194 protein-coding genes, 4 tRNA genes and 1 pseudogene are annotated in these 188,703 nt (G+C 62.5%); 102 read left to right on the top strand and 97 right to left on the bottom strand.

Going from position 1 to position 188,703, the window contains the following annotated elements; translation table 11 throughout:
- Positions 1-95, bottom strand: a 95-nt coding sequence (locus IQ26_RS05925) for a GTP-binding protein (protein WP_032936484.1), incomplete at its 3' end; no start/stop codon positions are given.
- 307 nt (positions 96-402) lie between these two features.
- Between IQ26_RS05925 and IQ26_RS05930 the strand changes: the two genes are divergently transcribed.
- Positions 403-1,290: a DMT family transporter gene (locus IQ26_RS05930; RefSeq protein WP_145714841.1), complete on the top strand. Its 888-nt coding sequence runs from the start codon at positions 403-405 to the stop codon at positions 1,288-1,290.
- Positions 1,291-1,364: 74 nt separating this feature from the next.
- On the opposite strand, the gene IQ26_RS05935 is transcribed toward IQ26_RS05930, so the two are convergent.
- Positions 1,365-2,180 (bottom strand): sulfotransferase family 2 domain-containing protein, encoded by an 816-nt coding sequence (locus IQ26_RS05935; protein ID WP_145714843.1) that lies wholly within the window; start codon positions 2,178-2,180, stop codon positions 1,365-1,367.
- On the opposite strand from IQ26_RS05935, the gene IQ26_RS05940 reads away from it, so the two are divergent.
- On the top strand, positions 2,149-2,490 hold the full coding sequence (locus IQ26_RS05940) for a hypothetical protein (protein ID WP_145714845.1): 342 nt from the start codon (positions 2,149-2,151) through the stop codon (positions 2,488-2,490). The genes IQ26_RS05935 and IQ26_RS05940 overlap by 32 nt on opposite strands.
- Positions 2,491-2,541: 51 nt before the next feature.
- Here the strand turns inward: IQ26_RS05940 and IQ26_RS05945 are convergent, their stop codons facing one another.
- Positions 2,542-2,799 carry a GlsB/YeaQ/YmgE family stress response membrane protein gene (locus IQ26_RS05945; protein ID WP_145714847.1) on the bottom strand — a complete coding sequence of 86 codons (258 nt, stop codon included), beginning with the start codon at positions 2,797-2,799 and terminating at the stop codon, positions 2,542-2,544.
- 159 nt (positions 2,800-2,958) lie between these two features.
- Here IQ26_RS05945 and IQ26_RS05950 point away from each other — a divergent pair, with 159 nt between their 5' ends.
- Positions 2,959-3,432, top strand: a complete 474-nt coding sequence (locus IQ26_RS05950; RefSeq protein ID WP_145714849.1) for a YidB family protein — start codon at positions 2,959-2,961, stop codon at positions 3,430-3,432.
- A gap of 157 nt (positions 3,433-3,589) precedes the next feature.
- Here the strand turns inward: IQ26_RS05950 and IQ26_RS05955 are convergent.
- Positions 3,590-3,663, bottom strand: a tRNA-Gly gene (locus IQ26_RS05955).
- Between the two features lie 56 nt (positions 3,664-3,719).
- Positions 3,720-3,804: transfer RNA gene (locus IQ26_RS05960), tRNA-Tyr, on the bottom strand.
- Between the two features lie 201 nt (positions 3,805-4,005).
- Here IQ26_RS05960 and IQ26_RS05965 point away from each other — a divergent pair.
- Positions 4,006-4,857, top strand: a complete 852-nt coding sequence (locus IQ26_RS05965; protein ID WP_145714851.1) for a TrmH family RNA methyltransferase — start codon at positions 4,006-4,008, stop codon at positions 4,855-4,857.
- Positions 4,858-4,933: 76 nt separating this feature from the next.
- On the opposite strand, the gene IQ26_RS05970 is transcribed toward IQ26_RS05965, so the two are convergent.
- The 3 genes from IQ26_RS05970 to gcl form a co-directional block, all read right to left on the bottom strand.
- Positions 4,934-5,818, bottom strand: a complete 885-nt coding sequence (locus IQ26_RS05970) for a 2-hydroxy-3-oxopropionate reductase (protein ID WP_145714853.1) — start codon at positions 5,816-5,818, stop codon at positions 4,934-4,936.
- A gap of 86 nt (positions 5,819-5,904) precedes the next feature.
- The gene (gene otnI / locus IQ26_RS05975) at positions 5,905-6,702 is read right to left on the bottom strand and encodes a 2-oxo-tetronate isomerase (RefSeq protein ID WP_145714855.1); all 798 of its coding nucleotides are present in this window, start codon (positions 6,700-6,702) and stop codon (positions 5,905-5,907) included.
- 12 nt (positions 6,703-6,714) lie between these two features.
- On the bottom strand, positions 6,715-8,496 hold the full coding sequence (gene gcl, locus IQ26_RS05980; protein ID WP_145714857.1) for a glyoxylate carboligase: 1,782 nt from the start codon (positions 8,494-8,496) through the stop codon (positions 6,715-6,717).
- 204 nt (positions 8,497-8,700) lie between these two features.
- On the opposite strand from gcl, the gene bhcR reads away from it, so the two are divergent.
- On the top strand, positions 8,701-9,519 hold the full coding sequence (gene bhcR, locus IQ26_RS05985) for an HTH-type transcriptional regulator BhcR (protein ID WP_145714859.1): 819 nt from the start codon (positions 8,701-8,703) through the stop codon (positions 9,517-9,519).
- Between the two features lie 109 nt (positions 9,520-9,628).
- Here bhcR and IQ26_RS05990 read toward each other — a convergent pair whose 3' ends face one another.
- Positions 9,629-9,934: a BA14K family protein gene (locus IQ26_RS05990; RefSeq protein WP_145714861.1), complete on the bottom strand. Its 306-nt coding sequence runs from the start codon at positions 9,932-9,934 to the stop codon at positions 9,629-9,631.
- 195 nt (positions 9,935-10,129) lie between these two features.
- On the bottom strand, positions 10,130-10,297 hold the full coding sequence (locus IQ26_RS39090; protein WP_156090924.1) for a hypothetical protein: 168 nt from the start codon (positions 10,295-10,297) through the stop codon (positions 10,130-10,132).
- Positions 10,298-10,452: 155 nt separating this feature from the next.
- Here IQ26_RS39090 and IQ26_RS05995 point away from each other — a divergent pair.
- Positions 10,453-10,528 (top strand) — tRNA-Thr (locus IQ26_RS05995).
- Between the two features lie 626 nt (positions 10,529-11,154).
- Here IQ26_RS05995 and IQ26_RS06005 read toward each other — a convergent pair.
- Positions 11,155-11,862: a carbonic anhydrase family protein gene (locus IQ26_RS06005; protein ID WP_145714865.1), complete on the bottom strand. Its 708-nt coding sequence runs from the start codon at positions 11,860-11,862 to the stop codon at positions 11,155-11,157.
- A gap of 643 nt (positions 11,863-12,505) precedes the next feature.
- Between IQ26_RS06005 and IQ26_RS06010 the strand changes: the two genes are divergently transcribed.
- Positions 12,506-13,111: a cupin domain-containing protein gene (locus IQ26_RS06010; RefSeq protein WP_240547019.1), complete on the top strand. Its 606-nt coding sequence runs from the start codon at positions 12,506-12,508 to the stop codon at positions 13,109-13,111.
- Between the two features lie 334 nt (positions 13,112-13,445).
- Here IQ26_RS06010 and IQ26_RS06020 read toward each other — a convergent pair whose 3' ends face one another.
- A complete protein-coding gene (locus IQ26_RS06020) occupies positions 13,446-14,009 on the bottom strand; it encodes a DUF2569 family protein (RefSeq protein ID WP_145714869.1) in 564 nt (187 codons plus the stop codon).
- 131 nt (positions 14,010-14,140) lie between these two features.
- Positions 14,141-14,755, bottom strand: coding sequence for a TetR/AcrR family transcriptional regulator (locus IQ26_RS06025; protein ID WP_145714871.1), 615 nt, complete (start codon positions 14,753-14,755; stop codon positions 14,141-14,143).
- Positions 14,756-14,847: 92 nt separating this feature from the next.
- Between IQ26_RS06025 and IQ26_RS06030 the strand changes: the two genes are divergently transcribed.
- From IQ26_RS06030 to IQ26_RS06050, 5 genes are read left to right on the top strand one after another with little or no spacing between them, the layout of a single operon-like run.
- Positions 14,848-15,930 carry a polyamine ABC transporter substrate-binding protein gene (locus IQ26_RS06030; RefSeq protein WP_145714873.1) on the top strand — a complete coding sequence of 361 codons (1,083 nt, stop codon included), beginning with the start codon at positions 14,848-14,850 and terminating at the stop codon, positions 15,928-15,930.
- 13 nt (positions 15,931-15,943) lie between these two features.
- On the top strand, positions 15,944-16,789 hold the full coding sequence (locus IQ26_RS06035) for an ABC transporter permease (protein ID WP_145714875.1): 846 nt from the start codon (positions 15,944-15,946) through the stop codon (positions 16,787-16,789).
- A gap of 1 nt (position 16,790) precedes the next feature.
- Positions 16,791-17,573, top strand: coding sequence for an ABC transporter permease (locus tag IQ26_RS06040; protein ID WP_145714877.1), 783 nt, complete (start codon positions 16,791-16,793; stop codon positions 17,571-17,573).
- The gene (locus IQ26_RS06045; RefSeq protein ID WP_145714879.1) at positions 17,570-18,634 is read left to right on the top strand and encodes an ABC transporter ATP-binding protein; all 1,065 of its coding nucleotides are present in this window, start codon (positions 17,570-17,572) and stop codon (positions 18,632-18,634) included. The genes IQ26_RS06040 and IQ26_RS06045 overlap by 4 nt, the downstream gene beginning before the upstream one ends.
- A gap of 3 nt (positions 18,635-18,637) precedes the next feature.
- On the top strand, positions 18,638-19,396 hold the full coding sequence (locus IQ26_RS06050) for an MBL fold metallo-hydrolase (protein ID WP_145714881.1): 759 nt from the start codon (positions 18,638-18,640) through the stop codon (positions 19,394-19,396).
- Between the two features lie 42 nt (positions 19,397-19,438).
- Here the strand turns inward: IQ26_RS06050 and IQ26_RS39435 are convergent, their stop codons facing one another.
- Positions 19,439-19,588 (bottom strand): hypothetical protein, encoded by a 150-nt coding sequence (locus tag IQ26_RS39435; RefSeq protein WP_162457874.1) that lies wholly within the window; start codon positions 19,586-19,588, stop codon positions 19,439-19,441.
- Positions 19,589-19,860: 272 nt separating this feature from the next.
- On the opposite strand from IQ26_RS39435, the gene IQ26_RS06055 reads away from it, so the two are divergent.
- The gene (locus IQ26_RS06055) at positions 19,861-20,634 is read left to right on the top strand and encodes an NAD kinase (protein WP_145714882.1); all 774 of its coding nucleotides are present in this window, start codon (positions 19,861-19,863) and stop codon (positions 20,632-20,634) included.
- A gap of 191 nt (positions 20,635-20,825) precedes the next feature.
- Positions 20,826-22,424 carry a DEAD/DEAH box helicase gene (locus IQ26_RS06060; protein ID WP_162457875.1) on the top strand — a complete coding sequence of 533 codons (1,599 nt, stop codon included), beginning with the start codon at positions 20,826-20,828 and terminating at the stop codon, positions 22,422-22,424.
- Positions 22,425-22,501: 77 nt separating this feature from the next.
- Here the strand turns inward: IQ26_RS06060 and IQ26_RS06065 are convergent, their stop codons facing one another.
- From IQ26_RS06065 to IQ26_RS06100, 8 genes are all read right to left on the bottom strand, one after another.
- Positions 22,502-23,110, bottom strand: a complete 609-nt coding sequence (locus tag IQ26_RS06065; protein ID WP_145714884.1) for a hypothetical protein — start codon at positions 23,108-23,110, stop codon at positions 22,502-22,504.
- A 240-nt stretch (positions 23,111-23,350) separates the two neighbouring features.
- Positions 23,351-24,001: a YiaD family glycine zipper/OmpA-like lipoprotein gene (locus IQ26_RS06070; protein ID WP_145714886.1), complete on the bottom strand. Its 651-nt coding sequence runs from the start codon at positions 23,999-24,001 to the stop codon at positions 23,351-23,353.
- Positions 24,002-24,175: 174 nt separating this feature from the next.
- Positions 24,176-24,544 carry a GFA family protein gene (locus IQ26_RS06075; RefSeq protein WP_145714888.1) on the bottom strand — a complete coding sequence of 123 codons (369 nt, stop codon included), beginning with the start codon at positions 24,542-24,544 and terminating at the stop codon, positions 24,176-24,178.
- A 194-nt stretch (positions 24,545-24,738) separates the two neighbouring features.
- Entirely contained in the window at positions 24,739-25,125 is a 387-nt protein-coding gene (locus tag IQ26_RS06080) for a hypothetical protein (RefSeq protein ID WP_145714890.1), read from the bottom strand.
- Between the two features lie 447 nt (positions 25,126-25,572).
- Positions 25,573-26,704 (bottom strand): peptide chain release factor 2 gene (gene prfB / locus IQ26_RS06085; protein WP_145714892.1). Its coding sequence is split into 2 segments (ribosomal slippage): positions 25,573-26,637 and positions 26,639-26,704, totalling 1,131 coding nucleotides; the frame shifts between segments, so codons are not numbered across the junction.
- Between the two features lie 142 nt (positions 26,705-26,846).
- On the bottom strand, positions 26,847-29,303 hold the full coding sequence (locus IQ26_RS06090; protein ID WP_145714894.1) for a penicillin-binding protein 1A: 2,457 nt from the start codon (positions 29,301-29,303) through the stop codon (positions 26,847-26,849).
- A gap of 214 nt (positions 29,304-29,517) precedes the next feature.
- The gene (locus tag IQ26_RS06095; RefSeq protein WP_145714896.1) at positions 29,518-30,795 is read right to left on the bottom strand and encodes an N-acetylmuramoyl-L-alanine amidase; all 1,278 of its coding nucleotides are present in this window, start codon (positions 30,793-30,795) and stop codon (positions 29,518-29,520) included.
- A 276-nt stretch (positions 30,796-31,071) separates the two neighbouring features.
- Complete coding sequence (locus IQ26_RS06100; RefSeq protein WP_145714898.1) at positions 31,072-31,290, bottom strand: hypothetical protein; 219 nt, start codon at positions 31,288-31,290, stop codon at positions 31,072-31,074.
- A gap of 167 nt (positions 31,291-31,457) precedes the next feature.
- On the opposite strand from IQ26_RS06100, the gene IQ26_RS06105 reads away from it, so the two are divergent.
- The 3 genes from IQ26_RS06105 to IQ26_RS06110 all read left to right on the top strand — a co-directional run bounded on the left by IQ26_RS06105 (position 31,458) and on the right by IQ26_RS06110 (position 35,007).
- Positions 31,458-34,373: an Rne/Rng family ribonuclease gene (locus IQ26_RS06105; protein WP_145714900.1), complete on the top strand. Its 2,916-nt coding sequence runs from the start codon at positions 31,458-31,460 to the stop codon at positions 34,371-34,373.
- 104 nt (positions 34,374-34,477) lie between these two features.
- Entirely contained in the window at positions 34,478-34,591 is a 114-nt protein-coding gene (locus tag IQ26_RS41415) for a transposase domain-containing protein (RefSeq protein WP_407660321.1), read from the top strand.
- Between the two features lie 77 nt (positions 34,592-34,668).
- On the top strand, positions 34,669-35,007 hold the full coding sequence (locus tag IQ26_RS06110; protein ID WP_145714902.1) for an NIPSNAP family protein: 339 nt from the start codon (positions 34,669-34,671) through the stop codon (positions 35,005-35,007).
- A gap of 93 nt (positions 35,008-35,100) precedes the next feature.
- Here IQ26_RS06110 and IQ26_RS06115 read toward each other — a convergent pair whose 3' ends face one another.
- Together IQ26_RS06115 and IQ26_RS06120 are read right to left on the bottom strand one after the other, a co-directional pair.
- Positions 35,101-36,030, bottom strand: coding sequence for a glutaminase (locus IQ26_RS06115; protein WP_145714904.1), 930 nt, complete (start codon positions 36,028-36,030; stop codon positions 35,101-35,103).
- A gap of 10 nt (positions 36,031-36,040) precedes the next feature.
- Entirely contained in the window at positions 36,041-37,189 is a 1,149-nt protein-coding gene (locus IQ26_RS06120; protein WP_145714906.1) for a pyridoxal phosphate-dependent aminotransferase, read from the bottom strand.
- A 167-nt stretch (positions 37,190-37,356) separates the two neighbouring features.
- Here IQ26_RS06120 and IQ26_RS06125 point away from each other — a divergent pair, with 167 nt between their 5' ends.
- From IQ26_RS06125 to aat, 6 genes are all read left to right on the top strand, one after another.
- The gene (locus IQ26_RS06125; protein ID WP_145714908.1) at positions 37,357-38,751 is read left to right on the top strand and encodes a M48 family metalloprotease; all 1,395 of its coding nucleotides are present in this window, start codon (positions 37,357-37,359) and stop codon (positions 38,749-38,751) included.
- A 104-nt stretch (positions 38,752-38,855) separates the two neighbouring features.
- A complete protein-coding gene (locus IQ26_RS06130) occupies positions 38,856-39,659 on the top strand; it encodes a DsbA family protein (RefSeq protein ID WP_145714910.1) in 804 nt (267 codons plus the stop codon).
- A gap of 142 nt (positions 39,660-39,801) precedes the next feature.
- Positions 39,802-40,236 (top strand): type II 3-dehydroquinate dehydratase, encoded by a 435-nt coding sequence (gene aroQ / locus IQ26_RS06135; protein WP_145715198.1) that lies wholly within the window; start codon positions 39,802-39,804, stop codon positions 40,234-40,236.
- A gap of 26 nt (positions 40,237-40,262) precedes the next feature.
- The gene (gene accB / locus IQ26_RS06140) at positions 40,263-40,721 is read left to right on the top strand and encodes an acetyl-CoA carboxylase biotin carboxyl carrier protein (protein ID WP_145714912.1); all 459 of its coding nucleotides are present in this window, start codon (positions 40,263-40,265) and stop codon (positions 40,719-40,721) included.
- An 18-nt stretch (positions 40,722-40,739) separates the two neighbouring features.
- Positions 40,740-42,083 (top strand): acetyl-CoA carboxylase biotin carboxylase subunit, encoded by a 1,344-nt coding sequence (gene accC / locus IQ26_RS06145; protein WP_145714914.1) that lies wholly within the window; start codon positions 40,740-40,742, stop codon positions 42,081-42,083.
- A gap of 29 nt (positions 42,084-42,112) precedes the next feature.
- Positions 42,113-42,730, top strand: a complete 618-nt coding sequence (aat, locus tag IQ26_RS06150) for a leucyl/phenylalanyl-tRNA--protein transferase (RefSeq protein WP_145714916.1) — start codon at positions 42,113-42,115, stop codon at positions 42,728-42,730.
- An 11-nt stretch (positions 42,731-42,741) separates the two neighbouring features.
- Here aat and IQ26_RS06155 read toward each other — a convergent pair whose 3' ends face one another.
- From IQ26_RS06155 to IQ26_RS06170, 3 genes and pseudogenes are all read right to left on the bottom strand, one after another.
- A complete protein-coding gene (locus tag IQ26_RS06155) occupies positions 42,742-43,110 on the bottom strand; it encodes a hypothetical protein (RefSeq protein WP_145714918.1) in 369 nt (122 codons plus the stop codon).
- A gap of 106 nt (positions 43,111-43,216) precedes the next feature.
- Positions 43,217-43,621: pseudogene (locus IQ26_RS06160) on the bottom strand (DUF2155 domain-containing protein); the annotation flags it as partial.
- Positions 43,622-44,081: 460 nt separating this feature from the next.
- A complete protein-coding gene (locus tag IQ26_RS06170; RefSeq protein ID WP_145714921.1) occupies positions 44,082-44,480 on the bottom strand; it encodes an NADH:ubiquinone oxidoreductase subunit NDUFA12 in 399 nt (132 codons plus the stop codon).
- 248 nt (positions 44,481-44,728) lie between these two features.
- Between IQ26_RS06170 and panB the strand changes: the two genes are divergently transcribed.
- Together panB and panC are read left to right on the top strand one after the other, a co-directional pair.
- Complete coding sequence (gene panB, locus IQ26_RS06175; protein ID WP_145714923.1) at positions 44,729-45,571, top strand: 3-methyl-2-oxobutanoate hydroxymethyltransferase; 843 nt, start codon at positions 44,729-44,731, stop codon at positions 45,569-45,571.
- Positions 45,568-46,422 carry a pantoate--beta-alanine ligase gene (gene panC, locus IQ26_RS06180; protein ID WP_407660322.1) on the top strand — a complete coding sequence of 285 codons (855 nt, stop codon included), beginning with the start codon at positions 45,568-45,570 and terminating at the stop codon, positions 46,420-46,422. Before panB ends, panC begins: the two co-directional genes overlap by 4 nt.
- Positions 46,423-46,495: 73 nt before the next feature.
- On the opposite strand, the gene IQ26_RS06185 is transcribed toward panC, so the two are convergent.
- Both IQ26_RS06185 and gatB read right to left on the bottom strand, forming a co-directional pair.
- A complete protein-coding gene (locus IQ26_RS06185) occupies positions 46,496-46,984 on the bottom strand; it encodes a GNAT family N-acetyltransferase (protein ID WP_145715206.1) in 489 nt (162 codons plus the stop codon).
- Positions 46,985-46,988: 4 nt separating this feature from the next.
- Complete coding sequence (gatB, locus tag IQ26_RS06190) at positions 46,989-48,488, bottom strand: Asp-tRNA(Asn)/Glu-tRNA(Gln) amidotransferase subunit GatB (RefSeq protein ID WP_145714925.1); 1,500 nt, start codon at positions 48,486-48,488, stop codon at positions 46,989-46,991.
- Positions 48,489-48,624: 136 nt separating this feature from the next.
- On the opposite strand from gatB, the gene IQ26_RS06195 reads away from it, so the two are divergent.
- Positions 48,625-48,960 (top strand): DUF6455 family protein, encoded by a 336-nt coding sequence (locus IQ26_RS06195; RefSeq protein WP_240547021.1) that lies wholly within the window; start codon positions 48,625-48,627, stop codon positions 48,958-48,960.
- Between the two features lie 155 nt (positions 48,961-49,115).
- On the opposite strand, the gene IQ26_RS06200 is transcribed toward IQ26_RS06195, so the two are convergent.
- Together IQ26_RS06200 and IQ26_RS06205 are read right to left on the bottom strand one after the other, a co-directional pair.
- Positions 49,116-49,547, bottom strand: coding sequence for a CBS domain-containing protein (locus IQ26_RS06200; RefSeq protein WP_126042568.1), 432 nt, complete (start codon positions 49,545-49,547; stop codon positions 49,116-49,118).
- A gap of 154 nt (positions 49,548-49,701) precedes the next feature.
- Positions 49,702-50,460: a rhomboid family intramembrane serine protease gene (locus IQ26_RS06205; protein WP_145715219.1), complete on the bottom strand. Its 759-nt coding sequence runs from the start codon at positions 50,458-50,460 to the stop codon at positions 49,702-49,704.
- A gap of 401 nt (positions 50,461-50,861) precedes the next feature.
- On the opposite strand from IQ26_RS06205, the gene IQ26_RS06210 reads away from it, so the two are divergent.
- The 10 genes from IQ26_RS06210 to IQ26_RS06255 all read left to right on the top strand — a co-directional run bounded on the left by IQ26_RS06210 (position 50,862) and on the right by IQ26_RS06255 (position 63,505).
- Entirely contained in the window at positions 50,862-51,500 is a 639-nt protein-coding gene (locus IQ26_RS06210; RefSeq protein ID WP_145714927.1) for a PAS domain-containing protein, read from the top strand.
- Between the two features lie 116 nt (positions 51,501-51,616).
- Positions 51,617-52,234 carry a PilZ domain-containing protein gene (locus IQ26_RS06215; protein ID WP_145714929.1) on the top strand — a complete coding sequence of 206 codons (618 nt, stop codon included), beginning with the start codon at positions 51,617-51,619 and terminating at the stop codon, positions 52,232-52,234.
- Between the two features lie 346 nt (positions 52,235-52,580).
- Complete coding sequence (locus tag IQ26_RS06220; protein WP_145714931.1) at positions 52,581-53,189, top strand: transglutaminase-like cysteine peptidase; 609 nt, start codon at positions 52,581-52,583, stop codon at positions 53,187-53,189.
- 429 nt (positions 53,190-53,618) lie between these two features.
- Positions 53,619-54,044 (top strand): globin family protein, encoded by a 426-nt coding sequence (locus tag IQ26_RS06225; RefSeq protein WP_145714933.1) that lies wholly within the window; start codon positions 53,619-53,621, stop codon positions 54,042-54,044.
- A 260-nt stretch (positions 54,045-54,304) separates the two neighbouring features.
- The gene (locus IQ26_RS06230) at positions 54,305-54,541 is read left to right on the top strand and encodes a DUF1127 domain-containing protein (protein ID WP_162457876.1); all 237 of its coding nucleotides are present in this window, start codon (positions 54,305-54,307) and stop codon (positions 54,539-54,541) included.
- A 311-nt stretch (positions 54,542-54,852) separates the two neighbouring features.
- Positions 54,853-55,431: an OsmC family protein gene (locus IQ26_RS06235; RefSeq protein WP_145714937.1), complete on the top strand. Its 579-nt coding sequence runs from the start codon at positions 54,853-54,855 to the stop codon at positions 55,429-55,431.
- Positions 55,432-55,496: 65 nt separating this feature from the next.
- The gene (locus IQ26_RS06240; RefSeq protein WP_145714939.1) at positions 55,497-56,729 is read left to right on the top strand and encodes a flavin-containing monooxygenase; all 1,233 of its coding nucleotides are present in this window, start codon (positions 55,497-55,499) and stop codon (positions 56,727-56,729) included.
- A 10-nt stretch (positions 56,730-56,739) separates the two neighbouring features.
- Positions 56,740-58,092: an NAD(P)/FAD-dependent oxidoreductase gene (locus IQ26_RS40290; RefSeq protein ID WP_145714941.1), complete on the top strand. Its 1,353-nt coding sequence runs from the start codon at positions 56,740-56,742 to the stop codon at positions 58,090-58,092.
- Positions 58,089-58,418 carry a MaoC/PaaZ C-terminal domain-containing protein gene (locus IQ26_RS06250; RefSeq protein ID WP_167522666.1) on the top strand — a complete coding sequence of 110 codons (330 nt, stop codon included), beginning with the start codon at positions 58,089-58,091 and terminating at the stop codon, positions 58,416-58,418. The genes IQ26_RS40290 and IQ26_RS06250 overlap by 4 nt, the downstream gene beginning before the upstream one ends.
- Positions 58,419-58,813: 395 nt before the next feature.
- Positions 58,814-63,505, top strand: coding sequence for an alpha/beta fold hydrolase (locus IQ26_RS06255; protein ID WP_145714945.1), 4,692 nt, complete (start codon positions 58,814-58,816; stop codon positions 63,503-63,505).
- Positions 63,506-63,579: 74 nt separating this feature from the next.
- On the opposite strand, the gene IQ26_RS06260 is transcribed toward IQ26_RS06255, so the two are convergent.
- Positions 63,580-64,437, bottom strand: coding sequence for a protein-L-isoaspartate O-methyltransferase family protein (locus IQ26_RS06260; protein WP_162457877.1), 858 nt, complete (start codon positions 64,435-64,437; stop codon positions 63,580-63,582).
- A 306-nt stretch (positions 64,438-64,743) separates the two neighbouring features.
- Between IQ26_RS06260 and IQ26_RS06265 the strand changes: the two genes are divergently transcribed.
- The 6 genes from IQ26_RS06265 (at position 64,744) to IQ26_RS06290 (ending at position 71,911) form a co-directional block, all read left to right on the top strand.
- The gene (locus IQ26_RS06265) at positions 64,744-65,898 is read left to right on the top strand and encodes an efflux RND transporter periplasmic adaptor subunit (protein WP_145714950.1); all 1,155 of its coding nucleotides are present in this window, start codon (positions 64,744-64,746) and stop codon (positions 65,896-65,898) included.
- Positions 65,898-69,029 carry an efflux RND transporter permease subunit gene (locus IQ26_RS06270; RefSeq protein ID WP_145714952.1) on the top strand — a complete coding sequence of 1,044 codons (3,132 nt, stop codon included), beginning with the start codon at positions 65,898-65,900 and terminating at the stop codon, positions 69,027-69,029. Before IQ26_RS06265 ends, IQ26_RS06270 begins: the two co-directional genes overlap by 1 nt.
- A 258-nt stretch (positions 69,030-69,287) precedes the next feature.
- Positions 69,288-70,103, top strand: a complete 816-nt coding sequence (locus IQ26_RS06275; protein WP_145714954.1) for an SDR family oxidoreductase — start codon at positions 69,288-69,290, stop codon at positions 70,101-70,103.
- Between the two features lie 42 nt (positions 70,104-70,145).
- Positions 70,146-70,625: a MaoC family dehydratase gene (locus IQ26_RS06280; RefSeq protein ID WP_036267570.1), complete on the top strand. Its 480-nt coding sequence runs from the start codon at positions 70,146-70,148 to the stop codon at positions 70,623-70,625.
- 178 nt (positions 70,626-70,803) lie between these two features.
- A complete protein-coding gene (locus tag IQ26_RS06285; protein ID WP_145714956.1) occupies positions 70,804-71,448 on the top strand; it encodes a TetR/AcrR family transcriptional regulator in 645 nt (214 codons plus the stop codon).
- Positions 71,449-71,671: 223 nt separating this feature from the next.
- Positions 71,672-71,911, top strand: coding sequence for a DUF680 domain-containing protein (locus IQ26_RS06290; RefSeq protein ID WP_145714958.1), 240 nt, complete (start codon positions 71,672-71,674; stop codon positions 71,909-71,911).
- An 84-nt stretch (positions 71,912-71,995) separates the two neighbouring features.
- On the opposite strand, the gene IQ26_RS06295 is transcribed toward IQ26_RS06290, so the two are convergent.
- The 6 genes from IQ26_RS06295 to IQ26_RS06320 are packed head-to-tail and all read right to left on the bottom strand — an operon-like array spanning position 71,996 to position 77,822.
- Complete coding sequence (locus IQ26_RS06295) at positions 71,996-72,226, bottom strand: hypothetical protein (protein ID WP_145714960.1); 231 nt, start codon at positions 72,224-72,226, stop codon at positions 71,996-71,998.
- A 52-nt stretch (positions 72,227-72,278) separates the two neighbouring features.
- Positions 72,279-72,860 carry a sarcosine oxidase subunit gamma gene (locus IQ26_RS06300; protein ID WP_145714962.1) on the bottom strand — a complete coding sequence of 194 codons (582 nt, stop codon included), beginning with the start codon at positions 72,858-72,860 and terminating at the stop codon, positions 72,279-72,281.
- Positions 72,853-75,846 carry a sarcosine oxidase subunit alpha gene (locus IQ26_RS06305; protein ID WP_145714964.1) on the bottom strand — a complete coding sequence of 998 codons (2,994 nt, stop codon included), beginning with the start codon at positions 75,844-75,846 and terminating at the stop codon, positions 72,853-72,855. The genes IQ26_RS06300 and IQ26_RS06305 overlap by 8 nt, the downstream gene beginning before the upstream one ends.
- Positions 75,843-76,139 carry a sarcosine oxidase subunit delta gene (locus IQ26_RS06310; RefSeq protein ID WP_145714966.1) on the bottom strand — a complete coding sequence of 99 codons (297 nt, stop codon included), beginning with the start codon at positions 76,137-76,139 and terminating at the stop codon, positions 75,843-75,845. Before IQ26_RS06310 ends, IQ26_RS06305 begins: the two co-directional genes overlap by 4 nt.
- Before the next feature lie 7 nt (positions 76,140-76,146).
- Positions 76,147-76,569 (bottom strand): hypothetical protein, encoded by a 423-nt coding sequence (locus IQ26_RS06315; RefSeq protein WP_145714968.1) that lies wholly within the window; start codon positions 76,567-76,569, stop codon positions 76,147-76,149.
- Positions 76,569-77,822 (bottom strand): sarcosine oxidase subunit beta, encoded by a 1,254-nt coding sequence (locus IQ26_RS06320; protein ID WP_145714970.1) that lies wholly within the window; start codon positions 77,820-77,822, stop codon positions 76,569-76,571. The genes IQ26_RS06315 and IQ26_RS06320 overlap by 1 nt, the downstream gene beginning before the upstream one ends.
- Positions 77,823-78,100: 278 nt before the next feature.
- Between IQ26_RS06320 and IQ26_RS06325 the strand changes: the two genes are divergently transcribed.
- Both IQ26_RS06325 and IQ26_RS06330 read left to right on the top strand, forming a co-directional pair.
- Entirely contained in the window at positions 78,101-78,859 is a 759-nt protein-coding gene (locus IQ26_RS06325; RefSeq protein ID WP_145714972.1) for an SDR family oxidoreductase, read from the top strand.
- A 213-nt stretch (positions 78,860-79,072) separates the two neighbouring features.
- On the top strand, positions 79,073-79,633 hold the full coding sequence (locus tag IQ26_RS06330; RefSeq protein ID WP_145714974.1) for an ankyrin repeat domain-containing protein: 561 nt from the start codon (positions 79,073-79,075) through the stop codon (positions 79,631-79,633).
- 34 nt (positions 79,634-79,667) lie between these two features.
- Here the strand turns inward: IQ26_RS06330 and IQ26_RS06335 are convergent, their stop codons facing one another.
- On the bottom strand, positions 79,668-80,195 hold the full coding sequence (locus IQ26_RS06335; RefSeq protein WP_145714976.1) for a gamma carbonic anhydrase family protein: 528 nt from the start codon (positions 80,193-80,195) through the stop codon (positions 79,668-79,670).
- A 19-nt stretch (positions 80,196-80,214) separates the two neighbouring features.
- Positions 80,215-80,559, bottom strand: a complete 345-nt coding sequence (locus IQ26_RS06340; RefSeq protein ID WP_145714978.1) for a DUF6949 family protein — start codon at positions 80,557-80,559, stop codon at positions 80,215-80,217.
- A 146-nt stretch (positions 80,560-80,705) separates the two neighbouring features.
- Here IQ26_RS06340 and IQ26_RS06345 point away from each other — a divergent pair, with 146 nt between their 5' ends.
- Positions 80,706-81,437, top strand: a complete 732-nt coding sequence (locus IQ26_RS06345; protein WP_145714980.1) for a hypothetical protein — start codon at positions 80,706-80,708, stop codon at positions 81,435-81,437.
- Positions 81,438-81,900: 463 nt separating this feature from the next.
- Here IQ26_RS06345 and IQ26_RS06350 read toward each other — a convergent pair whose 3' ends face one another.
- On the bottom strand, positions 81,901-82,104 hold the full coding sequence (locus IQ26_RS06350; RefSeq protein WP_006200852.1) for a DUF3126 family protein: 204 nt from the start codon (positions 82,102-82,104) through the stop codon (positions 81,901-81,903).
- A gap of 151 nt (positions 82,105-82,255) precedes the next feature.
- A complete protein-coding gene (gene cysE, locus IQ26_RS06355) occupies positions 82,256-83,104 on the bottom strand; it encodes a serine O-acetyltransferase (protein ID WP_145714982.1) in 849 nt (282 codons plus the stop codon).
- A gap of 128 nt (positions 83,105-83,232) precedes the next feature.
- Between cysE and IQ26_RS06360 the strand changes: the two genes are divergently transcribed.
- Positions 83,233-83,832 (top strand): HD domain-containing protein, encoded by a 600-nt coding sequence (locus IQ26_RS06360; RefSeq protein WP_145714984.1) that lies wholly within the window; start codon positions 83,233-83,235, stop codon positions 83,830-83,832.
- Between the two features lie 129 nt (positions 83,833-83,961).
- Here the strand turns inward: IQ26_RS06360 and IQ26_RS06365 are convergent, their stop codons facing one another.
- The 3 genes from IQ26_RS06365 to IQ26_RS06375 form a co-directional block, all read right to left on the bottom strand.
- Positions 83,962-84,729 carry an alpha/beta fold hydrolase gene (locus IQ26_RS06365; protein WP_145714986.1) on the bottom strand — a complete coding sequence of 256 codons (768 nt, stop codon included), beginning with the start codon at positions 84,727-84,729 and terminating at the stop codon, positions 83,962-83,964.
- Between the two features lie 15 nt (positions 84,730-84,744).
- Positions 84,745-85,269: a DUF192 domain-containing protein gene (locus tag IQ26_RS06370; RefSeq protein ID WP_145714988.1), complete on the bottom strand. Its 525-nt coding sequence runs from the start codon at positions 85,267-85,269 to the stop codon at positions 84,745-84,747.
- 113 nt (positions 85,270-85,382) lie between these two features.
- Positions 85,383-85,976, bottom strand: a complete 594-nt coding sequence (locus IQ26_RS06375; protein ID WP_145714990.1) for a cold-shock protein — start codon at positions 85,974-85,976, stop codon at positions 85,383-85,385.
- A gap of 219 nt (positions 85,977-86,195) precedes the next feature.
- Here IQ26_RS06375 and gloA point away from each other — a divergent pair, with 219 nt between their 5' ends.
- Positions 86,196-86,636: a lactoylglutathione lyase gene (gene gloA, locus IQ26_RS06380; protein ID WP_145714992.1), complete on the top strand. Its 441-nt coding sequence runs from the start codon at positions 86,196-86,198 to the stop codon at positions 86,634-86,636.
- Positions 86,637-86,767: 131 nt separating this feature from the next.
- Complete coding sequence (locus IQ26_RS06385) at positions 86,768-87,058, top strand: DUF2218 domain-containing protein (RefSeq protein WP_145714994.1); 291 nt, start codon at positions 86,768-86,770, stop codon at positions 87,056-87,058.
- A 12-nt stretch (positions 87,059-87,070) separates the two neighbouring features.
- Here the strand turns inward: IQ26_RS06385 and IQ26_RS06390 are convergent, their stop codons facing one another.
- Both IQ26_RS06390 and ilvA read right to left on the bottom strand, forming a co-directional pair.
- On the bottom strand, positions 87,071-87,637 hold the full coding sequence (locus tag IQ26_RS06390) for a DUF1697 domain-containing protein (protein WP_145714996.1): 567 nt from the start codon (positions 87,635-87,637) through the stop codon (positions 87,071-87,073).
- Between the two features lie 10 nt (positions 87,638-87,647).
- Positions 87,648-88,904, bottom strand: coding sequence for a threonine ammonia-lyase IlvA (ilvA, locus tag IQ26_RS06395; protein ID WP_145714998.1), 1,257 nt, complete (start codon positions 88,902-88,904; stop codon positions 87,648-87,650).
- 320 nt (positions 88,905-89,224) lie between these two features.
- On the opposite strand from ilvA, the gene IQ26_RS06400 reads away from it, so the two are divergent.
- Together IQ26_RS06400 and IQ26_RS06405 are read left to right on the top strand one after the other, a co-directional pair.
- Positions 89,225-90,301 carry an alpha/beta hydrolase gene (locus tag IQ26_RS06400; protein ID WP_145715000.1) on the top strand — a complete coding sequence of 359 codons (1,077 nt, stop codon included), beginning with the start codon at positions 89,225-89,227 and terminating at the stop codon, positions 90,299-90,301.
- 125 nt (positions 90,302-90,426) lie between these two features.
- Positions 90,427-91,593: an alpha/beta hydrolase gene (locus IQ26_RS06405; RefSeq protein WP_145715002.1), complete on the top strand. Its 1,167-nt coding sequence runs from the start codon at positions 90,427-90,429 to the stop codon at positions 91,591-91,593.
- A 28-nt stretch (positions 91,594-91,621) separates the two neighbouring features.
- Here IQ26_RS06405 and ade read toward each other — a convergent pair whose 3' ends face one another.
- Positions 91,622-93,433 carry an adenine deaminase gene (gene ade / locus IQ26_RS06410; protein ID WP_145715004.1) on the bottom strand — a complete coding sequence of 604 codons (1,812 nt, stop codon included), beginning with the start codon at positions 93,431-93,433 and terminating at the stop codon, positions 91,622-91,624.
- A gap of 576 nt (positions 93,434-94,009) precedes the next feature.
- Here ade and IQ26_RS06415 point away from each other — a divergent pair.
- Both IQ26_RS06415 and IQ26_RS06420 read left to right on the top strand, forming a co-directional pair.
- The gene (locus tag IQ26_RS06415; protein ID WP_145715006.1) at positions 94,010-94,813 is read left to right on the top strand and encodes an alpha/beta fold hydrolase; all 804 of its coding nucleotides are present in this window, start codon (positions 94,010-94,012) and stop codon (positions 94,811-94,813) included.
- A 70-nt stretch (positions 94,814-94,883) separates the two neighbouring features.
- Positions 94,884-94,969, top strand: a tRNA-Leu gene (locus IQ26_RS06420).
- 27 nt (positions 94,970-94,996) lie between these two features.
- Here IQ26_RS06420 and IQ26_RS06425 read toward each other — a convergent pair.
- Positions 94,997-95,575 (bottom strand): NUDIX domain-containing protein, encoded by a 579-nt coding sequence (locus IQ26_RS06425; protein WP_145715008.1) that lies wholly within the window; start codon positions 95,573-95,575, stop codon positions 94,997-94,999.
- Between the two features lie 155 nt (positions 95,576-95,730).
- On the opposite strand from IQ26_RS06425, the gene IQ26_RS06430 reads away from it, so the two are divergent.
- The 13 genes from IQ26_RS06430 (at position 95,731) to IQ26_RS06490 (ending at position 110,297) form a co-directional block, all read left to right on the top strand.
- The gene (locus IQ26_RS06430; RefSeq protein WP_145715010.1) at positions 95,731-96,834 is read left to right on the top strand and encodes an NADH:flavin oxidoreductase/NADH oxidase; all 1,104 of its coding nucleotides are present in this window, start codon (positions 95,731-95,733) and stop codon (positions 96,832-96,834) included.
- Positions 96,735-97,226, top strand: a complete 492-nt coding sequence (locus tag IQ26_RS41420) for a DUF982 domain-containing protein (RefSeq protein WP_240547022.1) — start codon at positions 96,735-96,737, stop codon at positions 97,224-97,226. Before IQ26_RS06430 ends, IQ26_RS41420 begins: the two co-directional genes overlap by 100 nt.
- Positions 97,227-97,257: 31 nt before the next feature.
- A complete protein-coding gene (locus IQ26_RS06440) occupies positions 97,258-97,497 on the top strand; it encodes a DUF2188 domain-containing protein (protein ID WP_113193910.1) in 240 nt (79 codons plus the stop codon).
- Between the two features lie 423 nt (positions 97,498-97,920).
- Positions 97,921-99,006, top strand: coding sequence for an ABC transporter ATP-binding protein (locus IQ26_RS06445; RefSeq protein ID WP_145715011.1), 1,086 nt, complete (start codon positions 97,921-97,923; stop codon positions 99,004-99,006).
- A gap of 39 nt (positions 99,007-99,045) precedes the next feature.
- On the top strand, positions 99,046-100,371 hold the full coding sequence (locus IQ26_RS06450) for an ABC transporter substrate-binding protein (RefSeq protein ID WP_145715013.1): 1,326 nt from the start codon (positions 99,046-99,048) through the stop codon (positions 100,369-100,371).
- Positions 100,372-100,577: 206 nt separating this feature from the next.
- Positions 100,578-101,429, top strand: a complete 852-nt coding sequence (locus IQ26_RS06455) for a carbohydrate ABC transporter permease (protein WP_407660323.1) — start codon at positions 100,578-100,580, stop codon at positions 101,427-101,429.
- Between the two features lies 1 nt (position 101,430).
- Positions 101,431-102,339, top strand: a complete 909-nt coding sequence (locus IQ26_RS06460) for a carbohydrate ABC transporter permease (protein ID WP_145715017.1) — start codon at positions 101,431-101,433, stop codon at positions 102,337-102,339.
- Positions 102,340-102,493: 154 nt separating this feature from the next.
- The gene (locus IQ26_RS06465) at positions 102,494-103,243 is read left to right on the top strand and encodes a competence/damage-inducible protein A (protein ID WP_145715020.1); all 750 of its coding nucleotides are present in this window, start codon (positions 102,494-102,496) and stop codon (positions 103,241-103,243) included.
- Positions 103,244-103,326: 83 nt separating this feature from the next.
- Positions 103,327-104,160, top strand: a complete 834-nt coding sequence (locus tag IQ26_RS06470; protein WP_145715022.1) for a universal stress protein — start codon at positions 103,327-103,329, stop codon at positions 104,158-104,160.
- 145 nt (positions 104,161-104,305) lie between these two features.
- On the top strand, positions 104,306-104,806 hold the full coding sequence (gene gpt / locus IQ26_RS06475) for a xanthine phosphoribosyltransferase (protein WP_145715024.1): 501 nt from the start codon (positions 104,306-104,308) through the stop codon (positions 104,804-104,806).
- 214 nt (positions 104,807-105,020) lie between these two features.
- Complete coding sequence (locus IQ26_RS06480; RefSeq protein WP_145715026.1) at positions 105,021-105,509, top strand: NUDIX hydrolase; 489 nt, start codon at positions 105,021-105,023, stop codon at positions 105,507-105,509.
- 51 nt (positions 105,510-105,560) lie between these two features.
- Entirely contained in the window at positions 105,561-105,872 is a 312-nt protein-coding gene (locus IQ26_RS06485; RefSeq protein WP_145715028.1) for a PilZ domain-containing protein, read from the top strand.
- A 645-nt stretch (positions 105,873-106,517) separates the two neighbouring features.
- Positions 106,518-110,297 carry a vitamin B12-dependent ribonucleotide reductase gene (locus tag IQ26_RS06490; RefSeq protein ID WP_145715030.1) on the top strand — a complete coding sequence of 1,260 codons (3,780 nt, stop codon included), beginning with the start codon at positions 106,518-106,520 and terminating at the stop codon, positions 110,295-110,297.
- Positions 110,298-110,500: 203 nt separating this feature from the next.
- On the opposite strand, the gene IQ26_RS06495 is transcribed toward IQ26_RS06490, so the two are convergent.
- Entirely contained in the window at positions 110,501-111,700 is a 1,200-nt protein-coding gene (locus IQ26_RS06495; protein ID WP_145715031.1) for an IS256 family transposase, read from the bottom strand.
- Positions 111,701-112,395: 695 nt separating this feature from the next.
- Between IQ26_RS06495 and IQ26_RS06505 the strand changes: the two genes are divergently transcribed.
- Positions 112,396-112,602 carry a type II toxin-antitoxin system HicB family antitoxin gene (locus IQ26_RS06505; RefSeq protein WP_024504399.1) on the top strand — a complete coding sequence of 69 codons (207 nt, stop codon included), beginning with the start codon at positions 112,396-112,398 and terminating at the stop codon, positions 112,600-112,602.
- A gap of 76 nt (positions 112,603-112,678) precedes the next feature.
- On the opposite strand, the gene IQ26_RS06510 is transcribed toward IQ26_RS06505, so the two are convergent.
- The 7 genes from IQ26_RS06510 to IQ26_RS06540 form a co-directional block, all read right to left on the bottom strand.
- Positions 112,679-114,877: an esterase-like activity of phytase family protein gene (locus IQ26_RS06510; RefSeq protein WP_145715035.1), complete on the bottom strand. Its 2,199-nt coding sequence runs from the start codon at positions 114,875-114,877 to the stop codon at positions 112,679-112,681.
- Positions 114,878-115,139: 262 nt separating this feature from the next.
- On the bottom strand, positions 115,140-116,156 hold the full coding sequence (locus tag IQ26_RS06515) for a glycoside hydrolase family 25 protein (RefSeq protein ID WP_145715037.1): 1,017 nt from the start codon (positions 116,154-116,156) through the stop codon (positions 115,140-115,142).
- A gap of 230 nt (positions 116,157-116,386) precedes the next feature.
- The gene (locus IQ26_RS06520) at positions 116,387-116,608 is read right to left on the bottom strand and encodes a hypothetical protein (protein ID WP_145715039.1); all 222 of its coding nucleotides are present in this window, start codon (positions 116,606-116,608) and stop codon (positions 116,387-116,389) included.
- Positions 116,609-116,730: 122 nt separating this feature from the next.
- Positions 116,731-117,129: a GFA family protein gene (locus tag IQ26_RS06525; RefSeq protein ID WP_145715041.1), complete on the bottom strand. Its 399-nt coding sequence runs from the start codon at positions 117,127-117,129 to the stop codon at positions 116,731-116,733.
- 211 nt (positions 117,130-117,340) lie between these two features.
- Entirely contained in the window at positions 117,341-118,297 is a 957-nt protein-coding gene (locus tag IQ26_RS06530; RefSeq protein ID WP_145715043.1) for an alpha/beta fold hydrolase, read from the bottom strand.
- Positions 118,298-118,323: 26 nt separating this feature from the next.
- A complete protein-coding gene (locus IQ26_RS06535) occupies positions 118,324-118,809 on the bottom strand; it encodes an SRPBCC family protein (RefSeq protein ID WP_145715045.1) in 486 nt (161 codons plus the stop codon).
- Between the two features lie 139 nt (positions 118,810-118,948).
- Complete coding sequence (locus IQ26_RS06540) at positions 118,949-119,197, bottom strand: ParB N-terminal domain-containing protein (RefSeq protein ID WP_145715047.1); 249 nt, start codon at positions 119,195-119,197, stop codon at positions 118,949-118,951.
- Positions 119,198-119,411: 214 nt separating this feature from the next.
- Here IQ26_RS06540 and IQ26_RS06545 point away from each other — a divergent pair, with 214 nt between their 5' ends.
- Positions 119,412-119,828: an acyl-CoA thioesterase gene (locus IQ26_RS06545; RefSeq protein WP_145715049.1), complete on the top strand. Its 417-nt coding sequence runs from the start codon at positions 119,412-119,414 to the stop codon at positions 119,826-119,828.
- Positions 119,829-119,853: 25 nt separating this feature from the next.
- Here the strand turns inward: IQ26_RS06545 and IQ26_RS06550 are convergent, their stop codons facing one another.
- A complete protein-coding gene (locus IQ26_RS06550) occupies positions 119,854-120,813 on the bottom strand; it encodes a LysR family transcriptional regulator (RefSeq protein WP_145715051.1) in 960 nt (319 codons plus the stop codon).
- Positions 120,814-120,949: 136 nt separating this feature from the next.
- On the opposite strand from IQ26_RS06550, the gene IQ26_RS06555 reads away from it, so the two are divergent.
- The 9 genes from IQ26_RS06555 (at position 120,950) to IQ26_RS06600 (ending at position 129,572) form a co-directional block, all read left to right on the top strand.
- Complete coding sequence (locus IQ26_RS06555) at positions 120,950-121,729, top strand: ABC transporter substrate-binding protein (protein ID WP_145715053.1); 780 nt, start codon at positions 120,950-120,952, stop codon at positions 121,727-121,729.
- Positions 121,730-121,800: 71 nt separating this feature from the next.
- A complete protein-coding gene (locus IQ26_RS06560) occupies positions 121,801-122,448 on the top strand; it encodes an amino acid ABC transporter permease (RefSeq protein ID WP_145715055.1) in 648 nt (215 codons plus the stop codon).
- Positions 122,449-122,460: 12 nt separating this feature from the next.
- Positions 122,461-123,120, top strand: coding sequence for an amino acid ABC transporter permease (locus IQ26_RS06565; protein ID WP_145715057.1), 660 nt, complete (start codon positions 122,461-122,463; stop codon positions 123,118-123,120).
- The gene (locus IQ26_RS06570; RefSeq protein ID WP_145715059.1) at positions 123,117-123,881 is read left to right on the top strand and encodes an amino acid ABC transporter ATP-binding protein; all 765 of its coding nucleotides are present in this window, start codon (positions 123,117-123,119) and stop codon (positions 123,879-123,881) included. The genes IQ26_RS06565 and IQ26_RS06570 overlap by 4 nt, the downstream gene beginning before the upstream one ends.
- Positions 123,882-123,888: 7 nt before the next feature.
- The gene (locus IQ26_RS06575) at positions 123,889-125,529 is read left to right on the top strand and encodes a N,N-dimethylformamidase beta subunit family domain-containing protein (protein WP_145715061.1); all 1,641 of its coding nucleotides are present in this window, start codon (positions 123,889-123,891) and stop codon (positions 125,527-125,529) included.
- Between the two features lies 1 nt (position 125,530).
- Positions 125,531-126,910 (top strand): aminotransferase family protein, encoded by a 1,380-nt coding sequence (locus IQ26_RS06580; protein ID WP_145715063.1) that lies wholly within the window; start codon positions 125,531-125,533, stop codon positions 126,908-126,910.
- A 2-nt stretch (positions 126,911-126,912) separates the two neighbouring features.
- Positions 126,913-127,839 carry a 3,5-dioxohexanoate:acetyl-CoA acetone transferase gene (gene kce / locus IQ26_RS06585; protein ID WP_145715066.1) on the top strand — a complete coding sequence of 309 codons (927 nt, stop codon included), beginning with the start codon at positions 126,913-126,915 and terminating at the stop codon, positions 127,837-127,839.
- 192 nt (positions 127,840-128,031) lie between these two features.
- Positions 128,032-128,544: a GNAT family N-acetyltransferase gene (locus tag IQ26_RS06595; RefSeq protein ID WP_240547023.1), complete on the top strand. Its 513-nt coding sequence runs from the start codon at positions 128,032-128,034 to the stop codon at positions 128,542-128,544.
- On the top strand, positions 128,541-129,572 hold the full coding sequence (locus tag IQ26_RS06600) for a histone deacetylase family protein (protein ID WP_145715072.1): 1,032 nt from the start codon (positions 128,541-128,543) through the stop codon (positions 129,570-129,572). Before IQ26_RS06595 ends, IQ26_RS06600 begins: the two co-directional genes overlap by 4 nt.
- 18 nt (positions 129,573-129,590) lie before the next feature.
- On the opposite strand, the gene IQ26_RS06605 is transcribed toward IQ26_RS06600, so the two are convergent.
- On the bottom strand, positions 129,591-130,856 hold the full coding sequence (locus tag IQ26_RS06605; protein WP_145715074.1) for a cysteine desulfurase-like protein: 1,266 nt from the start codon (positions 130,854-130,856) through the stop codon (positions 129,591-129,593).
- Between the two features lie 52 nt (positions 130,857-130,908).
- Positions 130,909-131,976 carry an aldo/keto reductase gene (locus tag IQ26_RS06610; protein ID WP_145715076.1) on the bottom strand — a complete coding sequence of 356 codons (1,068 nt, stop codon included), beginning with the start codon at positions 131,974-131,976 and terminating at the stop codon, positions 130,909-130,911.
- A 241-nt stretch (positions 131,977-132,217) separates the two neighbouring features.
- Between IQ26_RS06610 and IQ26_RS39650 the strand changes: the two genes are divergently transcribed.
- Complete coding sequence (locus IQ26_RS39650; RefSeq protein WP_145715078.1) at positions 132,218-132,382, top strand: hypothetical protein; 165 nt, start codon at positions 132,218-132,220, stop codon at positions 132,380-132,382.
- Positions 132,383-132,432: 50 nt separating this feature from the next.
- Here the strand turns inward: IQ26_RS39650 and IQ26_RS06620 are convergent, their stop codons facing one another.
- Positions 132,433-132,939 (bottom strand): DUF1993 domain-containing protein, encoded by a 507-nt coding sequence (locus IQ26_RS06620; RefSeq protein WP_145715080.1) that lies wholly within the window; start codon positions 132,937-132,939, stop codon positions 132,433-132,435.
- Between the two features lie 126 nt (positions 132,940-133,065).
- Between IQ26_RS06620 and IQ26_RS06625 the strand changes: the two genes are divergently transcribed.
- Positions 133,066-134,115: a DUF1176 domain-containing protein gene (locus IQ26_RS06625; RefSeq protein WP_145715082.1), complete on the top strand. Its 1,050-nt coding sequence runs from the start codon at positions 133,066-133,068 to the stop codon at positions 134,113-134,115.
- Here the strand turns inward: IQ26_RS06625 and IQ26_RS06630 are convergent.
- From IQ26_RS06630 to IQ26_RS06660, 7 genes are all read right to left on the bottom strand, one after another.
- Complete coding sequence (locus tag IQ26_RS06630) at positions 134,112-134,963, bottom strand: alpha/beta hydrolase (protein ID WP_145715084.1); 852 nt, start codon at positions 134,961-134,963, stop codon at positions 134,112-134,114. The genes IQ26_RS06625 and IQ26_RS06630 overlap by 4 nt on opposite strands.
- Before the next feature lie 103 nt (positions 134,964-135,066).
- The gene (locus tag IQ26_RS06635; RefSeq protein WP_145715086.1) at positions 135,067-136,680 is read right to left on the bottom strand and encodes an NTP transferase domain-containing protein; all 1,614 of its coding nucleotides are present in this window, start codon (positions 136,678-136,680) and stop codon (positions 135,067-135,069) included.
- Complete coding sequence (locus IQ26_RS06640; RefSeq protein ID WP_145715088.1) at positions 136,677-137,381, bottom strand: XdhC family protein; 705 nt, start codon at positions 137,379-137,381, stop codon at positions 136,677-136,679. The genes IQ26_RS06635 and IQ26_RS06640 overlap by 4 nt, the downstream gene beginning before the upstream one ends.
- Positions 137,382-137,387: 6 nt before the next feature.
- Positions 137,388-137,726, bottom strand: coding sequence for an XdhC family protein (locus IQ26_RS06645; RefSeq protein ID WP_145715090.1), 339 nt, complete (start codon positions 137,724-137,726; stop codon positions 137,388-137,390).
- A gap of 28 nt (positions 137,727-137,754) precedes the next feature.
- On the bottom strand, positions 137,755-139,005 hold the full coding sequence (locus IQ26_RS06650) for a vWA domain-containing protein (RefSeq protein ID WP_145715092.1): 1,251 nt from the start codon (positions 139,003-139,005) through the stop codon (positions 137,755-137,757).
- Between the two features lie 4 nt (positions 139,006-139,009).
- Positions 139,010-139,939: an AAA family ATPase gene (locus tag IQ26_RS06655; RefSeq protein ID WP_145715094.1), complete on the bottom strand. Its 930-nt coding sequence runs from the start codon at positions 139,937-139,939 to the stop codon at positions 139,010-139,012.
- A gap of 28 nt (positions 139,940-139,967) precedes the next feature.
- Positions 139,968-140,462 (bottom strand): flavin reductase, encoded by a 495-nt coding sequence (locus tag IQ26_RS06660; RefSeq protein ID WP_145715096.1) that lies wholly within the window; start codon positions 140,460-140,462, stop codon positions 139,968-139,970.
- A 191-nt stretch (positions 140,463-140,653) separates the two neighbouring features.
- Between IQ26_RS06660 and IQ26_RS06665 the strand changes: the two genes are divergently transcribed.
- Positions 140,654-141,727, top strand: coding sequence for a branched-chain amino acid ABC transporter substrate-binding protein (locus tag IQ26_RS06665; protein WP_145715098.1), 1,074 nt, complete (start codon positions 140,654-140,656; stop codon positions 141,725-141,727).
- Positions 141,727-142,728, top strand: a complete 1,002-nt coding sequence (locus IQ26_RS06670; protein ID WP_145715224.1) for a P1 family peptidase — start codon at positions 141,727-141,729, stop codon at positions 142,726-142,728. Before IQ26_RS06665 ends, IQ26_RS06670 begins: the two co-directional genes overlap by 1 nt.
- 36 nt (positions 142,729-142,764) lie before the next feature.
- Here IQ26_RS06670 and IQ26_RS06675 read toward each other — a convergent pair whose 3' ends face one another.
- The gene (locus IQ26_RS06675; RefSeq protein WP_029353687.1) at positions 142,765-143,019 is read right to left on the bottom strand and encodes a DUF2171 domain-containing protein; all 255 of its coding nucleotides are present in this window, start codon (positions 143,017-143,019) and stop codon (positions 142,765-142,767) included.
- Positions 143,020-143,164: 145 nt separating this feature from the next.
- Here IQ26_RS06675 and IQ26_RS06680 point away from each other — a divergent pair, with 145 nt between their 5' ends.
- The 4 genes from IQ26_RS06680 to IQ26_RS06695 are packed head-to-tail and all read left to right on the top strand — an operon-like array spanning position 143,165 to position 146,344.
- Complete coding sequence (locus IQ26_RS06680) at positions 143,165-143,890, top strand: DUF2259 domain-containing protein (RefSeq protein ID WP_145715100.1); 726 nt, start codon at positions 143,165-143,167, stop codon at positions 143,888-143,890.
- A complete protein-coding gene (locus IQ26_RS06685; protein ID WP_145715102.1) occupies positions 143,887-144,405 on the top strand; it encodes a hypothetical protein in 519 nt (172 codons plus the stop codon). Before IQ26_RS06680 ends, IQ26_RS06685 begins: the two co-directional genes overlap by 4 nt.
- Positions 144,406-144,464: 59 nt before the next feature.
- Positions 144,465-145,772, top strand: a complete 1,308-nt coding sequence (gene purB, locus IQ26_RS06690; protein WP_145715104.1) for an adenylosuccinate lyase — start codon at positions 144,465-144,467, stop codon at positions 145,770-145,772.
- Complete coding sequence (locus IQ26_RS06695; RefSeq protein WP_145715106.1) at positions 145,772-146,344, top strand: RBBP9/YdeN family alpha/beta hydrolase; 573 nt, start codon at positions 145,772-145,774, stop codon at positions 146,342-146,344. Before purB ends, IQ26_RS06695 begins: the two co-directional genes overlap by 1 nt.
- Positions 146,345-146,360: 16 nt before the next feature.
- Here IQ26_RS06695 and IQ26_RS06700 read toward each other — a convergent pair whose 3' ends face one another.
- Complete coding sequence (locus tag IQ26_RS06700; protein ID WP_145715108.1) at positions 146,361-147,173, bottom strand: VOC family protein; 813 nt, start codon at positions 147,171-147,173, stop codon at positions 146,361-146,363.
- Between the two features lie 302 nt (positions 147,174-147,475).
- Here IQ26_RS06700 and IQ26_RS06705 point away from each other — a divergent pair, with 302 nt between their 5' ends.
- On the top strand, positions 147,476-148,024 hold the full coding sequence (locus IQ26_RS06705; protein ID WP_145715226.1) for an RBBP9/YdeN family alpha/beta hydrolase: 549 nt from the start codon (positions 147,476-147,478) through the stop codon (positions 148,022-148,024).
- On the opposite strand, the gene IQ26_RS06710 is transcribed toward IQ26_RS06705, so the two are convergent.
- Both IQ26_RS06710 and IQ26_RS06715 read right to left on the bottom strand, forming a co-directional pair.
- Positions 148,021-148,794, bottom strand: a complete 774-nt coding sequence (locus tag IQ26_RS06710; RefSeq protein ID WP_145715110.1) for an HpcH/HpaI aldolase family protein — start codon at positions 148,792-148,794, stop codon at positions 148,021-148,023. The genes IQ26_RS06705 and IQ26_RS06710 overlap by 4 nt on opposite strands.
- Before the next feature lie 220 nt (positions 148,795-149,014).
- Positions 149,015-149,335 carry a DUF1476 domain-containing protein gene (locus IQ26_RS06715; RefSeq protein WP_145715112.1) on the bottom strand — a complete coding sequence of 107 codons (321 nt, stop codon included), beginning with the start codon at positions 149,333-149,335 and terminating at the stop codon, positions 149,015-149,017.
- Between the two features lie 276 nt (positions 149,336-149,611).
- Here IQ26_RS06715 and purC point away from each other — a divergent pair, with 276 nt between their 5' ends.
- From purC to IQ26_RS06740, 5 genes are read left to right on the top strand one after another with little or no spacing between them, the layout of a single operon-like run.
- A complete protein-coding gene (purC, locus tag IQ26_RS06720) occupies positions 149,612-150,406 on the top strand; it encodes a phosphoribosylaminoimidazolesuccinocarboxamide synthase (RefSeq protein ID WP_145715114.1) in 795 nt (264 codons plus the stop codon).
- A 42-nt stretch (positions 150,407-150,448) separates the two neighbouring features.
- Complete coding sequence (gene purS, locus IQ26_RS06725) at positions 150,449-150,691, top strand: phosphoribosylformylglycinamidine synthase subunit PurS (RefSeq protein ID WP_145715228.1); 243 nt, start codon at positions 150,449-150,451, stop codon at positions 150,689-150,691.
- Between the two features lies 1 nt (position 150,692).
- Complete coding sequence (gene purQ, locus IQ26_RS06730; protein ID WP_145715116.1) at positions 150,693-151,361, top strand: phosphoribosylformylglycinamidine synthase subunit PurQ; 669 nt, start codon at positions 150,693-150,695, stop codon at positions 151,359-151,361.
- A gap of 43 nt (positions 151,362-151,404) precedes the next feature.
- Positions 151,405-151,821: a hypothetical protein gene (locus IQ26_RS06735; RefSeq protein WP_145715118.1), complete on the top strand. Its 417-nt coding sequence runs from the start codon at positions 151,405-151,407 to the stop codon at positions 151,819-151,821.
- Between the two features lie 4 nt (positions 151,822-151,825).
- Positions 151,826-152,467, top strand: a complete 642-nt coding sequence (locus IQ26_RS06740; RefSeq protein ID WP_145715120.1) for a Pr6Pr family membrane protein — start codon at positions 151,826-151,828, stop codon at positions 152,465-152,467.
- Between the two features lie 60 nt (positions 152,468-152,527).
- On the opposite strand, the gene IQ26_RS06745 is transcribed toward IQ26_RS06740, so the two are convergent.
- Positions 152,528-152,773 (bottom strand): DUF1127 domain-containing protein, encoded by a 246-nt coding sequence (locus tag IQ26_RS06745; protein WP_145715122.1) that lies wholly within the window; start codon positions 152,771-152,773, stop codon positions 152,528-152,530.
- A 92-nt stretch (positions 152,774-152,865) separates the two neighbouring features.
- Between IQ26_RS06745 and IQ26_RS06750 the strand changes: the two genes are divergently transcribed.
- From IQ26_RS06750 to IQ26_RS06760, 3 genes are all read left to right on the top strand, one after another.
- Positions 152,866-154,284, top strand: coding sequence for an aminotransferase-like domain-containing protein (locus IQ26_RS06750; RefSeq protein WP_145715124.1), 1,419 nt, complete (start codon positions 152,866-152,868; stop codon positions 154,282-154,284).
- A gap of 149 nt (positions 154,285-154,433) precedes the next feature.
- The gene (gene purL / locus IQ26_RS06755) at positions 154,434-156,674 is read left to right on the top strand and encodes a phosphoribosylformylglycinamidine synthase subunit PurL (protein WP_145715126.1); all 2,241 of its coding nucleotides are present in this window, start codon (positions 154,434-154,436) and stop codon (positions 156,672-156,674) included.
- Between the two features lie 85 nt (positions 156,675-156,759).
- Positions 156,760-156,993 (top strand): BolA/IbaG family iron-sulfur metabolism protein, encoded by a 234-nt coding sequence (locus IQ26_RS06760; RefSeq protein ID WP_023798252.1) that lies wholly within the window; start codon positions 156,760-156,762, stop codon positions 156,991-156,993.
- A gap of 15 nt (positions 156,994-157,008) precedes the next feature.
- Here IQ26_RS06760 and IQ26_RS06765 read toward each other — a convergent pair whose 3' ends face one another.
- Positions 157,009-157,815 (bottom strand): phosphodiester glycosidase family protein, encoded by an 807-nt coding sequence (locus tag IQ26_RS06765; protein ID WP_145715128.1) that lies wholly within the window; start codon positions 157,813-157,815, stop codon positions 157,009-157,011.
- Positions 157,816-157,979: 164 nt separating this feature from the next.
- Between IQ26_RS06765 and grxD the strand changes: the two genes are divergently transcribed.
- Positions 157,980-158,315, top strand: a complete 336-nt coding sequence (grxD, locus tag IQ26_RS06770) for a Grx4 family monothiol glutaredoxin (RefSeq protein WP_145715131.1) — start codon at positions 157,980-157,982, stop codon at positions 158,313-158,315.
- Positions 158,316-158,430: 115 nt separating this feature from the next.
- Entirely contained in the window at positions 158,431-159,675 is a 1,245-nt protein-coding gene (locus IQ26_RS06775; RefSeq protein WP_145715132.1) for a multidrug effflux MFS transporter, read from the top strand.
- 12 nt (positions 159,676-159,687) lie between these two features.
- Here IQ26_RS06775 and pldH read toward each other — a convergent pair whose 3' ends face one another.
- The 8 genes from pldH to IQ26_RS06820 all read right to left on the bottom strand — a co-directional run bounded on the left by pldH (position 159,688) and on the right by IQ26_RS06820 (position 167,017).
- A complete protein-coding gene (gene pldH, locus IQ26_RS06780) occupies positions 159,688-160,431 on the bottom strand; it encodes a pyridoxal 4-dehydrogenase, SDR-type (RefSeq protein WP_145715134.1) in 744 nt (247 codons plus the stop codon).
- Between the two features lie 38 nt (positions 160,432-160,469).
- Positions 160,470-161,648 carry a pyridoxamine--pyruvate transaminase gene (gene ppaT, locus IQ26_RS06785; RefSeq protein ID WP_145715136.1) on the bottom strand — a complete coding sequence of 393 codons (1,179 nt, stop codon included), beginning with the start codon at positions 161,646-161,648 and terminating at the stop codon, positions 160,470-160,472.
- Positions 161,649-161,893: 245 nt separating this feature from the next.
- Complete coding sequence (locus IQ26_RS06795) at positions 161,894-162,721, bottom strand: inositol monophosphatase family protein (RefSeq protein ID WP_145715152.1); 828 nt, start codon at positions 162,719-162,721, stop codon at positions 161,894-161,896.
- Positions 162,711-163,604: a tRNA 2-thiocytidine(32) synthetase TtcA gene (gene ttcA / locus IQ26_RS06800; protein WP_145715154.1), complete on the bottom strand. Its 894-nt coding sequence runs from the start codon at positions 163,602-163,604 to the stop codon at positions 162,711-162,713. The genes IQ26_RS06795 and ttcA overlap by 11 nt, the downstream gene beginning before the upstream one ends.
- A gap of 210 nt (positions 163,605-163,814) precedes the next feature.
- On the bottom strand, positions 163,815-164,432 hold the full coding sequence (gene rpsD / locus IQ26_RS06805) for a 30S ribosomal protein S4 (protein WP_029353615.1): 618 nt from the start codon (positions 164,430-164,432) through the stop codon (positions 163,815-163,817).
- A 530-nt stretch (positions 164,433-164,962) separates the two neighbouring features.
- Positions 164,963-165,151 carry a DUF3008 family protein gene (locus tag IQ26_RS06810; protein WP_023717374.1) on the bottom strand — a complete coding sequence of 63 codons (189 nt, stop codon included), beginning with the start codon at positions 165,149-165,151 and terminating at the stop codon, positions 164,963-164,965.
- Between the two features lie 60 nt (positions 165,152-165,211).
- Complete coding sequence (murI, locus tag IQ26_RS06815) at positions 165,212-166,024, bottom strand: glutamate racemase (RefSeq protein WP_145715156.1); 813 nt, start codon at positions 166,022-166,024, stop codon at positions 165,212-165,214.
- 153 nt (positions 166,025-166,177) lie between these two features.
- A complete protein-coding gene (locus IQ26_RS06820) occupies positions 166,178-167,017 on the bottom strand; it encodes an RNA methyltransferase (protein ID WP_145715158.1) in 840 nt (279 codons plus the stop codon).
- 218 nt (positions 167,018-167,235) lie between these two features.
- On the opposite strand from IQ26_RS06820, the gene IQ26_RS06825 reads away from it, so the two are divergent.
- Together IQ26_RS06825 and IQ26_RS06830 are read left to right on the top strand one after the other, a co-directional pair.
- Positions 167,236-168,447, top strand: coding sequence for an NADP-dependent isocitrate dehydrogenase (locus tag IQ26_RS06825; RefSeq protein WP_145715160.1), 1,212 nt, complete (start codon positions 167,236-167,238; stop codon positions 168,445-168,447).
- A gap of 30 nt (positions 168,448-168,477) precedes the next feature.
- Positions 168,478-169,104: a glutathione S-transferase family protein gene (locus IQ26_RS06830; RefSeq protein ID WP_145715162.1), complete on the top strand. Its 627-nt coding sequence runs from the start codon at positions 168,478-168,480 to the stop codon at positions 169,102-169,104.
- Positions 169,105-169,161: 57 nt separating this feature from the next.
- On the opposite strand, the gene alaS is transcribed toward IQ26_RS06830, so the two are convergent.
- A complete protein-coding gene (alaS, locus tag IQ26_RS06835) occupies positions 169,162-171,828 on the bottom strand; it encodes an alanine--tRNA ligase (protein WP_145715165.1) in 2,667 nt (888 codons plus the stop codon).
- A 255-nt stretch (positions 171,829-172,083) separates the two neighbouring features.
- Positions 172,084-173,181 carry a recombinase RecA gene (recA, locus tag IQ26_RS06840; protein WP_145715166.1) on the bottom strand — a complete coding sequence of 366 codons (1,098 nt, stop codon included), beginning with the start codon at positions 173,179-173,181 and terminating at the stop codon, positions 172,084-172,086.
- A 276-nt stretch (positions 173,182-173,457) separates the two neighbouring features.
- On the opposite strand from recA, the gene IQ26_RS06845 reads away from it, so the two are divergent.
- On the top strand, positions 173,458-174,390 hold the full coding sequence (locus IQ26_RS06845; protein WP_145715168.1) for a PfkB family carbohydrate kinase: 933 nt from the start codon (positions 173,458-173,460) through the stop codon (positions 174,388-174,390).
- Positions 174,391-174,415: 25 nt separating this feature from the next.
- On the opposite strand, the gene IQ26_RS06850 is transcribed toward IQ26_RS06845, so the two are convergent.
- On the bottom strand, positions 174,416-174,739 hold the full coding sequence (locus IQ26_RS06850; protein ID WP_145715170.1) for a TfoX/Sxy family protein: 324 nt from the start codon (positions 174,737-174,739) through the stop codon (positions 174,416-174,418).
- A gap of 92 nt (positions 174,740-174,831) precedes the next feature.
- Between IQ26_RS06850 and IQ26_RS06855 the strand changes: the two genes are divergently transcribed.
- The gene (locus IQ26_RS06855; protein ID WP_145715172.1) at positions 174,832-175,329 is read left to right on the top strand and encodes a GFA family protein; all 498 of its coding nucleotides are present in this window, start codon (positions 174,832-174,834) and stop codon (positions 175,327-175,329) included.
- A gap of 3 nt (positions 175,330-175,332) precedes the next feature.
- On the opposite strand, the gene IQ26_RS06860 is transcribed toward IQ26_RS06855, so the two are convergent.
- The 8 genes from IQ26_RS06860 to IQ26_RS06895 form a co-directional block, all read right to left on the bottom strand.
- Positions 175,333-175,737 carry a GNAT family N-acetyltransferase gene (locus IQ26_RS06860; protein WP_145715230.1) on the bottom strand — a complete coding sequence of 135 codons (405 nt, stop codon included), beginning with the start codon at positions 175,735-175,737 and terminating at the stop codon, positions 175,333-175,335.
- A 128-nt stretch (positions 175,738-175,865) separates the two neighbouring features.
- The gene (sufA, locus tag IQ26_RS06865) at positions 175,866-176,246 is read right to left on the bottom strand and encodes a Fe-S cluster assembly scaffold SufA (protein WP_145715174.1); all 381 of its coding nucleotides are present in this window, start codon (positions 176,244-176,246) and stop codon (positions 175,866-175,868) included.
- A gap of 90 nt (positions 176,247-176,336) precedes the next feature.
- Positions 176,337-176,729, bottom strand: a complete 393-nt coding sequence (locus IQ26_RS06870) for an SUF system Fe-S cluster assembly protein (protein WP_145715176.1) — start codon at positions 176,727-176,729, stop codon at positions 176,337-176,339.
- 5 nt (positions 176,730-176,734) lie between these two features.
- A complete protein-coding gene (locus IQ26_RS06875; RefSeq protein ID WP_145715178.1) occupies positions 176,735-177,976 on the bottom strand; it encodes a cysteine desulfurase in 1,242 nt (413 codons plus the stop codon).
- Between the two features lie 49 nt (positions 177,977-178,025).
- Positions 178,026-179,294: a Fe-S cluster assembly protein SufD gene (gene sufD, locus IQ26_RS06880; protein ID WP_145715180.1), complete on the bottom strand. Its 1,269-nt coding sequence runs from the start codon at positions 179,292-179,294 to the stop codon at positions 178,026-178,028.
- Positions 179,295-179,337: 43 nt separating this feature from the next.
- A complete protein-coding gene (gene sufC, locus IQ26_RS06885; RefSeq protein ID WP_145715182.1) occupies positions 179,338-180,093 on the bottom strand; it encodes a Fe-S cluster assembly ATPase SufC in 756 nt (251 codons plus the stop codon).
- Between the two features lie 29 nt (positions 180,094-180,122).
- Positions 180,123-181,640, bottom strand: a complete 1,518-nt coding sequence (sufB, locus tag IQ26_RS06890) for a Fe-S cluster assembly protein SufB (RefSeq protein ID WP_145715184.1) — start codon at positions 181,638-181,640, stop codon at positions 180,123-180,125.
- 163 nt (positions 181,641-181,803) lie between these two features.
- Positions 181,804-182,982 (bottom strand): cysteine desulfurase family protein, encoded by a 1,179-nt coding sequence (locus tag IQ26_RS06895; protein ID WP_145715186.1) that lies wholly within the window; start codon positions 182,980-182,982, stop codon positions 181,804-181,806.
- A gap of 254 nt (positions 182,983-183,236) precedes the next feature.
- Between IQ26_RS06895 and IQ26_RS06900 the strand changes: the two genes are divergently transcribed.
- Together IQ26_RS06900 and IQ26_RS06905 are read left to right on the top strand one after the other, a co-directional pair.
- The gene (locus tag IQ26_RS06900; RefSeq protein WP_027154148.1) at positions 183,237-183,911 is read left to right on the top strand and encodes an alpha/beta hydrolase; all 675 of its coding nucleotides are present in this window, start codon (positions 183,237-183,239) and stop codon (positions 183,909-183,911) included.
- 13 nt (positions 183,912-183,924) lie between these two features.
- Positions 183,925-184,590: an FMN-binding negative transcriptional regulator gene (locus IQ26_RS06905; protein WP_145715188.1), complete on the top strand. Its 666-nt coding sequence runs from the start codon at positions 183,925-183,927 to the stop codon at positions 184,588-184,590.
- Positions 184,591-184,596: 6 nt separating this feature from the next.
- On the opposite strand, the gene IQ26_RS06910 is transcribed toward IQ26_RS06905, so the two are convergent.
- From IQ26_RS06910 to IQ26_RS06925, 4 genes are all read right to left on the bottom strand, one after another.
- The gene (locus tag IQ26_RS06910) at positions 184,597-185,403 is read right to left on the bottom strand and encodes a phosphatase PAP2 family protein (protein WP_240547024.1); all 807 of its coding nucleotides are present in this window, start codon (positions 185,401-185,403) and stop codon (positions 184,597-184,599) included.
- A 75-nt stretch (positions 185,404-185,478) separates the two neighbouring features.
- Positions 185,479-187,080 carry an ArnT family glycosyltransferase gene (locus IQ26_RS06915; RefSeq protein WP_145715232.1) on the bottom strand — a complete coding sequence of 534 codons (1,602 nt, stop codon included), beginning with the start codon at positions 187,078-187,080 and terminating at the stop codon, positions 185,479-185,481.
- 86 nt (positions 187,081-187,166) lie between these two features.
- Entirely contained in the window at positions 187,167-187,499 is a 333-nt protein-coding gene (locus tag IQ26_RS06920; RefSeq protein ID WP_145715193.1) for a lipid-A-disaccharide synthase N-terminal domain-containing protein, read from the bottom strand.
- Positions 187,492-188,220 carry a glycosyltransferase family 2 protein gene (locus tag IQ26_RS06925; RefSeq protein ID WP_145715195.1) on the bottom strand — a complete coding sequence of 243 codons (729 nt, stop codon included), beginning with the start codon at positions 188,218-188,220 and terminating at the stop codon, positions 187,492-187,494. Before IQ26_RS06925 ends, IQ26_RS06920 begins: the two co-directional genes overlap by 8 nt.
- Positions 188,221-188,450: 230 nt before the next feature.
- Between IQ26_RS06925 and IQ26_RS06930 the strand changes: the two genes are divergently transcribed.
- Positions 188,451-188,703: transposase family protein (locus IQ26_RS06930; RefSeq protein WP_420846395.1), on the top strand; the 253-nt coding region annotated here is incomplete at its 3' end.

Below are 188,703 nucleotides of genomic sequence, written 5' to 3' on the forward strand. Positions count from 1 at the left end.
ATCGCCGCCGTCAGCGACGTCTTGCCATGATCAACGTGGCCAATCGTGCCGATGTTCACATGAGGCTTTGTACGCTCGAATTTACCTTTTGCCATAGTCTCTTTCCTTGGACGGCCGGGACCTTCAGTTCAGTCGAATGCGGGGCGATTAGCGACTACAGCCGAAAAACACAAGTGCCTTGTGGCCGAGCGCACGCTCACCCAGTCTGAACCCGCAATCCGGTTTTCGGGGATGTGGCGCGGATATAGGAACGCGTAAGGAGAAATGGAATGGGCGAAGATAGGTTCCGCTGACATCGGCATTCAGCGGATGGATATCGCCGCTTCCGCTTGTCTGCCTTGCCGGATTTACAGTCGGATCTGGCCCATTGCCGGTGTGGCGCCACTCTGATCTCCTGAACCGATGCATTTCATCCCGATCGCCATCCGCGGCTCGCTGCTCATGATCCTCTCGACCGGGTCCTATGTCGTCAACGACACGATGATGAAGCTCGCGACGGTAGGGCTGCCACCCTATGAGGTGCTGCTTCTGCGCGGGACGGCGGCAACGCTGTGGGGCATCCCGTTGCTGTTTTCGCTGGGCTACGCCAGGCAGATCCCGCTGATCCTCGACAGGAGGGTGTTACAGAGAAACCTGCTCGAGCTGGCGGCAATCCTTTGCTACGTGGTGGCGCTCGCCAACATGCAGATCGCCGATTCGACCGCCCTGGGGCAGATCACTCCCCTGCTTGTGCTGGTCGGCTCCTCCGTCATGTTCCGCGAGCGGATCGGTGGGCTGCGCATGGCGCTGATCGGGCTCGGTTTCATCGGAGCGGTGATGGTGGCGCAGCCGACTATGCAGGGGATCTCGATCTACGCCTTGCTGGCGCTTGGCAACGCGGCATTCGCCGCCGCGCGCGATCTGGCCGGGCGGCGGGTCGCCGCCAATGTGCCTGGAATGATCGTCGCAATTTCCGCGGTGGTGGTGGTGCTGTTCGGCTCAGGCGTCGCGCATCTGATGTCCGAGCGTTGGGTGATGCCCGAGACGCATCATTTGCTGTTGATGGCCGGGGCTGGATTGTTTCTGATCTTCGGCCATTTTTTCATCTTCATGGCCTATCGCGTCGGCCCGACCGGCGTGGTGGCGCCGTTCTACTACTGCTTCACCGTCTGGGCGGTCATTTCGGGCCTGGTGGTGTTCCAGGAATTCCCGAATGCGCTGGCGATCGGCGGCATCCTGCTGGTGGTCGCCAGCGGGCTGACCATCGTGTCGCTCGACGAGCGCAGGCGCCGGCTGACCGTGGTGGCCTAGACCTGACCTGCCCCAATATGAGGAGCATGTGGCGATCGCCGGACGTGCTGAGGGATAACCGGCGCGATCGGCACCTAAAGGCTTATCCTCGGCTCGACAAGCGAGCGTTTGGACATGAAGTGAAGGAGATTGCGCGGCGTTCGGGGGTAGATGATCCGGCCATCGCGCAAGGCTGCCGGATCGCCGAAAACATGCAGCGTTGAGGGATCGTCGAGACCGCCTTCAGGAATGCCTCCCCATTTTTGCGGATCGTAGTGGTCGACGAGAAAACCATAGTCGTAACGGCAAAACCGCATCGCCTTGGCCAGTGCCGCCGGCGACAGATCCGAGGGGCTGATTTTCCTGCCGCCGACCTGCAGCCGGGGCAGGTCGAATGCCCGTCCGCTTACGGAGGACAAAAACGCCTCCACTCTGTCCATCTGCTCGAATTTGAAGACATGTTCGAAGAGGAACAGGCTGCAGCCGGTAAAATAGCGCGGCGACGCCACGTGGAACTGGATCTCCCACGAACATGCGCAGTATTTCTCGATGTTGAAAATGAAGGTATCGAAGTCCGGGTCGACCGGAATGCCGAAGCTTTCGAGCTTCTCCTTGTTCACGTCCGGCCTGCTCAGAACCCGAGTGTCGGAGATCCTGCTGGAATAGGCTGAGAGAAGCCGCTCCAGAGGGTCGCGGACGATCGTGAACCGACCCTTGTGTCCGTCATACGCGGGAAAGAAAGGATCGACGTAGTTTGTCGCCAAATGCCCGTGAACATCATTGTCGGGGTCGAGCCCGGAGAGCGAACCTTCCTTTCCGTCGAGCGCCATGAGCGCGTATTTGACGCTGCTGCTGCCGCTCTTGGGAATGGGATAGTAGGTGATCGCGAGCTGTTTTATTTCAATCGCCATTGCCGACCTGCGCCATGTTAGAAACGCTCAACCAAGTTATCGTTTCGTTTTCGCATTCTCTGTCAAAGAAATCATGGTGGGGGCAATGCCCGACCTGCCTGTCGGAACAGGCGGTGACGCGGCTCTCGAAACAGCCTTCAGGCGTTTGCTCGATGAATTGTGGCCAATCCTGGCCGGAGGACTCGAGGCCAGCCTCAACATGCTGATCCGCGCGATTTTCAAAACGGATCAGGTAGGGCGGTTCAGAGGGTCACGGCTTCCCAGAGCGGAAAGCCGCGATATTGAATACAGGACCGAACGCGGCTGGTAGAATACGTCACGCTGCCCGCCGAAGCGGCTCCGCTTTGCCGGCTTCCGATTTCTAGAAAGCCCGCTTCCCGGTGAACTGGTGATAGGCCCAAAGAACAACCACCGCACCGATCACGGCAACGATCAGGCTGTAGATGTTGAGGCCGGTAACCCCTGACGCGCCAAAGGCGCTGAAGATCAGCCCGCCGACGACGGCGCCCACGATCCCGAGCACGATATCGAGTACAAGGCCCTGCCCGCTCTTGTTGACGATCTTGCTGCCAAGAAAACCGGCGATGACGCCGAGGATGATCCAGCTTAATATTGACATTTTCCTCTCCATTCCCCGCCCTCAATTACTTCCACATCATCAAGAAAAGCTCAAGCCAACTTGAAATTCGTGATTGCGGAAAGCTCCAGCCAACTTGAAATTCAACTCGAATGAGTCATTGTGGGGATGGGATGGGCAACATTGACATGGAGATCCACAATGGGACTGTTTGACAATGCCGTTCCCGGCGGCAACGTCGCCAAGCCACTAATGATCGCGCTCGGTGCGTTGCTGGTTGGAAAAATGCTGAGCGGCAAAAGTGCCGACCAGACGGACCAGGCTCAAAGCCCCGCCCCCGCGCCTTCCCCATCGGGGACGACCACATCCGCCGATGGCGGCCTGCTTGGCGGACTGGGTGGTCTGCTCGACAGACTGAAAGACGCCGGCCACGGCAATACCGCCGATTCGTGGGTCGGCACCGGGCAGAATCGTCCGATCCAGGCCAACGATCTGGGCAATGCGCTAGGCCCACAGGTCATTCGCGAGATCGCGCAAAGGGCGGGGATGAGCGAGCAGGACGTGGTCAAGCAATTGTCCGCGGCTTTGCCTGGTATCGTCGACAAGCTGACGCCGAACGGACAGGTGCCGCCGCAGAATCAACTCGCGTCGATATTCAGCAAGTTCGCCAACTAGCTCGCCGCGCCTCGTTGGACGCACCACGAAGCTCCAACACCTTGAATTTCAATTGCGGAGGGTCCCGTCCGCAAAGCGTTTCGATCTGCGCTGCCCTTGGCTTGGGATCATGCGTCAGACCTGCCGGGCAGAGGATGGAAATCTGGAGATGGAAATCTGGAGCGGGTAGCGGGAATCGAACCCGCATATTCAGCTTGGAAGGCTGCTGCTCTACCACTGAGCTATACCCGCGCCTTTTCAGTTAAGCATCGCGATGCATTTCCGTTTCAAGGCTTCCGGGCTGGCAGTGGTGGAGAGGGTTGGATTCGAACCAACGTAGGCTAAGCCAACGGATTTACAGTCCGTCCCCTTTAACCACTCGGGCACCTCTCCAGCCTGCCATCGAAGCCTTGCAAACGAGGCATTCTCGCCGATCAGGGTCGAAACCTCCGGTTTTGTCCGAAATCAGCGAAGCGCCTTATGGCGGCAAGGTCATTGGGTGTCAACCGCGCAGCCAGGCTTTTTCGCTGTTGTTCGGTATCCGCCGCAACGTGCCATATCCTTAGCCGAAGCAGGCGGTTATAGAAGCCAGCCATGAGCAACAAGTCAGGCACCCCCAAAGATACCCACTATGCCAAGCTGCGCCGCGCCCATCGCGACGAGAAGACCGGCGGCGCGCCGGCGTTCAGGCCGCGCCAGCCAATACCGCCCGGCGAGAACGCCGCCGACGGGCTGGTGCGGCTTTACGGCCTGCACACGGTGCGGGCCGCGCTCGACAATCCGCGCCGACGGATCAAGAAGATGCTGGTGACGCGCAACGCCGCCGAGCGGCTGGCAATCGCCGACCTCGCCGCCCTGCCCTTCAAGGCCGAGTTGGTCGAGCCGAAGGATATCGACAAGGTCACCGGCTCCGATGCCGTCCATCAGGGCGTGCTGATCGAGGCCGAGCCGCTGAAGCCCAAGCGCCTCGATGCGCTGGGTGACGCAAGGCTGGTGCTGGTCCTTGACCAGATCACCGACCCGCACAATGTCGGCGCGATCCTGCGCTCGGCGGTCGCCTTCGGCGCCGGCGCGCTGATCACCACGGCGCGCCACAGCCCGCAGGAATCCGGCGTGCTGGCGAAATCGGCCTCCGGCGCGCTGGAGCATATCGACCAGATCGAGGTGAAGAACCTCGCCGACGCGCTCGGCCAGTTGCACGAGGCCGGTTTCCAGACCATCGGCCTCGATTCGGACGGACCGGCGGAACTCGAGAAGAGCTTTGCCGGGAAAAAGATCGCGCTGGTGCTGGGCGCCGAAGGCAAGGGCCTGCGCCAGAAGACGCGCGAGACGGTGACCACGCTCGCCCGGCTCGACATGCCCGGCGCCATCCGTTCGCTCAACGTGTCGAACGCCGCGGCGGTGAGCCTTTATGCGGCGAGGAAGTTTTTAGCGAGTAGCGAGTAGCGAGTAGCGAAAGGCCGATCAGAGCGGCACTACGGCTAGCAACCACTATTCGCTATTTCCTATTCGCTACTCGCTTCTATCCCACCTCATGCCCCGCCATGCGCTCCAGCGCTCGAACCAGCGCCGAATGATCCTCCTTGGCGCCGCCATTGGCCGCGCAGGAATTGAACAGTTGCTGCGTCGTCGAGGTGTTGGGCAGCGCAACCCCTAGCACCTTCGCGCCCTCCAGCGCCAGGTTGAGATCCTTCTGGTGCAGTTCAATGCGGAAGCCCGGCGCGAAGCTGCGCTTGATCATGCGCTCGCCATGCACTTCGAGGATGCGCGAGGCGGCCAGCCCGCCCATCAGCGCCTGCCGGACCTTGGCTGGATCAGCGCCGGCTTTCGATGCAAAAACAAGGGCTTCGGCGACGGCCTCAATGGTCAGCGCGACGACGATCTGGTTGGCGACCTTGGTGGTCTGGCCAACGCCGTTCGGCCCGACCAGCGTGATGTTCTTGCCCATCTTTTCGAACACCGGCCTGGCGCGCTCGAAGGCTTTTTCCTCGCCGCCGACCATGATGGTCAGCGACGCCGCCTTGGCACCGACCTCGCCGCCCGACACCGGCGCGTCGAGATAATCGCAGCCGAGATCGTTGATCTTTCTAGCGAAAACCTTGGTCTCGATCGGCGAGATCGAGCTCATGTCGATGACCAGCTTGCCCCCGGTCAAACCCGAGGCGACACCGTTGTCGCCGAACAGCACATCGGCCACCTGCGGGGTGTCGGGAACCATGGTGATGACGATGTCGGCAGCTTTCGCTACGGCGTCATGGCCGGTGACGGTCTTCAGACCCTTAGCGACGAGGTCGGCCGGCGGTTTCGAGCGGTGGTCGCTGGCGACGACATGATAGCCCGCGTCGAGCAGATGCCCCGCCATCGGCGCGCCCATGATGCCGAGACCGATGAAGCCGATGGTTTCCATTGTTGCTCTCCAAATGACTGTGTGAAACGCCCCCTCATCCGGCCGCTACGTGGCCCGAAGGGCCGGATGAGGGGGGCCCAAGGCGCTTAGGCCGCAGCACTCCCCCGCCCGGCAAGTTCCCGGAACCAGCCCAGTCCGGCCTCGGTCCCCGCCTTCGGCTTGTACTCCGCCCCGATCCAGCCGGAATAACCAATGCTGTCGATGTGGTTGTACAGGAAAGGAAAATTGATCTCGCCCGTCCCCGGCTCGTGACGGCCGGGATTGTCCGCAAGCTGGATATGCGCGATGCGGCCGAGATTTGCCTCGATCGTTCGGGCGAGATCCCCCTCCATGATCTGCATGTGATAGATGTCATATTGCAGGAACAGGTTCTTCGAGCTGACGCGGTCGATGAGCGCCAAGGCCTGGTCCGAATAGTTCAGGAAGAAGCCGGGAATATCGCGCGCGTTGATCGGCTCGATCAACAGCTTGATGCCGGCCTGTTCGAGCTTTTCCGCCGCGAAAGCCAGGTTTTCGGCGAAGACATCTTCCAGCACTGAACGCTCGACGCCCTGCGGCGCGATGCCGGCGAGGCAGTTGACCTGTTCGCAACCCAGCGCATGCGCATAGGTGATCGCCTTGGCGATGCCTTGCCGGAATTCCGGCACCCGGTCCGGCAGCACGGCGATGCCGCGCTCGCCCTTGCCCCAGTCGCCGGCCGGCAGGTTGAACAGCACCTGCGTCAGGCGGTTCTTCTTGAGCCGCTCCGCAACCACCTCCGGCGCATGGTCATAGGGGCCGATATATTCGACACCCTTGAAACCGGCGCGGCCGGCGGCATCGAAGCGATCGAGGAAATCGTGCTCGCCAAAGAGCATCGAGAGATTGGCTGAAAAACGCGGCATTTTCCTCTCCATTCAATCGAGCATCACGATCGCCGTGGGGGCGTCTTCATGATGTTCGGCAAGCTCCTCGAATTCGGTGATCTTATCGATTTCGGTGCCCATCGAAATGTTGGTGACCCGCTCGAGGATGAATTCGAGCACGACCGGAACTTGATGTTCCTTCATCAGGCGATGGGCCTCCTTGAAGGCGCCGGCAAACTCCTCCGGCTTGCGCACCCTGACGGCCTTGCAGCCCATGGCTTCGGCGACGGCAACATGGTCGACGCCGTAGCCGGCTTCAGGGTTTTCCTTCCGGTTGACGTTCTCGAAGGCGAGGCTGACCTCGAAATCCATCGAAAAGCCGCGCTGTGCCTGACGGATCAGGCCGAGATAGGCATTGTTCACGACGACATGGATATAGGGCAATCCGTGCTGTGCGCCGACCGCCAGTTCCTCGATCATGAACTGGAAATCATAGTCGCCGGAAAGCGCCACGATGTTGCGGTGCGGATCGGCGGCGCGAACGCCAAGTGCCGCCGGCAACGTCCAGCCGAGCGGGCCGGCCTGGCCGCAATTGATCCAGTTGCGCGGCTTGTAGACATGTAGGAATTGGGCACCAGCGATCTGCGAAAGCCCGATCGTGGTGACATAGGTGGTGTCGCGGCCAAATGCCTTGTTCATCTCTTCATAGACGCGCTGCGGCTTCAGCGGCACCTGGTCGAAATGCGTCTTGCGCTTCATCGTCTTCTTGCGGCCCTGGCATTGCCTGGCCCAGCCGGACCAGTCGCGCAGTTTCCCCGCCGTCTTCCACTCGGTGGCGACGTCGAGCAGCATTTTCAGCGCCGCGCCGGCATCCGAGACGATGCCGAGATCCGGGGCGAAGACACGGCCGATCTGAGTGGGCTCGATATCGACATGGATGAACTTTTTTCCCCTGGTGTAGACGTCAACGGAGCCAGTGTGGCGATTGGCCCAGCGGTTGCCGATGCCGAAGACGAAGTCGGCTTCGAGCATCGTCGCATTGCCGTAGCGATGCGACGTCTGCAGCCCGCACATGCCGGCCATCAGCCGGTGGTCGTCGGGAATCGCACCCCAGCCCATCAGCGTCGGGATCACAGGCACACCGGTGACTTCCGCGAACTCGATCAGCAGGTCCGAGGCATCGGCGTTGATGATGCCGCCGCCGGCGACGATCACAGGCTTTTCCGCCGCGTTGAGCATCGCCATCGCCTTCTCCGCCTGGCCGCGCGTCATTGCCGGCTTGAACGGCACCAGCGGCTCGTAGGCATCGATATCGAACTCGATCTCGGCCAGTTGCACGTCGACCGGCAAATCGACGAGAACCGGACCGGGCCGCGACGAGCGCATCAGGTGGAACGCCTTCTGCAGCGCCATCGGCACGAGATAGGGCTCCATGACGGTGACCGCCCATTTGGCGACGGGTGCTGCGATGGCGGCGATGTCGACGGCCTGGAAATCCTCCTTGTTGAGACGCGCCCGCGGCGCCTGGCCGGTGATGCAGAGGATGGGAATGGAATCGGCCGCGGCCGAATAGAGCCCGGTGATCATATCTGTGCCGGCCGGACCCGAAGTGCCGATGCACAGGCCGATATTGCCTGATTTGGCGCGGGTATAGCCTTCTGCCATGTGCGACGCCGCCTCGACATGGCGCGCTAGGATGTGGCGGATGGTGCCTCTCGCCTTCAACGCCGAATAGAACGGGTTGATCGCCGCGCCCGGCACGCCGAAGGCTGAGGTGATGCCTTCCTTTTCGAGAACGAGAACCGCTGCGTCGACCGCGCGCATCCTGGTCATTTCAGCCTCCACGGAATTTGTTGATGGCCGAGAATGCCAGCGCGCCGATGATTTTTCAATTTTTTCAGAATATTTTTTCATTTCTAAAAAAACGGTAATTAGCTTCTGATTTCATTCGATTTTTCGTTTTTCAGATTTTGGTTCGTACAAGCTAGTGAAAAACTTTTTCATTGCGGACTTGGAGAAATCGGCGAGAATGGCGCCATGGAAACGACCGAAAAACGCCAGCGCGGACGGCCGCGCGCCTTCCACGGCCCATCCGAGGCCGCCTCGGTGCAGTCGCTCGACCGGGCACTGCGTATTCTGGCGATCGTCGCCGAAGGCAGCGGCCTGTCGCTGAGCGAGATAGCCGCGCAGAGCGGGCTTGCCGCCTCCACCGCTTATCGCATGCTAACGACGCTGGAGAACCACGGCATGGTCGAGTTCGACGGCACCGGCCAACTCTGGTCGATCGGCGTCGAGACCTATCGCATGGGCGCAGCGTTCCTGCGCCGCCGCAAGCTGGTCGACCGCGCCCGCATCGTCATGCAGGAGCTGATGGAGAAGACCGGCGAGACCGCCAATCTCGGCGTCGCCGAGGATGATTGCGTCGTCTTCGTCAGCCAGGTCGAGACGCATCAGGCAATCCGCGCCTTCTTCCGGCCAGGAACGCGCAGTTCCTTTCATGCGTCGGGCATCGGCAAGGCGGTGCTGGCGCATCTCGAGCCGGAGCGCGTCGGCGCCATCCTGCGCCGAGCCGGGCTGGAGCGCTTCACCGAAAAGACGCTTTCCGACATCTCGGCCCTGGCCCGCGATCTGGTGACGATCAAGCTGCGCGGCTGGTCGGTCGACGACGAGGAGCGGCACCCGGGCATGCGCTGCGTGGCCGCCGCCATCTTCAACGAATTCGGCGAACCGATCGGCGGGGTTTCGGTCTCCGGCCCGACCGTCAGGGTGACGCCGGAACGACTGGCCGAGATCGGCCCACTGGTGCACGATGCAGCAGCCGAAGTGACGAAGATGATCGGCGGCAGGACGCCCTGAATGCTCCGCGCAGCATGCCCTTCGCCGAGAGCGACAGTCGATCGCCCTTTCAGACAATGAAAAAGGGGCCGTGGGGTGCCCCCTTTTCCGGTTGCCTGAAACGGTTCTCCTAGAGCCGGCAGCGGTGACGGTAGCCGTCGTAGCCGACATAGGTGTCCGAATACGGATCGTAGGTCCGATAGCGCTCGAGGCAGCGCCGAACATGCCACGAACCGCCGTGTTCCTCGACATAGACGGTGCGCGGCTGGGCAAGCGCGGTGCCAAGCAGGAAACCGCCAACGCCGGCGGCGATGCCGATGCCAATGTGCTTGTTAGTGTGCTTGTGATGGGCGGCCGAAGGCTGAACGGTGCCGGCCAGCATGGCGGCGGCGACGGTGGTGGCGATGAGGCCGGAAACGATGGTGCGCTTGAACATTACGATCTCCTTGCTGCGTTGAGAGAGGCGATCCATCCGCCTCTTGACCATCAGTCGTCGCAGCAAGGAAAAAGGTTCGACGGTTTTTTGGTTTTTCCGAAGGCGCAGAAGCAGCCGATCTGAACACAGGATCTGCAGTCAGCCGCAATGACGACCGGCGAGGAGCGCCTGTCGGCAGTCCACCGGCTGCAGGCCTCAGCCCATGCCGGTGATATGGCGCAGCCAGAAGGCGAGCGCAATGAAGCCGATAATGGTGGCGACGCCGGTCCAGTCGACATTGGCGTTCTTCACATCCTTGATGAGCTTCACCAGGAGAATCCAGGCCACGACGACGATCAGGGCAATGACGACAAATCTGATCATGCGACACCCTCGCCTATGCGATTGCATTCGATCAATATAGGAAGCGAATTGGCCGATTTCAGGATGCCCGCGTCTGCCGTTCCGCGTGTTCGCCGGCAACCGAAACGGAGTTTTTGTCTTTACTGGCGCAACAAATATGCTAACCGGAGCGCCATGCCCTTGTAGCTCAGCTGGTAGAGCAGCGGTTTTGTAAACCGAAGGTCGGCGGTTCGATTCCGTCCGGGGGCACCAGAACACGGGAGCCGGCCGGCATCTTCTCTCCCGGGCATTTAATGCGATTCGACTAAAATTCTCCCGTGAATATTAGCAATCACTCAATTTGGCGCACTGACAATGTCTGTGCGGCGGGGGTCAAACAACGGGTGGTGTCATGCGAAGCGACTTTGCCGCAGCGCGCGAGCTTCTGGAGTGCGCCCAAAATCGGCTCTGCGGCAAGGACGAAACGAGCCAACGCGTCAGCGAGGCACTCGACACCCTGATCGAAGAAATAGCCGTCGCGGAATTCCGCAAGGCGCCGTTGACGGTTGTGCCGTTTCCGCGTGCGCGGCCATCTAAGCATGCTCGCTAAAACTGTTGACCGCGACTCCCGGCACAGACGGTATCGGATGGTTGCTACGGCAAACATTACTTTACCATCGGTCATGACCTGAACGATGTATCTACCGCGATCATGGAATTACGTGAATCGCCAAGCTCGGTACTATCCACCGGCGGCGGACCTGGTATCCGCCCGGCCGGCGCCGTCAGGCGATCTTATCCCACGCGCGCCCCCAAGAGGCGCCGGCCATCTTCCCAACATGGTGGTCGCTGGCGTCCGGGCGTCAGTGCGACGCACCACCCGCCCGGATAAGCCATGCTTAACTGAAGAAGGCAACATGCCCAGTCGCCACGTCGTGCATCGCCCAGACGATGCGTAGTTCCCCGGATTCAACAAGCTCCTTCATAATCGGGCTCTTTGAAGTGAGCATCTCGGCGGCGAGCTGCGCATTCATTTTCGCCACTGCCTGAACGAACTGCGCATTTTTGGAACTGCGCTCACCGTCGCTCGTGGCCGCGTCCACGGCGGGCCGGATATTGGCCAGGGTGGCAGTGAGATTTCCGAGTTGAACGTTGTCGACGGCTCCCTTGATGGCGCCGCATTCGGAATGCCCCAGCACAACTATCGCGCGAGAGCCGGCCACTTTCGTCGCGAATTCGAGGCTGCCGATAGTGTCGGTATTAACGAAATTGCCGGCGATGCGGGCGCAGAAAATGTCACCGATGCGCTGATCGAATACGAGCTCCGGCGGCACGCGCGCATCCATGCAGCCGACAATTGCCGCAAAGGGCGCTTGCCCGGTCGATGTGGCCTTCACCTGAGCCAAGAGATCGCAATTGATCATCTTGTTCGCGACGAACCGTTCATTCCCCGCCTTCAAAAGGTCAATAGCGGCATCTGGACTGACGCCTTGCTGGCGCTCACGGTTGTAAACAACGCATTCTGACGACTGAGCGTGTGCCTGGGTGGCAGCAAAGGTTGCTGCGGCAAGCGGCAGACAACCGCAGAAAACACGGCGAGTAAGCATCGGGACCCCCTTGAGTTAGCTAACTACAAGATGATCCTTGGTTGCAATCGTTCGGTCAAGAAACGGTCTCCCTGCTGGTTAAAGATTTACACTAAAAGCCGCTCGCATTCGAAGACAAGCCCGCGCCTCGGGCGGAGAGCGCGGGCCCGATCGGGTTGGGGCCCGATCTGCAGCGGGCAAGCGGGGCAGGCCCACTGCTCACAGATAACCATTAGAAAGCACTAATGTTCTGCTTGACGAACACTCCCGCCACACCAGAATCTCAATATATGGCGCGATATGGCGCGGGATATACTCATCGGGGATGAGATTACGCTGACTGCCACCATTCTGAAGGTTCTTCCGAATGGCCGCGCAAGCGTTAGCATCCTTCTTAACTTCCTGTATTCGCCCCTGCCCAGCCACTGCCAGTGCCGCGCCAATGGCGACGACAGACGAAGCGACAAACCAAAGAACGATCCATCACATGCCGCCCGTCCTCTCCTAGGGAATGCTTAGCGCGTTTGCGCCTTACGCTGGAGGATAAGCTTAAAGTAGATCTCGCGAAAACGCTGCGGCACCGAGATCTTTGCCTTTGCTGTGCCGGTGTTCTGAAACTGCGAGCGGATCCATGTCACGCTGTGGAGATGTCTACGAGAACAAGGTGACCGGCGAAAATGGAGTCATTCTGCGCGGCACCGAAGACCGGGGCCAAGGGCCAGGCATCGTTCATCTAACCGCTCGTCCGGGGGCGGCGGTGGTGGGCGAGCACTTCCACCCGAACATGATTGAACGGTTTACCGTCGTCAGCGGCCGGCTCGATGCCTGTATCGCCGGGAAGACCTTTTCTCTGGAGCCTGGCCAATCCGCCACGGTCGAGCCAGGCGTTGCGCACGATTGGTGGAACAGCAGCAAGACCGCTGAAGCGCAGGTCCTGATCGAAATCGAACGGGCGAACGGTGCGGACCACATTGACCCGAACCGTTTCGAGCTGCTGATCGGCATGCTCTTCGGGTTGGCCAATGCTGGCAAGGTCGGCCGGAAAGGCAGGCCTTCGCCGCTTCAGGCGGCAGTCATCGCCAAGGAATTTGCCGACGTCATCGTCTTCACGCGGCCCCCACCTGCAATTCAGCGGGTGGCACTGGGAATCCTGGCGCCGCTCGCCAATCTGCTTGGCTATCGGGCGATCGACCCCGCCTACTGCAGGCCGCACGCCCATATCACTCCGGCCCCCGAAATCCTTGCTCTGGCAGGCCTTCCGGCTGCCTGATCTCGATGTTGCATCTAGAGGCGCCCCAGCGTTCTTTCGGCATGGCTGCGCCTTGCACTCTCACGACACCCGTTGTGCGCCTGAGGATAGTGATATTTGGCCCGGCATTGACCACCTCGCTGACCGCCATCGAGCCAATAGTACCAAGGATATGGCGCAACAAATATGCTAACCGGAGCGCCGTGCCTTTGTCGCTCAGCCGGTGGAGCAGCGGTTTTGTAAACCGAAGGTCGGCGGTTCGATCGCGTCCGCGGGCACCGGTTTCCGGCCGACGATCCGTGAGAAGCCAATAGCTCCTCAAGGTTTCCGAGATAGATGCCAATCGCTAGCGCCTCTATGACGCATTCGCGACTTGACCAGATGCGCCCTCGGTGAACGTGTTCCTCACCCTGACCGACTTGTAGACGTAGGCGACCCAAATGCCCGTCAGGGCAAAAGTGACTACGGGCGCTATCAGCGCATTTCTGGTAAGCACCTGGCTCACCGGGATGCCAAGAACCGCCAAAATCCACGCCGTGTTCAAGAGAAACACCATAGGTATTGCGAACCACTGGTACAGGAATAGCTGCTTGAAGCGGTAACTCCGTCGCAGCATTGCAACGAACACAACCACCTGGAACACCGCAAACGCCAGCAAGAGGGCAACCTCTCCGTAGACCGCCAAGGTGCCATTTGGGAGCGTCATGAGTTGCTGGTAGCCGTCACTCGACGAACCCAATGCGACGAGTGTGCGCAGCGGGGACAAAGCCTGCCCAATCGCAAGCAGCATCAGCCAGCCTCCAAATCCCGCAAGGTCCGCTGAATTCTGTGAGGGCTTGATCGCAGACCGAACAGCGAAAAAGACAGGCACGCCAATCAGCAGCAAAACTATTGCCCAATGCCAGAGCGAAAAATGCATTTACCCTTCCCCTTTTTGCATCCTTAAGGTGTATTATCTTTTTATAACAACTCAAGGGGGAATTCACGCAGATCAGTCCCTTTGATCAAGAAATCTGTTTTTCCCGATCATTCCTGACAGGGTTACCCGCTTCACACCGCAATCGCCGCCACCAGAATCCGATTCTGCCGGCGTATCGCCGCGCGCAGTTCCGCGATCCTGGCCCCGTCGCGCTTCACGAACTCGATGAACATCATGTTCATGTTGTTGAACACCAGTTCGCCGAGCGCCTGCCCGTCGATATCGCGGCGCACTAGGCCGAGCGTCTGCAGCCTCGCGATCAGCGCGCGGATCTGCTCGGTCAGCGCCCGGTCTAGCGCGGTGTAGGCCTGGCCGAACGGGCTGTCGGGCAACTGCGTCGAGATCGCCATCGCCTGCCGCCACATCTCCTTGCTGAGATAGTGCAGCGAATGCTCGATGTAGATGCCGATCAGCGTGTCGAGCGCATCGCCGACATTGGCCGGCGGGTTGGCGACGACACCGTGCCCGGCATTGAGCACCTCGTTGACCTCCATCGAAACGATGGCGCCGAGGATATCGCCCTTGTTCTGGTAGTAATTGTAGATCGTGCCGATCGAGACCTCGGCCTGCGCGGCGATGGTCTCGATCTTGGCGCCTTCATAGCCGGCGTCGCGGAACAGCGCCGCCGCCGCCTCGATGATGCGGCGGTGCCGATCCGCCTTTTGCCTTGCCCGCAATCCACTCATGAAACGCTATCTGGCATAAAAACAGAATTGACTCAATTTTAGAATTGGTTCAATTTTTTCCCAGAAGCCAAAAAGGCAAGGGAGAACACTCGATGTCCATCAATCCTAACAATCCACTTTCCGTTCTGAAGAGCCATCTCCACGCCACGTATGCTGCGGCAGCACTGCTGCTGGCGACGGGCAGCCTCGCTCAGGCTGCGGATCTCAACGCCCTGATCTGGTGCGATCACGCCGACCCGGCGCTGCTGCAGCCTTTCGAGGAGGCCAATGGCATCAAGGTCAATGTCAAGGAGTTCGAGGGCACCGGCGCCGGCATGGCGATTGTCGAGCAGTCGCAGCCCGGCGACTGGGACGTGATGGTGATCGACAGCATCGACATACCGCGCGGCGTCGAAAAGGGCCTGTTCGAGCCGCTGCCCGAAGACAAACTGCCCTTCGCCGACCTGTTCCCCCAGGTGAAGATGGACGGTTCCACCGTCGCCGGCAAGCGCTACGGCATCACCGAAAAGTTCGGCTACAACACGATCGGCTACAACAAGACCAAGGTCGATCCGGCCGACATGCAGTCGATGGCAGCCCTCACTGGCGACAAATACAAGGGCAAGATCGCCATCTACGACTATTACCTGCCGGTCATCGGCATAGCCGCACTTGCGATCGGCAAGAAAACCGCCGAACTGACCGAAGCCGACCTTCCCGCCATCAAGGACGAGCTCTTGAAGATGAAGGCCAACGCCAAGCTGGTCGGCGAGGTCACCGCCAGCCAGACGGCGCTGGCGACCGGCGAGGTCGACATACTGGTTGGCGGCGGCGAATGGGTGACGGCCGGGCTGGCCAAGGAGAACCCTGCCCTGGACTTCTCGATCCCGAAAGAAGGTGCTGTTCTGTGGTCGCAGTCGCTGGCCATGTTCAAGGATTCAGAGAACAAGGAGCTCGCGCTGAAGTTCATCCAGTACATCATGAGCCCCGAGGGCCAGGCGCGGCTCGCCACCTCGTCCTGCTATTGGGGCATGCCGGCGAATGCCAAGGCGGCGCTTAGCGACGAGCAGAAGAAGATCCTGCGCTTCGACGAGCAGCCGGATTTCCTCGCCCGCGCTCAGTCCTATCCGGCGCCGAACGCCGATCTCGACAAGAAGATGCAGGACGTCTGGACCGAAATGCTGCAGGCGCAGTGACCGGTCGCCGGTCGTGAACCCTGCCACGAACAGCGGGCGCGCGCTGCCCTGGGCGCTGGTCACGCCGGCACTCGGCTGGACGCTGCTGTTCTTCGTGCTGCCTTTCCTGGCCATGGGGTTTTCCAGCCTGACGGCGCATGACGGAAGTGGCTTCACGCTGTCCAACTACAGCCAGTTCTTTGCCAATCCGGCCTACTGGCAGGCGATGGTGAACTCGCTGCAGGTCACCGCCATCGTCACCTTGGTCTCGGTGCTGCTCGCCTACCCCTTCGCCTGGATCCTGGCCGAACAGGTGCCGGAACGCTGGCAGCGGCTGGCGCTGATGCTGGCGGTGCTGCCGTTCTGGACATCCTATGTCGTGCGCTCCTATTCCTGGCTCCTGGTGCTGGCGCAGAACGGCGTGATCAACCGCGCGCTCACCGGCTCTGGCCTGTTCACCGAACCGGTGCAACTCGCCAACACAAGGCTGGCCACGATCACCGGCTTCGTGCATTTCTTCGTCATGCTTTTGACGCTGACGATCTTCGCCAATCTGAAGCAGCTCAGCCCCAGTTACCGCAAAGCCGCCGCCGATCTCGGCGCCGGGCCGGTACGCACCTTCCTGCATGTCGTGCTGCCGCTGACGCTGCCAGGGATCATGGTCGGCGCCTTCCTCACCTTCGTGCTGTGCATCGGCGACTACATCACGCCGCAGATCCTCGGCGGCAACAATGAGCTTCTGATGCCGCAACTGGTGATGATGCAGATCGGTAGGCGCGGCGATTTTCCGCTCGCCTCGGCGCTGTCGATCATCCTGATGGCAGTCGTCACCGTTGCCTATCTCGCCTGTGCTCGCCGGCTGAAGATCGAGCGGGCCTGAGATGCGCGCTCTTGTCCGTATCGCTTCCTGGCTCTACGCCCTCGCAGTCTATGGCTTCATCTTCCTGCCGGTGGTCGTGTTGGTGCTGTTTTCGCTGCAGGCGACGTCGTTTCCGATCCCGCCCTTCACCGGCCCCTCGCTGCGCTGGTACGACGCGGTGCTCGCCGACACGCGGCTGACTTCGGCACTGGTCAATTCGCTTCTAGTGGCCGCCCTCTCCTCGGCCGTCGCCGTCACGCTCGGCTTCCTTTCCGCCTGGGGTTTTGCACGGTTCACCTTGCTGGGCTCGGCCCTGCTGCGCGGACTGATCACGCTACCGCTGACGGTGAGCTATCTCATCATCGGCATGGGGCTGCTGGTGCTGTTCAACTGGGCTGGCGTGCCAAAATCGTTGCTGGCTGCCGGCATCGGCCATGTGGTGATCAACCTTCCGCTCTGCTTTGCTATCATCTACAGCCAGATGGGCGATCACCAGATCAACATCGAGCGCGCCGCGCGCGACCTCGGCGCGCCGGAATGGAAGGTGCTGCTGCTGGTCACCGTGCCTGTCATGGCGCCGGCGATCTTCGCCGGTTTCTTCCTGTCGATGACCTTCTCCTGGGACGAGTTCGTGATCTCCTTCCTGCTGACGCGCTTCGACACGACGCTGCCTGTCGAGATCTGGAACCTGTTGCGCTCCGGCCTCAATCCCAAGACCAATGCCGTCGGCTCGCTGGTCTTCGCTGTCTCCATCGTGCTGGTGGTGTTTTTTGAACTGATGCTGCTGCGGAGGAAGCCGGCATGACCGCGCCCTTGGTCGATATCCGCACTGTTACGCACCGCTTCGGCCAGCAGACCGTGCTGAAGAACGTGTCGCTGAAAATCGAGCCGGGCAGCTACACCATCCTTCTCGGGCCGTCGGGCTCGGGCAAGACGACACTTTTGTCCATTCTCGGCGGCTTCGTCAGCCCTAGCGAAGGCAAGGTGCTGATCCGGGGCGAGGACTGCACCACGGTACCGCCGGCGAAGCGCCCGACGACCACGGTGTTCCAGGACTACGCGCTGTTCCCGCATATGAGCGTCGGCGGCAATGTAGGCTTCGGCCTGCGCATGCAAGGCGTCGATGCCGCGACACGGGCCGCAAGGGCACGCGAGGCGCTGGCGCTGGTCGGTCTGGCCGACGCCTTCGACAAGAAGCCGCACCAGCTTTCCGGCGGCCAGCGCCAGCGTGTGGCACTGGCGCGCGCCCTTGTCGTCGAGCCGGCGGTGCTCTTGCTCGACGAGCCGCTCGGAGCGCTCGATCTCAAATTGCGCCGGCAGATGCAGGACGAGCTGAAAGCGATCCAGAAACGCGTCGGCACCGCCTTCATCCACGTCACCCACGACCAGGAAGAAGCGATGGCGCTTGCCGACCATTGCGTGGTGATGAATGACGGGCGCATCGAGGACGAAGGGCCGCCCGAGCGCGTCTATGCGCGGCCGGCGACGCGCTTTTCCGCGACCTTCATGGGTGAAAGCACGCTGATGTCGGGAACGGTGACGGCGGTGAAGGACGGAACAATCACTGTCGCGGCGCAGGCCGGATCGTTCTCGCTGCCCGGCACGTTGCCGACTGGGACGGCTGTCGCCCTCGCAGTCCGTCCGGAGCACCTGGTCCTCGGCCCAGACGGCGGCGCTGTAAGGCTGGGTACGGCCAAGGTGAGCGACGTTGTGTTTCAAGGCAGCTTCAAGCGCGTGCTTGCTGCCTCCGAGCAGGACCCGGCGCTGCACGTCATCGCCAGGATCCCCGCTGCGGCGACCGTCCAGCCGGGCGACATCGTTGCGGTTTCGTGCGAGGCTGGCGACGTCATTCTTCTGACGGGTTGAGCCATGGGCATGCTTCCGGTCATAGACGCAGCGAATTGGTACGAAACCGTCCGCATGGGCGATGGCGTGACGCTGATCCACGAGCCGTGGATCAAGCCGTTCTTCCGCTGCAACATCTGGCATGTGCGCGGTCGCGACCGCGATCTTCTGTTCGACACCGGCCTCGGCCATTTCAGCCTGCGGCGCCACGTGCCGCTGGTGACGGAGCGAAAGCTCACCTGCGTGGCAAGCCACACGCATTTCGACCATATCGGCTGCCATCACGAATTTCCGGACCGCTGCGTACACCCGGCCGAAGCGGACATCCTCGCCGATCCGCGCAATGAATGGACGGTTGCCGACCGCTATGCCACCGACGCGATGTTCGATGGCATGCCGGCAGGCTGGGATGCAACGCGCTACCGGATCCTGCAGGCGCCGGCCGATCGCTTGCTCGAACAGGGCGACGTCGTCGATCTCGGCGACCGTGCTTTCGAGGTGATCCACACGCCGGGTCATTCGCCCGGTGGCATTGCGCTCTACGAGAAGAAGACCGGAATCCTGCTTTCCGGCGACATCGTCTATGACGGCCCGCTGATCGACGACGTCTATCATTCCGCCGTCGACGACTATGTCGAAACGCTGCTGCGGATGCGCGAGCTCGATGTCGCGGTCGTGCATGGAGGCCACTTCCCGAGCTTCGGCAAGGTGCGCTACCGCCAGCTAATCGAAGAGTACCTCGCGCAAAAGCGGCGGGCTGGCTGCCATCTGCAGGTGCGATGAGCCCGGCTTCCTTATCGCGGGAAGTCCTTGTGCTTGGCGAACTCACAATGCCCGTTGCGGGCACGGCGTGCCCGCGGCATCGCCGCAGCGTGAGGCCGTGGGCTGGGGTCTCAAACTCGTCTCTTCGGACTGGCGCACCAGTTGGGCAAAGGCGAGAGCAAAACTTCCCAGCATCAGGACGATGATGATCATGCGTGTTACCGGCAACAGATCGGTCCGACTGGCTAGCCCCCACGCCGCCCATCTCCTGCCGGCTAACATGATCGATCCGGCTTTACGAGTGTTTAACTCCAGTCTTAACCATCACATTCGCTTGTCGCTCGACACGATGCGCGAGCGCCTGGCCGGCGCTGTGTCGAGGGGCAGCAACATGCCCTCCCTTTGCAGATTTGCCCGCCCATGATAACCCGGCGCTGGCGCGGCCCAAGCAACCGGTCGCCATCAACCGGTCGCCGTCGGGAACCATGAGCAAAGCAGCCAGCCGTTTCGCCTTCGTCTCGTCCGATACCGCCGACGCCAAGGCGGCGCTGCAGAGTCTGTCCACGCGCTATGGCCAGGCATCCATCGAGGATGCAGAGATCGTCGTCGCCCTCGGTGGCGACGGCTTCCTGTTGCAGACCTTGCGCGACACGATGAGCACGGGAAAAAAAGTCTACGGCATGAACCGTGGCACCATCGGCTTCCTGATGAACGAGTACCGCGCCAGCGGCCTGGCGGAGCGCGTCGCGGCCGCGGTTGCCGAAACGATCCGTCCGCTGGAGATGCTGGCGGTGACGCATGAAGGCGAGACTGTCTCGGCGCTGGCGATCAACGAGGTTGCGCTGTGGCGCCAGTCCTACCAGACGGCCAAGATCCGCATCACCGTGGACGGGCAGGAGCGGCTGGAGGAATTGAACTGCGACGGTGTGATGATCGCGACGCCGGCCGGCTCGACCGCCTACAATCTGTCCGCGCACGGGCCGATCCTGCCGCTCGACGCGCCGCTGCTGGCGCTGACCCCGGTCAGTCCGTTCCGCCCGCGCCGCTGGCGCGGCGCGCTGCTCTCCAACAAGGCGATTGTTCGTTTCGACATTCTGGAGCCGGAAAAGCGGCCGGTGAACGCCGCCGCCGACCATACCGAGGTGAAGGCTGTAGCCTCGGTGACGGTGCGGGAATCGCCAACGGCGACGGCGACGCTGCTGTTCGATCCCAACCATTCGTGGAACGAGCGCATTCTCGCCGAACAGTTCCGCTATTGAGCCGGCGCAGCGATAGGCGCCTGTATTAAGCATCGCGATTAAGGTTACGACTTCACAATCATGCCATTCCCCGCCCGTTTCTGTTGACAAATCGTGGACTTGCGCCTACCTGCAATACCAATCTTGCAGGCGCGCGGCGCTTGCCGCGACTGCTTACGTTGCGCCCCCGAACCAGCCAAAGACAGCCAAACTTGTCCTCAGACACCCAGATCGCTCAAGAAGCGTTGACCTTCGCAGACCTCGGCCTGTCGCCGAAGGTCCTTTCCGCAGTCACCGATGCCGGCTACACCGAGCCGACGCCGATCCAGGCGGGCGCAATCCCGCATGCCTTGCTCGGCAAGGACATTTTGGGCATCGCCCAGACCGGCACCGGCAAGACGGCCTCGTTCGTGCTGCCGATGCTGACCCGCCTCGAAAAAGGCCGGGCACGCGCCCGCATGCCGCGCACGCTGATCCTTGAGCCGACGCGCGAGCTTGCCGCGCAGGTCGAAGAGAATTTCATCAGATACGGCAAGAACCACAAGCTCAACATCGCGCTGCTGATCGGCGGCGTGTCGTTTGATGAGCAGGACAAGAAGCTGGAGCGCGGCGCCGACGTGCTGATCGCGACGCCCGGCCGCCTGCTCGATCACCGCGAGCGTGGAAAACTCCTGCTCAACGGCGTCGAGATCCTGGTTATCGACGAGGCCGATCGCATGCTCGACATGGGCTTCATTCCCGACATCGAGCGCATCTGCGAGATGATCCCGTTCACGAGGCAGACGCTGTTCTTCTCGGCGACGATGCCGCCGGAGATCACCAAACTCACCGAGAAGTTCCTGCACGCGCCAGTGCGCGTCGAGGTTTCGAAGGCCGCGTCCGCCGCCACCAACATCGTCCAGCGGCTGGTGAAATCCGGCTCGAAACCCTGGGACAAGCGCGAGACGCTGCGCAATCTGATAAAGGCCGAGGATGCGGAGCTGAAGAACGCCATCATCTTCTGCAACCGCAAAGTGGAAGTCTCCGAGCTTTTCCGCTCTCTCCTGAAGTATGATTTCGACGCCGGCGCGCTGCATGGCGACATGGATCAGCGCGCGCGCATGCAGATGCTGGCCAATTTCCGTGACGGCAAACTGCGCTACCTCGTTGCATCGGACGTTGCCGCGCGTGGCCTCGACATCCCCGATGTCAGCCACGTCTTCAACTACGACGTGCCCATCCATGCCGAGGACTATGTCCACCGTATCGGCCGCACCGGCCGCGCCGGACGCTCGGGCAAATCCTTCACCATCGCGTCCAAGTCCGACACGAAATACATCGACGCGATCGAACGGCTGATCGGCACCAAGATCGAGTGGCATGACGGCGATCTGTCGACGGTCGTCGCCAGCGAGGGTGCAGAGGACGAGGCTCCCCGCCGTGGCCGCGGCGCCCCGCGCCGCGCCGGACGCAAGGACGATGACCGCAAGGACAGGAGCGAACGCAAACCACGCGAACGCCACGCCAGGCAAAGCGAAGATGCCGCACCGGATGGGGCGCGCGAGGAACAGCCGGTGGCGGCCGAGACCGCGGTCGCCGATATCGGTGAGCGGCGCGCGCGCAAGGAAGCGATCCGCTCAGAAAACACCGAGCGCCAAGCTTCACCCGAACGTAAGGCTTCGCCCAATCGCAGCGACCAGCGTGCGCCGGAACGTGGCGACACCAGACCGCAGCGCGATCGCCCTGCCCGCCAGCGCCAGGAAGACAATGACGCGACCGTCGGCTTCGGCGACGACATGCCTGCCTTCATGCGGATCGTCGCCAAGGTCTGATAAGTCAATCGAGGTTCGTGTGCCCAGGCACGCGCCGGCGCGCCCGGCGGGCACGCCGCGCTGCAACCGGATCGCCGTTACATCGGTCCCGGCATCATCTTGGTCGGTTTCTCCAGCATCGGGAACTCGGCATTGCTGCATTCCACGTTCGGGTTCGTTGGGCTGAACATGCCGTTCGGGTTCTCCTTGAACAGCCACGCATGAAGATCATAATGGACGAACTCTTTCGGGATAAGAGGATAGTGCCCCTCCATCGGTCCCTGAAAGGTTTGGCCAAGGAGCTTCGGAGGTTCCTTGGTGTCTGGCGTCAGAGGTACCAGCCATTCCACAGCCACCAAGCGCAAGCCTTCCTTGGTCGGTTCGTAGATCAAAACGTTTGGACGCATCGGGTCGAGTTTCTGGCCGACGCTGGGAACATTGACGAAATGGATGCCCATGGCGCCCTTCGGGTAATCCATCGCGCCGAGTATTTTTTCTCCGGTGTAGTGGACGCAGCCAACGGTCGATAGATAGAGGTCGCGAATGGCGGCTGTATAGTCCTGATACTTGTCGAGTGACTTGCGCAAGGCATCGATATCGGCCTTGTTGGCGTCCTCGGCCTGGGCCGTGGCCATGCCAAGCCATGCGCCAATGACACCTGTCAAAACGAGGACGCCGCAACGCCCAAGGCGAGCTATTCTTGTCATGCATTCCTCCCAGATTTTCTGATCTGGCCGTGCAAGACCGAGGCGTCAAAGATATTGATTGCGCGGCCGTTTGTACCGCCTCATCCCCGCTGGAACGGCGTTGATGCTATTCCTTTCCCCGGCTCCGGGAAAGCTATTCGTTAGAATTACCTAATACTCCAAGGGCGGTTGGATTGGACTGAAGGGCGCAAACAAAAACGGCCCCGCAGGGGGCCGTTTTATACGTTTGGTGCCGAATGCTCAGGTGAGCGGTGAAAGCTGGATCTCGACGCGGCGGTTCTGGGCACGGCCGTCGGCCGTCGCATTGGAGGTGATCGGACGCGTCTCTCCGAAGCCAGTGACGGCAAAGCGGCGGGAATCGACACCCTGCCCGGACAGATAGTTGGCGACCGCCAGCGCGCGGCGCTGCGACAGGTCGAAATTGTGTTGGTCGCCACCGGTCGAATCGGTGTGGCCGAACACATCGACCGTGGTCTGCCGGAACTTGTTCAGCACAAGTGCGACCGAATTCAGCACCGGATAGAAGCCGGGCTTCACCGCGTCCTGGTCGACGTTGAAGGTGATGTCGGATGGCATGTTGAGGATGATCTGGTCGCCGGTGCGGCTGACGCTGACGCCGGTGCCCTGAAGCTGCCGGCGCAGTTCGGCCTCGTTCTGGTCCATGTGGGCGCCGATGGCGCCGCCGGCGAGCGCGCCGACGCCAGCGCCGATCAGTGCATTCCGGCGATCGTTGCCGCCGGCGAGCAGGCCGAGCCCCGCACCCGCCAGCGCGCCGAGGCCGGCGCCGGCGGCAGTGTTGGAAACCTTCTGCTCTCCGGTATACGGATCGGTGGTGGTGCAGGCGCTCACGAGTACAGCCGTCGCCACGACGACGAGCACAGTCTTTTTCATTCGGTAGTCCCTCTCCAAACCGCGGTCGCGCCGACGGCGCGCCATATCAGCCCTTCCAGGCTCGTTGTAACATGAAATGCGGCGAAAAACGGAACGGGAAAAGCGGCTGGTCATGGCTTTTCCCGGGCCAATTCCACGGGCTGCGATTGTGCGATTTGAACCGGAGATTACCGGCTACCAGAGATTCTTGCCGTCGATGATGACGACCTCGACCTGGTCGAGGTCGAAATCGTCGAACAGGCGCGAGTTCACGCTGATCTTCGGATTGCCGAAATCCGGTTTGCCGGTCGACCAGTCCGGCGTTTCGGTGAAGGTTCCGCAGCCACAGGTGGCGCAGAAACCGTGTTTGATCGTTTTCGAACCCCACCAGTAGAACGAGACATTCTTGAGCGGGCTGGTGAGCTTGAATTGCGAGGGGGTGTAATAAGCCCACAACGCGCCGCGCTTCGAGCAGAAGGAGCAGGTGCATTGCGTCACGGTTTCCGGCGCTTGCGAGACTTCGAACGTCGTCGCGCTGCAGTGGCAGCTTGCCTTTATGGTCATGAACGACCTCCTCACGATTGCCCGCCCGCGCGGCAAGGCAACATAAAGAGACGCTCCTGACAACCGCCCGTCAGAAGACTCGCTCGCCTGCGTCAGCTGGCGTGGCGCGCTTCAATCTCCTTGATGCAGTCGTTATCCCAAACCGCCGCGCACCCTCGGGTCAAGCACGAGGATATGCTTTTGGGCGACATGCATCAAAACGACGACGGCGGCACGAACAGGCAGATGGTCTTTCCATCATTGGCGCCGGCAACCGAGCACCAGTGATATTCGCCATCGGGGGAATTCTTGATCCGTGTGTCGCTGTAGGCCACGACCTCCCCTGTCCCCTTGATGACATAACCCTCGGGGCGCTCGCTGATGGACGTCTGCGAGACCGCGCGGCAATCATAGCCCGAGCAACAGGAGAATGGGTAACTCCAGCCTTGCGGCTTCGCCGCGGTCGGCGTGGCGTCGTGGGCCAAAGCGGGCGCCGCAAATGTGATGGCGGCGGCCGTCAGAGCCAGCACCGCGATGATTGAATTCAGGAGGCGGCGCGCCGTCTGGACGGCTGAGGCCGGTCGGGTTGTGAGAGCAGGCATGGGCGCAGTTCCTATCAACGAGTTATCAAGCGTTTCGCTTGCCCGTTCCCGGAACGTGTCTTCCCAGTGGCCGGATCGTCAGGTCGCAGATACGCCGCGTCCGGCCATAAATGCTTTTTTCCCCCCCAGCCTTCGGATGCTGGGCTGATTCCTTTGTTGGCGCAAGAAATTGCTGTGCAAACCGAGCGTCGACATCTGCAGCCGGAACCAGCCTGCCGGGGGTTGACGAGGCTGGCTTCGTCAACCCCGGCAAATGGGATCGCGGATAACGAGATCAACTCGCAGTGGTTCCGGGCTAGGCGCCCGACAGGCCTGCCAAACCTAGCCCGGAGATAGAAGTCGTTCTGGAAAATTCGATGAAAAACAAAGCTATAAAGCGGCCGCTCAATTAGCGTGAGAGCCTGTTACTCTGGCGTGATGTTCCTGCTGATTTGGTGCGTAGGCGCTTCAGTCGATGTCGGCAACCGCTTCGCCGGCGCCGCCCTCGATGCGCTGCGACAGCGAGGCTTCCATGAAATCGTCGAGGTCGCCGTCCAGCACGCTCGACGGGCTTGTACTCTCGACGCCGGTGCGCAGATCCTTCACCAGCTGATAGGGCTGCAGAACGTAGGAGCGGATCTGGTGACCCCAGCCGATATCGCTTTTCGACGCTTCAGTGGCGTTCGCCACTGCCTCGCGCTTTTTCAGCTCTTCCTCGTATAGCCGCGAGCGCAGCATCTCCCATGCCTTCGCCTTGTTCTTGTGCTGGGAGCGCTCAGCCTGGCAGGCGACCGCGATGCCGGTGGCGAGATGGGTGATGCGGACCGCCGAATCGGTGGTGTTTACGTGCTGGCCGCCCGATCCGGACGACCGATAGGTGTCGATGCGGACATCCGATTCGGAAACGTCGATCTCGATCGTATCGTCGATCACGGGATAGACCCAGACACTGGCGAAAGACGTGTGGCGACGCGCATTGCTGTCATAGGGCGAAATACGCACGAGACGGTGGACTCCGGATTCCGTCTTCAGCCAACCATAGGCGTTGTGGCCCTTGACCAGCAGCGTGGCCGACTTGATGCCGGCCTCTTCGCCGTCATGCACTTCCAGCACCTCGACCTTGAAGCGGCGGCGCTCGGCCCAACGCGTATACATGCGCAGAAGCATCGAGGCCCAATCCTGGCTTTCGGTGCCGCCGGCGCCGGCATGGACTTCGAGATAGGTGTCGTTGGCGTCCGCCTCGCCCGAAAGCAGCGTCTCGATCTGGCGGGCCTTTGCCTCGCCGCGCATCGAGCGGATCGCCGTTTCCGCCTCGGCGACGACGCTCTCGTCGCCCTCTTCCTCGCCAAGCTCGATCAGGCCGATATTGTCTTCCAGCGCCTGGGTGAGGCCTTTGACCGCGGCGATGCCTTCCTCGAGGCCCTGGCGCTCGCGCATCAGCTTCTGCGCCTCCAGCGGTTCGTTCCAGAGGCTCGAATCCTCGGCACGCACATTCAGGTATTCAAGCCGCTTTATGGCCTGATCCCAGTCAAAGATGCCTCCTCAGCAGGGTTATCGCCTGCCTGATTTCGTCGACAATGTTCTGCGTTTCCGCGCGCATGGCTGGCTATTCTGTCCCGTGCTGAAATGGTGCCCCATGACTGAAATTGCGCTTGGGGTTGGCGCGATACATAGGGACGGCACCGCCGCCTGTAAAGCGAAATGGGCCGGCTCGAAAGCCGGGCCGGAATACCTATCCTATGTCAATACAACCCGCCGCCGCCAGACTGGATTGCTTGATTGGCCTGCGGCGACAGCGCGCCCCCGGAGGCGTTGGAGCCGTCCGCACCCAGGCCGATCACCCAATAGCTGTCAGCGGGGCCGGTGCCCGGCTTGAAGGCTTCGATAAAGGCGCCGGCGTCGTCCGGGTTGGCTCGCATGCCGGTCTTTCGATTGATGGCGATCAGCTTCATGCCTTCGGGAACCTGGAAATCGACATTGGGCGTGCCGTCCAGCGCCACCCGCATGAAGTCCTTGAAGATCGGCGCGGCGAGGCCGCCGCCGGTCGCGCCTTTGCCAAGGCCTTTCGGCTGATCGTAGCCCATATACAGGCCGACAACGAGATTGGGCGTGTAGCCGATGAACCAGGTATCCTTTTCGTCGTTTGTCGTTCCGGTCTTGCCGGCGATGTGGCGGCCGAGTTCGGCGACGGTGGCGCCGGTGCCGCGCTCGACGACGCCCTCCATCATCGAGGTGATCTGATAGGCGGTCATCGGATCGAGCACCTGCTCGGAATTGTCGACCAGCTCCGGCTCAGGCTGGTTCTGCCATTCGGCCGCGTTGCAATTTTCGCAGCCGCGTTCGTCCTGCTTGAACACCGTCTTGCCGTAGCGATCCTGGATGCGGTCAATCAGCGTCGGTTTGATCGACTTGCCGCCGTTGGCCATGATCGAATAGGCCGACACCATGCGCATCACCGTGGTCTCGCCCGACCCCAGCGCCATCGGCAGATATGGCGCCAGACGATCATAGACGCCGAAGCGCTCGGCATATTCCGCAACCAGCTTCATACCCATGTCGTTGGCAAGGCGCACCGTCATCAGATTGCGCGACCTCTCGATGCCGGACCGCAAGGTCGCCGGACCCGCTGCCCTTCCATCGTAATTCTTCGGCGTCCAGGTGGTGTTGCCGCTCTTGATGGTGATCGGGCCGTCCATGATCACCGAAGCCGGCGTATAGCCATTGTCGAGGGCGGCCGCATAGACGATCGGCTTGAATGACGAACCTGGCTGCCGCATGGCCTGCGTGGCACGGTTGAATTCGGACTGCGCGTAGGAGAACCCGCCGACCATAGCCAGAACGCGCCCGGTATGCGGATCCATGGCGATCAAGCCGCCTTCCACTTCAGGGGCCTGGCGCAGGATATAGGCCCCATCCGTATCCTCTTTCTTTTGCACGAAGATGACGTCGCCCGGCTTCAGCACCTCCGCCGGCGACTTGGCCTTGACGGTCTTGCCGTCGACCACATGACGCATGGCGAAGCTCATGTCCTCCCGACTGACGGTGCCTTCGATGCGATCGTTGACGAGTTCGCCCGAGATCTGCCGGGTCGGTCGAAGGCCGATGGACAGGCCGCCCGCCGAGCTGTCGAGCACGACAGCGAGCGACCATTCGGGCACGTCGTCCAGTCCCTTGACGTCGCTCAAAGGCACGCCCCAGTCGCCGGATACGTCGATGGTCGTCACCGGTCCGCGATAGCCGCGCAGCGTGTCGAACTTCATCAGGCCGTTCTGCATGGCTTTGCGGGCGATGAGCTGCATCTTGGGATCGAGCGTCGTACGGACGGACAGGCCGCCCTCGTAGAGCGCATTCTCACCGTAGCGCGCGCTGATCTGGCGACGTACCTCCTCGGTGAAGTATTCGCCGGCGAACAGATAGGTGCCGGAGCGGCGTGGCTTGACGCCGAGCGGCTCGGCCTTGGCCTTCGCGCCTTCCTCCTGCGTGACGTAGCCATTGTCGACCATCTGCTCGATGACCCAATTGCGGCGGTCGATGGCGCGGTCGGCATATTTGAAGGGATGATAATTGGAGGGGCCCTTTGGCAAGGCCGCCAGATAGGCCGCTTCCGAGACGGTGAGCTCGTTCACCGCCTTGTCGAAATAGGTGAGTGCCGCGCCGGCGACGCCGTAGGCGCCAAGCCCGAAGAAAATCTCGTTAAGGTAGAGCTCGAGAATGCGGTCCTTCGAATAGGCCTGCTCGATGCGGAAGGCTAGGATCATCTCCTTAATCTTGCGCTCGTAGGTCTGGTCCGAGGACAATAGGAAGTTTTTGGCCACCTGCTGGGTGATCGTCGAGGCGCCGACCTGGCGCTTGCCCGAGCCGAAATTCTGCAGATTGACCATGATTGCGCGGCCAAGGCCGGTCATATCGATGCCGGGGTGATTGTAGAAATTCTTGTCCTCGGCAGACAGGAAGGCGGCCTTGACGCGATCCGGCACCGCCTGGATCGGCAAATACAGGCGCCGCTCGCGCGCATATTCGGCCATCAGCGCACCGTCGGATGCATGAATGCGGGTCGTCACCGGCGGCTCATACTTGGCCAGGACCTCGTAGTCGGGCAGATCCTTCGACAAGTGACCGACATAGATCGCCACGCCCGCCGCGACCAAAAGGGCCAGCGCGGTGCCGACGCCGAAGAAATAGCCAATGAGACGAATCATGCCCGCTCCAGTCCTTGGTTCGGGAGTCTCCTAAAGGAAGCCGCCTTTCGCGCAAGCTTTCGAGACGATCCCGACCGGTAATCGAAAACCCATGTCGCCACCATGTGGGCAAAATACGGCAGCATGAGATTTCGGCTTCGAATGGCGGAAATTAAAGTACAAGGTGTTGTCGCCGTGCAACCCTTGCCTGTGGTCGTGGGCAACGGCGGGCATCTCAGCCTCCGGCTCCTGCTCCGGCCCTGGCTGAGGCGAACAGGGCGATGGCATCCGTTATACTCTGGGCCGCCTTGCCGCGCCAATCGGCGCTAAGCAGTTGCGCCTCGTCCTTGGCGTTCGACAGATAGCCGAGTTCGACCAACACGGATGGAACATCCGGCGCCTTCAACACCTTGAAGCTGGCCGAACGCTGCGGATTGTTGATGAGGCCGACGCTGGTGGAGAGCTGGCCGACCAAAGTGTGGGCGAAACTCATCGAGAAACTGTGCGTCTCGCGGCGGATCAGGTCGATCAGGATGTCGGTGACTTCCTTGTTGTCGTCCTTGATTTCCATGCCGGCGAATTGGTCGGAAAGGTTTTCACGGTCGGCCAGCGCCTGCGCTTCGGGGTCGGAAGCCTTGTCGGAGACCGTATAGACGGTTGCGCCACGGACGCCCTTGAGCCTGATCGTGTCGGCGTGGATCGAAATGAGCAGATCGGCCTCGTGCTGGCGGGCAATGCGCACGCGGTCGTCGAGCCGCAGGAATTGGTCCGTGTCGCGCGTCATGAACACGTCGTATTTACCGGCTGCGGCAAGTCTGTCGCGCAGTTCCTCGGCGAAGGCGAGCGTAACGTCCTTCTCAACCGTGCCGTTCAGGCCCTCGGCGCCGCCGTCGATGCCGCCATGGCCCGGATCGATGACGACGGTGAAGCGATGGCCTGGTTTGGAGATCGGCCCGGTGCCGACCCTGCCGCCCTTGTCGGAGGAGACCGTCGAGCCGGTGGTCAGAGCCTGATTGGCAAGGGCAGCGTCGAATTCCCGCGCGGATGCCGCCGAGATGTCGATGGCGATGCGATAGCCGCTGCCGTCATCGTTCTTGAGCACGTCGAGCCTGTCGACGGCAAACGGACCCTTGCCGGTCAGGATCAGCCGCGATACCCCCTCACCGAGATCGCCGTAGCGCACGCCCCTGACCAGGCCGCGCGCCTTCACATCCTTGGCACTGATGGCGAACTTCGTGCTTGGCAGGTCAACGACCAGACGGTGGGGGCCGCGCAGCAGGAACCATCTGACGTCAGGCTCGCGGTTGAAATTCATGACGATGCGCATCTTGGTGGCGTCGCCCGCCATCTTGTAACCCGTCGCGGCGAGCGGCGCTTCGGCAGCAAGAGAAACCGGCGGAAAAGCAAGGCAAGCGGCAATCAGCAAAAGCAGACAAGCAGCGCGGAAGTTGGCGGCGCAGAAGAAAACACCTCCGGCACGACCACCCTTGTCTGTGAAGGCTGCCAGTCCCATTTCTATTCTAGTCGCTCCGTTTTGGCGCCAGGCGCCCAGTCTTGTTTGTCGGAGTGTCGACGTCTTGCCGAAGTGGCCGCGAACTCGATTAATGATTGGTATCCAGAGAAGGTTAACCAAGCCTTTTCACGCAAGGGTTAAAGCTGTGCTGCCGTTGCGGAACTGCTTTTTGCCGGCATCGGAATCGGGGTTGCCTTCCAACCCGTCAAATCATAAAAGCGATGGTGGATCACTGCAATCCTGGAACCGTCCTTCTCCGCAGCCTCCTGCTACAGGTCAGATGAACGACGGATCCTTTCGTTTCAGGCGAAAAAGGTATCCGGTGATCGCGACGATTTTCGCAGGTGCGAGCCCGTGGCGGGGGAATCGCCTGCGTGAGGAAACGGCCGGGATTGTCCCGCGCCGGCTCTGTACGAGCAAAACAAGCTGGTCCGGTTTTCCCGGGCTTTGGTTCAAAAAGGTTCTGCTGGTTACGATGGCTTCAAGCGCAATCATGGAAAGGTCCGCAATGAACCGCGCCATTATGGCTGCGGGCGGCACCGCCATGACGCTCAGGCAGCGGCCGGCGGACGTTCAGATGTCCGGCACCCATGTTCATCCGCAGCGGCGGGGCTTGCCCCGCAAGTTGCGACCGATGACGGCTGCTGGAGGGAAACGAAATAATGCCCAACAAGATGCTGATAGACGCCTCCCACCCGGAGGAAACACGTGTTGTCGTCGTTCGCGGTAACCGTATTGAAGAATTCGACTTTGAATCCCAGGACAAGAAGCAGCTCAAAGGAAATATCTACCTCGCCCGCGTAACCCGCGTCGAACCCTCCCTTCAGGCAGCCTTTGTCGAATATGGCGGCAACCGTCACGGTTTTCTCGCCTTCAGTGAAATTCATCCCGACTATTACCAGATTCCGGTCGCCGACCGTCAGGCGTTGCTGCGCGCGGAAGCGCAGGAAGCTGAAGACGAGGACGATGAGGACGGCGAAGGCGACGACCGCCAGAGCCGCGATCGCGGCCGGCGCGGACGCCGGCGCGGCGGCAAGAGCCGCGATCGGGGCGAGCACAAGCGCGATGCAGGTGCGGCCGACTCTGCCGAATCCGATGAGGGCGGCGAACACAACGAGAACGGCGAAGACGCTATCACCGAGAGCGTCGATGCCGTTTCCGAAAATGCGGACATGGCATCCGAGGCTTCGGAACGTCGCGAGGATGTCGTCAGTAGCGGTGAGACTGACAACAATGAGACTGATAACGGCGAGATTGGGCCTTCCGAGGGCGGATCCAATTCCATCGCCGCCAGTATCGATGCGGATGTGATTTCCGAAGCGATGCCGCAGGCGGAGCAGGCCGGCGACGCCACGTCCACCGACAATGATCGCGGCATGCTGGAAGAGGTGCCGTCCTCGCATTCCGACGACCATGAGGTCGAATCGGTCGGCGCCGAGGATGCGCTGGAAGAAGCGCGCAACCGCCGCAAGCCGATGCGCCGCCAATACAAGATCCAGGAAGTGATCAAGCGCCGGCAGATCCTTCTGGTGCAGGTCGTGAAGGAAGAGCGCGGCAACAAGGGCGCGGCGCTCACCACCTACCTGTCGCTTGCCGGCCGCTATTCGGTGCTGATGCCGAACACGGCGCGCGGCGGCGGCATTTCGCGCAAGATCACCAACGCACAGGACCGCAAGCGGCTGAAGGAGGTCGTCGCCGATCTCGAAGTGCCGCAGGGCATGGGCGTCATCCTGCGCACGGCCGGTGAGAGCCGGACCAAGGCCGAGATCAAACGCGACTACGAATATCTGATGCGGCTTTGGGAAAACGTCCGCAATCTGACGCTGCAGTCCACGGCCCCTGCCCTGGTCTACGAGGAAGGCAGCCTGATCAAGCGCTCGGTGCGCGACCTCTACAACAAGGACATCGACGAGATCCTGGTCTCCGGCGAAGAGGGCTATCGCGAGGCCAAGGACTTCATGCGCATGCTGATGCCGAGCCACGCCAAGGTCGTGCAGCCGTTCCGCGACACGACGCCGATCTTCGTGCGCAGTGGCATCGAGGCGCAGCTTGACCGCATGCTGCAGCCGCAGGTGACGCTGAAGAGCGGCGGCTACATCATCATCAACCAGACCGAAGCGCTGGTCGCCATCGACGTCAATTCGGGCCGCTCCACCAAGGAGCACTCGATCGAGGACACGGCGCTCCACACCAATCTGGAAGCGGCCGAGGAAGTCGCACGCCAGCTTCGGCTGCGCGATCTCGCCGGCCTGATCGTCATCGACTTCATCGACATGGAGGAGAACCGCAACAATCGCTCCGTCGAGAAGCGGCTGAAGGACCACCTCAAGAACGATCGCGCCCGCATCCAGGTCGGCCGCATCTCGCATTTCGGCCTGATGGAGATGTCGCGCCAGCGCATCCGCGCCAGCGTGCTGGAATCGACGATGAAGCCTTGCCCGCATTGCGGCGGCACCGGCCATGTGCGCTCCGATTCATCTGTCGCGCTGATGGTGGTGCGGGCGATCGAGGAATTCCTGCTCAAGGATTCGCGCAGTCACATCACGGTGCGGACGCCGGCGGCGACCGCGCTCTATGTGCTCAACCACAAGCGTGGCACGCTGGTGGAACTGGAAAGCCGCTTCGGCCTGACTGTCACCGTCGAAGCCGATGACACGGTCGGCGCACAGCATTATGCGATCTTCCGCGGCGCGCTGGCGGAAAAGCCGGAAGGCTTTGTCGAGACACGGATGATACCGGCCTATGTCGAGCCGGAAGAGCCCGAAGAGGAAATCGTCATCGAGGAGGAAGACGAAGCCGCTGCAGAAACGGAGCAGCCGCGCCCCAGCCAGCAGCCGCAGCAACAGCCGAGATCCGGCGAGGAAGGCGAAGGCCGCGACCGCAAGCGCCGCAAGCGCCGCAGACGGCGTGGCGGCAAGGATCGCGACCGCGAACACGGTGCCCCCGTGGAAGGTGCTTATGTCTCGGCGGCAGCGGATGGCGTTGCCGAAGCTGTGACTGAGCAAGACACTGGAGCAGACCAGGAGGCGCAGGTCAGCGTCACTGAGGCGGTCGAAACGTTGGATGACGGTCAGGGCAAGAAGCGCCGGCGCGGCAAGCGCGGCGGCAAGCGCAATCGCCGCGAAGACGGCGACGGCGTGGTCGATGCCGGCACTGCCGAGTCGGCCGACGCTTCCGAGAGCGAAGTCCTGGAGGGCGTAGCCGTCTCCAGCGAGCCGGAGGTGGCAGCAACGCCGGTCGAAGAGCCTGTGGCCCTTGCTCCGGCCAATGACGACACGCCGAGCGTCGAGAAGCCGAAGAAGCCGCGTCGGGTCGCCAAGCCGAAGAAGGCCGCGGCGGACGTCGTCGCCGAGGCGCCGGTTGCCGAGCCGGAAGCCCCTGCAGAGCCTCCTCCACCTGTTTCGGAGGAAACAGCCGCGGCCGCCGTCGAAACGGCGAAGGCCCGCCCGTCGCGACGCAAGCCTGTGCCGGTAGATGCTCCGGTTGTGCCGATCGTGTCGTCGACCGTTGCCGACGAGGCAAAGACCGAGGAGAAGCCGAAGCGTGCCGGCTGGTGGCAGAAGAAAGGCTTCTTCTAAGATTTTCAGTTGTTTAGCCTGATCTCCTGATCAAAAAGTCCCGCACTGTCTTTGGACAGCGCGGGATTTTTCTTGTCCGGCCCAAAGCGGCACCAGGTTCAACGGTGACACCCCCAGGAGTCTGGCTCACTGACATGCTTGCCCGCACCGCCGACAGTCACTCGATCAACCGGATCGAAGAACTCCTTCCATGGGTTTACCGCACCGCAGACCGGTGAGCTTGGGCCTGCTCACCTTGCACCGGCGAGTGTGAGGTGGCAAAGCCTCCTTCAAAAATTTGGCGAAGGAGTCGAGTGTGAACAAAATCGTCGAGATTCTTTTATATACATTGAAATCCGGTACCGGTCCCGAGTTTCACAAAATTATGATCGAAGTCAGCGTTCCGCTTCATAGGAATAACAGCATTGATGTTGTCTCCTTTGGAAACTCGCTTCACGACCCTGATGGCTATTATCTCGTCAGGGCCTATGACAGCCTCGACCATCTCAATTCGTCGCAACAAGTCTTCTATGACAGCGATGCGTGGAGGAACGGCCCGCGCACAGATATTGTTGAGCGGATCAGCACAAGCCTGAAATCCGTGCTCGAACTCAACCATGAAGCTCTCGAAGCACTCAGACGAAGCGCCTCGTAACGTCGAACCGAAAGTTGATTGAAGGAGAGGCTCAGTCTGCCAATCCCGCGCCATCAAAAGGCGCGTCAGGCCGGACGCTTACGGCACAAGCTTCTACGGCGCGAAGACCGACCAGTTCATCATCTTCGCCAGTCTTTCCAGCGCGATCGACCCCAGCCTGGAATTCCCGTTTGCGTTGAGGCCGGGCGACCATACGGCAAGCGAGGCGACGCCCGGCACGATCCCCAAAATGCCGCCGCCGACGCCGCTTTTGCCCGGAATGCCGACGCGAAAGGCGAAATCGCCGGAGCCGTCATAGTGACCGCAGGTCAGCATCATCGCGCCAATGCGGCGGGCGCGCTCGGCCGACACCACGGAAAGACCCGTCGCCGGGTTCCTGCCGCCATTGGCGAGGAAGCGGCCGGCCAAGGCCAGTTGCCGGCAGCTCATGGCGATGGCGCAATGATGGAAATAGACGCCCAGCGCCAGGTCCGGAGCGTGGTTGAGATTGCCGAAGGACTTCATGTAGTTGGCAAGCGCCAGATTGCGAAAGCCGGTGGCGCGTTCCGAAGCCGCGACCTCGCGGTCGATGATGATGGTATCGTCGTCGGCCAGGAACTGGATGAAGCGCAGGATCTCGCCGATCGCCTCGCGCGGCTGGTGGCCGGCGAGCAGGATGTCGGAAATGACGATGGCGCCGGCATTGATGAACGGATTGCGCGGAATGCCGTTCTCGTGCTCGAGCTGGACGATCGAGTTGAACGGGTTGCCCGAAGGCTCGCGCCCGACACGTTGCCACAGCGCATCGCCGACATTGCCGAGCGCCAATGTCAGCGTGAACACCTTCGAAATGCTCTGGATCGAAAACGGCTCATCGGCGTCGCCCGCCATCAGCACGCGACCGTCATTGGTCACGGCGGCAATGCCGAACTTCTTCGGATCGATCTTGCCAAGTTGCGGAATGTAGGTCGCGACGTCGCCGCGATCCGTGCGCTCCGCCATTTCGGCGGCAATTTCGGTCAAAGCCTGTTCGAGTCCCGGCATTCGCGTCCCGTTACTTCAGCCAGCGTTCGATGCGCACCATCGCCTCGACCATCTCACCGTGGCTGCCGGCATAGGAAAAGCGCATGGTCCGATGGCCTTGAAGCGGATCGAAGTCGCGGCCGGGCGTCGCCGCCACATGCGCCTCGGCCAGCATCCTGCGCGCGAAGGCCATGCTGTCGTTGGTGTGCCTGGTGACGTCGCAGAAGGCGTAGAAAGCCCCATCCATCGGGGCCGCCAGCGTAAAGCCGAGTTCGGGCAGGCGTTTCATCAAAAGCTCGCGATTCCAGGCGTAGCGCGCCTTCACCGCCTCCAATTCCCCGGTCGCCTTGAACGCCTCGATCGCGGCGATCTGGGACAGTTCCGGCGGTGAGATGTAGAGGCTCTGGGCGATGCGCTCCACGGGCCGCACCAGTTGTTCCGGCAGCACCATCCAGCCGATGCGCCAACCGGTCATGCAGTAATATTTCGAGAAGGAATTGATCACCGTCACATCCCGGCCGCAGGCAAGCGCCGTGGTGTCCGGCGCAACGTATGCCAGCCGGTGATAGATCTCGTCGGAGATCACGGCGATGCCGAACTCTTGCGCCGTCCTCACCAGCGCCGACAGCTCGTCGGCGGGGATCACCGCGCCGGTCGGATTGGCCGGACTGGCGAACAACACGCCCTTCAGCTTCTTTTCGCGATGCGCAGCCTTCAGGTGTTCGGCGTGGAGATAGGCATCGCCCCCGAGTTCGATCTCGACGATCTCGATGCCGAGCGCGGCCATGATGTTGCGATAGGCCGGATAGCCGGGTGCGGCGATGGCGACGCGGTCGCCTGGATCGAACATCGCCAGAAAAGCCAGGTTGAAGGCGGCCGACGATCCGGTGGTGACGGCGATCCGGCTGGGCGGGACGTCAAGCCCGTAGTGGTCCGCGTAGTGCTGCGCGATTGCCTCGCGCAAGGCCGCAAGACCCAATGCGTCGGTATAGCCGATGCGACCTGTCTTCAATGCGTTCGCCGCCGCTTGCCTGACCCCGGCCGGCGCCGGGTCGGACGGCTGGCCAACAGCCATGGAAACGACCGGCACGCCCTTGGCCTTCAGCCGATTCGCTTCAGCCAGAATGTCCATGGCGTGGAACGGCTCGACTTCGCCGCGACGCGAAAGCGATACAACCATTTGACCTCATTCCTTGTCGACCCTTGGGTCGGCCTTGCCGGCTGCCGGCGCCAAAGCTTTGGCGTCCGCGCCGCACAAATGCCCGATTGATGTGAGGATCACAAGTTCAGTAAAGTTTCAGTGCCGACTTTTCATCCTTCGCCCGCTCGTCTACCAGTGGACCTGCCATGTTGAGCCGACCCAAATCGACGATTGCCAGGGCAGCGCGCGTCTTCGCGACGTTTTTGCTTGCCGCGACGGTCGCTGTGACCGGCTCGGTCAGCGCCTTCGCGCAAAACGTGCCGGTGGTGCGCGATGCCGAGATCGAAGCGCTGGTGCGCGACTACGCGCGGCCGATCTTCAAGGCGGCGGGCCTGCCGGAAGACGGCGTCAACATCGTGCTGGTCAACGATCAGAGCTTCAACGCCTTCGTTGCCGGGCGCCGCATGTTCATCAACACCGGCGCCTTGATGGCGGCGGAGACGCCCAACGAGATCATCGGCGTCATCGCGCACGAAGCCGGCCATATTGCCGGCGGGCACCAGCAAAAATTGCGCAACCAGCTCGAACGCGCCAAGACGATGGCCATCATCGCGACGCTGCTTGGCGCTGGCGCGATGGTTGCCGGCGCCACCACCAACAGCCGGGGCCTTGCCGGCGCTGGCATGGGTGTTGCGGCTGGCGGCGGCGAGATGGCGCAGCGCAGTATCCTCGCCTATCAGCGCACCGAAGAGATGACCGCCGACCGCTCGGCGATAACCTATCTCAATGCCACCGGCCAGTCCGGCATGGGCATGCTGAAGACGTTCGACCGCTTCCAGAGCGCGTTGTCGCTGTCGGGGGCGCAGGTCGATCCCTATCGAATCAGCCATCCGATACCGCGGGACCGCATCTCCAATCTCGAAGTGCTGGTGAAGAAGAGCCCTTACGTCGACAAGGTCGACTCGCCGGCGCTGCAGCTGCGGCACGACATGATGCGCATCAAGATCGCCGCCTATATGGGAGGCCAGGCCGCCGCATCGCGGCTGATGCGCAAGAACCCGGGCAACCTCGCCTCGCAATATGGCGACGCGCAGACGGCCTATCTTTACGGCAATCTGGCCAAGGCGCTTGCCAAGACCAACGCACTGATCAAGCAACAACCGAAGAACCCGTATTTCCAGGAATTGCGCGGCGACATCCTGATGAAGGCGAACAGGCCGAGGGATGCCGCGGAAGCCTTTGCCAAGGCCGTCAACCTCGACCCGGCGCGATCCGGACTGCTGCTGGTCTCTTACGGCCAGGCGCTGATGGCCACCGGCACGCCCGATTCCCTGGAGAAAGCGGTGGTGCAGATCAACAAAGGCCTCGGGCGAGACCGGGAAAACACCGCGGGATACCGCTATCTGGCGCAGGCCTATGGCGAGCTCGGCAACATCCCGGCCGCGGATCTTGCAACCGCCGAAGGCCATTTCTATTCAGGCGCCTATAAGGATGCCAAAATCTTCGCTATGCGTGCGCAGATGAAAATGAAGCGCGGCGAGCCGGGCTGGATCCGCGCGCAGGACATCATAAATTACGCACCATCAGGCAAGAAAAAGTGAACTTTCCGGCCGTGCGCGGCGACATATAGTCAGGCCAATCGGGTAGTCAGGCCAATCGGGGTCAGACCAATCGGGCCGGAAATCAGGCGAGAGGATTAGGGACAATGAACAAGGCAATTCTGCTTGGCACCACGGGAACGGCGGTCGCTCTCGCCATGCTGGGTTTCGGGTTCGTGACCGGAAGTCCGCAGACGGCAAGGGCCGATGCCGCGCAGATCGCCCAGGCGGCGTCCGCCGACACCAAGGTCGACCGGGCCGAAGTCGAGGGCATCATCCGCGACTATCTCTTGAAGAACCCGGAAGTGCTGCTGGAGGCGCAGGAAGCGCTCGAGGCCAAGCAAAAAGAGGCGCAGAGGGTTGCTAGCCTCAATGTCATCAAAGATGCCAAGGACGAGATCTTCAACTCGACCTTCGACGGCGTCGTCGGCAATCCGAACGGCAAGGTCACCATCGTCGAGTTCTACGACTACAATTGCGGCTACTGCAAACGCGCCATCGATGACATGCAAGCGCTGACGACAGCCGATCCGGACCTGCGCTTCGTGCTCAAGGAGTTCCCGATCCTCGGCCCGGATTCGCAGAAGGCGAGCGTCGTCTCGATGGCCTTCCACCTGATGATGCCGGAGAAATACGGCGAGTTCCACAACGCGCTGCTCGGCGGCCAGGGACGCGCCACCGAAGCGGCGGCCATCAAGGTGGCGCTTTCGCTCGGCGCCGACGAGGCAAAGCTGCGCGAGAAGATGAAGGACCCGTCGATCGCCGAAGCCCTCTCCAAGACCTATGACCTTGCCAACAAGCTGGCCATCACCGGAACGCCCTCCTATGTGGTCGGCAACGAGGTGGTGTTCGGGGCGCTCGGGCAGGAAGTGCTGGCAGAGAAGATCGAGGCGGCCAAGGCCGCACTCTGATCGGCCACTGGTTTCGGCGCAGGCCATTTCCCGCCTGTTGTGGACAGCGAAAGAACCCACTTGCGCTCTTTTCGCAGGCGTTTAAGCCCATTATAGAGGCCCAGTGCGCCAGCTGATGCCGGCGCCGGGAAAGGTCGGCATTTTGAAAACGGTTTTCGTCCTGAACGGTCCCAACCTCAACGCGCTCGGCAAGCGCGAGCCAGGCATCTACGGCGGCAAGACGCTTGCCGCGATCGCCGAAGATTGCAGGCAGGCGGGTGCGGCACTTGGGCTCGAGATCGATTTCCGTCAGTCGAACCATGAGGGCGACCTCGTCGACTGGATACAGGAAGCCGCCGACAAGGCTGTCGGCATCGTCATCAATCCGGGCGCCTACAGCCACACCTCGATCGCCATTCACGACGCCATCCGCTCCATCGCGCCATTGCCCGTCGCCGAAGTTCATCTTTCCAACATCCATGCGCGGGAATCATTTCGCCACGTCTCCATGGTCTCGCCGGTCGCCGTCGGCATGATCTGCGGGTTCGGGCCGCTCGGCTACACGCTGGCGCTGCAGGCGCTGGCCGCACGCCTATGACCGGCCAACAAACAGAAGGCTCGAAAATGTCGATAAAGAAGAACGGTGTTGACCAGCAGCTTATCCGCGATCTGGCGGGCATACTGAACGACACCAACCTCACCGAGATCGAGGTCGAGCTGGGCGACTTGAAGGTGCGCGTGTCGCGACAGGCGCCGGCCGTCCATGCGGTCGCCGCGCCGCAGCCCGCCTATACGCCGCTGGCAGCGCAGCCGGCGGCCGCGATCGTCCCGGCAGCGGCCGACATCTCCAAGAATGCGGTGGCCTCGCCCATGGTCGGCACCGCCTACCTGGCGCCGTCGCCCGACGCCAAGGCGTTCATCGAGGTCGGCCAGCAGGTCAAGGAAGGCCAGACGCTGCTGATCATCGAGGCGATGAAGACGATGAACCAGATCCCCTCGCCCCGGGCCGGCACGGTGACGGCGATCCTGTTCGAGGATGCGCAGCCGGTCGAATATGGCATGCCGCTCGTCGTGATCGAGTAGAGCCGGGAACAGCCGAAAATGTTCCAGAAAATCCTCATCGCCAATCGCGGCGAAATCGCTCTGAGGGTGCTGCGCGCCTGCAAGGAGCTCGGCATCCAGACCGTGGTGGTGCATTCGACCGCCGACGCCGACGCCATGCATGTGCGGCTCGCCGACGAGAGCGTCTGCATCGGCCCGCCGCCGTCGCGCGACAGCTATCTCAACATCCACCAGATCGTCGCCGCCTGCGAAATCACCGGCGCCGACGCGGTGCATCCCGGCTACGGCTTCCTGTCGGAGAATGCCAAATTCGCCGATATCCTCGCCGCGCACAACATCACCTTCATCGGCCCGTCCGGCGATCACATCCGCGTCATGGGCGACAAGATCGAGGCCAAGCGCACAGCAAAGCGCCTGGGCATTCCGGTGGTGCCCGGCTCCGACGGCGCCGTCACCGAGGAGAAGGAAGCAAAGCGTATCGCCGCCGAGATCGGCTATCCCGTGATCATCAAGGCGTCGGCCGGCGGCGGCGGGCGCGGCATGAAGGTGGCGCGCAGCGAGGCCGATCTTGAGGTCGCGCTGCAGACGGCGCGCTCGGAAGCCGGTGCTGCGTTCGGCGACGACGCCGTCTACATCGAGAAATACCTGGAAAAACCGCGCCACATCGAGGTGCAGGTGTTCGGTGACGGTGCCGGACGCGGTGTGCATTTCGGCGAACGCGACTGCTCGCTGCAGCGCCGCCACCAGAAGGTCTGGGAGGAGGCGCCCTCGCCGGCGCTCAACGCCGAGGAGCGCGCGCATATCGGCGGCGTCTGTGCCAAGGCTATCGCCGATCTCGGCTACTCCGGCGCCGGCACCATCGAATTCCTCTACGAGAACGGCGAATTCTACTTCATCGAGATGAACACCCGCCTGCAGGTCGAGCATCCGGTGACGGAGGCGATCACCGGCATCGACCTCGTGCATGAGCAGATCCGTGTCGCCTCGGGCGGCGGGCTTTCGGTGCGCCAGGAAGATATCCGCTTCCAGGGCCACGCCATCGAATGCCGCATCAATGCCGAGGATCCGCGCACCTTCACCCCCTCGCCCGGCACGATCACCCATTTCCACACACCGGGCGGGCTCGGCATCCGGGTCGATTCCGGCGTCTATTCCGGCTACAAGATCCCACCCTACTACGACAGCCTGATCGGCAAGCTGATCGTGCACGGCCGCAACCGCGTCGAATGCATGATGCGGCTGCGCCGCGCGCTCGACGAATTCGTCGTCGACGGCATCAAGACCACGCTGCCGCTGTTCCGGGATCTCGTCGGCAATGCCGACATCGCCAATGGCGAGTATGACATCCACTGGCTGGAAAAATATTTGGCCACAGAGGATTAGGGCGTGAACTTATAGAATATGATGACGCGATGACCCGTCCCTACGCGCCAGGCTATCGCATCCCGACCGACCTGCTGCTCAAGGCCTATGCCTCGGGCGTTTTTCCGATGGCCGAAAGCGCCACCGATCCCGAAGTGTTCTGGGTACGGCCGGAAACCCGCGGCATTATTCCGCTTGATGGTTTCCACGCGCCCAAGAGCCTGAGGAAGGTGATCCGGAAAAACCTGTTCGACATCCGTTTCGATTTCGACTTCGAGGCGACCATCGACGGCTGTGCCGAGAGACGCGAGGAACGCCGGTCGACCTGGATCAATGCTCCGATCCGCGAAGCCTACGTCGAACTCCATCGGATGGGCCATTGCCATTCGGTCGAAGCCCGGCGCGAGGGTCGGCTGGTTGGCGGCCTCTACGGCGTGTCGCTCGGCCGGGTGTTCTTCGGTGAAAGCATGTTCGCCAGGGAAACGGATGCGTCGAAGGTCTGCCTGGTGCATCTGGTCGAGCGCCTGAAGGAACGGCGCTTCGCGCTGCTCGACACGCAGTTCACCACCGAGCACCTCAAACGCTTCGGCGCGGTCGACGTGCCAAGGGGCAGATACGAAAAGATGCTGGCTGACGCGCTGAAAGGCGAAGCTGTCTTTTTTCCCTGATCCGCGCCAGGTCAGTTTTTTGCCGCAGGCTCTAGAGGCGTCTGCGCGTGGAACATCATCTTCCAGCCATCGGCGCGATGGACATAGCCGGTACTGACCAGCGCCGCATAAGGTTCGCCATTGTCGCGAGTGGCATGCGCCTCATAGGTTAGCATGACAATGTCGCTGCCCGGCTCGATGATGCCCTTGAGCTCGATATCGAGATCGCGCCAGCGGTTCGGGTCCGTCGCGGTTTCGGCCATATCGGCGTTGCTCATCGTTTGTGCCATTTGTGGGAAAGCCACCAGGCATTGGGTGTCGGCATTGGCTTTGAAATAGGCAGCGTCGCCGGTCCAGAACCCTTTTTCGAGCTCGAGAAGCTCGCCTTTGTTGGCCATCATGGGACATCCTCCGTACCGCCAGCCATGACCAACGCACGGACAAGGGGGCGGTTCCGGAAGACTCAGCGTGAGATCCCGAACAGGCGATCCCCATGCGCCTGACGTTCTAATTGGTCTTGGCCGCCTCGGGCGCCGGCACATCCGACTTCTGTTTGCATGACTTCAGCCAGACGTCATAGACGGCGTGCTCGACGGCATTGAGGCCGGGGCTTTCGGCAAACATCCAGCCGGTGAAGATGCGGCGGATTTTCCGGTCGAGCGTGATCTCGTCGACCTCGACGAAGGAATCGGTCTTCGGCTCTTCGGTTTGCGGCCGCGAATAGCAGATGCGCGGCGTCACCTGCAAAGCACCGAACTGCACCGTCTCGTCGATATAGACATCGAAGGTGATGATGCGGCCGGTGATCTTGTCGATGCCGGCGAATTCGGCGACGGGATTGGTGATGCGTTCCGGTGCCGCCGGTGCCACCGGCGCCTCCGATGCCTCCGGCGCCGCTGGGGCCTCCGATGCGTCCGGCTCCGCTGGGGCCTCCCATGCCTCAGGTGCCGCTGGCGCCTCCCATGCCTCAGGTGCCGCTGGCGCCTCCCATGCCTCCGGTGCCGCTGGCGCCTCCTGCGCCTGTGCAACGGCCATGCTGCAAGCGGCAAAAGCGGCGGCCGCCGTCAGTCCGCCTATCGAGATTCGGCTGAAAATGCTCATGCAAGGGTCCGGTGGTTTGCGCCCGGGGTGATTCTGTCGCGCCCAAGGCTAGTCGCTGCTGTCAGATCGGCAAGCAGCTAAACGCCAATTGTGGCGATAAAGGACCGATCCGCACCTTGATGAGCGGTTAGAGGCTGTTTCGAAAGTCGGTCCGGCGAGTCATATGGTGGTGGTTTCGAGAACCGGAGCGCAGCGGACATTTAGTCCGTGAGCACCGGAAGCGCAGAAAACGCCATCAGATGGCCGCAGGAGCGAATTTCCAAACAGGCTCTTACGACCCCGGCGTCCAGGCGTCGTAATCGCCCGTCACCTGAGGGCGGTGCTGATTGGTCAGCACGGAACCCTTGGGGCGATAGGCGGCGGCACTTCCGGTGAGGTTCGGCTGATGCGGCTTTTGCCACTCGCGTGGCTTGTAGTTGTCGCTCGGCGGCGCGGTATCGACGCGGTGATGCATCCAGCCATGCCAGCCGGCCGGAATCATCGAAGCTTCCGAATAGTTGCTATAGATGACCCAGCGGCGGGTGCGGCCTTCCGAATCGACACCACCTTCGTAATAGACGTTGCCAGCTTCGTCCTGCCCGACCTTCTTGCCATGCCGCCAGGTGTGGAAACGCGTTCCCAGCGTCTGGCTGTTCCACCATGTGAAAAACTGCAGCAGGAAAGTTTTCATCCAAGTCCTCTTGGCAAGTCCTCGTGGCAAGTCTCGCGCGACGGCAGCGGGGGCGCCTGTTTCCTGCTTATGGCGTCAGCCTATAGCGAAGGCAAGGTTTTGCCGCAAGTGCCGCGCAAATGCTGACGGGAAACCGATGCAAGCCTTCATGTTCGCGGGGGCGCATGCCTTGCCAAGGCTGCCTCGTCTTTCTAAAGCTCTGCTCGCCCGTGCTGTATCCAGCCTGGTGACGGTTGAGGGAGGTAAAGATGGCCGCAGATGCATCCGACCCCGAACTGCGGATCAGCGCCAGCTCCATTCGCCTGCGCAAGGGCGGCGTGCCGATTGTCTGCCTCACCGCCTATACCTACCCTGTCGCTCGCCTGCTGGACGATCACGTCGACCTGCTTCTGGTCGGCGACAGCGTCGCCATGGTTCTCCATGGCCACAAGACCACGCTGGGCGCCTCGCTGGAGATGATGATCGCTCATGGACAAGCGGTGATGCGGGGATCGGCCAGAGCCTGCGTGGTGGTCGACATGCCGGCCGGAAGTTATGAGGATTCGGCGCGCCAAGCCGTAGCCTCGGCACGGCGGATCGTTGGCGGAACCGGTTGCCAGGGCGTCAAGCTGGAGGGCGGCGTCGCAGTCGCCCGACAGATCGCGGCGATCGTCGCTGCCGGCATTCCGGTCATGGGGCATATCGGCTTGCAGCCGCAATCGGTGGAAAGCGACGGCGGCTACAGGATCAAGGGCCGGACGCAGGAGAATGTGGCCGCCCTTTTTCGCGACGCGGACGCTGTCGAAAAGGCCGGCGCGTTTTCGGTGGTCATCGAAGGCACGGTCGAGGCCGTCGCCGCCGACCTCACCCGGCACATGTCCATTCCAACCATCGGCATCGGCGCCAGCAGCGACTGCGACGGCCAGATCCTGGTCATCGACGACATGGTCGGCCTCACCGTCGACCGTGTGCCGAAATTCGTCAAGCAATATGCCGACCTGCGCAGCACCATATCGCAGGCGGCGGCCAGCTATGCAGCCGAGGTGCGAAGCCGGACATTCCCCGGCCCGGGCCATGTCTTTTCCGCCACAACCGACAAAGACAAAGCATGAGCATGAGTCCCCGCGTCGTCGACAGCGTCGCCGCGCTTCGCGCACAAGTCCGCGACTGGCGTCGCGATGGCCTCAGCGTTGCCATGGTGCCGACCATGGGGGCGCTGCACGACGGCCATATCTCGCTGGTCAGGATCGCGCTCGAAAAGGCCGATCGCTGCGTTGTTTCGATCTTCCTCAACCCGACGCAGTTCGCGCCGAGCGAGGACCTCGACAAATATCCGCGCCAGCTCGCCCGCGATCTCGACCGGCTGGCCGAGGCCGGCGCAGAGCTCGCCTTCACCCCAGATGTGACGGAAATGTACCCTACCGGCTTTGCCACGAGGATTTCGGTCGGCGGGCCAGCCGCCGGGCTGGAATCGGATTTCCGGCCGACCTTCTTCGACGGCGTCGCGACGGTCGTGGCAAAGCTCTTCCTGCAGGCATCGCCCGACTATGCGGTCTTCGGTGAAAAGGATTACCAGCAGCTTTGCGTCGTCAGGCAGCTCTGCCGCGACCTCGATCTGCCGGTGGAAATCATCGGCGCGCCAACGGTACGCGACGCGCGTGGCCTCGCCATGTCGTCACGCAACGCCTATCTCGGCGAAGCCGAGCTCGAGGTTGCGCGCAACTTCAACGTCGCCTTGCGCCAGACGGCCGCGGCACTTGCGGCAGGCGGCGACGAAGGCAGCACAACCGCCGAGGCCAGCCGCGCGCTCGTCAAGGTTGGCTTCGACAAAGTCGACTATGTCGCCGCGCGCGAGAGCCTGACGCTCGCCCCATGGCGGCGAGACCGTGACGGACGCCTGCTCGCAGCCGCCTGGCTGGGCAAGACCAGGCTGATCGATAATGTGGAAGTTCCCTCCACTTAAAGTGCGTCGCGTCCGAAGGCACGACGCGCTTAGCTAGATTCTTGCAGGCGTCGGCCATCATCCCGGCCGACACCTATCCGATCGCCTTCTCGAAAATCAGTGCCGACAGTCCTGAGCCGCCGCCACAGTCGGCGGTGTTGCCGGCGGGTAAAAACCCTTTCGAGCGATAGAAGGCGACGGCCGCAGCATTTGCCTCTTCCACTTCGACACGCAGCGTCCGCGCCTCCGGAAAGCTGGCCTCGACCTCTTCCAGCAATGCCTGGCCGATCCCTTGCCTCTGGCAGGCCGGATGCACGTAGAGCTGGTTCAGCATGATGATCTTCGCGTCCGTGGTGGCCGCGGCGAACGCCATGCCGCCGATGCGCTTGCCGTCGTCCGCGACCACGAATTCGGAATTCGGACGTGCCAGTCGCGCCTTGAGCGAGGCGATCGAATGCCATTCATCTGATATCTCGGTGACTTTGGCGGCACCATAGATGCTGTCGTAGGTGGCGTGCCAGGTTTCAACCAGCAGCGCGCGGACCGCGGCAAGATCGCGCTCGCCAGCGGTGCGGACGAACATCATCCTATTCGATCCCGAGCTTGGCCTTGACGAGATCGTTGACCGCTTGCGGGTTGGCCTTGCCGCCCGTCGCCTTCATCACCTGGCCGACGAACCAGCCGGCCATGGTCGGCTTGGCGCGCGCCTGCTCGACCTTGTCCGGGTTGGCTGATATCACCTCGTCTACCGCCTTTTCGATGGCGCCGGTGTCGGTGACTTGCTTCATACTGCGGCTTTCGACCAGTTGGCGCGGATCGCCACCCTCGTTCCAGACGATCTCGAACAGATCCTTGGCAATCTTGCCAGAGATGGTGCCCTCCTTGATCAGGTCGATGACAGCGCCAAGCTGATCGGGCGAAACAGGAGCATTTTCAATATCCTTGCCGGCCTTGTTCAGAGCGCCCAGCAGATCGTTGATGACCCAGTTGGCGGCGAGCTTGCCGTCGCGACCAGCGGCCACCTTCTCGAAATAGTCGGCGATCGCCTTTTCCGACACCAGGATCGAGGCGTCGTAGGTCGACAGGCCGAGCGAGGAGATCAGCCGCGCCTTCTTGTCGTCCGGCAGTTCAGGCAGATCCTTCGCCAGCGCGTCGACATAGGCCTGGTCGAATTCCAGCGGCAGGAGGTCGGGGTCCGGGAAATAGCGGTAGTCGTGCGCTTCTTCCTTGGAGCGCATCGAGCGCGTCTCGCCCTTGTTGGGGTCGAACAGCCGCGTTTCCTGGTCGATCTTGCCGCCATCCTCCAAAATGGCGATCTGCCGGCGCGCCTCGTAGTCGATGGCCTGGCCGATGAAGCGGATCGAGTTGACGTTCTTGATCTCGCAGCGCGTGCCGAATTCGCCACCGGGCCTGCGCACCGAGACGTTGACGTCGGCGCGCAGCGAGCCTTCGTCCATATTGCCGTCGCAAGTGCCGAGATAGCGCACGATGGTGCGCAGCTTGGTGACATAGGCCTTGGCCTCGTCGGCGGAGCGCATGTCGGGCTTGGAAACGATCTCCATCAGCGCCACGCCGGAGCGGTTGAGGTCGACATAGGACATGGTCGGATGCTGGTCGTGCATCGACTTGCCAGCATCCTGCTCCAAATGCAGGCGTTCGATGCCGACCTCGATGTCCTCGAATTCGCCCTGCCGGTCCGGGCCGACCGAGACGATCACCTTGCCCTCGCCGACGATCGGCTGCTTGAACTGCGAGATCTGATAGCCCTGCGGCAGATCGGGATAAAAGTAGTTCTTCCGGTCGAAGACCGACTTGTGGTTGATCTCGGCCTTCAGCCCGAGGCCGGTGCGGATCGCCTGCTTGACGCATTCCTCGTTGATGACCGGCAGCATGCCCGGCATCGCCGCATCGACCAGGCTGACATTGGCGTTGGGTGCGGCACCGAAAGCCGTCGAGGCGCCGGAGAACAGCTTTGCCTCCGAAGTCACCTGCGCGTGGACCTCGAGGCCGATGATGATTTCCCAGTCACCGGTGGCGCCTGATATCAGGCGTTTGGCGTCGGGCGTGCGGGTGTCGATGAGGGTCATGGCGATCCAGATAGTTGTTGTTCAAATTGTCTGGCGTTGTCGGCCGACAAAATCAACCGTTCGCTAGATCAATCGGTCGGAACTGGCAAGGGAGAGCCCTGTTGGCCTAAATCCCTCGTTCATCGAAATCCCCCTGTTGACCGAGATCAATGTCGCCGGTTGCCAGCACGATGATGATTGCCAAGAGGCAGGAGTGACCGACATGAGTTTTCTCGACTATTTGATTTCAGTCGACGCCAGAACCGCATTGATGGGTCGCATGATGCAGAAACTGGGAGTCGACCGGCAGTTGAAAACCGTACCCGACCACGAAGCCGTCACCAGTCGCGCCGTCGACCGCTGCCGTTCGTGTGGCCATCAGGACGAATGCGCGATTTGGCTCGACGAAAACGAGCAACCGAACGATCCGCCGGACTATTGCCGCAACCGTGACTTGATCGCACGGCTTCAACATGCGGCCGGCCTGCGTTAAACCATGTCGCCAAAAAGCATGGCTTCGGTCTTGAGCCGAGGCTGCGCAGCGGCTTTGTGGTAACGACATCCATGAAAGGAACTCAAAGCGCGTCGCATGAATCCCTTCGGACGCGACGCGCTTCAGGCCGGCCGGACGGCTGAAGAAACAGGCCGTCAGGCCGTCGCGATATAGGCCCTGATCTCCGCGGCCTCGCGCTCGACATCCTCGATGCGCCGCTTGACCACATCGCCTATGGACACGATGCCGTCGAGCAGGCCGTCCTTTTCCACCGGCAGATGGCGGAAACGGCCACTGGTCATGATCTCCATGACTTCGTTGACGGTGTGGTTCTCATTGCAGATCTTCACTTTGGGCGTCATTGCCGAACGCACCGCGATATCCAGGGCGGCGGCTCCTTCCCTGGCGAGGACCCGCACGACGTCGCGCTCGGAAAGAATGCCGACGATCTTGTGATCGCCATTGGTGATGACCAGCGCACCGATCCTGTGTTCGGTCAGGATGCGAATGGCCTCGCTCAGCTTTTCGTTCGGCCCGAGCGTCAACACATCATGGCCTTTTTGCTCGAGAATTGCCTTAACAGTCATGGCGTCCTCCTCAGTCTTACTTGCCGGTTCCTGCCCTGACCGGCTTAGTGCCAGACATCGTGCGCCGCGATCGATCGCATTTCAAGTGCGGCGCCTCAATGAGCATCGCATGTCGTTGTCCCAAAACTGCTGCGCACTTTTGGGACAACATGCTTCAGGCCATGAACTCGTCCGCCTGATGCCGCCGATCGAAAGCGCGCAGGCCGAAGAAGCCGGCGACAAAACCGCCAATATGCGCCTCCCAGGCGATCTGGCTGTCGATGCCGGGCGCGAAGGCAATGAGGCCGGTGACGAGATTGATCACCATCCAGATGGCGAGAAAGGTCACAACGCCGCGCGAGCGGAACACCGCCGCCATCGGCAGCGGCGCGCCGGCGAAGGCGGCTTTGCCGGACGAGCGGTCGGTGCGAAAGCCAAGGCGGGCGGCGGCGCCCATCATGCCGGAAATCGCACCCGACGCGCCGACCAGCGGCGTCTGGCCGAGCGGATGCATGGCCCAAAACAACACAACCGCCGCCAGCCCCGTCGCCGCGAAGAACAGACTGAACCGAAGCGCGCCGAAGCGGTTCGCCAGCGGTGAACCGAAAGCCGCCAGCCACACCATGTTGATGGCAAGATGAGCAAAGCCGCCATGCAGGAAAGCGTAGGTGAAGGGGCTCGAAAACGCATAGAAATCGAGATCGAAGCGACTGGAATAGCGGATCGGAATGAAGGCGGTCCGGATCAGCAGGGAGAAATCCTGGTCGTCGGTGAGTCCATAGACCCGGATCAGGTGAACGACGACGCAGATGCCGATCGCCGCCAGCACGACGGGTGGCAGGTTGAACACCGGCTCGCGGCGCCATTGTGGCTCGCGGCCGACAGGACCGCCCTCGCCCCGCTCGATTTCCGATGGGCTTGCTGATTCGCTCATATGCCTTGCGCTCGGGTCGCTGAATTCGACTTCGCGAGCATGTAGGCCATGGCCGACCGAATCACAAACAGCGAATCGGCGCGAATCAAACTGGGCGCGAATCAAAAAAGAAGCCGTCCAAGGTTTCCCTTGAACGGCGGGTCGAGCACCCTGCTCCCCAAACTCTTGACTGAACTGCTGCCGATCGCTGCGAAACGACCTCTTCTGGAGTGGTTTTAGCGTGCCACGGGCTCGGGTGGAGCGCAACGTAAACCACTTGTTAACCTTAACGACCCCGACCCGTGAACAAGTGTTAACGATGCTGGCACGCATCCTGCTCCGCAACGCATGTAGGTCCTCGGAGGGCGCCCTTCTGTTCACCGATGGGACATCAGACGACAGATTGCGCGGAGCAGCATAGCATGAACCAGAACGGATCGATCACGCTGTTCCATTATTGGAACCGGTTGCGTGACGGGCGCCCTGCCCCGAAGCGTTCGGAGGTCGAACCGGCCGACATCAAGTCGCTGCTGGCCGACACGTTCATCCTCGAAAAGGATACGCGCGGCGAAGCGGTGTTCCGGCTCGCCGGCACCAGGCTTTGCGCGGTCTATGGCCGCGAGCTCAAGGGGTTTTCCTTCCCGTCGCTGTGGCGGGAGAAGGACCAGCGGCTTGTCTCACGGCTGATCCACGGCGTCTTGGACCAGAAATCCGTGGTGCTCATCACCTATGAAGGTTTCAGCCGCAGCAATCGCTCCAGTAAGTTCGAACTGCTCGCCCTGCCGCTCGACGGCGGCGTCGAAAATCCGCGCTGCCTCGGCGTGATAAGCGCCGCGGAAAAACCCTTCTGGCTGGGTGCGGATCCGATCGTCGACGCCTTGATCGATTCGATCCGTGCCGTCGATCCGGAGAAGGAGCCGATATTTCTGAAGACCCGGCCGGCCATCGACGTTCCCTCGCTTGTCCCGTCGGAACTCGATCCACCTGAAACGATTTCGGCGCTTGGCCACGCGCGCCGCATCCGCCATCTGGTCGTGTTCGACGGCGGGCGCGACGAATAATCGTGAATCCTAAAGTAACGGTGCCAGGCTTTCCCCTTTGTTAACTTGCTTTGCTGTAATTTCCTGACGAAATTCCTCGCATCAGCGCGCGGGATGCCAACGGGGTGTAGGCAGTCATGAGGTCAGCGGCGGTCGACACCGCGCCGTCTCGAGCTGAAAGGCGCAACTTTCAGCGCGTCCGCGTGAAGATATATGGACGCTTCATGCTGGAGGATCGCACCGAACATCCGTGCCAGGTGGTCGACATGTCGCCGGGCAATGTTGCGCTTCGCACCGAGCGCATCGGCATGCCGGGCGAGAAAGTCATCGCCTATATCGATCACATCGGCCGCGTCGAAGGCGTCGTCACCCGCATCCTGCAAGATGGTTTCGCGATGACGGTCATCGCGTCGGAACGCAAGAAGGACAAGCTTGCCGCGCAATTGACCTGGCTTGCCAACAAACACGAGCTCGATCTGCCGGAAGACCGCCGTCACGAACGCGTGGCGCCGCGCAATCCGAGCAGCGTGCTTCAGCTCGCCGACGGGCGCCAGTACCAGTGCCGTATCATCGACCTGTCGCTTTCGGGCGCCGCGGTCGAGATCGACGTCAAGCCGGCAGTCGGCGTCCAGGTCATGCTGGGCACCATGCGCGGCCAGGTGGTGCGGCATTTCGAGGAAGGCGTCGCCATCGAGTTCGCCGTCATCCAGCGGCCGGAAACACTCGATTCCGAATTCAACGCGCCCGGCGTCTGACAAACAACACATTGCGCAATCGAAACGGCCCGTTTCGACAGGGCAATCGCATATGGGCAAGAGCCCCCATCACCTGCGGCGCCAGCCTCTTCTCCCCAGCGGGGAGAAGGTGGCCGCGAAGCGGCCGGGGACACCCATATGCGATTGCCCGGCCGTTCCGGCCGGCTTTCTGGTGACCCACGCCGCGACAATGCGGCTTCGCGAAAAAACGCCTCAACGATTTTATACTGAAATGATTCAAATTTTACGCTTATTCTATAGGCGTTTTACTTAATATCTACTTCGCGCTTTTGCGTCGAATAAATCCAATCATGTCATTGTCTCCTCAAACGGGGAGACTGGAACGATGACGAAGACGAGGGGCAAGCTGTTGCTCTTGGCAATGGCGATGCAGTTTTTCGCCGTGGGGACGACGAACGCAGCGGGACCTGCCTTCATGCATACCGGCAGCCGCACCACCCAGCCGGTCGGTCATTACGAGCTCTGCCAGCAGATCCCGCGGGAATGCAATGAGCGGACGCCGAAGCAGGCGCCGGTCGAGCTGACCCGCAAGCTGTGGGCAAGGATCGTGAACATCAACAATTCGATCAACGGCGAGATCGCGCCGCGCACCGACATGGAACTGTGGGGCAAGGAAGAAGTCTGGTCCTATCCCAGCAGCGGCTTCGGCGACTGCGAGGACTATGCGCTGGCGAAGCGCCGCGCGTTGATGAGGATCGGCGTTCCCGCCGGCGACCTGCTGATGACGGTTGCGCGCCAGCGGAACGGAGACGGCCACGCTGTGCTGACCGTGCGCACCAGCCTCGGAGAGTTCATCCTCGACAATCTGGAGTCCAAGGTGCTGTCCTGGACCGACACAGACTACACCTACCTGAAGCGCCAATCGAGCCAGAATTCGGGCGCTTGGGTCACGATCAACGACGGCCGCTCCGACGCGGTCGCCAGCGTCCGCTAGACGCGACGCAAAAACCCGGTCGAGTCCCCACTCTCCCCGTCCCAACGACCGGGTTTAGGAGCCGGCCCCGTCCCCGGGCCGGCTCCACCGTTTCAAGCGGCACTGGACCCAGATGGTGGCAATGGGACTTGCGCGTTGGGAATGGCGGAGATGACCGATGCGGACATTGGTCTGATCGCGACAAATCCAGCAGCGCATTCGAGTGATCTGCGATCAGAGGACCGTTCGGAATGTTTCCTAGATGCTTGGCCACATCGAGAGGTTTCCGGCACCGTCCGACACAGAAGGAATCTGAACACAACTGAGCGCAAACAGAACCCCAATTGAAACACAACTGAAACACATTGGCGCGCCGGGCGACATGCATGCGAAACGCTTTGGGGGGACGGTCGAGCCTCACTCTGACTATGAATCCCTGGAGCGTCGCCGATGACACCCGACCAGATCAGACTTGTCCAGGATAGTTTCCACGAGGTCCTCCCGATACGCGTGGCCGCCGCCGCTCTGTTCTATGAACGCCTGTTCGCGATCGACTCGGATCTTCGCGCGCTGTTTTTGGCGAGTGACATGCCCAAGCAAGGTGCCAAGCTGATGGCGAGCTTGGGCTTCGTCGTGCGCGGACTGGATCATGCCAACACCGTCCTCCCGACAGTGCGCGAACTCGCCAAGCGTCATGTCACTTACGGCGTCAAGGAGCATCATTACCCGATCGTCGGGCAAGCGCTCATCGACACGTTGGCGGCCAGCCACGGCACGGCCTTCACGCCGGCGGTCCGCGAGGCTTGGGAGGCAGCCTATGCGTTGCTCGCAAGCGTGATGATCGCGGCTGCCCGCGAGGATCAGCTCGCAGCCTGAGACATCGGATGCCGGAACACTCGGCACTTAAAAAATTAGGCATGTCCGCGCTTTGAAACCAAACGCGCCAGTGGCCCAGCCCGGCGGCCGGGATTGACAGTGGCTGTCGATTTCCGTGGTAGCATAGGCGGTTTAAACGGATCCATTCCCTCGAATTCGACTATAATTCGACGGAGACTCAAACGCTCACTCCCCTGCTCCTGTCGCAATCTCCTCTAATCGACGGCGCGAATTGTCGCGTCGCGAGGATGGAGACAAAAATGACCACTATCGATCATGCAAACTATTCCGCCTCGAGAGACAGGCTCGACGCTATCGGTTTCGCCAAATCCGCAATCCGCCTGGCCTTCCGTGCATTGAAGATGCGCAGCGAGCGAGCCGCGCTCCACGAAATGCCCGACTATCTGCTCAAGGACATCGGCATCGGCCGCTCAGAGATCGATCACGTCACGTCGATGCGATTACAATTGCCGACAGCGCTCAAAGCGGTCGCTTGAACGCGAAATGATGCCGATCCACATTGACCCGGGCCTGTTGAACAGGCTCGGCTCGGCGGGCGCGAGAGGTTGCCCCGAAGTCGAGCCAAGCCTTCAACACAAGAATTACTCAACCGCGCAATCCCTGGCGATCACCTCGCCGGGGTTTTGGCGCTTTGAACAAGGCCCACGTCTCGCAGATCGTTTCGTGGCATGTGGATCAAAGCAATTCCATGGCAAATTCCACGAACGCAACCACCCTCGTTCAAACGCAACGCCGTCACAAGGAAGCGGTCCGGCAAATTCGCCGCACTATTCACTTGGAGAAGACGATGCAACACACCACCAAGGCCTCAAGGCCACCGTTGAACGGCGTCGACACGCCGAACCTTCTGGCAACGATCAACTTTGTCGCCGGCCAGCCTGAATTGGCCAAGTTCCAGTTCCGCGCCCACAACGAGTGGGTCGAAGGGACCCACAGCAAGAGCGTCATGCTGGGCTTCCACGGCGCCGGCCAGGAACAGAAGCATGCCAAAGCGTATTACGCCGACAGCGACCACCCGGCCGTGCTGTGCGGCGCCGATCACGGCCCCACCCCGGTCGAATGGCTGCTGCATGCGCTCGCCAGCTGCCTGATGTCCGGCGTGGCGAACATAGCCGCCGCCAGAGGCATCAAGCTGACCAAGGTGCAGTGCTCCGTCGACGGCGACATCGATCTGCGCGGCATCCTCGGCATTTCCGACGAGGTCCGAAACGGCTTTCAGAACATCGCGGTGGCTTTCGATATCGAAGGCGATGCGCCGCCCGAGAAGCTTCAGCAACTGGTCGAGCAGGCACGGGCACGGTCCGCGGTCTTCGACGTGCTGACGAACGGTGTTTCCGTTTCGGTCGGTGTCAAAACCATCCAGTGATCCACCCGGAAAGACGGTTCGGACGGGTGTCTGAACCGTCGTCCACCAAAGCTGATGGAAACAATATGGAACAGGCTGACGTTGTCATCGTCGGCGCTGGCCAGGCGGGCATCGCCTTGAGCCATTGCCTTCGCAACCGCGGGATCCCGCACGTCGTTCTGGAGCGCGGGCGCATTGGCGAACGGTGGCGGTCCTCGACATGGCATTCGCTCCGCCTTTTGACGCCCAATTGGCTGAACGCGCTGCCAGGCTCCCCTTATCGTGGCTCCGAACCCGACGGTTACATGACGCGCGACGCGTTTGTGGAAACCCTGGTCGGCTATGCCCATCAATCGCAAGCGCCGGTGCGCTCGTACGTCGATGTCTTGTCGTGCGAACAGGATGGGCAAGGCTTCAGCCTGAGGACGACCGCCGGCGACTGGTCGGCGAAAGTCGTCGTTGTGGCCACCGGTCATTGCGACGTGCCAAGCATACCCTTCGCGCCGCATGCCGGCGCGGATCAACCGGTCAGCATCCACGCTTCGCAGTACCAAAGTCCCGACGAGCTTGCGTCGGGCGGTGTGCTGGTGGTCGGCGCGTCGTCGTCAGGCGTCCAGATTGCCGACGAGCTGGGACGCAGCGGCAGGCGCGTAATCCTGTCCGTCGGCAAGCACACGCGCTTGCCACGGATCTGGCGAGACAAGGATATCTTCTGGTGGCTCTATCATATGGGATTCATGTCCCAGCGGCTGGACGATTTGACAGATCCGGATAGCGCCAGGCGACAGCCTTCGCTTCAACTGGCCGGTCGGACGGATCACTCCAATGTCGATCTGGCGACCCTTCAGCGCATTGGGGTCGAACTAACAGGGCGGTTGAACGACATCTCGAACCGGACAATTTGCTTTGCCGACGATCTCGAAGACAGCGTCACGGCGGCGGACGCCAAGCAGGACAGGCTTCTTCGCCAGATCGACCAGTTCGCGGGTCACAAATCCATGATCTTCGGTCCCGCTCCGATCAAGGTGCCGCCGAATTGCCTCAAGCGCCTGTCGTTCGCGAACGACGACATCGGCGCCATCATATGGGCGACCGGTTACAGCCGCTCGTTTTCATGGCTGAAACTACCGGCCTTCACCGCCGATGGCGAACTGGCCCACAAGGACGGGATCACGACCGTCGCCGGCCTCTACGCGCTCGGCTTCCGCTTTCTGCGCAAACGCGATTCCAATTTCATTGGAGGCGTTGGCGCGGACGCGGAAGCGATCGCCGCTCATGTCTCACACTATCTCGGTCAGAGCGGCCTCAAGGCTGCGTAAGGACATTCCAATGCGTTCCAGCATTGTCCCCCTACATTCTCATTACGACGCCATCATCGTCGGCGCGCGGTGCGCCGGAGCCTCGACGGCAATGCTGCTCTCCCGGGCGGGATTGCGGGTGCTGGCAGTCGACCGCCAGCCCTATGGATCTGACACGTTGTCTACACACGCACTGATGCGACCAGCCGTCATACAGCTTTCGCGTTGGGGCCTGCTCCAACCGTTGATCCGAAGCGGTGCGCCAGTGATCAGGTCTACCACTTTTCACTATGGCGAGCAGGAAGCCACGGTGCCCATCCGGGCCGAGCCAGATATTCCGGGCTTGATCGCTCCGCGGCGCACGGTGCTTGATCGCATGTTGGTCGATGCAGCACGAGCCGCTGGAGCCACGATTATGCACGACACTCCGGTCCATGATCTCATATTCGACGCACATCGCCGTGTTCGCGGCGTCGCATTGAGAGATGCCGGCGGCCAAACTCGCGAGATAAGCGCCGATATCGTGGTTGGAGCAGACGGGCTCGGCTCGTTTATCGCTCGCAAGGTCGAGGCACGGACGCTGGTGCAGGGGCGGTGCTCGGTGGCACATGTCTTCGGTTACGCCCCCGCGCCAGCGTTCTCGGGATACCACTGGTATTTCGGTCGGAACTCATCCGGCGGCATGATACCGACGAATGACGGGCTTGCCTGTATCGTCGCCTCCGTTCCGACCGAGCGGTTTGACGCGGAGTTCCGTTTCGATCTTTCGGCCGCACAGCTTGCCCTGGCAGCGCTGGCGCCCGGATTGGGGTCGCGGGTCTTCGGCAATGGCGGCGAACGTTTGAAGGCCTTCCGCGGCACGCCCGGCCGATTGAGGCAGGCATACGGCCTTGGCTGGATGTTGGTCGGAGATGCCGGCTTCTTCCGCGACCCTCTGACCTCGCATGGTATTTCCGACGCCCTGCGTGATGCCGAAGGGGCCGCGACGGCAATCCTTTCATATCGCGAGTCCGCATTGCGGGAGTTCCAGGAAATACGCGACAGCCTCGCACTGCCTATCCTTGAGACCACGGACGCCATCAGTGCCTTCGACTGGTCCCTCGAAGAGCTGCCTGAACGCCACAAGCGCTTCAGCGAGGCGATGAAATCCGAGGTCGCTGTGCTCCTGGCCCGGGCGGCGCGATCGCGAGGTTCCGCCTATCCCGCAAGGGCTGGTGACGTCGCAGCTAGAGGCAATCTGAACACAAACCAAGGAGCAAGGCTATGCAAACGATCATACGATCCGGATGGTCCGGAGTGCGGTTCGGAAAACCGGAAGTCGGGGCCAGTTCAGAGCGAAGGCGCGTCACCCGAACTGGCGACATCATTGCGTTCAGCGACATGACCGGCGACAGGAATCCACTCCACTACGATGATATCCTGTCCGCCCGCACCGTATTCGGCCGTCTCATAGTTCAGGGCGGTGTCACTTCGGGCCTTCTCAATGCTCTGGTGGCCGAGGACTTGCCGGGACCCGGCACCGTCTTTCTTGGCGTCGAGTGGAAGTTCCTCAAGGCCGTCGGTATCGGCGAGGAGATCGTCGCACGCGCGGACGTGCTTAGCGTGCGGGAAGACAAGCCGATCTGCACGCTGTCAACCACCGTCGCAAACTCGGCAGGTGAGATTTGCCTGTCCGGCACGGCAACGACCTACACTGTGCCGCTCGATTAGCCGCCATAGGTTGCCGGACGCTCCGCATTTCCATGCTCTCCCACACGCTGTCTCCAACGGGCGGACCGCATGTTCGAGGAACGTAGCGGAATGGTCCGCTGCAAACCAAGGAGCCAACTTATGAACATCTCATTCGGTGTCTATGCAACCCCGCCATCCACTCTGTGGAAGGACATCCGCAAAGGTCCTCCGCTCGAGGCAGTCCGGGAGCACCTTGACCGGGTGGTTAACTTCAGACGCCTTTGCGAGATCGCTCGCAGGGCAGAGGTCCGGTGACGGAGTACGGGTCAAATGCGATGGCGGGCGTGAAGACACGCCCGCCATCGGTTTGGGTGTTGCGAACCCAAATGCTTCGTCGCTAATGTAAGGCCGACCATACGGTTAGGACAACCGGATTGAGCTCGGCTTTCGAAGTCAGGGTCTTTGGCGACCTCACGGTTCGCTGTGACGGCGAGCCTGTGGCCCTAACGCAATCGCGCAAGACGCGGGCGTTACTCGCCTATCTGGCCGTGCAGCAGAAGCAGCAGCGCCGCGAGTGGCTTTGTGAGATGTTCTGGGACGTCCCTGATGATCCTCGGGGCGCGCTGCGTTGGAGCCTTTCGAAGCTGCGCCAGATCCTAAACGCCGACGGCGAGACTCGGCTTGCGGCCGATCGCAACGTGGTCCAACTGAAACCGGGATCGATCTGGCTCGACTACGATCTGATCAGGGGCCTGTCGGCCGATGCGGTTGGTTCGCTGTCAACAGAGCGTCTGGAAGCGATCGCTGCGGCTTTCGCCGGCCCGTTCTTGTCGGATCTCTATCTGCCTCGCTGCCAGGCATTCGAAGCCTGGCGTGTCTACTGCTCGAACGAGACCGAGATTCTGCACCTGAAGGCGCTACGCGCCCTGATCGATCGCCTTGGCGACGAGCCTGAGCGGGCGCTTCCCCACCTGCACACGCTGCAGTCTCTTCTTCCGGACAATGATTTAGCAGACGAGATCACCTGCATTAACGAGCGGGCCCGTGTTGCCGTCACCGCTCGCCCGATCACAGCTGGCACGACCGCCGGACCTGGTAGCCGGCCGTCAGCGGAACCTCTGGCGCCGGAGCCTGCGCGCGATCTCACACTGCCGCCTTCGACGAGGACCTCGTCAGGCAAGCAGCAAATACGCTATGTCAATGCCCGCGATGGCACCCGGATCGCTTATGCCATCAGCGGATCCGGGCCAGCGATCGTGCGCGCCTCGCACTGGATGTCCCATCTCGACTTCGATTGGGAAAGCCCGGTTTGGGGACATTGGATCGATGGCCTGTCCAGCGGCTTCACGCTTGTACGCTACGACGGGCGCCTGAACGGCCTTTCCGACACGGTCTGCCAGGATGTTTCTTTCGATGCCTTCGTCGACGATCTCGAATGCGTTGTAGAGGCTGTGGGCCTCGACCGTTTCGTCCTCCTTGGAATATCGCAAGGCTGCGCACTCTCGGTCGAATACACCATTCGCCATCCCGAGAAGGTAGCGGGTCTCTTGATTTGGGGGGGATATGTTCGTGGATGGCGAGCGCGCGGAAATGCCGCGGAGATCGTCAGACGCGAAGCAATCTCGGCATTGATGCGCCGGGGCTGGGGTCAGGACGACCCATTGTTCCGCCAGATGTTCACCAACCTGTTTATACCGGGCGCCAATCGCGTGCAGATGGATTGGTTCAATGAGCTGCAGCGCCGGACCCTCACGCCGGAAAACGCGATGCGGTTGAGCTATGTCTTTGCAGACATTGACATATCGCGATCGCTTGAACGGCTGCATGTGCCAACGCTCGTCCTGCATGCCAACGGCGACCTGGTCGCGCCTTTCTCGGAAGGTTTGGCGCTCGCCAGATCGATAACTGGTGCCCGCTTCGTCGAACTGGACAGCGCCAATCACATCCTTCTCGCCGAGGAACCCGCGTTCGGCAACTTCATTCTCGAGGCGTCGGCATTTGCCAACGAGGCGCTTCAGGCGCAAACGGTCGTTGCGGTCGACCCGAGAACCCGGCGACAGGCAACGATTCTGTGCGCCGATTTCCAATACGCCGACCCGGTGATGGAGAGCCTACCTCCCGACGTCGCGCTGGAGCGGGTCGACCCTTTCCTCACGCAAGCCACCGCACTCGTGCGGGACAACGGAGGAACGGTTCTAACGATTTCTGAGACCGAGCTGGTCGCGTCGTTCGGCGCGCCCGAGCCGCTCGAAGGACATGCGGCGCTTGCCTGCCGGACCGCACTCGCGGTGCGCGAACTCGTGCTGCGCCACGGCGATTGGATGACCGGCGTTCGTGCTGCCCTGGACACAGGCATCGTGATCGTCGGCCCGACGCGCGACCGGGCTTTGGAGGTGCGCGGCGGGCCGGTGTCCGTGGCCCATACGCTGAGCCAGGCGTTGGGGCGCGAACTCGTGGTGGCAACCGCCAGGACCCGGGCAGCGGCTGGCGGCTTCGTCAGTATGGAAGTGCTGGCAGCGCCACTTCTGTCGGAATACCCGAGGAACCAGCGGCTCTTTGAAGTGAGCGAGATCAGGCGGGGCCGCTCGCGCTGGCAGTTGCGCGCCGACACGCAATTGTCGCCTTTCGTCGGCCGCGAGATGCAGCTGCAGATTCTGAACAAGGCCTGGCATGACGTATTCGACGGCGAAGGTCAGACGGTTTTCGTGGTCGGCGATCCCGGTCTCGGCAAGTCGCGTGTCACGCATGAATTCGTTGGCGCCATCCCTCACGATGACGCTGAGAATCTGGAGGTCGGCGCGCTGGAGACGGACCTGCGCAGCGGCTTCGTCGTAATTCGGAAACTGCTGCAAACCCTGTTCGGCGTGGGCGACACCGAAGCGCCGCCAATCGCGATCGAAAAGGTACTGGCAGCGCAAAGCGCGCAAGGCTTCGATGAGCGGCTCCTCGATCCGATCATGGCGGTCATGGAGCTGCCCGTTCAGGATCCGAACTGGGCTATCATTTCCGGCCAGGAGCGATCCCGGCGCATGCAGGAAGCAGCGGTTGGGCTTCTGCTCTTCCTTGGCCGCAGGAAGCCCGTCGTTCTCCTGGTCGAGGACCTTCATTGGATAGACAGCGAGAGTGAGGGGGTCCTGGTGCGGCTGGCGCAGGCACTGCCCACTGTCCGCTGCCTGCTTATCCTGACCTGTCGGCCCGAATATGATCGCAGTGCCTTCGCCGCTGCAGGGCCTTCCGAAATCCGCCTGCCGGCGTTCAATACAACCGAAGCAGCATCACTCCTCGACTACCTGGTTGGCAGGGACCCTGAGCTCGAGCGGCTCCGCGGCGCAGTCTCGGATGCGTGCAAGGGCAATGCATTGTTCCTGGAAGAGACCGTCCGCGCCCTTGCCGAGACCGGCAAGCTGGAAGGGCAGCCGGGCCGCTACCGGCCCTCTGGCGAGGTCGACGAGATCGTCGTTTCGGCGAGCATCCAGACGATCGTCGACGCGCGCTTCGAACTTCTCGACAAGGATGCGAAGCGGGTCGCCGAGGTCGCCTCGATCTTCGGCGGAGAGATTCCGGTGCTCTTGCTACGAAGGATGACGGCACTGCCGAGCCTGCGCTTCGATGCCGCCCTCCAGAATTTGAAGAAGGCCGATCTCCTGGTGGAGCTTCAGGTTTTTCCCGAGGCTTTCGTCCGCTTCAAGCACGTCCTCATCCGAGCCGCAGTGTCAGGACGTATCGTATCGTCCGCGCTTGTCGAGCTTCACAGGGCTGCGCTCGCCGAACTCAAGGCCTACTATGCGGACAGGCTTGAGGAACACAGCGAGCGCCTGGCCAGACACGCGCAACAGGCTCACCTTTGGGACGAGGCCGTCGGTTATCTTTTGATCTCGGCACGAAAGGCGATCAGGCGGTCGGCACACACCACCGCGCTTGAGCAGCTGGACCTCGGGGTTTTGCTGCTGAGGAAAAACGAGATTGCCGACGCCGACGAGCAAGAGATCGAGTTCCAGCTCGCGAGGGGCGTGGCCCTCATGGCGGCTCGCGGTTGGGGTGCGGCCGAAGTGCTCGCCGCGTTCGAGCGTGCCGAGGAACTTTGCGGCAAGATCGGCGACCAGGCGCGTCTGTTCACGGCACTGCGCGGGAGAGCCCAATACTATATGCTCAGCGGTAAGCCGGCAGCGGCGCAGGAGCTGGCGTGCCGATGGGCAGGCATGGTTAAGGACGACAGCGATCCCGGTCTGGCGATCGAGACCGAGCACATGTTCTGGACAAACAATTTCTTCCTTGGGGAGACCGCGGCGGCCCAGAACCATGCGGAACGCGCCATCGGCCTCTACGACCCCGACCGCGATCATTATCTGACGTACAAGTACTCCGGTCATGACCCGGGCGTCTGCTGCCGCTGCTTCGCGGGATTGTCAGCCTGGCTGGCCGGCGAGCCGGATAAGGCAAGGTTACGGTGCGAGGACGCAATCGGACTCGCTGGACGTTTCGAGCATCCGCTGAGCATGGCACTTGCGTATTGGGGTACGAGCTACCTCCACATGTTCGCGGGCGCTCCTGAGGCCGCGCTTCGGGCGGCCGAAAGCGAGCTGCAGATCGCAGAGAAGTTCCAACTGCCGCTCCTTGTCGGCCAGGCCGCGTTCCAGGTTGGTTGGGGGCAATTCCGGCTTGGAGAACGGGCGTCAGGCCTGCGCGGCATGGAGGAAGCCATATCTGCCATTCGCCGGACCGGCGCAGAAATGGGGCTGCCCTATCTGATTGGCCTTTACGCCGAAGCGCTGGGCGAGAGCGGCAGGCTGGACAGCGCTCGCAAGTCGGTTGAAGCTGCCCTCGAGCTCGGCCGCTACAACGGAACCTATTTCCAGCTCGCCGAAGTACTTAGGATCGAAGCCTGTATCCGCGAAAAGAGCGGTGGCGGACCTGACGAGATCGAGAAGATGCTCCATAAGGCTGCGAACGTCGCTACCTTGCAGCGTTCCGCGATTGGCCAACTGCGTATCGCTGTGGAACTCGCTCGCTGTCTTCGAAGGCGCGGAGATGTCGATACAGCGCGCGAACTTATCGCGCCTCACGGCGAGCTTATCGGCAAGCTCGACGACAGCCAGGATGGTCGCGCGGCGCGTGAGTTCTTCTAGCCCAACGTGCCTACGTGACACGTGCCCAGCAACCGCGCCGCCCCCCACTACGGCTGAATAGGCGTCCGGCTAGGCTAGGCTTTCGAAATCCAGTATGCGTCGGTGACCAGCCAAGCATCTTCGATGCAATTGTCCGATCGCCCTCGATGGTATTGCGCGAGATCAGTGACCTTGCCTCGCGCAACCTTGAGGGCGGCAGTCAAAGCCTCTTCTTCCTCACTGCGCCTGGCTCCGCCGCAATGGTAAAAACCGCATGGCACAAGTGATCTTACAGGAAACGTATCGCCGGCCCTTTCTAGAAGCATCATGAAGCCCCATTGGTCTTCACCTGTGAACGGCAGCGCCATCCGACCGACGTCGGACAAATTTGAAAGCCACCGTTCCGGCACGTGCGTCACTCCGGCAAAAGCGACCACGACATCGAGGTTTGGCAGAGCAACTGCCTGTGTGGCGTCACCGGAGATCACTTCGACATGGGCATAGTGAGCAAGATTGCTTTGCGCGCGCCGAGCGAGTTCTTCGTCGATCTCATAGGCAATCACGCGTCCTTCAGAACCCGTCAGTTCAGCGAGAATAGCGGTGAAATAGCCGACACCAGCGCCCACCTGAAGGATGGTCTGGCCAGGAGCTATGTTCAGATGGTCGAAAACAAATGCCCAAAGCGACGGCAGTCCGCTGTTCAATCCGCGCTTTTCGTCAAGCGAGACCAGAACGTCGTGGTAAATCTCATGAAGTGTGGCTGTAGGGCTCGTATGGACTGCCCCGACCTGCAACCTCGAATGGATACGCCATGGGCCTTTACCGAGATATTCCTCGCGCGGGACTTTGGCGAAGGCGTCTATGACAGCAGGGTTATGCACAACGGGTGATGAGACACGTAGATCTTCGGCAAACCATCGGCGCGCTTCACCATCATCGGTTCTTGTCGGCATGAAATGTCGGTTCCTGGATTGTGCGTGCTTTCTCATACTCTCAGAAACGACGGCAAACCGGCTGTGGTCATTGGACACAGATTTTCGCCATTGGGTCTTCTTCAGCCCTGCCTTGAACCATTGGCATCAGCCAGCAGATCGAGTTTGACGCCAGCGTAGCCCGTCTACCAACGTTACGCCGATTTAATGTGCAAGCGAGCGGGAGAATTGCCATAAAGCCTTGATATCATCCCAAGTGTCGGATCGTGCCGTCTCGTCTACTCAACTTGGGCACCGTAGACGGTATCTTTGCCAACCGGAGTGCCGATGGCCGCCTGGAAACAGATCGTTTTTGCACTTGTGATCCTCGTCGCGGCCGCGGCCGCCTGGCTTCGCTTTTTTCCAGGCGCGCCGGATGTGCTGGCGCGCTGGGGCATCGACTGGGCTTATGCCACAACGCCTCCGACGGGCGCCGTCGACAATGCCGGACAAGCAGGCGGCCGCAGCGGCGCCGGCCAGCAGGTGACGATCGTCGCATTGCCGGCGGCCTCGGCCATCATCAACGATCGCCTGCAGGCGATCGGCACCGGCCGCGCCAACGCCTCGGTGACAGTCAATCCCTACAGTACCGGCCGTCTCATCGAGTTCCTGGTCGAGTCCGGCGCCCATGTCGAAAAAGGACAGGTGATCGCAACCCTCGATTCCGACACGGAGGAGATCGCACAAGACCGCGCCAAGGTTGCTTTGCAGGACGCGCAAGCCAAGCTCGACCGGGTCAAATCACTGCGGGCTTCAAACGCCGCGACAGCGGTCGCGGTTGCCGATGCCGAAGTGGTGCTGGCCAATGCCAAGCTGGCGCTTCGCGACGCGGAACTGGCCTTGCAGCGCCGCTCGATCGTCGCGCCGATCTCCGGCGTCGTCGGCATCCTGCCGATCGCCGCCGGCAACTATGTGACCAACCAGTCGGCGGTCGCCACGCTCGACGACCGCTCCAGCATACTGGTTGAATTCTGGGTGCCGGAGCGCTTCGCCGCCGCCGTCAAGGTCGGCGCGCAATTGTCGGCGACGCCGATCGCCAATCCCAACAAAGCCTATACCGGCACGGTTTCGGCCATAGACAACCACATCGACGAAGCCAGCCGTACCCTTCTGGTCAAGGCAAAGATCGCCAATCCGGCCGATTCGCTGCGTGCCGGCATGTCCTTCCAGATCACCATGAAGTTTCCCGGCGACAGCTATCCGGCGGTCAGTCCGCTGGCGATCCAGTGGGGTTCGGACGGTGCCTATATCTGGGCCATCGAGGACGGCAAGGCCAAGCGGGTGGCCGTGCGCATCATCCAGCGTAACACCGAGACCGTGCTGATCGACGCCCCGATCGTCAGCGGCGACATGGTGGTGACCGAAGGCACCCAGAGCGTCAGCGAAGGCGGCGAGGTCCGCATGGCCGGCGAAGAACAGCGCGCCGCGGACGCTGACGGCTGATGACCACAACCAACAACGCCGCCAGCGACACAGGCTTCACCGCCCTGTTCATCCGCAGGCCGGTGATGGCCTTTGTCCTGAATACGCTGATCGCGGTTGCCGGCCTTGCCGCCTTCTACGGTGTCGAGGTTCGCGAACTGCCTGATGTCGACCGCGCCGTCATCACCGTTTCCACGGACTTCGACGGCGCCGCGGCCGAAACCGTCGATCGCGAGTTGACCGACACGATCGAGGGAGCGGTCGCCCGCGTCTCCGGCGTCAAGTCGATCTCGTCCACCTCGTCCTTCGGCTCGAACCGCGTCACCATCGAGTTCAACGACGGCGTCGACCTCGACGTCGCCGCTTCCGATGTGCGCGATGCCGTCGGCCGCGTCGCCAACCAGATGCCGGACACGGCGGATGCGCCACGCATCGTCAAGGCCGACGCCAATTCCGATCCGGTGATGCGGTTGGCCGTCACCTCCGACACCATGCCGGTGCAGGACATGACGGTGCTGGTCCAAGACCAGATCGAGGACACGCTTGCCGCCGTGCCTGGCGTTGCCGACGTCCAGGTCTATGGCGACCGTGACAAGATCTTCCGCATCGATGTCGACCAGAACAAGCTCGCCAGCCTGGGCTTCACCGTCGCCGATCTCAGGGCAGCGCTGGCCTCGGTCGCATTCGACTCTCCGGCGGGCTCGATCACCTCGACCAACCAGGATCTCATCGTGCGCACGACGGCGGACGTGACCACGCCGGAGGAGTTCGAAAACCTCATCATCGGCGGTACGACGCGCATCCGCGACGTCGCCACCGTCACGCTCGGTCCCGACATCGGCCAGACCACATTGCGTTCGAACGGCAAGACCGGCATCGGTCTCGGCATCATCCGTCAGGCGGAATCGAACACGCTGGACATTTCGACCGGTGTGAGGGCCGCCGTCGCCAAGCTGCAGGCGGATCTGCCCCAGGGCATGTCGATCAAGGTTACCAGCGACGATGCGGTCTTCGTCAACGGTGCGGTGCATGAGGTCGAGATCGCGCTCGGCCTATCCGTCTCCATCGTGCTGATCGTCATCTACGTGTTTCTCCTCGACTGGCGCGCAACGCTCATTCCGGGGCTTGCTATGCCGGTCGCCATGATCGGGACGATCGCGGCGATCTATCTCGCCGGCTTCTCGGTCAACATATTGACGCTGCTCGCTTTGGTGCTGGCAACGGGCCTGGTCGTCGACGACGCCATTGTCGTCCTGGAAAACATCGTGCGACGACGCAACGAAGGCATGGGGCCCCGCGCCGCGGCCGTGCTTGGCGCCCAGGAAGTGTTCTTCGCTGTCATCGCCACGACGCTGACGCTGGTCGCCGTCTTCGTGCCGATCTCCTTCCTGCCCGGCCAGACCGGAGGCCTGTTCCGCGAATTCGGCTTCGTGCTCGCCATGTCGGTGCTGCTGTCCTCCGTCGTGGCGCTGACCCTTTGTCCGATGCTTGCCTCGCGCATGCTGTCGGCCGCGCCGCTTCACCACGAAGGCGGCAGCGGCATCGGCAACCGTATCGGCGGCGCACTGAATGCGCTCTACCGGCGCTGCCTGCACATCTGCCTCGACGCGCCGTGGATCGTGCTTCTGGTCGCGCTGCTGTTTGCAGCCACCGCCTTCACGCTGTTCGGCACGATCCGCCAGGAATTGACGCCTACCGAGGATCGCGCCGTCGTGCTCATGCGCGTCAACGCTCCGCAAGGCGTTAGCCTCGACTACACGACGCAGCAGTTGCAGAAGATCGAAAAACTGATCCAGCCGCTGCGCGATTCCGGCGAAATCCGCAACACCTTCGAACGCGCCGGCTGGAGCGGCGCCTACAATGCCGGTTTCATGGTGATGACGCTGGCGCCATGGGACGAGCGCGCCCGCAGCCAGCAGCAGATCATGGCCGACATCCGCCGGCTCACCCGGCAGGTGCCAAGCGTGCGCGTCTTCCCTATTCAGCCCAACAGCCTCGGTATTCGCGGCGCCGGCAACGGCCTGCAGTTCGCGCTGGTCGGCAACGATCGCAAGGCGCTCGGCGACGCAGCGGTGAAGATCATCGCCGAAATGCAGAAGGATGCTCGCTTCCAGTCGCCGAGGCTCTCCGACGACCTGACGCAGCCGCAGCTTTCCGTCGCCATCGACCGCGAGCGCGCTTCCGATCTCGGTATCGACATCACCGGGCTTGCCGACACCTTGCAGGCCATGCTCGACGGCAATGATGTCGTCGACGTCTATATCGCCGACCGCAGCTACGGGGTGAAGCTCGTCTCGACGACCAACCCGATCAACGATCCGACCGACCTGGAGAACATCTTCCTGAAGACGGCCGACGGCCGCTTCGTGCCGGTGTCGACCATCGCCACCTTGACCGAGCGTGCCGTGCCGCCCTCGCTGACACGCGAGCAGCAACAGCCGTCGGTGGCGATCACCTCCAACCTGAGCGGCGATTTCGCGCTCGGCCAGGCACTCACCCGCGCCGAGGCAATTGCCACGCCGCTCCTGCCGCCGGGCAGCCGCCTCGTGCCCTTGGCCGAGGCGGCGACGCTGGGCGAGACCAACAGCGCCATGATCGCCGTCTTCGGCTTCTCGCTGGTCATCATCCTGCTGGTGCTCGCCGCCCAGTTCGAGAGCTTCGTCAGCGCCGTCATCATCATGGCGACGGTGCCGCTCGGCCTCGCCTGCGCGGTCTTTGCCCTTTTGCTCAGCGGCACCAGCCTCAACGCCTACAGCCAGATCGGCCTGGTACTGCTGGTCGGCGTCATGGCCAAGAACGGCATCCTGATCGTCGAGTTCGCCAATCAGTTGCGCGACCGCGGGCTCGGCGTGCGCGAGGCGATCGAGCAAGCCTCCACGATCCGGCTGCGGCCGGTTATGATGACGATGATCTGCACCGTGCTCGGCGGCGTGCCGCTGGTGCTGGCAAGCGGCGCCGGCGCCGAGGCGCGCATCGCGCTCGGCTGGGTGATCGTCGGCGGTCTGGGACTGGCCACCGTCTCGACGCTGTTCTTGACGCCGGTCGCCTATCTCCTCCTCGGCCGCTTCGTGACGCCGAAGGTGGAAGAGGCATCACGGTTGAAGCGCGAGCTCGAGGAGGCCGCCTACACCAATGTCGAGCCTGCGGAGTAGGTTCCGGTCAGGCCGCAGCGTACCCGGCACAGAGCAATTACTTTCAGCTTTAATGGCCCCTCGTTCCGAGCGTTTGCGCTGACTTCAACAAATTGATCTCCAATACAAATTGGGCACTTATCATTTGTCTGGAGCGATTGTCCTAACCACGGCACTTTACCCGTGGCAAGGATGATCGTAATTCGGGCAGCCTTCTCAATGCGAGGCCGTTCGCCCGGACCAAGGCAAGGGCGCGCAGATAGGCGCGGAGGAGTTGCAATGAGCTATCTGGACGAGCTGTTTTCTGTCGCCGGCAAGACCGCGCTGGTGACCGGCGCTGCAACCGGCATCGGCCGCATGGCGGCGACAGCACTGGTCAGGGCCGGCGCCACCGTGATGATCGCTTCGCGCAAGGGCGAGGATTGCATCAAGGTCGCCGGCGAATTGAATGACCTCGGCGGCTCCGGCCGAGCCGAGGGGTTTGCCAGCGATGTCTCCAGCGAGGCTGGCATCGCGGCGCTGGTCGCCGAGGTCAAGGCGCGGACGGAGCGGCTGAACATCCTGGTCAACAATGCCGGCATCTCCTGGGGCGCGCCGCTGGAAAGCTTCCCCTATCACGCCTGGGCCAAGGTGTTCGGCGTCAACGTCACCGCCGTCTTCCATCTGACGCGCGAGCTTCTGCCGCTGCTCGATGCCGCCGCCAGCGATGCCGATCCGGCCCGGGTGATCAATCTGGGCTCGGTGATGGGTACCCAGCCGCTGGCCGACGACGCCTATTCCTACTCCGCCTCGAAGGCCGCGGTTCACCATCTGACGCGCACGCTGGCGATCGAGTTCGCAGCCCGACGCATCACCGTCAACGCCTTCGCCCCCGGCCCCTTCCAGAGCCGGATGACGGCTTTCGCCACTGCAACCGAACAGCAGGCAAGGCATGTCGGCGGCCATGTTCCGCTTCGTCGCATCGGCGCACCGGATGACATTGCCGGCGCAACGCTCTATTTGTGCAGCCGTGCCGGCAGCTACGTCACCGGCGCCATCCTGCCGATCGATGGCGGGCAATCGGTGCAGCATGGGCTGACACTGTTCAAGGAATGAAACCGCTCGCGCTCCGGGCGGTCGAAATGGAGGGCATCAAGCGTGGAACCGATCAGTCTGGATGTGCTTCTGGCCAGCGTCGGCAAGGAAGTCGGCGTGTCGCCGTGGCGGGTGGTCTCGCAGCGCATGATCGACCAATTCGCCGATGCCACCGACGACCACCAGTTCATCCATTGCGATCCGGAGCGCGCCAAGCGCGAGACGCCGTTCGGCGGCACCATCGCGCATGGCTTCCTGTCGCTTTCGCTGTTGTCGGCGATGACCTTCGAGACCATGCCGCCGCTCGAAAACAGCAAGATGGGCGTCAACCACGGCTTCGATTCGCTGCGCTTCCTGGCGCCGGTGAAGACCGGTGCGCGCATCCGCACCCGTTTCGTGCTGGCCGACGTCAAAGTCAGGCCGTCGGGCTGGGTGCAGACGGCGCATGACGTGACGATCGAGATCGAAGGCTCGAAAAAGCCGGCGCTGACCGCACGCTGGCTGACGCTGACGCTGATCGAGCGTCAGCCAGAGGCGGCATGACTGGCGCGAAATGCCGAGGCGGCGAAAGGTGCTCAATGGCCTTGCGGTGGTGAGGCTGATCGACAAGGAGAAGCAGGGCAATACCGGTAACCCTGTTGGGGCTCTCATCTTGTCCAATTCCGTACAGCGTATATAAATTAGCCAGCCACCAACCGCTAACGACCAAGGCAGGCGAAAATTGCCGCTCAGCGTCCAGACACGCCGCGAGAAACAAAAGGCCGAACTGCGCTCCGAACTTGTTGATGCGGCGCACAAGCTCGTGCAGGAGGAAGGCTATGAGGGCCTCACCATCCGCAAGCTGGCCAAGCGCGTCGGTTATGCGCCGATGTCGGTCTATTCCTATTTCGCCGACAAGCAGGACATATTGTTCGCGCTGGCCGAGGATGCGTTCCAGACTTTGGCTAGGCGTATCGAGGATCACCCGGCCAGCGATCCGATCGAGGCGCTAAAGGTGGTCATGACCGAATACGCGGCCTTCGGCCTTGGCAATCCCAACGAATATCGCACGGTGTTCATGACCGAAAAGGTCAAGCCCCCGGAAGGCAAGACCTTCGCCGAGATGCAGGAGGGCAACCCGTTGATGAAGGTGCTGATCGAAAGGGTCGAGGCCTGTGTTGCCGCCGGCAAGCTCAAGGGCGACCCGCGCGCCATCGCCACCATGTTGTGGGCGGTTGGCCACGGCACGATCTCGCTGCTGATCACCTTTCCCTTCTATCCGTTCGGCGACCAGCAGGCTTTCGTGACGCGGATGTGCGACTTCGCGCTTGCCGCGCTGGCCACGCAGGACGTGCCGCCGCTGAGCGAAACGCCGGCCAATTGCTGAAGGGTTCCTTCGGTTTCGGATACCCAAAGATATGGCACGGCACGGGTGAACGGCGCCGCGTGCGCAACTCGGCGCGTGCCGGCGCGGTGCGATTCCCAACATTCAAATAAAATTGTTCGTACATGTACGACTTCCGCCTTGAACCCCGCGATGGTTGGGCGTATATGTACGCTGTATCGTACATGTACGGAAAAAGATTCAGCAATCGAACCGGAGACAGACCATGAAAACGACAGTCCTCGCCCTCGCCGCCGTGCTGGCATTCTCGGGCGCGGCCCACGCTGGCCAGAACCAGCCCGGCAAGCAGGCGCCGGCCACGGCTTGCGCCGACGCCAGCGTCAAGCTCGATTGCGGTGCGACCGGATCGGTGGAAAAGGCAGGCGCGGCCAAGGGCCCGACTGAAAACAAGGGCCCTCGGCTCGGCATTGACATCGATCCGTGGATCGTGCCCAGCACGTTCTGAGGTTCGAAAACAGATGGGCGGCGGGAAATCCTGACCGCCCGTTTCCGTGGCCATTTCAGCCCGGCCTGCTGGAGCTGGTGGGAGTTACTTCTTGCGCTTCTTCATTCCGGCCACAATCTTGGCCTTGCCGGGCTTTGCAGGAGCGCCGGAAATCGAAGTCCCGGTGATCGACACCGGATCGCTGGCGGGAAACGTATCTTCGAGCCCTTCCTCGAGCTCCTCTTCAATGTTCGGTTCTTGATGTTGCTCGTGCTCGAGAGAGCGCACGGCCGACGTCTTCTGGACCGGTGACTTCGGCGCGGATTTCGATGGCATCGATATTCTCCCTCGACTTGCTCGGGCAAACGGTCGAGCGCAGCGAATGTTCCTAAGCCGCCGCGTCGCCTGCCGCCTCGGACAGGAAAGTAAAGACATAGTCGGAGAAGGAACGCCAGCATTCGACCCGGAAAGTGTGCGCCTCCGTGCGCAACAGCACGATCTCGACCTTGCCCAGAATGGTGCGCGAGGCCGCTCCCACGGGGAAGGCGCCAAGCGACAAATCCTGCGGACAGCCTGAATTGATCGTCGTCGCCGCCGCCGGGCCGGTGACCGATATGGCGACGTTGCGATGCGAGATGCCGACCGCCGAATGCAGCACTGTCACCTTGGCGCAGTCGGCGAGCGGGTCTTTTTCGGCTTCGTCGATGACCAGCCATTCGTCCGGCCCAAGCCACAAGGCCGTGCGCCCGGCCTTCGACGCCGAGGTCTTCGGCTTTCGCGGCAGGGTCACGCCGAGCGCCCTCGAAAGCGCAGCGATCGAAGCGTCCGGCGCGCGCAGCGAAATGCGCTCCGCCGGCGGCAACACAGCAAGCGTCACGCCAGCGGCGGAAAGCTCCTGGCCGGCGAGCGCGGCGCGGCGTTCGGCCGACGGCGCGGCGGCGGCGGTTTTCTTCACGGCAGCCTTAGCCATTGAGGCGCTCCCCCTTCTCGTCGAAGAACACCATGCCGGTGATCTCCACCTCGATCGTTCCGTCAGGCATCGGCACATAGAGCGTCTCGCCCATCCGGTCGCGACCGCCGGCAACCAGAGCCAGCGCGATCGAGCGACCGCAATTTTGCGACCAGTAGCTGGAGGTAACGTGGCCGATCATGGTCATCGGGATCGCCTGCTTCGGATCGGCGACGATCTGCGCGCCTTCTTCCAGCACCACCTTGGGATCCTTGGTCTTCAGGCCGACAAGCTGCTTGCGGCCCTTGGCGACGAGGTCCGGCCGCGCCATGCCGCGAATGCCGACGAAATCGGTCTTCTTCTTGCCGACCGCCCAGTCGAGACCGGCATCGTTCGGCGTCACCGTGCCGTCGGTGTCCTGGCCGACGATGATGTAGCCCTTTTCGGCGCGCAGCACGTGCATCGACTCCGTGCCGTAGGCGCAGGCGCCGAGCTTCTGGCCCTCGGCCCACAGCGCTTCCCAGACGGCCTGGCCATAATCGGCCGGCACATTGACCTCGAAGCCGCGTTCGCCGGTGAACGACATGCGGAACAGCCTTGTCGGCACGCCGCAGATCCTGCCCTCGCGCACCGACATATGCGGCAGCGCCTCGTCCGACATGTCGATGCCTTCGACCAGGGGCGCGATGATGTCTCGTGACTTCGGCCCTTGCACGGCGATGACAGCCCACTGCTCGGTGATCGAGGTCAGCCAGACGTTGAGATGCGGGAACTCGGTCTGGAGGTAATCCTCCATATGGTTCATGACACGCGGCGCGCCGCCCGTCGTCGTCGTCACATGGAAGCGGTCCGGCGCCAGCCTGCCCACCACGCCGTCGTCATAGATGAAACCGTCCTCGCGCAGCATGATGCCATAGCGGCAGCGGCCGGGCTCCAGTTTCTCCCATGGATTGGTGTAGAGCAGTTCCATGAACTTCGCCGCATCCGGCCCGACCACCTCGATCTTGCCCAGGGTCGAGGCGTCGAACAGGCCGGCCGTCTTGCGTACGGTGACGCACTCACGATCCACGGCGGCGTGCATGTCCTCGCCCGCCTTCGGAAAATACCAGGCGCGCTTCCACTGGCCGACATCCTCGAACACCGCGCCTTGGGCCTCTGCCCAGGGATGGATCGCCGTCTTGCGGGTCGCGTCAAACAGCGGACCCCGCGCATGTCCGACGATCGAGCCGAAGGTCACAGGCGTGTAGGGCGCCCGGAACGTCGTCAGGCCGACTTGCGGGATCGGCTTGCCGAGCGTCTCGGCGGCAATGGCCAAGCCGTGCATGTTCGAGGTCTTGCCCTGGTCTGTCGCCATGCCGTTGGTGGTGAAGCGCTTGACGTGTTCGATCGAGTGCATGCCTTCATGCACCGCCTGGCGGATGTCCTTGGCGGTGACATCGTTCTGGAAATCGACAAACGCCTTGACCGTCGTACCCGGCCCGGCGCCGGGCGCCGCACCCAGCATGCCGCGCGACCAGCTCTCGCTGGCGTCGACCTTCGGCTTGGTTCCCTTGACCGTGCTGGCGCCGGCATCCTTCGCTGCCTTGGCGCCCGCCGCATAGGCTTCGTCGATCGTCGCCGACAGCCCGTCGGTGCCGTTGCAGGCGCCGACGGAAACGCAATCCTGCACGTAGGTGCCGGGCACGAAGCGCTTGGTCTCGTCGTTGAAGGCGACCTTGCCGCGCGACTGTGAGAACAGATGCACCGATGGCGTCCAGCCGGCCGACATCAGGATCGCGTCGACGGGAATCGTGCGCTCGCCGCCGCCATTCTTCGGCTGCACGGTCATTGACGACACGCGCAATTTGCCGCCGGCGCGGATCACCGCGCGGCCGAAATTGACCTCAATGCCGAGCGCCCTCGCCTCGTCGATCACCGGCCCGGTCGGATTGTCGCGCAGGTCGACGATGGCCGCCACGCCGACGCCGGCCTTCTTCAGGTCGATCGCCGCCGCATAGGCAGAGTCATTGGCCGTGTAGACGCCGATATTCCTGCCGACCGCGACGCCGTAATGATTGAGATAGGTTCGCGCCGCCGACGCCAGCATGATGCCCGGCCGGTCGTTGTCGGCAAACACCATGTGCCGCTCGATGGCGCCCGTCGCCAGCACCACGCGTTTGGCGCGGACCTGCCACAGCCGCTCGCGCGGCAGCTCGCGGCCGGGGTTCTGCAGATGGTCGCTGACGCGCTCGACCAACCCAACGAAATTCTGCGCGTAATAGCCGAAGGCCGTGGTTCGGGAGAGAACGCGGACATTGTCCATGCCCTTGAGCTTCGCGACCGCCGCTTGCGCCCAGGCAAAGCCGTCCTGCCCCTCGATCCGCGCGCCGCTCTCGAAACGAAGGCTGCCGCCGAAATCAGCCTGCTCGTCGGCAAGGATGACGCGCACACCGGTCTCGGCCGCGGCAAGGGCGGCGGCGATGCCCGCAGCACCTCCGCCAAGCACCAGCACGTCGCAATGCGCAAAGCGCGCCGAATAGTGATCGGGATCGGGCTGATCCGGCGCGACGCCAAGGCCGGCCGCTGCCCGGATCTTGGGTTCGTAGAACTTCTTCCAGGCGGCCTTCGGCCACATGAAGGTCTTGTAGTAGAAACCGGCCGAAAACAGCGGCGATGCGATGTCGTTGACGGCGCCGACGTCGAAGGAAAGCGAGGGCCAGCGGTTCTGCGACTGCGCCGTCAGCCCGTCATAGAGTTCCTGCACGGTGGCGCGGACGTTTGGTGTCTTCCTGGCGGAGTCGCGCTTGATCTCGACCAGCGCATTGGGCTCTTCCGCGCCGGCCGACAGGAAGCCGCGCGGCCGGTGGTATTTGAACGAGCGGCCGACCAGATGGACGCCGTTGGCGAGCAGCGCCGAGGCCAGCGTGTCGCCCTCGACGCCGCTGTAGGACTGGCCGTCGAAACTGAAGCGGGCCGTCTCTGCCTGCTTGAGGCGCCCGGCGCCGGGAATACGGAACGCTGCGATCATTTGGAGGCTCCCGGCAGCTTCGCGGGCTTCGGCTCGCCGGCCTTGTAGGTCATGATGAACTTGTCGGTGACGGTGTCGCGCACGGCGTTGAAGAAACGCGCGCAGCCATGCATGTGCCGCCAGCGCTCATAGATGATGCCTTTGGGATTCGAGCGGATGAAAAAGAACTTTTCGAAATCGTCGTCGCTCTCGCCGGCCATGTTGGCCGAACGCGCGATATGCGCCTCGCCGGCGTTGCGGAATTCGAGTTCCGGACGCTCTTCCTCGCAATAGGGGCAGCGGATGAGAAGCATGGTTTTCCTACAATTCGCCGTGGCCGACGCGGGCGCCGGCCGGTTGATCGCAAAGCCTCTGGCCTAGTATCGCGAAGGGCGCGACGAGCCGGATGCGCTCCTCGACGCTTGCCGCGGAGCGAAAAAGCGCGCGGTTCGCCATGTTGCCGATGGTGAGCTGGATTGGATCCGTCGTGACGATGACGCCGCGCGGCTCGAATGGCTCGTCCTCGTCCAGATCGGATGGCCGGCCTTCAAAGAAGGAGACGATCCTTTGGCCGCCGCTCCAGACGCAGGCCAGAATGCCGCCGTCGACAGAAAACGGCCATTCCGCCTCGTTTTCGGCGCGGCTGATCGGCTGCATGCGCACCTCGTCCGGCGACGGAAAATGGAACAGGCCCTGCTCGCCTGCGAGCATCAGCGGCATGGCGACAGCTATCTGGGCCATCATCAGTGCGCCACCGCCGCCGCCGCCGCCTCGTCGATCAGGCGGCCGGTGCGGAAGCGCTCGATGGTGAAGGGCGCGTTGATCGGGTGCGGATCGTCTTTTGCGATGGTGTGGGCAAAGACATGGCCCGAGCCCGGCGTCGCCTTGAAGCCGCCCGTACCCCAGCCGCAATTGACGTAGAGGCCGGGCACCGGCGTCTTGGCCAGGATCGGCGAGCGGTCGGGCGTCACGTCGACGATGCCGCCCCACGAACGCAGCATCTTCATGCGCGTGAATATGGGGAACATCTCGCAGATGGCGTCGAGCGTGTGCTGGAGGATGTGCAGACCGCCGGTCTGCGAATAGGAGACATACTGGTCGGTGCCGGCGCCGATGACCAATTCGCCCTTATCGGACTGCGAGATGTAGGCGTGCACGGTGTTCGACATGACCACGCAGGGCACCACTGGCTTGACCGGCTCCGACACCAGCGCCTGCAGCGGATAGCTCTCCAGCGGCATGCGCACGCCGGCCATGTTCATGATGACGGACGAATGGCCGGCGGCAACGACGCCGACCTTTTTGGCGCCGATGAAACCGCGTGTCGTCTCGACGCCGGTAACCGCCCCGTTCGGTGCCCGCTTGACGCCGGTGACCTCGCAATTCTGGATAATGTGGACGCCGCGCGCCGAAGCGCCGCGCGCATAGCCCCAGGCAACGGCATCGTGACGCGCCGTGCCGCCGCGGCGCTGCAAGGCGGCACCCACCACCGGGTAGCGGGCCTCCTTGGAGATGTTGAGCGGCGGGCAGAATTCGTTCGCCTGCTCGGGCGTCAGCCATTCATTGTCGATGCCGTTCAGACGGTTGGCATGAACGTGGCGTTTCAAGACCTGGACGTCGTGCACATTGTGGGCGAGCATCATGACGCCGCGCGCTGAATACATGACGTTGTAGTTGAGCTCCTGGCTGAGCCCATCCCACAGTTTCAGCGCATGGTCGTAGATGCCGGCGCTCTCGTCATAGAGATAGTTGGAGCGGATGATGGTGGTGTTGCGGCCGGTGTTGCCGCCGCCGAGCCAGCCCTTTTCCAGCACCGCGACATTGGTGATGCCGTGCACCGTGGCGAGATAGTAGGCGGTGGCCAGGCCATGGCCGCCGGCGCCGACGATGATGACGTCGTACTCCTTCTTCGGCTCTGGCGAGGACCACTGTTCCTCCCAGCCCTTGTGACCGCGCATGGCCTCCCGGGCGATGGCGAATGCCGAGTATTTCTTCACGTTGAGGCCTCGCGCCAAAATCTCGTGGATTGCGGCCGGGCATCCACTCAAGCCCCCGGCGCGCGAGGTGTATCACTAGCGAAACCGCGCTGTCACCCTTGCGCTGTTTGCGACGGCGCTTGCCGTTTTGCGCCGCGACAAAAAAGCCGCATCGAAAGTGACGAACGATCAAACCCCGGCGCGAGGTCTGCGCAGGTATCGGGTGGCCCGCACCGCCTCGATCTGCGACCAAGCATCCGATTGCCGGCGAAGCTGGCGCGAAGAAAAGGATGCAGAAAATGTTCGCACTCGCCAACAAGGTCGCCATCGTCACCGGCGCCAGTTCCGGCATCGGCCGTGCCACCGCGAAGCTGTTTACCGAACAGGGCGCCAAGCTGGTCGTCGCCGCCCGTCGCCAGGCAGAGCTTGAGGCGCTCGTCGCCGAAATCGAGGACGCCGCTGGCACGGCCATCGCCCTTGCCGGCGACGTCAGGGACGAGGCCTATGCAAAAGCCCTTGTCGACCTGGCGGTCGGCCGGTTCGGCGGGCTGGATATCGCCTTCAACAACGCCGGCTCCGTCGGCCAGATGGGACCGGTTCCCGATATGTTGTTGAAGACGTGGCACGAGACCATCGACACCAACCTGACCGGCGCCTTTATCGGCGCCAAATACCAGGTGCCGGCGCTGCTGGAGCGCGGTGGCGGCTCGCTGATCTTCACGTCCAGCTTCGTCGGTCGAACCGCCGGGATACCTGGAATGGCTGCCTACGCTGCTGCAAAGGCCGGGCTGATCGGGCTGACGCAGGTTCTGGCTGCCGAATACGGAGCGCAAGGGCTGCGCGTCAACGCATTGCTGCCCGGCGGCACCGACACGCCGGGCGCGACGACGACTACGCCGGAAGCCCGGGCTTTCGTCGAGGGTATCCATGCCCTGAAACGCATGGCGCAACCGCAAGAAATCGCCCGCTCGGCGCTCTATCTGGCGTCGGACGCATCGAGCTTCACCACCGGGACGGCGCTGTTTGCCGATGGCGGCGTCTCGATCAACCGGACGTGAGGCTCTTGAAGCCCTCTGCCCTGCGGGGGCCGCGCTGATCATTGCGGTCGTCTTGGCCCCAGGATGCGGGCGCGTCGCTACATTGTAGCCGAACGCGTCCGACGGTGGTGGTCCAATCGAGCCGCCAGGCGTATCCGATATCCCAACCGGCCTTTCCTTGGGCGGGAGATCGAGGCACTATAGGCCGTCAGTTTCGCCTTCTGGATCACGGCGATGTTGGAAATCCCGGAAAATCGATGCGAGCGCCATCGCCTGTTCAAGGCCATCGACGATGCCTTCAAGGCCGGCGATTTCGATGCCCTCGGTGTGGCTCTCGGCGGTTCGCCGCGCTGGTTCGACGAACGCATGCCGTTTGAGCTCGGCCTTGGCCATCCGCTGGAATATTCGATCTACTGGAGTCCAATCGCCTTCGTCTCGGCGCTGCTCGATGCCGGCTCGAACCCGAACTACGCGGATCATGCCGGCTTTCCTTCGATCATCGCGGCACTGTCCACCGAGCGGGCGGACAGGCACGAGATCATCCGCATCCTGCTCGATCACGGCGCCGATGCCGACATGCGCGGCGTCAACGACTGGACGCCGCTTCACTACGCCGTGGCCATGCGCGACGCCGAGGCGATCCGCCTGCTGCTTGCCGCCGGTGCAGACCCGTCGCTCGAAACCCGCATCGACGATTATGCGACACCACTCGAGGGTGCCGAGGATGCTGGCTTCGAAGCCGGCGCCTCGCTCCTGCGTGAGGCGATGAACAGGCGAGGCGGCATTCAGCGGTGACGGGCGCGAGCGATGGCCGATTTCGGTCGCAACCTTACACCTTCGGCAACCCGGCCTTGAAGCGTTTGCCGTTGGCGACGTAGTGCGCGGCCGAAGCGCGCAGCCCTGCGACCGTGGCATCGTCCAGCTGTCGCATCAAACGAGCGGGCGAGCCGATGATCAGCGAATTGTCGGGGAATTCCTTGCCTTCGGTGACAAGGGCGCCGGCGCCGACCAGCGAATTCTTGCCGATCTTCGCGCCGTTCAGCACGATGGCGCCCATGCCGATCAGGCTGTTGTCGCCGATCGTGCAGCCATGCAGCAAGGCGCGATGGCCGATCGTGCAGCCTTGCCCGATGGTCAGGGGAAAACCGACATCGGTGTGCATGACCGTGTGCTCCTGCACGTTGGTGTCGGCGCCGATGACGATCGGCTCGTTGTCGCCGCGAATGACGACACCGAACCAGAAGCCCGCGTTACGGCCGACCCTGATATCGCCGATCAAGCTGGCGTCGGGCGCGATCCAGTTGCTGTCCGCGTCCTCGAAGCCGGGGGCTTTTCCGTCGATCGCATAGAGCGGCATTTTTCGCCTCCGAATCGTCTCACGCTGAAAAATCGGCCGACCCTAGGAGAATGCCTGCCTCGGACGCAATGTCGAGCAGCACGACGCCCAACGCCAATGCCCAGATCGTCGCGGTGCAACCGCAAGAGATCAGCGCCGGTGCGGAAATGCGGCCTTGCCGCCAAGCATCCAGGGCTTCGTTGGCGAACATCAAGGGCCCGGCGCATGCCGTGGCGACCAACGAGCGCAGGATGTGCGCCGGCGACACATAGGGCTCGACAAAAGCAAGTCGGCGGCCCGATATCAACTCCATCGCCGATCCGGCCAGGCCGCACGCCGTCAGCCCAAACATAAAAGAGAAGAGTGTGTGTTCGAGCGGACCCATCTTCACCTTCCATTTACCATGAAATCGCACAGTCGTGTACGATAGGGCGTGATGCAAGGGTCGCGCCACGCCACATGTGCCGCTCAAGGACACCCGCGGGGAAGCCCAGGGGAAATCTTGGGACAGGTCGCCGATAGAGGATCGCGATGAAGAAGGCAGCCACCGTCCACGGGCCGCAACTCAGTGTCGTCGATTCCAAGCTGATGAAGCGGGTGTTCTACGTGTTTTCGGCGCTGGCTGTGCTTTCGATAGCGATTAGCCTTGGCGGCAAATGGTTCGGCCGCTCGATCGCCATGGCCGGATACACCGACGACACGACGATCCACGAGGTGGTGATCGGCAACAATGTCATCGCCGTGCCGGCCAATGTGATCCGCTTCGATCAAGCCCGGCGCGACGGTATCGCCTCGCGCCTCGACCTCTATCTGCGCTATCCCGAGATGGACGGTTACAGCGAGGCCGCCCGCGACGATTTCAACCACACCGGACCCAGCAAGGACATCATCTTCCTGTCGTTCGAACGGCAGATCATGTCGCGGGACATGAGCGGCCGCCTCGCGCCGATCTACAGCGCCCTGATCATCCAGCCCGGCACGCCCGGCCCGGGCGGCACGACGCTCTACGGCTTCACCGAAAAATCAGGCTATCTCAACGAGGTGCTGGCGGTCGGCAATCGCCCCGGCAAGGACCCGTTCGTGGCCCGCTGCCTGAGCGGCCCGAGTGCCGCGCAATCGCTGGCGCCGTGCGAACGCGACATCCAGGTCGGCGACAAGCTCAGCCTCACCTACCGCTTTCCCAGGGAGTTTCTGGAGGACTGGCAGGCGCTCGACGCAGCCATCGCCGCCGAGGCTGCGCGCATGCTGAGGACCGGGCGCTAGGGCTTGATTCATCCGATCAGGATGAGGCTCTATCTTCTTGTTTGACCATGATCTTTTCTATCAGCCAAGGTCCCACCGCGCTTTCGTCATCCTAGGGCGAGGCGAGGCGACGCGAAGCGGAGCGCAGACCCTAGGATCCCGTGGTATCGGCCGAAGATTGCAGCGGATCAAAACGGCGCTTGTGTGCGCAAGGCGCCAGCTACCCTTCAACCATGATCCAGAGTGGTTCGAGCTTTTCGCGGAACGGGGTGGTGGCGTTCGGTTCTGGTCCGCTGAGCACTGCCGCCACGTAACGGCATGGATCCCAGGGTCTGCGCCGCGTCGCTTCGCTCCTTGCTCCGCCCTGGGGATGACGAAGGGAGAGGAGCATTCGGCCAACCCTAGAGGTTTGCGATTTGCCACTGAGATTGGTCGCCAACCAGCCCGCAGCAAGGCAGGCCAGGTCCGCCGCAAGAGTCCCGGCTCAGGCCAGATCGATGTCGAGGATCGCCATCGAGAAATTGTAGTCGCCGTCGTCCTCGTCCTTGAAGACGATGCCGAGGAACTCGTCGCCGACATAGACTTCGGCCGAATCTTCCTTGCGCGGCCGCGCCTTCACCTCAAGCTTGGGATTCTGGAAGACGCGCTTGAAATAGGCGTCCAGCTTTCTGATTTCATCAGGCTTCAAAGTCTTCTCCGATCGTCGGTCTTGCTCGTTTGAGCGCGCTTCTGGCACGTCGACAATGGCGATGTAAAGGCAAGCCGGCCGGATATGCGAGAACCGACAGGCGCCAAAGCCGGCAAACGGAGTTCGGTCGCCCGTCCCCGCAGACTTGAAGTCAGATATCAAAGCTGACGACGTGGTCCATCGTCTGCGACGGCAGAAGCTGGTCCATCTGCCGCGAAGGCTGGTCGCAGCCGGTTTCGCCGACGACGCGGGCCGGCACGCCGGCAACCGTCTTGTTGTGCGGCACCGGCGACAGCACCACCGAGCCTGCCGCGATCTTCGAGCAATGGCCGACTTCGATGTTGCCGAGGATCTTGGCGCCGGCGCCGATCAGCACGCCGTAGCGGATCTTGGGATGGCGGTCGCCGCCGGCCTTGCCGGTGCCGCCCAGCGTCACGCCGTGCAGGATCGACACGTCGTCCTCGATCACTGCCGTCTGGCCGACGACGAGGCCGGTGGCGTGGTCGAGGAAGATGCCCTTGCCGATGCGGGCGGCCGGGTTGATGTCGGTCTGGAACACCGAGGACGACCGGCTCTGCAGGTAGAGCGCGAAATCCTGGCGGCCCTGGTTCCACAGCCAATGCGCCAGCCGGTGCGTCTGGATGGCATGAAAGCCCTTGAAATAGAGCACCGGCATGATGAAGCGGTCGCAGGCCGGATCGCGGTCGTAATAGGCCTGGATGTCGACACGCACGGTTGCCGCCCAGTCCTTGTCGTCGGCTGCCATCGCCTTGAAGGTCTGGCGGATGAGATCGGAACCGATGTCCTGATGGTCGAGCCGCTCGGCCAGGCGATGGATGACCGCTTCCTCCAGGCTTTCCTGGTTGAGGATGGTCGAATACAGGAACGCCGCCAGTAGCGGATCGCGATTGACCGCCTCCATCGCTTCGTCGCGGATCGAGCGCCAGATCGGGTCGATCGGCTTCACCATGCTGGGGCGGGCAATCGTAACGCTGTTCATCGGTGGTCTCCGGCCTGCCGGCTTGCCTATTCTCCGGCCGCACATATAAGCCAGATCATAGCAGGGTTGAACTCAATTTTCCTTAGTGCTTTGTCAAATGGATTTGGTTCACGGAAATTCAAGCGGCAATGGAAAACGAACCCTTGATCGACGAGCCGCTGAAGCGCGAGCTTTCCGCGCTTTACCGGGCCGAAGGCCGCCACTATCACAACGTCGCCCATATCGAGGCGATGCTGGCGCTGGCCGCCGACTATCGGGCCTCGTTGCACGACCCCGAAGCCGTCGTGGCGGCGATCTGGTTCCACGACGCCGTCTATGACAGCCGGGCCAAGGACAATGAGGCCAGGAGTGCCGCCCTTGCCAAGAAAAAGCTCGCCGGCCGCGCCGATGCGCAGCGCCTCGGTCGCATCACGGCGATGATCATCGCCACCGCCACGCATGAATTGCCGCACTTTGACGACGAGAATGCCCTCCGCGACGCAGCCCTGTTCCTCGACATGGACCTGGCGATCCTGGGTGCGGCGCCGGATGCCTTCGATGCCTATGAACAGGCGGTCCGCCGTGAATATGGCTGGGTGGAGGAGCCGATGTGGCGCGCCGGCCGCAGTGCCGTTCTGAAAAGCTTCCTCGCCCGCCCGCAAATCTTCCACACAGAGGAATTCCGGCAGCAGTTCGAACCGCAGGCCAGGCAGAGCATGATGCGGTCGATCGAAGCGCTTAAGGCATGACTTGCGACTGCTGCGGTGCAGATCTTTGAGGCCGGAGGATAGAGGGGGGGCGAAGGATCGCTACAGATCGGCTTTTATCCTGAGCCCCTGCATTCTTCAGGTATTGAGCCACCTCAAGCACAGATGTGCTCACAGCGGGTTTTCGGCATAGAACTCCAGCACCCGCTGCTTGAAGGTCTTGTCGCCGACGGCCAGCATATGGTCGCGGCCTTCGATGTGAAAGGCCGTTGCATTCGGCATCAAGGCGGCGAGTTCCTCGGGCGAACCGCCGATATCGTCCTTGGTGCCGACGGCAATCAAGGTCGGCTGGGCGATGCGCGCAATGTCGGCCTCGGCCAGCAATTCCCGCGAGGTGGCGATGCAGGCAGCCAGCGCGCGGCGGTCGCTGCGGGTCTGGTCGGCGAAGGCGCGAAACGAGCGGCCGCGCGGATGGCTGTTGGTATCAGGATCGTCGGCCAGAAGGGCGGCGGCAATCGGATCCCAGTCGCCGACGCCGTCGACCATGCCGATGCCGAGACCGCCGAAGACCAGCGTCGCCACCTTGTCCGGGTCGGAAAGCGCCAGAAACGCCGATATCCGCGCGCCCATCGAATAGCCCATGACATGGGCGCGTTCGATGCCGAGATGGTTCAGCAGCGCCGCCCCGTCGGAAGCCATTTTCGCGGGCGTATAATCGACCTCTTGATAGCTCTTCGACGACGCGCCATGGCCGCGATTGTCGAAGGCGATGGCGCGGTAGCCGGCATCGTTCAGCGTCTTGAACCAGCCGGGCGACACCCAGTTGACGTAATGGGTCGAGGCAAAGCCGTGGATCATGAGCACCGGATCGCCCTGCCCCGATGCCGGCTGGCGATCGAGGAAGGCAAGGTCAAAGCCGTCATGGGAGAAAGACTGCACCGCGGCTGGTCCTGGTCAGTCGGCGTCGGCGTTGGGCGCCGTGCTGATCGCCGGGTGACGCAGCAGGTCGCCGTCCTCGATGCCGCCCCTGGCTGCGGTGCCCGCCTTGAGCTCGAGCACGAAGCGAACCGGCTCGCCGGGCGAGATCATCGCCTCGGACTGCGGCTCGCCTTGCTTGATCGCCCGGATCTTGCCGTCCTGGCCGACGAAGATCAGGTCGAGCGGCATCGGCGTGTTCTTCATCCAGAAGCCCACATCCCGAACCTCCTCGAACACGAACAGCATGCCATGATCGTCGGCCATCTCCTCGCGAAACATCAGGCCGGCCGCGCGCTCGGCGGAGGTGTCGGCGATTTCGATTGAAAACGAGCGCTCACCGGATTTCGTCACCGCGACCAGCGGTTGCGGGTCGACGGCAAGGATCATCGCCCGGCTGTCTGCCGAAGCCAGTTGCTGCGAATGGAAGAAAGCGCCTGTGGCAACGACAAAAGCGATCGCGGCGCAGACTACGCCCGTGGTCAGCCAGTTCCTGTGAGTCATTCAAAATCCTCGGCCGGAAATCGTCCTGGACCATGATCCCGAACATACGGTTCGGAAAAGATCATGGTCAAGCAAAGCACCAGCTCCCGTTCCGATTCGATCGGGATTGGGTCCTAATGCGAGACCGGCAAGGTACCCATATCCGGGTGGATTTCGGCAGCCATAAGGCCTTTGTCGCCGCGCCCGAAGCGGACCAGCACGACCTGCCCCGGCCTGAGCTCGGTGATGCCGTAGCGGCGCAGCGTCTCCATATGGACGAAAATGTCCTCGGTGCCCTCGCCCCGGGTCAGGAAACCGAACCCCTTGGTGCGGTTGAACCATTTCACCAGCGCCCGTTCGAGGCCGCTTTCCGGCGTCACCGAGACATGGGTGCGCTGCTCCTGCATCTCCGCTGGATGGACCGCCGTGGTGACATCCATGGAGAGTACCCGGAACGCCTGCAATCCACGCTCGCCCTGCTTGACGAGGCAGACGACGCGGGCACCTTCCAGAGCGGTCTGGAAACCGTCCCTTCGAAGACACGTCACATGGAGGAGAATATCGCCGGAGGAGCCGTCATCGGGAAGAATGAAACCGTAGCCCTTGGCCACGTCGAACCATTTGATGGCGCCCGCAATCTCGACAAGATCGGCCGCATCGCCGCCCTCGTCTCGATTCAAGGCGTTATCGGTTCCGTCCCGCCCCATGAAAGAGGCTTTTTCCCCCATAAGAACGCCCCCCCTTTTTCCAAGAACACCGCAACTGATTCTTGACGTCAGATTAACACTGCGGATTCCGGTGTGTGCAAGACCTGACGTGCCTTTTTTCACGGTTCATTGCGGGAATACCGGATTTGTTGTTTGCCGGCACGACCGGTTATCGGCAATTGCCCTTTGGCCGGGTGGCCCCTATGTTCCGCCGCAACGCAACATTTCGAGGAAAATCACATGCGCTACCTCCACACCATGGTCCGCGTCGCCGACATCGATGCATCGCTCGATTTCTACTGCAACAAGCTTGGCCTCAAGGAAGTGCGCCGCCACGAAAACGAACAGGGGCGCTATACGCTGATCTTCCTCGCCGCTTCCGAAGACGAGCAAAGCGGCATCGCCGACAAGGCGCCGCTGATCGAGCTCACCTACAATTGGGACCCGGAAGACTATAAGGGCGGCCGCAATTTCGGCCACCTCGCCTATGAGGTCGACGACATCTACGCCACCTGCCAGCAGCTGATGGACAAGGGCGTCACCATCAACCGGCCGCCGCGCGACGGCAACATGGCCTTCGTCAAGTCGCCGGACGGCATCTCGATCGAGCTTTTGCAGAAGGGCCCGGCCAAGGCCAAGGCCGAGCCCTGGGCCTCGATGGCGAATACCGGAAGCTGGTAGCCGGTCACGTCATTTTGAGTGGATGTGGCGTTCCGTAAGATGACACATCTGTCCAGCTATGGCGCCAGCCTCGCAAGGTTGTTTGCGCATGACTCCGATTTTTCAGGGTCATGCACCAGGAGAACTCATTCATGCCGACCAGCCATGCCGATGTCGCCACCGAACATGCCAGCCGCTATCTGCAGCAGCTTTGCAAGCATTGGGCGCACAAGTTTCCCGTCGAATTCGATCCAAACCACGGGACAATCGATCTCTCACTGGGTCGCACGGTTCTGGACGGCGACGCGGCAGCGCTCCACATCGCGGTGACGGCCGACGAAGCCGGCTCGCTGGAGCGCCTGGAAACGGTCGTCGCCGACCACATCAAACGCTTCGCTTTCCGCGAAGAACTGACGTTCGATTGGCAAAAAGCTCCGGCGTAAGCGAAGCGGCAGTCAGTTGCCGGTTTGGTCAGCCTGACCAGCCATCTCCAGCAGCGCCAGCACCGTGCGCCAGTTGCGGGCGGTGCCGGGCACTTTCAGCGTGCGTGGGATGAGGTTGGCAAACACCGATTTGCCGAGGCCTTCCGGTGCGTGCAGGTAAAGCACGTCGCCTTTGATCTCGAAGCGTTCGGGACCGGTGCATTTTTCGGACAGCCGTGCGATCTCGTCGGCGCTCGGCTCGCGCTCCAGCGCAAAAGCGTGGAGCTTGGTCTGCTCCTCGGCGACCTCTGGATAGGGATTTTGAGCCACCAGACGCTCGAACCAGCCGAGATCGCGCACCATGATGCGCGAGTGAAATCCCCATTTCTCCTCGAAGGCCGCTTCCAGCCGTCTGGTCAGCGTGACCGCAGCGCCCTTTGCCGACCGGAACACGACGTTGCCGCTCTGCACATAGGTGGCGACGTCGGCAAAGCCGAGCTGCTCGAAGAATGCTCTCAGCTCCGCCATCTTGACGATGCGGTTGCCGCCGACATTGATGCCGGAAAACAGCGCAACGAAGGTTTTCGCTTGGGCACTCATATTTGGGCGCTCATATGATGAACCCGGCCAGGGTCTCATTGTCGGTGATATCCTGATACTGCACGCCCTCGGCCTCGAAATTGGCGTTGAGCAGCTCGAAATTGCGGCGGTCCTTGGTTTCGATGCCGATCAGCACCGAACCGAAATTGCGCGCCGATTTCTTCAGATATTCGAAGCGGGCGATGTCGTCGTCGGGCCCCAGCATTTCGAGGAAGTCGCGCAGCGCGCCCGGCCGCTGCGGAAAGCGAATGATGAAGTATTTTTTCAGCCCCTCGAAGCGCAGCGCCCTTTCCTTCACGTCCGGCAGCCGCTCGAAATCGAAATTGCCGCCCGAAACCACCGCCACGATGGTCTTGCCCCTGATCTCCTTCTTCGAAAAATCCTTCAGCGCGTCGATCGCCAGTGCGCCGGCCGGCTCGAGCACCACGCCTTCGACATTCAGCATCTCGATCATGGTCGCGCAGAGCCGGTTTTCCGGGATCAGCCGCACCGCATCAGCGGCAAACGCCTTGAGATGCCGCAACGGTTCGCGGCCGATCTCGGCCACCGCCGCGCCATCGACGAAATTGTCGACCCTGGCGAGCTTGATCCGCTTTCCGGTAGCGAGGCTCTCGCTCAGGCTTGGCGCACCGGCCGGCTCACAGAAGACGAAGCGCGTGTCGCGGCGCTGGTCGGCGAAATAATGCGTCACTCCCGCGGCCAGGCCGCCACCGCCAACCGGCAGCATGACGATGTCGGGCATGCGCGCGCCAGGCATCTGGTCTGATATCTCGTAGGCGACGGTCGCCTGCCCCTCGATGATGTCCCTGTGGTCGAAGGGCGGCACCATATGCGCGCCAGCACTTTCGGTGAATTCGAAGGCGGCGCGGTAGCAGTCGTCGAAAAAGTCGCCGACCAGCCTGATCTCGACGAATTCGCCGCCGAACAGCCGCGTCTTGTCGATCTTCTGCTGCGGCGTCGTCACCGGCATGAACACCACGCCCTTTTTTCCGAAATGACGGCAGACGAAGGCAAAGCCCTGCGCATGGTTGCCGGCGGAAGCGCAGACGAACAGTTCGGCATCGTTGCCGGCTTCGAGCGCCTTGCGGAAGAAGTTGAAGGCGCCCCTGATCTTGTAGGAGCGCACCGGCGACAGATCCTCGCGCTTCAGCAGCACGCGCGCGCCGGTCTTCTTCGACAGATAGTCGTTTTCCTGCAGCGGCGTCTCCGGAAAAATCCGGCGGATCGCGGCGGCGGCGGCAGCGACGCGGGAGGAAAAACTGGTCATGGCAAGATCACCCCGGATCGCATGTCGTTGTGTGGGCAACGCAGCGTGCATTTGGTTTGCCACGACGCGATGGTCACAAACTTAGCACACGCCGCGTGCGTTTGATCCCCGCCTATTGCGTATCCAGACGTGCTCGGCATCCGTCTCAAGACCTTCTCCAACATCCCGGCCTTCCTTCCGCCGTTCTGGCTTTCGCGCAACAGTGCGATGGCTGTCGCGAGGCGCTGAACGCTTTTCAACTGGACACGACTTACTTCTGCCGCACTTCGGCTGTCCGGGAGGGGTCGCGGAGGTTGGATAGGCCTTTCGGCCGGAGTGGAATGTCAGAGTTGAAGAAGATTTGCATCCTTGTCCTTGCCTTGCTCGTTGCCGGCTGCGGCGGCCGGCCAACCGAGGAACTGCTCGGCAGCGCCATGGTGTCCGCGCCGGTGACGGAAATCGCCGGCAACCACTCGATCTTCATCGCCACGACGCGCAAGCGCTCCGACGACCCCAGCAAGGTTTTCGACCGCGAGCGCTCGGCCACGCTGAACTATGCCCGCGCCAACGTCACCGTGCCGGGAATCCACGAAACCGGCCGAATCGAGCGGCGCTCGCGCGGCAAGTCGAACGACCCGGCCAAATACTTCATGGCCTCCGATGTCGTCGGCTACGACACCGCGCCGCAATTCTCCAGCGCGCTCAGCGCCGACATCGCCGCGCGCGGCGGCCGCGTCATGGTCTTCGTCCATGGCTACAACACCGGCTTCGACGCCGCCGTCTACCGCGTCACCCAGATCGCCCATGATTCCGGCTACCCGGGCACGCCGGTGCTGTTTTCCTGGGCGTCGGGCGCCAAGACCAGGGACTATGTCTACGACAGGGAAAGCGCCAGTGCTGCCCGCGACCAGCTGGAAGTGACGCTGAGGATGCTTGCGCAGACCGGCGCGCGGCGCATCGACATCGTCGCCCATTCGCTGGGAACCTGGGTCACCATGGAAGCGCTGCGCCAGCTCGCCATCAACGGCGACCGCGATCTCAGCGGCAAGCTCGGCGACGTGGTGCTGGCCTCACCCGATATCGATGTCGACGTGTTCAAGAGCCAGATGCGCCGCTACGGCAAGCCGAACAAGCCCTTCATCCTGCTGCTGTCCGACGACGACCGGGCGCTGCGGCTCTCCGGCCTGATCGCCGGCTCGCGGCCGCGCGTCGGCGACTACAAGGACGCGGCCGACCTCGCCGATTACGGCGTGAGCGTCGTCGATCTCTCCAGCGTCAAGGGATCGGATCGCTTCAATCACACCAAATTCGCCGACAACCCCGAGCTGGTGAAGATGATCGGCCAGCGGCTGCGCGAGGATGACGGATTTGCCAGCGACCGCGAGGTGACCGACCGCATCAGCCTGCTCGGGCAGTAAGGTGTTCGTCGTGCCTGTTCACGATTGCAGCAGCATCGGATCACTTTGAACTGGACCAGGCCGGCCTCTGCCTCTATCGAAACAGCCAAGGACGTCATACGGTTGACGTCCCTTCGGGAGCCTGCGTGACCGTGCGTTCGAAGATATTCCTCGTCGTTGCGCTCGCGCTCGCTGTCACCGGCTGCGCCGGTCGGAAGACACACGACCTTCTCAACACGACGGCTGTCACGGTGCCTGCCTCCGACATCGCTGCCACGCATGAGATCTTCGTCGCCACCACCCGGAAGAAAGCCACAACCGATCCGCGGCAGGTGTTCGACGGCAATCGCTCGCTGACCACCAGCTTCGCCCGCGTCGACGTGACGGTTCCAAAAGTCCATCAGGTCGGTGCCATCGAGCGGGTCAAGGGCTCCGCCAACAGCAACCCGGCGAAGGACTTCACCGCAACGAACGTCGCCTTCTATGAAGGCGCTCCGCAATTCGCCAAGGCGGTCGGCTCCGACATCGCCATGCGCGGTGAACGCGCGCTGGTTTTCGTGCACGGCTTCAACAACGGTTTCGACGACGGCGTCTACCGGCTGACGCAGATCGCGCACGACACGAAATATCCCGGCACGCCGGTGCTGTTCTCATGGGCATCGAGCGGTAAGACCACAGGCTATATCTACGACAAGGAAAGCGCCAACGCCGCGCGCGACGATCTCGAAGCGACGCTGCGCATGCTGGCCAAGACGCGGGTCAAGAGCATCGACATCATAGCCCATTCGATGGGGACCTGGGTGACGATGGAGGCGCTGCGCCAGCTTGCCATCACCGGCGACCGCGATCTCGACGACAAGCTTGGTTACGTCATCCTTGCCTCGCCCGACATCGATGTCGACGTGTTCAAGAAGCAGATGATCCGCTACGGCAAGCCCGACAAGCCTTTCGCCATCCTGCTTTCGGGCGACGATCGCGCCCTCAGACTCTCCTCCCTGATCTCCGGCGACAAGCCGCGCGTCGGCGACTACGGCGATGCGGCCGACCTCGCCAGCTATGGCGTGTCGGTGGTCGACCTGACCAAGACCAAAGGCGGCGACCGGCTGAACCACGCCAAATTCGCCGATAACCCGTTCCTGGTGCAGTTGCTCGGCGACCGGCTGCGCGCCCCGGCCGGCCTGGCATCGGAAGAAGCCAATCCGGCGCAGCCGATCGACAATCTCGGCCAAGGCATCGGCAAGGCCGTCGGCTCCGTCGCCGAGATCGTCATCACCACGCCGTTCAGGGTGCTGACCATCGCCACCGGCGGATAAGCGGCGTGGGCTCGCGCCTTGGCCGATGTCAGACGAACAAATCGACCTTCTGAAACGTCGTCACGTCGATCAGGCCGACATCGGAAATCCTCAGTTCCGGGATGACGACCAGCGCCAGCAGCGAGTGCTGCATGTAGGCGTTGTTCAGCGAGCAGCCCATCTTGCGCATCGCCTCGGTAAGCTTGTCGGCCTTGGCCGCGACGATTTCGGCGCGCTCGTCCGACATCAGCCCGGCGATCGGCATTTCAACCAGCGCCAGTTCCTTGCCCTTTGAAAACAGCACGACGCCGCCGCCGACCTCGCCCAGCCGGTTGACGGCCAATGCCATGTCCTGCTTGCTGGTGCCGACGACGATGATGTGGTGCGCATCATGCGCCACGCTTGAGGCCATGGCGCAATCGGCCATATAGCCGAAGCCGGAGACGAAGGCGTTGGTGACGCCGCCCGTGCCCCGGTGGCGCTCGACCAGCGCGATCTGGCAGACGTCGTTGCGGCGGTCCATGGCGACCAGCCCATCCTCGACCGGAAGATCGGCCTCGAGCGCGCGGGTCGGCGCCTGGTTCTCGATCACGCCGATGACGCGCACCCGCACCTCGTTGGCGCCCTTGGGCGCCACGATGTCGAAATCCCCTGACTTGAGCTTCCTGCCGAGCTTGACGGTGTTCTTCGCCGTCCTCGGATAATCGTAGGCTGGAATGTCGATTTCGAGCTTGCCGCCCTTGGCCAGCCTGACGCCACGGCCATAGACCTCGTCGATGGTCATCGCGGCCAGATCGGAGACGATCAGCACATCGGCGAGCCGCCCCGGCGCAATCGAACCCAGCTCGCGCTGCAGCCCGAAATGCTGGGCGGTGTTGAGCGTCGCCATCTGGATCGCGGTCACCGGCCTCAGCCCCTGGCTGATGGCGTGCCGGACCACCCGGTCCATATGGCCTTCATGGACAAGCGTGCCGGAATGGCTGTCGTCGGTACACAGGATGAAATTGCGCGGGTCGAGCCCGCCCTCCGTCACCGCCTTGACCTGCGAGGCCACGTCGTACCAGGCCGAACCCAGCCTGAGCATCGCCTTCATGCCCTGGCGGACGCGGGCGATGGCGTCCTCGGCGCGGGTGCCTTCGTGGTCGTCCTCGGGGCCGCCGGCGACATAGCCGTGGAACGGCAGACCGAGATCGCGCGAGGCGTAATGGCCGCCGACGGTCTTGCCCGCCCTCACCGTCGCGGCGATCTCGCCCGCCATCACCGGATCGTTGGCGGCGACGCCGGGAAAATTCATCACCTCGCCAAGCCCGATAATGTTTTCCCAGGTCATCGCTTCAGTGACATCGGCGACCGTCAGCTCGGCGCCGGCATGCTCCAGCCCGGGTGCTGAGGGCACGCAGGACGGCATCTGCACATGCACGTTGACAGGCATGGCGACGGCCTCGTCATGCATCAGCCGCACGCCCGGCAGGCCAAGCACGTTGGCGATCTCGTGCGGGTCGATGAACATCGAGGTGGTGCCATGCGGGATGACCGCGCGACAGAACTCCGTCACCGTCACCATGCCGCTCTCGACATGCATGTGCGCGTCGCAAAGGCCAGGCACCAGATAGCGCCCGCCGGCGTCGACCACCTTGGTGCCCTGCCCGATGGCGTGACCGGCATTCGGTCCGCAATAGGCAAAGCGGCCGCCGACAATGGCAATGTCGGTGCCGGCGATGATCTCGCCGGAATGAACGTTCACCCAGCGCCCGTTGCGGATGACGAGGTCGGCGGGCTTCCTGCCCATCGCGACGTCGACCAGATGCGTCGCCATTTCGGCCCATGGTTTGGGTTTCGTCGTGTTGGCGGTCTTCGGCATTGAGAGAACTCCTGATTTCCCCGACTGTGCCAAGCCGATGGCGTTTTGACCAGCAAGATCAGCGGATCGCCTGAACGCTACGACCTTCGCGTCTCGTTGCGAACTCAGGGCAATCGCTTTAGGTTTGCGCCGCCCCTCATTGCCCTGCCGGGCATTTCTCCCCGTATAGTGACGGGGAGAAAGACGCCTTCGCAAAGGATTTCGCCAATCTCCAGCGTTGCAGAAAGCCTGTCGAGGTTGCGGCCAGCCCCTTCTCCCCGTCACTATACGGGGAAAAGGGGCGGCAGCCGGATGAGGGGCGGCGCCGACGTCGAGAATTGGTCATCGCGAGGCAAGTTTGTTCTTGCTTTGTGCCGGCAGTTATGCTAGGAATTTATTCATGGTGCTGATTTGCGCCAACGACCCGCCGCCAAGGCGGTTTTTTTGTCCCAGGCTGGGGCGCCGTCCCTCACAGGGCTCCGCGGCAATCGTTGACTTCCCATCTCAAAAAGATGTTGATCGACAATCCGAAATCCCTGGGGGGAACACGTAACCCGTTTCTGGCGAGCGCTCGGTTTCGTCACCCTGTTTGTGGTCATGGCCGGCTTCGCCTCCGCTGAAGAGCGCTGGCAGACCCTGCCTGAGCCGACGGCCATGCCAAAACCTGACCAGAGCGGCTACGCACCGGTCAACGGCATCCAGATGTACTATGCCGTCTTCGGCGCTGGCGATCCGGTGCTGCTCATCCATGGCGGCCTTGGCCATGCCGACATCTGGGCAAGCCAGGTCGCGACGCTGTCCAAAACCCACAAGGTGATCGTCGCCGACAGCCGCGGCCACGGTCGCTCCACCCGCACCGATCAGCCCTTCGGCTACGGTTTGATGGCATCGGACTATCTGGCGTTGCTCGACTACCTCAAGATCGACAAGACGGCGCTTGTCGGCTGGAGCGACGGCGGCATCATCGGCATCGATATCGCGCTCCACCATCCCGAGCGGCTGACGAGGCTCTATGCGCAGGCCGCCAACGTGACCACCGACGGCGTCGATCCCGGCGTCATGACCGACAAGACTTTCGGCGCCTATATCGTGCGCAGCGGCAAGGACTATGCCCGACTTTCCAAGACGCCCGACGAATACGAGGCCTTCGTGGCGCAGATGAGTCACATGTGGGAGACGCAGCCGGCGTGGACCAAGGAACAGCTCGGCACGATCACCACCCCGACGGCGATCGTCGCCGGCGACCATGACGAAGCGATCAAGCGCGAGCACACCGAATACATGGCCGCGGCGATACCCGGCGCCAAGCTGGTCATCCTGCCCGATGTCGGCCATTTCGCTTCGCTGCAGGCGCCGGACGAATACAACCAGTCGGTGCTCGACTTCATCGACGCGAAGTGAGGGCATCAAGCCCGAGGACGGCAGAAGACGGCTTGACGGCCTCTGTCTGGCGTCTGAAAAGGGCTGGCCTGCGGACGTGGCGGAATTGGTAGACGCAAGGGACTTAAAATCCCTCGATCTCTGATCGTGCGGGTTCGATCCCCGCCGTCCGCACCACAGTCTAATTAGGATCCGTCGCCGCGATCACGCCCGGATCGGGTTCAGCTTCAGGTGCTGGATCAGGATGATCGTCTTGGCGTCGATGATGCGGCCGTCGGCGATGCCGGCCAGAGCCTCGTCGAGCGGCATTTCCAGGACCTCGATGTCCTCGCCCTCTTCCGGTGCGCCGCCGCCAGCCGAGATGCGGTCGGCGGGCGAGTAGCGCGCGACGAAGAACCAGAGCCGCTCAGTCACGCTGCCAGGGCTCATATAGGGCGCAAACAGCCGTTCGACGTCCTTCAAGCGGTAGCCGAGTTCTTCTTCGGCCTCCTTGCGGATGCAGGTTTCCGGATCGTGTTCATCGAGCAGGCCGGCGCAAGCCTCGATCAACGGCTCGCGGTGGCCGGTGACATAGGCCGGGTAACGGAACTGCCGCACGAGCAGAACCGTCGAGCGCTCCGGGTCGTAAGGCAGGATCACCGCCCCGTCGCCGCGATCGTAGGTCTGGCGGATCTGCGTCTCCCATTGCCCGTCGCGCCGGCGATAATCGAGGACGGTCTTTTTCAGGACTGCCCAGTCATCGGAAAGGACTTCCTCCGAACGGATGCGAATGCGGTCTTCCATGATGAACTCCGTGCTGCCGGCGCGAGGCGTAGCCGCGAACCGGCCTTTGCGCAATCCCGACAGCAATTGGTCCAGGGCAGCGCTTCACCGCCTCGTGTCTGGCGCAGGCGCAATCCATTGCCTAAATACCGACAGCCCCTCCCCGGAGTTTATTCATGACCACATCCCTGTTCCAGCCGATCACGCTTGATGGCCTCACCTTTCCCAACCGAATCGCGGTCGCGCCGATGTGCCAGTATTCCGCCGATGACGGTTCCGCCAGCGACTGGCACCTGTACCACTGGATGAACCTGGCGATGTCCGGCGCCGGCATGGTCACCGTCGAGATGACCGACGTCGAACGGCGCGGCCGCATCTCGCATGGCTGCCTCGGCCTTTACTCCGACGACAACGAGGCGGCCGCCCGGCGCGCGCTGGATGCGGCCAAGCGCGTCGCCGCCCCCGGCATCAAATTCGGCACGCAGCTTGCCCATGCCGGCCGCAAGGCCTCCAACCAGAAGCCGTGGGAAGGCGGCGGGCCGCTGAAGGTCGATCAGGACCCGTGGCCGATCGTGTCTGCCTCGGCAATCGCCTACGACACGGGCTGGCAGGTGCCGCGGGCGCTGGAGGACGAGGAGATCCTGCACATCATCGAACGCTTCGCTGATGCGGCAAGGCGGGCAGAGCGTGCCGGCTTCGACTTCATCGAATTGCACGCCGCACACGGCTATCTGATCTTCCAGTTCCTGTCGCCGCTTTCCAACCAGCGCACCGACCGCTGGGGCGGCTCACTGGAAAACCGCATGCGGTTTGTCGTCGAGATCGCCAGGGCGGTGAGAAAGGCAGTCCCCAAGCTGATGCTCGGGGCGCGCCTGTCGGTCAAGGAATGGGTCGATGGCGGCTTCGATATCGAGGACGCGATCGAGGTGGCCAAGGCGCTGAAGGCAGAGGGCGTCGCCTATCTCTGCTGCTCGAGCGGCGGCAATTCGCCGCTGCAGAAGCTGCCGACGGGTCCGGGCTACCAAGTGCATCTGGCGGAAGCCGTGCGCAAGGGAGCCGGCATCCCGACGCGGGCCGTCGGCCTGATCGACGATCCGAAGCAGGCCGAGGCGATCGTTGCCGAGGACCGTGCCGACATGGTGGCTCTGGCCCGCGCCTTCCTCGCCGATCCGCGCTGGGCGTGGCGCGCCGCGGCCACTTTCGGCGAGACGATCCACCCGGCGCCGCAGCTCGCCCGTTCGGTGACAACGATGCAGCACTGGATGAAGGCGGCAGGCTGACCGGCTCGTTTTCAATGGCTGCGGCCCTTGAACTCTCTACGCCGATGCGTTGCAACCAAATCGGCCGCTCCGCGTTGGCGGCGATGATGGACAAAAAGCCTTTTGAAAAGCCGGTCATGGTCGAACTTGGCCATGTCGGAAAATACCGTGAAATCCGCAGCACCCAGGAAGCGGCCGAGTGCCTGATGACCGTCTGGCCGCTCAATCGCGGCCCTCGGCATCGCGATGCTCTCGACACTTGCTTAAAAGTGCTGGAAGGTTATCGTTCGACAGCGGATGCGCGCCGGGCACTGGTCGAAGCCGCGAAGGAATCGGACGTGCTGGTTCCCGAAGACAGGCTGCCCAAAGACAGGCTGCCGGAAGGTAAACTGCCCAAGGACAAACCGCATTGAGCGGACGGAGCTTTTTCCATCGGAGGATTTCATGGCGAAGCTGACCTACAAGATCGTCGAGCATGACGGGGGCTGGGCCTACAAGGTCGGCTCGACATTCTCGGAGACGTTCCCCACTCACCAGGACGCGCTGCGCGCCGCCGAGATCGCTTCGGCCGAACAGCAGGTCGCCGGCACCACGGACGGCATCCAGTACGAGGACGCCGACGGCAAGTGGCACGACGAGCTCGCCGATGGCCGGGACCGGCCGCAAACCGAAGTTTCCGATTAAGGTATGTTGAGGTTCAGGTCAGGCCGAGCCGGAGTCGAAGGCGGGCGCGCAAGCGACCAAACAGGTGGTTTCCGAGAACCGGAGCGGAGCGTATTTTTGGGTACGAGAACACCGGAAGCGCAAGAAGCCGCCGTTTGCAGGCCGGCATCACCTGATTCTGGCGCTTCCAGTTTTAAGAGCCGGACCTGGCAAGCCATTCTCTTGCGTCGATCCCGAGCATGGCGAATTTCAGTCCCTGCCGGGGCCGCCAGAGGTCATGAGCGACCAAGAAGGGCGCTTGCCACGCAGCGGCTTTACAGGCAGGCTTGGTAGCGCTACCGTTTCATCATCGCGCGTGACCAGGGAGGAGCTTGGGAGCTGCCGCGGCCAGTTAGAAAAGCGGTTTCCTTCGAAACGTCGCAGGAAGCATTCGGGAGGAAATCGATGGCGTCTGTCGCGATTGGCGATGTCTACAAATCATTCGGAACCGTCGAGATTCTCCATGGCGTCAGCGTGGATATAGACGATGGCGAGTTCGTCACGCTGGTCGGACCGTCGGGCTGCGGAAAATCGACCCTTCTCAGGATGATCGCCGGCCTGGAGAAGATTTCGCGCGGCCAGATCGCGATTGGCGAGCGTGTCGTCAACAATGTTGCGCCGAAAGAACGCGACGTCGCCATGGTCTTCCAGAACTACGCGCTATACCCGCACATGACCGTCGCGGAGAACATGGCGTTCTCGCTCATGCTCAAGGGTGTTTCGAAAGCCGAAAGCAGTGCCGGCGTTCAGCGCGCGGCCGAAATCCTGGGGCTGGTGCCGTTGCTGGCGCGCTATCCCCGGCAGCTTTCCGGCGGCCAGCGCCAGCGCGTCGCCATGGGTCGCGCCATCGTGCGCAACCCGCAGGTGTTTCTGTTCGACGAGCCGCTGTCCAATCTCGACGCCAAGCTCCGGGTGCAGATGCGCGCCGAGATCAAGGAACTGCACCAGCGCCTGAAGACCACGACGGTCTATGTCACCCACGACCAGATCGAGGCGATGACCATGGCCGACAAGATCGTCGTCATGCATGACGGCCTGGTCGAGCAGATCGGGCCGCCGCTGGAACTCTACGACCGGCCGAACAATCTTTTTGTCGCCAGCTTCATCGGCTCGCCGGCCATGAACATGCTCAGGGGCGAAATCGCTACCGACGGCTCGCCGTCGTTTCGCGGCTCCGGCGGGATTTCAGTCCCGTTGGCCACAACACTTTCCATCGGCAGTGGCGAACCGGTGGTGCTGGGGATACGGCCCGAGCATTTGCGGCTGTCCGACCAGCAGGGCATTCCGGTCACCGTCGTGGTGGTCGAGCCGACAGGGTCCGAAGTGCAGCTCATCGGCCGGACAGCAGGCGGCGAAGAGATCGTCGCGAATTTCCGGGAACGCCATTCCTTCACGCCGGGCGAAACCATCCACCTTACCGCCGAGCCCGGCCTCATCCATCTCTTCCACGGCGAAACCGGACAGCGATTCGAAACGCGTACCGAGCAGTAGGGACCACACGGCAAGGACAATAAACAGGAGGAAACGAGCATGAAATTCACCAGACGTGACGTGATCCGCACCACCGCCGGCGCGGCGGCGGGAGTCTTGGGAAGCCGGTTCGCCAGCTCACCCGCCTTTGCCCAGGAGGGGTTGACATACAAGCCCGAGGACGGTGCAAAGCTGCGGATGCTGCGTTGGTCGCCCTTCGTACAGGGCGACGAGGATCAATGGCTGGCCAACACCAAGCGGTTCACCGAGGCGACAGGCGTCGAGGTCCGCGTCGACAAGGAAAGCTGGGAGGACATTCGCCCCAAGGCGGCGGTTGCCGCCAATGTCGGCTCCGGTCCAGACCTGATGCTGGTCTGGTTCGACGACCCTCACCAGTACCCCGACAAGCTGCACGACGTGACGGAGCTGGGCGAGTATCTGGGCTCGAAATACGGCGACTGGCACGACGGACCAAAGCAATATGCGACACGGGAGGGAAAATTCCTCGGCCTGCCCCTGGCCACCATCGGCAATGCCATCGTCTACCGGGAAAGCTGGGTGAAGGAGGCTGGTTTCTCGGAGTTTCCGAAGGACACGGCAGGCTTCCTCGAGCTTTGCAAGGCCTTGCAGGCGAAGGGGCATCCGGCCGGTTTCACGCACGGCCACGGCGTCGGCGACGGCAACAACTACGCGCACTGGCTGCTGTGGAGCCACGGCGGCCAGATGGTCGACGAGAGCGGAAAGGTAACGATCAACAGCCCCGAGACCCTGAAGGCGATCGAATACGCGCAGGAACTCTACAAGACCTTCATTCCCGGCACCGAAAGCTGGCTCGACGTCAACAACAACCGCGCCTACCTGGCCGGCGAACTGAGCGTCATCGCCAACGGCATTTCCGCCTACAACACGGCCAAGATCAACAAGGACAATGATCCGAAACTGACCGAAATCGCCAAGGATACGCGCACGACCAACCTGCCGATCGGCCCTGTCGGGAAACCGGTCGAGCTGTTCCAGGTGACCACGGCCGTGATCTTCGACTATACGCCCTACCCCAACGCGGCCAAGGCCTATCTGCAGTTCATGTTCGAGGAACAGCAAATGGCGGAGTGGATCACCGCCTCGGCCGGATACTGCTGCCAGACACTCAAAGCCTTCGACAACAATCCGATGTGGACGGAGGACCCGAACAATGCCGCTTACGCCAACGCCTCGGCGACGCTGCGCCCCAACGGCTATGCCGGGCCGCTCGGCTATGCCTCGGCGGCGACCATGGCCGACTATGTGCTGGTCGACATGTTCGCCAAGGCCGTGACCGGCCAGGCCACGCCCCAGGAGGCGATGGAAGAGGCTGAGAAGCGCACAAATCGCTACTATCGCGTTTGACCGCCGCGCGGACCGGGCAGCAGCGACCGCGCTGCCCGGTCTGTTTCGCAACCGCGTGGCGGCCGCTCGGGCCTCGATGCCACCAGACCTCATGAGGAAACCACCCCATGGCCGTGCCGACCGCCGCCGTTCAGCCGCGCCCGTCGATCCCGTCTCGGATCCTGTCGTCCTGGGCTGAAAGCCGGAACGCGCTTGGCTTCGGCTTCATGCTGCCGGCGGCGGCACTGCTGCTGGTCTTCCTGACCTATCCGCTCGGGCTCGGCGTCTGGCTCGGCTTCACGGATGCCCGCATCGGCCGCCCCGGTATCTTCATCGGCACCGAAAACTATCAGTATCTGTGGGACGACGCCGTCTTCTGGCTCTCCGTCTTCAACACCTTGCTCTACACGATAAGCGCCTCGATCCTGAAGTTCGCGCTCGGCCTCTGGCTGGCGCTTATCCTCAATCAGAACCTTCCCTTCAAATCCTTCTTCCGCGCGATTGTCCTGCTGCCATGGGTGGTCCCGACGGTGCTGTCGGCCATCGCCTTCTGGTGGATCTACGATTCGCAGTTCTCCATCCTGTCGTGGGCGCTCATGGAAATGGGCCTGATCGACCATCGCATCAATTTCCTCGGCGATCCGGAGAACGCGCGCGCTTCGGTCATCGCGGCCAATGTCTGGCGCGGCATTCCGTTCGTCGCCATCACGCTGCTTGCCGGCTTGCAGACGATTCCGCAGTCGCTTTACGAGGCCGCCACGCTCGACGGCGCCAGCCGGTGGCAGTTGTTCCGCTATGTGACGCTGCCGCTGCTGACGCCGATCATCGCCATCACCATGACGTTTTCGGTGCTGTTCACCTTCACCGACTTCCAGCTGATTTATGTGCTGACCCGCGGCGGACCGGTGAATGCCACCCATTTGATGGCGACATTGTCGTTTCAACGCGGCATTTCCGGAGGCCAGCTTGGCGAGGGCGCAGCAATCGCGGTCGCCATGATCCCGTTCCTGCTTGCGGCGATCCTGTTCAGCTATTTCGGCCTGCAGCGGCGCAAATGGCAGCAAGGCGGCGGAGACTGACATGGCTGTGATCAAGGAGGCCGCGACCAAGAAGACGAAACGTCCGGAACTCGACGAAGGCGGCATGGGCTATCTTCAGAGCCTGCCGCGGCGCGTGGTGACGGTCTATCTGCCGTTGCTGGTGTTCGTGATCGTGCTGTTGTTCCCGTTCTACTGGATGACGATCACGGCGGTTAAGCCCAATCTCGAGATGACCGACTACGCCAATTTCAACCCGTTCTGGGTCGTGCATCCGACCCTGGAGCACATCCGCTATCTCCTCTTCGACACGTCCTATCCGGGCTGGCTGCTCAACACGATCATCATCTCGACCGCCGCGACATTCCTTTCGCTGCTGGCCGCGGTTTTCGCGGCCTATGCGATCGAGCGGCTCAGGTTTTCCGGAGCGCGGCAGGTCGGCCTCGCGGTCTTCCTCGCCTATCTCGTGCCGCCCTCGATCCTGTTCATCCCGCTGTCGGTGATGGTGTTCAACCTTGGGCTTTACGATACGCCCTTCGCGCTCATCCTCACCTACCCGACCTTCCTGGTGCCCTTCTGCACGTGGCTGCTGATGGGTTATTTCCGCTCCATCCCGTTCGAACTGGAGGAATGCGCGCTTATCGACGGGGCGAGCCGGTGGCAGATCCTCACCAAGATCGTGCTGCCGCTGTCGGTACCCGGCCTGATTTCCGCGGGTATATTCGCATTCACCCTGTCATGGAACGAATTCATCTATGCGCTGACGTTCATCCAGTCGTCCGAAAACAAGACTGTCCCCGTCGGGGTGCTCACGGAGCTTGTCCGCTCCGACGTCTATGAATGGGGAGCGCTGATGGCCGGAGCACTGATCGGCTCGCTGCCGGTGGTCGTGCTTTATTCATTCTTTGTCGAGCACTACGTGTCCTCGATGACCGGCGCGGTCAAGGAATAGCGCCTGCCGCAAACGCGCGGTCGGCGATGCGCCGGAAGCCTGAAGCGATTGCCCTGTTGCTGCGGCACTATCGATACCGCATTGCCGCCGGCCGGCCGCCGCGCTATCTCAGGCGACCCTGTCTGCCTAAGGCGACTTTTTGCCGGAGCCTTCCATGCCCGAAATCGTCACCGCCGCCATGCTCGTCATCGGCGACGAGATTCTGTCCGGCCGCACCAAGGACAAGAATATCGGCCATCTCGCCGACATCATGACGGCGATCGGCATCGACCTGAAGGAGGTGCGCATCGTTCCAGACGAGGAAGACGAGATCGTCGCCGCGGTGAATGCGGTGCGTGCCCGCTACACTTATGTCTTCACCACCGGCGGCATCGGCCCAACGCATGACGACATCACCGCGGATTCGATCGCCAAGGCCTTCGGCGTGCCCTGCGAATACGACGCCAAGGCCTATGCCATGCTGGAAGCGAGCTACGCCGCGCGCGGCATCGAATACACCGAGGCGCGCAAGCGCATGGCGCGGATGCCGCGCGGTGCCGACCATATCGACAATCCCGTGTCCATCGCGCCGGGCTTCCGCATCGGCAACGTCCATGTCATGGCCGGCGTGCCGTCGATTTTCCAGGCCATGCTCGACAATGTGGTGCCGACGCTGAAGGCCGGCACCAGAATGCTGTCGGCCACGGTGCACTGTCCGTTCGGCGAAGGACTGGTGGGCGGACCGCTGGGCGACATCCAGAAGGCGCATCCGGACACGATCATCGGGTCCTACCCGAAATATGGCGACGGCAAGTTCTGGACGGAACTGGTCGTCCGCGGCCGCAGCCAGGACGCGCTGGACGCGGCGCGCGCCGATGTCGAGGCGATGGTGGCGGGTTTGACCAAGGCAAGCAAGGCGAGCTGATCGGCTGGCGATGGTGGAACCAAGCATCGCGCTGTAACGTTGCTCGCGGGCGAGTTTCGATCGCCGTAAAATGAGGGATTACCATGCGATTCAAGACCATCGTCGCAATACTGCAGAACGAAGAGGACGCGGAGCGCGTGCTTGAATGCGCGATTCCGCTTGCCGACAGGTTCCAGAGCCATCTCATCGGCATTCATGCCGAAGCGCTTCCCGTCCCCTACACTTCGGCCACCGGCTTTCCGGACACCGAGTTCCTGCAGGTTTCGGCCGAGATGAGCAAGGAGCGTGCCGAAAAATTGCAGGCGGTTTTCCTCAGGCATGTCGAGGATTCCGGCCTGTCCTTCGAATGGCGCAGCCTCGAGAGCTTTTCCGGAGACAGTGCGCTGACCGGCATTTCGACCGTTCGCACCGCGGACCTGATCATCGCAGCGCAGCGCGAGTCGGGAGGCGATCCGAGCGCCGACGTCGACACGCTGGTGTACGATGCCGGCCGCCCGGTGCTGGTCGTGCCGCATTCGGGCCCGCTCGTCACCAGTTTCAAGCATGTGCTGCTCGCCTGGAACGGCAGCAAGGAAGCCGCACGCGCCGCCTTCGACGCCCTGCCCTTCATCATCGAGGCCGAGAAGACGGATGTCGTCGTCATCGATCCGCCGGATACGCTCGACGAGGCCCAGGAGGCGGCCGGAGCCGAAATCGCCGCGGCGCTGTCCAGACATGGCGCCAACGTCAGCGTCTCGGTGCTGGAATCGGGCGGCCTCTCGGTCGACGACGTCATCCAGACCAGGGTTGCCGAAACCGGCGCCGACCTGCTCGTGCTCGGCGCCTACAGCCATTCCTGGCTGCGTCAGCTTCTGTTCGGCGGGGTGACGCGCACGGTGCTGCGCACGGTGCCGGTGGCGGCTTTCCTGTCGCGGTAGGTCGACAAGGGCCAGATCGACAGGGGGCAAGTCCACAGGGATCGCCTGCCGCCACCCTTGCCAAGGCCAAGGCTTTCCAGTTAATTCCGCGCGCATTCCCTCAAGTGTCTGCGCGCGATCTTGCGCGCTGCGGAGTGTCCGAAAAATGTCCCTTCCCGAAAAGGCCTTTCCTGTCTCCTGGGATCGGTTCCACCGCGATGCGCGTGCGCTCGCCTGGCGGCTTGCCGGCGCCAGCCAAGGCCAATGGAAAGCGATCGTCTGCATCACGCGCGGCGGCCTAGTTCCAGCCGCCATCATCTCGCGTGAACTCGGCATCCGGGTCATCGAGACGGTCTGCGTCGCCTCCTATCACGATTACACCAGCCAAGGGCAGTTGCAGGTGCTGAAGGAGGTCACGCCGGCACTGCTCGCCGACGACGGCGCCGGCGTGCTGATCATCGACGACCTCACCGACACCGGCAAGACCGCGGGCATCGTGCGCGCCATGATGCCCAAGGCGCATTTCGCCACCGTTTACGCCAAGCCGAAAGGCAGGCCGCTGGTCGACACCTTCGTCACCGAGGTCAGCCAGGACACCTGGATCTATTTTCCGTGGGATATGGGCTTCACCTACCAGAAGCCGATCGCCGACGACCACATCGGCTGATTCGCGCAAAGCCGCTTCCTCGGAAGATACCGGCGAGCACTTCTTGCCGGCGAGCACTTCTTGAAAGAGTGCCGCGGTGCACGATATTTCCCGAATCGACGCCTCTTGGCGTGGTTAACCAGTCCATATGAAGTTTTTTACTTTTATTGCTTATGATTAGCCGTAAGATTCACAAGACGGCAAATGATTCTGGAAGCTGGGGCAAGCTTCTCCGATGTTGACGAGGCCAGCAACGCACAACCATTTGGCCGAAAGGGTCCAGCGGCTCTTCGGCACCGCGCCGTGCCGCTTGCAGGTTGCCGCCCTGCCCTGGCGCGATGCCGGGCATGGCATCGAGATCATGCTGATCACCAGCCGCGATACCGGCCGCTGGGTGCTCCCCAAGGGCTGGCCTGAGGCCAAGGAGCCGCTTTGCGAGGCGGCGGCACGCGAGGCGGCCGAGGAAGCCGGGCTGCGCGGCACGATCTCCCACCACGAAGCCGGCCGCTACTTCTATGCCAAGGCATTGTCCTCCGGCGAGGAAGTGCCTTGCGAAGTCCTGGTGTTTCCGCTGCAGGTCGACAAGATCGCCGACCGGTGGAAGGAAAAACGGGCGCGTACCCGCAAATGGGTCAGCTCCATCGAGGCCGTGCGCATGGTCAACGAGCCGGACCTTTGCCAGATCATCGCCTATTTCTGTGCCGACCCGCACCAGTTCTCATGAGCCGGTTGATAAGTTCGAGGATCCTATTCAGCTGCTCTGACGTTTTCATCGATGGCAGAAAAAACAAATCCACGGGATGAGAATTACGGCGAGCATCGGCGCCAGCACCGCCAGCGCGTGCTCAAGGGCGGAGCGATCATCACCGGGATTAAGAATTCCGAGATCAGTTGCATGCTGCGCAATCAGCATGAGAGCGGCGCCGAACTGAAGGTTGCGCCCGACGCGCGTGTCCCGGATCGCTTCCTGCTCTACGTCGCAGTCGACGGGATTGCCTATCGATCCGAAGTCTGCTGGCGCCGCAATGACCGGATCGGAGTTCGATTCACCGGCATCGAGTCGAAGCCGAAGCTGCATTACGGCTGAGCGGGTCACGACGCGACTTTTTCGCAAGGTGCGATCCGCCGCCGACGCTTCATCCACTACAAGGCAAATCGAACCCCTCCGCGCCACTTTCTATCCCCGTTATCCACATGTGTGACACACAAGATGTTGGGGGTCACAAAAGCTACGCAAACGAATCCTTGACGGCGCAAAACGAGTCGCCTTTTATAGGCCATGCGTTCCTGTTGAGAGCGCGACCGGAAAGTTCTGAGCCCGGTCTTTTTCCCGGATTATGTGCGTTTTGGCCGCATTTCCGCCTGGTTACGAGGCCGGCGGGAGCGTTGGGATTGTGGGGTCTTTTGGGGGCGAAAGGGAAAAATGTCGGACTGGAATAAATTGTCTGTTAACACTATATTTAGTGTTTGCAGGTAGGTTCGACGCTAGATAATGTGAAGTTCCCTCGATTGAGGGAGTCGCAAAAAGTTTCAGTTTTTGAGGGACCCGCAGGGTTCGTCGGCGCGTTGGACAGTTACTCCGCAAGGAGTTCGACCAGCAAGGCGGACGGAGGCTGTGAAAAGGGAGCCGGTCGTTTTCGAACGCCGGCAGACGGCGGACATGCGCGTTTCGCATTGGGGGCAGAAATCCCCCGGGAAAAGCGCTATATATAGACACGAAGGAATAGGGCCAATGCGCATCGAGCGTCGTTTCACCAAGCAAGGGCAATCAGCTTATGCGGAGATCGAATTCCGCAAGGCGCTTTCCGAGATCAAGAATCCGGACGGCTCGGTGGTATTCCGCCTGGACAATATCGATGTGCCGGCGCAGTTCAGCCAGGTTGCCGCCGACATCCTGGCGCAGAAATATTTCCGCAAGGCCGGCGTGCCGGCACGGCTGAAGAAGGTCGAGGAGAATGACGTCCCCTCCTTCCTGTGGCGTTCCGTTGCCGACGAAGCCGAACTGGCAAAACTGCCGGAGGCCGAGCGCTACGGCTCCGAGATCGACGCCCGCCAGGTCTTCGACCGTCTCGCTGGCACCTGGACCTATTGGGGCTGGAAGGGCGGCTACTTCAAGTCGGAGGAAGACGCGCGCGCCTTCCGCGACGAGCTCGCCTATATGCTGGCCACCCAGCGCGTCGCGCCGAACTCGCCGCAATGGTTCAACACCGGCCTGCACTGGGCGTATGGCATTGACGGCCCGAGCCAGGGCCACTTCTATGTCGACCCGTTCACCGGCAAGCTGACCAAGTCGAAGTCTTCCTACGAGCATCCGCAGCCGCATGCCTGCTTCATCCAGGGCGTACAGGACGATCTCGTCAACGAAGGCGGCATCATGGACCTGTGGGTGCGTGAAGCGCGGCTGTTCAAATATGGCTCCGGCACCGGCTCCAACTTCTCGTTCCTGCGCGGCGAAGGCGAAAAGCTGTCCGGCGGCGGCCGCTCGTCCGGCCTGATGAGCTTCCTGAAGATCGGCGACCGCGCGGCGGGCGCCATCAAGTCGGGCGGCACGACGCGCCGCGCCGCGAAGATGGTCATCGTCGACGCCGACCATCCCGATATCGAGGAATTCATCGACTGGAAGGTCAATGAGGAGCAGAAGGTCGCCTCGCTGGTCACCGGCTCCAAGATCGTGAAGAAGCATCTCGAAGCGATCATGAAGGCCTGCATCAACTGCGAAGGCCAGGACGACGATTGCTTCGACCCGGCGATCAACACCGCGCTGAAGCGCGAGATCAAGGCGGCCAAGAAGGATGGGGTGCCGGAGAACTACATCTACCGCGTCATCCAGTTCGCCAAGCAGGGCTACACCTCGATGTCGTTCAAGACCTACGACACCGACTGGGATTCGGATGCCTACCTCACCGTTTCGGGCCAGAACTCCAACAATTCGGTCTCGCTGAAGGACGATTTCCTGCGCGCCGTCGAGCAGGACGCCGACTGGCACCTCACCGCCCGCAAGGACGGCAAGGTGCTGAAGACGCTGAAGGCCAGGGATCTGTGGGAAAAGATCGGCTATGCCGCCTGGGCGTCGGCCGACCCGGGCCTGCACTTCAACACGACGATGAACGACTGGCACACCTGCGCCTCGGCCGGTGCGATCCGGGCGTCCAACCCGTGCTCGGAATACATGTTCCTCGACGACACGGCCTGCAACCTGGCCTCGATCAATCTGCTGCCCTACCGCAATGCGGACGGAACCATCGACATATCAGCCTACGAGCACACGGTTCGGCTGTGGACCATCGTGCTGGAAATTTCCGTCATGATGGCGCAGTTCCCGTCGAAGGAGATCGCCAAGCTCTCCTACGAATACCGCACGCTCGGCCTCGGCTACGCCAATATCGGCGGCCTGCTGATGACCTCGGGCATTCCCTATGATTCCGACGAGGGCCGCGCCATTTGCGCCGCGCTCACCGCTGTTATGACCGGCACCGCCTATGCCACCTCTGCCGAAATGGCTTCCGAACTCGGCGCCTTCCCCGATTACGACCGCAACGCGCAGAACATGCTGCGTGTCATGCGCAACCACCGCCGCGCCGCCTATGGCGACAAAGACGGCTATGAGAAGCTCGCGGTCAACCCGGTGCCGCTCGTCGCCTCCGACCTGAAGCAGCCGGAGCTTGCCGCCCATGCCAAGGCGGCCTGGGACCGTGCCATCGAGCTCGGCGAGGAGCATGGCTACCGCAATGCGCAGGCAACCGTGATCGCGCCGACCGGCACGATCGGCCTGGTCATGGATTGCGACACCACCGGCATCGAGCCCGACTTCGCGCTGGTCAAGTTCAAGAAGCTGGCCGGCGGCGGCTATTTCAAGATCATCAACCGCGCCGTCCCTGAAGCGCTGCGCACGCTCGGCTATTCGGAAGCGCAGATCGCCGAGATCGAGGCCTATGCGGTCGGCCACGGCAACCTCAACCAGGCGCCTGCCGTCAACCCCGGCTCGCTCAAGGCAAAGGGCTTCACCGACGACAAGATCGCGGCGCTCAACGCTGCCTTGAAGTCGGCCTTCGACATCAAGTTCGTCTTCAACCAGTGGACGCTGGGTGCGGACTGGGTGAAGGAGACGTTTGGCTTCACCGACGAGCAGCTCAACGATTTCTCGTTCGAGATGCTGCCGGCGCTCGGCTTCTCGAAGAAGGACATCGAGGCCGCCAACATCCATGTCTGCGGTGCGATGACCCTCGAGGGAGCACCATTTCTGAAAGACCAACATCTGCCCGTATTCGACTGCGCCAGCCCGTGCGGCAAGATCGGCAAGCGTTCGCTGTCGATCAACAGCCACATCCAGATGATGGCGGCGGCCCAGCCCTTCATCTCCGGCGCCATTTCCAAGACCATCAACATGCCGAACGACGCGACGGTGGAAGACGCCAAGGGCGCCTACATGCTGTCGTGGAAGCTGGCGCTGAAGGCCAACGCGCTCTATCGCGACGGCTCGAAGCTCTCCCAGCCGCTCAACGCCTCGCTGCTTGCCGACGTCGAGGACGACGAGGACGAGGCGATCGAGCAGCTGATCGCGGCGCCGGCTTCACAGCGCGCCGTGCAGGTGACCGAAAAGATCGTCGAACGCGTGGTCGAACGCCTCTATCGCGACCGCGAAAAACTGCCGAACCGGCGCAAGGGCTATACGCAGAAAGCGGTCGTTGGCGGCCACAAGGTCTACCTGCGCACCGGCGAATTCGACGACGGCCGCCTCGGAGAGATCTTCATCGACATGCACAAGGAGGGTGCGGCCTTCCGGGCGATGATGAACAACTTCGCCATCGCCATCTCGCTCGGCCTGCAATATGGCGTGCCGCTCGAGGAATATGTCGAGGCCTTCACCTTCACCAAGTTCGAGCCGGCCGGCATGGTGCAGGGTAACGACGCGATCAAGAACGCCACGTCGATCCTCGACTATGTGTTCCGCGAGCTTGCGGTATCCTATCTTGCGCGCCACGACCTCGCCCATGTCGACCAGTCGGATTTCGACAAGACCGCTCTCGGGCGCGGCATCAACGAAGGGAAGGCAACGCCGTTCTCGAAGGGCCTGACCCGCGGCGCCTCGCCGGTCAAGCTGGTGTCGGGCATGGGCGCCGAGCCCAAGGGCTTTGGCGGCTCGGGCTCAACCGGAACTCCTGTCCGGTCCGCGCCGACCGCCTTCGCCGGTTCCAACGTGCTGGCGCTGAAGCCGGCCAGCGACGAAGCCCTCGCCTACAAGCGCGACTACGAGGAGCGGGCAAAGGAACTGATCGAGGACATCGTCTACGAGGAAGCCGCGGACGAGGCTTCCGGAGCTTCGGCGCTGTTCACCGACGCCGCCGCGCAGGAAGCCACCGAGGCAAAGGCGCTTGCCGCCAACCGGCGCCAGCAATCCTTGATGCAGGGCTACACCGGCAACGAATGCTCGGAATGCCACAATTTTACGATGGTGCGGAACGGGACGTGCGAGAAGTGCGACACGTGCGGGGCTACGAGCGGGTGTAGCTGAGGAAAATCTGCATCGCTAAAACGCAACACCATCGGCCCGGTCGCAAGATCGGGCCGAAATAGCAAAGGGAACAAAAAGGGTACGGACGCATAAGGATGTCTTTATGTGGCATCCTCTGGAAATACCAAGGCCGGGATCGTGCCCACTGGAGTGGTGTAGCTGACGGCATTGGTCGCCGTGCTCTCCGGCATGGGCCGGAATGATCAGCGCGCCACGGCTGGCAGGCTGATGAGAGGATCATCGCTCATTTGGCTGATGGTTTCTAGCGTCATGTATCTGGCGCGCTGCACGGCCCATTCGTCGTTCTGTTCGAGCAGGATCGCGCCAACCAGGCGGACGATGGCGTCATCATTTGGGAAGATGCCGACGACCTCGGTGCGCCGCTTGATCTCGCCGTTGAGGCGCTCGATCGGGTTGGTCGAGTGCAGCTTGGCGCGGTGCTCCTTGGGGAAAGTCATGTAGGCAAGCACGTCGGGCTCGGCGTCGTCCATGATTGTCGCCAGCTTCGGCACCTTCGGCCTGATCTGGTCGGCGACGGCGCGCCATTGCGTGCTTGCGGCCTCGGCCGTCTCCTGGGCGAAGGCGGTGGCGATGAAGGCCGAGACGACCCTGCGGCCGCTCTTGCCGGCATGCGCCAGCACGTTCCTCATGAAGTGGACGCGGCACCTCTGCCATGTCGCGCACAGCACCTTGGTGACGGCCGCCTTGATGCCCTCATGGGCATCGGAGACGACGAGCTTGACGCCGCGCAGGCCGCGGCGGGTCAGCTTGCGCAGGAACTCCGTCCAGATCGGCTCGGCCTCAGACGTGCCGACCTCCATGCCCAGCACCTCGCGCCGGCCGTCGCTGTTGACGCCGACGGCGATGATGACGGCGACCGAGACGATGCGGCCGCCGCGGCGCACCTTGAGGTAGGTGGCATCGATCCACAGGTATGGCCAGTCGCCCTCGATGGGTCTTTCAAGGAACGCTTTGACCTTGCCGTCGATCTCTTCGCACAGTCGGCTGACCTGGCTCTTGGAGATGCCGCTCATACCCATGGCCTTGACCAGGTCGTCGACCGAGCGCGTCGAGATGCCTTGGATATAGGCCTCCTGGATGACGGCGGTCAGCGCCTTCTCGGCCATGCGGCGCGGTTCGAGGAACCCGGGGAAGTAGGAGCCCTTCCTGAGCTTGGGGATGCGCAGCTCGACGGTGCCGGCGCGCGTCTCCCAGTCGCGCTCGCGATAGCCGTTGCGCTGGGCCGTGCGCAACGGGTTCTTCTCGCCATAGCCGGCGCCGGTCGCGGCGCCCACCTCCAGCTCCATCAGCCGCTCAGCGGCAAAGCCGATCATCTCGCGCAAGATATCGGCGTCGGGGGTCTTCTCCACGAGCGTGCGCAGGTTCATCATGTCGTCGGTCATCGGTGGTTCCTTCGAATCAGGTTCGTGTCAGCAACCCGACCTTACCGGGGAACATCGATGACCGCCGCTACGCCGCTCGCTCGCTTCAGCGCTGTTGAGGGCGCGCTCGCGAGCGGCTTCGTCACCGCCGAGCTACACCACTCAGCGGGGCACGACCCAGCCCGGCCCTTTCGGCCGGCCTTGGATACCGCGAATAAGCCGAGGCCCACGCGGGGCGACGAGATCAGAATCCCATCTCTTAGCGTCCGACCGACAAACTCGGCCAAGGCACCACAGACAGGAAAGAAGGAATTAGGCTTCGGCTTGATCAAACCTTATCTGTGTAAGACGCGACCATTGACGACTTCGGCACTGCATGCGGCACTTCTCCACTGGTACGCGGAGGAATGTTTCGAAGATGCCGGAGAAGCATGCGCAGAATTGTGTTTTGTCGTTGATGTGTTTGCGCAGAAAATTTTCGCTGCACCCAATAGCTTCAGCCAACGCAGAAAGCTGCTGGCAGCTTCGTGCCAAGAGATTGCAGACAGGTGGCAATCAATTCGGGCGCGGCTAATTACTGACGAAGTGGCTAGTCGGAAACGGCTTAAATAATCACCCGGCAATGCTCCACCTTCTCCCCTCGTTGTGGAGAAGGTGAGCAGCACCGGGAACACTGAATAGCATCCTCAAGCAGTCCGGTTTAAAGGAGTGATGACATGCGTTACGCGGTGGTGATCGAAAAAGCTGGCAACAATTTTTCCGCTTATGTGCCGGATCTGCCCGGTTGCATCGCGACCGGTGCGACGGTGCCTGAGGTGGAAACCGAAATTCGCGATGCCATACGCTTTCATATCGAAGGCTTGCGTGCTGATGGGCTGGATGTGCCCAAAGGGGTCAGCCTGGCAGAATATGTAGAGGCGTAGAACCACGCCTTCCCTTCTCCCGTTCTTGTGGGAGAAGGGAAGAACTGCCCTCCCTCAACAAGGGAGGGAAACAGCCTCAGTTCACGGCGCTGATGTTGCCCAGGCGGAGAAACAGCGTTTCGCCGGAAGAATCGTCGACGCCGTCATTGTCGGTGGCGACGAAGATATCTCCGTTCTTGTCGATGGTGAAACCTTCGACCTTGTCGACGACATAGCCGTTGGTGGCTGATTTCAGATCGCCGATGATGTCGCGCACCAGCGTCTTTTCGACCAAGGGCAGTTCGCCACCGAGCTTGGCCGGTTTGAAGGCGTCGAGCGCCACCGAATAGACGCGCTTCACCTTGGCCAGGTCGCCGATCAAATTGTCGCGTTCGAGGATGTAGAGCTTGCCGTCATGCGCGGTGATCTCCGACAGCCCCATCCAGCCGGCTTCGGTCGCTTCGAGCGGGTAGCGCACCGCCGACCATTCCTTGGCCTTCGGCTTGTAGGCCAAAAGCTTGACCTGGCCCTTCGGGTCGTCGGCCCATTCGCGCTGCACGGCCATCACCAGCGTCAGCTCGTCGCCCTCGCCGACCGTGGTGATGCCTTCCAGACCGAAGCGGGTCTGGTGGGCGAGCAATTCTATCGGGAAGCCGATCTCCTGCTTGATCTCGCCCTTGTCGTTGACATGCAGGATGGCGTGCGGGACGAGCTTTGCCGGATCGCCTTCATTGGCCAGCCAGAAGCCGCCTTCACCGTCGGCGACAAGACCTTCGATGTCGAGCTTCTGTGCAGGGTGGCCGGCCCGCGTGACGATGGTCCTGCCGGTGATCAGCGCCGGGGTCTGCGTGGCATCGATCTCGAAGATCGAGGGCGCGTTGGCGTAGAACGAGTCCGAGGCCGCGAAGAGCTTGCCGGCCGCGTCGCCGGCCGCGAGCGCCGAAAGCGCACCCCAGCCGAGCGGCGTGCCGTCCGCCGTGAGCTTTGCCGTGATCATCGGGTAAGTGGCGGGACCCTCGGAGCGCTCGTAGATCATCACGTGCGAGCGGGCGAGCCCGTCCTCGACCAGGTCGGCCTCGTTGGCGGTGACCAGGAGATTGCGCGACGGGATCGCGACCAGGCCTTCCGGCCCGATGCCGGACGGCAGGATCTGGACAAACCGAGGCTCCGCACCCGTGTCCTTGTAGACGCCGACAACGGAGCCACGCTCGGAGGCGACGAAAATCAGTCTGTCTTCGCCGAAGGCGCCGGTATCGAGACCTTCCGGCTCGACGCCTTTCTTGTTGCGGTCGTCGGGATAATGGCCGGCATTGGCAACCTCGTACTCGAAGGACGGGCCGGATTCGTAGAGGACCTCACCCTTCTTATTGAAGATCGTGAAGCCGCGCGAGCCGCCCTTGTAGTCGCCTTCGTTGGCGACGACGAGACGGTCATTGTCGAGCCATTTCACGGCGTCGGGTTCGCGCGCGACGTTTTCCATTTTACCGTCGAAAGACAAGGCGCCGTTCTTCCTGGTGTCGATCTTGTCCAGCGTGACGGAGCCCGCGGAGAAGTGCGTGACGATCGCGCCGGTTTCGGCGTTGACGATGGCGATGTGATTGTTTTCCTGCAGCGTGACCGCGATCTCGCCGGCCTCGTTGAAGGCGACGAATTCCGGCTCCGGATCTTCCGCCGCGACTTCGGCAATGCCCGCCAGGTTGACGGTCTTCATCGTCGCGCAATCAGGCTGGCCTTCGGCAAGCGTGAAAATCTTGAGGTCGCCCGCCGGCAGCTGCGGAATGTCTCCGTCGTTTAGATCCTCGTCGCGCTCGTTCTCGATGGCGATGGCCAGGAACTTGCCGTCCTTGCTGAACGCCAGCGAGTCCGGCTGGCCGCCGAGGTCGCAGGTGCTTTCGATCGCCTTGGAGGCAAGGTCGATGACGGTGAGGTTGCCCGAAGGCTTGGATTTGCTCTCCGACGTGTTGACGCCGGCCAGCACCTTGCCGCCGATGGCCACGACCGAGGTCGGCTCGCCGTCGATCTTGACGATGCCGCCGGCCTTGGGCGCCTTGGGATCGGCGAGATCGATGAAGCCGACTGCACCGAGCGGGCTGTCGGAATAGACCAGCGTCATGCCGTCCTCGGTGGCCGTGATGATCTCGGACGACGTCGGCGTGGTCTTCTCGATGTCCGCCGGGAGGTTTCCGGCGACCGCGAAGCTCGCGACCCGGTTGAACATCATGTCGGCATGGGCCGGCAGCGAAACGGAGGCAGCAAGCGCTGCCGTCAGGACGAAAAGCGCGGAATGGCGGGGCACGGGTGGCGTCTCCTGTTCGAATGGAAGCCACCTGCTTTGGGGGAACGACATTTCAAAGCGATGACGGATCCATGACAGTTCCGCGACAGGCGCTCTGGGCCCGTCGATATTCACATCTGCCGGCCTGCAAATGGTGGCTTGTGCGGCCGCGCCGCCGCAGGCGCGAGCAGGAAGCTCCAGCCCCGGAAGACGGGCCGGATGAGCAGGCGAAGGTCGAGACATCCCGGCGTCACACGCGAGAAGAAGGAGGAAGGAGAGCTACCTACTCCGCCTCGGCCACCATCTGCCGCCCGCCAACCCAGTTCCGCCAGGCTCTCTCGTCGCCGTTGAAGACGTTGAGGTCGATGCGACCCTTCACGCCGTGCGACAGGCCGGAGCCGGAATACTGCCAGAACACCCATTTGCGGCCGGGATAGACCTTTGACGGGTGCCTTGCCACCGCGCGCAGCCAGAACGGATAATCGGGGAAAGCGCCACGTAGATTGTCGCGGTAGAAATCAGGCGCGGTGTAGATGATCGGGCGCTGGCCGTAGTGTCGCTCCAGCCTGTCCATGAAGACCTGCATCTTCTCCAGCACCTTTTGCCGGGACGGCCGCCGCTTGCATCTCGACTCGCCGTTCCACTCGACATCGATCACCGGCGGCAAGGCGCCCTCGACCCTCGGCACGTTGCGGATGAACCAGTCGGCCTGCTCGCTGGCGATGCGGCACCAGTAGAAGAAATGGTAGGCGCCGCGCTTCAGGCCGGCGGCATCGGCATTGCGCCAGTTCTTCCTGAACATCGGGTCGAGGTGGTCACCGCCGTCGGTCGCCTTGATATAGGCGAAGTTCGCGCCCTGCGCGCGCAGCTTGTTCCAGTTGACGTTGCCCTGCCAGCGCGAGACGTCGACGCCGTGAACGGCGAGATGTCTCGGCGATGCCTTGCCGAAATTGATCGGCTTGGCGTCACGAAAACGATAGCGCTGGACCGGCTCGGCAAGGATTGCTGCCGCCCGTGCCGGCCGCTCCGGCGCCACCAGGGCAATTGGCTCGGCGGGTGGTTCGATGCGTTCCGCAGGCTCCGGTGCGGCCATCGCCACGGTCTGCTCCATCGCCTCTTCCTGCGCGAAGACGGGTACGGCATCGGCCGTACCGACCGAGGCCACCGGCGCGGGCGGCCGCACAACCGAGCTGGTCGTCTCGCTGGACGGTATTTGCAGCGCATCGACGCCGGACGTGGACGTGCAGCCGGCGAGGCACAGGGATGCGATCGAGAAGATGACGACGCCTGGTAACCGCATCTGGACCTGTACGCAAAACACAACAGACCGATGGCAAGACAACGCCGCCGGACAAACCAGTCCAGATTACTAATGGGAAATTACCAACAAAGGTTGAATCAAATTGTTAGGGACTCTTCATCGAAACGTCAGGCGCCCCCGGGTGACGCCAATCTCCCCACCGGTGGGGAGATGTCCGGCAGGACAGGCGGAGGTACGAAGGATCGCTGACCCCTGTCAGGCACCGCCGCCTAGCTGCACAACCATAGCTTGTCGCAGGTCTTGGCTATCATGTGGGCCGGGGGCACAAAGCGATCGCTGAGGGGGCTGACCGGCGCATCATCTTCCGCCCGGCGAACCTTTTCTTCGAGCATCGTGCGAAGCTCGGCCGGCTGCACGCGATCGCGTTCCATCACGAGCTTGACCATCGGATCGCTCAAAAGCTCGTCCAGGGTGTTGATTCTGTCATTCATCCGTCGCCTCCTCGACTGCCGGCCCGCACGCAATAGATAGGTGGCAATGATGGCTCACCAATGACGCTTTGTCGGCTATCTCGTGTCCCGGATGAAAAAAATTGGGCGCGCCTTGCTGCGCTTCAGTTCGGCGGCGGGGCGCCTTCATATTGCGGCAGTCCGTCGTCGAGCTGTACCCAGGGTTGCCTCGAGGCGGTCCACATATGCATCTGCGGCTTGAACATCGAAGGGTCGTCGAGCGAGCCTGAGGTGATGCCGATGATGCCGGCGGAATCGCGCCGGGAGAACATCGTCGTGCCGCAGCCCGGGCAGAAGCCGCGCTTGAGATCGGGCGAGGAATTCACCGTCGCCACCGGCCCATCGATGGTCACGTCGTCGATGCGGAACAGCCCGCGTGCGTTGAACGCCGCGCCCAGTGCCTTCTGGCAAAGCCGGCAATGGCAGACGCGCTCGTTGATCGGTGCGACATCGGTGCGGTAGCGTACCGCTCCGCACAGGCAGCCACCCTGATATTTCGCCATACCTGCGGCCCTTCTGAAGACTTGCGGCAAGGTAGCGGCAAGCATGGCAGGGTCAATTGAAAAGCTTTGATGACGCCATCTGTTAGCGTGATGCTGCAGGCGGGACTTGCGGTTTCAGCAGCCGCGCCCTTGCCGTTCTCGTCAGGCGCGACGCGCAATAAGCGTCGCCGGCCATCTCACCGAGACGGCCGGCAGGCAGGGTGTCGGGCGGTCAGTTCGTTTCGTTGACGATCTCGTCCCAGGTCTTGACCTTGGTCTCGCCATTCAGGAAGGGCAGCGCTGTGGCCACAAGTTCCGGGGCGAAGAACATGTCGTAGTGGGTGCGGTTCGGCAGGATGGCAAGGCGGTTCTGCGACATGTTCTCGCGCATCCAGCCGGCGTCCTTCAACCCGCCGCCCAGCATTTGATAGAATTTGATCTCGTGCTCGGGCCGGTACATGTCGCTGTCGCCGAAAGCCAGCATGACAGGCATCTTCAGCTTCGGCACATCGGCGGAGTAATCGTAGTCCTTGCGCATGTAGGCACCGAGCTGATTGAGCAGCTTCGGAAAATCCTGCGGATGCGGTGCGACCGCCACGTAGGATTTGTACATTGGCGTGTCCTTCATCATGTCGGCCATCGCCGCGCCAACCTGCGCCTGCTGGGCGCGCATGTCGGCATAGAAACCGTCCGAGGCATAGCCCGCCGACACCAGCACCAGGCGACGCACGGCCTCGGGATGCTGGACCGCCATTCGGAAGGCGACACCGCCGCCCAGCGAATAACCCATGACGTCAACCTGCTCATAGCCGAGCGCCTTGACGATCGCCGCCATATCGTCGCCCATCGCCTCAAGGCTCAGTGGCCGGTCGCCGAGCGCGGTGCGGCCATGCCCCTGCAGGTCGACGCCGATGACGGTGCGGTTTTCGGCAAACTTCGGCAAGATCGGCGCAAACATATCGGTGGTGCCGAGCCCGCCATGCAGGAGAAGCAGCGGCTCGCCCTGGCCATGGACGGCGTAATAGTAATTCAGGCCGTTGATCGGCAGCAGGCCGGATTTAGCCGGCTTCGGCAGGTCCGTCGTTTCGGCGGCCATGGCAGGCTTTGCCTCCTCGGCGGTCATGGAGCCCGGCGCGGCGAAGAGCGCTGCAGCCGAGGCGAAAATGGCGAAAAGCATCGATCTGGACATGTCGGTCTCCTTGCGTTCCGCTGATATCAAAGCCCCTTGGCGATTTCCTCGAGCTGGTCGGCGCACTGGCCCCAGCCCTCGTGAAAGCCCATCTTCTCGTGCTCTTCGCGATCGGCGACGGACCAATGCGCAATCCGGGCGATATAGCGGGTCTTGCCCTCGCCCTCATCCTCGAAGGTCAGCACGACCGTCATGAACGGCTTTTCGGACGGCTCCCACGCCTTTGTATAGGCGTCGGTGAGAACGATCTTCTTGCCCGGTACGACTTCAAGGAACACGCCGGGATTCGGGAATTCATTGCCGTCGGGCCCCGCCATGACGACCAGGCTGGAGCCGCCGGTGCGCACGTCCATTTCGGCGCGCGGCGTCGTCCACGGCTTTGGAGCGAACCATTGAGTCACGAGCTTTGGCTCGGTCCAGCAGCGATAGACGTTCTCGCGCGGCGCATCGATGATGCGGGCAAGAACCAGTTCACGGTCGGAGCTGGGGGCGATGTCGAGCTTGGTGGTCATGGTGGTCCTCACTTGCTTGCAAAAAAGTTGGCTTGAATTCTGGTTTCCGTCTCAAGGACGAGCGGGCAACGCGCAGCCCGACACGGTCCCGCGAAAAAACTTCGCCAGGCCTATTCAGGCGGACGGCTGAATGAAGAAACTAGTGGCGCTTGGCTTGCACCAGATAGGCGTCGATGTCGGTCTCGCCGAGCCACTTCGCCGCTTCCAGCCGGTGCAGGCCTTCGACCAGGATATGGCGCTTGCCGTCATGGCGCACCTGGATCGGCGTCTTCATGCCGTTCTCCAGAATGTCCTCGGCCAGATGGCGGACGGTTTCGGGATGCAGCGTCTTCCTGCGCGCGGCCGGCACATAGATGTCGTCCACCCTGACCTTTTGCACTCTCAGCATCTCGGCTCCCGTGGCGGAAAACACAACCATAGTGAAGATAGTCCGTTTGGCGAAGGGGGCCAAATGCAGAGCTCGCCCGGTGGGGCCGAATGCCATTCGCAAGTGGAAGACAGCACGGGACGCTCGCCACACCGGTTTGCCTGGGGTCTCGCATTTCGATATTGCGTATCCGCGATCGTCAATGGCCTCCCCCCATGGTCACGGAATAGTCCTTATGAGCAAATCTCTCGTTACCTTCGTCGGCGTGGCTCACCCCTGGATGTGCGACGTCATGGGACACATGAACGTGCGTCACTACGCGGCGATGTTCGACGACGCCAGCTTCCAGATTCTCGGGCATATTGCCGGGAAGGATGGCGGGGAAGCATCGAGGATTGGCTGGGCCGATGTTCGCACGGAGATAGACTACCGGCATGAAACCAAAGCGGGCTCGCTCATCACAATCCGCTCGCATGTCGTGAAGATCGGCCGAACCTCCGTGACCTTCGAGCAGGTGATGTCGGGGTCGATCGACGGGACCGTCCATGCGTCAAGCCGAACCACCAGCGTGCGCTTCGACCTTACCGCGCGCGCTTCCGTGGCTCTGGACGAGCCGATGCGGAACCGCGCATCGGCCTTCCTGATCGAATGAGGCAGCGGTCTCGGCCGGCGTGCGGTCAGCCGTCATAGATGCGTTCCTCGAGTGGCGTCTCGGAGATCAGCGTCTGCAACCCCGAAAGCAGGGCCTTTTCGGCGCGATTCATCGCCTTTTCCGGATTGACCAGCAGGAAGATGTCGATGGCGGGCGGTGCGTCATAAGGCGGTAGCCGCCACAGCGTTCCGTCCGCCACATCGCGCCGCGCCACATGCAGCGGCAGCGGGCCGATACCAAGCCCGGCAACAATCATGCGCCGCACTTCTTCCAGGCTCGACGACACCCCCACGACATCGGCGTTGAGCCTGGCCTCGCTGCGCAGCAACGCGACCGGGCGCAATGCATCAGAGATGTGATCGGTCTGAAAGGAGACCGACGGCTCGCCCCTGAGATCGGCCAACGTCAAGCCGGCTCGCCCGTGGAACCTGTGCTCAGGTCCGCAAAAGAAGCCGAAGAACTCGCGATAGACCATCTGGTACTCAACCGCCGGATCGCGCTGACTGACCAGGCAAATGCCAAAGGAGGCCCGGCGCTCGCGTACCAGCTTGGTCACCTCGGCGCTGGGCGCCACCGATATGGTGATGGAGGCTCGCGGGTAATTGCTGTGGAATTGGGATAGCGCGCGATCGAACAGCGGCGAAACGACATGACTGGCGGTGGCGATCATGACATGGCCCGTGACGTCGTCGCTGACGCCGCGCATCAACAGAGGCAGTTGCGATATCGCGCCGAAGACCTCTATTCCCTGCTCGTAGATAAGCCGCCCGACTTCCGTCAGTTCGAAGCGCGTCGCGTCGCGCTCAACCAGCCGGCGCCCTACTCGATCCTCAAGCCGACGTAGCGCGTTGCTGACGCTCGGCTGCTTGAGGTTCAGCCGCTCGGCGGCGCGGGTGATGCTCTTTACCTCCGCGATGACCACGAAGGTGCGCAAAAGATTCCAGTCCAGGTCCCAGACCAGCCGTTCGGGGCGCGGCAAAGCCATTCTCAAAATCTATGCTCCCTATTTCCATTATCTATTTGCGTAATGTATCTGCGAAGGCAATGATAAAGTTGGAAAGCGTCCAAAACGCATCCCAACAACAATGTTACGCACTCATTCCAGAGGACAAGGAAATCAGATGAACAGAGTGTTTTCGAGCATCGCCGCGGCGACCCTTATGCTTGCGACCTTCACGGCGGCTTCGGCCAAGGCGGACGACCTCGAGAAGGTCAAGGCGGCTGGCGAACTGAAGATTTCCATGAGCGGCCAGTATCCTCCGTTCAATTTCGTCAACGACCAGAACGAGGTGGTCGGCTTCGACGCCGATATCGGCAAGGCGGTCGCCGAGCGGATCGGAGTTAAGGGCACCATCATCACCACTGCATGGGACGGGATCATCGCCGGGCTGATCGCCAGTAAGTACGACACCGTTGTCGGCTCGATGACCATCACACCCGAGCGTGAGAAGGTGGTCGATTTCGTCGGCCCGTACTACCACGCCGGCCGCGCGGTCTTCGTGAACGAGGCCTCCAAGGTGCAGAGCCTCGACGAGCTGAAGGGAAAGACCCTTGGCGTCACGCTCGGCGAGACGCATGAGAAGTGGGCGCGCGAACAGGGCGGCTGGGATCTCCGCACCTACAAGGGCTTGCCTGAACTCTTGCTGGAGTTGAAGGCTGGCCGTGTCGATGCCATTGTCGTCGACAATATTCCGGTCATGGTCGCCGTCAAGGAAACGGGCGAGAAGGTCCGCAAGCTCGATACGCCTGATATCGAAGGCGGCAGCGTCGCCATCGGGATCGCCATACGCAAGGACAATCCGGAGCTGAAGGCTGCCATGCAGAAAGCGCTGGACGAGATGATGGCGGACGGCACCTATGAGAAGATCTCGATGGAATGGGTTGGCAGCGACATCCGCTGATCCTGACCCAGCCATGGTCCTGCCGCCTGAAGAGCGGCTGAGATCGCGCGTCACTCCTGCTGGATGTCGGAATGGATTTCTCCCTGATGCAGCGTGTCTTCCCGTTTTTCGTGGAAGCCGCTTTTGTGACCATCGAGATTACGGCGCTGGCCCTGGTTCTGGGTCTCGTGGCCGCGGCACTGGCTGCGGCCGCCAAAATGTCGAGATCAGCTCCCCTGCGGACAATCGGAACTCTCTATGTCAGCCTCTTTCGCGGCACGCCCTGCCTGATCCAACTTTTCGTGCTTTATTTCGGTGGTCCACAGGTAGGCATCAATCTCGAGCCGTTTGCGGCCGGCGTCATCGGCCTCGGCCTTAACATCGGCGCCTATATGGCAGAATCGATCCGCGGTGCGCTGGTTGCCGTCGACCGGGGCCAGATCGAGGCTGCGCGCACAATCGGCTTCAGCCGTTTCCAGACGCTGCGCAAGGTCGTGCTGCCGCAGGCTGCAAGGCTGATGATCCGTCCGCTCGGGGTCAACACGGTCGCCTTGTTGAAGGGATCCGCACTCGTGTCCACCATTTCAGTCGTGGAACTTACCTATACGGCCCAGCGCTTCATCGGCTCCACCTACAAGCCGTTCGAGATCTTCGGCATCGCAGCGCTGCTCTACATGATCATGGTCTACGCCGTCGCCCGGGTCGTGGATATGCTCGACAAGCGCTTCGCAATCGTCTGACCGGAGAGCAGGATGCAAGGTCTCGATTTCTCCGTCGTCGCCCCCTATGTCGACATACTGCTGATGGGGACCTGGTGGACGGCTATTCTGACCGTGTCGGCAGGCGCGCTCAGCTTCGTCGGCGGCATCATCTTCGCCGTCGTCGTGCTCTATGCGCCGGCAATCGTCGCCTATCCCGTGCGGCTCTTCATGTGGGTGTTCATGGGCACGCCGCTGCTGCTGCAGCTGTTCCTGATCTATTTCGGCCTCGTGCAGATCGGCATCGACATTCCCGCGCTTGTCGCCGGGATTGTCGGCCTTGGCCTGCATTTTGCCGTCTACAATGCCGACGTTTTGCGCGCCGGTATCGTCGCGGTTGATTTCGGCCAGACGGAAGGCGCTCGCAGCATCGGCTTCGGCAAGTGGCAGACGCTGCGCTACGTGGTGATACCGCAGGCCGTTCGCAACACCATTCCTCCGATCGGAGGCAACATGATTGCACTGTTGAAGGAATCCGCCATCGTTTCGGTCATCGGCATCGCTGAACTGGTCCATTCGGCCCAGTTGGCGATAAGCGAGACGTTCCGTCCGTTTGAATTCTACATTACCGCGGCCGCGCTCTATTACCTCTTGAACCTCGTCCTCGAGGCCGGTCTGCGCCGATTCGAAAGAAACGTGGAGATTTCTCGATGAGCATGCAGCGGCCGATGGTCGAGGTTCGCGGTGCACGCAAATCGTTCGGCGCCGCGGAAGTCCTCAAGGGCATAGACCTGTCGGTCGATCGCGGGCAGATCGTGGCGGTCATCGGACCGAGCGGCTCGGGCAAGAGCACGCTGCTGCGCTCCATTAACCATCTGGAGGCGCTGGACAGTGGCGAAGTCTGGCTCGACGGCATGCAGGTCAACCAGCCACTGCACGGCCAGGCCTTCGAACGGCATATCAACAAGGTGCGCCAGCAGATGGGCATGGTTTTTCAGCACTTCAACCTGTTCCCGCATCTGACTGTACTGGACAATATCACAATGGGACCGGTGATCCTGAAAGGCATGTCGAAGAGCGAAGCGCACGCGCTTGCGCATGGCCTCTTGTCCAAGGTTGGGCTGGCCGACAAGATCGATGCTTATCCCTCGCGGCTTTCAGGCGGCCAGAAGCAGCGCGTGGCCATTGCGCGCGCGCTCGCTATGCAGCCCAAGGTGATGCTGTTCGACGAGGCCACTTCGGCGCTCGACCCGGAACTCGTCGATGAGGTCAACGCGGTGATGAAAAAGCTCGCCGCCGAACACATGACCATGCTGATCGTCACGCATGAGATGCGCTTCGCCGGTGAAGTGGCCGACCGGGTGCTGTTCATGGACGGCGGCGTGGTTGTGGAGGAAGGTCCGCCGTCGGAAATGTTCCGCGCGCCGCAAAAGGAGCGGACACGCACGTTCCTGAAAAAATATCTTTCCGCGTGAGCCAACCATGAAAAGTACGATCGACAAGTTCCCCGATTTCGGTCTTACGCCCCACCAGCGCCGGCAAGCGGTGCGCGGCCATTATTACGAGTGGCCGGGGATGGATGGCGAGCGTGGCGAGATCTGGTGCTACAGCGACCGGTTTTCATACTGCCGGGGCGAGACGGTGACGCTGCATGTCAGCTCGACGGCCTCCAGCTTCAGTATGTCGATCGTCCGCGACGGCGGCACCGAAACGAAGGTGTTCGAGAAGGCTGATATCGCGGCGCGCTGGCAAGATACGCCCGACCAATGTTCGGTCGAGGGCTGCGGCTGGGACGCGTCGTTTGAATTCCGCGTCGGCGACAACTGGCCGTCCGGAGCCTACCGCGTCACGCTGACAGCGGACGGCCGCTACGGCAAGCCGATCCGCTGCCACCATCTTTTCATCGTCAGCCCGCAACCCGGCAAGAAACGCGGTCGTGTCCTGCAGCTCGCAGCCACGGGCACATGGCTTTCCTACAACACCTGGGGCGGCTCCAACCATTATCAGGGCATTACCGGCCCGAACCGCGACCAGTATGCGCCTGAAGTGTCGACGCAGCGGCCATGGTGCCGCGGCTTCGTCGTGCTGCCGAAGGAGGCGCCGCGCGTACCGCTCGAGGTTGCCGTGCCGCCCAGGACCGCACCGCGCTATCCGCATATGGAATGGGCCTTCGCCACCGGCCATTCGAAGAAATACGCCTCGTCCGGCTGGGCAAGCTATGACAGCCACTTTTTTCGCTTCGCCGAGCGTGCCGGCTATGCCGTCGACCTCGCCAGCCAGCACGATTTGCATTTCTCGCCCGAAATCCTCGACGGTTACGACTGCGTCGTCTTCGTCGGCCATGACGAATACTGGACCTGGGAGATGCGCGACGCGGTCGATGCCTATGTCTGGCGCGGTGGCCACGCGGCGCGCTTCGCCGGCAATTTCATGTGGCAGACCAGGCTGGAGGACGAGGGCCGCCGGCAGGTCTGCTATAAGTACCGCGCCCGTGCCGAGGATCCGGCCTATCGAGGCGGCGACGTGACCCGCGCCACGAATTCCTGGGAGGCACCGGAAATCGGCCGGCCGGGTTCGGCAACCTTCGGGCTCAACGCGACCAGGGGCGTCTATGCAGGCTGGGGCGGTTGCGCCCCGCGCGGCGTGCGCGGCTTCCCGGTCTACCGGCCGGGGCATTGGGCCTTCGCCGGCACGGGCATCTACTACGGCGACCTGCTCGGCGCCGACAGTCATGTCTATGGTTATGAGGTCGACGGGCTCGACTTTGAGACCCGTGGCGGCCTGCCCTACCCCACGCCCGACAGCGGCGCACCGGATGGGCTGCAAATTCTCGCCGTCGGCATGGCTGCCCAAGTCGAGGAGAGCGCCGACATCGCATTCGAGGACCAGTTTCTCGGCGATGCGGATGGTCGCTTTTCCGCCGAGACGCTGTTCGGCGAGGCGAGCGACGCCAATCTCGACAAGGTCAAGCGCGGCAACGGCATGATCGTCAATTTCCCGCGCGGCAAGGGCGAGGTGTTCCACGCCGGAAGCTGCGAATGGGTCGCCGGCCTGCTAAGGCAAGACGCGATGGTCGAGCGCGTCACCAAAAATGTTCTCGACCGTTATCTTGGAAAGCCCTGACATGCTGAAATCCCAGACCCCTGCACCGGATCCCGAGGCGCGCCCGCCATCGCACCTGTTCTATCTGTCCAGCCTGCGCCGGCCGCTGGTCGATCGCGCCGAAGGCATCTACATCTGGACGCAGGATGGTCGTCGCTTCATCGACGGATCGAGCGGACCGATGGTCGCCAATATCGGTCATTCTAACCGCAACGTGCTCGACGCGATGAAGCAGCAGATGGACCGCGCCACCTTCGCCTACCGGCTGCATTTCGAGAACGAGCCGGCCGAGGAACTCGCTCGGCAATTGGCCGCCAAACTCCCAGAAGGCATGGACCGGATCTTCTTCGTCTCCGGCGGTTCGGAAGCGACGGAATCCTGCGTCAAGCTGGCACGGCAATGGGCTGTCGCCACCGGCCAGGCCAGCCGCTGGAAAGTGATCACGCGTTTTCCCTCCTATCATGGCGGCACGCTCGGCGCGCTCGCCGTCACCGGCGACGACGCGCTGGCCGAGACTTTTGCGCCGATGATGCAGGTCATGCCGACCGTGCCGGCGCCTGCCGCCTGGCGCGACCGCGACAATCTCTCGATGGAACAGCGCGGTATCCGCCACGCTGACATGCTGGAGGAAAAAATCCTCGCCGAAGGGCCGGAAAGCGTGCTCGCCTTCATCATGGAGCCGGTCGGCGGAGCTGCCACGGCGGCGCTGGTGGCGCCGGACAGCTACTATCCGCGCATCCGCGAAATCTGCGACCGCTACGGCATCCTGCTCATCCATGACGAAGTGATGAGTGGTGCCGGCCGCACCGGAAAATTCCTCGGCGGCGATCACTGGAACTGCAGACCCGACATCGTCGCGCTGTCGAAGGGCCTGGGCTCTGGCTATGCGCCGCTCGGCGCGCTGGCGGCACCGATGCGGCTGGTGCAGCCGCTGCTCGCCTCCGGCGGGTTCCAGCATGGCCATACCTACGCCGGCAATCCGCTCGCCTGCGCCGCCGGGCTCGCCGTGCTTAGCGAAATGGACCGCCTCGACCTGATCGCCAATGCGGCTGACATGGGCGACCTTTTGATGGGCGAGCTGAAGGAACTGGCGAAGCGTTTTCCATTCATCGCCGACGTGCGCGGCAAGGGCCTGCTCCTAGGTGCCGAAATGGTCGCCGACCCCGACACGCTGAGGCCGATCGCACCGGCGAAGAAAGCCACCCAGCGGCTGCTCGACCTCGCCTATGAGAGAGGGCTGATCATCTATGGGCGCAAGGTCAAGGGTGGTGTCGACGGCGACAATTTCATGGTGGCGCCGCCGATGATCGTCACACAAGAGCAGATCGGCGAGATCGTCGCCATCATCGGCGACTCGCTTGAGATGCTGGCCGGCGAGCTCGACCTGCCGGTCGAAGGCTGAAAATGGCGCGAAAAGTCATCATCACCTGCGCCGTCACCGGGTCGGTGCACACGCCTTCGATGTCGCCGCATCTGCCGGTAACGCCGGACCAGATCGCCGCGGAGGCGATCACTGCTGCCGAAGCCGGCGCCTCGATCCTGCACCTTCACGCCCGCGATCCTAAGGACGGGCGGCCGACCGCAGACGCCGATGTGTTCATGCAGTTCCTGCCGCGCATCAAGCAAGCGACCGACGCGGTGATCAACATCACCACCGGCGGCTCCTCGCTGATGACGCTCGACCAGCGTCTGGCGGCACCGCTCAGGGCCGAGCCCGAAATGTGCTCGCTCAACATGGGTTCGATGAATTTCGCGCTGTTCCCGATGCTCGACCGGCCAAGAGAGTGGCAGCACGAGTGGGAACCCAAGCTGCTGGAAGCTACACGCGACACGATCTTCAAGAACACCTTCGCCGACATGGAAACCGTGCTCGACAGACTTGGAAAGGGCTGCGGCACACGCTTCGAATTCGAATGCTACGATGTCGGCCACCTCTATTCGCTGGCGCATTTTCGCGACCGGGGGCTGGTGTCGGGACCCATGTTCATTCAGTTCGTGTTCGGCATTCTGGGCGGTATCGGCGCCGACCCCGAGAACCTGATCCACATGAAGCGCATCGCCGACAAATTGTTCGGTGATAGCTACCAGTTTTCGGTGCTGGCCGCCGGGCGTCACCAGATGCCGATGATCTCGATCGCGGCGGCGATGGGCGGCAATGTCCGCGTCGGACTGGAGGACAGCCTCTATGACGGCCGCCAGCTGGCCAAGTCCAATGCCGACCAGGTGCGCCGTATCCGCAGCGTGCTCGATGGCCTGTCGCTGGACGTCGCCACGCCCGCCGAGGCGCGGGAGATGCTGGCGCTCAAGGGCGGCGATAGGGTAGCGTTCTGAGATGGTTGCTTTCCGTCCCACCCCCCTCTGGCCTGCCGGCCATCTCCCCCGCAAGGGGGGAGATCGGATACCACCCCGGCTTTCGCCAATCACCAACGTTGCAGGATGGGCAGTGAGATCGAAGCTGCCAATCTCCCCCCTTGGGGAGATGTCCGGCAGGACAGAGAGGGGTGCCCGGGCGCCTTGCCTGCAGTGAGCAAGCCATCAAAGATTCTCATCCGGCCCGGCACCGTCGAGGACGTCGAAACCATCCATGCCGCGATCCTGCGGCTTGGCGCCCATATCGGCGCGCATCAGGAAATCACCTCGACGGCCGAAGACCTCCGCACCTACGGCTTTGGCGAAAACCCCGCCTTCTCGACGCTGATTGCGGAAGTCGGCGGCGAGTTCGCCGGCCTGTGCCTGCATTTTCCGATCTTTTCGACCTGGCTCGGACGGCCCGGCGTCTACATCCAGGACCTCTATGTCGAAGACCGGTTTCGTGGCCACAAGATCGGCGAACGCCTGCTGCGGCGTGTCGCGCGAGAATGCCGGAAAGATGGCGGCGTCTACCTCAGGCTGTCCGTCGACACCGACAATGAAGCCGCCAAAGCATTCTACGACAGGCTGGGCATTGCCTGGTCGAGCTACGAGCAGGTGCAGAAAATTGTCGGCGAGGCCTTCTTCGCCTTCGCCGATGCGCCGGACGATGGGGAGCCAGGATGAAAGCCTTTTATGCCGAAGAACAGAAGCGACACGATCCCATGGCGTTCCTCTCCAGCGGTGCGCAGAAACCCAATCCGGAGAAGCCGGAACGTGTCGAACGGCTGCTCGCCGGCGCAAAGGCCGCCGGTTGCACGATCGAGCGGCCGAGGGATCATGGGCTCGGTCCGGTTGCGGCGGTCCATACGCCCGAATATCTCGATTTTCTCGAGCATATCTTCGCGCGCTGGCAGCGCATCGAGGGCGCCTCGGCGGAAGTGATCCCCAACATCCACCCGATTGCCCGGAACTGCTCCTATCCGGCCTCGGCGGTCGGCCAAGCCGGATACCATATGGCCGACACCGCTTGCCCGATCTCAGGCGAGACCTGGCAGAGCGCGCTGTGGAGCGCCTGGAGCGCGGTCGAGGCCGCCGAGGCCGTGATGATGTCGGGCGCGCCGGCTGCCTATGCGCTGTGCCGACCACCTGGCCATCACGCCTTTGCCGACGTCGCCGGCGGCTTCTGCTTCATCAACAATTCGGCGGTCGCGGCGCAGACCTTGCGCAGGCAATCAGCGCGGGTGGCGATCCTCGACATCGATCTGCATCACGGCAACGGCACGCAAGGCATTTTCTATGCGCGGCCGGACGTGCTCACCGTCTCGCTGCATGCCGACCCGGTGCGCTTCTATCCGTTCTTCTGGGGGCATGTCGACGAGCGCGGCGAAGGCGCCGGCCTCGGCTACAATCTCAACCTGCCGCTGCCACGCAAGTCCGGCGATGCCGCGTTCCTCGAAGCGCTGGCGGCAGCGTTCCAGCGCATCCGTGCCTTTGCGCCGGAAGCGCTGGTCGTGGCGCTTGGCCTCGACGCCTTCGAAGGCGATCCGTTTGGCGGGCTGTCGGTGACGACACCGGGCTTCTCGCGCATCGGCGAGGCCATCGCCGGCCTCAGCCTGCCGACGGTGATCGTCCAGGAAGGCGGCTATCTCTGCGACGAACTCGGCGACAATCTTACTGCCTTCCTCACCGGCTTCGGCGGCATAGAGCGGTAGCTTTCGTGGCTCGTCGCGTCAGGACCGCTGCTGTCGCAGCATCGCGATAACCCGATGCACGCTCTCCAGCGTCTCGTCGATCTCGGCAGCGGTATTGTAGTGGGCGATGCCGATGCGCACGACGCCTTGCTCGGCCGGAATGCCAAGCTGGTGGACGATCTCCCAGGCGTAGTTGTGGCCGGACCACAGGAAGATGTTTTCCGCATTCATCTGCCGCACGATCGTCTCCGGCGTCATGCCGTCGACGGTGAAGGAGACCGTCGGCACGCGCTCGCCGATACGCGCCGGATTGGTGATTCCGTGGATCGTCAGCCCCGAGATATCCGACAGGCCATCGATCAGCCTTTGCGCCAGCGGGTTTTCGTAAGCGATTGATCTTTCGAACGCTTTGGCGATCCTGACGCGGCGCGATCCGCCATCGGCTGCCGCAGTCCCCAGTTCCGCAAAATAATCGATCGCAGCCGTAAGTCCGGCCATCAGCTCGATCTGCGGCGTGCCAAGCTCGAACCGCTCTGGCAGAGCGTCGGACGAACAGCGGCATTTGTACGGTTTCAGAGCGTCGATGACATCCAGCCTGCCCCATAGGATGCCCATATGCGGGCCGAAGAATTTATAGGCCGAGCAGATCAGGAAATCACAGCCGATTTCCCTAACGTCGATCAGGCCGTGCGGCGCGAACTGCACGGCGTCGACATAGACCAGCGCGCCGGCCTGCTTGGCGATGCGGGTCAGCGCTTTCACCCGGTTGATCGAGCCGGTCAGATTGCTGGCATAGTTCAAGGCGACGAGCCGCGTCCTGTCGGTGAGCAACGCGGCAAGCGCCTTCTCCTCGATCTGCCAGCTCTGCTGGTCGAAGGGCAGCCAGCGCACGACGAGGCCAAGGTCTTCGGCCAGTTGCAGCCACGGCGACACATTGCCTTCGTGGTCCATGCGGGTGAGGATGATCTCGTCACCAGGTTTCATCGCGCGGCCGAGCGTGCGCGACATGTGGTAGGTCAGTGTCGTCATGTTGGCGCCGATGATGATTTCCTGCGGGCTCGCAGCACCGAGGAAATCGGCCATCGCCGCATGGGCGTCGTCGACGATCTGTTGCGCCGCGATCGTGGTTTCGAAGAAGCCGCCGAGATTGGCATTGGTGGTCAGCAGGCAGCGTGACACCGCGTCGGCGACCGCCTGCGGCACTTGCGTGCCGGCCGGATTGTCGAGGTAGATGCGGCGGCGACCCTTGTCGGTCAGCGACAGTGCCGGAAATTTCGCGCGCAAAGCCTCGATCGGAAAATTCACTTCTGATCCCTTCCCTTTATAATTATTTGATAATTTCGCTTCCTAGTATTGGTCACGGACACGGGTTGCCAACACGTTGGTGGATTGCATCGACCGCCTTCTGCATGTCCTCGGTCCAGACGACATCGGCGGAAGACAGCGCCATTTCGAGCTGTGCGATGGTCGTCGCACCGATAATACTCGAGGTGACGAAAGGCCGGCTCGCGACATAGGCGTTGGCGAACAGCGCCGGCTCCATACCGAAAGAGCGCGCCAACTCGTTGTACTCGAGCAGCGCTTCCGCGGCATTGGGCGTCTCGTAGCGCTGGCCGCGGTTGAAAAGCTGAGAACGCGAGCCCAGCGGCCGCGCGCCATGATCGTACTTGCCGCTCAGATAGCCTTGCGCCAACGGCGAATAGGCGAGCATGGAAACCTGTTCGCGCTCGCAGACCTCGGCGAGATTCACCTCGAAGGTGCGGTTGACGAAATTATAGGCGTTTTGCAACGACACCGGGCGCGGACCGAGGTCCTTGTCGGCTTCGGCGATGAACCGCATGACGCCCCATGAGCTCTCGTTCGAAAGACCGAAATAGCGGATCTTGCCTGCCTTCACCAGTTCGTCGAAGACGGCAAGCGTCTCGGCGATCGGCACCTCGTCGGCCGGCGCGCCGACGGAATCGGCTCGTAGCGCCACGGCACCGACGCGGTTCGGATTGGCGCCCCACGGCACGGCGCGCTCCGGCCAGTGGATCTGATAGAGATCGATGTAATCGGAGTTGAGCCTGGTCAGCGATTTTTCGACCGCATCGAAGATATCGGCGCGCACCAGCTTCGACGGGCGCCCGCCGCGGAACCATGTATTGGCGGTGCGACCAACTACCTTTGAGGCGAGGATCACTTGATCGCGATTGCGCTTCGCCTTCATCCAGCTGCCGATGATCGTCTCGGTCCGGCCTTGCGTTTCCGGCTTGGGCGGGATCGGGTAAAGCTCGGCAGTGTCGATGAAATTGACGCCGCGTGAAAAGGCCATGTCCATCTGGGCATGGCCGTCCGCTTCGGTATTCTGCTGGCCCCATGTCATCGATCCCAGGCAAATCTGGGAAACAAGAAGATCGGTCCGACCGAGGCGGCGTTTGTGCATGGAATTTGCTCCGGTGGGAATTTTATGCGGATGCGCGGGAGGAAGCTTCAGCATACAGGAAGACGCGGGCTGTCTCCAAGCCCGCTGCCAGTGGGCCAGCGACTTTTCCAGACGCCGAAGCAGGGGCGCTCGATGTGGTCAAAAATCAAAGTGGCATGGCTGCCATGCAAATGCTGCACTGCACAATTGTCATCATTTGCTTATATTGAGGCTTGGGGAGGACCAACCAGGGGCTTGAATCATGGGTTTCCTCACTGAAATGTTCACCCGTCCGCGTCCGCAGGAACATCTGCGTTACCGCGCGGCTCTGGCATTGCTTCATTCGATGAGCAATGCCGACCGTGCGGACATCGGCATCAAACCGGCCGACTTCCCGCGCGTCGCCCGCGAAATGTCCTCACGCTAGCCAGGTCGTGCGATATCCCGGCTCGACCGGGATATTGCCTCGCCAATTCTTCAACGCGATCCCATGAAAATCGCCTTGCTCAGCGGCACGCCATTGTGGCGCAGGATGTCGTAGGCGGTGGTCACGTGGAAATAGAAATTGGGCATGGCGAGATGCAGCAGATACTGCATGCCGGCCATCGAGAATTCGCGCTGACCGAGCTTCAGCTCGATCGTTCTGTTATCGGAGCCGTCCATATCGGCAGCCGAGAATGTCGCCAGATGGTCGACGGTCTTGGCGATGCGCGCCTGGAGATCGGCGAAGCTCGCCTCGTTGTCTTCGTATTTGGGCACCTCACGGCCAGCCAGCCGCGATGGCGCGCCCTTGGCGTGGTCGGTGGCGATCTGTACCTGCCTGGTCAGCGCGTACATGTCCGGCGCCAGTCTTGAGGTCAAGAACACCTGCGGATCGATCTTGCGGTCGAGCGCATTCTGCTCGGCGATGTTCAGTACGTTGGATAGCGCCTTCAACCTGGTCGAAAACACCGGCACGGATGCCTCGTACATCGATATGGTCACGTGAGTTTCTCCTGTTCGGCCGGAACATTGACGGCGGGAGGTAGCGCCTTCCCAAGCGATTCTTCAAGCGTCACCGCGTCGCCGCAATCGGTATGATAGAGTTTCCTCGTCAGGTGGAGATTCCCGATGAGACGCGCTTTCTTTGCAGCGACCGCTTTTTTCTCCCTTGCCGTGACAGGCCAATCAGTGCTCGCCGCCGAAGCGCCCTACATCGATGACAGATCGGACGCCGAAGTGGTCATCCGTTCGCTCTACAGCGCCATCAACCGGCAAGAATTCGCGCGCGCCTGGGATTATTTCGGCGACACCAAACCGGCAAAGGATTTCGATGCCTTCGTCAAGGGTTATGATGGGACCGACAAGGTCGAAGTCAAAACCGGCGGCGTGTCGGAAGACGGCGCGGCCGGCAGCATCTACTACAATGTCCCCGTCGCCATCCGGGCGACGGCGAAGGACGGCGCCGAACATGTCTTTGCCGGTTGCTACACGCTGCGCCAGATCAATGCCTCGATCCAGGAACCGCCGTTCCGCTCGATCTTCATCGACAAGGGCGCGCTGAAGCCGGCTAAGGTCGTTTTCGAGGACGCCGTACCGGAAAGCTGTGGCGACAGCCCGCCGCCGCCGAAGAAGGATGCGGCGCTGGGGCAGGCCAAGAAGGCGTTTGCGGCCACCTATGGCGAACAATGCGACAAGGAAATGCCTGGCGGCGATCCCTTGGGAGAGCCGGACACCTACTCCCTCCGCAACAAGGATGCCGGTGCGGCGAGCGACGAGCCCGAACGCGAGACGCGGCTGTTCCGCTTCTTCTGTTCGATGGCTGCCTACAATGAGAGTGCCGTCTACTACGTCTACGACGACGTATCAGGCGTCCGGCAGCTGCAGTTCGCCTCACCAGAGCTCGACATCCGGTATGAGAACAACAACAGCGAAGGCAAGGTCGAGGCGATCAACGTCATCGGCTTCCAGACCGACGACCAGCTGGTCAATTCCGGATATGACGACGCCACCAAGACGATCTCGTCCCTCAACAAGTGGCGCGGCGTCGGCGATGCCTCGTCGGCCGGCACCTATCTGTTCCGCCACGGCAATTTCTCGCTGGTGCAGTACGATGTCGATGCCTCCTATGACGGCGAGGTCAACCCGGAGACCGTGCTCGACTACAACACCGCGCCTTAAGGGACTTTCGACAACATCCAGTTGAGCGTGCCGCGCCAGTCCGCCATGCGGATCGGCGTGCCGTGCGTACCCGTCTCGAAGCGGACGAAGCGGGCCGGGTAGCCCTTCGATCTGGCGAGGATGGAGCGGAAGAAGGCTTCCTGTTTCTCGACTGGAAACACCGGATCCTTGCTGCCCTGGCCGAAGAAGACCGGAATACGCCGCTTGAAAGCCGGGCTCGAGAAGAAACTCTCATCCCACAGCGAGCCGAGCAGCAGCAACCCATCGATGCGGCCGCCCATATCCTTGCGGGCGGCGAGCTCCCAGCACAGCGCGCCGCCCATCGAGCCACAGGCAACGAATATCTTCGCGCCCGGCGATTGTTCGGCATAGTGGCCGATCAGCGCGGCGACCTGGGCCGCGCCGGTATCGCCGAAGTCGGAGAAGTCCGGCGACAGATAGAGGCCGCCATTACCGGCCATCAGGTTCTTGATGCGGTTGAAATTGCCGCCGAAGGTGAAGTCGTCGACACCCTGCTTTCTGCTGCCGCCCTGCCCGTGCAAATAGAGCACGATAATGCCGGCGCCTTGCGTGCGGCCGACGGCGACGTGGCGGATATTGCCGGCGCCGGTCTTTAGCAGCAAATCTTGCTGCACCTTGCGCACACCAGTGTCGACATACTGCGCATGCGCGCGCCGCTCCGGCACTTTGTCGCGGGCGTTGATGTCGCGCAACTCACGATAGTCGATGACCGTATAGGCGCCGTTGTCCTGGGAGGAGAGCGTGGCCGGATAGGCGAACAGATCATCCTTGAAAGGCTTTAGCGTGAGAACGTCGGCGTAAGCGGCAGAAGAAAAAAAGAAAAACATCGAAGTCAGAAGGGCGCAGGCCACCCTCTGGGGTGAATGCGCAAAGGCGGGCGGAAGGAAACGGAAAGCCATGCCAAAGGCATCGTTTTTCGGCCTCGGTTTGTCAATCCTGCAGCACGCCGCCGGCGCCTTCCAGCGCTTCGCGCGTATCGACATCGATGGACGCACCCTTGCCGATCTCGACATCGACGACATCGAGCCCCTCGGCCTCGACCAGATGGCGCGCGCCGGTATCGCCTTCGAGATGAGCGATCGCCGGAAACAGCGAACGCGGCAGCAGCACCGGGTTGCCGCGCTTTCCCGCATACGAGGCGCGCACGACCGATCGGCCTTCGGATTTGCGGAATGCATCGATCAGCCTGTCGAGGTCATTCGACGAGACGCCCGGCATGTCGCCAAGCACGATCATGGCGCCGGCAGCGTCGCCGGCAACAACCCGAGCGATGCCGGCCTTCAGCGACGAAGACAGGCCGTCAGCGAAATCCGGATTGTCGGCGAAGGTCACATCCAAGCCCGACAACGCCGCACGCACCCGTTCGCGCTGATGCCCGGTGACGACGACTGTGTCAGAGGCTTTCGAGCCGAGCGCGCGTTCGGCGGTGCGGCGGACCAGCGGCTTGCCGTCGAACAGCGCCAGCAGCTTGTTCGGCCCGCCCATGCGGCTGGAGCGGCCGGCGGCCAGCAGCACGACATCGACCTTCAACGCGGCCCTCGCCGGCAGCGGCTCGCGCGGCTGCGGCCGCGTCGGGATTTCCATCAACAGCCCGCCGACACCCATGCCGGCGATGTCCTTGGCCGTCACGTCGAGGCCGGCGATCAGCCGGTCGAGCACCCAGTCGAAGCCGTTCTCCTTGGGGCTGCGGGCGCAGCCCGGCGCGCCGATGACGCGCTTGCCACCAAGCGTGCCGAGCACCAGCAGGTTGCCGGGATCGACCGGCATGCCGGCACGGACGACGGTGCCGCCAGCCTTCTCGATCGCCGCCGGGACGACGTCACCAAAATCGCTCATCGCCGAGGCGCCGAAGATCACCACCATATCGTTGTCGCGCGCCAGCGCGGCCGCAGCGTCAGCCACGGACGCAATTTCGTGCGACGTTCGGCGCTCCGCCGTCAGCCGGCCGCCGGAGCGCGCCAGGCGGGCTTCGGTGACGCGCAACGTCTTGTCGAGCACGCTCGGCTTGATGCCAGGCAGAACCGTCTGGATGACGCCGACACGCACCGGCTGATAGGCATTGACGGCAAAGATCTCCCCGCCGGCGCAAATCCTTGCCACCGCATCGACCAGAGCGGAAGCAACGGCGAAGGGAATGATCTTCACCGTCGCGACCATCTGGCCTTTTTCGACCGGGGCATGCTGCGCCAGCGTGGCGATGGTGATGGTCGGATCGACGGCATTGATGGCGTCGATCATCGCCGAATCGACGGTGAATATGCCGGCGGCCCGGGCGTGGAGGTTGACCCGGCCGGTCGCGGCGGGCTTGGCCTCGATGTCGCGATGGATCATGCTTTCAGCGATCTTTTCGGCGGCGGCGTCCTCGCTCAAATCGTCGGGAGCAAGAACAGCCGCGACGACCTCCGAAATCCCCGCTGCCTTGAGCAAGGACACATCGTCGGCGCTCAGCCTGTGCGCCTTGCGGAACCGCCGTTCCCCGGCCGTGGTCGCGTGCGCCAGCACCGCGCCTTCGGCAGTGTCGATCGGGATCGAGCCGAATTTCACGCTGCAGCATCCCTGGTTTCCAGGCCACGCGAGCGAAAGGCCTGGATCGCCTGCGCGAGCACGGCGACTGCTATCTCGGCCGGGCTCGCGGCGCCGATGTCCAAGCCGATCGGCGCATGGATGCGGGCGATCTGGTCGGCGGTCGCGCCCAATGCCAGCAGGCGCTCGACGCGCTTCGCATGGGTCTTGCGGCTGCCGAGCGCCCCAACGTAGAAGCAGTTGGCGTCAAGCGCCGCCTTCAGCGCGAAATCGTCGATCTTCGGATCATGAGTGACGGCGGCCAGCGCCGTGTAGCTGTCGAGCGGTTGGCGCGCCAGCACATCCTCCGGCCATTCGGCATGCAGCGCGACGTCGGGAAAGCGGTCTGCGGTGGCAAAGGCGGTGCGCGGATCGATGATCTCGACGGGATAGCCGGCGATCCTGGCCATCGGCGCCAATGCCTGGCTGATATGAACGGCGCCGATCACCAACAGGCGCGGCTGCGGCAGATATGCGTTGAGAAAGAAGGTTCGCCCTTCCGCCTCGACCGACCCGGAATTGCCTGATCGAAACGCCTTCGCGATCGCAGCGCCCAATTCGCCGGCGACCTGATCGCCTTCGCGCACGATGCGATCGCGGCCGTCGTCGAGATCGGTGACCAGGATCGCCGCGCGGCGGGCGCGGCGCTCGGCGTTCAGCGTCTTCAGCGCATAAGGATCCATCTGAGATCAGCCCAACCGCTCGACATAGACCTTGATACGGCCGCCGCAGGACAGGCCGACCTGCCAGGCGGTTTCGTCGGCAACGCCGAATTCCAGCATCTTCGCCTTGCCACTTTCGATCACGTCGACCGCCTCGGCCACCACCGCGCCTTCGACACAGCCTCCAGAGACGGAACCCTGGAAATTGCCGTCCGCGTCGATGACAAGATGGCTGCCGACCGGTCGCGGCGCCGAGCCCCAGGTCTCGACCACGGTAGCGATCGCAACATCCTTGCCGTCCTTCATCCAGCCTTCCGCGACGATCAGCGGATCGCGGGCCTCGTCCAGATAAATGCTGTTTTCCATCACTGTTTCTCCCGGAGAAAACATATGGCTATGCAGCGTCTCTCGCGCCACCCTCAATCCACCGGCGTGGATCGACCGACCGCGTCGACTTCTTGTCCAGCGAGGCGCACAGATCGGCGAGCGCATCAAGATTGTGCACCGAACGGAATTCGTCGACATGCGGCAGCATTGCCTTGACGCCGCGGGCACGGGCCTCGAAGCCATCGAAGCGCAGCAGCGGGTTCAGCCAGATCAGCCGCCGGCAGGACTTGTGCAGGCGCTCCATTTCTTCCGCCAGTCCGGCGACGTCATCGCGCTCCAGCCCGTCGGTGATCAGGAGAACGACGGCGCCCTGCCCCAGCACGCGCCGCGACCACAGCCGGTTGAATTCGGCCAGCGTGTCGCCGATGCGGGTGCCGCCCGACCAGTCCTTCACCGCCGCCGAGCAATCGGCGAGTGCCGCGTCGGGGTCGCGATGGCGCATCTGCCGTGTCAGATTGGTGAGCCGCGTGCCGAAGACGAAGGCATGCACGCGCCGGCGCTTTTCCGTCAGCGCATGCAGGAAATGCAGGAAGATGCGCGTGTACTGGCTCATCGAACCGGAAATGTCGGCAAGCACGACCAGCGGCGGATGAACTTCGCGCGGCGATCGGAATTTTGGAAGGATCAATTCGCCGCCTGTGCGCGCGGCGGATCGCATCATGGCGCGCGGATCGATGCGGCGGCCATGCGCGTCGGATTTGAAGCGCCGCGTCCTGACCATGTCGAAGGGCAGCCGCAACTCGGCGATCGCCTTCTTGGCGTCGGCCATCTCGGCGGCGTTCATCTGGGCAAAATCCTTACCCCTCAGCACCTCGTTGCCGGAAAAGGTGAAGCGCGCGTCGACCTCGATCTCCGGGATTTCCTGCACCGGCTGGTTTCTCTGATGGCCCTCGAACATCGCCTGGCTGACGCGGTTCTCGGCCGCGCGGGGTTTTTGCTTCTCGCTTGTATCGGGCGCCACCGGCGAAAACATCGCCAGCATTTTTTCGATCAGCTCGCGCGATTTCCAGAACAGCCGGAAAGTCTCGTCGAAGGTGGGGTGGTCCTCATGCCGCGACACCAGCACGGCATGCAGCGTCCAGTAGAAATCGTCGCGGGAACCTATGCCGGCGGCCAGCACCGCCTCGATAGCATCCTTGACCGTGGCCGGCCCGACCCGCATGCCGGCCTTGCGCAAGGTGCGGGCGAAATAGACGATGTTGTCGGCGATCCGCCCGTCCGGCGTGGCCTCTTTCGGTTCGGGCCGCGGCGTTGCCATCGCCCTACTCCGCCGCCGAAAGCTCGGCTTTCACCTCGTTGAGGATGCGCCGACCTTCGCCCTGTTCGATGCGGGCAATGTCGTCCTGGTATTTCAGCAGCACGCCGATCGTGTCGGAAACGGTTTCCGGATCGAGCGCCACCTTGTCGAGTTCGGTCAGCGCGCCGGCCCAGTCGATCGTCTCGGCGACGCCCGGGACCTTGAACAGCTCGATCTGGCGCAGCTTCTGGATGAACGAAACCACCTCTGCCGACAGCCGGCTGTTGGCCTGCGGCACCTTTCTGCGCACGATCTCCAGTTCGCGCTCGGCATTCGGATAGTCGACCCAGTGATAGAGACAGCGCCGCTTCAATGCGTCGTGGATCTCGCGTGTGCGGTTGGTGGTGATGATGACGATCGGCGGTTCCTCCGCCTTGATCGTGCCGAGTTCGGGCACCGTCACCTGGAAGTCCGACAGGATTTCGAGCAGGAACGCCTCGAACGCTTCGTCGGTGCGGTCGAGCTCGTCGATCAGGAAGACCGGGGCGGCGCCCGCCTTGCCCGTCAGCGCGTCGAGCACCGGGCGACGGATCAGGTATTTTTCGGAGAATACGTTGCGCTCCATGTCGGAGCGGTCGACCTTGCCGGCTGCCTCCTCCATGCGGATCTCGATCATCTGCGCGGCGTAGTTCCACTCGTAGACGGCGGACGAGACATCGAGACCCTCATAGCACTGCAGCCGGATCAGCCGGCGGCCGAGCGCTTGCGCCAGCACCTTGGCGATCTCGGTCTTGCCGACGCCGGCCTCGCCCTCGAGGAACAGCGGCCGTTTCATGCGCAGCGATAAAAACAGCACGGTCGCCAGCGACCGGTCCGCCACATAGTCCGCGCCGGTCAGGAGTTCGAGCGTCTCGTCGATCGTCCGCGGCGTGGGGCGCGGTTTCAACTCGGTCATTCTCTCTCCGTGAGTGCAACCATACCCGTCACAGAACGTGGTAGCCGCGGTCGTGATAAATCAGCGGCCGCAAATTATCGCCGATGCGCAGGCCTGTCACCTTGCCAAAAAGCACACGGTGCGTAGCCAGATCCTTGATGTCGATCAGTTCGCAGTCGAAGACGGCGAGCGCGCCTTTCAGCGTTGGCGCACCGGTCGAGATCACATCCCACTCGCCCAACGCGAAACGTTCCTCGACCGGCAGGCCGGTGAGGCCGGAAAAGCCGACCGACAGCGCCTCCTGATGCGAAGCCAGCGTGTTCAAGGCGAACTTGCCGTTTTTCACGAACGGCTCGTTCTTGGGATTTTCGCGATTGAGACAGACCAGGATGGTCGGCGGCGTGTCCGAGACCGAACAGGCCGCAATGACAGTCGCACCTCGCCTGCCGGCGGGACCATCGGTGGTGACCACATGGACGTGGCCGGCAAAATGGCTCATCGCGTCGCGATAGGCCTGCGGCCCTATGTCGTTCTTCTTCAGCACCGGCGATTTCCATGGTTGGAAGCGAGATGAACCCAAGCGTTATATATGGCGGCATATTGCATGCACAAGCGAAGTGGTTGACATGCATCCTGAATTTCGCGTGTTGCGTGGAAGCTAACCAGCCTTTAGGTCTTGGCGGGAAATAGTGCCGGCAAACACACGCGACCGGCGCGGAGGATTTCTTCGCTCGCATGCTACCCAGGACAACGACAATAGCGGTGCTGGCCTGGCTGTCCCTCGCCAGCAATGCGGGCGCTGAGACGCTGCTGATCGGCGTCGCAGCGCCACTATCCGGGCCGTCGGCTCTCCTCGGCAAGCAGATCGAGGCGGGCGCCGGCCTGGCGGCGGAGGCGAACGGGGCTGAGATCAAGACGGTCGACGACGCCTGCACGGCCGACGGCGGGGCTGCCGCAGCGAGGGAATTCGACGCAGCGAAAGTCGGCGTGGTCGTCGGCTTCCTCTGCACCGAGGCGATCGAGGCGGCGCTGCCGATCCTGAAGGACGCCAACATACCGGTCATCACCGTCGGCGTGCGCACCGAAAGCCTGACCGACCGCCACGCCAAGACCGGCTGGCCGGTCTTTCGTCTCGGGCCGCGCGGCGATGACGAGCGTAACGCCGTTGCCTCCATCCTCGCCCGCCAATGGCAGAACGAACTGTTCGCCATCGTCGACGACGGCACGATCTACGGCCGCGAGATCGCCGAGACGCTTCGGGCAGCGGCCGAACAGGCGGCGCTGAAACCGGTGTTCGTCGATACGTTCCGGCCGCAGCTCGACAACCAGATCGGGCTGATCGGGCGGCTGAAGAGGGCCGGCGCCACGCATGTCTTCGCCGGCGGCGACGGCGACGACATCGCCATCATGGGCCGCGACGCCGGCCAGCTCGACGCCGGCATCACCCTTGCCGGCGGCGAAGCGCTACGCGCTCCGCCCGGCGACATGCCCTATGCGACGGGCACGCTGATGATCGCGCCGCCCGAATGGTCCGATGTTGCCGGGCCCAAAGTGCTCGAAAGCTTTGCCGCACAAAAGATCGAGCCGGACGGCTACACGCTGCCGGCCTATGCGGCGGTCGAGATCGCCAGGACGGCCGCGGACCTGGCGGAAACCTCCGGCAAGCCACTGGCCGACGCGCTCACCGCGCATGACTTCAGCACCGCTATCGGGTCGATCCGCTTTGACGGCAAGGGTGACTTGACCGAAAACCTCTATCGGGTCTTCCGTTTCAACGGCGCGCAATTCGTGCCGGCGGAGACCAGATGATGTTTCGTACAGGGCCGCGCAATCTGATCACCGATGTTGCCGGGCTGCGTGTCGGCAACGCTTCCGATGTGACGCTGAAGTCCGGCGTGACCACCGTGCTGTGCGACGAACCGGCGGTGGCTGGCCTCCAGATCCTGGGCGGTGCGCCGGGCACCCGCGAAACCGACCTGCTCGAGCCGCACAATTTGATCGAGGCGATCCATGCCGTGGTGCTTTCGGGCGGCTCGGCCTTTGGCCTCGACGCCGCCTCCGGCGTGCAGGCGGCACTGCGCGAAAGGGGCATCGGCGTAGAGGTCGGCGGCTTTCGCGTGCCGATCGTGCCGGCGGCGATCCTGTTCGACCTGCGCAATGGCGGCGACAAGGACTGGGGCCGATATCCGCCTTACCGTGACCTTGGCTATGAGGCGGCACTGTCCGTTGGCACCGACTTTGCGCTCGGCACGGTCGGCGCCGGCACCGGCGCACTGACGTCCGGCCTGAAGGGCGGTCTCGGCTCGGCCTCGACGGTGCTCGACAGCGGCGTCACCATCGGCGCGCTCGCGGCCGCCAATCCGATCGGCTCGGTGACGATCGCCCGCAGCAGGCACTTCTGGGCAGCGCCCTTCGAAATCGGCGACGAGTTCGGCGGGCTTGGCTATCCCTCGCCTATTCCCGAGGACGCGAAAAGGATCCTGCTGAAGTTCCGCGACAAGCAGGTAGGCGGCAACACGACCATCGCCGTCATCGCCACGGATGCCGTTCTCACCAAGGCCGCCGCAAAACGCCTTGCCATGTCGGCCCATGACGGCTTTGTCCGAGCGATTTGGCCGACGCACACGCCGGCCGACGGCGATCTGGTCTTCGCGCTGGCGACGGGCAAGAGCGGCATCGAGCTCGCGCCCAACGACGCCATCGACCTTTACGCAGCGGCCGGCGCTACCATGGCGCGCGCCATCAGCCGTGGCGTCTTTGCCGCAACGCCAGCCGATGGCGACCTGTTTCCGGTCTGGTCGTCGCGCTGAATGCGCACTATGGGCTGTAATCAAATGGCCCCGTGTTCAGGTGGGATCGGATTTTTCTTCCTCGAAGGTGACCGCGACATCCGAGTTTGCGGACAGCCGCACTTTCTGACCCTCGACCTCGGCAACGAGACTGAGGGGAATGAAGTGGTGATGCCCTCTGTGGGCGCCCTCGCCGCTGTCGCGCTTGGTCAACTTGATTCGTTGTCCTTCAACTTTATCGACAGTGCCGACATGGACGCCGTCGGCGCCGATCACTTCCATATGTTCGCGAATTCTGGCTGCATCGGTCATTATCGGGTCTCCATTTGAAGCTGCCGACAATAACAAATAACGGCACGATTGGATGCATCGGCTTCGGGTTTCATACCGCACGACGTTTTGATCGCATCGTGATAGGGGGATTGAAACGAGCTCTGCTGCCGGATTGGAAAAAAGCATGCGAATCCTTGTCCTGTTTGCCGTTTCCCTCCTTGCCCAGTTTGCAACTTCTCTGGCCGCCCAAGCCGGTGATGTCGCCGAGCTTGAAATCCTGGGCTTCACCGGGGATGGCGGCGTCTTTGCCTTCGAGGAATACGGCGTCCAGGACGGATCGGGATTTCCCTACGCCAATCGCTATTATATCGACACTACCGACGACAGTTTTCTCAAGGGCACGCCGATCAAGGTGCGGCTTGACGACGAGAACGCAACGCTCGACGCGGCGCGCCTTGCGGCCCGGCAAAAAGGCGAAGCGATCGTCAGCCAGGCCGAACTGGCCGCGAACCGCGGCATCACCGCCGGCTTTAACCCGGTGACCGAACTGTCGGCCGATCCGTTCCGCATGGTGGTCAACCCGCGTCCGATCTTTTCGCCGATCGACGACGCGCTCGAATTCCGGCTCGACGAAATCGGCATGGACAACACCGAAAGCTGCCAGAGCCAGGGCGATATCAACGGCTTTCGCCTGCTGCGCATAGAGGCGAAAGACGGCGGCAAGACTGAGCTTCTGCACCAGGACAAGTCGATCCCCAAAAGCAGGGGCTGTCCCATCGGCTACCGGATCGGCGCAGTGCAGACATTCTCCTTGCAGGGCCTCAGCGCTTATGCCGTGCTGATCGCAGTGCGCCAATTCGGCTTCGAAGGGCCGGACTATCGCTGGATCGCGGTGACCGGCCGGCTGTGACGCCGCTCCCCGTCATACGCAGCCGCGTCGTGGGTCGCATCCGCAAAGCGTTGCCGTCGCTGGGCGTCGCGGTTTGCGGCGCTCTGTTATGGGCCGCGGCGATGGGCGCCAGCGCGCTCGTCAATCTGCTGTTGGACGATTGGGAGACCCCGGCAAGGATCCGCTTCGTCTCGTTGCTCTATGCGGCCGGCGGTGCGCTCGCCTTTCCGGTTGGCCTGTTCCTGGCACGGTTCGTCTCGCTCGGACGGCATTGGGAGGTGGCCTTGGCGGCCGCGTTCGTCTGCCTTCTCGCCGCGACGATCGGCTTCACCGGTGGGCTCTTTGCGCTGCACTACCGTTCCTACTATGTCCAATGGCATGCACCGGCACTGACCATCGCCTGGTCCATCCAGTTCGTGCACACCGTGGCGACGGCGTTCTATCAATTCGTCGTTCTGGGCATCCGGCTTTATTTTCCGCTCGGTTTCATCGCGCTCGCTCTCGCCAGCATCTGGTTTGCGCGGCGGCAGCGTTGAGCATTTTGTCTGCCTCTGTTAGGACGCGGGCGAACGCCCTCGCACGTCAGGACTGACCGATGATCCCTCGCTACTCCCAGCCGGAAATGGTGGCCATCTGGTCGCCCGAAACCCGGTTCCGCATCTGGTTCGAGATCGAGGCCTACGCCTGCGACGCTCTGGCCGAACTCGGCGTGATCCCGAAGGAGGCCGCCAAGACCATCTGGGCAAAGGGCGGGGCCGCGAAGTTCGACGTCGAGGCCATCGACGAGATCGAGCGCGTGACCAAGCACGACGTCATCGCTTTCCTTACCCATCTCGGCGAATTCGTCGGACCGGATGCCCGCTTCATCCATCAGGGCATGACGTCCTCGGACGTTCTCGACACCTGCTTTGCCGTGCAGCTTACCCGCGCCAGCGACATCCTTCTGGCCGACATCGACGGCCTGCTTGCGGCGCTCAAGCGTCGTGCCTTCCAACACAAGGACACCGTCACGATCGGGCGCAGCCACGGGATCCATGCCGAGCCGACGACCTTCGGCGTCAAGCTGGCGCAGGCCTATGCCGAATTCTCGCGCTGCCGCGAGCGGCTGGTGCACGCGCGAGAGGATATTGCGACCTGCGCGATCTCCGGTGCCGTCGGCACCTTCGCCAACATCGATCCCTATGTCGAAGAGCACGTGGCGAAGAAACTCGGATTGAAGCCGGAGCCGGTGTCGACGCAGGTGATCCCTCGCGACCGTCACGCCATGTTCTTCGCGACGCTTGGTGTGATCGCCTCGTCCATCGAACGGCTGGCGATCGAGATCCGCCACCTGCAGCGCACTGAGGTGCTGGAGGCGGAAGAGTATTTTTCGCCCGGACAAAAGGGCTCGTCGGCGATGCCGCACAAGCGCAACCCGGTGCTCACCGAAAACCTTACCGGGCTTGCGCGCATGGTGCGGTCCTTCGCGCTGCCGGCGATGGAGAATGTGGCGCTTTGGCACGAGCGCGATATTTCGCATTCGTCGGTCGAGCGCATGATTGGGCCGGACGCGACGGTGACGCTCGATTTCGCGCTGTCGCGGCTGACCAGCGTCGTCGACAGATTGCTCGTCTACCCCGACAACATGCTGAAGAACATGAACCAGTTCCGCGGCCTCGTGCATTCGCAGCGCGTGCTGCTAGCGCTGACCCAGGCGGGCGTCAGCCGTGAGGACGCCTACCGGCTGGTGCAACGAAACGCCATGAAAGTATGGGAGCAAGGCGCTGATTTCCTTGAGGAACTTTTGGCTGACAAGGAGGTCACCGCAGCCTTGCCCGAAGCCGAGATCCGTGAAAAATTCGACCTTGGCTATCATACCAAGCATGTCGACACGATCTTCACGCGCGTGTTCGGAGAAGCGTGATGATCTCGGCGGCCGGAGATTTCGATTTTCTCGCCCTGCCAGGGCGCGGCAATTCCGGGCCGGACCACTGGATGTCGCATTGGTGCCGGGCGTTCCCCAATTCGAGCCGCGTGCTGCAGGCCGAATGGGACAGGCCGAACCCCAAGGACTGGATTGGCCGGGTGGACGCCGCAATTGCCGCGGCACCTCGGCGTGTGGTGCTGCTTGCGCATTCTTTGGCGGTGGCGACGGCGGTGAAGTGGGCCGCCAGCGCCAGCGAAAGCCAACTCAACAAGGTTGCAGGGGCATTGCTGGTTGCGGCGACCAATGTCGAGGACCCTGATCCGTCCTTCGATCTGGTTCGTTCCTTCGCGCCGATGCCGCTGAAACGCTTGCCCTTTCCGGCGCTGGTGGTGGCCAGCCGAACGGATCCGCGCGTCACCTTCGACCAGGCGACCGTCTTCGCCGCTGCCTGGGGCGCGGACCTCGCCGACGCCGGCGATCTCGGCCATATGGGGAACGAGACCCGCCTCGGCCTTTGGCCGGCGGGCCTGCTCATGCTCGGCCGCCTGTTGGAAAAGGCCCGCCTCTAACAGACTTCCGAAACGCTCAGGCCTTGCCAGGAACGGTCCTGATCACTGTTCCCCACGGGTCTTCGCGGGTCGTTGTCGCGGTCACATTGTCCGACCGCATTTCGACCCAAGCGAGTCCGGACCGAGAAGGATCGCGGCGACCGGCGCCGGAGCTCTGCCACGCATTGGCGCCTATGTGGTGGTGGTAGGCGCCTGACGACAGGAACACCGCCGCGCTGCCATATTTCGCCACCGTGTCGAAGCCGAATTCCTGGTGCCACCAGGCCTCGGCATCTTCCGGCCGTCCAACGCGCAGATGGATATGGCCGACGATGCTGTTTTCGGGCGCACCCTGCCAGCCGGCGTCGCCAGCCGGCACTTCGGCGACGACGGATGGGATGTTCAGCCGCTCCGTCGCCATCGCTACCTTGTCGCCATTCCACTTCCAGTCCTGGGGACGGCGGTCGGCATAGATCTCGATGCCGTTGCCTTCGGGATCGGTCAGGTAAAGCGCTTCGCTGACCAGATGGTCGGATGCGCCTTCGATGCCGATCTTGTTGGCAATGGCGTGGTTGATCCAACGACCGAGGTCAGCTCGGCTCGGCAACAGGAAGGCAGTGTGGAACAGGCCGGCGCTGCGCGGATCGTCGGGCTTGGCCGCGGCATCCGCCTCGATGTCGAGCAGGGGCCGGTTACCGGCGCCCAGCGTGATCGTGCCGCCGGCGCGGCTCAATTCCCGCAGACCGACGACATTGCGATAGTAGGCGGCAAGGTTTTCGGCATCGCGCGCGCGCAAGCCGACTCGGGCAACGCTGACCGGGGTCGTGGCGGCAAAAGGCAGTTCGCTCATCAAAGTCTCCGTTCGGGTGGCCTTCGACGAGATCCCCAAAGCCAGGAGCCCGGCGCCACCTACCATTGTACGTCGTGTCAGTTCCAAATCCTGGTTCTCATTACACGACTGTTTCTTTCCAATGACAGATCGTCGACCGTTATCGTTCACACAAGATGGCAAGAAGCGAACATCGTGTTCACTATTTTGAGCAAATCGCACGGATCAGACCCAATCGCGGCTGATCCTGTCCAAAACCGCTTCACATTTTTTTGGGACCATGCGCGGTTGCGCGACGAAACATCGCCCGCTACATGCGCGCCATGAAAGTCAAGGATGCAGACATTCTCATCGTGCCGGGCTACACCAATTCCGGCCCCGACCATTGGCAGAGCCGCTGGCAATCGAAATTGTCGACGGCACGCCGCGTCGAGCAGGCGGAATGGTCGAAGCCGGTGCGCGAGGATTGGACGGCGAGCGTGGCGAAGGCGGTCAATGAGGCCGAGCGGCCGGTCGTTATCGTCGCACATTCGCTCGGCGTCGCGACGGCAATCCAGGCTATGCCGCAGTTCCAGCGCCCGGTCGCCGGAGCCTTCTTCGTGGCGCCTCCCGACGTCTCCAATCCCAAGATTAAACCCAGGCACCTGATGACCTTCGGGCCCTACCCGCGCGAGTCGTTGACATTTCCTTCGGTGGTGATCGCCAGCCGCAACGACCCGTTCTGCACGTTCGACGTCGCCGAGGATATTGCCGGAGCCTGGGGTTCGCTGTTCATCGATGCCGGCGAGGCCGGTCATCTCAATGCCGATTCCGGCTTCGGCCCGTGGCCTGAAGGTTCGATGACCTTTGCCAAGTTCCTGACGGATCTTTAGGACCCGATCGAGTCCCTCACGCTCTTCAGCAGGGTTTTTGCCCCCAGACCGATCAGCGCATGCTCGGAGCCCATGGCCAGCAGCCGATAGCCCATCGACACCACACGGCCGGCGATGGCCGGCTCGACGACGTAGATCGCCGCATGCTTGCCGGCCTTGCGTGTCCGCTCGGCGATCGAGGCGAAGGTTTCCATCATGCTCTCCAGCGTCGAGTTGACGATGGTGCCGTTCGACCAGGCAATCGAGAAATCCGATGGGCCGACGAATATCCCGTCGATACCAGGCGTGTCGAGGATGCCGTCGAGCGCATCGTGGGCGGCGCGCGTCTCGACCATGGCGAAGGCCATGGTGCGCCCGTTGCTGTCGCGCAGCCAGTCGGCATGGTCGCCTTTGCGATGACGCGGAAAGGCATAGGTCGGGCCCCAGGAACGCTCGCCGAGCGGCGGGTACTTCATGGCGGCGGCAAACAGTCGCGCGTCCGCCACCGAATTCACCATCGGCGCGATCACCGCCTCGGCGCCGAAGTCGAGCGCGCGGCTAGCCATGTCGAAGCGGCCGACCGGAATGCGCACCAGCGCCGGTTTGTTGGCGGCCAGCACCGGTCCAAGGCCGCGCAGCACGCTGTCCTCGTGATGTCCGCCATGCTGCATGTCGAGCGTGACGGCATCGAAACCCTGTCTGGCGAGGATTTCAACAGTCAAGGCATCCGGCACGCCGGACCATGCGGTGCATAGCGTTTCATCCGCCGCCAGGCGTGACTTCAGGGACATAGGCGCCTTCCATATTGGCTCTCGCATCGGCCCGGAAATCGGAATCGATTCTCCGAAAAGCACAATGCGAAACTCAAGGTGTTAAAGCGTATGTGCGTTCGTATACACGCACGCCGCTCTCATGCAGTTTCAGCTGGAAACGGCCGCAAAGGCAAAGAAAAACCGCCCGGATAGACCGGGCGGTCGATTGGTCCAGAAAGTCGACTGGCTCAGCGAAAGATCAGGTGTTCTTGATCTGTTCAATCGCCTCCGCCATCAGATCGTCCATGGTGCGACGAATCTGATGATCCGACTGGCCGACCCCGGCTTCGTCGAAATCCTGGCGGATCTTGCGGAAAACGTCGTGGTCGCCGGCTTCCTCGATGTCGGCGACAACCACCTCTTTGGCATAGGCTTCGGCGTCGGCGCCGGACTTGCCCAGCTTTTCGGCGGCCCACATGCCGAGCGCCTTGTTGCGGCGCGCCGAAGCCTTGAACCGAAGTTCCTCGTCGAATGCGAATTTGCGCTCGAAGCCCTCTTCGCGATCTTTCATGCTGCTCATGGCATCCCTCCGGTCAATTCCGATTCGCTGCTAGTTGAATATGTGTGTTGCCGCAGCACAAACCAAAAGGCCGCAGGCCGGTCAATATGCTACGTCACGTGCTGCGCTGCGGCATTTCATTCCGGAAAGCGGTTGATTGAAAGGATTTGCCGATTGAGCAAACAGTGCGATTGGGATAGACACCGCCATTGAACCCTACCGTTGCCGTACTAATTTAGGCAGGCGGACAGGAACTGGTCGTTTGCCGCCTGCCCGGAAATCCAGAGAAAAAATCAGATGAAAAATCGCCGCCGCATTTATGAAGGCAAGGCCAAGATCCTCTATGAAGGACCCGAGCCGGGAACGCTGATCCAGTTCTTCAAAGACGACGCGACCGCTTTCAACAAGAAAAAGCACGAAGTCGTCGATGGCAAGGGCGTGCTCAACAACCGCATTTCCGAGCACATCTTCAACCATCTCAACCGGATGGGCATTCCGACCCACTTCATCCGCCGGCTCAACATGCGCGAGCAGCTGATCAAGGAAGTCGAGATCATACCGCTCGAGGTAGTCGTGCGCAATGTCGCCGCCGGTTCGCTGGCCAAGCGCCTCGGCATCGAGGAAGGCACCGTGCTGCCGCGCTCGATCATCGAGTTCTATTACAAAGCCGATGCGCTAGACGATCCGATGGTGTCGGAAGAGCACATCACGGCTTTCGGCTGGGCGAGCCCGCAGGAGATCGATGACATCATGGCGCTTGCCATCCGCGTCAACGACTTCCTCTCCGGCCTGTTCATGGGCGTCGGCATCCAACTCGTCGACTTCAAGATCGAGTGCGGCCGCCTGTTCGAGGGCGACATGATGCGCATCGTCGTCGCCGACGAGATCTCGCCGGATTCGTGCCGGCTGTGGGACGTGGCGACGCAGGACAAGCTCGATAAAGACCGGTTCCGCCGCGACATGGGCGGGCTGGTCGAAGCCTATCAGGAAGTCGCCCGCCGCCTCGGCATCATGAACGAGAACGAGCCGCCGCGTCCCGCCGGACCAGTGCTCGTCGCCTCGACCGATGGCGTCAAAGGCAAGCCGCACTGAGATATTTTGCCGCTCAACATTTCGAACAGGAGCATGTCCAGCGTGATTAAGGCTCGCATTACCGTAACCCTCAAGAACGGCGTGCTCGACCCGCAAGGCAAGGCGATCGAACATGCGCTGTCCGGGATGGGCTTTGACGGCGTCGGCCAGGTGCGGCAGGGCAAGGTTTTTGATGTCGAGCTTGCGGAGAGCGACAAGGCCAAGGCCGAGGCTGATTTGAAAGCCATGTGCGACAGGCTTCTGGCGAATACGGTGATTGAGAATTATGCGGTGGAGATCGCTTGAGATGAAATCAGCCGTCGTCCTACTGCCTGGTCTCAACCGCGACCGCGACATGATCGCGGCGCTGACCAAGATTTCCGGAACGCCGCCGGTCACCATCTGGCAAACCGATACCGAAATCCCTGATGTCGACCTGATCGCCATCCCCGGCGGCTTCTCCTTCGGAGATTATCTGCGCTGCGGCGCCATCGCAGCGCGCATGCCTGTCATGCGGGCGGTCGCCGAAAAGGCAGCCAGGGGCGTCATGGTCATAGGGGTCTGCAATGGCTTCCAGATCCTCGTCGAGGCCGGCCTTTTGCCGGGCGCCCTGATGCGCAACACATCGCTGAAATTCGTCTGCCGGCAGGTCAAGCTGCAGATCGCCAACGCCAACACGATGTTCACCCGCCGCTATCAGCCGGGCCAGATCATCCGCTCGCCGGTGGCGCATCACGACGGCAATTATTTTGCCGACGCCGAGACGCTTCGCAGGCTCGAAGGCGAAGGCCAGGTCGTGTTCCGCTATGCCGAAGGCACCAACCCCAACGGCTCGATCAACGACATTGCCGGCATCATCAACAGCCAGGGCAATGTGCTCGGCCTGATGCCGCATCCCGAGAACCTGATCGAAGCAGCACATGGCGGCAGCGACGGCCGGGCACTGTTCGAAAGTGCCCTCGGCATCGCCGCTTGATATCTTCAGCATTCATCTTTCCCGAACTTGAAATAGGCGCCGCATGAGCCTGAGACAGACGATCGCCCGCCTCGCTCTCGTCGCCACCGCCGGTTTTGTGCTCGCTTCCTGCCAGTCGGGCTCGAAGAACGCGCCGACGCCTTCGGGCAAGAGTGCGTCGCTGCTTGCCATGGAGCAGGTGGCGATCGCCGCCCACAAATGCTGGATCGCCAGCAAGGATGCTGCCTTCAAGCCCTATCAGATGGCCAACGAGCTGAATTCGTTCACCGGCACGCCGCGCTTCCTGCTGGTCCCAGCCAAGCATTATGGTGCAAAGCCGTTGCTGGTCGTGCAGGCGCAAGGCAATTCGAGCCGCGTCGACGTGTTCGGTCCGCTGATGGCTGAACCGCTTGGCGCACGCATAAGTTCGGATATTGCCCGCTGGTGGGCGGGCAATCCGGCCTGCGGCGCGGCCGCATAGGGCTGTGAGCCGCTTCCTGCAGATCGCCGGCCTGGTCCTAGGTCTGTCCGCGCTTGTCCTGCAAATCTGCATCACCGTTCCGGCATCGATGGAAGCCGGCCGTAGTTTTGTTGGCTCGCTCGTCTTCTACTTCAGCTTCTTCACCATCCTGACCAATATCGGCGCGGTGCTGGTGCATGTTTCGCTTCTGTCACCCGGTGGCTACGCTTGGTTCCCGGCTTTTGCCGGGCCGCGGATGCGGGCGGGCGTGGCGGTTGCTATAACACTGGTCTTCATCGTCTATGCGACGGTTCTGGCACGCCTTTGGCAGCCGCAAGGCCTGTTCCTGCTCTGCGACGTCCTGCTGCACTATGTGACGCCGGTTCTGTTCGTGCTGTGGTGGCTTATGGCAGGCGCCGATGGCTCGACGCGGTGGCGCGATATTTCCTGGTGGATGGTCTATCCGGTCGCCTACCTGGTCTATGTACTGGCGCGGGCGCCGATATCAGGCGAAGTGCCCTACCCGTTCCTCAACGTCGCCACGAACGGCGCGGCCAGCGTCGCCGCCTCGGCCCTGGTCGTCACCGGGCTTTTTCTCGCGCTATGCATAGCCGCGGTGCTTGCCGATCACGGCGTCTCACGGATCAGGAGCCCCGGCGTCCGCTAAGGCACGAAAAAGACGTCCTGAACCCGTGTCTCCTCAAAGATGCACACAAGCCCCTCGGCTTCAGTCCCAGAACGGCCTGAGACCCTCACGATGGGCGTCGCAGCGAGAGATACCGATATCCTTGAGCTGATCGTCGGTCATCTCCAGCAATGCCAGCCGGCTGCGCCGGCGATCCAGCAGGTTGCCGATCCGGCTCGCGAGTGACCTGACCATACGCACCAAGCGATAGACATAGCCTCGCCGGCCAGATGGGCGGGCTCCGAACAATTCAGCTCTCGCATAGTGGATTGACTCGATTGTATCCATTTTCTTGCTACCGAAATTCGAAATTGTACTTTTTTGTCGCGCACTTCATATGTATTGACTCTCAATTCGGTGCAATATAGAAAATTGTCACCATGACAAATTGGCTCCCAGACCTAACCGTCGGCTCCGGTCCTCTGTATCAGAGGCTTGCGGATTCCATTGAAACCGACATCGACCGCGGCGTGATCGGTGCGGGAGCAAAACTGCCGCCGCAGCGCGATCTGGCATACGACATCGGCTCGACGGTCGGTACGATCGGTCGTGCCTACCAATTGTTGCGCGAGCGGGGGCTGGTGAGCGGCGAAGTCGGGCGCGGAACCTACGTGCTTGGCCAGCGCTCGGATGATACCAAGACCGATCTGCTGGCGTCCAACCCGCACGTGGAAGGCACACGGTATATCGATGCGCCAAGCGGCAAACTGCGCTTCGACAGCACGGCGGCGCCTGACATCGGCCAGGGCGACATTGTCGCCGATGTACTCTCGCGCACGGCGCAGGACCATCCCTACGAGATTTCAAGCTACACGCGGGATTTTCCCGCCCGCTGGTTCGAGGCTGGCAGAAGCTGGCTCTCGCGAAATTCGTTTCGCCCGACACCTGACGGCATCGTTCCGACGCTCGGCACCCATGCAGCGGTGATGGCGGCAATTGCCGCGCTGACCACGCCTGGCGACACTATCGCCTTCGAGCACCTCACCTACTCGCAGATTTCACGCAGCGCCGGCCTGATCGGCCGCCGGACCGCGCTGGTGACGTCGGACGAGGACGGCATCGATCCAGAGGATTTCGAGCGGGTCTGTGCGCAAAAGCACCCGAAAATGATGTTCCTGATGCCGACGGCCAAGAACCCCACATTGGTGACGCTGCCGGCAACGCGACGCGAGGCGATCGCGCGTGTTGCGCGCCAATACAATGTCGTCCTGATCGAGGACGATCTCTATGGCAACCTGACCGACGACCCGACGCCGCTATTGGCCGAATATGCCCCGGAACGGACCATCGTTGCCGGCGGCCTGTCGAAGTCGGTCGCGGCGGGTGTTCGCGGCGGCTGGCTCGCCTGTCCGCCGGCCTATCGCCACCGGATCCGGATCGCTCACAAGATGCTGACCGGTGGCCTGCCCTTCCTCCTGGCGGAAGTGTGTACCCGGCTGGTTCTGTCCGGCCAGGCCAGCGAGATGCGCAAGCGCAGTATCGTCGAAATCAACGCGCGCATCGCAATCGTGCGCGCGACACTGGCCGGGTTCGACTTCAAGGCAGTGGACAATGTGCCCTTCGTCTGGCTCACCCTGCCTGATCCATGGCTTTCCGGCACCTTCAAGAATGCCTGTCTCGAACATGGCGTGCTCATCGACGACGAGGACGAATTCAAGGCGGGCCGTTCCGAACAGGTTTTCCATGGCGTCCGTTTTGGCGTTTCACAGCCGCAGCGGCGAGAGGACATCGCGGACGGCGTCGGTGTAATCCGGCGGCTTCTGGACGAAGGCCGCGCCGGCTACGACAGTTTCTCCTGAACCGACTTGATATCGACAAGTCGCGTAGCGATCTTTCGCTACTTGCCGCACCCGGTGGCTTTCCATCGTTTTCGTCTCTTGATGGGGTGTATTGGCCTTCGCGCTTGCGATAAGAGGGGACTCGATCCCAAGGATATAAATTGCCGCCCATGACCATTTCCAATTCCGTGCCGATCACTCCGGAACTTATTGCCGCGCACGGGCTGAAGCCCGACGAATATCAGCGCATCCTCGACCTAGTCGGGCGCGAGCCGAGCTTTACCGAGCTCGGCATCTTCTCGGCCATGTGGAACGAGCATTGCTCCTACAAATCCTCGAAAAAGTGGTTGCGCACCCTGCCGACCAGCGGGCCGCGGGTCATCCAGGGTCCGGGCGAGAATGCCGGCGTGGTCGATATCGGCGACGGCGACTGCGTCGTCTTCAAGATGGAGAGCCACAACCACCCCTCCTACATCGAACCCTATCAGGGGGCGGCGACCGGCGTCGGCGGCATCCTGCGCGATGTCTTCACCATGGGCGCGCGGCCGATCGCGGCGATGAACGCGTTGCGCTTCGGTGCGCCGGACCATCCCAAGACCAGACACCTCGTTGCCGGCGTCGTTTCCGGCGTCGGCGGCTACGGCAATTCCTTCGGCGTGCCGACGGTTGGCGGCGAGGTCAATTTCGACGCGCGCTACAATGGCAACATCCTGGTAAACGCCTTCGCGGCGGGGCTCGCCAAGACTGACGCGATCTTCCTGTCGGAAGCCAAGGGCGTCGGCCTGCCGGTCGTCTATCTCGGCGCCAAGACCGGCCGCGACGGCGTCGGCGGCGCCACCATGGCTTCGGCCGAATTCGACGACAAGATCGATGAGAAGCGCCCGACCGTCCAGGTCGGCGACCCGTTCACTGAGAAATGCCTGCTCGAAGCCTGCCTCGAACTGATGGCGTCCGGTGCCGTCATCGCTATCCAGGACATGGGTGCCGCTGGCCTAACCTGCTCGGCGGTCGAAATGGGCGCCAAGGGCGATCTCGGCATCGAGCTCGACCTCGACAAGGTGCCGGTGCGCGAGGAGCGGATGAGCGCCTATGAGATGATGCTGTCGGAGAGCCAGGAGCGCATGCTGATGGTGCTGCGCCCCGAAAAGGAAAAGGAAGCCGAGGCGATCTTCCACAAATGGGGCCTCGACTTCGCCATCGTCGGCAAGACCACCGACGATCTGCGCTTTCGCGTGCTGCACCAGGGCGACGAAGTTGCCAACCTGCCAATCAAGGACCTGGGCGACCAGGCGCCGGAATATGACCGTCCCTGGACCGAGCCGAAGAAGCCGGCGCCCCTGGCCGCCAGCGATGCACCGCAAGCGGATGTCGCCGAGGCGCTGTTGAAACTGCTTGGCGGACCGGACCTTTCGTCGCGCCGCTGGGTGTGGGAGCAATACGACACGCTGATCCAGGGCAATTCGCTGCAGCTTCCGGGCGGCGATGCCGGCGTGGTGCGCGTCGATGGTCATCCGGCCAAAGCGCTCGCCTTCTCTTCCGACGTGACGCCGCGCTATTGCGAGGCCGATCCTTACGAAGGCGGCAAGCAGGCGGTCGCCGAATGCTGGCGCAACCTTACCGCCACCGGCGCCCTGCCGCTCGCCGCCACCGACAACCTCAATTTCGGCAATCCGGAACGGCCCGAGATCATGGGCCAATTGGTCGGCGCCCTGAAAGGCATCGGCGATGCCTGTCGCGCGCTCGGCTTTCCGATCGTCTCCGGCAATGTCTCGCTCTACAACGAAACCAACGGGCAAGGCATCTTGCCGACGCCGACCATCGGCGGCGTCGGACTGATCGCCGACTGGTCGAAGATGGCGCGGATCGGCTTTGCCGCCGAGGGCCAGATGATCGTGCTGGTCGGCGCGCCGCCCATGTGGGGGACGCATCTCGCCCAATCGGCCTATATGCGCGACATTCACGGCCGCACCGACGGCCCGCCGCCGCCGGTCGACCTCGATCATGAAAGGCGCGTCGGCGACCATGTGCGCGCGCTGATTGCCTCCGGCGTCGTTACCGCAGCGCATGATGTTTCCGACGGCGGCATTGCAGTCGCGCTGGCCGAGATGGCGATGGCGTCCGGCATCGGCGCGACCGTCCCCGGCCTGGTCGGGACCGATCCGATCCAGGTCTGGTTCGGCGAAGATCAGGGCCGTTATCTGTTGACGCTGTCGATCGATCCACAGAGCGACGAATGGGACGCCATTCGCCAACAGCAAAGCAAGCTCGGCATCTTTGCGCCGTGGATCGGCTCGACCGGCGGGCGCGAATTGAAACTCGGCGAGGCGCGTGCGATACCGGTCAGCGAATTGACCGCAGCCCACGAATCCTGGTTTCCTCGCTTCATGGGCAACGAGGTCGTGGACCCGTAATATGATCGTATGGGGCGTTTCGATGTGGCTCATCCGCCTTTTCGACCATATCTATGAGATCACGACCTGAACAAGGGATCCTCGCATGGCAATGGATGCGCACGACATCGAACGGCTGATCAAGGAAGGCATTCCGGACGCCAAGGTGACGATTCGCGACCTGGCCGGCGACGGCGACCATTATGCGGCCGAGGTGGTGGCCGAAAGCTTTCGCGGGAAAAGCCGGGTCCAGCAGCACCAGATGGTCTACGACGCGCTGAAGGGCAATATGGGCGGCGTGCTGCATGCGCTCGCCCTGCAAACCAGCGTGCCGGAATAACTCCGCGAGACGACTTTAGCGAGCCACAGGTTCCTTCGCCGACACGGCAATGATTGGCCCCGCCGGATATTTTCCGCCGACGATCATCCTTTCGCCATTCGACAGCGCCGAAACCACGCCGTCGAAGAAAAGCGCGTTGGGGCAGTGGAGCGCATCGCGGAACAGGCGTGCAAAGCTGCCGAGACTGACTTGCGAGCGTGAGATCGCCAGCAGGACCGTGTTTTCGTCACGCACGCCGACGCCATTGCGGGTGTGACGCGACGTGCCGTCCGCCTCGAAGCGAGGATGAAGCCGGCGGTCGATCACCAGCATCGGGCCGGATTGCGTGGCGAACGCCACATCCGGCTTTGCGGCGGCATAGGCGTTCGTTTCCATGACAGCCGCCTTGCCGTCCTTCCCAACCAGGAACACGCCATTCGGCTCCAGGAAGAAATTGCCTTCGCCATCAGCGAGATTGAGCGGCGCCGCCTCGTGACCATTTTCGACGAGAAGCCCGACCGGCGTCAGATCCTCATGATACATGCCGGCGTTCATGGCGAGCAGCACCGGTCTGCCCTCGCCCGACATCGCCTTGTCGAACTTTTCCAGCGAGCCGAAGGCATTGCCGTCTGCGCCGGCGTGCAAGACAGCGACATCGTAGCTGCGAAGATCGATCTCGCAGACGATGTAGGGGACCGCCTCGAAGCTAAAATCCCGACATGGTCCGGGCAATTCGCCGCCGACGGTGAGAGGCTGGCGCGCGGACGGCCTGAGCCACCAGATCAAGGCGAGCGTAACGAGCAGGACACCAATCAGGATTGCCGCGCCGTGTGGTCTTTTCATCGCTTCCCGGGGAAATTACTGGCCGATGCTCTTGGCCCAATATCGGGCCGTCCTTTGCGCCATTTGCGTGACGATGCGGCAAAAGTCTTGTTTCGGGCAACCTATGGGTTTATTTGAAGGGTAATGTTTCGAGCCTGACTCTCGCAGGCGTGAAAGGATTCTCCATGAGCGGTATCAACGACTACATCGACAGCGAAGTGAAGGGCAACGAAGTCGTTCTTTTCATGAAGGGCACGCCCGGTTTCCCGCAATGCGGATTTTCCGGTCAGGTCGTACAGATTCTCGACTACATCGGGGCCGACTACAAGGGCGTGGACGTGCTGACCTCGGCCGAGCTGCGGCAAGGTATCAAGGAATACTCCAACTGGCCGACGATCCCTCAGCTCTACGTCAAGGGTGAGTTTGTTGGCGGCTGCGACATTATCCGCGAGATGTTCCAGGCAGGCGAACTTCAGACGTTCCTCGTCGAAAAGGGCGTGAGCGTCAAAGGCGCCGCCTGACGAATACGCCGGGGAGCCCCACCTCGGCAAAAAGTTTCCTCCCTGGTATCGGGAGACAAGACGAATGAATGCGCCGGCGCGCCGGCGCTTTTTCGTTTGAAGATCGGACTTTGCCGTGGACCAGCATGCACAAGCGCCGCAACAGGCAAGCACCTTGCCTATTCCGCGCTGGGAATTCATCGCGCTGTGCGCGGCATTGATGGCGCTGAACTCACTGGCCATAGACATCATGCTGCCGGCGCTGCAGCAGATCGGCGCTTCGCTGGGTGTGGAAAATGAGAACCACCGCCAATATGTGATTGCCGCCTATATTCTGGGCTTTGGCGGCGGGCAGCTCTTCTTTGGACCAATCTCGGACCGCTTCGGACGCCGTGCTCCGCTCGTCGCCGGACTGGTGATCTATGTCGCGGCGGCGGCTGCTGCGGCGGTCGCCCCGACATTCGCCACTCTTATCCTGTGCAGGGTCGTGCAAGGCATCGGCGCCGCGGCCACTCGCGTCATCGCCGTCTCAATCGTGCGCGACACGTTCGATGGCCGGCGCATGGCCGAAGTCATGTCGCTGATCTTCATGATATTCATGGCCATCCCGGTGGTGGCCCCCGGCATCGGCCAGCTCATCATGCTGTTCGCGACCTGGCACATGATCTTCGTCACCATGGCGGCAGGAGCCCTGATCGTGGCGGCGTGGGCGCTGCTGCGCTTGCCCGAAACGCTGCATCCGGAATATCGCCGGCCGCTGACGGTTTCATCCATCGTCGGTGGTTTCCGCATCGTGCTGACCAACCGCATGGCGCTTTGCTATGCCTTCGCCAGCACTTTTGCCTTCGGCGCGATGTTCGGCTTCATCAACTCGGCGCAGCAGATCTATGTCGGCGTCTTCGGCGTCGGTGAGATGTTCCCGGTGATTTTCGCAGGGATAGCCGGCGTGCTCGCCTTTTCCAACTATCTGAATTCGCGCCTTGTCGGCCGCATCGGCATGCGCCGCCTCTCGCAGAGCGCGCTGCTCTTGTTTCTGGCCATCAGCCTCGCCTGGCTGGTCGTTTCCATCCAGATGAAGATGCCGCTCTGGCTTTTCATCACCTTCTTTGCCTGCGCGATGGTCCCGTTCGGCGCTCTCGGCGCGAATTTCAACGCGCTCGCCATGGAGCCGCTCGGCCAGTTGGCCGGCACGGCATCGTCCATTCTGGGTTTCATGCAAACATTCCTCGGCGGCCTGCTCGGCACGCTGATCGGCCAGGCTTTCAACGGTACGGTGACGCCCTTGGCCGCCGGCTTCTGCAGCGTCTCGCTTGGCGCATTGGTGATGGTGCTGATCGCCGAGCGCGGCAAATTCTTCCAGCCGCAGAACCCGCCGGTCTAAAATTAGAAGCGGCTAGTGGCGTACCATGCCGGCGTCGACATTCAGCGTCTGGCCGGTGATCCAGCGCGCATCGTCGGAGGCAAGGAACGACACCACATCGGCAATATGTTCCGGTTGCCCTTTGCCTTTCATCGCCTGAAGCATCTCGACGAAGCCGAACGCCTCGTTATGCGGGCTCGCCTTGACGCCATCGCTCTCGATCAGGCCGGGCGTCACCGCGTTGGCTGTGATGTTGTATTTGCCCAGTTCGGTGGCCATTGCCCGGGTGAAGCCGATGACCCCGCCCTTGGCCGCGACATAGGCCGCCATGTTCGGCGTGCCGGCAAAGAAGGTGTTGGAGGCAATGCTGATCACCCGTCCGGCCTTGCCGGCGGCACGCATCAGGTCTGTTCCCGCGCGGCTGACGATGAAGGTGCCGGTCAGATTGACGTCGATGATCTTGCGCCAATGGTCGAGATCGACGTCGTCCCAGGCGATGAACGGCACGATGCTGGCATTGTTGACCAGAATGTCGATGCCCCCGGTCGGGGCCTGGATCTCTGCGAACAGCGCTTTGACCGAAGCAGGATCGGAAATGTCGGCGGCAATCGCCTTCGCCTTTCCACCGATCGCCGCCGCCGCCTCGGCGCCTTCCGCGTTGATGTCGCTGACGATGACGGTCGCGCCATCGGCGGCCAACCGCGCGGCGATCGCCTTGCCGATCCCTTGTGCGGCCCCGGTAACTAAGGCCGTCTTTCCCCCAAGCCGTTCAGTCATTTCCGTACTCCATGGATTTGTGATGCCGTGAAATCATCTCAATCGTCGGCGTCGATAACGGCCAGCGCCGCGTCGATGCCTTTGCCGACCGCGAGCTTCTGGCCCAAAGCATTCATCGCGCCGCCAAGTGCCGTCAGCGCCGCGATCGCATAGATCGGCTGGGCGGTCGGCCCCATATGGCCGATGCGTGTCAGCTTGCCCAATGTTTCGCCGCGCCCAGACGAAAACACCACGCCGTAGCGGACGCGCGCGGCCTGGCGAAGCGCCTTCTCGTCGATGCCTGCGGGCGTCCGCACGGCGGTCGTGGTCGGCGACGCGATGGTGTCGCTGGCGGCCCAGATCGACAGGCCCATGGCGGCGACGCCCGCGCGCATGGCCCTGGCGGTGAGCGCGTGGCGCGCCCACACCGCCTCCGCCCCCTCGTTGAGGTAGAGGTCGAGCGCGACGTCGAGCCCGTTCATTTCCGCGACGGACGGCGTGAACGGAAACTGCTGGTCCTTCGACCATGCATGTTCCCAGTCGACGATGCTGAGCATCGACGCGCGTGGCGCTGCCTCGTTGGCCTTCATCTTGCCCCAGGCCCGCTCGCTGACGCCCATCATGGTGAGGCCGGGAGGCGCGCCCAGGCATTTGTTCGGGCCGGTGACGTAGATATCGGCCTTGCAGTCCTGCGGATGCGTTTTCATGCCGCCGAAGGACGAAACGGCATCGACGATCAGATAGGCGCCATGCGCCGAAACCAGCGCGCCGATGGCGTCGATCGGGTTGATGGTGCCCGACGGCGTGTCGTGGTGGCAGACGGAGACGATGGTGATTTCCGGATGCGCTTTCAGCATCTCCGCAACCGCCTGCGGGTCGATCGCCTCATTGTAGGGCACCTCGATTTCGAGCAGATGCGTCGAATAGCGCTTCGCCCAATAGCCAAACCCCTTGCCATAGACTCCGGAAGCAAGGTTGAGCACGACGTCGTCGGGCGTGATCAGGGAGGCTGCTGCGGCCTCCAGGCCAAGAACCGGCTCGCCATGAAGAATGACCGGCTTGTTCGACAGCTGCATCGCCTTCTGCGCCTTATCGACAACACCCTCGTAGAAGAGCTGGAACGCTGGGTCGTAGTCGTAGAGCACGGTGCGACCGAGGCCGCGCAGCACGTCGGGATAGGCGTTCACCGGCCCCGCGGTCAGCGTGATGACCGGTTCGGCATGTTCGAGATAGCGCATGATCTTGTTCTCCGCATTGGCGGCGGTCAGCCGTAGAATTGCGTGCCGGTCCTGTAGGTTTTGAAGTTCTCCATGTCGTGCGAATACATCAGCTCGGCGCCATGGTCCTCGGCGAGCTTCTTCACCTTGCGCATCGAATTGACGCCCGCCACCGGGTCGATGTGGAAGGCCGCCTGGCACAGCGTTTCAACTCGCGCCAGCCGAGATCGGCCGATCGGGCGTGGCCCGGATCGATCCCGACCTGCCTATTCCGCCCAGAGTTCGCGGCGCAGTTCGCGCCAGCTTTCCTTGTCAGGTGCGACCAGCAGGCCACCTCCGACGTGCGAAGGCAGATAGGCGCTGCCGTCGAAATGCGCGGCGTAACCGCCGGCCTCGGCGTGGATCAGTACGCCCGCCAGATGATCCCACGGCATCAGCTTGTTGTAGACGACGAAATGAGCGTGGCCACTCGCCAGCAGACGGTATTCGTGAGCCGCGCAGCGATAGCCGAATTGCGACAGGGATTTCGTCTGGTTGCGCGCCAGCCGCGACCGTTCCGGCTCGGGCATGTATTGCCAGGAAACCGCGCCGGTCATTTCCGACATCGGCACGGGCTCGGCGACATGCACCTTCTCCAGAGTGCCATGCGCATGCCGTATGTGGCTGCCAGCACCCTTGGCGCCGATCAGCCAGTCCTTGCCGACGGGGTCGTGAATGATGCCGGCGACGGTCTCGCCCTTCACCACGACGCCGAGCATGACGCCGAACAGCGGCACGCCGGAGGCGAAGTTGAAGGTGCCGTCGACCGGATCGACGACGAAGCCGAGGTCGGTGTCGCCGAGACCCTGGAGCAGCGTCGGATCGTCGGAACAAGCCTCCTCGCCGACGATCATCGCCTGGGGGTAGCGCTCACGCAGCCTGACGGTGATCAGCCGCTCGGCATTGACGTCGGCCTCCGTCACCAGGTCGGCCGCCGAGGTCTTCTGGCGAACCTCGCCTTCATCAAGCCGGCGAAAGCGCGGCATGATCTCGGCAATGGCGGCGTCGGACAGAAGGTTGGCAAGCCAGTCGATCTCGGTTTCGTCAAATGTCATCGGGAATGTCTTGCCTTGTGGTGAGGGACTCGTTGAGGGCGGCGAAATCGAACAGCTTTCTGTCGAGCAGGTGCGAGGGCCGCACATTGGTCATGGCGTGGATCATCGTATCCTTGCGGCCGGGCATGCGCTTTTCCAAGTCGTCGAGCATCGCCTTCATCGCATTGCGCTGCAGGCCATCCTGGCTGCCGCACAGATGGCACGGGATGATCGGGAACTTCATGGCGCCGGCGAATCTTTCGAGATCGGCCTCGGCGCAATAGGCGAGCGGCCGCAGCACCATGACGTCGCCGTCGTCGTTGAGCAGTTTTGGCGGCATGGCGGCGAGGCGACCGCCGTGGAACAGGTTCATGAAGAAGGTTTCCAGTATGTCCTCGCGGTGGTGACCGAGCACCAAAGCCGAGCAGCCCTCCTCCCGGGCGATGCGGTAGAGATGGCCGCGCCGCAGCCGCGAGCACAGCGAACAGTAGGTGCTGCTCTCGGGAAGCTTGTCGGTGACCACCGAATAGGTATCCTGATATTCGATACGGTATGGAATGGCGTGGCTATCGAGATAGTCGGGCAGAATGTGTTTCGGAAAATTCGGCTGGCCCTGGTCGAGATTGCAGGCCAACAGCTCGACCGGCAGCAGCCCGCGCCATTTCAGGTCGAGCAGCAAAGCGAGCAGGCCATAGGAATCCTTGCCGCCCGACAAGGCGACGAGCCAGCGATCGCCGGGCCTCACCATCGAAAAATCGTCGAGCGCCTGACGGGCGAGGCGCAGTAGCCGCTTGCGCAACTTGTTGAACTCGACGGAGGACGGCACATCGGCAAACAGCGGATGAAAGCCGCCTGCGGCATCGGCGATCGGTTCAAGTGTTTCGGCGTTCGGCAGCATATTCATAGCGCGTCGGCCCCAAAGTCCTTGTTGCCGCCCCGGATTAGCGCATCGGCACGAAAATCGAAATCGATTTTCGACAGCACGGTGCGCAAGCAGAAAGAACTAGAGCGTACCTTGTGCGTCCGAGCGGAGGCACGTCGCTCTAGCGTAGCAGACAAAGAAAAGGCCGCCTCGATGAGCGGCCTTCGATGGTATCGCGAACGACGTGTTCGATCAGCGCGAATAGAATTCGACGACCAGGTTCGGTTCCATCTGCACGGCGAAGGGAACATCCGACAGGCCGGGGATGCGTCCGAAGGTCGCGGTCATCTTGTTATGGTCGACCTCGATGTAATCAGGCACGTCGCGCTCGGCCAGGCCTACCGATTCCAGGACGATCACCAGCTGCTTCGACTTTTCGCGCACTTCGATGACGTCGCCCGGCTTGCAGCGGTATGAGCCGATGTTGACGCGCTTGCCGTTGACGTTGATGTGGCCGTGGTTGACGAACTGGCGAGCGGCAAAAATGGTCGGCACGAATTTGGCGCGGTAGACGACCGCGTCGAGACGCGATTCGAGCAGGCCGATCAGATTCTCCGAGGTGTCGCCCTTGCGGCGGTCCGCCTCTTCATAGACCTTGCGGAACTGCTTTTCCGAAACGTCGCCGTAGTGACCCTTCAGCTTCTGCTTGGCACGCAGCTGCAGGCCGAAATCGGAAAGCTTGCCCTTGCGGCGCTGGCCGTGCTGGCCGGGACCGTATTCGCGTTTGTTGACCGGGGATTTCGGGCGGCCCCAGATGTTTTCGCCGAGACGGCGGTCGATCTTGTATTTCGCGGATTCGCGCTTGCTCATCGCATTCCCTTTCAAAACAACACACCCGGAACCTCATGGTCCGGTGAAGGAAACGCGCCCTCCTCTGGCCCCCGTTTTCGAGACCTGACAGGGTTTTCCCACGCAACGCGGCGGAAAACCCACGGGACACGTCATTCTAGACAAGACCTGAGACGGATAGATCGGCTTCCCAAACGTCTTGCGCACATAAAGAAACCACCGGGCGTTGCGGCCCGGTGTTGGTGGGCTGATTAAACGGAGATCGAACCGGTGTCAAGCTTGCGGCCGGCGCTGTTCATGGCAGGCGGATACGGGCGCGGCGTTCAGGAAGAAGATGGTGTGGGGCGTGGTCATCGCAAGGCCATACACCACAAGGCACGACGCTGCAGCGAGGCTTGGGTAGCGCTGGCTGCGGCTCGCTGAGGGACCGCTTCGACGCTTCCATTCAAAGCCCCGCGGTTTCGGCCGCGGGCTTATGTTTGACCGCTGGCCGGTCGCGTGGGAACCGAAACCGGCCCGCCCGGCGGGACGTGCCCGGTCGGAAGGGCGGACTAGTGTTTCGATTTCTTCTCGGGCAAGCCCTTGCGCTTGGTCTCGGCGAATTCCTCGAGCTGCTTTTCGCTCATGGATTTGTACATCCCCTTCGATGCGCCTTTGAGCTCGCTCTTCTTTGTCTCGCCACGCTTGGCGGACAATGCCGCGCCGGCGGCTTTCTGCTGGGCCTTTGATGTGGCTGGCATGATCGCTTCTCCCGTTTGCAATAGGAGGAAACGTATCGGTCGGGATGATGTTCCTAAATATCAGGAAATCGCCAGGCCAAATCCCTGCATCAGGCGGCGAGTCGGGAAATCAACCCGCTTTGAGGTGAAGACAGCAAGATCAGCGCCTTCCGACAACGCCTCGCCGCGATTCTTTGGTTCGATGTCCGCAAGCAGCGAGAGCGCCCGTCGCGCGATCGCTTCGGCGGGGTCGAGCCAATCGACCGGCCAGGGTGCTGTCTTGCGCATGCGGTTGGCCAGAAAAGGATAGTGAGTGCAGGCAAGCACGACGATGTCGGTCCTCAGCTCATCATGTTCAACGAAGCATGGTGCGATCTCGGCGCGCACGGCCTCTTCGTCGACAAAGCCCTCACGCATATAGACCTCGGCCAGCCCGGCCAGATTGTCGCTGCCGACCAGACGGACGTGGCATTTCCGAGCCCATTTGCCGATCAGGTCGCGCGTATACTGGCGCTTGACGGTGCCGGGCGTCGCCAGCACCGAAACCAGCCCGGAGCGCGTGCGTTCCGCCGCCGGCTTGATCGCCGGCACCGTGCCGACGAAAGGATGACCGGGAAACCTTTCGCGCAATGCATCGATGACCAGCGTCGAGGCGGTGTTGCAGGCGATGACCGAAATGGCCGGTGAAAACCGGTCGAGCAATTTGCCGAACAGCTCCAGTATATGTGCCCTCAGCGCCGGCTCCTCCCAAGCGCCATAGGGGAAAGCCGCGTCGTCGGCGACATAGACGAAGCGGCGATCGGGCATCAGCACGCGCGCTTCGCGCAGCACCGTTAACCCGCCGATGCCGGAATCGAACATCAGGATCGGGCGGGCATTTGAGGGGTCGGTCATCGTCATTGATTATGAGAGAAGGCTGGGGACCACGAGAGGAGGCTGGCTGAAGCTTTGACCAATGATGCTGGAGCCATCATGGTCTTGAAGCGACAAGGATGGTCACTCATGCGAAATAACATTCGGTTACTGGTGATTGCGTGACGATTGGTCCTAGTCTTTGTCTGTCGCCTTGCCGGCGCGCGCGGCCGCTGCCGGGAGCCGCCTTGGATCATCGCCCGGCGACCCGTCGCCGCGCGGCATGGCCGGCGAAAACCTGTCCAGCGACGATATGATACCGCGCAGCACCTTGAGCTCCGGCTCGGCGAAGCCGGCGCGCGTCAGCACCGCGCGCAGATTGTCGACCATCTTCGGCTTCTTCGGCGCCGGGCGGAAATAGCCGCGTGCCTCGAGCGCGCCTTCCAGATACGCGAACAGGCCGTGCAATTGCTCCTTGGTCGCCGGCATCATGTCAGGGCTGGAAAAATTGGTTTTCGTCTCATCTTCCAAGCCCGACTTCATCCATTCATAGGACATCAGCAGGGCCGCCTGGGCGATGTTGAGCGAAGAGAAGGCGGGATCGACCGGGAAGGTGACGATCTCGTCAGCCAGGCCGACCTCGTCATTGTAGAGTCCGAACCGCTCGCGGCCGAAGAGGATGCCGGTGCGCTGTCCGGATCGTTGGCGCGCCCTCAACGCCCTGCCCGCCTCGACCGGTCCGCGCACCGGCTTGAAATTATCGCGCGCGCGCGCGGTGGTGGCGAAGACGAAGTTCAGGTCGGCGATCGCCGAGGCCAGATCGTCGAATACTCTGGCGGCATCGACGACGTGATCGGCGCGGCTCGCGGCGGCGCGCGCCTTCTCGCTCGGCCAGCCGTCGCGCGGATTGACGAGGCGCAGCTCGGCAAGGCCAAAATTCGCCATGGCACGCGCGACCATGCCGATGTTCTCACCAAGCTGCGGCTCGACCAGGATGATCGCCGGGGCGGGAAGGATGTCGTTGCTGGCTTGCATGATGTCAATGAACTGCTGTTTGCGGCATTTCAGCGTCCCCTGCCATATCCGGCCGCGAAAATGAAGCTTTCGCAGGGAATACCCGATGCCACGGTCGAGCCCGCCAGCGTGGATCGCTGTTTGCGCGGCCAAAAATGCTTTGATATACGGGCCGCATCCCCGGCCGAAAGCCATGCGGGCAAGGCCGTTCCGATCCCCAACAATGAGGCATTCTTTCCATGGCGAAGATCAAGGTGGCGAACCCGGTCGTCGAACTCGACGGCGACGAGATGACCCGCATCATCTGGCAGTTCATCAAGGACAAGCTGATCCACCCCTATCTCGACCTCAAGCTTGAATATTACGACCTCGGCGTCGAGCACCGCGACGCCACCAACGACCAGGTGACCGTCGATTCGGCCAATGCCATCAAGAAGTACGGCGTCGGCGTTAAATGCGCGACGATCACGCCCGACGAACAGCGCGTCGAGGAATTCAAGCTGAAGAAGATGTGGAAGTCGCCGAACGGCACGATCCGCAACATCCTCGGCGGCACCATCTTCCGCGAGCCGATCATCATGAAGAACGTGCCGCGGCTGGTGCCCGGCTGGACCAAGCCGATCATCGTCGGCCGTCACGCCTTCGGCGACCAGTACCGCGCCACCGACTTCCGCTTTCCCGGCAAGGGCAAGCTGACGATCAAGTTTGTCGGCGAGGACGGCACGGTGATCGAGCACGACGTCTACGATGCGCCGGGCGCCGGCGTCGCCATGGCCATGTACAATCTCGACGAGTCGATCCGCGAATTCGCCCGCGCCTCGCTGAACTACGGCCTGCTGCGCAATTACCCGGTCTACCTCTCGACCAAGAACACCATCCTCAAGGCCTATGACGGCCGCTTCAAGGACATTTTCCAGGAAGTCTACGAGGCGGAATTCGAAGCCGAGTTCAAATCCAAAAAGCTTTGGTACGAGCACCGGCTGATCGACGACATGGTCGCCTCCAGCCTGAAATGGTCGGGCGGCTATGTCTGGGCCTGCAAGAACTATGACGGCGACGTGCAGTCCGACACCGTGGCGCAAGGTTTCGGATCGCTCGGCCTGATGACCTCGGTGCTGATGACGCCGGACGGCAAGACGGTGGAGGCGGAAGCCGCGCATGGCACCGTCACCCGCCACTATCGCCAGCATCAGAAGGGTGAGGAAACCTCGACCAATTCGATCGCGTCGATCTTCGCCTGGACGCGCGGCCTGGCGCACCGCGCCAAGCTCGACGACAACGCCGAGCTGAAGCGCTTTGCCGAGACGCTGGAAAAGGTCTGCATCCAGACTGTCGAGGCCGGCTTCATGACCAAGGACCTGTCGCTGCTTATCGGCCCCGACCAGCCATGGCTCTCGACCACCGGCTTCCTCGACAAGATCGACGAGAATCTGCAGAAGGCGATGGCCTGAGCATACGAGTGGAATGATCAGGCGAGCGGCATGAGCAAGCCCGTCGTCTATGGGGCGGACTACAGCGTCTATGTGCGCATCGTCCGCCTCGTGCTCGAGGAAAAGGGCGTCGACTACGAACTTGTGCCGGTCGACATCTTTGCGGCGGACGGCATTCCGGCCTGGTATTTCGACCATCACCCGTTCGGCCGCATCCCGGCCTTCGAGCATGACGGGTTTCGCCTCTACGAGACCAGTTCAATTGCCAGATATGTCGACGAGGCTTTCGGCGGACCTGCGTTGCAGCCCGTCAAAGCCCGGCCTCGTGCAACCATGAACCAGATCATCGGCATGCTCGACGCCTATGGCTATCAGGCGATGGTCTGGGATGTCGCTGTCGAGCGGCTGGAGAAAGAAGCGCCCGACGAGGCGCTGATCGCCGCCGAACTTGGCCAGGCGGCCACGGTGCTTCGCGTGATGACCTCGCTGAAAGCCGCCGGACCGTGGCTGCTGGGCGAGCAACTGACACTCGCCGACCTGCATGCAGCACCGATCATCGGCTATTTTCTCAAGGTCGCAGAGGGGCAGAAGCTGCTGGCAGAATTTCCCGGTATTCGGGATTGGTGGGAACGCATCGCTGCGCGCCCGAGCTTTGCCAACACCGAAAAATCCGGGTGACAAGCCTCTGAGAGGCCGAGAGCCTTCGTCAAATTCTCCCAGATCCTTATTATCCGATCACGCGGCCTCCAGCGCCGCCTTCACCGCAGCGATCGCGTCCTCGGCCTTCGAGGCATCCGGGCCGCCGGCCTGGGCCATGTCGGGGCGGCCGCCGCCGCCCTGCCCGCCCAATGCCGCGGACGCCACGCGGACCAGATCGACGGCGCTGAAGCGGCCGGTCAGGTCGTCAGTGACGCCGACCACGACGCTCGCCTTGTTGTCCTCAGCCGTGCCAACGAAGACGACGACGCCGGAGCCCAGCGACTTCTTGCCGGCATCGGCCAACGGCTTCAAATCCTTTGGCGCCACGCCCGATACCGCCTTGCCGAGGAAGCCGACACCGGCAATGGTCTCGTTTTCGGTCGGCACACCGGCTGGCGAACGGTCGCCCAGCGCCAGCTTCTTGCGCGCTTCGGTCAGCTCCTTCTCGAGCTTCTTGCGCTCGTCGAGCAGCGCCTCGACGCGAGCCGGCACGTCGGCCGGCGAAATCTTCAGCGTGGCAGCGACCGCCTTCAGCCGCTTGTCCTGCTCGTCGAGATGCTTTCTGGCCGCCTCTCCGGTCAGCGCCTCGATGCGGCGTACGCCGGCGGCGACGGCGCCCTCCGACACCAACCGGACCAGGCCGATATCGCCGGTGGCGCCGACGTGGGTGCCGCCGCACAGCTCGACCGAATAGGGCTTGCCGGCCTTGTCGCCGGCGATCCCGGTGCCCATCGACACGACGCGAACCTCGTCGCCATACTTTTCGCCGAACAGCGCCATGGCGCCCTCGGCGATCGCGTCGTCGACGCTCATCAGCCGCGTCGTCACCGGGCCGTTCTGCACGACGACCTCGTTGGCCATCGCCTCGACGCGTTCCAGCTCCTCGGCTGAAATCGGCTTCGGGTGGGAAAAGTCGAAGCGCAGCCGTTCCGGCGCGACCAGCGAGCCCTTCTGCGCGACATGGGTGCCGAGCACCTCGCGCAGCGCCTCGTGGACAAGGTGGGTCGCCGAATGATTGGAGCGCAGCCGCGTGCGCCTGATATGGTCGACCTTCAATTCGACCGCTTCACCCGTCTTGACGGTGCCGTTGGTGACCTTGCCGAAATGCACGAACAGGCCGTCGCCCTTCTTCTGCGTGTCGGTGACCTCGATCGCAAAGCCCTCGCCCGTAATCACGCCTGTGTCGCCCATCTGGCCGCCGGACTCGCCATAGAATGGCGTCTGGTTGACGACAACGCCTATCGTATCGCCGGCAACGGCGCTCTCCACCGCAACGCCATCCCTGACCAGCGCCTGGACGATGCCTTCTGCCTGCTCGGTGTCGTAGCCCAGGAATTCGGTTGCGCCCGCCTTCTCGCGGACAGCGAACCAGACGGTCTCCGTGGCCGCATCGCCGGAACCGGCCCAGCTCTTCCGCGCCTCGGCCTTCTGCCGCTCCATCGCTGCATTGAAGCCGTCGAGGTCGACCGAAACGCCGCGCTGGCGCAAGGCATCCTGGGTGAGATCGAGCGGGAAGCCATAGGTGTCATAGAGCTTGAACGCCGTCTCGCCGTCGAGCCGGTCGCCGCTGCCGAGCGTCTCGGTTGCGTCGGCGAGCAGGCCGAGGCCGCGCGCCAGCGTCTTGCGGAAGCGCGTTTCCTCGAGCTTCAGCGTCTCTGATATCAGCGGCTGGCCGCGCACCAGTTCGGGATAGGCCTGGCCCATCTCGCGCACCAGCGCCGGCACCAGCCGCCACATCAGCGGATCGCGGGCGCCCAAAAGCTGTGCATGACGCATGGCGCGACGCATGATGCGGCGCAGCACATAGCCGCGGCCTTCGTTCGACGGCAGCACGCCATCGGCGATGAGGAAGCTCGAGGCGCGCAGGTGATCGGCAATGACGCGATGGCTTGCCCGGTTCTTGCCTTCCGCCTTGACGCCGGTCGCCTCTTCCGAGGCACGGATCAGCGCCTTGAACAGGTCGATGTCGTAATTGTCGTGCTCGCCCTGCAGGACAGCGGCGATGCGCTCCAGCCCCATGCCGGTATCGATCGACGGGCGCGGCAGTTCGACCCGCTCCGCCTTCGTCACCTGCTCGAACTGCATGAACACGAGGTTCCAGATCTCGATGAAGCGGTCACCGTCCTCGTCCGGGCTGCCGGGCGGGCCGCCCGGAATGTCGTCGCCATGGTCGTAGAAGATTTCCGAGCACGGGCCGCAGGGGCCGGTATCGCCCATCGCCCAGAAATTGTCGCTGGTGGCGATGCGGATGATCCTGTCCTCCGGCAATCCGGCGATCTTCTTCCAGAAGCCCGCGGCCGCGTCGTCGGTATGGTAGACGGTCACCAGAAGCCTATCCTTGGCGATGCCGAATTCGCGGGTGATCAGGTTCCAGGCAAGCTCGATGGCGCGCTCCTTGAAATAATCGCCGAACGAGAAATTGCCGAGCATCTCGAAGAAGGTGTGGTGACGGGCGGTGTAGCCGACATTGTCGAGGTCGTTGTGCTTGCCACCGGCGCGTACGCATTTCTGCGAGGTCGTGGCGCGCGAATAGGGACGGCTTTCCAAGCCGGTGAAGACGTTCTTGAACTGCACCATACCGGCGTTGGTGAACATCAGCGTCGGGTCGTTGCGCGGCACCAGCGGGCTCGAGGCGACGACCTCGTGACCCTCTTTGCGAAAATAGTCGAGAAATGCCGACCGGATCTCGTTCACGCCACTCATGAATACTGCCTTTTCGAGAGAACCGCCGATTGCCGGCGGAAAATAGCCATGGCCTTTTAGCCGTCGCACCGCACCCTGTCCAGAAACACGGATTGCTCCAAACCGTAGCCTTTGCCGGCTGTCCAGGGCGGCCAGAGTCACCGCCAAAAAAGCAAACCGCCGGCCCAAGGCCGGCGGCATGAACACATCGATTACACCAACTCAATTCAGGATACGCGAATTCAAACAGGTACTCCGGCTGGCACAGCCTGCATCCTACATCGCGCCCGCTTCGTCCTCGAAACCGTCATCGCTGCTCTCGGCGCCGCCATCCTCGAGGAATTTCTCCGCGATCAGCCCGGCATTCTGCCTCAGCGCCAGCTCGATCTCGCGCGCCGTGTCGGGATTGTCGCGCAGGAACAGCTTGGCGTTCTCGCGGCCCTGGCCGAGACGCTGCGAATTGTAGGAGAACCAGGCGCCCGACTTTTCGACCACGCCGGCCTTGACGCCGAGGTCGACCAGTTCGCCGGTCTTGGACACGCCTTCGCCATACATGATGTCGAACTCCACCACCTTGAAGGGCGGCGCCAGCTTGTTCTTGACCACCTTGACGCGGGTCTGGTTGCCGACGACCTCGTCGCGGTCCTTGACCGAGCCGATGCGGCGAATGTCGAGGCGCACCGAGGCATAGAATTTCAGCGCGTTGCCGCCGGTCGTGGTCTCGGGCGAACCGAACATGACACCGATCTTCATGCGGATCTGGTTGATGAAGATGACCATGGTGTTGGAGCGCGAGATCGAGGCGGTCAGTTTGCGCAGCGCCTGGCTCATCAGGCGGGCCTGCAGGCCAGGCAGCGAATCACCCATTTCGCCCTCGATTTCGGCACGCGGCGTCAGCGCCGCGACCGAATCGACCACCAGCACGTCGATGGCGCCGGAGCGCACCAGCGTGTCGCAGATCTCCAGCGCCTGCTCGCCGGTATCGGGCTGCGAGATCAGGAGGTTTTCGAGATCGACGCCGAGCTTGCGGGCATAGACCGGGTCGAGCGCGTGCTCGGCATCGACGAAGGCGCAGATGCCGCCCTTCTTCTGAGCTTCGGCCACCGTGTGCAGCGCCAGCGTCGTCTTGCCCGAGCTTTCAGGCCCGTAGATCTCGACGATGCGGCCGCGCGGCAGGCCGCCGACGCCAAGCGCGATGTCGAGGCCAAGCGAACCGGTCGGCACCGTTTCGATCTCGACGACCTGCTCGTTTGCGCCGAGCCGCATGATCGAGCCCTTGCCGAAAGCACGCTCGATTTGCGACAGCGCCGCATCCAGAGCCTTTGATTTGTCCACTGCCTTGTCCTCTACAAGCCGCAAAGAATTCTGAGCCATGATACATCACCCCTTGGTCGTCAATGAAGGCCGGACAATCCGTAATCCTTGCTAATTTGTACCTTATTTGTTCTCGTTTGGAAAGAGACATCAAATATCTGAAAAACAAACAATATCCGGATTTGTTCTTTTTTTGTTTCGTGTTTTCGGCTCCGGATGTATCCCGCTTCCCGCGCAGGATCGTGCTGCGATCTTCCGAATCGCGTCTTCGGTTGCCGGGTCCCGCCGGACAACCTAGTCTCCACCCGGGCAATCAGCAAAGGTCATCTCGCCGGCATGATGAAGTCGCCGACAATCCTGGCCGCAGGCGGCGCCTATATAGACCGGCGCGGCCAGGTTTCGGGCGCCTTTGCTCCGGCCGCGTCAAATCCCGGCACGATGCGCGAGGATGTCGGCGGCGCCGTCTTCAATGCCTTGCGCAGTGCGGTACGCCGCGGCGTCTCCGGCTCGCTGCTTTCGGTGCGCGGCGGCGATGTCCTGGCTGACAGGGTCGCGCGCGCCATCGCTTCCGCCGGCATTGCCGATCTGTCCGCGGTGTTCCTCGATCGCACGACGCCGAGCAACACAGTGCTGGTCGACCGCGACGGCGCGCTGATCGTCGGCCTTGCCGACATGGCGCTCTACGAACTGGCGCTTCCCAAGCAGATCCGCCGCGCCAAGGTGCGCGAGGCGATCGGCATTGCCGATGCGGTCCTGTGCGACGCCAACCTGCCGTCGGCGGCACTTGAGCGGCTGCTGGCGCTTGCCGCCGGCAAGCCGGTCTTCGCCCTCGCCATATCGCCGCCCAAGGTGGCGGGGCTCGCTCCGGTGCTCGGCAGTCTGGCGCTGCTCTTCATGAACCGAGGCGATGCCATCGCACTCACCGGTGCCGATATCGGCGCTGCGGAGCAAGACATTGTCGACGGCCTGAGGCGCGCGGGCCTCAAAAGCGGCGTGGTGACGGCGGATGACGGTGCGGTGCTGGGTTTCGACGAAGCCGGCGCCTTCTCGATCCTGCCGCCAGGAAAGGTCGCGGACGGCGCTGCCGATGCGCTGGCGGGCGCAACGGTCGCCGCCCGGCTGCGCGGCCTGACGCTGCGGGCGGCGCTGCGCGAAGGCGTTGCCGCGGCAATGCTCGCCATCGAAAGTGCCGAATTTGCACCGGCCTTTACGGCGGCGAGTTTTGCCGAGGCGCTGGCCCTTATACCCGAGCCGCAGGACGTGGCATGAGGTGATGATGACCGGCGGAGACAGCCTATTTGCCGGCCCGCAGCCCCGCCTCATAGGCCCGGCGTGCCCAGATCGCCATCTCATCCGGATCGTCGAAAGCGCTGTCGGGAATGCTCCAATACGGCATGGACACCAGCTTGCCGTGCCTCGAGCCGGTATAGGTCCACTGCGTGCAGCCGGCTTCCGCGAAATCGGCCATGCTTTCCGCGTCGGCCTTCAGCAAAAGCTCGCCGCGAAGCACGATCGCCACGATGACGCCGTCGAAATAGATGCCCTTGCCGCCGAACAGCTTGCGGATACTGACCGGGCCGAGGCCTTCAAAAAGTTCGGCGATGCGTTCATTGTCCATGTCGCGATCATGGCATCAGGATTTCCCCTTGTCATCGCCGCAACCAAAACCATGCTGACAGGTTGAAAAGCCAAATTCGACGGAGTTTTTTCATGCCGCTTCTGCTCAAAGGGTCCTGCCGGTGCAATGCTGTCCGCTTCGAAGTGGAAAGCCACACGCCGGTGCCGTTCATGCTGTGCTACTGCTCGATCTGCCGCAAGCAGCAGGGCGGCGGTGGCTTCGCCATCAATCTCGGCGCCGATTTCGATACGCTGAAAATCAGGGGCAAGCGCAATCTTGGCGTCTACCAGGCCGAGATCGAGGACGACGAGCATCCGCAATGCGAGATATCGTCAGGCGAGCGCAATTTCTGCCGGAAATGCGGATCGGCGCTCTGGCTCTACGATCCGACCTGGCCGGAGCTGGTCCATCCCTTCGCCTCGGCGATCGACAGCGACCTGCCGAAACCGCCGGAGAAAGTGCATCTGATGCTGAAATACAAGGCGAACTGGGTCGAGCCCGCGATCGGCGAGGACGACAAGGTCTTCGATGTCTATCCCGAAGAATCGATCGCCGAGTGGCACAAGCGGACGGAGATGTGGGTGGCCTAGAATTCAGCCCTCGTCGGCAAATGCCGCAAGCGCCTCGCCGCTCAGCCGGTAGAAGAGCTTCTCCCGTTGAACGGTCCCGCCAATGTCATCGTAGAAGGCGAGCAAGCGATTGTTTTCGCGATCGGCAGTCCAGTCGAGGCGCTTGTGGCCGCGCTGAAGAGCCATGCGTGCCAGTTCCCGCATCAGCAGCCTCCCCGCGCCAGTGCCGCGAAACGCTTGCGAGACAAACAGTTCCTTGAGGAAGATGCCGGCCTTCAGGCTAGGACCGGGATAGATCGTGGCGAAAATGGCAAAGCCGATGATGCGATCAGTCTCGGCAACGAGGATCTCGACACCCGAGGGCAAGCTGGCGAGATCGGAAAGGATCGTCCCAAGCGAGGGACACGGCACCTGATAATGCCGCTGCATCTCCTCGAAGAGTTGTGCCAAGGCGGCATTGTCAGCGTGAATCTGCTGGCGGACGGCTATCAATGCGATCACTTGCGACTGTCGGCGCCAATGCAGGAAACGGGACGAACCTCGATGTCAGGCCGCGCTCAGGCTGAAGCACGCGCCTCCGCCAAGGCCTTGAGGTCGGCTGGCTTCAACTCGACCGATTCGCCGCAGCCGCAGGCCGAACTCTGGTTGGGGTTGCGGAAGGTGAAGCCGGTGCGCAGCGTCGTCTGCTCGAAATCCATCTCGGTGCCGAACAGGAAGAGTGCGGCCTCGGGCGCGACATAGACATGGGCGCCGTCGCGCTCGACATGGTCGTCCTTGATGTTGGGTTCGGTCACCAGGTCGACCGTATATTCCATGCCGGCGCAGCCGCCCTTCTTGATGCCAAGGCGAATGCCATGCGCATTCTCACGGGTTGCGACGATCTCGCGTACCCGGTCGGCAGCCTTTTCGGTCATCGTGATGACGGCGAAGCGTCCCATCTTTTCTTTCTCCATTCTCTGCAGGTTCAAGGCCTGCCGAATGATTCTTCACCTAAAATGGTGAAGTTTTCTGCCTGGCGCAAGTGCGCCTCAATACCACCCCACCGCGACCTGCGCCTCTTCCGACATGCGGTCGGGCGACCACGGCGGATCGAAGGTCATGTTGACCTCGACGCCGGAAACGCCTTCGACGGCGCCCACGGCATTCTCCACCCAGCCCGGCATTTCGCCGGCCACCGGACAGCCGGGCGCGGTCAGCGTCATGTCGATCTTGACCGAGCGGTCGTCCTCGATGTCGATCTTGTAGACGAGGCCAAGCTCATAGATGTCGGCCGGGATTTCCGGGTCGTAAACCGTCTTCAGCGCCGAGACGATGTCGTCGGTCAGCCGCGCGAGTTCATCGGCGGGAATGGCCGAGGCGGAAACCACCTCGTCGGTAGCCGTTTCCGGAGTGGTCTCAGCGGTATGGCTGGCATCGTCCATGATCGTCACCCGAAGAACTTTCGCGCTTTTTCCAGCGCATCGGCCAAAGCGTCGACTTCGGCCCTGGTATTATACATGCCGAACGATGCCCTGCATGTGGACGTTACGCCGAAGCGTTTCAACAACGGCTGGGCGCAATGGGTGCCGGCGCGTACGGCAACGCCTTGCCGGTCGATCACCATCGAGACGTCATGGGCATGAATGCCCTGCAATTCGAAGGAGATTATGGCGCCCTTGCCGGGCGCATCGCCGAAGATGCGCAGCGAGTTGATGGCCCTAAGCCGCTCATGGGCATAGTCCTTCAGATCGGCCTCGTGAGCGGCAATGCGCTCGCGGCCGATCTTTTCCATGTATTCGAGTGCTGCACCCAGCCCGATCGCCTGCACGATCGGCGGCGTGCCGGCCTCGAAACGATGCGGCGGCTCGTTGTAGGTGACGATGCCCTCCGTCACCTCCTCGATCATTTCGCCGCCGCCCATGAACGGGCGCATGCCCGCGAGAATGTCCTTCTTGCCATAGAGCACGCCGATGCCTGAAGGACCGTAGACCTTGTGGCCGGTGAAGACGAAGAAATCACAGTCGAGATCCTGCACGTCGATCGGCATATGCACGGCGCTCTGGCTGCCGTCGACCAGCACGGGAATGTTTCTCGCATGCGCGATGCGCACGATCTCCTTGATCGGCGTCACCGTGCCCAGCGCGTTCGACATGTGCGTGATGGCGACAAGCTTCGTCCGGTCGGTCAGTCGCTTCTCGAACTCTTCGATATGAAAGACGCCGAGATCGTCGACCGGCACCCAGACCAGCCTGGTGCCTTGCCGCTCACGGATGAAATGCCACGGCACGATGTTGGAATGGTGCTCCATGATCGACAGAACGATCTCGTCGCCCTCGCCGATATTGGGCATGCCGAAGCCATAGGCGACGGTGTTGATCGCCGCTGTGGTGTTCGAGGTGAAGACGATGTTGTCGGTGCTCGGCGCATTGAGGAACCGGCGCACCGTCGCACGGGCCTTCTCATAGGCGTCGGTCGCAGCATTGGACAGGAAATGCAGCCCGCGATGGACGTTGGCGTATTCCTGGGAATAGGCGTGCTGGATGGTGTCGAGCACGACCTGCGGCTTCTGCGCCGAGGCGCCGTTGTCAAGATAGACCAGCGGCTTGCCGTAAACCTCTCGCGACAGGATCGGGAAGTCGCGGCGGATCGCCTCGACGTCGTAGGGAATGTTTTCGACTTTCTGGTCCATTTCGAAGTCCTTGCTACGCCGCCGTTCCTTCCGACACCCCTCAACCTCCTTACCCGTGCGCCAGGAACCAGTCGTCGAGCCTTGCTTCCAGCGCCTCGACGATCGCCTCGTCGTCCAGTTCCTCGATCACTTCGGCGACAAAAGCCTTGACCAGGAACCCGCGCGCGGTCTTCTCGTCGATGCCGCGCGCCATCAGGTAGAACAGGTGGCTGTGGTCGATCTCGGTGACGGTCGCGCCATGGCCGCAGACGACGTCGTCCGCGAAGATTTCGAGCTCAGGCTTGGTCGAGAACTCGCCGTCATCCGACAGAAGCAGCGTGTTGCAGGCCATCTTGGCGTTGGTCTTCTGCGCATATTGGTGGACGTTGATGCGACCCTGGAAGACGCCGCGCGCCCTTCCGGTCACCACGTTGCGGATCACTTCCGTCGACGCCGTGTGCGGCACGGCATGGTCGAGCACCATGGTCACGTCGGTATGGGTGTCGCCGGCAAGCAGGTTGATGCCGCGCAGCGTGAAGTCGGCGCCTTCGCCGGTGGTCTTCACCACGATCTCCTGCCGCACCAGTTTGCCGCCGGCATTCATCACGAACAGCGTCAGTTTGGAATCCTTGCCGAGATGCGCCTTGAACTGGGCAAGATGCGTCGCCGTATCCGGCTGCTCCTGCACGATCAGCCACGTCACGTCGGCGCCCTCACCAAGCAGAAGCTGGCTGACCGAGCTGACCAATGCGGCGCCCTCGCCCGTCTGGCGCTCGACGATGACAGCCTTGGCGCCGGCACCGACCCGCGTCAAAAGCCGCACATGCGTCTGGCCGCCTGATTGCAGGTTCTGCAGCTCGATTGGTTTGTCCAGTTCGGTGCCGTCGGCGATGTCGACAAAATAGCCGTCGGCAACGAAAGCTGTGTTCAGCGCGCCGATGGCATCGTCGGCGCCATAGCGATCGAGCCCAGGCGCGATGCTGCCGTCGGTCAGCTTTTCCGACAGGCGCTGCACGGCGATGCCCTCGATATCGGGCGTTTTCGTGCTCGACACGCCGTTCAGGACCGGCAGGACGGCCGAACCTTCGACGATTGGCGCAATGGCGTTCGGGGCGGCTGCGGGATCGAAGTCCGGCACCGAAGTCAACAGTCGGCGCAGGTCGGTATAATGCCAGGACTCGATGCGCCGCGTCGGCAGGCCGCTCTTGATCGCCTCGATGGCGTCGTCGCGTTTCAGCATCACCGTGCCGTCGCCCGGCAGCAGCGACAGCCGGTCGCCGAAAGCGTCGATCAGCGCCGTTTCGGCCGGCGTTCGCTGGGGTGTGGTGTGTATATTCATCAGTTTCGCCTTATTTGGCTTGCCTTCTGGGCCTTCTGGCATCTCACGCGGCTTCGCCGATCACGCCGGCGTAGCCGTTGGCTTCGAGGTCGAGCGCCAGCGATTTGTCGCCGGACTTGACCACCTGGCCTCTGTAGAGCACGTGCACGCTATCCGGCACGATGTACTGAAGCAGGCGCTGGTAGTGGGTGATGATGACCATGGCGCGGTCTGGCGCGCGCAGCGCATTGACGCCTTCCGAGACGATCTTCAGCGCATCGATGTCGAGGCCGGAATCGGTCTCGTCGAGCACACACAGCTTCGGCTCCAGAAGCTTCATCTGCAGGATCTCGGCGCGCTTCTTCTCGCCGCCGGAGAAGCCGACGTTGAGCGGCCGTTTCAGCATGGCCATGTCCATGTTGAGCAAGGCGGCCGCGTCCTTCACGCGCTTCAGAAATTCCGGGATCTTCAGCGGTTCCTCGCCGCGCGCCTTGCGCTGCTCGTTCATCGCCACTTTCAGGAATTCCATCGTTGCCACGCCCGGTATCTCCATCGGATACTGGAAGGCGAGGAAGATGCCTGCTGCGGCGCGTTCGGCCGGATCCATTTCGAGGATCGACTGGCCGTTGTAGAGGATATCGCCCTCGGTGACCTCATAGTCCTCGCGCCCGGCGAGGATGTAGGACAGCGTCGACTTGCCCGAGCCGTTCGGGCCCATGATGGCGGCGACCTCGCCGGCTTTCACCGTCAGGTTCAGGCCGCGGATGATCTCGGTGCCGTCGTCGACGATACGGGCATGGAGGTTCTTGATCTCAAGCATTTTTTCTTTTCCTGAAAATTTTTGTCCGGTCAGCCGACCGAGCCCTCGAGGCTGATACCGATCAGCTTCTGCGCCTCGACCGCAAATTCCATCGGCAGTTGCTGGATGACGTCCTTGACGAAGCCGTTGACGATCAGCGCGATCGCCTCTTCTTCCGGAATGCCACGCTGCATGACGTAGAATTTCTGGTCCTCGGAAATCTTCGACGTCGTCGCCTCATGCTCGAACTGCGCCGTCGCGTTCTTGGCTTCCATGTAGGGCACGGTGTGCGCGCCGCACTGGTCGCCGATCAGCAGCGAGTCACAGTTGGTGAAGTTGCGGGCGTTGGTCGCCTTGCGGTGCGCCGAGACCTGGCCGCGATAGGTGTTCTGCGAGAAACCGGCGGCGATGCCCTTGGAGATGATGCGACTCGACGTGTTCTTGCCGAGATGGATCATCTTGGTGCCGCTGTCGACCTGCTGGTAGCCGTTCGACACGGCGATCGAATAGAACTCGCCGCTGGAATCGTCGCCGCGCAGAATGCAGCTCGGATATTTCCAGGTGATGGCCGAGCCGGTCTCGACCTGCGTCCACGAAATCTTCGAGCGGTCGCCGCGGCAGTCGCCGCGCTTGGTGACGAAGTTGTAGATGCCGCCCTTGCCTTCGGCGTCGCCGGGGTACCAGTTCTGCACCGTCGAATATTTGATCTCGGCATCGTCGAGCGCGACCAGCTCGACCACGGCGGCATGAAGCTGGTTCTCGTCGCGCTGCGGCGCCGTGCAGCCTTCGAGATAGGAGACGTAAGCACCCTCCTCGGCGATGATCAGCGTGCGCTCGAACTGGCCGGTGTTCTTCTCGTTCATGCGGAAATAGGTCGACAGTTCCATCGGGCAGCGCACGCCCTTGGGCACGAAGACGAAGGAGCCGTCGGTGAACACGGCGGAATTCAGCGTGGCGTAGAAATTGTCGGAGGTCGGCACGACCGAGCCGAGATATTTCTGCACCAGTTCCGGATGCTCGCGGATGGCTTCCGAAATCGAGCAGAAGATGACGCCGGCCTGCGCCAGCTCCTTCTTGAAAGTGGTGACGACGGAGACCGAATCGAACACCGCGTCGACGGCGACGCGGCCCGACTTGTAGACATTGTCGCTGGGTTCTTCGAGTTCCGAGACGTCGGTCTTCTGCACGCCGGCGAGGATTTCCTGTTCCCTCAGCGGGATGCCGAGCTTCTCATAGACCTTCAGCAACTCGGGATCGACGTCGCTCAGCGAGGTCGGTCCCGGCGTGCTCTTGGGCGCCGCGTAATAATAGATGTCCTGGAAATCGATCTTCGGATAGTGGACGCGCGCCCAGGTCGGCGCCTCCAGCGTCACCCAGCGCCGATAGGCTTCCAGACGCCATTCCAGCATCCAGGACGGCTCGTCCTTCTTCGCCGAAATGAAGCGTATAATGTCTTCGCTCAGGCCCTTCGGGGCCTTGTCCATCGCGATTTCGGTCTGGAATCCATATTTGTATTGGTCGACGTCGATCTTTCGAACCCGATCGATCGTGTCCTGCACAGCAGGCATAGGCGTTCTCCATCCACGCCGGGGTCAAGGCCCGGCAGTTTTCAAACTATGGCACCGCATGGCGGCGTAAGTTCCATATAGTGCGTTTCCACCGGAAATTCACCCGGCCAAAACGAAACGCACGGCTCTACCAGGCCCGAAGGCCTGCGTTTGTTTGCCGCGCTCAGGCGGCTTCTTCCCTGCCCGCCTTTTCCCTACCGGCTTGCCGCGAGGCAATATCCGCCAGCGCAGCGCGGAACAGTTCGATGTCCTCGGTGCTCGTTGCGTGGCCGATGGACACACGCAAAGCGCCAAGGCTGTCATTGTACCCCATGGCTTTCAGCACATGGCTCGGGCCGACCTTGCCCGATGAACAGGCGGATCCCGCCGACAGCGCCACCCCGGCCAGATCGAACGCGATCTGCGCCGTCTCGGCCTTGATGCCCGCAATAGCGAAGAATGTCGTATTGGCAAGCCTCGGCGCACCGGTTCCGAAGATTTCCGCATCCGGCACCAGCGTTTTCACGATGGCCTCGATCTCGTCGCGGTGGCGAGCAACCGCATCGATGCTCTTCAATCCGATCAGGGCTTCCCGCGCCGCCGCGCCAAAACCGGCGATCGCGGCCGCGTTTTCGGTGCCGCCACGATGACCCTTTTCCTGGCCGCCTCCGGCGATCAAGGGCCTTGGCATCATCAGGTCCGAGGCGGCGACGATGGCGCCAACACCTTTGGGGCCGCCGATCTTGTGCGAAGACAGGATCAAGTAATCGGCGCAACCTGCCGACATATCCAGCGGAATGCGGCCGGCTGCCTGCACGGCGTCGACAACCAGGATGCCGCCAGCCGCCTTGACGATTTCGGCGATGCGTTCGACGGGCTGGATAACGCCGGTCTCGTTGTTGGCGGCATGGATCGCCACCAGCGGCAGGCCGTCCGACTTGTCATGCGCGGCGAGCGCCGCCGCCAAGGCCTCCAGCCTGACGACGCCGTCGGCGTCGACGCCGATGCGCGTCACCCGAGCTGCCGGAAATCGCCCGCCATTCAGCACGCAAGGATGATCGGCTTCGCACACATAGAGCCGGCACATGCGGACAGCGCCGCGCCCCATCTGCCAATCCGGCGTCAGCAGCGTCGAAGCGGCTTCCGTCGCACCGGAGGTGAATACGACGTGCTCGGACCTGGCATTGGCCATCGCCGCGACATCGCGCCTCGCATTCTCGATCAGCCGCCTCGCGGCGCGACCCTCGGCATGGACCGACGACGGATTGGCGGCGACATCGAGCGCGGCAATCATTGCGGCGCGCGCCGCGGCAAGCAGCGGCGCGCTAGCATTGTAGTCGAGATAGGCGCGCGTTCCGGCCATTTTCGTTTCAATCGATCCCTTCAAGAGCCATTCCGCGAGGATAGCGCGTTATTTCCTTGAAATTGCAAGGCAAGCCGTCCTATTTACGCGGCTTGCGGCGCGGATGGCCAAGCCACGATGTTTTGACCACCCAGTTTTGAACAATTCTAAACTAGCTTCTAGAAAGACGCTCGCCCTGCGTCAAGACCTGGGAAGCTGGGGCCAGAGGAAGAGTTGTTCCGGGCGCCGCGCATTCGTACGGATTGGAGTCTTTTATGCCTGAGGTCATTTTCACCGGTCCGGCCGGCCGCCTGGAGGGTCGTTACCAGCCTTCCAAGGAAAAGAGCGCGCCGATTGCCATCATCCTGCACCCGCACCCCCAGTTCGGCGGCACGATGAACAACAAGATCGTCTACGACCTCTTCTACATGTTCCAGAAGCGGGATTTCACCACGCTTCGCTTCAATTTCCGGGGCATCGGCCGCAGCCAGGGCGAATTCGACCACGGCACCGGCGAATTGTCGGATGCGGCCGCGGCACTCGACTGGGTGCAGTCGCTGCATCCGGATTCCAAGAGCTGCTGGGTCGCCGGCTATTCGTTCGGCTCGTGGATCGGCATGCAGCTTCTGATGCGCCGGCCCGAGATCGAAGGCTTCATCTCGATCGCCCCGCAGCCCAACACCTATGATTTCTCGTTCCTAGCACCCTGCCCGTCGTCCGGCCTCATCATCCATGGCGACGCCGACAAGGTCGCGCCGCCAAAGGACGTGCAGGGGCTGGTCGACAAGCTGCACACGCAAAAGGGCATCACCATCACCCAGAAGACCTTGCCCGGCGCCAACCATTTCTTCTCCAATGACGCGGATCTTCTGCTCCAGGAATGCGCGGACTATCTCGACCGCCGTCTGGCCGGCGAGTTGTCCGACCCGCGGCCAAAACGGCTGAGATAGTCGGCGGGCGACGATGTACCAGCCCCCTCATTTCCAGGAAACGCGGCAGGACGTCCTGCACGGACTGATCCGGGCGCATCCGCTTGGCCTGCTGATTTCAAATGGAGCTGAGGGGCCGGTCGCGAACGCGATCCCGTTCCTGCTCGACGCCCCCTCCCTGCTCGACGCAAAGGCACCGCCGAACGGCAGGCTGCGCGCCCATCTGGCGAGGGCCAATCCGCAATGGCGCCTGCTGGCCGACAGCCCGGCATCGCCCGTGCTGGTCGTATTCCAGGGCACCGATGCCTATGTGACGCCATCCTGGTACGAGACCAAGCGCGAGACCGGGAAGGTCGTGCCGACCTGGAATTACGCCATCGTCCAGGTGCGCGGTGCCGTCCGGGTGATCGAGAACCAGGACTGGCTGGCCCAGCAGATTTCCGACCTGACGGTGTCTCAGGAAGGCGCTCGCGAAGCGCCCTGGGCGGTGACCGACGCGCCAGCCACCTTCATCCAGTCGCAGATCAAGGGCATTGTCGGGCTGGAAATCGAGATCACGGACATGCAAGGCAAGTGGAAGGTCAGCCAGAACCGGCCCATCGCCGACCGCAGCGGTGTCGCCGAGGGGCTCGAGAGCGAGGCGAACTCGCCCGACATGATCCGGCTGGTACGATCCTACGGCGGACTGGATAGCAAGTAGTCCCGCTCAGGGACTGGCTGCCTCCGGGAAAAGCATCCGCGACGGGCCTGCCGGCTTGCGCCACGTCGCGCGAAGCCTGAATGTCTTCTTGCGGATCGGCAACCCCGCCGCCGTGTGGCGGAAGATGAAGCCGAGCCGGGCAAAGATCAGCGCCGTAACGACGGTGCAGCCCACGCCGAGGCCGAAGCCCGCGATCGCATCGCTCGGAAAGTGCGCGCCGACCACAATCCGCGTCACCGCTATCCAGATGGTGATGGGCAAAACAGCGTATTTCCCCCACGATGGGAAAAGTAGCATCACCATTGTCGCAGCCGCGCCCATATTCGCAGCATGGCCGGAGGGAAAACTGGCGAAATACGGGTCGAACTTCAATGGGTGGAACGAGAACAACCCTATGTCCAGGGCTGGCCGTCCCCGGCCGATGACGTACTTCAGGACCGTCACCGTCAGTCCTGACAATCCGATCGCGCTCACCACGAAGAAGGCGAAGCAGGTCCAGTTGTACGCAACCATGCGCCAACGCTTTGAAAGGGCTTGCCAATCCAGCAGATTGACCCGCACGAACAGCAACAGGGACGGGATGAGAAACCAGCCGCCCAACCCGAAATTGGTGAAAGCCTTGGCAACTGCCACAAACCCGCTCGGCAAATGAGCCCGCCAGCTGACAGACACGCCGTCGACGAAAACCATGCAGGCAACCGTCAGCAACAGATAGACGACCACCAGGGCCGGCCACGGAATCCTGGAATAATTGGCCGGTCGCCTCGCAAATCGGGAACGAGCTATCGTCACCGTTTGCTGGAGATTGCCCATCGACCGAGCCGGCAGCTTTCGAAGCAACTCAAGAACCGGAGCTCTGCGACCAATGCTCATGTCAAACCACTGAAGTCAGTCGGCGATCCGGTATAGACCAAGCGACATTTTCTCCCCCGACGAATAATTGACGCCATCGATCCGAGCGACGCGGTTCGCCGACCTGCCCTGCCCTGCCAGCAGGTCGTCCAGCCTCTTTTCTTCGCCGACCGGTGCCAGCGCCAGCGCGCAGGCGGGATCGGCAAGCAGATGTTGCGCAGTACCATCGAGATTGGTCAATATCGTTTTTGTGCCCACCATAAAAACCAGGCTCGGTTCGTGATACCCGGCGGAGGCGAGCACCGTCGTCTCGCAAGGCTGATTGGCGCGAAGCGCAGCCTCTATCTCGCGGCTCATCCAAATCGGCTTCAATGACGGCGCGATGACGCCGAACAGCAAAGCATAGCCAATGCCCGCACAAATCGCGATTGCTCCGATGCGGCCGAGCGGCACTTGCAGTTGGCGAGAAAAGCCGAGATAGCCGGCCCCGACCGCCGCAAGGGCCGCCGGAATGCTCCACCATAAGAACGCTCCGGTAAAATAGAGCGGCGCGGCGATGCAAAGCACCGCAAGGCCTGTTGTGACCAAGGCGAGGCCAAAGGCGGTCGCCCACCACAACCATTTCTGCCAGCGCTGCAGCGGCGCATTCGCCTTCTCCGGATGCAACGTCAAAAGCCAGCCGACCAGCAGCGCCATGCCGGGATAGGCCGGCAGGACATAGTGCGGCAGTTTTGTCGGGATCAACTCGAACAAAAGCCAGAACGGGATGTACCAGGCGAGGCAGAAGCGGAGCCGGGGATCATCGCGCAGGCGATTGAGGGCCTGGAGCCCGGCGCCGAGCGCGATCAGGCCGAAGGGCCACATGAACAGCGAATAGGTCAAGACATAGAAGCCGGGCGGGGCACCATGGGATTCCCTGCCCTGCGCGACCTTGCCGAGCATGTCGTTGCCGACGGCTTGCTGCAGGAAAGTGCCGCCGCTTTTCCAGGTGATGAGGACGAGCCAGGGCAGCACGATCAGCAACACGAGAGCCAGGCCGCGCCCCGCCTTCAGCTTCGACAACCAGCGCCAGTCCCGCTCGAACGCGAACAGCACGGCGACCGTGAGCGCCGACAAGAGCGGCGCGATCGGGCCCTTGATGAGGATTGCACCACCCTGGGCTGCCCAGAAGATCCATGGCAAATGGCTGGTGACGGCTGCATTCCGGCGCGAGGCCGTATAAATCTGCGCCAGTGCGCCTTGCGCCGCGATGCAACAAGCCAGCAGGACCGCATCGGTCTTGGCGTCACGCCCCTCGAAAGCTGTCGCGAAGATCGCGGCCATGACTAAGCCGGCGGCAAGACCGGCGCTGGCGCCGAAAAGATTAGCTCCTGTCCAGGCCGTCGCCACAACGGCGATGGCGATGCCAAGAGCCGAGACGAGCCGATACACCCAGACCGGCGCCGCAGGCCCCTCGCCGCTTAGCGCTACGGCCAGGGATTGCAGCCAGTAGATTCCTATCGGCTTCTGGTAGCGGGAACCCTCCTGGAAGCGAATGTCGACATAGTCGCCGGTCTCGACCATCTGCTTGGTGGCCTGCATGAAGCGCGGCTCGTCGCGGTCGAGCGGCGGCATGGTCGCCAGCCCCGAAACCGTCATCAGCAGGCTGAACAGGAAGAGAAAAAGGTAGTTCCTGCTCGCCACGTCGGCCCCTCCCCGTTCGCTTGTTTATGGAGGCAGGTTGCTCAATCGACCTTTGTCATCGCCGCCTTGCGCTCGTTGGCGATCAGCCAGAGATTGCGGATATAGATGAACAGGCCCATGGACTGGCCGGCGATGAAAACCGGATCCTGCCGCTGGATGGCGTAGATCAGCAGCAGGCAGCCGCCGCCGAGCGAAAAGAACCAGAAGGCGATTGGCACGACGCTGCGCTTGGCTCTTTCCGAGGCGACCCACTGCACGACGAAACGCATCGAAAAAAAGAACTGGGCGACGAAGCCGAGCAGAACCCAAGCATCGAATTGCTTGACGAAGACTTCGTGAAGCCAGGTCGCTAATTCCTGAAGCACGTTAGCCATGCCTGATTTCCTCTGTTTTTGGCATTCTCCGGCGCCTTCGGCGCAGCCACCAGACACCGGCGAGATCAAGCACGCCTTGCAGGCCGCGATCGAAAATCCCGTAATTCGACTTGCCGTGGCGGCGGGAACGGTCGACGACGTCGCAATGCACGACCCGGTACCCTTCCTGGATGACGAGGGCCGGAACAAAGCGGTGCGTGCCATCGAAGAACGGCAATTTCCTGAGGATGTCGGTATGGATCGCCTTCAGGCCGCAGCCCGTGTCGCGGGTTTCGTCATGCAGGATGGCCTTTCTCAGCCAGTTTGCAAAACGGGACGCCAGTTGCTTGATCTTGCTGTCGCGACGCTTCAGCCGCTCCCCTTGCGCAACACCGAAACGGGGACCGGCCTGGCGAAGGGCATCGACCAGCACCGGAATATATTGGGGATCGTTCTGGCCGTCGCCATCGATCGTGGCGACGATATTGCCGCGTGCCGCCCATGCCCCCGAACGCACCGAGAGAGACTGGCCGGCGGATTTCTCATGCCGCAGGTGCCGGAGCGGAAACGGGCAAAGTGCTGCCTGGCCGGCAAGCACCGACGCAGTGTCATCGGTCGAACCGTCGTCGACGACGATCACCTCGAAATCGCGCCCAGCCATCGCCGCCCCGATCTCGTCGAGCAGAAGCGGCAGGTTCGCCGCCTCGTTCCGGCAAGGGATGACGATGGATATCTCCGGCATGTCGCGTCGGGCTCTGTCACAGGATATGGCATTCGATTCGATGCCGTGCGGTGCCGTTCCAGTGGGTCAGGTGCTGCAAGAACCCACTGGCGCGGCGCTTCATTACGCCAGCCGAAACGATGAAGCAAGCATGCCGGATCTCGTCCCAGGGCTCCGAACTCAGGTTAACGCGCTTTCGCTGTTGTCGATTGGCTGATTCCATGGGCGCTCATTGATTCGGAGCGCCCGCCATGACCATTGCTGCCCTCGAGGGGTTCGAGAAGCCGCGCCTGAAGGCGCTTCTGGACCATTTTGCCGCCATAGAGGACCCGCGCGAGCCGTGGCGAGTCGCCCATCCGCTGAGCGAAGTGCTGTTCCTGGTCGTCTGCGGCACGATCTGCGATTGCGACGACTACGATCTGATCGCCGACTGGGGAAAGGCCCATCTCGACTTCCTGCGCCGCTACCTTCCCTACCATCATCGCGTGCCTGGCGGGCGCTGGC

This window comes from Mesorhizobium tianshanense (assembly GCF_007830515.1).
Classification (GTDB): Bacteria; Pseudomonadota; Alphaproteobacteria; order Rhizobiales; family Rhizobiaceae; genus Mesorhizobium; species Mesorhizobium tianshanense.

Bases quoted from the DNA above. Each gene is read 5' to 3' on its own strand.
- IQ26_RS05930 (WP_145714841.1), top strand. From the start codon at position 403: ATGCATTTCATCCCGATCGCCATCCGCGGCTCGCTGCTCATGATCCTC.
- IQ26_RS05935 (WP_145714843.1), bottom strand. From the start codon at position 2,180: ATGGCGATTGAAATAAAACAGCTCGCGATCACCTACTATCCCATTCCC.
- IQ26_RS05945 (WP_145714847.1), bottom strand. From the start codon at position 2,799: ATGTCAATATTAAGCTGGATCATCCTCGGCGTCATCGCCGGTTTTCTT.
- IQ26_RS05950 (WP_145714849.1), top strand. From the start codon at position 2,959: ATGGGACTGTTTGACAATGCCGTTCCCGGCGGCAACGTCGCCAAGCCA.
- IQ26_RS05965 (WP_145714851.1), top strand. From the start codon at position 4,006: ATGAGCAACAAGTCAGGCACCCCCAAAGATACCCACTATGCCAAGCTG.
- IQ26_RS05970 (WP_145714853.1), bottom strand. From the start codon at position 5,818: ATGGAAACCATCGGCTTCATCGGTCTCGGCATCATGGGCGCGCCGATG.
- otnI (WP_145714855.1), bottom strand. From the start codon at position 6,702: ATGCCGCGTTTTTCAGCCAATCTCTCGATGCTCTTTGGCGAGCACGAT.
- gcl (WP_145714857.1), bottom strand. From the start codon at position 8,496: ATGACCAGGATGCGCGCGGTCGACGCAGCGGTTCTCGTTCTCGAAAAG.
- bhcR (WP_145714859.1), top strand. From the start codon at position 8,701: ATGGAAACGACCGAAAAACGCCAGCGCGGACGGCCGCGCGCCTTCCAC.
- IQ26_RS05990 (WP_145714861.1), bottom strand. From the start codon at position 9,934: ATGTTCAAGCGCACCATCGTTTCCGGCCTCATCGCCACCACCGTCGCC.
- IQ26_RS39090 (WP_156090924.1), bottom strand. From the start codon at position 10,297: ATGATCAGATTTGTCGTCATTGCCCTGATCGTCGTCGTGGCCTGGATT.
- IQ26_RS06005 (WP_145714865.1), bottom strand. From the start codon at position 11,862: ATGCTTACTCGCCGTGTTTTCTGCGGTTGTCTGCCGCTTGCCGCAGCA.
- IQ26_RS06020 (WP_145714869.1), bottom strand. From the start codon at position 14,009: ATGCATTTTTCGCTCTGGCATTGGGCAATAGTTTTGCTGCTGATTGGC.
- IQ26_RS06025 (WP_145714871.1), bottom strand. From the start codon at position 14,755: ATGAGTGGATTGCGGGCAAGGCAAAAGGCGGATCGGCACCGCCGCATC.
- IQ26_RS06030 (WP_145714873.1), top strand. From the start codon at position 14,848: ATGTCCATCAATCCTAACAATCCACTTTCCGTTCTGAAGAGCCATCTC.
- IQ26_RS06040 (WP_145714877.1), top strand. From the start codon at position 16,791: ATGCGCGCTCTTGTCCGTATCGCTTCCTGGCTCTACGCCCTCGCAGTC.
- IQ26_RS06045 (WP_145714879.1), top strand. From the start codon at position 17,570: ATGACCGCGCCCTTGGTCGATATCCGCACTGTTACGCACCGCTTCGGC.
- IQ26_RS06050 (WP_145714881.1), top strand. From the start codon at position 18,638: ATGGGCATGCTTCCGGTCATAGACGCAGCGAATTGGTACGAAACCGTC.
- IQ26_RS39435 (WP_162457874.1), bottom strand. From the start codon at position 19,588: ATGATCATCATCGTCCTGATGCTGGGAAGTTTTGCTCTCGCCTTTGCC.
- IQ26_RS06055 (WP_145714882.1), top strand. From the start codon at position 19,861: ATGAGCAAAGCAGCCAGCCGTTTCGCCTTCGTCTCGTCCGATACCGCC.
- IQ26_RS06065 (WP_145714884.1), bottom strand. From the start codon at position 23,110: ATGACAAGAATAGCTCGCCTTGGGCGTTGCGGCGTCCTCGTTTTGACA.
- IQ26_RS06070 (WP_145714886.1), bottom strand. From the start codon at position 24,001: ATGAAAAAGACTGTGCTCGTCGTCGTGGCGACGGCTGTACTCGTGAGC.
- IQ26_RS06075 (WP_145714888.1), bottom strand. From the start codon at position 24,544: ATGACCATAAAGGCAAGCTGCCACTGCAGCGCGACGACGTTCGAAGTC.
- IQ26_RS06080 (WP_145714890.1), bottom strand. From the start codon at position 25,125: ATGCCTGCTCTCACAACCCGACCGGCCTCAGCCGTCCAGACGGCGCGC.
- IQ26_RS06090 (WP_145714894.1), bottom strand. From the start codon at position 29,303: ATGATTCGTCTCATTGGCTATTTCTTCGGCGTCGGCACCGCGCTGGCC.
- IQ26_RS06095 (WP_145714896.1), bottom strand. From the start codon at position 30,795: ATGGGACTGGCAGCCTTCACAGACAAGGGTGGTCGTGCCGGAGGTGTT.
- IQ26_RS06100 (WP_145714898.1), bottom strand. From the start codon at position 31,290: ATGATTGCGCTTGAAGCCATCGTAACCAGCAGAACCTTTTTGAACCAA.
- IQ26_RS06105 (WP_145714900.1), top strand. From the start codon at position 31,458: ATGCCCAACAAGATGCTGATAGACGCCTCCCACCCGGAGGAAACACGT.
- IQ26_RS06115 (WP_145714904.1), bottom strand. From the start codon at position 36,030: ATGCCGGGACTCGAACAGGCTTTGACCGAAATTGCCGCCGAAATGGCG.
- IQ26_RS06120 (WP_145714906.1), bottom strand. From the start codon at position 37,189: ATGGTTGTATCGCTTTCGCGTCGCGGCGAAGTCGAGCCGTTCCACGCC.
- IQ26_RS06125 (WP_145714908.1), top strand. From the start codon at position 37,357: ATGTTGAGCCGACCCAAATCGACGATTGCCAGGGCAGCGCGCGTCTTC.
- IQ26_RS06130 (WP_145714910.1), top strand. From the start codon at position 38,856: ATGAACAAGGCAATTCTGCTTGGCACCACGGGAACGGCGGTCGCTCTC.
- accB (WP_145714912.1), top strand. From the start codon at position 40,263: ATGTCGATAAAGAAGAACGGTGTTGACCAGCAGCTTATCCGCGATCTG.
- accC (WP_145714914.1), top strand. From the start codon at position 40,740: ATGTTCCAGAAAATCCTCATCGCCAATCGCGGCGAAATCGCTCTGAGG.
- aat (WP_145714916.1), top strand. From the start codon at position 42,113: ATGACCCGTCCCTACGCGCCAGGCTATCGCATCCCGACCGACCTGCTG.
- IQ26_RS06155 (WP_145714918.1), bottom strand. From the start codon at position 43,110: ATGATGGCCAACAAAGGCGAGCTTCTCGAGCTCGAAAAAGGGTTCTGG.
- IQ26_RS06170 (WP_145714921.1), bottom strand. From the start codon at position 44,480: ATGAAAACTTTCCTGCTGCAGTTTTTCACATGGTGGAACAGCCAGACG.
- panB (WP_145714923.1), top strand. From the start codon at position 44,729: ATGGCCGCAGATGCATCCGACCCCGAACTGCGGATCAGCGCCAGCTCC.
- panC (WP_407660322.1), top strand. From the start codon at position 45,568: ATGAGCATGAGTCCCCGCGTCGTCGACAGCGTCGCCGCGCTTCGCGCA.
- IQ26_RS06185 (WP_145715206.1), bottom strand. From the start codon at position 46,984: ATGTTCGTCCGCACCGCTGGCGAGCGCGATCTTGCCGCGGTCCGCGCG.
- gatB (WP_145714925.1), bottom strand. From the start codon at position 48,488: ATGACCCTCATCGACACCCGCACGCCCGACGCCAAACGCCTGATATCA.
- IQ26_RS06200 (WP_126042568.1), bottom strand. From the start codon at position 49,547: ATGACTGTTAAGGCAATTCTCGAGCAAAAAGGCCATGATGTGTTGACG.
- IQ26_RS06205 (WP_145715219.1), bottom strand. From the start codon at position 50,460: ATGAGCGAATCAGCAAGCCCATCGGAAATCGAGCGGGGCGAGGGCGGT.
- IQ26_RS06210 (WP_145714927.1), top strand. From the start codon at position 50,862: ATGAACCAGAACGGATCGATCACGCTGTTCCATTATTGGAACCGGTTG.
- IQ26_RS06215 (WP_145714929.1), top strand. From the start codon at position 51,617: ATGAGGTCAGCGGCGGTCGACACCGCGCCGTCTCGAGCTGAAAGGCGC.
- IQ26_RS06220 (WP_145714931.1), top strand. From the start codon at position 52,581: ATGACGAAGACGAGGGGCAAGCTGTTGCTCTTGGCAATGGCGATGCAG.
- IQ26_RS06225 (WP_145714933.1), top strand. From the start codon at position 53,619: ATGACACCCGACCAGATCAGACTTGTCCAGGATAGTTTCCACGAGGTC.
- IQ26_RS06230 (WP_162457876.1), top strand. From the start codon at position 54,305: ATGACCACTATCGATCATGCAAACTATTCCGCCTCGAGAGACAGGCTC.
- IQ26_RS06235 (WP_145714937.1), top strand. From the start codon at position 54,853: ATGCAACACACCACCAAGGCCTCAAGGCCACCGTTGAACGGCGTCGAC.
- IQ26_RS06240 (WP_145714939.1), top strand. From the start codon at position 55,497: ATGGAACAGGCTGACGTTGTCATCGTCGGCGCTGGCCAGGCGGGCATC.
- IQ26_RS40290 (WP_145714941.1), top strand. From the start codon at position 56,740: ATGCGTTCCAGCATTGTCCCCCTACATTCTCATTACGACGCCATCATC.
- IQ26_RS06250 (WP_167522666.1), top strand. From the start codon at position 58,089: ATGACCGGCGACAGGAATCCACTCCACTACGATGATATCCTGTCCGCC.
- IQ26_RS06260 (WP_162457877.1), bottom strand. From the start codon at position 64,437: ATGCCGACAAGAACCGATGATGGTGAAGCGCGCCGATGGTTTGCCGAA.
- IQ26_RS06265 (WP_145714950.1), top strand. From the start codon at position 64,744: ATGGCCGCCTGGAAACAGATCGTTTTTGCACTTGTGATCCTCGTCGCG.
- IQ26_RS06270 (WP_145714952.1), top strand. From the start codon at position 65,898: ATGACCACAACCAACAACGCCGCCAGCGACACAGGCTTCACCGCCCTG.
- IQ26_RS06275 (WP_145714954.1), top strand. From the start codon at position 69,288: ATGAGCTATCTGGACGAGCTGTTTTCTGTCGCCGGCAAGACCGCGCTG.
- IQ26_RS06290 (WP_145714958.1), top strand. From the start codon at position 71,672: ATGAAAACGACAGTCCTCGCCCTCGCCGCCGTGCTGGCATTCTCGGGC.
- IQ26_RS06295 (WP_145714960.1), bottom strand. From the start codon at position 72,226: ATGCCATCGAAATCCGCGCCGAAGTCACCGGTCCAGAAGACGTCGGCC.
- IQ26_RS06300 (WP_145714962.1), bottom strand. From the start codon at position 72,860: ATGGCTAAGGCTGCCGTGAAGAAAACCGCCGCCGCCGCGCCGTCGGCC.
- IQ26_RS06305 (WP_145714964.1), bottom strand. From the start codon at position 75,846: ATGATCGCAGCGTTCCGTATTCCCGGCGCCGGGCGCCTCAAGCAGGCA.
- IQ26_RS06310 (WP_145714966.1), bottom strand. From the start codon at position 76,139: ATGCTTCTCATCCGCTGCCCCTATTGCGAGGAAGAGCGTCCGGAACTC.
- IQ26_RS06315 (WP_145714968.1), bottom strand. From the start codon at position 76,569: ATGATGGCCCAGATAGCTGTCGCCATGCCGCTGATGCTCGCAGGCGAG.
- IQ26_RS06325 (WP_145714972.1), top strand. From the start codon at position 78,101: ATGTTCGCACTCGCCAACAAGGTCGCCATCGTCACCGGCGCCAGTTCC.
- IQ26_RS06330 (WP_145714974.1), top strand. From the start codon at position 79,073: ATGTTGGAAATCCCGGAAAATCGATGCGAGCGCCATCGCCTGTTCAAG.
- IQ26_RS06335 (WP_145714976.1), bottom strand. From the start codon at position 80,195: ATGCCGCTCTATGCGATCGACGGAAAAGCCCCCGGCTTCGAGGACGCG.
- IQ26_RS06340 (WP_145714978.1), bottom strand. From the start codon at position 80,559: ATGGGTCCGCTCGAACACACACTCTTCTCTTTTATGTTTGGGCTGACG.
- IQ26_RS06345 (WP_145714980.1), top strand. From the start codon at position 80,706: ATGAAGAAGGCAGCCACCGTCCACGGGCCGCAACTCAGTGTCGTCGAT.
- cysE (WP_145714982.1), bottom strand. From the start codon at position 83,104: ATGAACAGCGTTACGATTGCCCGCCCCAGCATGGTGAAGCCGATCGAC.
- IQ26_RS06360 (WP_145714984.1), top strand. From the start codon at position 83,233: ATGGAAAACGAACCCTTGATCGACGAGCCGCTGAAGCGCGAGCTTTCC.
- IQ26_RS06370 (WP_145714988.1), bottom strand. From the start codon at position 85,269: ATGACTCACAGGAACTGGCTGACCACGGGCGTAGTCTGCGCCGCGATC.
- IQ26_RS06375 (WP_145714990.1), bottom strand. From the start codon at position 85,976: ATGGGGGAAAAAGCCTCTTTCATGGGGCGGGACGGAACCGATAACGCC.
- gloA (WP_145714992.1), top strand. From the start codon at position 86,196: ATGCGCTACCTCCACACCATGGTCCGCGTCGCCGACATCGATGCATCG.
- IQ26_RS06385 (WP_145714994.1), top strand. From the start codon at position 86,768: ATGCCGACCAGCCATGCCGATGTCGCCACCGAACATGCCAGCCGCTAT.
- IQ26_RS06390 (WP_145714996.1), bottom strand. From the start codon at position 87,637: ATGAGTGCCCAAGCGAAAACCTTCGTTGCGCTGTTTTCCGGCATCAAT.
- ilvA (WP_145714998.1), bottom strand. From the start codon at position 88,904: ATGACCAGTTTTTCCTCCCGCGTCGCTGCCGCCGCCGCCGCGATCCGC.
- IQ26_RS06400 (WP_145715000.1), top strand. From the start codon at position 89,225: ATGTCAGAGTTGAAGAAGATTTGCATCCTTGTCCTTGCCTTGCTCGTT.
- ade (WP_145715004.1), bottom strand. From the start codon at position 93,433: ATGCCGAAGACCGCCAACACGACGAAACCCAAACCATGGGCCGAAATG.
- IQ26_RS06415 (WP_145715006.1), top strand. From the start codon at position 94,010: ATGGCCGGCTTCGCCTCCGCTGAAGAGCGCTGGCAGACCCTGCCTGAG.
- IQ26_RS06425 (WP_145715008.1), bottom strand. From the start codon at position 95,575: ATGGAAGACCGCATTCGCATCCGTTCGGAGGAAGTCCTTTCCGATGAC.
- IQ26_RS06430 (WP_145715010.1), top strand. From the start codon at position 95,731: ATGACCACATCCCTGTTCCAGCCGATCACGCTTGATGGCCTCACCTTT.
- IQ26_RS06440 (WP_113193910.1), top strand. From the start codon at position 97,258: ATGGCGAAGCTGACCTACAAGATCGTCGAGCATGACGGGGGCTGGGCC.
- IQ26_RS06445 (WP_145715011.1), top strand. From the start codon at position 97,921: ATGGCGTCTGTCGCGATTGGCGATGTCTACAAATCATTCGGAACCGTC.
- IQ26_RS06450 (WP_145715013.1), top strand. From the start codon at position 99,046: ATGAAATTCACCAGACGTGACGTGATCCGCACCACCGCCGGCGCGGCG.
- IQ26_RS06455 (WP_407660323.1), top strand. From the start codon at position 100,578: ATGCTGCCGGCGGCGGCACTGCTGCTGGTCTTCCTGACCTATCCGCTC.
- IQ26_RS06460 (WP_145715017.1), top strand. From the start codon at position 101,431: ATGGCTGTGATCAAGGAGGCCGCGACCAAGAAGACGAAACGTCCGGAA.
- IQ26_RS06465 (WP_145715020.1), top strand. From the start codon at position 102,494: ATGCCCGAAATCGTCACCGCCGCCATGCTCGTCATCGGCGACGAGATT.
- IQ26_RS06470 (WP_145715022.1), top strand. From the start codon at position 103,327: ATGCGATTCAAGACCATCGTCGCAATACTGCAGAACGAAGAGGACGCG.
- gpt (WP_145715024.1), top strand. From the start codon at position 104,306: ATGTCCCTTCCCGAAAAGGCCTTTCCTGTCTCCTGGGATCGGTTCCAC.
- IQ26_RS06480 (WP_145715026.1), top strand. From the start codon at position 105,021: ATGTTGACGAGGCCAGCAACGCACAACCATTTGGCCGAAAGGGTCCAG.
- IQ26_RS06485 (WP_145715028.1), top strand. From the start codon at position 105,561: ATGGCAGAAAAAACAAATCCACGGGATGAGAATTACGGCGAGCATCGG.
- IQ26_RS06490 (WP_145715030.1), top strand. From the start codon at position 106,518: ATGCGCATCGAGCGTCGTTTCACCAAGCAAGGGCAATCAGCTTATGCG.
- IQ26_RS06495 (WP_145715031.1), bottom strand. From the start codon at position 111,700: ATGACCGACGACATGATGAACCTGCGCACGCTCGTGGAGAAGACCCCC.
- IQ26_RS06505 (WP_024504399.1), top strand. From the start codon at position 112,396: ATGCGTTACGCGGTGGTGATCGAAAAAGCTGGCAACAATTTTTCCGCT.
- IQ26_RS06515 (WP_145715037.1), bottom strand. From the start codon at position 116,156: ATGCGGTTACCAGGCGTCGTCATCTTCTCGATCGCATCCCTGTGCCTC.
- IQ26_RS06520 (WP_145715039.1), bottom strand. From the start codon at position 116,608: ATGAATGACAGAATCAACACCCTGGACGAGCTTTTGAGCGATCCGATG.
- IQ26_RS06525 (WP_145715041.1), bottom strand. From the start codon at position 117,129: ATGGCGAAATATCAGGGTGGCTGCCTGTGCGGAGCGGTACGCTACCGC.
- IQ26_RS06530 (WP_145715043.1), bottom strand. From the start codon at position 118,297: ATGTCCAGATCGATGCTTTTCGCCATTTTCGCCTCGGCTGCAGCGCTC.
- IQ26_RS06535 (WP_145715045.1), bottom strand. From the start codon at position 118,809: ATGACCACCAAGCTCGACATCGCCCCCAGCTCCGACCGTGAACTGGTT.
- IQ26_RS06540 (WP_145715047.1), bottom strand. From the start codon at position 119,197: ATGCTGAGAGTGCAAAAGGTCAGGGTGGACGACATCTATGTGCCGGCC.
- IQ26_RS06545 (WP_145715049.1), top strand. From the start codon at position 119,412: ATGAGCAAATCTCTCGTTACCTTCGTCGGCGTGGCTCACCCCTGGATG.
- IQ26_RS06550 (WP_145715051.1), bottom strand. From the start codon at position 120,813: ATGGCTTTGCCGCGCCCCGAACGGCTGGTCTGGGACCTGGACTGGAAT.
- IQ26_RS06555 (WP_145715053.1), top strand. From the start codon at position 120,950: ATGAACAGAGTGTTTTCGAGCATCGCCGCGGCGACCCTTATGCTTGCG.
- IQ26_RS06560 (WP_145715055.1), top strand. From the start codon at position 121,801: ATGGATTTCTCCCTGATGCAGCGTGTCTTCCCGTTTTTCGTGGAAGCC.
- IQ26_RS06565 (WP_145715057.1), top strand. From the start codon at position 122,461: ATGCAAGGTCTCGATTTCTCCGTCGTCGCCCCCTATGTCGACATACTG.
- IQ26_RS06570 (WP_145715059.1), top strand. From the start codon at position 123,117: ATGAGCATGCAGCGGCCGATGGTCGAGGTTCGCGGTGCACGCAAATCG.
- IQ26_RS06575 (WP_145715061.1), top strand. From the start codon at position 123,889: ATGAAAAGTACGATCGACAAGTTCCCCGATTTCGGTCTTACGCCCCAC.
- IQ26_RS06580 (WP_145715063.1), top strand. From the start codon at position 125,531: ATGCTGAAATCCCAGACCCCTGCACCGGATCCCGAGGCGCGCCCGCCA.
- kce (WP_145715066.1), top strand. From the start codon at position 126,913: ATGGCGCGAAAAGTCATCATCACCTGCGCCGTCACCGGGTCGGTGCAC.
- IQ26_RS06600 (WP_145715072.1), top strand. From the start codon at position 128,541: ATGAAAGCCTTTTATGCCGAAGAACAGAAGCGACACGATCCCATGGCG.
- IQ26_RS06610 (WP_145715076.1), bottom strand. From the start codon at position 131,976: ATGCACAAACGCCGCCTCGGTCGGACCGATCTTCTTGTTTCCCAGATT.
- IQ26_RS39650 (WP_145715078.1), top strand. From the start codon at position 132,218: ATGGGTTTCCTCACTGAAATGTTCACCCGTCCGCGTCCGCAGGAACAT.
- IQ26_RS06625 (WP_145715082.1), top strand. From the start codon at position 133,066: ATGAGACGCGCTTTCTTTGCAGCGACCGCTTTTTTCTCCCTTGCCGTG.
- IQ26_RS06630 (WP_145715084.1), bottom strand. From the start codon at position 134,963: ATGTTTTTCTTTTTTTCTTCTGCCGCTTACGCCGACGTTCTCACGCTA.
- IQ26_RS06640 (WP_145715088.1), bottom strand. From the start codon at position 137,381: ATGGATCCTTATGCGCTGAAGACGCTGAACGCCGAGCGCCGCGCCCGC.
- IQ26_RS06645 (WP_145715090.1), bottom strand. From the start codon at position 137,726: ATGGAAAACAGCATTTATCTGGACGAGGCCCGCGATCCGCTGATCGTC.
- IQ26_RS06650 (WP_145715092.1), bottom strand. From the start codon at position 139,005: ATGGCAACGCCGCGGCCCGAACCGAAAGAGGCCACGCCGGACGGGCGG.
- IQ26_RS06655 (WP_145715094.1), bottom strand. From the start codon at position 139,939: ATGACCGAGTTGAAACCGCGCCCCACGCCGCGGACGATCGACGAGACG.
- IQ26_RS06665 (WP_145715098.1), top strand. From the start codon at position 140,654: ATGCTACCCAGGACAACGACAATAGCGGTGCTGGCCTGGCTGTCCCTC.
- IQ26_RS06670 (WP_145715224.1), top strand. From the start codon at position 141,727: ATGTTTCGTACAGGGCCGCGCAATCTGATCACCGATGTTGCCGGGCTG.
- IQ26_RS06675 (WP_029353687.1), bottom strand. From the start codon at position 143,019: ATGACCGATGCAGCCAGAATTCGCGAACATATGGAAGTGATCGGCGCC.
- IQ26_RS06680 (WP_145715100.1), top strand. From the start codon at position 143,165: ATGCGAATCCTTGTCCTGTTTGCCGTTTCCCTCCTTGCCCAGTTTGCA.
- purB (WP_145715104.1), top strand. From the start codon at position 144,465: ATGATCCCTCGCTACTCCCAGCCGGAAATGGTGGCCATCTGGTCGCCC.
- IQ26_RS06695 (WP_145715106.1), top strand. From the start codon at position 145,772: ATGATCTCGGCGGCCGGAGATTTCGATTTTCTCGCCCTGCCAGGGCGC.
- IQ26_RS06700 (WP_145715108.1), bottom strand. From the start codon at position 147,173: ATGAGCGAACTGCCTTTTGCCGCCACGACCCCGGTCAGCGTTGCCCGA.
- IQ26_RS06705 (WP_145715226.1), top strand. From the start codon at position 147,476: ATGAAAGTCAAGGATGCAGACATTCTCATCGTGCCGGGCTACACCAAT.
- IQ26_RS06710 (WP_145715110.1), bottom strand. From the start codon at position 148,794: ATGTCCCTGAAGTCACGCCTGGCGGCGGATGAAACGCTATGCACCGCA.
- IQ26_RS06715 (WP_145715112.1), bottom strand. From the start codon at position 149,335: ATGAGCAGCATGAAAGATCGCGAAGAGGGCTTCGAGCGCAAATTCGCA.
- purC (WP_145715114.1), top strand. From the start codon at position 149,612: ATGAAAAATCGCCGCCGCATTTATGAAGGCAAGGCCAAGATCCTCTAT.
- purQ (WP_145715116.1), top strand. From the start codon at position 150,693: ATGAAATCAGCCGTCGTCCTACTGCCTGGTCTCAACCGCGACCGCGAC.
- IQ26_RS06735 (WP_145715118.1), top strand. From the start codon at position 151,405: ATGAGCCTGAGACAGACGATCGCCCGCCTCGCTCTCGTCGCCACCGCC.
- IQ26_RS06745 (WP_145715122.1), bottom strand. From the start codon at position 152,773: ATGGATACAATCGAGTCAATCCACTATGCGAGAGCTGAATTGTTCGGA.
- IQ26_RS06750 (WP_145715124.1), top strand. From the start codon at position 152,866: ATGACAAATTGGCTCCCAGACCTAACCGTCGGCTCCGGTCCTCTGTAT.
- purL (WP_145715126.1), top strand. From the start codon at position 154,434: ATGACCATTTCCAATTCCGTGCCGATCACTCCGGAACTTATTGCCGCG.
- IQ26_RS06760 (WP_023798252.1), top strand. From the start codon at position 156,760: ATGGCAATGGATGCGCACGACATCGAACGGCTGATCAAGGAAGGCATT.
- IQ26_RS06765 (WP_145715128.1), bottom strand. From the start codon at position 157,815: ATGAAAAGACCACACGGCGCGGCAATCCTGATTGGTGTCCTGCTCGTT.
- grxD (WP_145715131.1), top strand. From the start codon at position 157,980: ATGAGCGGTATCAACGACTACATCGACAGCGAAGTGAAGGGCAACGAA.
- pldH (WP_145715134.1), bottom strand. From the start codon at position 160,431: ATGACTGAACGGCTTGGGGGAAAGACGGCCTTAGTTACCGGGGCCGCA.
- ppaT (WP_145715136.1), bottom strand. From the start codon at position 161,648: ATGCGCTATCTCGAACATGCCGAACCGGTCATCACGCTGACCGCGGGG.
- IQ26_RS06795 (WP_145715152.1), bottom strand. From the start codon at position 162,721: ATGACATTTGACGAAACCGAGATCGACTGGCTTGCCAACCTTCTGTCC.
- ttcA (WP_145715154.1), bottom strand. From the start codon at position 163,604: ATGAATATGCTGCCGAACGCCGAAACACTTGAACCGATCGCCGATGCC.
- rpsD (WP_029353615.1), bottom strand. From the start codon at position 164,432: ATGAGCAAGCGCGAATCCGCGAAATACAAGATCGACCGCCGTCTCGGC.
- IQ26_RS06810 (WP_023717374.1), bottom strand. From the start codon at position 165,151: ATGCCAGCCACATCAAAGGCCCAGCAGAAAGCCGCCGGCGCGGCATTG.
- murI (WP_145715156.1), bottom strand. From the start codon at position 166,024: ATGACCGACCCCTCAAATGCCCGCCCGATCCTGATGTTCGATTCCGGC.
- IQ26_RS06820 (WP_145715158.1), bottom strand. From the start codon at position 167,017: ATGCAAGCCAGCAACGACATCCTTCCCGCCCCGGCGATCATCCTGGTC.
- IQ26_RS06825 (WP_145715160.1), top strand. From the start codon at position 167,236: ATGGCGAAGATCAAGGTGGCGAACCCGGTCGTCGAACTCGACGGCGAC.
- IQ26_RS06830 (WP_145715162.1), top strand. From the start codon at position 168,478: ATGAGCAAGCCCGTCGTCTATGGGGCGGACTACAGCGTCTATGTGCGC.
- alaS (WP_145715165.1), bottom strand. From the start codon at position 171,828: ATGAGTGGCGTGAACGAGATCCGGTCGGCATTTCTCGACTATTTTCGC.
- recA (WP_145715166.1), bottom strand. From the start codon at position 173,181: ATGGCTCAGAATTCTTTGCGGCTTGTAGAGGACAAGGCAGTGGACAAA.
- IQ26_RS06845 (WP_145715168.1), top strand. From the start codon at position 173,458: ATGATGAAGTCGCCGACAATCCTGGCCGCAGGCGGCGCCTATATAGAC.
- IQ26_RS06850 (WP_145715170.1), bottom strand. From the start codon at position 174,739: ATGGACAATGAACGCATCGCCGAACTTTTTGAAGGCCTCGGCCCGGTC.
- IQ26_RS06855 (WP_145715172.1), top strand. From the start codon at position 174,832: ATGCCGCTTCTGCTCAAAGGGTCCTGCCGGTGCAATGCTGTCCGCTTC.
- IQ26_RS06860 (WP_145715230.1), bottom strand. From the start codon at position 175,737: ATGCAGCGGCATTATCAGGTGCCGTGTCCCTCGCTTGGGACGATCCTT.
- sufA (WP_145715174.1), bottom strand. From the start codon at position 176,246: ATGGGACGCTTCGCCGTCATCACGATGACCGAAAAGGCTGCCGACCGG.
- IQ26_RS06870 (WP_145715176.1), bottom strand. From the start codon at position 176,729: ATGGACGATGCCAGCCATACCGCTGAGACCACTCCGGAAACGGCTACC.
- IQ26_RS06875 (WP_145715178.1), bottom strand. From the start codon at position 177,976: ATGGACCAGAAAGTCGAAAACATTCCCTACGACGTCGAGGCGATCCGC.
- sufD (WP_145715180.1), bottom strand. From the start codon at position 179,294: ATGAATATACACACCACACCCCAGCGAACGCCGGCCGAAACGGCGCTG.
- sufC (WP_145715182.1), bottom strand. From the start codon at position 180,093: ATGCTTGAGATCAAGAACCTCCATGCCCGTATCGTCGACGACGGCACC.
- sufB (WP_145715184.1), bottom strand. From the start codon at position 181,640: ATGCCTGCTGTGCAGGACACGATCGATCGGGTTCGAAAGATCGACGTC.
- IQ26_RS06895 (WP_145715186.1), bottom strand. From the start codon at position 182,982: ATGGCCGGAACGCGCGCCTATCTCGACTACAATGCTAGCGCGCCGCTG.
- IQ26_RS06900 (WP_027154148.1), top strand. From the start codon at position 183,237: ATGCCTGAGGTCATTTTCACCGGTCCGGCCGGCCGCCTGGAGGGTCGT.
- IQ26_RS06905 (WP_145715188.1), top strand. From the start codon at position 183,925: ATGTACCAGCCCCCTCATTTCCAGGAAACGCGGCAGGACGTCCTGCAC.
- IQ26_RS06910 (WP_240547024.1), bottom strand. From the start codon at position 185,403: ATGGGCAATCTCCAGCAAACGGTGACGATAGCTCGTTCCCGATTTGCG.
- IQ26_RS06915 (WP_145715232.1), bottom strand. From the start codon at position 187,080: ATGACGGTTTCGGGGCTGGCGACCATGCCGCCGCTCGACCGCGACGAG.
- IQ26_RS06920 (WP_145715193.1), bottom strand. From the start codon at position 187,499: ATGGCTAACGTGCTTCAGGAATTAGCGACCTGGCTTCACGAAGTCTTC.
- IQ26_RS06925 (WP_145715195.1), bottom strand. From the start codon at position 188,220: ATGCCGGAGATATCCATCGTCATCCCTTGCCGGAACGAGGCGGCGAAC.